The organism is Mycolicibacterium cosmeticum, from assembly GCF_000613185.1.
Taxonomy (GTDB): Bacteria; Actinomycetota; Actinomycetes; order Mycobacteriales; family Mycobacteriaceae; genus Mycobacterium; species Mycobacterium cosmeticum.
The window spans coordinates 2,680,586-2,907,752 of the sequence record NZ_CCBB010000001.1 but is presented as its reverse complement, the minus strand read 5'-3'; the positions used below and the strand labels follow the sequence as shown (position 1 = coordinate 2,907,752).

The 227,167-nt window shown below is 68.1% G+C and carries 230 protein-coding genes, 3 tRNA genes and 1 pseudogene (1 of these 234 only partly in view); 122 read left to right on the top strand and 112 right to left on the bottom strand.

Annotated features, from left to right (window positions below; genetic code table 11):
• A protein-coding gene (locus BN977_RS14080) for a transglycosylase domain-containing protein (protein WP_084172500.1) crosses the window boundary here: on the bottom strand, positions 1–2,006 show its 5' portion. 409 nt of this gene lie to the left of the window's left edge; only the first 2,006 of its 2,415 coding nucleotides appear in the window; it begins with the start codon at positions 2,004–2,006; the stop codon falls past the left edge of the window.
• On the bottom strand, positions 1,999–2,430 hold the full coding sequence (locus tag BN977_RS14075; protein WP_024452439.1) for a DUF5318 family protein: 432 nt from the start codon (positions 2,428–2,430) through the stop codon (positions 1,999–2,001). The genes BN977_RS14080 and BN977_RS14075 overlap by 8 nt, the downstream gene beginning before the upstream one ends.
• Before the next feature lie 79 nt (positions 2,431–2,509).
• On the opposite strand from BN977_RS14075, the gene BN977_RS14070 reads away from it, so the two are divergent.
• The 11 genes from BN977_RS14070 (at position 2,510) to BN977_RS14020 (ending at position 13,859) form a co-directional block, all read left to right on the top strand.
• Positions 2,510–3,388, top strand: coding sequence for a DUF1707 SHOCT-like domain-containing protein (locus BN977_RS14070; protein ID WP_051561353.1), 879 nt, complete (start codon positions 2,510–2,512; stop codon positions 3,386–3,388).
• 37 nt (positions 3,389–3,425) lie between these two features.
• Positions 3,426–4,289 carry a DUF1707 SHOCT-like domain-containing protein gene (locus BN977_RS14065; RefSeq protein WP_036397947.1) on the top strand — a complete coding sequence of 288 codons (864 nt, stop codon included), beginning with the start codon at positions 3,426–3,428 and terminating at the stop codon, positions 4,287–4,289.
• A gap of 155 nt (positions 4,290–4,444) precedes the next feature.
• A complete protein-coding gene (locus BN977_RS14060) occupies positions 4,445–5,005 on the top strand; it encodes a PadR family transcriptional regulator (RefSeq protein ID WP_024452442.1) in 561 nt (186 codons plus the stop codon).
• 60 nt (positions 5,006–5,065) lie between these two features.
• Positions 5,066–6,154: an inositol-3-phosphate synthase gene (locus BN977_RS14055; protein WP_036397946.1), complete on the top strand. Its 1,089-nt coding sequence runs from the start codon at positions 5,066–5,068 to the stop codon at positions 6,152–6,154.
• 39 nt (positions 6,155–6,193) lie between these two features.
• A complete protein-coding gene (locus BN977_RS14050) occupies positions 6,194–7,090 on the top strand; it encodes an Rv0045c family esterase (RefSeq protein ID WP_036397945.1) in 897 nt (298 codons plus the stop codon).
• A 58-nt stretch (positions 7,091–7,148) separates the two neighbouring features.
• On the top strand, positions 7,149–9,203 hold the full coding sequence (locus tag BN977_RS14045; RefSeq protein WP_036397944.1) for a PhoX family protein: 2,055 nt from the start codon (positions 7,149–7,151) through the stop codon (positions 9,201–9,203).
• Between the two features lie 45 nt (positions 9,204–9,248).
• Complete coding sequence (locus BN977_RS14040; protein ID WP_036397943.1) at positions 9,249–10,025, top strand: LLM class F420-dependent oxidoreductase; 777 nt, start codon at positions 9,249–9,251, stop codon at positions 10,023–10,025.
• Between the two features lies 1 nt (position 10,026).
• Positions 10,027–10,689, top strand: a complete 663-nt coding sequence (locus BN977_RS14035) for a GntR family transcriptional regulator (protein WP_036397942.1) — start codon at positions 10,027–10,029, stop codon at positions 10,687–10,689.
• Between the two features lie 138 nt (positions 10,690–10,827).
• A complete protein-coding gene (locus BN977_RS14030; RefSeq protein WP_227456241.1) occupies positions 10,828–12,531 on the top strand; it encodes an ABC transporter substrate-binding protein/permease in 1,704 nt (567 codons plus the stop codon).
• On the top strand, positions 12,531–13,322 hold the full coding sequence (locus BN977_RS14025) for an amino acid ABC transporter ATP-binding protein (RefSeq protein ID WP_084172499.1): 792 nt from the start codon (positions 12,531–12,533) through the stop codon (positions 13,320–13,322). Before BN977_RS14030 ends, BN977_RS14025 begins: the two co-directional genes overlap by 1 nt.
• Before the next feature lie 69 nt (positions 13,323–13,391).
• Complete coding sequence (locus BN977_RS14020) at positions 13,392–13,859, top strand: MarR family winged helix-turn-helix transcriptional regulator (protein ID WP_024452450.1); 468 nt, start codon at positions 13,392–13,394, stop codon at positions 13,857–13,859.
• On the opposite strand, the gene ggh is transcribed toward BN977_RS14020, so the two are convergent.
• On the bottom strand, positions 13,856–15,196 hold the full coding sequence (gene ggh / locus BN977_RS14015) for a glucosylglycerate hydrolase (RefSeq protein WP_024452451.1): 1,341 nt from the start codon (positions 15,194–15,196) through the stop codon (positions 13,856–13,858). The genes BN977_RS14020 and ggh overlap by 4 nt on opposite strands.
• Positions 15,197–15,264: 68 nt before the next feature.
• Between ggh and BN977_RS14010 the strand changes: the two genes are divergently transcribed.
• The gene (locus BN977_RS14010; RefSeq protein ID WP_024452452.1) at positions 15,265–15,930 is read left to right on the top strand and encodes an SDR family oxidoreductase; all 666 of its coding nucleotides are present in this window, start codon (positions 15,265–15,267) and stop codon (positions 15,928–15,930) included.
• 3 nt (positions 15,931–15,933) lie between these two features.
• Here BN977_RS14010 and fdhA read toward each other — a convergent pair whose 3' ends face one another.
• Together fdhA and leuS are read right to left on the bottom strand one after the other, a co-directional pair.
• Positions 15,934–17,148, bottom strand: coding sequence for a formaldehyde dehydrogenase, glutathione-independent (fdhA, locus tag BN977_RS14005; protein ID WP_024452453.1), 1,215 nt, complete (start codon positions 17,146–17,148; stop codon positions 15,934–15,936).
• Between the two features lie 185 nt (positions 17,149–17,333).
• Positions 17,334–20,186, bottom strand: a complete 2,853-nt coding sequence (gene leuS, locus BN977_RS14000) for a leucine--tRNA ligase (RefSeq protein ID WP_036399092.1) — start codon at positions 20,184–20,186, stop codon at positions 17,334–17,336.
• 184 nt (positions 20,187–20,370) lie between these two features.
• Here leuS and BN977_RS13995 point away from each other — a divergent pair, with 184 nt between their 5' ends.
• Positions 20,371–21,429 carry an LpqN/LpqT family lipoprotein gene (locus BN977_RS13995; RefSeq protein ID WP_036397941.1) on the top strand — a complete coding sequence of 353 codons (1,059 nt, stop codon included), beginning with the start codon at positions 20,371–20,373 and terminating at the stop codon, positions 21,427–21,429.
• A 31-nt stretch (positions 21,430–21,460) separates the two neighbouring features.
• Entirely contained in the window at positions 21,461–21,826 is a 366-nt protein-coding gene (locus tag BN977_RS13990) for a hypothetical protein (RefSeq protein ID WP_024452456.1), read from the top strand.
• A 24-nt stretch (positions 21,827–21,850) separates the two neighbouring features.
• On the opposite strand, the gene BN977_RS13985 is transcribed toward BN977_RS13990, so the two are convergent.
• Positions 21,851–22,456 (bottom strand): YqgE/AlgH family protein, encoded by a 606-nt coding sequence (locus tag BN977_RS13985; RefSeq protein WP_036397940.1) that lies wholly within the window; start codon positions 22,454–22,456, stop codon positions 21,851–21,853.
• 129 nt (positions 22,457–22,585) lie between these two features.
• Here BN977_RS13985 and BN977_RS13980 point away from each other — a divergent pair, with 129 nt between their 5' ends.
• Positions 22,586–23,884 carry an MFS transporter gene (locus BN977_RS13980; RefSeq protein WP_036397939.1) on the top strand — a complete coding sequence of 433 codons (1,299 nt, stop codon included), beginning with the start codon at positions 22,586–22,588 and terminating at the stop codon, positions 23,882–23,884.
• A 9-nt stretch (positions 23,885–23,893) separates the two neighbouring features.
• Positions 23,894–24,670 (top strand): TIGR03084 family metal-binding protein, encoded by a 777-nt coding sequence (locus BN977_RS13975; protein WP_036397938.1) that lies wholly within the window; start codon positions 23,894–23,896, stop codon positions 24,668–24,670.
• Positions 24,671–24,693: 23 nt separating this feature from the next.
• Here the strand turns inward: BN977_RS13975 and BN977_RS13970 are convergent, their stop codons facing one another.
• Positions 24,694–25,194, bottom strand: a complete 501-nt coding sequence (locus BN977_RS13970) for a hypothetical protein (RefSeq protein ID WP_036397937.1) — start codon at positions 25,192–25,194, stop codon at positions 24,694–24,696.
• A gap of 15 nt (positions 25,195–25,209) precedes the next feature.
• The gene (locus tag BN977_RS13965) at positions 25,210–26,685 is read right to left on the bottom strand and encodes a CCA tRNA nucleotidyltransferase (RefSeq protein WP_036397936.1); all 1,476 of its coding nucleotides are present in this window, start codon (positions 26,683–26,685) and stop codon (positions 25,210–25,212) included.
• A gap of 111 nt (positions 26,686–26,796) precedes the next feature.
• On the opposite strand from BN977_RS13965, the gene BN977_RS13960 reads away from it, so the two are divergent.
• From BN977_RS13960 to BN977_RS13925, 8 genes are all read left to right on the top strand, one after another.
• Positions 26,797–27,570, top strand: a complete 774-nt coding sequence (locus tag BN977_RS13960) for an NUDIX hydrolase (protein ID WP_024452462.1) — start codon at positions 26,797–26,799, stop codon at positions 27,568–27,570.
• Between the two features lie 80 nt (positions 27,571–27,650).
• Positions 27,651–29,978 carry a hypothetical protein gene (locus BN977_RS13955; protein WP_051561547.1) on the top strand — a complete coding sequence of 776 codons (2,328 nt, stop codon included), beginning with the start codon at positions 27,651–27,653 and terminating at the stop codon, positions 29,976–29,978.
• Positions 29,975–33,502: a murein biosynthesis integral membrane protein MurJ gene (locus BN977_RS13950; protein ID WP_051561349.1), complete on the top strand. Its 3,528-nt coding sequence runs from the start codon at positions 29,975–29,977 to the stop codon at positions 33,500–33,502. Before BN977_RS13955 ends, BN977_RS13950 begins: the two co-directional genes overlap by 4 nt.
• A gap of 107 nt (positions 33,503–33,609) precedes the next feature.
• A complete protein-coding gene (gene sigM / locus BN977_RS13945; protein WP_036397935.1) occupies positions 33,610–34,176 on the top strand; it encodes an RNA polymerase sigma factor SigM in 567 nt (188 codons plus the stop codon).
• A gap of 7 nt (positions 34,177–34,183) precedes the next feature.
• Entirely contained in the window at positions 34,184–34,687 is a 504-nt protein-coding gene (locus tag BN977_RS13940; RefSeq protein ID WP_051561348.1) for an RsmA family anti-sigma factor, read from the top strand.
• Positions 34,688–34,783: 96 nt separating this feature from the next.
• Positions 34,784–35,734: a thioredoxin-disulfide reductase gene (gene trxB / locus BN977_RS13935; protein WP_036397934.1), complete on the top strand. Its 951-nt coding sequence runs from the start codon at positions 34,784–34,786 to the stop codon at positions 35,732–35,734.
• Between the two features lie 28 nt (positions 35,735–35,762).
• Positions 35,763–36,095 (top strand): thioredoxin, encoded by a 333-nt coding sequence (gene trxA / locus BN977_RS13930; RefSeq protein ID WP_024452468.1) that lies wholly within the window; start codon positions 35,763–35,765, stop codon positions 36,093–36,095.
• Between the two features lie 127 nt (positions 36,096–36,222).
• Positions 36,223–37,419 (top strand): N-acetylmuramoyl-L-alanine amidase, encoded by a 1,197-nt coding sequence (locus tag BN977_RS13925; protein WP_024452469.1) that lies wholly within the window; start codon positions 36,223–36,225, stop codon positions 37,417–37,419.
• 13 nt (positions 37,420–37,432) lie between these two features.
• On the opposite strand, the gene BN977_RS13920 is transcribed toward BN977_RS13925, so the two are convergent.
• The 9 genes from BN977_RS13920 to rpmH all read right to left on the bottom strand — a co-directional run bounded on the left by BN977_RS13920 (position 37,433) and on the right by rpmH (position 43,687).
• The gene (locus BN977_RS13920) at positions 37,433–38,176 is read right to left on the bottom strand and encodes a hypothetical protein (protein WP_036397933.1); all 744 of its coding nucleotides are present in this window, start codon (positions 38,174–38,176) and stop codon (positions 37,433–37,435) included.
• Between the two features lie 261 nt (positions 38,177–38,437).
• Positions 38,438–39,436 carry a ParB/RepB/Spo0J family partition protein gene (locus BN977_RS13915; protein ID WP_036397932.1) on the bottom strand — a complete coding sequence of 333 codons (999 nt, stop codon included), beginning with the start codon at positions 39,434–39,436 and terminating at the stop codon, positions 38,438–38,440.
• Positions 39,433–40,407, bottom strand: coding sequence for a ParA family protein (locus BN977_RS13910; protein ID WP_024452472.1), 975 nt, complete (start codon positions 40,405–40,407; stop codon positions 39,433–39,435). Before BN977_RS13910 ends, BN977_RS13915 begins: the two co-directional genes overlap by 4 nt.
• The gene (rsmG, locus tag BN977_RS13905) at positions 40,404–41,096 is read right to left on the bottom strand and encodes a 16S rRNA (guanine(527)-N(7))-methyltransferase RsmG (protein ID WP_036397931.1); all 693 of its coding nucleotides are present in this window, start codon (positions 41,094–41,096) and stop codon (positions 40,404–40,406) included. The genes BN977_RS13910 and rsmG overlap by 4 nt, the downstream gene beginning before the upstream one ends.
• A 60-nt stretch (positions 41,097–41,156) precedes the next feature.
• Entirely contained in the window at positions 41,157–41,696 is a 540-nt protein-coding gene (locus tag BN977_RS13900; protein ID WP_036397930.1) for a Jag family protein, read from the bottom strand.
• A gap of 99 nt (positions 41,697–41,795) precedes the next feature.
• Positions 41,796–42,836 carry a membrane protein insertase YidC gene (yidC, locus tag BN977_RS13895; RefSeq protein WP_046873339.1) on the bottom strand — a complete coding sequence of 347 codons (1,041 nt, stop codon included), beginning with the start codon at positions 42,834–42,836 and terminating at the stop codon, positions 41,796–41,798.
• A 43-nt stretch (positions 42,837–42,879) separates the two neighbouring features.
• Complete coding sequence (gene yidD, locus BN977_RS31880; RefSeq protein ID WP_081664384.1) at positions 42,880–43,164, bottom strand: membrane protein insertion efficiency factor YidD; 285 nt, start codon at positions 43,162–43,164, stop codon at positions 42,880–42,882.
• Positions 43,161–43,523: a ribonuclease P protein component gene (gene rnpA, locus BN977_RS13885; protein WP_036397929.1), complete on the bottom strand. Its 363-nt coding sequence runs from the start codon at positions 43,521–43,523 to the stop codon at positions 43,161–43,163. Before rnpA ends, yidD begins: the two co-directional genes overlap by 4 nt.
• 20 nt (positions 43,524–43,543) lie before the next feature.
• Positions 43,544–43,687 (bottom strand): 50S ribosomal protein L34, encoded by a 144-nt coding sequence (rpmH, locus tag BN977_RS31875; protein ID WP_073695092.1) that lies wholly within the window; start codon positions 43,685–43,687, stop codon positions 43,544–43,546.
• 628 nt (positions 43,688–44,315) lie between these two features.
• Here rpmH and dnaA point away from each other — a divergent pair.
• The 10 genes from dnaA to BN977_RS13835 all read left to right on the top strand — a co-directional run bounded on the left by dnaA (position 44,316) and on the right by BN977_RS13835 (position 56,415).
• Complete coding sequence (dnaA, locus tag BN977_RS13880; protein ID WP_036397928.1) at positions 44,316–45,755, top strand: chromosomal replication initiator protein DnaA; 1,440 nt, start codon at positions 44,316–44,318, stop codon at positions 45,753–45,755.
• A 575-nt stretch (positions 45,756–46,330) separates the two neighbouring features.
• Entirely contained in the window at positions 46,331–47,524 is a 1,194-nt protein-coding gene (gene dnaN / locus BN977_RS13875; protein ID WP_191262616.1) for a DNA polymerase III subunit beta, read from the top strand.
• Positions 47,525–47,554: 30 nt separating this feature from the next.
• Positions 47,555–48,448: a phosphogluconate dehydrogenase (NAD(+)-dependent, decarboxylating) gene (gene gnd, locus BN977_RS13870; RefSeq protein WP_036397927.1), complete on the top strand. Its 894-nt coding sequence runs from the start codon at positions 47,555–47,557 to the stop codon at positions 48,446–48,448.
• Between the two features lie 15 nt (positions 48,449–48,463).
• Positions 48,464–49,624, top strand: a complete 1,161-nt coding sequence (gene recF, locus BN977_RS13865; RefSeq protein ID WP_036397926.1) for a DNA replication/repair protein RecF — start codon at positions 48,464–48,466, stop codon at positions 49,622–49,624.
• Positions 49,621–50,160: a DUF721 family protein gene (locus BN977_RS13860; protein WP_036397925.1), complete on the top strand. Its 540-nt coding sequence runs from the start codon at positions 49,621–49,623 to the stop codon at positions 50,158–50,160. The genes recF and BN977_RS13860 overlap by 4 nt, the downstream gene beginning before the upstream one ends.
• A 219-nt stretch (positions 50,161–50,379) precedes the next feature.
• Positions 50,380–52,392 carry a DNA topoisomerase (ATP-hydrolyzing) subunit B gene (gene gyrB, locus BN977_RS13855; protein ID WP_024452483.1) on the top strand — a complete coding sequence of 671 codons (2,013 nt, stop codon included), beginning with the start codon at positions 50,380–50,382 and terminating at the stop codon, positions 52,390–52,392.
• Positions 52,393–52,417: 25 nt separating this feature from the next.
• A complete protein-coding gene (gene gyrA / locus BN977_RS13850) occupies positions 52,418–54,982 on the top strand; it encodes a DNA gyrase subunit A (protein ID WP_036397924.1) in 2,565 nt (854 codons plus the stop codon).
• A 75-nt stretch (positions 54,983–55,057) separates the two neighbouring features.
• Positions 55,058–55,939, top strand: coding sequence for a DUF3566 domain-containing protein (locus BN977_RS13845; RefSeq protein ID WP_036397923.1), 882 nt, complete (start codon positions 55,058–55,060; stop codon positions 55,937–55,939).
• 78 nt (positions 55,940–56,017) lie between these two features.
• A tRNA-Ile gene (locus BN977_RS13840) sits at positions 56,018–56,091 on the top strand.
• A 253-nt stretch (positions 56,092–56,344) separates the two neighbouring features.
• Positions 56,345–56,415 (top strand) — tRNA-Ala (locus tag BN977_RS13835).
• 110 nt (positions 56,416–56,525) lie between these two features.
• On the opposite strand, the gene BN977_RS13830 is transcribed toward BN977_RS13835, so the two are convergent.
• From BN977_RS13830 to BN977_RS13815, 4 genes are read right to left on the bottom strand one after another with little or no spacing between them, the layout of a single operon-like run.
• The gene (locus BN977_RS13830) at positions 56,526–56,960 is read right to left on the bottom strand and encodes an ester cyclase (RefSeq protein WP_024452486.1); all 435 of its coding nucleotides are present in this window, start codon (positions 56,958–56,960) and stop codon (positions 56,526–56,528) included.
• 12 nt (positions 56,961–56,972) lie between these two features.
• Positions 56,973–57,575, bottom strand: coding sequence for an NADPH-dependent F420 reductase (locus tag BN977_RS13825; RefSeq protein WP_024452487.1), 603 nt, complete (start codon positions 57,573–57,575; stop codon positions 56,973–56,975).
• A 9-nt stretch (positions 57,576–57,584) separates the two neighbouring features.
• The gene (locus BN977_RS13820) at positions 57,585–58,382 is read right to left on the bottom strand and encodes an alpha/beta hydrolase (protein ID WP_024452488.1); all 798 of its coding nucleotides are present in this window, start codon (positions 58,380–58,382) and stop codon (positions 57,585–57,587) included.
• A 41-nt stretch (positions 58,383–58,423) separates the two neighbouring features.
• Positions 58,424–59,197 carry a 3-oxoacyl-ACP reductase family protein gene (locus BN977_RS13815; protein ID WP_024452489.1) on the bottom strand — a complete coding sequence of 258 codons (774 nt, stop codon included), beginning with the start codon at positions 59,195–59,197 and terminating at the stop codon, positions 58,424–58,426.
• A gap of 122 nt (positions 59,198–59,319) precedes the next feature.
• Here BN977_RS13815 and BN977_RS13810 point away from each other — a divergent pair, with 122 nt between their 5' ends.
• Entirely contained in the window at positions 59,320–59,919 is a 600-nt protein-coding gene (locus BN977_RS13810) for a TetR/AcrR family transcriptional regulator (RefSeq protein WP_024452490.1), read from the top strand.
• Between the two features lie 126 nt (positions 59,920–60,045).
• Here BN977_RS13810 and BN977_RS32670 read toward each other — a convergent pair whose 3' ends face one another.
• From BN977_RS32670 to BN977_RS13790, 5 genes are read right to left on the bottom strand one after another with little or no spacing between them, the layout of a single operon-like run.
• Complete coding sequence (locus BN977_RS32670; protein ID WP_131590112.1) at positions 60,046–60,297, bottom strand: hypothetical protein; 252 nt, start codon at positions 60,295–60,297, stop codon at positions 60,046–60,048.
• Complete coding sequence (locus BN977_RS13805; RefSeq protein ID WP_024452491.1) at positions 60,294–60,713, bottom strand: DUF6262 family protein; 420 nt, start codon at positions 60,711–60,713, stop codon at positions 60,294–60,296. The genes BN977_RS32670 and BN977_RS13805 overlap by 4 nt, the downstream gene beginning before the upstream one ends.
• On the bottom strand, positions 60,710–62,719 hold the full coding sequence (locus BN977_RS13800) for a tyrosine-type recombinase/integrase (protein ID WP_081664385.1): 2,010 nt from the start codon (positions 62,717–62,719) through the stop codon (positions 60,710–60,712). Before BN977_RS13800 ends, BN977_RS13805 begins: the two co-directional genes overlap by 4 nt.
• Positions 62,706–63,803, bottom strand: coding sequence for a tyrosine-type recombinase/integrase (locus tag BN977_RS13795; RefSeq protein WP_227456239.1), 1,098 nt, complete (start codon positions 63,801–63,803; stop codon positions 62,706–62,708). Before BN977_RS13795 ends, BN977_RS13800 begins: the two co-directional genes overlap by 14 nt.
• Before the next feature lie 11 nt (positions 63,804–63,814).
• Positions 63,815–64,543, bottom strand: a complete 729-nt coding sequence (locus BN977_RS13790; RefSeq protein ID WP_036397922.1) for a hypothetical protein — start codon at positions 64,541–64,543, stop codon at positions 63,815–63,817.
• A gap of 268 nt (positions 64,544–64,811) precedes the next feature.
• Here BN977_RS13790 and BN977_RS13785 point away from each other — a divergent pair, with 268 nt between their 5' ends.
• Together BN977_RS13785 and BN977_RS31870 are read left to right on the top strand one after the other, a co-directional pair.
• Positions 64,812–65,909 (top strand): ImmA/IrrE family metallo-endopeptidase, encoded by a 1,098-nt coding sequence (locus BN977_RS13785; RefSeq protein ID WP_024452495.1) that lies wholly within the window; start codon positions 64,812–64,814, stop codon positions 65,907–65,909.
• 17 nt (positions 65,910–65,926) lie between these two features.
• Positions 65,927–66,259: a hypothetical protein gene (locus BN977_RS31870; protein ID WP_061005895.1), complete on the top strand. Its 333-nt coding sequence runs from the start codon at positions 65,927–65,929 to the stop codon at positions 66,257–66,259.
• 14 nt (positions 66,260–66,273) lie between these two features.
• On the opposite strand, the gene BN977_RS31865 is transcribed toward BN977_RS31870, so the two are convergent.
• Entirely contained in the window at positions 66,274–66,699 is a 426-nt protein-coding gene (locus BN977_RS31865; protein ID WP_081664386.1) for a hypothetical protein, read from the bottom strand.
• A 479-nt stretch (positions 66,700–67,178) separates the two neighbouring features.
• Between BN977_RS31865 and BN977_RS13775 the strand changes: the two genes are divergently transcribed.
• Complete coding sequence (locus BN977_RS13775; RefSeq protein WP_131590109.1) at positions 67,179–67,796, top strand: hypothetical protein; 618 nt, start codon at positions 67,179–67,181, stop codon at positions 67,794–67,796.
• Between the two features lie 4 nt (positions 67,797–67,800).
• Here BN977_RS13775 and cwsA read toward each other — a convergent pair whose 3' ends face one another.
• A complete protein-coding gene (cwsA, locus tag BN977_RS13770) occupies positions 67,801–68,127 on the bottom strand; it encodes a cell wall synthesis protein CwsA (protein WP_036397920.1) in 327 nt (108 codons plus the stop codon).
• 130 nt (positions 68,128–68,257) lie between these two features.
• Here cwsA and BN977_RS13765 point away from each other — a divergent pair, with 130 nt between their 5' ends.
• Positions 68,258–68,785, top strand: coding sequence for a peptidylprolyl isomerase (locus BN977_RS13765; protein ID WP_024452499.1), 528 nt, complete (start codon positions 68,258–68,260; stop codon positions 68,783–68,785).
• A gap of 84 nt (positions 68,786–68,869) precedes the next feature.
• On the opposite strand, the gene BN977_RS13760 is transcribed toward BN977_RS13765, so the two are convergent.
• Together BN977_RS13760 and crgA are read right to left on the bottom strand one after the other, a co-directional pair.
• Entirely contained in the window at positions 68,870–69,286 is a 417-nt protein-coding gene (locus BN977_RS13760; RefSeq protein ID WP_036397919.1) for a PH domain-containing protein, read from the bottom strand.
• Positions 69,287–69,441: 155 nt separating this feature from the next.
• The gene (gene crgA / locus BN977_RS13755; protein WP_024452501.1) at positions 69,442–69,723 is read right to left on the bottom strand and encodes a cell division protein CrgA; all 282 of its coding nucleotides are present in this window, start codon (positions 69,721–69,723) and stop codon (positions 69,442–69,444) included.
• Positions 69,724–69,771: 48 nt separating this feature from the next.
• Between crgA and BN977_RS13750 the strand changes: the two genes are divergently transcribed.
• Entirely contained in the window at positions 69,772–70,560 is a 789-nt protein-coding gene (locus BN977_RS13750) for a DUF881 domain-containing protein (protein ID WP_084172497.1), read from the top strand.
• 30 nt (positions 70,561–70,590) lie between these two features.
• Entirely contained in the window at positions 70,591–71,250 is a 660-nt protein-coding gene (locus BN977_RS13745; protein ID WP_036397917.1) for an aminodeoxychorismate/anthranilate synthase component II, read from the top strand.
• Positions 71,251–71,258: 8 nt separating this feature from the next.
• Here BN977_RS13745 and pknB read toward each other — a convergent pair whose 3' ends face one another.
• From pknB to BN977_RS13710, 7 genes are all read right to left on the bottom strand, one after another.
• Positions 71,259–73,133, bottom strand: coding sequence for a Stk1 family PASTA domain-containing Ser/Thr kinase (pknB, locus tag BN977_RS13740; RefSeq protein WP_036397916.1), 1,875 nt, complete (start codon positions 73,131–73,133; stop codon positions 71,259–71,261).
• The gene (locus BN977_RS13735) at positions 73,130–74,323 is read right to left on the bottom strand and encodes a protein kinase domain-containing protein (RefSeq protein WP_082132561.1); all 1,194 of its coding nucleotides are present in this window, start codon (positions 74,321–74,323) and stop codon (positions 73,130–73,132) included. The genes pknB and BN977_RS13735 overlap by 4 nt, the downstream gene beginning before the upstream one ends.
• Positions 74,320–75,795 (bottom strand): D,D-transpeptidase PbpA, encoded by a 1,476-nt coding sequence (gene pbpA / locus BN977_RS13730; protein WP_024455487.1) that lies wholly within the window; start codon positions 75,793–75,795, stop codon positions 74,320–74,322. Before pbpA ends, BN977_RS13735 begins: the two co-directional genes overlap by 4 nt.
• Positions 75,792–77,201, bottom strand: a complete 1,410-nt coding sequence (locus BN977_RS13725; protein WP_036397915.1) for a peptidoglycan glycosyltransferase RodA — start codon at positions 77,199–77,201, stop codon at positions 75,792–75,794. Before BN977_RS13725 ends, pbpA begins: the two co-directional genes overlap by 4 nt.
• Positions 77,198–78,793 carry a PP2C family protein-serine/threonine phosphatase gene (locus BN977_RS13720; RefSeq protein ID WP_036397914.1) on the bottom strand — a complete coding sequence of 532 codons (1,596 nt, stop codon included), beginning with the start codon at positions 78,791–78,793 and terminating at the stop codon, positions 77,198–77,200. Before BN977_RS13720 ends, BN977_RS13725 begins: the two co-directional genes overlap by 4 nt.
• Complete coding sequence (locus BN977_RS13715) at positions 78,790–79,257, bottom strand: FHA domain-containing protein FhaB/FipA (RefSeq protein ID WP_024455484.1); 468 nt, start codon at positions 79,255–79,257, stop codon at positions 78,790–78,792. Before BN977_RS13715 ends, BN977_RS13720 begins: the two co-directional genes overlap by 4 nt.
• 94 nt (positions 79,258–79,351) lie before the next feature.
• Positions 79,352–80,794, bottom strand: a complete 1,443-nt coding sequence (locus BN977_RS13710) for an FhaA domain-containing protein (protein ID WP_036397913.1) — start codon at positions 80,792–80,794, stop codon at positions 79,352–79,354.
• A 216-nt stretch (positions 80,795–81,010) separates the two neighbouring features.
• Here BN977_RS13710 and BN977_RS13705 point away from each other — a divergent pair.
• From BN977_RS13705 to BN977_RS13685, 5 genes are all read left to right on the top strand, one after another.
• Positions 81,011–81,096, top strand: a tRNA-Leu gene (locus BN977_RS13705).
• 259 nt (positions 81,097–81,355) lie between these two features.
• The gene (locus tag BN977_RS13700) at positions 81,356–82,810 is read left to right on the top strand and encodes a type I restriction-modification system subunit M (protein ID WP_036397912.1); all 1,455 of its coding nucleotides are present in this window, start codon (positions 81,356–81,358) and stop codon (positions 82,808–82,810) included.
• Positions 82,807–83,943 (top strand): restriction endonuclease subunit S domain-containing protein, encoded by a 1,137-nt coding sequence (locus BN977_RS32665; protein WP_131590107.1) that lies wholly within the window; start codon positions 82,807–82,809, stop codon positions 83,941–83,943. Before BN977_RS13700 ends, BN977_RS32665 begins: the two co-directional genes overlap by 4 nt.
• A gap of 7 nt (positions 83,944–83,950) precedes the next feature.
• Positions 83,951–87,364: a DEAD/DEAH box helicase family protein gene (locus BN977_RS13690; protein WP_036397911.1), complete on the top strand. Its 3,414-nt coding sequence runs from the start codon at positions 83,951–83,953 to the stop codon at positions 87,362–87,364.
• An 87-nt stretch (positions 87,365–87,451) separates the two neighbouring features.
• On the top strand, positions 87,452–88,054 hold the full coding sequence (locus BN977_RS13685; protein WP_234709550.1) for a hypothetical protein: 603 nt from the start codon (positions 87,452–87,454) through the stop codon (positions 88,052–88,054).
• Positions 88,055–88,382: 328 nt separating this feature from the next.
• On the opposite strand, the gene BN977_RS13680 is transcribed toward BN977_RS13685, so the two are convergent.
• Positions 88,383–88,760, bottom strand: coding sequence for a MerR family transcriptional regulator (locus BN977_RS13680; RefSeq protein WP_024455481.1), 378 nt, complete (start codon positions 88,758–88,760; stop codon positions 88,383–88,385).
• 86 nt (positions 88,761–88,846) lie between these two features.
• Between BN977_RS13680 and BN977_RS13675 the strand changes: the two genes are divergently transcribed.
• Positions 88,847–89,557 (top strand): SDR family oxidoreductase, encoded by a 711-nt coding sequence (locus BN977_RS13675; RefSeq protein ID WP_024455480.1) that lies wholly within the window; start codon positions 88,847–88,849, stop codon positions 89,555–89,557.
• Positions 89,558–89,793: 236 nt separating this feature from the next.
• On the opposite strand, the gene BN977_RS13670 is transcribed toward BN977_RS13675, so the two are convergent.
• From BN977_RS13670 to BN977_RS13655, 5 genes are all read right to left on the bottom strand, one after another.
• On the bottom strand, positions 89,794–90,132 hold the full coding sequence (locus BN977_RS13670; protein ID WP_165576317.1) for an Imm51 family immunity protein: 339 nt from the start codon (positions 90,130–90,132) through the stop codon (positions 89,794–89,796).
• A gap of 125 nt (positions 90,133–90,257) precedes the next feature.
• Positions 90,258–91,253: a leucine-rich repeat domain-containing protein gene (locus BN977_RS13665; protein WP_036397909.1), complete on the bottom strand. Its 996-nt coding sequence runs from the start codon at positions 91,251–91,253 to the stop codon at positions 90,258–90,260.
• Positions 91,254–91,265: 12 nt separating this feature from the next.
• Complete coding sequence (locus BN977_RS33085; protein ID WP_051561343.1) at positions 91,266–92,861, bottom strand: GIY-YIG nuclease family protein; 1,596 nt, start codon at positions 92,859–92,861, stop codon at positions 91,266–91,268.
• 18 nt (positions 92,862–92,879) lie between these two features.
• Positions 92,880–93,173 carry a hypothetical protein gene (locus BN977_RS33080; RefSeq protein ID WP_207384143.1) on the bottom strand — a complete coding sequence of 98 codons (294 nt, stop codon included), beginning with the start codon at positions 93,171–93,173 and terminating at the stop codon, positions 92,880–92,882.
• Between the two features lie 238 nt (positions 93,174–93,411).
• Positions 93,412–94,254: an LLM class flavin-dependent oxidoreductase gene (locus tag BN977_RS13655; protein WP_234709549.1), complete on the bottom strand. Its 843-nt coding sequence runs from the start codon at positions 94,252–94,254 to the stop codon at positions 93,412–93,414.
• A gap of 116 nt (positions 94,255–94,370) precedes the next feature.
• Here BN977_RS13655 and BN977_RS13650 point away from each other — a divergent pair, with 116 nt between their 5' ends.
• On the top strand, positions 94,371–94,928 hold the full coding sequence (locus BN977_RS13650) for a TetR/AcrR family transcriptional regulator (RefSeq protein ID WP_036399073.1): 558 nt from the start codon (positions 94,371–94,373) through the stop codon (positions 94,926–94,928).
• Positions 94,929–95,051: 123 nt separating this feature from the next.
• On the opposite strand, the gene BN977_RS13645 is transcribed toward BN977_RS13650, so the two are convergent.
• The 5 genes from BN977_RS13645 to BN977_RS13635 form a co-directional block, all read right to left on the bottom strand.
• Positions 95,052–95,429: an ankyrin repeat domain-containing protein gene (locus BN977_RS13645; RefSeq protein ID WP_084172496.1), complete on the bottom strand. Its 378-nt coding sequence runs from the start codon at positions 95,427–95,429 to the stop codon at positions 95,052–95,054.
• Between the two features lie 20 nt (positions 95,430–95,449).
• On the bottom strand, positions 95,450–95,890 hold the full coding sequence (locus BN977_RS31860) for a DUF4265 domain-containing protein (protein WP_084172495.1): 441 nt from the start codon (positions 95,888–95,890) through the stop codon (positions 95,450–95,452).
• A gap of 59 nt (positions 95,891–95,949) precedes the next feature.
• Positions 95,950–96,078, bottom strand: coding sequence for a hypothetical protein (locus BN977_RS33470; RefSeq protein WP_268817596.1), 129 nt, complete (start codon positions 96,076–96,078; stop codon positions 95,950–95,952).
• A 54-nt stretch (positions 96,079–96,132) separates the two neighbouring features.
• Positions 96,133–96,522 carry a hypothetical protein gene (locus BN977_RS13640; RefSeq protein ID WP_131590105.1) on the bottom strand — a complete coding sequence of 130 codons (390 nt, stop codon included), beginning with the start codon at positions 96,520–96,522 and terminating at the stop codon, positions 96,133–96,135.
• A gap of 521 nt (positions 96,523–97,043) precedes the next feature.
• Positions 97,044–98,171, bottom strand: coding sequence for an FAD-dependent oxidoreductase (locus tag BN977_RS13635; protein WP_036397906.1), 1,128 nt, complete (start codon positions 98,169–98,171; stop codon positions 97,044–97,046).
• A gap of 365 nt (positions 98,172–98,536) precedes the next feature.
• On the opposite strand from BN977_RS13635, the gene BN977_RS13630 reads away from it, so the two are divergent.
• Entirely contained in the window at positions 98,537–99,784 is a 1,248-nt protein-coding gene (locus tag BN977_RS13630) for a KasA/KasB family beta-ketoacyl-ACP synthase (RefSeq protein WP_036397905.1), read from the top strand.
• 27 nt (positions 99,785–99,811) lie between these two features.
• Here BN977_RS13630 and BN977_RS13625 read toward each other — a convergent pair whose 3' ends face one another.
• Positions 99,812–101,644, bottom strand: a complete 1,833-nt coding sequence (locus BN977_RS13625) for a fatty acyl-AMP ligase (RefSeq protein ID WP_036397904.1) — start codon at positions 101,642–101,644, stop codon at positions 99,812–99,814.
• Between the two features lie 47 nt (positions 101,645–101,691).
• Between BN977_RS13625 and BN977_RS13620 the strand changes: the two genes are divergently transcribed.
• Together BN977_RS13620 and BN977_RS13615 are read left to right on the top strand one after the other, a co-directional pair.
• Positions 101,692–101,892, top strand: coding sequence for a hypothetical protein (locus BN977_RS13620; protein WP_036397903.1), 201 nt, complete (start codon positions 101,692–101,694; stop codon positions 101,890–101,892).
• A 136-nt stretch (positions 101,893–102,028) separates the two neighbouring features.
• On the top strand, positions 102,029–102,478 hold the full coding sequence (locus BN977_RS13615; RefSeq protein ID WP_024455469.1) for an STAS domain-containing protein: 450 nt from the start codon (positions 102,029–102,031) through the stop codon (positions 102,476–102,478).
• A gap of 5 nt (positions 102,479–102,483) precedes the next feature.
• On the opposite strand, the gene BN977_RS13610 is transcribed toward BN977_RS13615, so the two are convergent.
• From BN977_RS13610 to BN977_RS13595, 4 genes are all read right to left on the bottom strand, one after another.
• On the bottom strand, positions 102,484–103,158 hold the full coding sequence (locus BN977_RS13610) for a PAS and ANTAR domain-containing protein (RefSeq protein ID WP_234709548.1): 675 nt from the start codon (positions 103,156–103,158) through the stop codon (positions 102,484–102,486).
• A gap of 87 nt (positions 103,159–103,245) precedes the next feature.
• Positions 103,246–105,087 (bottom strand): CheR family methyltransferase, encoded by a 1,842-nt coding sequence (locus tag BN977_RS13605; RefSeq protein ID WP_036397902.1) that lies wholly within the window; start codon positions 105,085–105,087, stop codon positions 103,246–103,248.
• A gap of 47 nt (positions 105,088–105,134) precedes the next feature.
• Positions 105,135–105,890, bottom strand: a complete 756-nt coding sequence (locus BN977_RS13600; RefSeq protein ID WP_051561342.1) for a sulfate transporter — start codon at positions 105,888–105,890, stop codon at positions 105,135–105,137.
• Positions 105,887–106,876, bottom strand: coding sequence for a chemotaxis protein CheB (locus tag BN977_RS13595; protein ID WP_036397901.1), 990 nt, complete (start codon positions 106,874–106,876; stop codon positions 105,887–105,889). The genes BN977_RS13600 and BN977_RS13595 overlap by 4 nt, the downstream gene beginning before the upstream one ends.
• Positions 106,877–107,115: 239 nt before the next feature.
• Here BN977_RS13595 and BN977_RS32660 point away from each other — a divergent pair, with 239 nt between their 5' ends.
• From BN977_RS32660 to katG, 5 genes are all read left to right on the top strand, one after another.
• Positions 107,116–108,084, top strand: coding sequence for a helix-turn-helix transcriptional regulator (locus BN977_RS32660; protein WP_131590103.1), 969 nt, complete (start codon positions 107,116–107,118; stop codon positions 108,082–108,084).
• Positions 108,085–108,119: 35 nt separating this feature from the next.
• Positions 108,120–108,824, top strand: a complete 705-nt coding sequence (locus tag BN977_RS13585) for a GAF and ANTAR domain-containing protein (protein ID WP_036397900.1) — start codon at positions 108,120–108,122, stop codon at positions 108,822–108,824.
• 71 nt (positions 108,825–108,895) lie between these two features.
• Positions 108,896–109,177, top strand: a complete 282-nt coding sequence (locus BN977_RS13580) for a GlsB/YeaQ/YmgE family stress response membrane protein (RefSeq protein ID WP_024455462.1) — start codon at positions 108,896–108,898, stop codon at positions 109,175–109,177.
• Between the two features lie 148 nt (positions 109,178–109,325).
• The gene (locus tag BN977_RS13575; protein ID WP_036399062.1) at positions 109,326–109,730 is read left to right on the top strand and encodes a Fur family transcriptional regulator; all 405 of its coding nucleotides are present in this window, start codon (positions 109,326–109,328) and stop codon (positions 109,728–109,730) included.
• Positions 109,731–109,769: 39 nt separating this feature from the next.
• Complete coding sequence (gene katG, locus BN977_RS13570) at positions 109,770–111,953, top strand: catalase/peroxidase HPI (protein ID WP_036397899.1); 2,184 nt, start codon at positions 109,770–109,772, stop codon at positions 111,951–111,953.
• 70 nt (positions 111,954–112,023) lie between these two features.
• On the opposite strand, the gene BN977_RS13565 is transcribed toward katG, so the two are convergent.
• Positions 112,024–112,902 carry an SDR family oxidoreductase gene (locus BN977_RS13565; RefSeq protein ID WP_024455459.1) on the bottom strand — a complete coding sequence of 293 codons (879 nt, stop codon included), beginning with the start codon at positions 112,900–112,902 and terminating at the stop codon, positions 112,024–112,026.
• 83 nt (positions 112,903–112,985) lie between these two features.
• Between BN977_RS13565 and BN977_RS13560 the strand changes: the two genes are divergently transcribed.
• Both BN977_RS13560 and BN977_RS13555 read left to right on the top strand, forming a co-directional pair.
• Positions 112,986–113,552, top strand: a complete 567-nt coding sequence (locus tag BN977_RS13560) for a TetR/AcrR family transcriptional regulator (RefSeq protein WP_024455458.1) — start codon at positions 112,986–112,988, stop codon at positions 113,550–113,552.
• 39 nt (positions 113,553–113,591) lie between these two features.
• On the top strand, positions 113,592–113,954 hold the full coding sequence (locus tag BN977_RS13555) for a hypothetical protein (RefSeq protein ID WP_024455457.1): 363 nt from the start codon (positions 113,592–113,594) through the stop codon (positions 113,952–113,954).
• Here the strand turns inward: BN977_RS13555 and BN977_RS13550 are convergent.
• Both BN977_RS13550 and BN977_RS13545 read right to left on the bottom strand, forming a co-directional pair.
• Positions 113,935–114,357, bottom strand: coding sequence for an EVE domain-containing protein (locus BN977_RS13550; protein WP_036397898.1), 423 nt, complete (start codon positions 114,355–114,357; stop codon positions 113,935–113,937). The genes BN977_RS13555 and BN977_RS13550 overlap by 20 nt on opposite strands.
• A 51-nt stretch (positions 114,358–114,408) precedes the next feature.
• Entirely contained in the window at positions 114,409–115,347 is a 939-nt protein-coding gene (locus BN977_RS13545) for a DUF808 domain-containing protein (protein WP_036397897.1), read from the bottom strand.
• 98 nt (positions 115,348–115,445) lie between these two features.
• On the opposite strand from BN977_RS13545, the gene BN977_RS13540 reads away from it, so the two are divergent.
• The 3 genes from BN977_RS13540 to BN977_RS13530 are packed head-to-tail and all read left to right on the top strand — an operon-like array spanning position 115,446 to position 117,272.
• Positions 115,446–116,063 carry a TetR/AcrR family transcriptional regulator gene (locus BN977_RS13540; protein WP_036397896.1) on the top strand — a complete coding sequence of 206 codons (618 nt, stop codon included), beginning with the start codon at positions 115,446–115,448 and terminating at the stop codon, positions 116,061–116,063.
• Positions 116,060–116,722: an enoyl-CoA hydratase-related protein gene (locus BN977_RS13535; RefSeq protein WP_036397895.1), complete on the top strand. Its 663-nt coding sequence runs from the start codon at positions 116,060–116,062 to the stop codon at positions 116,720–116,722. The genes BN977_RS13540 and BN977_RS13535 overlap by 4 nt, the downstream gene beginning before the upstream one ends.
• Before the next feature lie 49 nt (positions 116,723–116,771).
• Positions 116,772–117,272, top strand: a complete 501-nt coding sequence (locus BN977_RS13530) for a pyridoxamine 5'-phosphate oxidase family protein (protein ID WP_024455452.1) — start codon at positions 116,772–116,774, stop codon at positions 117,270–117,272.
• A gap of 3 nt (positions 117,273–117,275) precedes the next feature.
• On the opposite strand, the gene BN977_RS13525 is transcribed toward BN977_RS13530, so the two are convergent.
• Both BN977_RS13525 and BN977_RS13520 read right to left on the bottom strand, forming a co-directional pair.
• Positions 117,276–117,533 (bottom strand): GNAT family N-acetyltransferase, encoded by a 258-nt coding sequence (locus BN977_RS13525; protein WP_036397894.1) that lies wholly within the window; start codon positions 117,531–117,533, stop codon positions 117,276–117,278.
• Positions 117,523–118,479 (bottom strand): pirin family protein, encoded by a 957-nt coding sequence (locus BN977_RS13520; RefSeq protein ID WP_036397893.1) that lies wholly within the window; start codon positions 118,477–118,479, stop codon positions 117,523–117,525. The genes BN977_RS13525 and BN977_RS13520 overlap by 11 nt, the downstream gene beginning before the upstream one ends.
• Positions 118,480–118,756: 277 nt before the next feature.
• On the opposite strand from BN977_RS13520, the gene BN977_RS13515 reads away from it, so the two are divergent.
• Complete coding sequence (locus BN977_RS13515) at positions 118,757–119,203, top strand: hypothetical protein (RefSeq protein ID WP_051561338.1); 447 nt, start codon at positions 118,757–118,759, stop codon at positions 119,201–119,203.
• Between the two features lie 72 nt (positions 119,204–119,275).
• On the opposite strand, the gene BN977_RS13510 is transcribed toward BN977_RS13515, so the two are convergent.
• Positions 119,276–119,566, bottom strand: a complete 291-nt coding sequence (locus BN977_RS13510) for a WhiB family transcriptional regulator (protein ID WP_024455448.1) — start codon at positions 119,564–119,566, stop codon at positions 119,276–119,278.
• Positions 119,567–119,894: 328 nt separating this feature from the next.
• Here BN977_RS13510 and BN977_RS13505 point away from each other — a divergent pair, with 328 nt between their 5' ends.
• Positions 119,895–120,572, top strand: a complete 678-nt coding sequence (locus tag BN977_RS13505; protein WP_051561540.1) for a helix-turn-helix domain-containing protein — start codon at positions 119,895–119,897, stop codon at positions 120,570–120,572.
• A 7-nt stretch (positions 120,573–120,579) separates the two neighbouring features.
• On the opposite strand, the gene BN977_RS13500 is transcribed toward BN977_RS13505, so the two are convergent.
• Positions 120,580–121,911, bottom strand: coding sequence for a MinD/ParA family ATP-binding protein (locus BN977_RS13500; RefSeq protein WP_036397890.1), 1,332 nt, complete (start codon positions 121,909–121,911; stop codon positions 120,580–120,582).
• A gap of 343 nt (positions 121,912–122,254) precedes the next feature.
• On the opposite strand from BN977_RS13500, the gene BN977_RS32385 reads away from it, so the two are divergent.
• Genes BN977_RS32385 through eccD form a run of 4 tightly spaced genes read left to right on the top strand, consistent with a single transcriptional unit; the run spans position 122,255 to position 127,040 of the window.
• Entirely contained in the window at positions 122,255–123,457 is a 1,203-nt protein-coding gene (locus BN977_RS32385; RefSeq protein ID WP_131590101.1) for an EspA/EspE family type VII secretion system effector, read from the top strand.
• 6 nt (positions 123,458–123,463) lie between these two features.
• On the top strand, positions 123,464–123,784 hold the full coding sequence (locus BN977_RS13490; protein ID WP_024455444.1) for a type VII secretion target: 321 nt from the start codon (positions 123,464–123,466) through the stop codon (positions 123,782–123,784).
• The gene (locus BN977_RS13485; RefSeq protein WP_109790115.1) at positions 123,784–125,505 is read left to right on the top strand and encodes an ESX secretion-associated protein EspG; all 1,722 of its coding nucleotides are present in this window, start codon (positions 123,784–123,786) and stop codon (positions 125,503–125,505) included. The genes BN977_RS13490 and BN977_RS13485 overlap by 1 nt, the downstream gene beginning before the upstream one ends.
• Positions 125,502–127,040, top strand: a complete 1,539-nt coding sequence (gene eccD / locus BN977_RS13480) for a type VII secretion integral membrane protein EccD (protein WP_036397888.1) — start codon at positions 125,502–125,504, stop codon at positions 127,038–127,040. The genes BN977_RS13485 and eccD overlap by 4 nt, the downstream gene beginning before the upstream one ends.
• Here eccD and BN977_RS13475 read toward each other — a convergent pair.
• Both BN977_RS13475 and BN977_RS13470 read right to left on the bottom strand, forming a co-directional pair.
• Entirely contained in the window at positions 127,037–127,603 is a 567-nt protein-coding gene (locus BN977_RS13475) for an orotate phosphoribosyltransferase (protein ID WP_036397887.1), read from the bottom strand. The genes eccD and BN977_RS13475 overlap by 4 nt on opposite strands.
• A gap of 32 nt (positions 127,604–127,635) precedes the next feature.
• Complete coding sequence (locus BN977_RS13470; protein WP_036397886.1) at positions 127,636–128,442, bottom strand: HugZ family pyridoxamine 5'-phosphate oxidase; 807 nt, start codon at positions 128,440–128,442, stop codon at positions 127,636–127,638.
• A gap of 63 nt (positions 128,443–128,505) precedes the next feature.
• Between BN977_RS13470 and BN977_RS13465 the strand changes: the two genes are divergently transcribed.
• Positions 128,506–129,720, top strand: a complete 1,215-nt coding sequence (locus BN977_RS13465; protein ID WP_036397885.1) for a maltokinase N-terminal cap-like domain-containing protein — start codon at positions 128,506–128,508, stop codon at positions 129,718–129,720.
• 66 nt (positions 129,721–129,786) lie between these two features.
• Positions 129,787–131,577: an ArnT family glycosyltransferase gene (locus BN977_RS13460; protein ID WP_051561336.1), complete on the top strand. Its 1,791-nt coding sequence runs from the start codon at positions 129,787–129,789 to the stop codon at positions 131,575–131,577.
• Here the strand turns inward: BN977_RS13460 and BN977_RS13455 are convergent.
• From BN977_RS13455 to BN977_RS13440, 4 genes are read right to left on the bottom strand one after another with little or no spacing between them, the layout of a single operon-like run.
• The gene (locus BN977_RS13455; protein WP_051561334.1) at positions 131,569–131,844 is read right to left on the bottom strand and encodes an SDR family oxidoreductase; all 276 of its coding nucleotides are present in this window, start codon (positions 131,842–131,844) and stop codon (positions 131,569–131,571) included. The genes BN977_RS13460 and BN977_RS13455 overlap by 9 nt on opposite strands.
• Before the next feature lie 51 nt (positions 131,845–131,895).
• Complete coding sequence (locus BN977_RS13450; protein WP_109790211.1) at positions 131,896–132,642, bottom strand: ABC transporter permease; 747 nt, start codon at positions 132,640–132,642, stop codon at positions 131,896–131,898.
• Positions 132,643–132,697: 55 nt separating this feature from the next.
• Entirely contained in the window at positions 132,698–133,510 is an 813-nt protein-coding gene (locus BN977_RS13445; protein ID WP_036397884.1) for an ATP-binding cassette domain-containing protein, read from the bottom strand.
• Positions 133,507–133,962 carry a MarR family winged helix-turn-helix transcriptional regulator gene (locus BN977_RS13440; protein WP_036397883.1) on the bottom strand — a complete coding sequence of 152 codons (456 nt, stop codon included), beginning with the start codon at positions 133,960–133,962 and terminating at the stop codon, positions 133,507–133,509. Before BN977_RS13440 ends, BN977_RS13445 begins: the two co-directional genes overlap by 4 nt.
• A gap of 62 nt (positions 133,963–134,024) precedes the next feature.
• Between BN977_RS13440 and BN977_RS13435 the strand changes: the two genes are divergently transcribed.
• Positions 134,025–134,861 carry an enoyl-CoA hydratase/isomerase family protein gene (locus tag BN977_RS13435; protein WP_051561332.1) on the top strand — a complete coding sequence of 279 codons (837 nt, stop codon included), beginning with the start codon at positions 134,025–134,027 and terminating at the stop codon, positions 134,859–134,861.
• Here the strand turns inward: BN977_RS13435 and BN977_RS13430 are convergent.
• The 5 genes from BN977_RS13430 to BN977_RS13410 form a co-directional block, all read right to left on the bottom strand.
• Positions 134,837–136,345, bottom strand: a complete 1,509-nt coding sequence (locus tag BN977_RS13430; protein WP_036397882.1) for an HNH endonuclease signature motif containing protein — start codon at positions 136,343–136,345, stop codon at positions 134,837–134,839. The two genes, BN977_RS13435 and BN977_RS13430, sit on opposite strands and share 25 nt — an antisense overlap.
• A 122-nt stretch (positions 136,346–136,467) precedes the next feature.
• Complete coding sequence (locus BN977_RS13425) at positions 136,468–137,016, bottom strand: nicotinamidase (protein WP_024455089.1); 549 nt, start codon at positions 137,014–137,016, stop codon at positions 136,468–136,470.
• 9 nt (positions 137,017–137,025) lie between these two features.
• A complete protein-coding gene (locus tag BN977_RS13420; RefSeq protein ID WP_024455090.1) occupies positions 137,026–138,300 on the bottom strand; it encodes a hypothetical protein in 1,275 nt (424 codons plus the stop codon).
• Positions 138,297–138,725, bottom strand: coding sequence for a hypothetical protein (locus tag BN977_RS13415; RefSeq protein ID WP_036397881.1), 429 nt, complete (start codon positions 138,723–138,725; stop codon positions 138,297–138,299). The genes BN977_RS13420 and BN977_RS13415 overlap by 4 nt, the downstream gene beginning before the upstream one ends.
• Positions 138,726–138,888: 163 nt before the next feature.
• Positions 138,889–140,727 carry a hypothetical protein gene (locus BN977_RS13410; protein ID WP_036397880.1) on the bottom strand — a complete coding sequence of 613 codons (1,839 nt, stop codon included), beginning with the start codon at positions 140,725–140,727 and terminating at the stop codon, positions 138,889–138,891.
• Between the two features lie 147 nt (positions 140,728–140,874).
• Here BN977_RS13410 and BN977_RS13405 point away from each other — a divergent pair, with 147 nt between their 5' ends.
• The 4 genes from BN977_RS13405 (at position 140,875) to BN977_RS13390 (ending at position 144,490) form a co-directional block, all read left to right on the top strand.
• Entirely contained in the window at positions 140,875–141,411 is a 537-nt protein-coding gene (locus tag BN977_RS13405) for a hypothetical protein (protein WP_036397879.1), read from the top strand.
• A 67-nt stretch (positions 141,412–141,478) separates the two neighbouring features.
• Positions 141,479–142,711, top strand: coding sequence for an MMP alpha-(1->4)-mannosyltransferase (locus BN977_RS13400; RefSeq protein WP_036397878.1), 1,233 nt, complete (start codon positions 141,479–141,481; stop codon positions 142,709–142,711).
• Positions 142,705–143,418: a class I SAM-dependent methyltransferase gene (locus BN977_RS13395; protein ID WP_036397877.1), complete on the top strand. Its 714-nt coding sequence runs from the start codon at positions 142,705–142,707 to the stop codon at positions 143,416–143,418. Before BN977_RS13400 ends, BN977_RS13395 begins: the two co-directional genes overlap by 7 nt.
• Before the next feature lies 1 nt (position 143,419).
• Complete coding sequence (locus BN977_RS13390; protein ID WP_036397876.1) at positions 143,420–144,490, top strand: MMP endo-(1,4)-3-O-methyl-alpha-D-mannosidase; 1,071 nt, start codon at positions 143,420–143,422, stop codon at positions 144,488–144,490.
• On the opposite strand, the gene BN977_RS13385 is transcribed toward BN977_RS13390, so the two are convergent.
• Positions 144,487–145,131: a class I SAM-dependent methyltransferase gene (locus tag BN977_RS13385; protein ID WP_024455097.1), complete on the bottom strand. Its 645-nt coding sequence runs from the start codon at positions 145,129–145,131 to the stop codon at positions 144,487–144,489. The two genes, BN977_RS13390 and BN977_RS13385, sit on opposite strands and share 4 nt — an antisense overlap.
• Positions 145,132–145,184: 53 nt before the next feature.
• On the opposite strand from BN977_RS13385, the gene BN977_RS13380 reads away from it, so the two are divergent.
• Positions 145,185–145,754 (top strand): TetR/AcrR family transcriptional regulator, encoded by a 570-nt coding sequence (locus tag BN977_RS13380; RefSeq protein WP_036397875.1) that lies wholly within the window; start codon positions 145,185–145,187, stop codon positions 145,752–145,754.
• Here BN977_RS13380 and BN977_RS13375 read toward each other — a convergent pair.
• Positions 145,731–146,335 (bottom strand): annotated as a pseudogene (locus BN977_RS13375) (TetR/AcrR family transcriptional regulator). The gene BN977_RS13380 and the pseudogene BN977_RS13375 sit on opposite strands and share 24 nt — an antisense overlap.
• A 99-nt stretch (positions 146,336–146,434) precedes the next feature.
• Here BN977_RS13375 and BN977_RS13370 point away from each other — a divergent pair.
• Positions 146,435–147,781, top strand: a complete 1,347-nt coding sequence (locus BN977_RS13370) for a cytochrome P450 (RefSeq protein ID WP_036397874.1) — start codon at positions 146,435–146,437, stop codon at positions 147,779–147,781.
• Here the strand turns inward: BN977_RS13370 and msrA are convergent.
• Genes msrA through BN977_RS13350 form a run of 4 tightly spaced genes read right to left on the bottom strand, consistent with a single transcriptional unit; the run spans position 147,771 to position 149,766 of the window.
• Positions 147,771–148,286: a peptide-methionine (S)-S-oxide reductase MsrA gene (gene msrA / locus BN977_RS13365; RefSeq protein WP_036397873.1), complete on the bottom strand. Its 516-nt coding sequence runs from the start codon at positions 148,284–148,286 to the stop codon at positions 147,771–147,773. The two genes, BN977_RS13370 and msrA, sit on opposite strands and share 11 nt — an antisense overlap.
• Positions 148,283–148,735 (bottom strand): peptide-methionine (R)-S-oxide reductase MsrB, encoded by a 453-nt coding sequence (gene msrB, locus BN977_RS13360; protein ID WP_036397872.1) that lies wholly within the window; start codon positions 148,733–148,735, stop codon positions 148,283–148,285. The genes msrA and msrB overlap by 4 nt, the downstream gene beginning before the upstream one ends.
• A gap of 48 nt (positions 148,736–148,783) precedes the next feature.
• Positions 148,784–149,092: a putative quinol monooxygenase gene (locus tag BN977_RS13355; protein WP_036397871.1), complete on the bottom strand. Its 309-nt coding sequence runs from the start codon at positions 149,090–149,092 to the stop codon at positions 148,784–148,786.
• Positions 149,092–149,766, bottom strand: coding sequence for a type 1 glutamine amidotransferase domain-containing protein (locus BN977_RS13350; RefSeq protein ID WP_036397870.1), 675 nt, complete (start codon positions 149,764–149,766; stop codon positions 149,092–149,094). The genes BN977_RS13355 and BN977_RS13350 overlap by 1 nt, the downstream gene beginning before the upstream one ends.
• A gap of 112 nt (positions 149,767–149,878) precedes the next feature.
• Here BN977_RS13350 and BN977_RS13345 point away from each other — a divergent pair, with 112 nt between their 5' ends.
• Positions 149,879–151,282 (top strand): ATP-binding protein, encoded by a 1,404-nt coding sequence (locus tag BN977_RS13345; protein ID WP_036397869.1) that lies wholly within the window; start codon positions 149,879–149,881, stop codon positions 151,280–151,282.
• Here BN977_RS13345 and BN977_RS13340 read toward each other — a convergent pair.
• Positions 151,266–151,697, bottom strand: coding sequence for a VOC family protein (locus BN977_RS13340; RefSeq protein ID WP_036397868.1), 432 nt, complete (start codon positions 151,695–151,697; stop codon positions 151,266–151,268). The two genes, BN977_RS13345 and BN977_RS13340, sit on opposite strands and share 17 nt — an antisense overlap.
• A 209-nt stretch (positions 151,698–151,906) precedes the next feature.
• On the opposite strand from BN977_RS13340, the gene BN977_RS13335 reads away from it, so the two are divergent.
• From BN977_RS13335 to BN977_RS13310, 6 genes are all read left to right on the top strand, one after another.
• Entirely contained in the window at positions 151,907–152,767 is an 861-nt protein-coding gene (locus BN977_RS13335; protein WP_165576316.1) for an AraC family transcriptional regulator, read from the top strand.
• A gap of 27 nt (positions 152,768–152,794) precedes the next feature.
• Complete coding sequence (locus BN977_RS13330) at positions 152,795–153,649, top strand: DUF4349 domain-containing protein (protein WP_036397867.1); 855 nt, start codon at positions 152,795–152,797, stop codon at positions 153,647–153,649.
• Positions 153,650–153,691: 42 nt separating this feature from the next.
• Complete coding sequence (locus BN977_RS13325; RefSeq protein ID WP_036397866.1) at positions 153,692–154,198, top strand: nuclear transport factor 2 family protein; 507 nt, start codon at positions 153,692–153,694, stop codon at positions 154,196–154,198.
• Positions 154,195–155,214, top strand: coding sequence for an NAD-dependent epimerase/dehydratase family protein (locus tag BN977_RS13320; RefSeq protein WP_036397865.1), 1,020 nt, complete (start codon positions 154,195–154,197; stop codon positions 155,212–155,214). The genes BN977_RS13325 and BN977_RS13320 overlap by 4 nt, the downstream gene beginning before the upstream one ends.
• A gap of 107 nt (positions 155,215–155,321) precedes the next feature.
• Positions 155,322–156,140 (top strand): class I SAM-dependent methyltransferase, encoded by an 819-nt coding sequence (locus BN977_RS13315; RefSeq protein WP_109790209.1) that lies wholly within the window; start codon positions 155,322–155,324, stop codon positions 156,138–156,140.
• Between the two features lie 191 nt (positions 156,141–156,331).
• The gene (locus BN977_RS13310) at positions 156,332–157,051 is read left to right on the top strand and encodes a glycosyltransferase (protein WP_024455112.1); all 720 of its coding nucleotides are present in this window, start codon (positions 156,332–156,334) and stop codon (positions 157,049–157,051) included.
• A gap of 7 nt (positions 157,052–157,058) precedes the next feature.
• On the opposite strand, the gene BN977_RS13305 is transcribed toward BN977_RS13310, so the two are convergent.
• The gene (locus BN977_RS13305; RefSeq protein WP_024455113.1) at positions 157,059–157,541 is read right to left on the bottom strand and encodes an SRPBCC family protein; all 483 of its coding nucleotides are present in this window, start codon (positions 157,539–157,541) and stop codon (positions 157,059–157,061) included.
• Positions 157,542–157,605: 64 nt separating this feature from the next.
• Here BN977_RS13305 and BN977_RS13300 point away from each other — a divergent pair, with 64 nt between their 5' ends.
• Positions 157,606–157,965 (top strand): DUF427 domain-containing protein, encoded by a 360-nt coding sequence (locus tag BN977_RS13300; RefSeq protein WP_024455114.1) that lies wholly within the window; start codon positions 157,606–157,608, stop codon positions 157,963–157,965.
• Between the two features lie 25 nt (positions 157,966–157,990).
• Positions 157,991–158,875 (top strand): DNA-3-methyladenine glycosylase family protein, encoded by an 885-nt coding sequence (locus BN977_RS13295; RefSeq protein WP_024455115.1) that lies wholly within the window; start codon positions 157,991–157,993, stop codon positions 158,873–158,875.
• On the opposite strand, the gene aqpZ is transcribed toward BN977_RS13295, so the two are convergent.
• Positions 158,876–159,646 carry an aquaporin Z gene (gene aqpZ, locus BN977_RS13290; protein WP_036397864.1) on the bottom strand — a complete coding sequence of 257 codons (771 nt, stop codon included), beginning with the start codon at positions 159,644–159,646 and terminating at the stop codon, positions 158,876–158,878. It abuts the gene before it with no gap.
• Between the two features lie 259 nt (positions 159,647–159,905).
• Positions 159,906–160,775, bottom strand: a complete 870-nt coding sequence (locus BN977_RS13285) for a PaaI family thioesterase (protein ID WP_051561538.1) — start codon at positions 160,773–160,775, stop codon at positions 159,906–159,908.
• Between the two features lie 545 nt (positions 160,776–161,320).
• Here BN977_RS13285 and gltB point away from each other — a divergent pair.
• The 6 genes from gltB (at position 161,321) to BN977_RS13255 (ending at position 170,751) form a co-directional block, all read left to right on the top strand.
• A complete protein-coding gene (gltB, locus tag BN977_RS13280) occupies positions 161,321–165,931 on the top strand; it encodes a glutamate synthase large subunit (protein WP_036397863.1) in 4,611 nt (1,536 codons plus the stop codon).
• Positions 165,924–167,390: a glutamate synthase subunit beta gene (locus tag BN977_RS13275; protein ID WP_024455119.1), complete on the top strand. Its 1,467-nt coding sequence runs from the start codon at positions 165,924–165,926 to the stop codon at positions 167,388–167,390. Before gltB ends, BN977_RS13275 begins: the two co-directional genes overlap by 8 nt.
• 664 nt (positions 167,391–168,054) lie before the next feature.
• On the top strand, positions 168,055–168,528 hold the full coding sequence (locus BN977_RS13270; RefSeq protein ID WP_036397862.1) for a MaoC family dehydratase: 474 nt from the start codon (positions 168,055–168,057) through the stop codon (positions 168,526–168,528).
• A gap of 36 nt (positions 168,529–168,564) precedes the next feature.
• Positions 168,565–169,281, top strand: coding sequence for an alpha/beta hydrolase (locus BN977_RS13265; RefSeq protein WP_036397861.1), 717 nt, complete (start codon positions 168,565–168,567; stop codon positions 169,279–169,281).
• Positions 169,281–169,949, top strand: coding sequence for a flavin reductase family protein (locus BN977_RS13260; protein WP_024455120.1), 669 nt, complete (start codon positions 169,281–169,283; stop codon positions 169,947–169,949). The genes BN977_RS13265 and BN977_RS13260 overlap by 1 nt, the downstream gene beginning before the upstream one ends.
• Positions 169,927–170,751, top strand: coding sequence for an alpha/beta fold hydrolase (locus BN977_RS13255; RefSeq protein ID WP_036397860.1), 825 nt, complete (start codon positions 169,927–169,929; stop codon positions 170,749–170,751). Before BN977_RS13260 ends, BN977_RS13255 begins: the two co-directional genes overlap by 23 nt.
• An 8-nt stretch (positions 170,752–170,759) precedes the next feature.
• On the opposite strand, the gene BN977_RS13250 is transcribed toward BN977_RS13255, so the two are convergent.
• The 6 genes from BN977_RS13250 to BN977_RS13225 all read right to left on the bottom strand — a co-directional run bounded on the left by BN977_RS13250 (position 170,760) and on the right by BN977_RS13225 (position 176,020).
• Positions 170,760–171,659 (bottom strand): LysR family transcriptional regulator, encoded by a 900-nt coding sequence (locus BN977_RS13250; RefSeq protein ID WP_024455122.1) that lies wholly within the window; start codon positions 171,657–171,659, stop codon positions 170,760–170,762.
• Positions 171,660–171,894: 235 nt separating this feature from the next.
• Positions 171,895–172,737, bottom strand: a complete 843-nt coding sequence (locus BN977_RS13245) for an LLM class F420-dependent oxidoreductase (protein WP_024455123.1) — start codon at positions 172,735–172,737, stop codon at positions 171,895–171,897.
• A 78-nt stretch (positions 172,738–172,815) separates the two neighbouring features.
• The gene (locus BN977_RS13240; protein ID WP_131590099.1) at positions 172,816–174,231 is read right to left on the bottom strand and encodes a 9-bladed beta-propeller domain-containing protein; all 1,416 of its coding nucleotides are present in this window, start codon (positions 174,229–174,231) and stop codon (positions 172,816–172,818) included.
• Complete coding sequence (locus BN977_RS31440) at positions 174,228–174,662, bottom strand: hypothetical protein (protein ID WP_234709547.1); 435 nt, start codon at positions 174,660–174,662, stop codon at positions 174,228–174,230. Before BN977_RS31440 ends, BN977_RS13240 begins: the two co-directional genes overlap by 4 nt.
• Positions 174,663–174,721: 59 nt before the next feature.
• Complete coding sequence (locus BN977_RS13230) at positions 174,722–175,045, bottom strand: ESX-1 secretion-associated protein (RefSeq protein WP_051561329.1); 324 nt, start codon at positions 175,043–175,045, stop codon at positions 174,722–174,724.
• A 3-nt stretch (positions 175,046–175,048) separates the two neighbouring features.
• On the bottom strand, positions 175,049–176,020 hold the full coding sequence (locus BN977_RS13225) for an EspA/EspE family type VII secretion system effector (RefSeq protein WP_051561328.1): 972 nt from the start codon (positions 176,018–176,020) through the stop codon (positions 175,049–175,051).
• A gap of 75 nt (positions 176,021–176,095) precedes the next feature.
• On the opposite strand from BN977_RS13225, the gene BN977_RS13220 reads away from it, so the two are divergent.
• Entirely contained in the window at positions 176,096–177,100 is a 1,005-nt protein-coding gene (locus BN977_RS13220; RefSeq protein ID WP_036397857.1) for a PHP domain-containing protein, read from the top strand.
• Positions 177,101–177,122: 22 nt separating this feature from the next.
• Positions 177,123–177,542, top strand: coding sequence for a hypothetical protein (locus BN977_RS13215; protein WP_191262543.1), 420 nt, complete (start codon positions 177,123–177,125; stop codon positions 177,540–177,542).
• Here BN977_RS13215 and dinB read toward each other — a convergent pair.
• Both dinB and BN977_RS13205 read right to left on the bottom strand, forming a co-directional pair.
• A complete protein-coding gene (gene dinB / locus BN977_RS13210; RefSeq protein WP_036397855.1) occupies positions 177,539–178,753 on the bottom strand; it encodes a DNA polymerase IV in 1,215 nt (404 codons plus the stop codon). The genes BN977_RS13215 and dinB overlap by 4 nt on opposite strands.
• Positions 178,754–178,777: 24 nt before the next feature.
• Positions 178,778–179,419, bottom strand: coding sequence for a TetR/AcrR family transcriptional regulator (locus tag BN977_RS13205; RefSeq protein ID WP_036397854.1), 642 nt, complete (start codon positions 179,417–179,419; stop codon positions 178,778–178,780).
• Between the two features lie 77 nt (positions 179,420–179,496).
• On the opposite strand from BN977_RS13205, the gene BN977_RS13200 reads away from it, so the two are divergent.
• On the top strand, positions 179,497–180,966 hold the full coding sequence (locus BN977_RS13200) for a flavin-containing monooxygenase (protein ID WP_036397853.1): 1,470 nt from the start codon (positions 179,497–179,499) through the stop codon (positions 180,964–180,966).
• A 66-nt stretch (positions 180,967–181,032) separates the two neighbouring features.
• Here the strand turns inward: BN977_RS13200 and rraA are convergent, their stop codons facing one another.
• From rraA to BN977_RS13165, 7 genes are all read right to left on the bottom strand, one after another.
• Positions 181,033–181,515, bottom strand: a complete 483-nt coding sequence (gene rraA, locus BN977_RS13195) for a ribonuclease E activity regulator RraA (protein ID WP_036397852.1) — start codon at positions 181,513–181,515, stop codon at positions 181,033–181,035.
• 23 nt (positions 181,516–181,538) lie between these two features.
• Positions 181,539–181,952, bottom strand: a complete 414-nt coding sequence (locus BN977_RS32655; protein WP_036397851.1) for a hypothetical protein — start codon at positions 181,950–181,952, stop codon at positions 181,539–181,541.
• Positions 181,953–182,013: 61 nt separating this feature from the next.
• Positions 182,014–182,925, bottom strand: a complete 912-nt coding sequence (locus BN977_RS13185; RefSeq protein WP_036399034.1) for a CopD family protein — start codon at positions 182,923–182,925, stop codon at positions 182,014–182,016.
• Positions 182,922–183,425, bottom strand: a complete 504-nt coding sequence (locus BN977_RS13180; protein ID WP_036397850.1) for a copper resistance CopC family protein — start codon at positions 183,423–183,425, stop codon at positions 182,922–182,924. The genes BN977_RS13185 and BN977_RS13180 overlap by 4 nt, the downstream gene beginning before the upstream one ends.
• The gene (locus BN977_RS13175) at positions 183,422–184,093 is read right to left on the bottom strand and encodes a YcnI family copper-binding membrane protein (protein WP_036397849.1); all 672 of its coding nucleotides are present in this window, start codon (positions 184,091–184,093) and stop codon (positions 183,422–183,424) included. The genes BN977_RS13180 and BN977_RS13175 overlap by 4 nt, the downstream gene beginning before the upstream one ends.
• Before the next feature lie 40 nt (positions 184,094–184,133).
• Entirely contained in the window at positions 184,134–184,643 is a 510-nt protein-coding gene (locus tag BN977_RS13170) for a hypothetical protein (RefSeq protein WP_036397848.1), read from the bottom strand.
• 11 nt (positions 184,644–184,654) lie between these two features.
• Positions 184,655–185,323: a DUF6474 family protein gene (locus tag BN977_RS13165; protein WP_024455855.1), complete on the bottom strand. Its 669-nt coding sequence runs from the start codon at positions 185,321–185,323 to the stop codon at positions 184,655–184,657.
• Between the two features lie 206 nt (positions 185,324–185,529).
• On the opposite strand from BN977_RS13165, the gene BN977_RS31435 reads away from it, so the two are divergent.
• The 3 genes from BN977_RS31435 (at position 185,530) to BN977_RS13150 (ending at position 188,308) form a co-directional block, all read left to right on the top strand.
• Positions 185,530–186,552 carry a hypothetical protein gene (locus BN977_RS31435; RefSeq protein WP_051561325.1) on the top strand — a complete coding sequence of 341 codons (1,023 nt, stop codon included), beginning with the start codon at positions 185,530–185,532 and terminating at the stop codon, positions 186,550–186,552.
• Positions 186,553–186,614: 62 nt separating this feature from the next.
• Positions 186,615–187,106: an ImmA/IrrE family metallo-endopeptidase gene (locus tag BN977_RS13155; protein WP_024455857.1), complete on the top strand. Its 492-nt coding sequence runs from the start codon at positions 186,615–186,617 to the stop codon at positions 187,104–187,106.
• Entirely contained in the window at positions 187,103–188,308 is a 1,206-nt protein-coding gene (locus BN977_RS13150; RefSeq protein ID WP_036397847.1) for a hypothetical protein, read from the top strand. Before BN977_RS13155 ends, BN977_RS13150 begins: the two co-directional genes overlap by 4 nt.
• Before the next feature lie 41 nt (positions 188,309–188,349).
• Here BN977_RS13150 and BN977_RS13145 read toward each other — a convergent pair whose 3' ends face one another.
• The 5 genes from BN977_RS13145 to BN977_RS32870 form a co-directional block, all read right to left on the bottom strand.
• Entirely contained in the window at positions 188,350–188,748 is a 399-nt protein-coding gene (locus BN977_RS13145) for a helix-turn-helix domain-containing protein (RefSeq protein ID WP_024455859.1), read from the bottom strand.
• 437 nt (positions 188,749–189,185) lie between these two features.
• Positions 189,186–189,899, bottom strand: coding sequence for a TMEM165/GDT1 family protein (locus BN977_RS13140; RefSeq protein ID WP_024455860.1), 714 nt, complete (start codon positions 189,897–189,899; stop codon positions 189,186–189,188).
• A 271-nt stretch (positions 189,900–190,170) separates the two neighbouring features.
• Positions 190,171–190,704, bottom strand: coding sequence for a hypothetical protein (locus tag BN977_RS13135; RefSeq protein WP_024455861.1), 534 nt, complete (start codon positions 190,702–190,704; stop codon positions 190,171–190,173).
• A gap of 170 nt (positions 190,705–190,874) precedes the next feature.
• Complete coding sequence (locus tag BN977_RS13130; protein ID WP_024455862.1) at positions 190,875–191,498, bottom strand: superoxide dismutase; 624 nt, start codon at positions 191,496–191,498, stop codon at positions 190,875–190,877.
• Positions 191,499–191,685: 187 nt separating this feature from the next.
• On the bottom strand, positions 191,686–191,841 hold the full coding sequence (locus BN977_RS32870) for a hypothetical protein (protein ID WP_165576315.1): 156 nt from the start codon (positions 191,839–191,841) through the stop codon (positions 191,686–191,688).
• Between the two features lie 505 nt (positions 191,842–192,346).
• Between BN977_RS32870 and BN977_RS13125 the strand changes: the two genes are divergently transcribed.
• Genes BN977_RS13125 through BN977_RS13115 form a run of 3 tightly spaced genes read left to right on the top strand, consistent with a single transcriptional unit; the run spans position 192,347 to position 194,641 of the window.
• Positions 192,347–192,688 carry a rhodanese-like domain-containing protein gene (locus tag BN977_RS13125; protein WP_024455863.1) on the top strand — a complete coding sequence of 114 codons (342 nt, stop codon included), beginning with the start codon at positions 192,347–192,349 and terminating at the stop codon, positions 192,686–192,688.
• A 20-nt stretch (positions 192,689–192,708) separates the two neighbouring features.
• A complete protein-coding gene (locus BN977_RS13120; protein WP_036397846.1) occupies positions 192,709–193,770 on the top strand; it encodes a DUF4328 domain-containing protein in 1,062 nt (353 codons plus the stop codon).
• A 4-nt stretch (positions 193,771–193,774) separates the two neighbouring features.
• The gene (locus BN977_RS13115; protein ID WP_024455865.1) at positions 193,775–194,641 is read left to right on the top strand and encodes a glycerophosphodiester phosphodiesterase; all 867 of its coding nucleotides are present in this window, start codon (positions 193,775–193,777) and stop codon (positions 194,639–194,641) included.
• On the opposite strand, the gene BN977_RS13110 is transcribed toward BN977_RS13115, so the two are convergent.
• A complete protein-coding gene (locus tag BN977_RS13110) occupies positions 194,638–195,183 on the bottom strand; it encodes a ferritin (RefSeq protein WP_036399030.1) in 546 nt (181 codons plus the stop codon). The genes BN977_RS13115 and BN977_RS13110 overlap by 4 nt on opposite strands.
• A 126-nt stretch (positions 195,184–195,309) precedes the next feature.
• Complete coding sequence (locus BN977_RS13105; protein WP_268817599.1) at positions 195,310–196,245, bottom strand: LCP family protein; 936 nt, start codon at positions 196,243–196,245, stop codon at positions 195,310–195,312.
• Between the two features lie 62 nt (positions 196,246–196,307).
• On the opposite strand from BN977_RS13105, the gene BN977_RS33465 reads away from it, so the two are divergent.
• Positions 196,308–196,448 carry a hypothetical protein gene (locus tag BN977_RS33465; protein WP_268817600.1) on the top strand — a complete coding sequence of 47 codons (141 nt, stop codon included), beginning with the start codon at positions 196,308–196,310 and terminating at the stop codon, positions 196,446–196,448.
• A 110-nt stretch (positions 196,449–196,558) separates the two neighbouring features.
• Here BN977_RS33465 and BN977_RS13100 read toward each other — a convergent pair whose 3' ends face one another.
• Both BN977_RS13100 and BN977_RS13095 read right to left on the bottom strand, forming a co-directional pair.
• A complete protein-coding gene (locus tag BN977_RS13100; protein WP_084172489.1) occupies positions 196,559–197,314 on the bottom strand; it encodes a CPBP family intramembrane glutamic endopeptidase in 756 nt (251 codons plus the stop codon).
• A gap of 32 nt (positions 197,315–197,346) precedes the next feature.
• The gene (locus BN977_RS13095) at positions 197,347–198,138 is read right to left on the bottom strand and encodes a DUF2470 domain-containing protein (RefSeq protein ID WP_036397843.1); all 792 of its coding nucleotides are present in this window, start codon (positions 198,136–198,138) and stop codon (positions 197,347–197,349) included.
• Positions 198,139–198,252: 114 nt separating this feature from the next.
• Between BN977_RS13095 and pheA the strand changes: the two genes are divergently transcribed.
• Both pheA and BN977_RS13085 read left to right on the top strand, forming a co-directional pair.
• Positions 198,253–199,185 (top strand): prephenate dehydratase, encoded by a 933-nt coding sequence (gene pheA / locus BN977_RS13090; protein WP_036399028.1) that lies wholly within the window; start codon positions 198,253–198,255, stop codon positions 199,183–199,185.
• Positions 199,182–199,853: a histidine phosphatase family protein gene (locus tag BN977_RS13085; RefSeq protein ID WP_036397842.1), complete on the top strand. Its 672-nt coding sequence runs from the start codon at positions 199,182–199,184 to the stop codon at positions 199,851–199,853. Before pheA ends, BN977_RS13085 begins: the two co-directional genes overlap by 4 nt.
• On the opposite strand, the gene BN977_RS13080 is transcribed toward BN977_RS13085, so the two are convergent.
• The 3 genes from BN977_RS13080 to BN977_RS13070 all read right to left on the bottom strand — a co-directional run bounded on the left by BN977_RS13080 (position 199,805) and on the right by BN977_RS13070 (position 201,970).
• Positions 199,805–200,044 carry a hypothetical protein gene (locus tag BN977_RS13080; RefSeq protein WP_234709546.1) on the bottom strand — a complete coding sequence of 80 codons (240 nt, stop codon included), beginning with the start codon at positions 200,042–200,044 and terminating at the stop codon, positions 199,805–199,807. The genes BN977_RS13085 and BN977_RS13080 overlap by 49 nt on opposite strands.
• A 121-nt stretch (positions 200,045–200,165) precedes the next feature.
• Positions 200,166–200,516, bottom strand: a complete 351-nt coding sequence (locus tag BN977_RS13075; protein WP_036399024.1) for a metallopeptidase family protein — start codon at positions 200,514–200,516, stop codon at positions 200,166–200,168.
• Between the two features lie 8 nt (positions 200,517–200,524).
• Complete coding sequence (locus tag BN977_RS13070; protein WP_036397841.1) at positions 200,525–201,970, bottom strand: septum formation family protein; 1,446 nt, start codon at positions 201,968–201,970, stop codon at positions 200,525–200,527.
• A 115-nt stretch (positions 201,971–202,085) separates the two neighbouring features.
• Between BN977_RS13070 and serS the strand changes: the two genes are divergently transcribed.
• The 5 genes from serS to BN977_RS13045 all read left to right on the top strand — a co-directional run bounded on the left by serS (position 202,086) and on the right by BN977_RS13045 (position 206,147).
• Positions 202,086–203,339, top strand: a complete 1,254-nt coding sequence (serS, locus tag BN977_RS13065; protein WP_036397840.1) for a serine--tRNA ligase — start codon at positions 202,086–202,088, stop codon at positions 203,337–203,339.
• The gene (locus BN977_RS13060; protein ID WP_036397839.1) at positions 203,336–204,148 is read left to right on the top strand and encodes a DUF5718 family protein; all 813 of its coding nucleotides are present in this window, start codon (positions 203,336–203,338) and stop codon (positions 204,146–204,148) included. The genes serS and BN977_RS13060 overlap by 4 nt, the downstream gene beginning before the upstream one ends.
• Before the next feature lie 108 nt (positions 204,149–204,256).
• Positions 204,257–205,096, top strand: a complete 840-nt coding sequence (locus BN977_RS13055) for an SH3-like domain-containing protein (RefSeq protein ID WP_036399022.1) — start codon at positions 204,257–204,259, stop codon at positions 205,094–205,096.
• Positions 205,096–205,806, top strand: a complete 711-nt coding sequence (scnC, locus tag BN977_RS13050) for a thiocyanate hydrolase subunit gamma (protein WP_036397838.1) — start codon at positions 205,096–205,098, stop codon at positions 205,804–205,806. The genes BN977_RS13055 and scnC overlap by 1 nt, the downstream gene beginning before the upstream one ends.
• Entirely contained in the window at positions 205,803–206,147 is a 345-nt protein-coding gene (locus BN977_RS13045) for a hypothetical protein (protein ID WP_024452584.1), read from the top strand. The genes scnC and BN977_RS13045 overlap by 4 nt, the downstream gene beginning before the upstream one ends.
• Before the next feature lie 3 nt (positions 206,148–206,150).
• Here BN977_RS13045 and BN977_RS13040 read toward each other — a convergent pair whose 3' ends face one another.
• Together BN977_RS13040 and BN977_RS13035 are read right to left on the bottom strand one after the other, a co-directional pair.
• On the bottom strand, positions 206,151–206,486 hold the full coding sequence (locus BN977_RS13040; RefSeq protein WP_024452583.1) for a hypothetical protein: 336 nt from the start codon (positions 206,484–206,486) through the stop codon (positions 206,151–206,153).
• Positions 206,483–208,042 carry an MBL fold metallo-hydrolase gene (locus tag BN977_RS13035; RefSeq protein WP_024452582.1) on the bottom strand — a complete coding sequence of 520 codons (1,560 nt, stop codon included), beginning with the start codon at positions 208,040–208,042 and terminating at the stop codon, positions 206,483–206,485. The genes BN977_RS13040 and BN977_RS13035 overlap by 4 nt, the downstream gene beginning before the upstream one ends.
• A gap of 85 nt (positions 208,043–208,127) precedes the next feature.
• Between BN977_RS13035 and BN977_RS13030 the strand changes: the two genes are divergently transcribed.
• From BN977_RS13030 to BN977_RS13020, 3 genes are read left to right on the top strand one after another with little or no spacing between them, the layout of a single operon-like run.
• Entirely contained in the window at positions 208,128–208,898 is a 771-nt protein-coding gene (locus BN977_RS13030) for a lysophospholipid acyltransferase family protein (protein WP_024452581.1), read from the top strand.
• Positions 208,899–208,903: 5 nt separating this feature from the next.
• Positions 208,904–209,650 (top strand): lysophospholipid acyltransferase family protein, encoded by a 747-nt coding sequence (locus BN977_RS13025; protein WP_024452580.1) that lies wholly within the window; start codon positions 208,904–208,906, stop codon positions 209,648–209,650.
• A gap of 17 nt (positions 209,651–209,667) precedes the next feature.
• Positions 209,668–210,480 carry a Cof-type HAD-IIB family hydrolase gene (locus BN977_RS13020; protein ID WP_036397837.1) on the top strand — a complete coding sequence of 271 codons (813 nt, stop codon included), beginning with the start codon at positions 209,668–209,670 and terminating at the stop codon, positions 210,478–210,480.
• A gap of 18 nt (positions 210,481–210,498) precedes the next feature.
• On the opposite strand, the gene BN977_RS13015 is transcribed toward BN977_RS13020, so the two are convergent.
• Together BN977_RS13015 and BN977_RS13010 are read right to left on the bottom strand one after the other, a co-directional pair.
• On the bottom strand, positions 210,499–212,091 hold the full coding sequence (locus tag BN977_RS13015; RefSeq protein WP_036397836.1) for an N-acetylmuramoyl-L-alanine amidase: 1,593 nt from the start codon (positions 212,089–212,091) through the stop codon (positions 210,499–210,501).
• A gap of 174 nt (positions 212,092–212,265) precedes the next feature.
• On the bottom strand, positions 212,266–213,276 hold the full coding sequence (locus BN977_RS13010) for a hypothetical protein (protein ID WP_036397835.1): 1,011 nt from the start codon (positions 213,274–213,276) through the stop codon (positions 212,266–212,268).
• A gap of 234 nt (positions 213,277–213,510) precedes the next feature.
• Between BN977_RS13010 and glf the strand changes: the two genes are divergently transcribed.
• The 11 genes from glf (at position 213,511) to fadD32 (ending at position 227,167) form a co-directional block, all read left to right on the top strand.
• Positions 213,511–214,749 (top strand): UDP-galactopyranose mutase, encoded by a 1,239-nt coding sequence (gene glf, locus BN977_RS13005; protein ID WP_036397834.1) that lies wholly within the window; start codon positions 213,511–213,513, stop codon positions 214,747–214,749.
• Positions 214,746–216,683 carry a glycosyltransferase gene (locus BN977_RS13000; RefSeq protein ID WP_036397833.1) on the top strand — a complete coding sequence of 646 codons (1,938 nt, stop codon included), beginning with the start codon at positions 214,746–214,748 and terminating at the stop codon, positions 216,681–216,683. Before glf ends, BN977_RS13000 begins: the two co-directional genes overlap by 4 nt.
• Position 216,684: 1 nt before the next feature.
• A complete protein-coding gene (locus tag BN977_RS12995) occupies positions 216,685–217,206 on the top strand; it encodes a phosphatase PAP2 family protein (protein WP_024452574.1) in 522 nt (173 codons plus the stop codon).
• Positions 217,206–218,123, top strand: a complete 918-nt coding sequence (locus BN977_RS12990) for a decaprenyl-phosphate phosphoribosyltransferase (protein ID WP_024452573.1) — start codon at positions 217,206–217,208, stop codon at positions 218,121–218,123. The genes BN977_RS12995 and BN977_RS12990 overlap by 1 nt, the downstream gene beginning before the upstream one ends.
• Positions 218,101–220,092, top strand: a complete 1,992-nt coding sequence (gene zomB / locus BN977_RS12985; protein ID WP_407661182.1) for a terminal beta-(1->2)-arabinofuranosyltransferase — start codon at positions 218,101–218,103, stop codon at positions 220,090–220,092. Before BN977_RS12990 ends, zomB begins: the two co-directional genes overlap by 23 nt.
• A gap of 170 nt (positions 220,093–220,262) precedes the next feature.
• Complete coding sequence (locus BN977_RS12980) at positions 220,263–221,243, top strand: esterase family protein (protein ID WP_024452571.1); 981 nt, start codon at positions 220,263–220,265, stop codon at positions 221,241–221,243.
• Positions 221,244–221,364: 121 nt separating this feature from the next.
• Positions 221,365–222,369: an esterase family protein gene (locus tag BN977_RS12975; protein ID WP_024452570.1), complete on the top strand. Its 1,005-nt coding sequence runs from the start codon at positions 221,365–221,367 to the stop codon at positions 222,367–222,369.
• Between the two features lie 263 nt (positions 222,370–222,632).
• Positions 222,633–223,478, top strand: coding sequence for an alpha/beta hydrolase-fold protein (locus BN977_RS12970; protein WP_046873147.1), 846 nt, complete (start codon positions 222,633–222,635; stop codon positions 223,476–223,478).
• A gap of 100 nt (positions 223,479–223,578) precedes the next feature.
• Entirely contained in the window at positions 223,579–224,025 is a 447-nt protein-coding gene (locus BN977_RS12965; protein ID WP_024452568.1) for a DUF732 domain-containing protein, read from the top strand.
• 64 nt (positions 224,026–224,089) lie between these two features.
• On the top strand, positions 224,090–225,103 hold the full coding sequence (culp6, locus tag BN977_RS12960) for a carboxylesterase Culp6 (RefSeq protein ID WP_024452567.1): 1,014 nt from the start codon (positions 224,090–224,092) through the stop codon (positions 225,101–225,103).
• Between the two features lie 171 nt (positions 225,104–225,274).
• On the top strand, positions 225,275–227,167 hold the full coding sequence (gene fadD32, locus BN977_RS12955; protein ID WP_024452566.1) for a long-chain-fatty-acid--AMP ligase FadD32: 1,893 nt from the start codon (positions 225,275–225,277) through the stop codon (positions 227,165–227,167).

The following is a 227,167-nucleotide window of genomic DNA, read 5'->3' as shown; positions in this document are numbered from 1 at the left end:
CACGCGTCCCGGTTGGCGCCGGTGTCACCGAGCTGGTTGGTGCCGGTCTTGGCCGCCGAGGGCCGCCCGCCCGCCAGGTTGTGGCCGTTGGACCAGCCGGCGATCGGCTGCATCGCCGCGGTGACGTTGTCGGCGACCGCCTTGTCGATGCGCTGCTCGCCCTGGTCGCTCTGCTGCGAGGCGTCGAAGAGCACCTTGCCGTCGGAGTCGACGACCTTCTGCACGAAGTGCGGCTTGTGATAGACGCCGGAGTTCGCCAGCGTGGCATATGCCGAGGCCATGTCGAGCACCCGGCTCTGATACTGGCCCAGCACGATGCCGTTGTTCGGCGGCCCGCCCTTGCCGTCCTCGCTCAGCGTGTGGTCGACACCGGGGAAACTCTCGGCGACGCCGGCCTGGTGCGCGGCGTCGGCGACGTCCTGCGGCCCGTTCTTGAGTTTGAGCATCAGCCGGTAGTAGCTGGTGTTGAGCGAGCGCTTGAGCGCCTCGGCGATATTGCAGACGCCGCAGCCCTCACCCTCCACGTTGGTGATCTTGATGCCGTTGACGGTCACGGGTGAACTGTCGATCTGGTAGCCCAGCCCGATGCCCTGCTGCAGCGCCGCCACCAACGCGAACACCTTGAACGACGAGCCCGTCGGCAATCCGGCCTGCGCGAAATCGAAGCCCTGCGCATCCGATCCGCCGTAGTAGGCCTTGATGCCGCCGGTCTTCGGGTCGATGGACACCGCCGCCGCGCGCATATCGGGCATCTGCCCGTCCAGCGTCTTGGTGACCGCGTCCTCGGCCGCCTTCTGCGCGGTCGGGTCGATGGTGGTGGTGACCTGCAGGCCCTCGGTGTTCAGCGTCTGCTCGTTGATGTTGAACAGGTCCAGCAGCTCCTTGGTGACCTGCCGTTCGATCAGGCCGTTGGGCCCGGTGGTCTGGTTCTGCTGGCTGGCCTGCTCGGGTGGCACCGTCGGCGGGAACACCTGCGCGGCCCGGTCGGTCTTGGACAGCGCGCCGATGTCGACCATGCCGTCGAGCACCCAGTTCCACCGGTCGGCCGCGCCCTCCGGGTCGACGGCGGGGTCCAGGGTGGACGGGCGCTGGATCAGCGCGGCCAGCAGCGCGCCCTCGGCGACGTTGAGCTGTTCGACGGGCTTGTCGAAATAGGCCTTGGCGGCGGCCGAGATGCCGTAGGCGCCGCGGCCGAAGTAGATGATGTTGAGGTAGGACTCCAGGACCTGGTCCTTGCTCCACTCACGCGACATCTTCGTCGAGATGACGAGTTCTTTCGCTTTTCGCACCAGGCCGCCCACCCCGGAGCGGGCGTCGCCCACCAAGGCGTTCTTCACGTACTGCTGGGTGATGGTCGATCCGCCCTGCAGGTCACCGCCGAAGATGTTGTTCTTGAAGGCGCGGGCGAACCCGGACAGCGAGAAGCCCGGATTGCTGTAGAAGTCCCGGTCTTCGGCGGCCATCACGGCGTCACGGACGTGCACCGGGATCTGGTTGATGCTGACGTCGACGCGGTTGCCTTCCGGCGGAACGATTCTCGCCAGCTCGCTGCCGTCGCTGGCCAGGATCGTCGACACCTGCGCGGTGCGGATGTCCCCGGGCTTGGGCACGTCGACGATGAGGTAGGCCATCGCGAACGTGACGAACGGCAGCACCAGGAACAGCACCAGCCCGAGGTAGACCGCCCGGCGCACCCACTTCCACTGGAAGCCGGCGCGCGGCGGCTTGGGCGGCCCGGTGGGGCCGGGCGGCGGCCCGCCGACGGGCGGGCGCGGCGGCACCGGCGGTGGTGACGGCGGTTTACGCGGGGGCGCACCGTCGAGTGCAGCCTTGACGACGTCGATGGGGTCGCGCAGGTGCGGCTCGGTGGGGTTGCGCACCGGCGGCAGCAGGGTGGTCTGCCGGTCATCGGGCGCGACGTTGGCCCGGCGGTGTGCGCCCGGGGCAGCGGCCTGCTCCCGTTCGGCATCCCCCGCTGACCTCGTATGGCGCCCTTCGCTATTCACTGGCCGTACGCGCGCCGGAACGCGCCGTTCGAGTGCGGGGCGCCTTGGGGGCCTTGGGCGGCCTCGGCGTTCCCAACACGTAGGACTTGACCAGGTGATTCCAACTGCAGGTCCGGCATACCTCCACCACATGTACCGCGAACTCGTCGTAGCGCGTCGCCAGCAGGACCAACTCTTCGGCGGTGCGGGCCGAACCCGACACCGGACCGAGGTGGTCACCGAAGACCCACGACACCAGGGTGAGCTGTTCCTTGCGGCAGATCGGGCACATCACCGAACTGGGCTTCCCGTGGTACTTGGCGGCGCGCAATAAGTAGGGATTGGCGTCGCACACCTCGGTGACACCGGTCCGCCCGGAGTACACCTCGGCCAGCAGGGATCGGCGCCGGAGCGCGTAATCCACCACCTGTCGCTGCAATCGCACGTTGACCAGAGTACGTCGGCCGGCTGGGCAGTCGAGTGCGGACCAGCGCCACGAGTGCCCCCGCAATACGATCTTCGCCATGGCCGCATGGACTCGGGCAAAGGACAGCGACCGCGACGCGACCTGCCGAATCCTGGACAACGCACTGGCCGACGGCCAGCTGTCCGGGGACGAGCACCGGCGCCGGGTGAGCGCCGCCGTGACGGCCACCACGCTCGGCGAGCTGGAGCCGCTGCTCGCCGATCTGCAGGTGCCCGACGACGTGCGCCCGGCACCGGTGCGCCGGCGGCGACGCCGCGATCTGATCCTGGTCGGGGCCGGGGTGGCGGCGGCCGTCGTCATCGTCGCCGTCGCGTTCGGCGGCGGGTCCGAGGACCCCGCACCGTCGAGCAGCCCGAGCCCGCAGCAGCCCAGTCCCGAAACGCCGGTCCCGGAATCGCATGTGGTGCTGAGCACCGTGGCCGCCCCGGAGAGCGCGCCGGACACCGTGCCGCCCGCCGTCGTGAAGCCGGCGCGGGACCTGCTCACCGTCGACGGGTTGACCGCCGTCGTCGACTCGATCCGCGGCCGGTTCGGCGACACCATGGGCTACGAACTCGCCATCACCACCGACCAGGCGTTCCTGGCCCGGCCGGATCCCGCCGACGATCAGCAGAAGATGGTGTACCCGTACCGCGGCGGCTGGGACGACCCGTCCCGGCGCGACCGGTCGGACACCGACGACCTCACCGATGTGGCCGCCTTCGACATCCCCGCCACCGCCGCCGCGGTGGCGGCCGCACCCGCGACGCTGAACATCGCCCCCGCCGATGTCGCGAGCACCTACCTGGACGTCGACTACATCGCCGAACAGGGTGGGCTGGAGCTGCTGGTGAAGATCACCACCACATCCGGCTCCACCGGCTACCTGTACCTGGATCCGGCCGCCACCGTGAAGCGCGTCGAGAATCCCAGCTGACCAGCAGCGGGGACATAGGAACTTCTACGATCATCGCGTGGCGACACGGCAGACAGCAGCAACGCGGGCCAGGGACAGCGACCGTAACGACACCTGCAAGGTGCTCGACACCGCCTTGTCCGAGGGCCAGCTGTCCATGGAAGAGCATCGGCAGCGGGTCAGCGCCGCCACCAACGCGGCCACCCTGGGCGAGCTGCAAGGCCTGGTCAGCGACCTGCAGGTGGCCAACGCGTCGGTCAAGCTGCCCAACCTCAAGCCCGAGCGCAGCCTGGCCACCGGGGCCGGCGCGGGCTGGGGGCTGCGCCTGGCGACGGCCGCCGTGCTGGTGCTGCTCGGCATCGCCATCGGGTGGGGCCTGTACGGCAACACCTCGTCGCCGCTGAGCTTCACCACCGACCCGGGCGCCAAGGCCGACGGTATCCCCGGCACGGTGCTCACCCCGCCGCGGCAGTTGCAGTCGCTCGGCGGGCTGACCGGCCTTTTCGAGCAGATGCGGCAGAAGTTCGGGGACACCAAGGGCTACAGCATCACCATCTTCGAGGACTACGCCTCACTGACCCGGCCCGATCCGAAGGAGCCGCGGCGTGCGCTGAACTACTACTACCGCGGCGGCTGGGACGACCCGTCGGAGACCAGCGTCAGCAGCGATGACAAGGTGGTCGACCTGGGCGCGTTCGACATCCCGAAGATGGTCGGGTTGATCCGCGGGGCCGCCGAGAGCGTCGGCATCAACCCGACCGAGGTGAAGAGCACCCACGTCAGCATCGAGCCCAACAGCGATATCACCCAGCCGCCGGGCAGCATCGAAATCAGCATCTACGTCAGCCCGAAGTTCGGCAACGGCGGCTATCTCGAGCTCAACGGCGACGGCACCATCAAGCGCGTCAGCTACGCCAGCTGACGGGCCCGACGGGCCGAGCGACCTGACAAATCGACACCTTTGGCAACCTCCGCTGGCACTCAATATATCGGCGCGATACAATTGCGCGAGGTGTCGAGCCGACGTGACATTTGTTCGGCTTTGACTGGGTTCCCAACCGAGGGGGAGGTGATTCGATGCTGGAGCTCGCCATCCTGGGGTTGCTGCTCGAGTCGCCGATGCACGGCTACGAGCTCCGCAAGCGGCTGACCGGTCTGCTGGGTGCGTTCCGGGCTTTTTCGTACGGGTCCCTCTACCCCGCTCTGCGGCGCATGCAGGCCGACGGCCTGATCGTCGAGGACGCCGCGCCCAGCGGCACCGTCCTCGGTGCCACGAAAGTGCGGCGGGCGCGGCGGGTGTACCAGCTCACCGAGGCCGGTACCCAGCGCTTCACCGAACTGGTCGCCGACACCGGTCCGCAGAACTACACCGACGACGGTTTCGGTGTGCATCTGGCGTTCTTCAACCGCACCCCCGCCGAAGCCAGGATGCGCATCCTGGAAGGCCGGCGGCGTCAGGTCGAGGAGCGCCGGGAAGGTCTGCGCGAGGCGGTGGCCCGGGCGAGCAGTTCATTGGACCGCTACACCAAGCAACTGCACCAGCTCGGTCTGGAGTCCAGTGAGCGTGAAGTGAAGTGGCTCAACGAATTGATCGCAGCCGAACGGGTGGGGCAGAGCCGCCCCGACAATCAGCCCTGAATCAATCCTGATCAGCCCGCATCCGGCACAAGCACCGAAGTAGGAAAAGGAGAGCGTCACATGTCTGAGTCGAACGAGGTTCGGGTCGCGATCGTCGGCGTGGGCAACTGCGCGTCCTCGCTCGTGCAGGGCGTGCACTACTACCGGGACGCCGACGAGAACGGCACCGTCCCTGGCCTGATGCACGTCAAGTTCGGGCCGTACCACGTGCGCGACGTGAAGTTCGTCGCCGCATTCGACGTGGACGCCAAGAAGGTCGGCTTCGACCTGTCCGAGGCGATCTTCGCCTCCGAGAACAACACCATCAAGATCGCCGATGTGCCGCCGCTGGACATCGTCGTGCAGCGTGGGCCGACGCTGGACGGTATCGGCAAGTACTACGCCGAGACCATCGAGATCTCCGACTCCGATCCCGTCGACGTGGTGAAGGCGCTCAAGGACGCCAAGGTCGACGTGCTGGTGTCCTACCTGCCCGTCGGGTCCGAAGAGGCCGACAAGTTCTACGCGCAGTGCGCGATCGACGCCGGCGTTGCGTTCGTCAACGCCCTGCCCGTGTTCATCGCCTCGGACCCGGTGTGGGCCAAGAAGTTCGAAGACGCCGGCGTGCCGATCGTCGGCGACGACATCAAGAGCCAGGTCGGCGCGACCATCACCCACCGCGTGATGGCCAAGCTGTTCGAGGACCGCGGCGTCACGCTGGACCGCACCTACCAGCTCAACGTCGGCGGCAACATGGACTTCAAGAACATGCTCGAGCGCGAGCGGCTGGAATCCAAGAAGGTCTCCAAGACCCAGGCGGTGACGTCGAATCTGACCGGCTCGCTGGCCGGCAAGATCGAGGACAAGAACGTGCACATCGGCCCGTCGGATCACGTCGCCTGGCTCGACGACCGCAAGTGGGCCTACGTGCGCCTGGAGGGCCGCGCCTTCGGTGACGTGCCGCTGAACCTGGAGTACAAGCTCGAGGTGTGGGACTCGCCGAACTCGGCCGGCATCATCATCGACGCCGTGCGTGCGGCGAAGATCGCCAAGGACCGCGGCATCGGCGGACCGATCATCCCGGCCTCGGCCTACCTGATGAAGAGCCCGCCCAAGCAGCTGGCCGACGATATCGCCCGCGCCGAGCTGGAAACCTTCATCCAGGGTTAGTCAGTGATTTGTGGAGTCCTACCCGTAATGATTGCGGGTATGACTCCACAAATCCCGGATGACGAGCTGGCCGGCCTGGACGAGTTCGGGCTGCTGCACGAGAACGCCGCGCAGATCGGGACCACCCGGATCCCGCCGGTGACGCGTGCGGACTCCGGCGAGGTCAGCTTCCTCAAGTGGGGCACCGAGGCGCCCGAAGTGGTGTTCCTGCACGGTGGCGGGCAGAACGCGCACACCTGGGACACCGTCATCCTCGGCTTGGGTGTGCCGGCACTGGCGATCGACCTGCCCGGCCATGGCCGCTCCGGTTGGCGCGCCGACGGCGACTACGGCCCCAAGCTGGCGGCCGGCCTGATCGCCCCGCTCCTGCGCGAACACGCCCCCGACGCGCGGCTGCTGGTCGGCATGTCGCTGGGCGGGCTGACCGCGCTGCGGATCGCGGCCACCGCACCGGAGCTGGTGCGCGAACTGGTGCTGGTCGACGTCACGCCGTCCGCGCCCGAACGGCACACCGAGATGACCAAGGCGCAGATGGGCACCGTCGCGCTGGTGCGGGAGAACCGGACCTTCCCGACGTTCGCCGACATGCTCGAGGTCACGGTTGCCGCAGCACCGCACCGAGACCGGAATTCGTTGCGGCGCGGCGTGTTCCACAATTCCAAGCAACTCGACGACGGCACCTGGACCTGGCGCTACGACTCGTTCCGCAAGGGCGACGGGTTCGAAGGCCTGTGGGACGACGTCCCGGCGATCACCATGCCCACCACCCTGATCCGCGGCGCCAACTCGTTCTTCGTCAACGACGAGGACGCCGCGACGTTCGCCCGCACCGCGCCGGGATTCCGGCAGACCCATGTGGTCGAGGGCGCCGGGCATTCCGTCCAGGGTGACCAGCCGGCGAAACTGGTGGAGTTGCTCCGCGAGATCCTCGGATAACCGGGACTTTCCCAGCCGTTCACCAGTTGATTGCCAGGCTGCCGTAGGTTCGCCGGCCATGGCCCTCGTTCCGCTGAATCTGCTTGTCTCCCATCACGGTCGCTCCGCCCGCCAGCATGTGACCTGCCGCAACCGCTGCGGCGACGCATGCTCCAAGCCGGTCCCCAACACCAGTGCCAACGAGTACTTCGGCGATATCGTCGCCGAGATGTCGCGCCGCTCGGTGCTGCGCGCCACCGGTATCGCCGTGCTGGCCGTGGGAGCGGGTTCGGCCCTGGCCGCCTGTGCCGACGACACACCCGCGGCGGGCACCGGGTCGACCACGCCCGCGCCGCAGGGGCAGCCGCCGGCCGGCATGCGGTTCGACAGCGTGGCCCCCAACACCGAAGACGCCGTCGTCGTGCCCGCGGGCTACCAGCAGCGCGTCGTAATCGCCTGGGGCGACCCGGTGCTGCCCGGCGCCCCGGTGTTCGACATCAACCGGCAGACCGGCGCCGCGCAACGCCAGCAGTTCGGCTTCAACAACGACTTCGCGGCACTGCTGCCCATCAAGGACCGGCCCGGGCGCTACCTGCTGGTGTCCAACCACGAATACGTCAGCCCGCAGTTCATGTTTCACGGGTACGACGCCGATGCCCCCACCCGCGAGCAGTTCGACGTCGAGACCGGCGCGGTCGGCCTCTCGGTGGTCGAGGTGGAACGCGGCCCGCAGGGCGGTTTGCGGCCGGTGTTGGGCCGTCTCAACCGCCGCATCACCGCCGACACTCCGTTCACCCTGACCGGACCGGCCGCCGGCTCACCGGCCGTGCGGACCGCCGCCGACCCCGCCGGACGCACCGTGATCGGCACCTTCGCCAACTGCTCGGGTGGCGTAACACCTTGGGGCACAATTCTTTCCGGCGAGGAGAATTTCCACACCTATTTCGGTGCCGCCGAGGGCACACCCGCCGCGGAGCCGGACCGATTCAAGCGTTACGGCGTGCTCACCGAACCGTCGGAACTGCGGTGGGAGAACTTCGATCCGCGCTTCGACCTGGCCAAGACGCCGACCGAGGTGAACCGGTTCGGCTACGTCATCGAGATCAACCCGTGGGATCCCGCCTCCACACCGGTGAAGCACTCCGCGCTGGGCCGGTTCAAGCACGAGGCCGCCAACGTGTATGTCACCGGTGACGGCACCGTGGTGGTGTACACCGGCGACGACGAACGCTTCGACTACATGTACAAGTTCGTGTCGGACAAGAAGATCGAACCCGGCAACATGGCGCACAATATGACGCTGCTGGACGAGGGCACGCTGTACGTCGCCAAGCTGTCCAGCGACATCCCGGCCGACCAGATCGACGGCAGCGGCAAGCTGCCCGCCAAGGGCAGCTTCGCCGGCTCCGGCACCTGGCTCCCGCTGCTGCACTCCGGGCCCGACGGTGAGTCCGAGTCCCTGGTCGAGGGTTTCTCGGCGCAGGACGTCGCCGTGTTCACCCGGCTGGCCGCCGACAAGGCCGGCGCCACCAAGATGGACCGCCCCGAGGATTTCGAGGCCAACCCGAAGACCGGCAAGCTGTACGTCGCGCTGACCAACAACGACAAGCGCGGCACCGAGGGCAAGGCCAAGCCGGATGCGGCCAACCCCCGTAACGAGAACAAGAACGGCCAGGTCCTGGAGATCACCGATGACCACGGTGGCACCACCTTCACCTGGGATCTGCTGCTGGTCTGCGGTGACCCGGCCGCGGCCGACACCTACTACGGCGGCTTCGACAAGACGAAGGTCAGCCCGATCTCCTGCCCGGACAACGTCGCCTTCGACGGGCACGGCAACCTGTGGATCTCCACCGACGGCAACGCGCTGGACTCCAACGACGGACTGTTCGCGGTGGCACTGGACGGCGACCGGCGCGGGGAGACCAAACAGTTCCTCACCGTGCCGGTCGGTGCGGAGACGTGCGGACCGGTGGTCACCGACGACCTGATCACCGTCAGCGTGCAGCACCCCGGCGAGGGCGACGACCACAGCCTGGACAACCCGCTGTCGCACTGGCCCGACGGCGGCAACGCCCCGGCCCGGCCCGCCGTGGTGGCGGTATGGCGGGACGGCGGCGCCATAGGCGTGTAAGTCCGACGCGTTTGGAAAACGCCGTGGAGGGCTACGGTTGAGGTCATGACTCGGATCGGCGTTCAGCTGCAGCCCCAGCACTCCCCCGACTACGGTCACATCCGCGACGCGGTGCGCCGTTGTGAGGACCTCGGTGTGGACATCGCCTTCAACTGGGATCACTTCTTCCCGTTGTACGGTGACCCGGACGGACCGCACTACGAATGCTGGACCATGCTGGCCGCCTGGGCCGAGCAGACCTCGCGTATCGAGATCGGCGCGTTGGTCACCTGCAACTCCTACCGCAATCCCGAGCTGCTGGCCGATATGGCCCGCACCGTCGACAACATCTCCGACGGCCGGCTGATCCTGGGCATCGGGTCCGGCTGGAAGGAGAAGGACTACGACGAGTACGGCTACGAATTCGGCACGGCGGGAAGCAGACTCGACGACCTGGCCGCCGCCATGCCGCGCATCACCTCGCGGCTGAGCAAGCTCAACCCCCAGCCGGTGCGCGAGATCCCGATCCTGATCGGCGGCCAAGGCGAACGCAAGACGCTCAAGCTCGTCGCGCAGTACGCGCACATCTGGCACGGTTTCACCACCGCGGAAAGCTACCCGGACAAGGCCGCGGTGCTGGACCGGCACTGCGCCGACGCCGGCCGCGACCCGGGCGCCATCGAACGCTCCGCCGGCGTGGACCGCAGCGGTGACGGGTTGATCGCCAACGCCGAAGCGCTTACCGCGCTGGGGGTTTCGCTGCTGACCGTCGGCGTCAACGGCCCGGACTACGACCTGTCGGAGGCCGAAGAGCTGGTCCGGTGGCGCGACAGCCGGAGCTGACTTGCCCAAGCGGTACGGCGTCAACGAGCGCGAGCAGGTCGTCGGGCACGTCGCGCAGCTGATCCTGACCGGAAAGCTCCGGTCCGGAGATCGCCTGGACCGCAACGACCTAGCCGCCTCCCTCGGGGTCAGCCGGGTACCCGTCCAAGAGGCGGTGGCCCAACTCGAGCACGACGGCATCGTGACCACCCGCTACCACCGCGGCGCGTTCATCGCCCGGTTCGACGCCCGGGTGCTGCTGGAGCACTACCACCTGTTCGGGGTACTCAACGGCCTGGTGTCGGCGGGGGCGGCCGCCGAGGCCACCGGTGAGACCATCGCACGGCTCAAGGACCTCACCGCGCAGCTGCGGCCGGAAAACTTCCACGACATCGCGTGGGAGTATCGGCGGCTGCTGACCGAGCAGCACGCCGGGCCACGGCTGCAGGCCGCGATCGACGCCTCGCAGACCTTCATCCCGCGCGCATTCTGGGCCGACCACCTGCTCGCCGGGCCCGCACTGTTACAGCATTACGAGAACGAGACCAACGCCATCGCCGACGGTGACCCCGACGCCGCCCGCGCCGCGTGCCAGACGGGTGCGGCCCTGATGGGCCGGGTGATGTTGGCCGAGCTGGTGCGTCGCGGGGTGCTGGCCCCGCTGATCCCGTCCGGCCCGGACTGACTCGCGATCGGTTTGCGGCCAAATGGACCGAGCATGAGCCGAAGCGTTTGCCGTCGGCCACCGACCGGTTAGGTTTCCACGATGACGTCTGTACCGAACCGCATTCTCCGGGCGGTGGTCTGCGTGCTGGTCGCGTTGATGGCCGGTGGGCTGGCCCTGGCTGCCCCGGCGAACGCCGACCAGTGCGCCCCACCCGGCGTCGACAGTGCCAGCGCGCTGCCGACCAACCTGGCCGCGGCCGCGAAGGGCCCCGGCGCGGACAAGTACACCACGGCGTCGGTGGAGCCGCTGCAGGACATCGATGTCAAGGCGCTCGGGCTCGGCGTTCCCGGCGTGCTCACCGTCGGCACCCTGTCCGACGCACCGCCCAGCATCTGCATCGACTCCAAAGGTCAGTTCACCGGTTTCGACAACGAGCTGCTGCGCGCCGTCGCCGACCGGATCGGGCTGAAGATCAACTTCGTCGGCACCGATTTCTCCGGGCTGCTGGCCCAGGTGGCCTCCCGGCGCTTCGACGTCGGCTCCTCGTCGATCACCACCACCGACGCCCGGCGCAAGACGGTCGGCTTCACCAATGGCTATGACTTCGGCTACTTCTCGCTGGTCGTGCCGACCGGCTCACCGATCACCGGCTTCTCCCAGCTGGCGAAGGGGCAGCGCATCGGCGTCGTGCAGGGCACCGTGCAGGAGGCGTATGTCGTCGACACCCTGCACCTGGATCCGGTGAAGTTCCCGGACTACAACACCGTCTACGCCAGCCTGAAGACCCGCCAGATCGACGCGTGGGTGGCGCCGTCACAGCAGGCCGTCGGCACGGTGCAGGCCGGGGACCCGACGGTCATCGTCGAGAACACCTTCAGTCTGGACAACTTCGTGGCGTGGGCCGTCGCCAAGGAGAACAAGCCGCTGATCGATGCGCTCAACGCCGGCCTGGACGCGGTGATCGCCGACGGCACCTGGGCCAGGTTGTACTCCGACTGGGTGCCGCGGGCACTGCCGCCGGGCTGGAAGCCGGGCTCCAAAGCCGCTCCCGTCCCGCAGCTTCCGGACTTCGCGGCGATCGCCGCCCAGCATGCCGGTGCACCCGCCGCCGGCGCCGCGGCACCCAAATCGACTCTGGCGCAACTGGGTGCGGCCTTCCTGGACTGGGATCTGTACCGGCAGGCCATCCCGGACCTGTTCAAGACCGGCCTGCCCAACACGCTGATCCTCACCGTCTGCGCCGCCGTCATCGGCGTCCTGCTCGGATTGGTGCTCGCCATTGCGGGCATCTCGCGCTCCCGGTGGCTGCGCTGGCCGGCGCGGGTCTACACCGACATCTTCCGCGGTCTGCCCGAGGTGGTGATCATCTTGGTGATCGGGCTGGGCATCGGACCGGTCGTCGGCGGGCTGACCGGAAACAACCCGTACCCGTTGGGGATTGCCGCGCTGGGATTGATGTCGGCGGCCTACGTGGGCGAGATCTTCCGGTCCGGTATCCAGAGTGTGGAGGCAGGTCAGCTGGAGGCCTCGCGCGCCCTGGGTTTCAGCTACCGCTCGTCGATGCGGCTGGTGGTGGTGCCCCAGGGCGTGCGCCGGGTGCTGCCGGCGCTGGTGAACCAGTTCATCTCGCTGCTCAAGGCGTCCTCGCTGGTGTACTTCCTGGGGCTGGTGGCCAACCAGCGGGAGCTGTTCCAGGTGGGACGTGACCTCAACGCCCAGACCGGCAACCTGTCCCCGTTGGTGGCGGCCGGATTGTTCTATCTGATGCTCACCATCCCACTGACCCATGTGGTGAACCTCATCGACGAGCGGCTGCGCACCGGACGCCAGCCGGCCCCGGTGCAAGAGGAGATGATCTGATGGCAGGTCCAGGGGCGAGCGAAGCGACGGGGGAAGGTTCCGGGGCGAGCGAAGCGACGGGGAAAATCGCGGTTTCCCTGGGCGCCAAGGACATCCACCTGTCGTTCGGGCCCAATGCGGTACTGCGCGGGGTGGACCTGCAGGTACCGGCCGGCAGCACCGCCGTGGTGATCGGGCCGTCCGGATCGGGGAAGTCGACGCTGCTGCGCACCCTGAACCGGCTCTACGAACCGGACCGGGGTGACATCCTGCTCGACGGCCGCTCGGTGCTGGCCGACAATCCGGATGCGCTGCGGCAGCGGATCGGCATGGTGTTCCAGCAGTTCAACCTGTTCCCGCACCGCACGGTGCTGGACAACGTCACGCTGGCGCCGCGGAAACTCAAGGGCATGTCCGACGACGCCGCCCGTGAGCTGGGCCTGGCCCAGCTGGATCGGGTTGGGTTGCGGCACAAGGCCGATGTGCGGCCGGCGACGTTGTCCGGCGGTCAGCAGCAGCGCGTGGCGATCGCCCGGGCGCTGGCGATGTCACCGCAGGTGATGTTCTTCGACGAGGCCACCTCGGCCTTGGACCCCGAATTGGTCAAGGGCATCCTGGAACTCATCGCCGAACTGGGCTCCGGCGGGATGACCATGGTGGTGGTCACCCATGAGATGGGGTTCGCCCGGTCCACCGCCGATGCGGTGGTGTTCATGGACCACGGCAAGGTGGTCGAATCCGGCCCGCCGGAGCAGATTTTCGAGGCCGCGGAAACGGACCGGTTGCGCCGCTTCCTGTCGCAGGTGCTGTGAGGGCATCGCGGTGAGCAAAATTGGCGCGGAACCGACCTGGCAGGCCCCGACAGGTTAGACTAGCGAATTATGGTCGAGACCGAACCGCAGGTCGCTGAGCTGGCCGGAGAGCTCCAGCGGGTGCTCTCCAAGCTGTTCTCCGTGCTGCGTCGCGGCGACACCAACAAGGGCCAGGCCGGTGACCTCACGCTGGCTCAGTTGTCGATCCTGCTGACTCTGCTCGACTGCGGCCCCATCCGGATGACCGAGCTGGCCGCGCACGAGCGGGTCCGCACCCCGACCACCACCGTCGCGATCCGCCGCCTCGAGAAGCTGGGGCTGGTCAAGCGGTCGCGCGACCCCTCGGACCTGCGTGCCGTGCTGGTCGAGGTGACCCCGCGCGGGCTGGTTCAGCACCGCGAGGCGCTGGAGGCCCGGCGGTCGTTCCTGGCCGAGCTGGTGGGCAAGCTCAGCGAGGACGATCAGCGCACCCTGGCCGCGGCCCTGGGCTCGCTGGACCGGCTCGGCGACCAGGCCCCGGCCGAGAAGCCCAACTAACCCAGCCAGTCCAGCACGGCGGCCGCCGTCCAGGACTGCTGCATGCTGCCCAGCGGCTCGCCGGTGAAAGGCTCGTAGTACTCGGCAAACGTGCCGTCGCTGGCCTGGCGCAGCCCTTCCCGGCGCAGCACCGAGGCCCGCTCGGCCCAGCCGCGGCGGGCGAAACACCACGAGAACAGCCACGTCATCACCGGCCAGACCGGACCCCGCCAGTATTCCCGCGGCCGGAAGTCCCGTGACACCGGTGAGGTGGACGGGATCAGCGCGTACTTCAGGTCCGGGTGACCGCAGAAGCGGGGCCCCTCAAGCAGTTTCAGCAGGGCACGTTCCTTGTCGTGCGGCAGCCCGCCGCACAGCAGCGGGGCGAACTGCGCGACGGTCTCGGTGGCCACCCACTTCTCCGCCCGGACATCGAAATCCCTTGCCGCACCGGTTCGCTCGTCGGCGGTTTCCACCACGCCGGCGCGGAACCGGTCGGCCCACGAGTACAGCTCGCGGACGTCGGCCAGTGGGCGCTTGTAGTCCTCGCCGATCTCGGCAAGCACGGTGCAGGCCACCGAGAACACCGCCGAGACGAACACGTCCTCCACGGCGAAGCTCATCACCTTGGGCAGCAACTCGTCGTCGTAGCGGACCGACTTCATCTCCTCCACCAGCCACAGATAGCGGTCGTACTCCAGGTCCGACGGGCGCTGGGTGGCATCGGTGTTGATCTTGTTGTCCTCGCGCTGGTATTCGGGCACGTTGCCCGGAATCACGTTGGCGTAGGCGCTGTCCCAGCGCGGCGAGTTGTCCATCCCGGATTCCCAGCCGTGGTACAGCGTGACGCGGCCGCGGCTCTGCTGGTCACGGCACTCGGCCAGCCAGCGATGCCAGCGCACCAGGTCGGCCCAGCGCCGGTCCAGGAACGCCTCGGCGACCGCCCGGGTGCTGCGGCCCCTGGTCTTGGCGTGGTCCAGGATGCGCTGCACGGCGATGGCGTGCACCGGGGGCTGGGTGATACCCGAGGTGTGCCGCACCCGCGAGGCGTTGGCGGCCAGGGCCGAGGTGGCCCAGCGGGCGGGGCCGGGGAAGTATCCGTCGACCCCGTTGGCGAAGACGATGTGCGGGATCATGCCGTTGCGCCACTGCGCCGAGAGCAGCGTGTCCAGTTCGACGACGGCCCGCTCCACACTCAGCGGCGCCAGGCCGATCGCGACGAACGCGGCGTCCCAGCTCCACATGTGCGGGTACAGCAACGGGGCCGCGGTGGTCATCACGCCCAGGTCGTTGCCGCGCAGCAGATAGGCGGCGCGGGCGGCCAGCTGCGTGGGCGCAAAGCTCGGATCGGGTGGCATCGCATCCATAATGCGACGCCGGGCGGCATCGTGCAGATTGGACCGGGCAGATCGCTACCCTCGACGCTGTGCCGACCGCATTGATCACCGGCGCGGCCGGCGGGATCGGTTCCGCCATCGCCGCCGCGCTCGCCCCCACCCACACCCTGCTGCTGGCCGGCCGGCCGTCGGCCCGCCTGGACGCGCTCGCCGACCGCCTCGGCGCGCCCACCTGGCCGCTGGAGCTCACCGACCCGGAATCGATCGAATCCGCCACCGAGGTATTGGCCGAGCTCGATGTGCTGGTGCACAACGCCGGTGTGCTCTACCCGGGGCGGGTGGCCGAGTCCACCGCCGAACAGTGGCGGGCCACCTTCGAGGTGAACGTCACCGGCGCGGTGGCCCTGACCCTGGCGCTGTTGCCGGCGCTGCGGGCCGCCCGCGGGCACGTCGTGTTCATCAACTCCGGCGCCGGCCGCACCGTGTCGGCCGGGATGGCGGCCTACTCGGCGAGCAAGTTCGCGTTGCGGGCGTTCGCCGATTCGCTGCGCGCGGACGAACCGTCGCTGCGGGTGACGTCGGTGTTCCCGGGCCGCACCGACTCCGAGATGCAGCGCGACCTGATTGCCTACGAGGAGAAGGACTACCAGCCGGACCGGTTCCTGCGGCCGGAGACCGTCGCCGAACTCGTCGCGCACGCGGTGGCCACCCCGCCGGACGGCCATGTGCACGAGATCGTGGTCCGGCCCCGGTGAAGGTCAGGCCGGCACCATCCCGTGCGGGTCGAGCACGAACTTCTGGGCCACCCCGGAGTCGAATGCGGCGTAGCCCTCCGGCGCCTTGTCCAGCCCGATGACGGTCGCGTTCACCGCGTCCGCGATGTGGGCCTTGTCATGCAGGATGCTCATCATCAGCCCGCGGTTGTACTTCAGTACCGGGCACTGACCGGTGTAGAAGCTGTGGCTCTTCGCCCAACCCAGGCCCAGCCGCACCTTGAGCGTGCCGTGCTTGGCGTCGTCGTCGGTGCCGCCCGGATCCCCGGTCACGTACAGGCCCGGGATGCCCAGCGATCCGCCGGCGCGGGTCACGTTCATGATCGAGTTCAGCACCGCGGCGGGCTGCTCCCCCGCGCCGTGGCCGTGACCGCTGGCCTCGAATCCCACCGCGTCCACGGCGCAGTCCACCTCATCGGTGTTCAGGATGTCGGCGATCTGTTCTTCCAGCGTGGCGTCGGCGCTGATGTCGATGGTCTCGCAGCCGAAGGATTCGGCCTGCTTGAGCCGGTCGGCGTTGAGGTCGCCGACGATCACCACGGCGGCGCCGAGCAGGTGCGCCGAGTACGCCGCGGCCAGACCGACCGGCCCCGCACCGGCGACATACACCGTCGATCCGGTGGTGACGCCCGCCGTCTTGGCGCCGTGGTAGCCGGTGGGGAAGATGTCCGACAGCATGGTGAGATCGCGGATCTTGGCAAGGGCGGCATCCCGATCGGGGAACTTGAGCAGGTTGAAGTCGGCGAACGGCACCATGACGTAGTCGGCCTGCCCACCGAGCCAGCCACCCATGTCGACGTACCCGTACGCCGATCCGGCCCGGGCCGGATTGACGTTCAGGCAGATACCGGTCTGGCCCTCGCGGCAGTTGCGGCACCGCCCGCAGGCAATGTTGAACGGTACCGAGCAGATGTCTCCGACTTCGAGAAATTGGACGTCGGAACCTTTTTCGACGATCTCACCGGTGATCTCATGGCCGAGGGTCTGACCGACCGGCGCGGTGGTGCGCCCGCGAACCATGTGCTGGTCCGACCCGCAGATGTTGGTCGAGACACACTTGAGGATGACGCCGTGGTCGGCCTTGCGACTCATTCCCATCGCATCGGCGACCTCGGCGGGAACTTCGAGTTTGGGATAGGGCAATGTCTCGACGGCCACCTTGCCGGGACCCTTGTAGACGACGATCCGATTGTCAGACACGGCGCACTCCAGACTGGGCCCCGAATACCGTAAGTCGTTCTCTCAGACGGGATTTCCGCCCGCAACAGGGTGGCCCTGCGGTCCAGTATCCGCGCGCCGATATGCGCACGGGCGAATGTGTGCATATCCGCGCCGGAAACTAACCGAACGGTGGGGATTGCTCCCCGCCGCTGCGGCGGTCGATCTCAGACGACGAGGTTGACCAGCCGGCCCGGCACCACGATGACCTTCTTGGGGGTGGCGCCGTCCAGGAACGCCAGCACCTTCTCGTCGGCCAGCGCCGCCGCCTCCAGCGCCGCCTTGTCGGCGTCGGCGGCGACGGTGATCTTGCCCCGCACCTTCCCGTTCACCTGGACCGGCAATTCGACGGTGTCGTCGACCAGATAGCGCTCGTCGGCGACCGGGAACGGCCCGTGCGCCAGCGAGGTGTCGTGGCCCAGCCGGCGCCACAGTTCCTCGGCCAGGTGCGGCGCCAGCGGGGCGACCATCAGCACCAGCGGTTCGATGGCCGCGCGAGCGGCCACCCCCTCCTTGGTCAGATGGTTGGTGTACTCGATGAGCTTGGCCGCGGCGGTGTTGTTGCGCAGTGCCGCATAATCTTCCGCGACCCCGGCGATGGTCTTGTGCAGGGCGCGCAGCGTCTCCTCCGACAGCGCCTCGTGCTCGACCACCCGCTGCGCGCCGGTGGTCTCGTCGACGACGGTGCGCCACACCCGCTGCAGGAATCGGTGCGCACCGACCACGTCCTTGGTGGCCCACGGCCGCGACGCCTCCAGCGGGCCCATCGACATCTCGTAGACCCGCAGGGTGTCCGCCCCGTAGGCGTCGCAGATCTCGTCCGGCGACACCGAGTTCTTCAGGCTCTTGCCGATCTTGCCGAATTCCTGGTTGACCTCTTGGTCGTGATAGAAGAACTTGCCGTCGCGCTCGACCACTTCGGCGGCGGGCACATAGCTGCCGCGCGCGTCGGTGTAGGCAAAGGCCTGGATGTAACCCTGGTTGACCAACCGCCGGTAGGGTTCCGCCGAACTGACGAAGCCCAAGTCGTAGAGCACCTTGTGCCAGAACCGCGAATACAGCAGGTGCAGCACCGCGTGCTCGACACCGCCGACGTACAGGTCGACGCCGCCCGGGTCGTCGGGCCCGTGGATCTCCGGCCGCGGACCCATCCAGTACGCCTCGTTCTCCTTGGCGCACAGCTCGTCCGGGTTCTGGGGGTCGGTGTAGCGCAGCTCGTACCAGGAGCTGCCGGCCCACTGCGGCATCACGTTGGTGTCGCGGGTGTAGGTCCGCAGCCCATCGCCGAGGTCGAGTTCGACGTGCACCCACTCGGTGGCCTTGCCCAGCGGCGGCGACGGTTCACTGTCGGCGTCGTCCGGGTCGAAGGACACCGGCGCATAGTCCGGGATGTCCGGGAGCTCCACCGGCAGGGCCGATTCCGGCAGCGCGTGGGCGCGGCCGTCGGCGTCGTAGACGATGGGGAACGGTTCGCCCCAGTAGCGCTGCCGGGCGAACAGCCAGTCGCGCAGCTTGTATTCCACCCGGGACCGGCCGCGGCCGTCGGCCTCCAGCCGGGCCACCACCGCCTCCTTGGCCGCCGGCACGCTCAGCCCGTTCAGGTAGTCGGAGTTGACCAGCTGACCGTCGCCGGAATACGCCTGCTCCGAAACATCCCCGCCGGCAATGACTTCCACGATCGGCAAGCCGAATGCGGTGGCGAACTCCCAGTCCCGCTGGTCGTGACCGGGCACCGCCATGATGGCGCCGGTACCGTAACCGGCCAGCACGTAGTCGGCAATGAAGACGGGCACACCGGTCCCATTCACCGGATTGGTCGCATAGGTGCCCAGGAACACCCCGGTCTTGGTCTTGTTCTCCTGGCGTTCCAGATCCGACTTGGCCGCGATCGCCGCGCGGTAGGCCGCCACCGCCGCGGCCGGGGTGGCCGCGCCGTAGGTCCAGCGGTCGTCCACGCCGTCCGGCCAATCGGGCACAACCAGCGCGTCCACCAGGTCGTGCTCGGGGGCCAGCACCAGGTAGGTGGCGCCGAACAGGGTGTCCGGCCGGGTGGTGAACACCTCGACATCGCCTGCCGCGGTACCGAATTGGACCGACGCACCGGTGGACCGGCCGATCCAGTTGCGCTGCATGGTCTTGACCTTGTCCGGCCAGTCCAGCACGTCCAGGTCGTCGAGCAGCCGGTCGGAGTAGGCGGTGATGCGCATCATCCACTGCCGCAAGCGTTTCCGGAACACCGGGAAGTTGCCGCGGTCACTGCGGCCGTCGGCGGTGACCTCCTCGTTGGCCAGCACGGTGCCCAGCCCGGGGCACCAGTTGACCATCGAGTCGGCGCGGTAGACCAGCCGGTACCCGTCCACCACGTCGGCCCGCTCGGCATCCGTCAGGCTCGCCCAGTCCCGGCCGTCGGGCAGCGTCCGGGTGCCCGAGGCGAACTCGTCGACCAGTTCGGCGATGGGCCGGGCCCGCTTGAGGTCCTGGTCGAACCACGCGTTGTAGATCTGCAGGAAGATCCACTGGGTCCACTTGTAGAAGTCCACATCGGTGGTGGCGAAGCTGCGCCGGGTGTCGTGGCCCAGGCCCAGGCGCCCCAGCTGGCGCCGGAAGTTGACGATATTGGCCTCGGTGCGGGTGCGCGGGTGGGTCCCGGTCTGCACCGCGTACTGCTCGGCGGGCAGGCCGAAGGCGTCGAAGCCCAGCGCGTGCAGCACATTGCGACCGGTCATCCGGAAGTACCGGGCGTAGACGTCGGTGGCGATGTAGCCGAGCGGATGCCCGACGTGCAGGCCGTCACCGGACGGGTACGGGAACATGTCCTGGACGAACATCTTGTCCGCCGGCACCGAGCCGCCGTCGGCGGGCGCCAGCGACCCGACGGGATTCGGCACGTTGAAGGTGCCCAGGGCGTGCCACCGCTGTTGCCAGTCGGCCTCTATCGCACCGGCCAGTTCCGCGTTGTAGCGGTGGATCGGGGCGTCAACATCGGAGGCGGTCTGGGGGCCGGCCGGGGCGTCTGTCACGCCAAACAGGGTATAAGCGCCGCCGCGGGAGCCTTCGGCCACGGGTTGATAAAGGTTGCGTTGCAGAGCGGTCAGCACACGGTTGCAGCTCGATTCCGGCCCTGGTGACCACCCCGCGGGCGTGGATACAGTCGGCCCCTGACTTGGGAACGAGCAGGGGAAGGACCGACGTCAGATGAGGGAGATGGCCGACAATCCGACCGCGCGGCACCGTTGGCGGATTGTGATCGCCGGCACCGCGGCGGGGCTTGCCGGAGTGGTGGGCCTGGCAGGCAACACCGCCGGTGCCGAGCCGCTGGCGCCGCAGCCCGTGCTGCCCGCGCCGGCCACCGTCACGCAGACGGTCACCGTCGTCCCGAACGCCGGCCCGCTGGCGCCCGCGCAGGCGGCGAGCGTCCCCGCCGCCGGGCTGGCCGGCACACCGATCGCCCCAGCCGCGGTCCCCGCGCCTGCTGCGGCGGGCGCCATGATGGCCCCGGCCGGCACGGCCCCGGTGACCCAGGCGGTCACCCAGCCGGTCGCCATCCCGCTCAACCCGGACAACTCGGGCACCATCAAGGACTACCTCACGTCCAAGGGCGTGACCCTGGAGCCGCAGTCGGCCCGCGATTTCAAGGCGCTGCACATCGTGCTGCCGATGCCGCCCGGCTGGTCGCAGGTGCCCGACCCGAACGTGCCGGACGCGTTCGCGGTGATCGCCGACCGGGTCGGTGGGGACGGTCTGTACACGTCGAACGCCCAGGTGGTGGTCTACAAGCTGGTCGGCGACTTCGATCCGCGCGAGGCCATCCGGCACGGTTTCGTGGACAGCCAGCAGCTCACCGCCTGGCGTCCCACCGACGGCCGGATCTCCGTCATCAACGACGTGCCCACCTCGTGGATCGAGGGCACGTACCGCGAGAACAACATGACGCTCAACACGTCGCGGCACAACCTGATCGCCACCGCCGGGCCGGACCGCTACCTGGTGTCGCTCGCGGTGACCACCGGAGCGAGCGTGTCGGTCGCCTCCGGGGAGGCCACCGACGCGATCATCAACGGGTTCAAGGTGCTGCCACCCGGCGCCGTACCCGCCGCGGCTCCGGCCACACCCGCCGCTCCGGGGGCCGGCCCGGCTCCGGCCGCACCCGCGGTACCGGTCGTTCCGGCGGCTCCCGCGGCATCGGCAGCGCCGCTGGCCACCGGGCCGGTGGGTCCGGGTGCCGGCACGGTGGCACCGGTGGCGTTGGGCCTCCCCCGCTGACGGTTTCCGGGCGCCTCGTATCCTGGGGCGCATGCTCGTCGCCGCCGTGTTGTGTCTGTGCGCCGCGGCCGCCACGGCCGGTGTTGCCGGCTGGACGCTGACCCGCCCGCACTCCGCCGACCCCGTCCGCCAGGTGCTGCGCGCCGTGGCGCCCACTCAGTTCGCGGCGGCAGCGATGCTTGCCGCCGGCGGTGTGGTGGTCCTGGCCAAGCCCGGCTCGATGGCGCTGCTGGTGCTCGTGGTGTGCGTGCTCGGTGCGATCGGCACCGTCGCCGCCGGCTGCTGGCAGAACGCCAAGCTGGTCGCCAGGGCCGAGGCCGCCGAGGAACTCGCCAAGACGCAAGCCGGTGGCGGGTGCGCCGGATCGTGTGCGTCCTGCACCTTGTCCTGCAGCTGACTGTCCTGCAGCTGACCGCTCGGGTCAGTTCCTGCTGAGATCGATCGGGTGCGTCGCCAACATCGACAGCGGTAGCGGCTGACGCCGCAGCACCCGGGCCCACAGGTCGACCCGCGGTTCGACCAGGATGTCCGACGGCAGTGCCGACAGCACGATCCAGTCGTCGCGCTCGATCTCGCCCTCGAGCTGACCGATGGTCCAGCCGGAGTAACCGGCGAAGATCCGCACGCCTTCCACCACAGGAGCGATCGCCTCCGGATCGGCGTCCAGGTCGACCATCGCCACCCGGCCCTGCACGTGGCGCAGCCCGGGCACGTCGGTCGCGCTCATCCCGGCCCGCAGCGTCGCCAAGCACAGCGCGGAATCCCGCTTCACCGGTCCGCCGATGAACATCGTCTTGGGTTTCACCGCGAGCTTGGCCCACTGCGGCAACACGTTGTAGACCGCCGTTTCGCTGGGGCGGTTCAGCACCACCCCGAGCGTGCCGCCCTCGTTGTGCTCGACGACGTAGATGACGCTGCGCCGGAACGTCGGCTCGAGCAGATCCGTCTCGGCCAGCAGCAGGGTTCCGGCCCGCACGCGAGGTGCCGTCGGAGTCGTGTAGTCCTCCGGATCCTCTGGGTGCGCCACCTGTCCATCATGGCACCAGCGGCCGCGCGCCGGGACGAACAGGCACGGCCCGCCGGGATATTTGTAGGGTGGATTCCGGGTGCGGACGGCGACTTGGCACCGCCCGGCCCGGACAGGATCTGAAACCACATGACCGACACCCGCCCACCTGACACTGGCTGGCAGGCGGTCCGCGGCATGCCCGAATTCCGGCGGCTGCTGGAGCTGCGGGCGGTCAGCCAGTTCGGCGACGGGCTGTTCCAGGCCGGGCTGGCCGGCGCCATCCTGTTCAATCCCGAGCGCGCCGCGCGGCCGTGGGAGATCGCGCTGTCGTTCGCCGTGCTGTTCCTGCCGTATTCGGTCCTCGGCCCGTTCGCCGGCCCGTTGCTGGACCGCTGGGACCGCCGCTGGGTGCTGGTGGGCGCCAACGCCGGCCGGCTGATGCTGGTGCTGACCGTGGCAACCGCGCTGGCCGTCGACTCACCGAATCTGGTGCTGCTGCTCGGAGCGCTGATCGTCAACGGGTTCACCCGGTTCGTCTCGTCGGGGCTGTCGGCCGCGCTGCCGCATGTGGTGCCGCGCGACAAGGTGGTCGCGATGAACTCGGTGGCCACCGCGACCGCCTCGGTGGCGACCTTCCTCGGCGCGAATTTCATGCTGCTGCCGCGCTGGCTGCTCGGCGCGAATGACGCCGGGGCCTCCGTGGTGATCTTCCTGGCCGCGGTGCCCATCGCGGGCGCACTGTGGCTATCGGTGCGGTTCTCCCCCCACGTGCTCGGTCCCGACGACAGCGCCCGTGCCGTGCACGGGTCGGTGGCCTACGCCGTGTTCACCGGCTGGGCGCACGGGGCGCGCACGGTGCTGGCGGTACCGACCGTCGCCGCGACGCTGAGCGGGCTGGCCGCGCATCGGATGGCCTTCGGCATCAACACGCTGCTGGTGCTGGTGATCGTCCGGCACATCGGTGATCAGGAGGTCGCGGGTGTCGGGCTGGGCACCACCGTGCTGTTCGTCGGCGCCGCCGGTGCCGGGGCGCTGCTGGCCACGGTGCTGACGCCCGCCCTGGTCGGGCGCTGGGGCCGGTACCGCGCGGCCAACGGGGCGCTCGCGCTGGCGGCCGTCGTGCAGCTGTGCGCGGTCGTGCTCGCCGTACCGGTGATGATCGTCTGCGGCTTCATCCTGGGCGCGGCCGGACAGGTGGTGAAGTTGTGCGCGGACAGCGCCATGCAGATCGACGTCGACGACGCCCTGCGCGGGCACGTGTTCACCGTCCAGGACGCGCTGTTCTGGATGTCGTTCGTGCTGGCCGTCACGGTGGCGGCCGCGGTGATCCCGGCCGACGGCCGGTCGGCCGCGCTGGTCTGTGCCGGTGCGGTCCTCTACCTGGTCGGGCTGGCGCTGCACGCCTGGCTGGGCAGGCGCGCCAACCCGGTACAGGACCGGGGTTAGGGTTCACCCATGGCTGGAGCCGGACCGATCGTCGCCGACCTGCAGGCCGAGAGCGACGTGCTCGACGCGTTGGTCGCCGACCTGCCCGAGCAGGCCTGGCGAACCGAAACCCCCTCCCCCGGCTGGAGCATCGCGCATCAGATCGCCCACCTGTGGTGGACGGACCAGACCTCCCTGCAGGCGGTGACCGACGAAGCCGCGTTCGGGTCGGTGCTGGCCGAGGCGGCCAAGGACCCGTTGGGTTTCGTCGACGCGGCCGCCGAGCGCCTGGCTTCCACGCCCCCGGCCGAGCTGCTCGCCGGCTGGCGGTCCGACCGCGCCCGGCTGCACGATGCGTTGCGCAACGTCGAGAACGGCCGCAAGTTGCCGTGGTTCGGACCGCCGATGAGCGCCGCGTCGATGGCGACCGCCCGGCTGATGGAAACATGGGCGCACGGCCTCGACGTGGCCGACGCACTCGGGGTGCGGCGCGAGCCCACGGCGCGGCTGCGGTCGATCGCCCATATCGGCGTGCGGACCCGTGACTTCGCCTTCACCGTGCACGGCCGGACTCCGCCCGCCGCACCGTTTCACGTGAAACTGCAAGCGCCAGACGGGGATTCGTGGACCTGGGGGCCCGAGGATGCGGACCAGTCGGTGACCGGGTCGGCCGAGGATTTCTGCATGCTGGTCACCCAGCGCCGCGCCCGGGCCGAACTGGACGTGACGGCCGTCGGCGAGGACGCCGCGACCTGGCTGACCATCGCGCAGGCGTTCGCGGGGCCGCCCGGCGCCGGCCGGGGCTGAGCCTTCCTCGTGGGCCCGCCGCCCTAGACCTCGCTCGCCGAATCCGCGGCCCCGTCCCCGTCGGCATCGGTGAGCTTGACGTCCCACTGTCCGTCGCCGTCACGGTCGGCGTAGGCGGCCTGTCCCGCCAACGCCCGGTCGGCCAGCCCGTCGCCATCGGTGTCCAGCAGCCGGTCGTCCACCTGCCCGTCGGCATCGAAATCCACGACCGGACCGCCGCTCTGCTCGGCCCCGTCCAGCCCGAACCAGCGCAGCTGTCCACCCCGGGCTCCGGCATCGGCCGCCAAAGCCCATGTGCCAGAACCGTCGTCGGTGAAGTACGCGGCGCCGGCGGCCCCCACGTCGTGCACCCCGTGATCGGCCAGCCCGTCGCGGTCCAGATCGGCCAGCGCGTCGTCGACGACACCGTCCCCGTCGAGATCGAGTCCGACACCGTCGAGCAACCCGTCCCCGTCGACGTCGACCACCGGCTCCGCGGAGAACATGGAGGCGCCGCCGTCACCGTCGGCCAGGCAGTAGTCCATGCCTTTGAAGACGCATCAGCCGTGCTGCGCGTTCCACCATTTCTTGAGTTCGGCGACGGCCTCGTCGTGCTCGAGCGGTCCACGGTCCAGCCGGAGTTCCTTGAGGTACTTCCACGCCTGGCCCACCTGCGGCCCCGCCGGGATGCCGAGAATCTCCATGATCTCGTTGCCGTCCAGATCGGGGCGCACCCGCTGCAGATCCTCTTTCTCGGCCAGTTCGGCGATCCGCGCCTCCAGGTCGTCGTAATTGGCCTGCAGCCGCGCCGCCCGGCGTTTGTTGCGGGTCGTGCAGTCGGCGCGCACCAGTTTGTGCAGCCGGCTCAGCAACGGCCCGGCGTCGGTGACGTACCGGCGCACCGCCGAATCGGTCCACCGACCGGTCCCCGCCGCATCCGCATACCCGTGGAAGCGCAGGTGCAGGTACACCAGCTGGGACACGTCGTCGACCATCTGCTTGGAGTACTTCAGCGCGCGCAGCCGCTTGCGCGCCATCTTGGCGCCGACCACCTCGTGATGATGGAAGCTCACCCCGCCGTCGGGTTCGTGCCTGCGGGTGGCGGGCTTGCCGATGTCGTGCAACAGCGCCGCCCAGCGCAGCACCAGATCGGGGCCTCCCTCGGGCAAGGGGTCCTCCAGGTCAACTGCCTGGCGCAGCACCGTCAACGAATGCCAGTACACATCCTTGTGTTGATGGTGTTCGTCGATGGCCATCCGCATGTCCCCGACCTCGGGCAACACCACATCACCGAGACCGGTCTGCACCATCAGGTCCACCCCGGCGACCGGGTCGACGCCCAGCAGCAGCTTGTCCAGTTCGGCGGCCACCCGCTCGGCCGTGATCCGCTCCAGCTGCGGCGCCATGTCCAGCAGCGCCTCCAGCACCCGCGGTGCCACGGTGAATCCCAGCTGGGACACGAACCGGGCCGCCCGCAGCATCCGCAACGGGTCGTCGCCGAACGACACCTGCGGCGCCGACGGGGTGTCGAGCACCTTGGCGCGCAGCGCCGCCAGGCCGCCCAGCGGGTCGCAGAACTCGGTCGGACCGTCCGCGGTGATCCGCACGGCCAACGCGTTGACGGTGAAATCGCGGCGCACCAGATCCTCTTCGAGGCTGTCGCCGAAGCGGACCTGCGGATTGCGCGTCACCTGGTCATAACTGTCGGAGCGGAAGGTGGTGATCTCCAGCCGGTGTTCACCCTTGCCGACGCCGATCGTGCCGAACTCGATCCCGGTGTCCCACAGCGCGTCGCCCCAGCCGCGCAGCAGCTTCTGCATCTGCTCCGGCCGGGCGTCGGTGGTGAAGTCCAGGTCGGTGTACACCCGGCCGAGCAGCGCGTCGCGGACGCTGCCGCCCACCAGGTACAGCTCGTGCCCGGCGGCGGCGAACACCGCGCCAAGGTCGGCGAGCAGCGGCCGGTACCCGCTCAGCGCCACCCAGGCGCCGGCCAGCAGTTCGGCGTCGGCGGCTTCCGGGGTCGGGTGGTTCGGCACGTTCGGTGAGTCTAGTGACGACCATCCCGGCGATAACGACCCGGCGACAGCCCGGCCACGACCGGGCCAGTGTGGCGAGGACGGCATGCCGCGGCAGCTACTATCGCTTGGGTGTCGGACGGCGAACAAGCCAAACCGCGACGGCGCCGAGGGCGTCGCCGCGGCCGCCGCGCTGCCGGTCCGCCGACACCCGCATCCGAGCAGTCCGCCTCCAACGCCGACGAACCGGCCGCCGAGAAGACGCCCAGTCCGGCCAAACCCGGCCAGAACCGCCAGCAACGTCCGCCGCGGCGCGCCCAGGAACGGCTGCGCACCGTGCACGAGACCTCGGCGGGCGGACTCGTGATCGACGGTATCGACGGCCCGAAGGAAGGCCAGGTCGCCGCGCTGATCGGGCGGATCGACCGGCGCGGGCGGATGCTCTGGTCGCTGCCCAAGGGTCATATCGAGATGGGTGAGACCGCCGAACAGACCGCCATCCGCGAGGTCGCCGAGGAAACCGGCATCCAGGGCAGCGTGCTGGCCGCCCTCGGCAGCATCGACTACTGGTTCGTCACCGAGGGGCGCCGCGTACACAAGACGGTGCACCATTACCTGATGCGTTTCCTGGGCGGCGAACTCTCCGACGACGACGTGGAGGTCACCGAGGTCGCGTGGGTGCCGCTGGAGGATCTGCCGGCCCGGCTGGCCTACGCGGACGAACGCCGACTCGCCGAGGTCGCCGGCGAACTCATCGACAAGCTGCAGACCGACGGCCCCGCGGCGCTGCCCCCGCTGCCGCACAGCTCGCCGCGGCGACGACCACAGACCCATTCGCACACCAGGAACCGGCGCCAGGAGGACTCGCCGAGGCGGCGGGCGAACGGATGCGGAAACGGCCCGTGACCCCACCGGCGGTGGCGGCCCACATTCCCCTGTCGCTTCGCTCCTGCCCGCCGATCCTCCGCTTCCTCGCCGCCGTCGCGATGCTCATGCTGTTCGCCGGCCCCGCGATATCGCCGCGCGCGGCCGCGGGGGAACCCGGTTCGGCGCAGTTCCTGCAGTTGCAGATCGACCGCGTCACCCCCGACATCGTCACCACCACCAGCGACGCGGTGGTCACCGTCACCGGCACCGTGAGCAACATCGGCGACCGGCCGGTGCGCGATGTCGTCGTACGGCTGGAGCACGCCGCTGCCGTGACGGCCGCACCCGGGCTGCGCACCAATCTCTCCGGGAACCTGGACCAGTACGAACCGGTGGCCGACTTCATCACGGTGGCACCGGAATTGGAGCGCGGGCAGCAGGTCCCGTTCACCCTGAGCTATCCCGTGCGGGCCGACCGGCTGCCGTCGCTGCGCATCGACAAACCGGGCGTCTACCCGGTGTTGGTGAACGTCAACGGCACCCCCGACTACGGCGAGCCGGCCCGCCTCGACGACGCCCGCTTCCTGCTCCCGGTGCTCGGCGTGCCGGCCGACCCGACGGACAGCGCAGGCCCGGCGGACGGGGCCGCCGCGCTCGGCGCCGTCGTCGCACCCGACACCACCAAGCCGGTGGCCACCACGGTGCTGTGGCCGCTGGCCGACCGGCCCCGGCTGGCCGCCGGCATCCCCGGCGGCACCACACCGGTGCGACTGATCGACGACGACCTGGCCACCTCGCTGGCCTCCGGCGGCCGCCTGGACACCCTGCTGTCGGCGGCCGACTTCGCGACCAGCCCCGAGGTCGATCCGGACGGCACGGTGCGCACCGCGCTGTGCCTGGCGGTGGACCCGGACCTGCTGGTCACCGTGAACGCGATGACCGCGGGCTATGTGGTCAGCACCGAGCCCGACGGCGGCATGGGCGCGCTCACCCGGCCCGGCACCGGCAAGGACGCGGCGGTGGATTGGCTCAATCGGCTCAAGGTGCTGGCGCAGCGGACGTGTGTGACCTCGACGGTGTACGCCCAGGCCGATCTGGACGCCCTGGACCGGGTGGGGGACGCCGCGTTGAACGGCGCCGCCGTCGCCTCGGCGGCCGATATCGTCGACCAGATTCTCGGGGTGAAGTCGGTACGCGGCGCGACCCTGCTCGGGGACGGCCCGTTGACCCAGCGGGCGGTCCAGCTCCTCGGCACCCAGGGCCCGACCGTCGCGATCGCCGCCGCCCCGCTGACCGGTGCCGGCTCCGACCCGGTGGCGTTGCAACCGCGCCGCGACGCGCCGCAGGTGGTCACCGCCCCGTTCGATCCCATGGTGGGCGCCGCGCTGGCCGGCGCCGGTACCGATCCGCAGACCCCGACCTACGTCGATTCGTCGCTGACGATCCCGCTCAAACACGACTCCGCGGTGGCCCGCCTGCAGGATGCGCTGGGCGCGCTGCTCTGGCGCGGCCTGCGCCCGGACAGTGAGCCGCGCACCCAGATCGTCATGCCGCCGCTGGGCTGGAATCTGCGGCCGGACGAAGCCCAGGCGGTGTTCAGCGCGATCTCCAGCGCCATCCGCGCCGGGCTGGCGGTGCCGCGACCGCTGCCCGCCCTGATCGCCGAGACCACGGCCGCAGCGCCGCCGGTGGACAGCCCCCCACCGGCCATCGACGCCAACCCGCGCGCCCGGTTCGACGACGACGTCATCGCCGGCATCGGCCTGACCACCGCGCGGTTGTGGCAGCTCACCTCGGCGCTGACCACCGACCAGCAGACCGGACTGACCGGCGCGGCCTACACCGCGCCGCTGCGTGAGGACATGCTGCGCGCGCTGAGCCAGACGGTACCGCCCGACGCGCGTAACGGGCTTGCGCAGCAACGGCTTTCGACGGTCACCCGGACGGTGTCCGACATCGTGCATGCGGTGACCATCGTCAACCCCGGCGGCTCCTACACCCTGGCGACCGAACGCAGCCCGCTGCCGCTGGCCCTGCGCAACGACCTGCCGGTGCCCATCCGGGTGCGGCTGCACATCGACGCCCCGCCCGGGATGACGGTGACCGACCCGGGTGAGATCGAACTGCCGCCCGGCTATCTGCCGCTGCGCGTCCCGATCGAGGTGCACTTCACCCAGCGCGTCGCCGTGGACGTCGGGTTGAGCACCGTCGACGGGATGCCACTGGGTGAGCAGGTCCGGCTGTCGGTGCACTCCAACGCCTACGGCAAGGTGCTGTTCTTCATCACCCTGACCGGAGGGGTGATCCTTGCGCTGCTGGTCGGCCGGCGCCTCTGGCACCGGTTCCGCGGCCAGCCCGACCGCGCCGATCTGGTGCCGCCGACCCGGGTCCACCGGCCCGATCCGCTCGACACCGCGCTGGCCCACGCCCCTGACGACGACCGATGAACGCACCGCAACGCGCCTCCCGCGGGTCCGCTGCAGTCCCGCGCAAGGAACTGTCGGATTCGGCCGTGGTGTCCCGGTCCTGGGGCATGGCGTTCGCCACCCTGGTCAGCCGGATCACCGGCTTCTTCCGCATCGTGCTGCTGGCCGCCATCCTCGGCGCGGCGCTGTCGAGCTCCTTCACCGTGGCCAACCAACTGCCCAATCTGGTGGCCGCCCTGGTGCTGGAGGCCACGTTCACCGCCATCTTCGTGCCGGTGCTGGCCCGTGCCGAACGCGACGACGCCGATGGCGGAACGGCTTTCGTGCGCAGACTGGTCACCCTGGCCACCACCCTGCTGCTGATCGCCACGATCGTCTCGGTAGCCGCCGCGCCGCTGCTCGTCGATCTGATGCTGGGCGGCGATCCGCAGGTGAACCGGCCGCTCACCACCGCGTTCGCGTATCTGCTGCTGCCGCAGGTCATCTTCTACGGCCTGACGTCGGTGTACATGGCAATCCTGAACACCCGCAACGTGTTCGGACCACCGGCCTGGGCGCCGGTGGTCAACAACGTCGTCGCCATCGCCACCCTCGGGCTGTATCTGCTGGTGCCCGGCGAACTGTCGCTGGACCCCGTCGAGATGGGCAACGCCAAGCTACTGGTCCTCGGCATCGGCACCACGCTGGGCGTCGTCGCGCAGGCGGCGGTGTTGCTCGTCGCCATCCGGCGGGAGCGGATCAGCCTGCGGCCGTTGTGGGGTGTGGACGACCGGCTCAAGAAGTTCGGCACGATGGCCGCCGCGATGGTGCTGTACGTGCTGATCAGCCAGATCGGTTTGATCGTCGGCAACCAGATCGCCAGCGCGGCCGCCGCCTCCGGCCCGGCGATCTACAACTACACCTGGCTGGTGCTGCAACTGCCGTTCGGGATGATCGGCGTCACCGTGCTGACCGTGGTGATGCCCCGGCTGTCCCGCAACGCCGCCGCCGAGAACGGCCCGGCGATCCTGGCCGATCTGTCGCTGGCCACCCGGCTGACCATGATCACCCTGATCCCGATCGTGGCGTTCATGACCGTCGCCGGACCCGCGATCGGCTCGGCGCTGTTCGCGTACGGCAATTTCGGCGCGACCGACGCCGGGTACCTCGGTATGGCGATCACCCTGTCCGCGTTCACCCTCATCCCCTACGCGCTGGTGCTACTGCAGCTGCGGGTGTTCTACGCCAGAGAGCAGCCGTGGATCCCGATCGTGCTGATCCTGGTGATCACCGCCGTCAAGATCGTGGCCTCGGTGCTGGTCGGACACCTGGTGACCGACCCCGAACTGGTCGCCGGGTACCTCGGACTGGCCAACGGGCTGGGTTTCCTGGCCGGGGCCACCATCGGCCACGTGGTGCTGCGGGCCAACCTCGCACCGCTGCTGCCGCCCAGGGCCGGCGGGCTGATCAGCGTCGACGTGGTGCGCACCATCCTGGTGACGATCGCCGGGTCGATGGTCGCGGGGCTGGTGGCGCACGTGGTGGACCAACTGCTCGGCGTCGAGAAGCTCACCGAGCACGGTGGTGCGGCCGGCTCGCTGCTGCGGCTGCTCATCCTCGGCATCATCATGCTGCCGATCATCGCCGGTGTACTGCTGGCCGCCCGGGTACCCGACGCCCAGGCCGCGCTGCGTGCGGTGCGGCGCCGGCTGGGACGCGCGCCGGCCGCACCCGTCGTGCCGCCTCCGCGCGTTATCTCCCAGCGGCCGGTCCCGCGGGTCAATTACCCTGACCAGAGGAATTCGTACACATCGCAGCGTCCCGCCGGGGCGGGCACACGGAAAGGACACATGGTGGCCGACCAACCCGGAAGCGGGTTCCCGCCAGGCGCTGACGGACCTGCCGAGGCGGGTACCGGCGCCGGTCCCACCACGCGGATTCCTCGGGCCGATGCCGGTGAGTTCCAGCCGGACATCCCCGCGCGGCCGGCCGCCGACTACGGCGGCGACCCCACCCGCGAGCAGTTGCCGTTCGATCCGCCCCGCGAGCCCGCGATCGAGACCGCCACACCCGGGTCCCGCCTGCCGGGTGAGGAAGATGTCCACCTGATCCCCGGCGCGATCATCGCCGGCGGCCGGTACCGGCTGCTGGTCTTCCACGGCGGGCCGCCGCACCTGCAGTTCTGGCACGCCCTGGACACCGCGCTGGACCGGCAGGTGGCGCTGACCTTCATCGACCCGGACGGCCAACTGCCCGACAGCGAAGTGCAGGACATCCTCGCCCGCACGTCGAAGCTCAGCAAGATCAACTCGCCCGGCATCGCCCAGATCCTCGACGTCGCGCGCACCGCGACGGGCGGGCTGGTGGTCGCGGAATGGATCCGCGGCGGCTCGCTGGCCGAGGTGGCCGAGACCGCACCGTCGCCGATCGGCGGGGCCCGGGCCATCCAGTCGCTGGCGGCCGCGGCCGAGGCGGCGCACCGGTCCGGGGTGGCGCTGTCGATCGACGATCCCAGCCGGGTCCGGGTCAGCATCGAGGGCGATGTGGCGCTGGCGTTTCCCGCCACGCTGCCGTCGGGCACCCCCGAGGACGACATCCGCGGGATCGGCGCCGCCCTGTACGCGCTGTTGGTCAACCGCTGGCCGCTGCCGGAAGCCGGGGTGCACAGCGGCCTGGCCCCGGCCGACGTGGACGGCGCCGGCCAGCCCGTCGAACCGCGCTCGGTGGACCGCGACATCCCGTTCCAGATCTCGGCCGCCGCGGCGCGAGCCGTGCAGGAAGGCGGCGGCATCCGCAGCGCCCCCACCCTGCTGAACCTGCTGCAGCAGGCCACCGCCGTCGCCGACCGCACCGACTACATCGCGCCCGTCGACGGTGCCGGCGCGGCCGCACCGGCACGGCCGTTCAGCGCCGTGGCCGCCGGCGACCCGGACACCGTGGCCCGCCGCCGGAAGGGTCTGATCATCGGCCTGTCCGCGGCCGGGGTGATCGTGGTGATCGCCCTGGTCGTGCTGGCCTCGGTGCTCAATCGGATCTTCGGTGACGTCGGTGGCTCCCTGGACAAGCAGGAGCTGGGACTCAACGCCCCCACCAGTTCGTCGAGTTCGGCCGACGGCGACGTGGTCAAGCCCGTGCGGGCCACGGTCTATTCGCCCGAGGGCGAGGCCGATGAACCGACCCTGGCCGGGCTTGCCATCGACGGCAACCCGGCGACGGTGTGGCCCACCGATACCTATTCCGATCCGAACCCGTTCCCGAACTTCAAGAACGGGGTCGGCCTGATGCTGCAGCTGTCCCAGCCCACCACGCTGGCATCGGTGACCGTCGACGTCACCAGCACCGGCACCGCCGTGCAGATCCGGTCGGCACAGTCGGCGAATCCGGCCAAGCTGGAGGACACCACCGTTCTGGCCCCGGCCACCCCGCTGAAGAAGGGGTCCAACACCATCACCATCCCGAACGCGTCCCCGACGTCGTATGTATTGGTGTGGATCTCGACGCTGGGCACGGTGGACGGTAAGAACCGCAGCGACATCTCCGAGATCACCCTCAAGGCCAAGTCCTGACGGTTATCCCCAACCTGTGCATATTCAATGCGCTGGTCAGCGCCTTTTTGACACAGGTGCCAGAAGAACTGTAATGAGGGGTTCCGCCGCCTCCATAGGGTTCGGCTGTGGAGAATTTCGGGGGGAATTCCGGCCGGCAGCGCACCGACGCACAGCTGCTCGCCGCGCACGTCGCCGGTGACCGTTTCGCGTTCGAGGAGCTGTTCCTCCGCTACCGGCGGCCGTTGTACCGGCTGGCGCGCTTCACCACCCGCAGTCCGGAGGATGCCGGGGACGCGCTGCAGGAGGCGATGCTGTCGGCGCATTGTGCCGCCGCGACGTTCCGGCACGGGTCGTCGGTCAGCAGCTGGCTGCACCGCATCGTGCTCAACGCCTGCCTGGACCGGTTGCGGCGACGCAAGGCTCGCCCCACGTCACCGCTGGAGGATGACGTCTGGCCGGTGGACGACGAGACGGCGCAGGTGGACACCGCGATCGTGGTGGAGCGGGCGCTGATGCGGCTGCCCGTCGAGCAGCGGGCCGCCGTCGTCGCGGTGGACATGCAGGGCTTTTCGGTCGCCGAGACGGCCAGCATGCTGGGCGTCGCCGAGGGCACCGTCAAGAGCCGACGGGCCAGGGCGCGCGCGACACTGGCGCACGTGCTGGCCGAGCGCACCGTGCCGGCCGCGCCATGATGGACGGGTGCACGGTGCCCAACCAGCGGACGCGATCGGCGACGAGCCGGCCGGACCCGCCCATGCCGCGCGGCCGCTGCGTTGGCGACGCACGGCGCTGGTGTGCGGCGTGGCCGCCGTGCTGGCCGGTCTCGGGCTCGGCGCGGTGGCGCTGAGCGATACGTCGGCACCGCCACGCAGCGCCGGGCCGACGGCCCAGCAGATCACCGTCGCGCACCGGCCAGCGCCGATGCCGCTGTCCCGAGCAGACATCCTGGCCCTGCTGGGCCGGCCCGCCGATCTGGGCGCACTGGCCGAGCCGCAGCGCTGGGCAGCCTGCCTACGCGGGCTGCGCCGGGATCCGGCGCAGCCGATCCTGGGGGCCACTCCCGTCACGGTGGCCGGGCGGCCGGCGGTGGTGGTGGTGTTCCCCGGGACGCGCCCCACCGACGTGCAGGCCGTCACGTTGGACACCGGTTGCGACGCGGCACACGGCGCCACCCTCGCCGAGACCACGCTGCCCCGGCCCTGACTGCCACCACCGCAACGCGCCCCCGGGAACAGTGGGGCCTACCCTGATGTTTGAACTCACGCCGGTTTCACACGGCAGAAAGGCCTCGCACCCACGATGTCAAGCTCATCCGAGATCCACGACGTGATCATCATCGGCTCGGGACCGGCCGGTTACACGGCCGCGGTGTACACCGCCCGCGCACAACTGAAGCCAGTGGTGTTCGAGGGCATCCAATTCGGTGGGGCGTTGATGACCACCACCGAGGTCGAGAACTATCCCGGTTTCCGGGAGGGCATCACCGGCCCGAACCTGATGGACGAGATGCGCGAGCAGGCGCTGCGGTTCGGTGCCGACCTGCGCATGGAGGACGTCGACGCGGTCGACCTGTCCGGCCCGATCAAGAAGGTGACCGTCGGTGACGAGACGCACCAGGCCCGCGCGGTGATCCTCGCCATGGGCGCCGCGGCCCGTCACCTCGGCGTGCCCGGCGAGCAGGAGCGCATCGGTCTCGGCGTGAGCACCTGCGCCACCTGTGACGGGTTCTTCTTCCGCGACCAGGACATCGCGGTCATCGGTGGCGGTGACTCGGCGATGGAGGAGGCCACGTTCCTGACCAGGTTCGCACGCAGCGTCACCCTGATCCACCGCCGCGACGAGTTCCGCGCGTCCAAGATCATGCTGGAGCGCGCGCAGGCCAACGAGAAGATCACGTTCCTCACCAACACCGCGGTCACCGAGATCGAGGGTGACCCGAAGGTCACCGGAATCCGGTTGCGGAACACGGTGACCGGCGAGGAATCCAAGCTTCCGGTGACCGGTGTGTTCGTCGCGATCGGGCACGACCCGCGCTCGGAACTGGTGCGCGGTCAGGTCGACCTGGACGACGAGGGCTATGTCAAGGTGCTCGGACGCAGCACCGCGACCTCGGTCGAAGGTGTCTTCGCCGCAGGCGATTTGGTGGACCACACCTACCGGCAGGCCATCACCGCCGCCGGTTCGGGCTGTTCGGCCGCCATCGACACCGAGCGTTGGCTGGCCGAAAACTACGCTGCCGCAACGGTTTAGGCATTCCCAACTCGATCAGGAGGATCACATGAGCGAAGATTCCGCTACCAGCACCGTCACCGACGCCTCGTTCGGCCAGGATGTGCTGTCCAGCTCCACCCCGGTGTTGGTGGACTTCTGGGCCACCTGGTGCGGTCCGTGCAAGATGGTCGCCCCGGTGCTCGAGGAGATCGCCAAGGAGAAGACCGGCGATCTGCGGGTGGCCAAGCTCGACGTGGATGCGAACCCGGAAACCGCCCGTGATTTCCAGGTGGTGTCCATCCCCACGATGATCTTGTTCAAGGACGGCGAGCCGGTGAAGCGTATCGTCGGGGCGAAGGGCAAGGCCGCCCTGCTCCGGGAGATTGCCGAGCACATCTAACAGGTAACGCGCAGTCACTCTGCACCCCGGGGTTTTCCGGATTTTGGCGCGTATCTGCGACAATGCTGTCAGTCCGTCCAGCAGTCGTCGGCACGTGTCCGGCTGCAGCGCATCTGAAAGGCCAGGTATGTCGATACTGCGTCGAGGTGACCGGGGCGCAGCGGTCACCGAGATCAGGGCGGCGCTGGCTGCGCTGGGACTGCTGGACAATCCCGACGCGGATCTGTCCACCGGCAAGCACATCGCCCTGGACGTGTTCGACGACGAACTGGACCACGCGGTCCGGGCCTTCCAGCAGCACCGCGGTCTCCTGGTCGACGGCATGGTCGGCGAGGCCACCTTCCGCGCCCTGAAGGAGGCGTCCTACCAACTGGGCGCCCGCACCCTGGCCCACCAGTTCGGTGCGCCGATGTACGGCGACGACGTGGCGACCCTGCAGGCCCGGCTCCAGGACCTCGGGTTCTACACCGGCTTGGTGGACGGCCATTTCGGTCTGCAGACGCACAACGCCCTGATGTCCTACCAGCGCGAGTACGGATTGTTCCCGGACGGCATCTGCGGCCCGGAAACGTTGCGCTCCTTGTATTTTCTCGGCTCCCGGGTCACCGGCGGCTCGATCCACGCGATCCGCGAGGAGGAGCTGGTACGCCGGTCCGGCCCCCAGCTGTCCGGCAAGCGCATCATCATCGATCCGGGGCGCGGTGGCGGCGACCACGGGCTGATCCTGCAGGGCCCCGACGGTCCGATCAGCGAAGCGGACATCCTGTGGGACTTGGCAAGTCGTCTCGAAGGCCGGATGACGGCGATCGGGATGGACACCTTCCTGTCCCGGCCGGTCGGCCGCAGCCCCTCGGATGCCGAACGGGCGGCCACCGCCAACACCGTCGGTGCCGACCTGATGATCAGCCTGCGCTGCAGCAGTCATGTGAGCCCGGCCGCCAGCGGGGTGGCCTCGTTCCACTTCGGCAATTCGCATGGATCGGTGTCCACCATCGGCCGCAACCTCGCCGACTTCATCCAGCGGGAAGTGGTGGCGCGCACCGGTTTACGTGACTGCCGTACCCACGGCCGGACCTGGGATCTGCTGCGCTTGACCAGAATGCCGACTGTGCAGGTCGATTTGGGCTACATCACCAATGCGCACGACCGACAGTTGTTGGCTTCCAGCGCAACTCGTGACGCCATCGCCGAAGGCATGCTGGCCGCGGTCAAACGCCTCTACCTGTTGGGCAAGAACGACCGCCCCACCGGCACCTTCACCTTCGCCGAACTGCTGGCCCACGAACTCTCGGTCGAGCAGGCCGGCCGGGTCTCCCCCAGCTAGTCGCGACCCGTCGTCACCCGCACGGCACCGCCCCGATCGGTACCTCGATGCGGGCCGACTCCAGCAGGCGCTCCAGTGCGGCCTCCACATCGGCCTTCCAGCCGAGACCCTGCTCCAGCTCGAGCCGCAGGCGCGGCACGTACGGGTGCGGCGCCACCACTTCGAATCCGGCCTCGGCCAACAGCTCTACGTCGATGATGCACTGTTCGGGGCTGCAGTCGCCGAGTACCTCGATGACCGGCTGCAGATCCGCGGGTACGGCCGCCGGATCGACCGTGAGCACCGCCGGTGTCCGGCCGAAGGCCTCCAGTGCGCGCACACCGCGGCGCACCAGATCGGCGACCACCGCGGCGATCAACCCGCGCGGCAGTACCCCGGCCTCATCGCAGGCATCGACACCCAACGAGGTCAGCAGGACCGCGTCGGCGCTGACCGGTCCGGTGGGAAAGCGCCGCGCCCGCGGCACCGCCCCCGGCGGGGCGTAGAAGGCATAGCCCAGACAGGCCGACTCCCCCAGCAACTCGGGCGCCATCTCGCGCCGGCCGGGCTCGGGTGCGCACTCGACGGCGATCTGCCCGCACGACCCCCACTCCAGCATGACCATGGACAGCCAGGCTTCTTTCTCGAATTCCGGGTCGGCCAGGTGGTCGTCACCACCCACGGTCGACGGATCGACCTCCCAGAACACGCACCGCCGGGCATGCTTGGGCAGCTGATCGAACGCCTCCAGCCGGAGCGGCGTGATTCGCGATGACACTTCGACCCCCGACTCTCACAAACTCCCGGCACATGATGGCATGACCGGCTCGGCTGCCCTTCCAGAATACGAGAGCGCGCCACGCGCGGCCCAGATCCGGCCGGTTTGCCGTCCGAAATCGATCCGATTCCGAAAGCTGCTGCTGCACAACACATCTCCGCCGAACGAGGCGCTCGCCCCGACCGTCCGATGATCGAGTGTCACAGTGACGTAATTCGCCGTTGTCCCTGGGTCAGGCACTGCAGCGCCCAATTCGGCTCATCACGGCTTGCTGGCGTTCATCAGGTCGACGATGCGCTGCAGATCGTCCACCGACCCGAACTCGACGACGATCTTGCCCTTGCGCTTACCCAGGCTCACCGTCACCCGGGTGTCGAAGGCCGTCGACAGCTGTTCGGCGACGTCCTGCAGTCCCGGCATCTGGATCGGCTTGCGGCGCGGAGCCGGCGGATCTGCGGGGCCGTTCCGGTTGGCCAGCGTGACGGCCTCCTCGGTCGCGCGCACCGATAGTCCCTCGGCGACGATGCGCGCCGCGAGTTCCTCCTGCTGCTCCGGTCCGCCTTCCAGCGCCAGCAAGGCGCGGGCGTGACCGGCCGACAGCACGCCGGCCGCCACCCGGCGCTGCACGGCGATCGGCAGACGCAGCAGCCGGATCATGTTGGAGATGAGCGGGCGGGAGCGCCCGATGCGTACCGCCAGTTCGTCGTGCGTCACGCCGAACTCCTCGAGCAGCTGCTGGTAGGCCGCCGCCTCTTCCAGTGGATTCAGCTGCGCCCGGTGGATGTTCTCCAGCAGGGCGTCGCGCAGCATGTCACCGTCGGCGGTCTCCCGGACGATGGCCGGGATGACGGCCAACCCGGCTTCCTGGGAGGCCCGCCACCGCCGCTCCCCCATCACCAACTGGTACCGGGCGCCGTCTCCGTTGCCGGGCAGCTCGCGAACCACGATGGGCTGCATGACGCCGAACTCCTTGATGGAGTGCACCATCTCGGCGAGTGCTTCTTCGTCGAACACCTGGCGCGGCTGACGCGGGTTGGGCTCGATGAGTTTCGGATCGATCTCCCGGTACACCGCGCCGAATTCCGAGACGGCGGCCGGCGGGGTGTTCGGCGCCGTGTCGGCGCTCGGTCCACCGAGCAGCACATCGGCGGCCGCACTGCCCATCTTGGTGCCCAGCGGGTCGGCGTCGGCGGGACCGGTCGGGATCAGCGACGCCAGACCGCGTCCCAGTCCGCTGCGTTTCTTGGCCGGTTGGTTCATCCTTGTGCCCTCCGCTGCTCGCCGTCCTGCCCGCGCCGTGCAATCTCGCGACTGGCGTCGAGATAGCTCATCGCGCCACGTGAACCGGGATCGTAATCCAGGATGGTCATCCCGTAGCCGGGGGCCTCGGAGACCTTCACGCTGCGCGGGATCACCGTCTTGAGCACCTTGTCACCGAAGTGTGCGCGCACATCCTCGGCCACCTGATCGGCCAACCGGGTGCGCCCGTCGTACATGGTCAGCACCACGGTGGTGACGTCCAGTTCGGGATTCAGATGCGCCTTCACCATCTCGATATTGCGCAGCAGCTGGCCCACCCCTTCCAGCGCGTAGTACTCGCACTGGATGGGGATCAACACCTCCGGGGCGGCGACGAGCGCGTTGATGGTGAGCAGGCCCAGCGACGGCGGGCAGTCGATGAAGACGTAGTCGAAACTGTGCTGTTTCAGTTCGGCCAGCGCGGTCCGCAGCCGGCCTTCCCGAGCCACCATGCTGACGAGTTCGATCTCGGCGCCGGCCAGATCGATGGTGGCCGGCACACAGAACAGTCGCTCGTTGTGCGGGCTGCGCTGCAGGGCGGTGTGCAGCGGGATCTCGCCGATCAACACCTCGTACGACGACGGGGTGCCCTGCCGGTGCTCGATCCCCAAGGCGGTGCTCGCGTTGCCCTGCGGATCGAGATCGATCACCAACGTCTGCAGCCCTTGCCGGGCCAGTGCGGCCGCGATGTTCACCGCGGTGGTCGTCTTGCCGACCCCGCCCTTCTGGTTCGCGATGGTGAAGACGCGCTGGCGTTGGGGCTTCGGCAATCCGCCCTCGCGATTGTGCAGCAGCCGGGTGGCCCGCTCGGCCTCGGCGGCGATCGGTGTATCGATGCCCGGGTCGCCCCGCCAGGTGCCGGCACCGTCGGGGGTCCACGTTTCACGTGAAACATCGGCGCCGTCGGGCGGCTGTGCCGGTCCCGCTGTCATCGCTTCCTCCTGCCGGATCGTGCCGGGCGATCCGCTCGCTGACCGCGCGTGGCCGCGACCACGGTTGCGGGTGGATTCAAATAGTCCACGCCACATCTCACCACCCTTACGTCGGTGGCACCAAGCGAACGCAGCGTCCGCTCGTGCTCACTGATTTCCGACTCGGCGCGCTCGCCTTTGAGTGCCAGCATGCGGCCGCCGACACGCAGCAGCGGCATGCTCCACCGAGTCAACTTGTCCAATGAGGCGACCGCTCGCGAGGTCACCGTGTCCAACTCCCCCACCTCATCACGCACCGCCGGATCCTCCGCCCGACCCCGCACCACCGTGACGTCCAGCCCGAGTTCAGCGACCACCTCGCGGAGGAACTCGCTCCGGCGCAGCAGCGGTTCGACCAGAACCACCCGCACGTCCGGGCGAGCTATCGCCAAGGGAATTCCGGGCAACCCGGCGCCACTGCCGATATCCCCGACGCGCTCGCCCGAACGCATCAACTCGGCAATCGCACCGCTGTTGAGAAGGTGGCGCTCCCATAGGCGATCGACCTCGGACGGTCCGATCAAGCCCCACTCGATCCCGGCGCCGGCCAGAATCTCGCCGTACCGGTGCGCCAGATCGAGGCGCTCGCCAAAGCACAAGGCCGCCGACTGGGGAGCCGGACTCAGTTCGCCATGTTTCACGTGAAACATCCTCCGGATGACCCAGGCCGACGGCCTTGATTGTGTCGCTCGGAACTACATCCCTGTAATTCAGGCCGGCAGAACGACGACGCGGCGGGAGGGCTCGGCGCCCTCGCTCTCGCTGCGCACCCCGCCCACGGCGGCCACGGCGTCGTGCACGATCTTGCGCTCGAACGGCGTCATGGGCGACAGCTCCTCGCGCTCCCCCGAGGCGGCCACCCGGCGCGCCACCTTGTCGCCCAGCGCCGCCAGCTCGTCACGACGACGACGACGCCAGCGTGCGATGTCCAGCATCAGCCTGCTGCGCTCGCCGGTCTTCTGGTGCACCGCCAGCCGGGTCAACTCCTGCAGCGCGTCGAGCACCTCGCCCTTGCGGCCGACCAACTTGTTCAGGTCGCTGCCGCCGTCGATGCTCACCACGGCACGGTCGCCCTCGACGTCGAGGTCGATATCGCCGTCGAAGTCCAGGAGGTCCAACAGCTCCTCCAGATAGTCACCCGCGATCTCACCCTCGGCGACGAGTCGCTCCTCGAGATCGTCCGAGCCCACGGTGTCGGTATCCGCCGCGACCGTGTCCTCGGTGCGCTCGGTGGTTTCGGCATCAGTCATATCGTCTTCTCCTTACTCTGCCGGTCCGGCGTCCGGAACCATTCGTTCCGTCGTCTGGCCGTCCGACTTGGCTTGTTCGCGTCGATCCGCGCAGCGGGGTCAGCGCTTGGGTTTTCGGTTCGGCCGTGCGCCCGGTCGCGGCGTCTTGTTCGACGCGCTGCCACCTGCGCCGCCGCCGTCTGTCTTGGACGGTGAGTCCTCGACCGAATCGTCCACCGCACCGTCTGCGTCCACCCCGTCCACGACGGCGTCGGACTTCGTGATCTCCTGCGCCGCCTTCTTGGCCCGATTGGGCTTCTTGCCCGGCGCGGGGGCGTTCGCCGCGCGCCGCGCGATGGCCTCCTGCTTCTTGGCCTCTTCTTCCTTCTCGATCCTGCCGAACACGTAGTGCTGCTGACCGAAGGTCCAGATGTTGTTGGCGAACCAGTACAGGATGATGGCCAGCGGCAGGAACGGACCACCCACCACGACACCCAGCGGAAAGACGTACAGCGCCAGCTTGTTCATCATCGCGGTCTGCGGATTCGCGGCCGCTTCCGGGCTCTGCCGGGCCACCGAGGCGCGGCTGTTGAAGTAGGTCGCGATGCCGGCCAGGATCATGATCGGCAGGCCGACCCCGATCACCGCGGCACGGTTGAATTCGGTGAACGCGTCCAGACCGGTGGTCTGGATCATGGTGGCGCCCAGCGGCGCACCGAACAGGTTCGCGTCCAGGAAGTGCGCGACGTCGGCCGGGCTGAAGACGTAGTTCCCTGTCGCCCGGTTCTGCTCGACGGTCAGGTGGATCTGGCCGAAGCCACCCTGGGTCCGGTTGAACGACCGCAGCACGTGGAACAGCCCGAGGAACACCGGGATCTGAGCCAACATCGGCAGGCAGCCGAGAATCGGATTGAACCCGTGTTCCTTCTGGAGCTTCTGCATCTCCAGCGCCATCTTCTGGCGGTCCTTGCCGTACTTCTTCTGCAGCGCCTTGATCTGCGGCTGCAGCTCCTGCATCTGCCGCGTGGTGCGGATCTGGCGGACGAACGGCTTGTAGAGGATCGCGCGCAGCGAGAACACCAGGAACATCACCGACAACGCCCAGGCGAAGAAGTTCGACGGGCCGAGCACCAGCGCGAACAGCTTGTACCAGACCCACATGATGCCCGACACCGGGTAATAGATGATGTCCAGGCTGAACCAGTTAAACAAGAGAATCGCTCCTGACGACTTCCGCTGAGGTTGCCCCGGCGCAGTGTTGGCACCGCTCGGGTATCGGATCCCATCCGCCGCGATGCCATGGCCCACATTTGGCCAGCCGCACCACGGCCAACCATCCGCCGCGGATCAGGCCCCATTCGGTCAAGGCATCGACGGCGTACGCACTACAAGTCGGGGTGAAACGGCACGTGGGTAGCCGCAACGGCGACACCATCGTGCGGTAGAGCTGGATGACGAAGATGACGCTCCGGGCAGCGCGGCCCGTCACGATCCGGCTCCGGCCGTGATCCGGGTGCGTTTGAGAGCCGCGCGCAACTCCGACTCCAGACGCGCGGACTGCGCATCGCGGCTGCCCGGCAGCGCACGGATGACCACCCGGTCCGAGGTGTCCAGGTCGTCGAGCATCGTGCGCACGACATGACGAAGCCGCCGGGACACCTGGTGCCGTTGCACCGCGTTCCCGACGGACTTGGACACGACGAAACCGATCTTGGGGCCGTCAGTCAGGTCACCGGCGTCGCCACGCAATGCGTGCACGACGAGGTCGGGCTGAGTTGCCCGCACGCCTTGACGAACCGTGACACCGAAATCAGTCGACCGGGTCATCCGGTTTCGGGCCGGAAGCACCGCCCTGAGCCCTGATCGAATCAGGCAGTCAGAGAACGGCGACCCTTGCCGCGCCGAGCCGACACGATGGCGCGCCCGGCACGGGTACGCATCCGCAGACGGAAACCGTGCACGCGGGCCCGGCGGCGGTTGTTCGGCTGGAAAGTCCGCTTGCCCTTGGCCACGGCTGTTTCTCCTTGTTACATATGGGGTGACCACAACCACACCGCCACGAGAATCCCGTGCCGATGCGACCACGGCCACCATGGGTAAGCTCGTCGATCTCATGTACTAACCGGCGCGGTCCCCGGTTACCCGGGTCGCAGCCGTATCACCACGTGCGGGCGACTGCTCGAGGGTACTGACGAGATTTCCCTGGGTCAAACCTCGTCCCCGCGCCGCATCCCCGGCTTCGCACGACCATGTTCCTCGCCGGTTCCTCCCCGTCCGACTGCCCTTCCGGAATCGCCTGTGCAATCACAAAAGTCACACGCGTCACCAACATTACGGTGCCGGCCAGGTACCTCCCGGCAATGTTGCAGAACGGTTGGCACTGCGAGAGAAAACTGTTAGCTTCTGGCAATGCCGTTTCGACACCGAGGCGGCGCCGGACACCAGAGCGAGGACAACCGCCGGCCGAGAGCCCACACGCCACAGCGCACGTGACGAGCTCCGACACACGTTTTCCACGCCGAACACACAACGCGATAACCACGGCTGGCCACTCTCCACAGACTGTGGATAACTATGTGGACAGTTTGTCGTCGTCGCTCCTGGGCGATGCCCAGGCCAGCCACAAGGGGGTAAGCGTCGTTGGCCGCCGACCCCGATGCCTCGTTCGGGACGATTTGGAACAACGTCGTCGCCGAACTCACATCCGCCCTGACGCCGCAGCAGCGCGCATGGCTGCGGATGGTGCAGCCACTCGTCATCACCGAGGGCTTCGCCCTGCTGTCGGTGCCCACGCCGTTCGTCCAGAACGAGATCGAGCGCCATCTGCGTGAGCCGATCGTCGCGTCGCTGAGCCGTCAGCTCGGACAGCGCGTCGAGCTGGCCGTCCGGATCTCCACCCCGGAACCCGAGCCCGAGTCTGCGCCCGTCGACCCGTCTCCGGTCGCCGACGTCGAGGAGGTCGACGACGATCTCGAGGCACGCACCAGCGCCGAACAGAGTTGGCCGACGTTCTTCAACCGGCAGCAGCCGGCCAGCCCGGAACCCGACGATGTCAGCCTCAACCGGCGCTACACCTTCGAGACGTTCGTCATCGGCGCCTCCAACCGCTTCGCGCACGCCGCCACCCTCGCCATCGCCGAGGCGCCGGCCCGGGCCTACAACCCGTTGTTCATCTGGGGTGAGTCCGGTCTGGGCAAGACGCATCTGCTGCACGCGGCCGGCAACTACGCGCAGAAACTGTTCCCCGGGATGCGAGTGAAATACGTCTCCACCGAGGAATTCACCAACGACTTCATCAACTCGCTGCGGGACGACCGCAAGGCGTCGTTCAAGCGCAGCTATCGCGATATCGACGTGCTGCTCGTCGACGACATCCAGTTCATCGAGGGCAAGGAAGGTATCCAGGAAGAGTTCTTCCACACCTTCAACACCCTGCACAACGCGAACAAGCAGATCGTCATCTCCTCGGACCGGCCACCGAAGAAGCTGGCCACCCTCGAGGACCGGCTGCGTACCCGCTTCGAGTGGGGCCTGATCACCGATGTGCAGCCGCCCGAGCTGGAGACCCGGATCGCGATCCTGCGTAAGAAGGCGCAGATGGATCGCCTCGACGTACCCGATGACGTCCTGGAACTGATCGCCAGCCGCATCGAGCGCAACATCCGCGAGCTCGAGGGCGCACTGATCCGGGTCACCGCATTCGCCTCGTTGAGCAACACCGCCATCGACAAGGCGCTGGCCGAGATCGTGCTGCGCGACCTGATCGCCGACGCCAGCACGGTGCAGATCAGCACCGCGACCATCATGGCGGTCACCGCCGAGTACTTCGAAACCTCCATCGAGGAGCTCCGCGGGCCCGGTAAGACCCGGGCACTGGCCCAGGCCCGCCAGATCGCCATGTATCTGTGCCGCGAGCTCACCGACCTGTCCCTGCCCAAGATCGGCGAGGCGTTCGGCCGCGACCACACCACCGTGATGTACGCCGAACGCAAGATCCGCGACGGGATGGCCGAGCGGCGCGAGATCTTCGATCACGTCAAGGAACTCACCACCCGGATCCGTCAGCGGTCCAAGGGCTGACACCCTCTTTCCCCGCTCGAGTGCGCCGACCGACGCGCAACTCGGCGCTTCGGCGTGCGCCCGAAATCAGCGCCGGTTCGGGCCGGCGCCCACAAATCTCAGAAAAACTTTGGCCACTGCCGCATCGTTTGTCACACCGAAACGGTGTGGATGATGCTGTGGAAAAGCTGCGCGCAACCGGCTGGACAACCGCCGTTCACTCCACACCGCCGAAGTTATCCACATTCGCACCCAACGAGCACCCCGGGATTCCACAGCCTGCTCACACCCCCGCAGCCGTCCCGACCAGCGGCACCGGGCAGCTATCCCCAACCTGCACAGCCCCTATTACTGTTGCTTGTATCTCTACCTAGTTCTTTCTTCAGAAGAAGGCTGTTGGGGACACAGCACCACACGCCCGGCTCGAGGCCTGTCGTCTTAGCGAGTGGATGGCTTTCAACTTCGCGTCGAACGCTCTACGGTGGTGATTCGATAACCGGCACGGTCGCCGACCACTTCGCGACTAGGCTCGGAACGACACTGAGCCGCGCGCTCTTGTGCTTGTTGATGCGGTAGATCGAAGGGACGTTATGGACGTGGTGACGACGAGTGTTGGTCTCACCGATTTGAAATTCCGCCTGGTACGCGAAGACTTTGCCGACGCCGTTGCCTGGGTCGCCCGTAACCTGCCGAGCCGCCCGACCGTTCCGGTCCTGGCTGGTGTGCTGCTCACCGGCTCCGATGACGGGCTGACGATTTCCGGATACGACTACGAAACCTCGGCCGAGATTCGCGTTCCCGCTGAGATCGCCTCTCCCGGAAGCGTTTTGGTGTCCGGGCGGCTGCTCTCGGAGATCACGCGGTCGTTGCCGGCCAAGCCCGTCGATGTCAGCGTCGAGGGCACCCGGGTTTCGCTGAGCTGCGGAAGTGCCCGCTTCTCGCTGCCCACCATGGCGGTGGAGGACTACCCGTCCTTGCCGGCGCTGCCGGACGAAACCGGTGTGGTGTCGGCCGATCTGTTCGGTCAGGCCATCGGCCAGGTCGCGGTGGCCGCCGGGCGCGACGACACGCTGCCCATGCTGACCGGTATCCGCGTCGAGATTTCGGGCGAGAAGGTGGTTTTGGCCGCGACGGACCGGTTCCGGCTCGCGGTCCGCGAACTGACCTGGTCGACGGCGGTGGCCGGCGTCGAGGCCGCGGTGCTGGTGCCGGCCAAGACCCTGGCCGACGCGGCGAAGGCCGGGACCGCGGGCACCGAGGTGCACCTGGCACTCGGCGCCGGCGCGGCGGTCGGCAAGGAGGGCCTGCTGGGGATTCGGTCCAACGGCAAGCGCACCACCACCCGCCTGTTGGACGCCGAATTCCCGAAGTTCCGGCAGTTGCTGCCGACCGAGCACACCGCGATCGCCACCGTCGGGGTCGCCGAACTGACCGAGGCCATCAAGCGCGTGGCGCTGGTCGCCGACCGCGGCGCCCAGGTCCGGATGGAATTCGACGCCGATGTGGTGCGGCTGTCCGCCGGCGCCGACGATGTCGGTCGCGCCGAGGAAGACCTGCCGGTGCAGTTCGCCGGCGAGCCGTTGACCATCGCCTTCAACCCCGGATATCTCACCGACGGGTTGAGTTCGTTGCACTCCGAGCGTGTGACGTTCGGCTTCACGACACCGAGCCGTCCCGCGGTGTTGCGGCCGGCGGGCGACAATGATGAGACCGTCGGATCGTCCGGACCGTTCCCGGCCGCCGATACCGACTACGTCTATTTGTTGATGCCGGTTCGTCTTCCTGGCTGACCGGTCCTACCTCGCGTAAAGGGGACGCATATGCAGCTCGGGTTGGTCGGCCTGGGAAAAATGGGTTTCAACATGCGGGAGCGGCTGCGCAGCGGCGGCCACGAGGTGATCGGTTACGACCCCCGCCCCGAGGTCACCGACGTGCCCAGCCTGACCGGGTTGGCCGAGGCACTGACCGCGCCCCGGATCGTCTGGGTGATGGTGCCCTCCGGTGACATCACCCACCAGACCATCGTGGAACTCGCCGAGCACCTCGAGCCAGGAGACCTGGTCATCGATGGCGGCAACTCGCGCTACACCGAGGACGCTCCACACGCAAAACTGTTGGGCGACAAGGGAATCTCCTTCATCGATGCCGGCGTGTCGGGTGGTATCTGGGGGTTGACCGAAGGGTACGGCCTGATGGTCGGCGGCAGCGATGAGGACGTCGCGCGGGCCATGCCGATCTTCGACACGCTGCGGCCGGCGGGCGACGTCGCGGACGGATTCGTGCACGCCGGACCGGTCGGTGCCGGTCACTTCACCAAGATGGTGCACAACGGCGTCGAATACGCGCTGATGACCGCATACGCCGAAGGGTACGAACTGCTGGCGGCCGAGCCGTTGGTCAAGGACCCGGCCGCGGTGTACCAGGCCTGGTCCAACGGCACCGTGGTGCGATCGTGGCTGCAGGAACTGCTGGCCAAGGCCCTCAAGGAAGATCCCGGCCTGGCCAATATCACCGGCTACACCGACGATTCGGGCGAAGGTCGGTGGACCGTCGAGGAAGCCATCCGGCTGCGCGTACCGGTGCCGGGCATTGCTGCCTCGTTGTTCGCCAGATTCCTTTCCCGCCAAGAAGATTCACCGACCATGAAAGCCGTTTCGGCGCTGCGCAACCAATTCGGCGGGCATGCGGTGCAACGGGTTCACGAGTCGGGCTGACGCCGGGAAGACGATTTGTACGTACGTCATGTGGTGTTGACGGATTTCCGTTCGTGGCCGCGGGCCGATCTCGAGCTGGGTCCCGGCCAGACGGTGTTCGTCGCACCGAATGGCTACGGTAAGACGAATCTCGTTGAGGCGCTGTGGTATCTCGCGACCCTCGGATCACACCGGGTGGCCACCGATGCGCCGCTGATCCGGGCCGGCGCGGAGCGAGCGGTGCTCTCGGCGATCGTCGCCAACGACGGCCGGGAAATGGCGGTCGATCTGGAGATCACCACCGGCCGGGCCAACAAGGCCCGCCTGAACCGCTCGCCGGTGCGCAGTCCGCGTGAGGTGCTCGGCGTGCTGCGCGCGGTGCTGTTCGCCCCCGAGGATCTGGCGCTGGTGCGCGGCGACCCGGGCGAGCGCCGCCGCTATCTGGACGAGGTGGCCACCACGCGGCGACCGCGGATCGCCGGTGTCCGCGCCGACTACGACAAGGTGGTCCGGCAGCGAACCGCCCTGCTGAAAACGGCCGGACCCGCCCGCCACCGTGGCGACTCCGGCATGCTGGACACCCTCGAGGTCTGGGACGGGCATCTGGCCTCCCATGGGGCACAACTTCTTTCGGCTCGTATCGAGCTGGTCAACGAGCTGGGACCGGAAGTGGAGAAGGCCTACCAGTTGTTGGCGCCGGCGTCGCGACCGGCCTCCATTCGGTACCGCAGCGGCACCGAGGCGGTGGAGGCCGCGGCGGCCGCCGGCACCGTCGACCCGGCGGTGTACGAAACTGCGCTGCTCGAGGAGCTGGCCCGGCGCCGCTCGGCCGAGCTGGAGCGCCGTGTGTGCCTGGTCGGGCCCCATCGCGACGACCTGGAACTGCGCCTCGGTGATCAACCCGCCAAAGGCTTTGCCAGCCACGGCGAATCCTGGTCGATGGCGTTGGGCCTGCGGTTGGCGTCCTACGAATTGCTCCGGACCGACGGGACGGACCCGGTGTTGTTGCTCGACGACGTGTTCGCCGAGCTGGACAGTGCGCGCCGGCAGGCGCTGGCCAAGGTCGCGGCGTCGGCCGAGCAGGTGTTGGTGACCGCGGCGGTACCCGACGACCTGCCAGGAAATTGGGATGCGCGGCGGATAATGGTCGGGATGCGTGACGACGACACGGGACGGATATCGGAGGTGCTGGCATGAGCGACCCGGCGCAAGATTCGTCACCCGAAGATCCGCGCGACATGGTGCGCCGGGTGCTCGAGGAGGCCCGCGGTGCCGCGCGCAGCCAGGGCAAGGATGTGGGACGTGGCCGGACGTCGCCGGCGCGGCGCACCGGCCAGGCCGGGAAACGACGCAGCTGGTCCGGACCCGGACCCGATGTGCGTGATCCACAGCCGTTCGGGTCCGCCACCCGGGACCTGGCGCAATCACGCGGCTGGTCCAAACAGGTGGCCGAGGGGTCGGTGCTGGGTCAGTGGAAGGTGGTGGTCGGCGCCGATATCGCCGATCACGCGGTGCCGACGGCGCTGCGCGACGGCGTGCTCACCGTCGCCGCCGAATCCACCGCGTGGGCCACCCAGCTGCGGATGATGCAGGCGCAGATCCTGGCCAAGATCGCCGCCGCCGTCGGGGACGGCGTGGTGACCTCGGTGAAGATCCTCGGACCGCAGGCCCCGTCCTGGAAGAAGGGCCGCTATCACATCGCCGGCCGGGGTCCACGAGACACGTACGGATAGCTCCCGGCGTGGGTCGCTGAAAGCCGCCAGAACCCCGCGAAGCACTTTCTCAGGCGTCAGGACGCACCCCGCACCGAGAAATTCCACAGACGCCGCGTTTAGGTACGTGGAAACGCCGCCACAGATTCAGTGCCGTGCGAATGTGCCGGTAGACTGTGACGAGATCTGTGGGTGGTAGTCGCTACCGCCCCCCGCGAACCCCAAGGAGACGCGTCCAACGTGGCTGCCCAGAATGAGTACGGTGCCGATTCGATCAAAGTGCTCGAAGGCCTCGAAGCGGTCCGCAAACGTCCTGGCATGTACATCGGCTCCACCGGCGAACGTGGTCTGCACCACCTGGTCTGGGAGGTCGTCGACAACGCCGTAGACGAGGCGATGGCCGGTTTCGCCACCAAGGTGGATGTCCGCCTGCTCGAGGACGGCGGGGTGCAGGTCACCGACGACGGCCGCGGTATCCCGGTGGCCATGCACGCCACCGGAATTCCCACCATCGACGTGGTCATGACGGTGCTGCACGCCGGCGGCAAGTTCGAAGAGGGCGCCTACCAGGTGTCCGGTGGTCTGCACGGCGTCGGCGTCTCGGTGGTCAACGCGCTGTCCACCCGCCTGGAGGCCGATGTCCGCACCGACGGCCACGAATGGTTCCAGACCTACGACCGGTCGGTGCCCGGCACCCTGCGCCAGGGCGAGAAGACCAAGAAGACCGGTACCACCATCCGGTTCTGGGCCGACCCGGACATCTTCGAGACCACCACCTACGACTTCGAGACCATCGCCCGGCGCCTGCAGGAGATGGCGTTCCTCAACAAGGGCCTGACCATCGAACTCACCGACGAGCGGGTCACTCCCGAAGAAGTGGTCGACGAGGTGGTCGGTGATACCGCCGAGGCGCCCAAGTCCGCGGAGGAGAAGGCCGCCGAGGCGGCGGCACCGCACAAGGTCAAGCACCGGACCTTCCACTACCCCGGCGGCCTGGTCGATTTCGTCAAGCACATCAACCGCACCAAGACCGCGATCCAGCCCAGCGTCATCGACTTCGACGGCAAGGGCCCCGGCCACGAGGTCGAGGTCGCCATGCAGTGGAATGCCGGCTACTCGGAGTCGGTGCACACGTTCGCCAACACCATCAACACCCACGAGGGCGGTACCCACGAAGAGGGATTCCGCGCCGCGCTGACCACCGTGGTGAACAAGTACGCCAAGGACAAGAAGCTCCTCAAGGACAAGGATCCCAACCTCACCGGCGACGACATCCGGGAGGGTCTGGCCGCGGTCATCTCGGTGAAGGTGGCCCAGCCTCAGTTCGAGGGTCAGACCAAGACCAAACTCGGTAACACCGAGGTCAAGTCCTTCGTGCAGAAGATCTGCAACGAGGAACTGCAGCACTGGTTCGACGCCAACCCGGCGGAAGCCAAAACCATTGTCAACAAGGCGGTTTCGTCCGCGCAGGCGCGCATCGCCGCCCGCAAGGCGCGGGAGTTGGTGCGCCGCAAGAGTGCCACCGACATCGGCGGCCTGCCCGGCAAGCTGGCCGACTGCCGCTCCACCGACCCGAGCAAGTCCGAACTGTACGTGGTCGAGGGTGATTCGGCCGGCGGCTCGGCCAAGAGCGGCCGGGACTCGATGTTCCAGGCCATCCTGCCGCTGCGCGGCAAGATCATCAACGTCGAGAAGGCGCGCATCGACCGCGTGCTGAAGAACACCGAAGTCCAGGCGATCATCACCGCGCTCGGTACCGGTATCCACGACGAGTTCGACATCACCAAGCTGCGCTACCACAAGATCGTGCTGATGGCCGACGCCGACGTCGACGGCCAGCACATCTCCACCCTGCTGCTGACGCTGCTGTTCCGCTTCATGAAGCCGCTGGTGGAGAACGGGCACATCTTCCTGGCGCAGCCGCCGCTGTACAAGCTGAAATGGCAACGCAGCGAACCGGAATTCGCCTATTCGGACCGCGAGCGCGACGGTCTGCTGGAGGCCGGCAAGAAGGCCGGCAAGCGGATCAACACCGACGACGGGATCCAGCGCTACAAGGGTCTGGGTGAGATGGACGCCAAGGAGCTGTGGGAGACCACCATGGATCCGTCGGTGCGGGTGCTGCGCCAGGTCACCCTCGACGACGCCGCCGCGGCCGACGAACTGTTCTCCATCCTGATGGGCGAGGACGTCGAGGCGCGCCGCAGCTTCATCACCCGAAATGCCAAAGACGTTCGCTTCCTTGACGTTTAGTCGTCTGACCCACTGAGGAAACTTCATGACTGACACCACGTTGCCCCCCGGCGACGGCACGTCCGATCGCATCGAACCGGTCGACATCCAGCACGAGATGCAGCGCAGCTACATCGATTACGCGATGAGCGTGATCGTCGGCCGCGCGCTGCCCGAGGTGCGCGACGGTCTCAAGCCGGTGCACCGGCGGGTGCTGTACGCCATGTACGACTCCGGGTTCCGGCCGGACCGCAGCCACGCCAAATCGGCGCGCTCGGTGGCCGAGACGATGGGTAACTACCACCCGCACGGCGACGCGTCGATCTACGACACCCTGGTCCGGATGGCCCAGCCGTGGTCGCTGCGCTACCCGCTGGTCGACGGTCAGGGCAACTTCGGCTCACCGGGCAACGACCCGGCCGCCGCCATGCGGTACACCGAGGCCAGGCTGACGCCGCTGGCCATGGAGATGCTGCGCGAGATCGACGAGGAGACAGTCGATTTCATCCCGAACTACGACGGCCGCGTGCAGGAGCCGACGGTTCTGCCCAGCCGGTTCCCCAACCTGCTGGCCAACGGATCCGGCGGTATCGCCGTCGGGATGGCCACCAACATCCCGCCGCACAACCTCAACGAGCTCGCCGAGGCCGTGTACTGGTGCCTGGAGAACCACGAGGCCGACGAAGAGGCCACCCTGGCCGCGGTCTGCGAGCGGGTCAAGGGCCCCGACTTCCCCACCAGCGGCCTGATCGTCGGCACCCAGGGCATCAACGACACCTACACCACGGGACGCGGATCGATCCGGATGCGCGGTGTGGTCGAGATCGAGGAGGACTCGCGCGGGCGCACCTCGATCGTCATCACCGAGCTGCCCTACCAGGTCAACCACGACAACTTCATCACCTCGATCGCCGAGCAGGTCCGCGACGCCAAGCTGACCGGCATCTCCAATATCGAGGACCAGTCCAGCGACCGCGTGGGTCTGCGCATCGTGGTGGAGCTCAAGCGCGACGCCGTGGCCAAGGTCGTGCTGAACAACCTCTACAAGCACACCCAGCTGCAGACCAGCTTCGGTGCCAACATGCTGTCCATCGTCGACGGCGTGCCGCGCACCCTGCGGCTAGACCAGATGATCCGGTACTACGTTGCGCACCAACTCGATGTGATCATCCGGCGCACCCGGTACCGGCTGCGCAAGGCCAACGAACGCGCCCACATCCTGCGCGGTCTGGTCAAGGCGCTGGATGCCCTCGACGAGGTGATCGCGTTGATCCGGGCGTCGGCCAACGCCGACGTCGCCCGCAGCGGCTTGATGGAGCTGCTCGACGTCGACGAGATCCAGGCCCAAGCCATCCTCGACATGCAGCTGCGCCGGCTGGCCGCCCTGGAACGGCAGCGCATCGTCGACGACCTGGCCAAGATCGAGGCCGAGATCGCCGACCTCGAGGACATCCTGGCCAAGCCGGAGCGCCAGCGCGCCATCGTGCGTGACGAGCTCAAGGAGATCGTCGAGAAGCACGGTGACGAACGTCGCACCCGGATCATCGCCGCGGACGGTGACGTCACCGACGAGGACCTCATCCAGCGCGAGGACGTCGTCGTCACCATCACCGAGACGGGCTATGCCAAGCGCACCAAGACCGACCTGTACCGCAGCCAGAAGCGCGGCGGTAAGGGTGTGCAGGGCGCGGGTCTCAAGCAGGACGACATCGTCAACCACTTCTTCGTGTGCTCGACGCACGACTGGATCCTGTTCTTCACCACGCAGGGCCGGGTGTACCGGGCCAAGGCCTACGACCTGCCGGAGGCGTCGCGCACGGCCCGTGGCCAGCACGTGGCCAACCTGCTGGCCTTCCAGCCCGAGGAACGCATCGCCCAGGTCATCCAGATCAAGAGCTACGAGGATGCGCCCTACCTGGTGCTGGCCACCCGCAACGGTCTGGTGAAGAAGTCGAAGCTGATCGACTTCGACTCGAACCGCTCCGGCGGCATCGTCGCCATCAACCTGCGCGAAGGCGACGAACTGGTCGGTGCCGTGCTGTGCTCGGCCGAGGACGATCTGCTGCTGGTCTCGGCCAACGGGCAGTCCATCCGGTTCTCGGCCACCGACGAGGCGCTGCGGCCGATGGGTCGCGCCACCTCGGGTGTGCAGGGCATGCGGTTCAACGAGGACGACCGGCTGCTGTCGCTCAACGTGGTCCGTGAGGGCACCTACCTGCTGGTCGCCACCGCCGGCGGATACGCCAAGCGCACCGATATCGAGGAGTACACGGTGCAGGGCCGCGGCGGTAAGGGCATCTTGACCATCCAGTACGACCGGCGCCGCGGCAGCCTGGTGGGTGCGCTGATCGTCGACGACGACACCGAGTTGTACGCCATCACCTCCGGCGGCGGGGTGATCCGCACGGCGGCGCGTCAGGTGCGCAAGGCCGGCAGGCAGACCAAGGGCGTGCGCTTGATGAACCTCGGTGAGGGCGACACACTGATTGCCATCGCACACAACGCGGAGGAATCCGACGAGGCCGAAGCTGTCGAAGCGGAAGCCGGTGAGGCCGAAGTTGTCGACGTGGAAGGCGATCAGGCCGCAGGCGACGAGTCGACCGACGCGTAGCGTGACTGCCGGATGCCACTGCGGCAGTACCGCCAGCACCGAGCCCTCCGGGGCCTGAGCTAAGGAGCACCTCAGGTGACGTCACCGAAGGAACCCGGCCACTCGCGGGCAAGCGAGGGCCCCGGCAGCGCAAACGGCGCCGCCGGGACGCCGGGTGCCGTACCCGAGGGTGAAGTGCCCCCGTGGCAGCGCGGACCGGCGGCCCGGGCCAACACCGGTAGGCCGGCGGAAGGGTCGAATGCCGGTAGGCCGGCGGAAGCGTCGATTGCCGGCCGGCCGGCGGAAGGCGCCCGTCCCGCCGACGGCGGGACCCGGCCGGCGCACCCCCAGGGGGTGGACGCCAGGCTCAACCGGTTCATCGCCGGGGGTAACGCACCGGCCCGGGAGACGCCTGCCGGTCCTCCGCAGAACCCGCCGCGCGAAACCGAGGTGTTGCCCACCCGCACCGAGCGGCCGGAGGCCGCACGGCCGGAGAACTACGCCAGCGAGCTGCCGGACCTGTCCGGACCGCCGCCGCGGCCGGCCCGGGCCACGGCGGCCGAATCCCGGCCCGCTCCCCCGCCCGGGCGGGTGCAGGTGGCCAACCGTAAGCAAGGTCCGGTGCGGGCCAGCATGCAGATCCGACGCATCGATCCGTGGAGCACGCTGAAGGTGTCGCTGGTGCTCTCGGCCGCGCTGTTCTTCGTCTGGATGATCGCCGTGGCGTTCCTCTACCTGGTGCTCGGCGGTATGGGCGTGTGGAGCAAGCTGAACAGCAACGTGGGCGATCTGCTCACCAGCAACAGCGGTACCGGCGGCGAATTGGTGTCCAGCGGAACGATTTTCGGCGGTGCCGCGTTGATCGGCCTGGTGAACATCGTGCTGTTGACCGCGATGGCGACCGCCGGTGCGTTCATCTACAACCTCACCACCGACCTGGTGGGCGGGGTGGAGGTGACGCTGGCCGATCGGGATTAGATCTACGCGGTTTGGGAAGACGGGGCCCATTACGGTAATCTCGTCGCTCGGCCGGTCAGAGAAATCGAGTGGTCACACGGGCCTATAGCTCAGGCGGTTAGAGCGCTTCGCTGATAACGAAGAGGTCGGAGGTTCGAGTCCTCCTAGGCCCACGGAAGGGTTACACCATGAGGCTGGTGGTAGTGCTCGCGGCAGTTCTGGCCGCAGCCGTCGTATGGCGATCGCGACACGGCGCCGAAGTCTGGCACACCGCCGCAGACCCTGCGAACCCGTAAGGGGCCTTAGCTCAGTTGGTAGAGCGCTGCCTTTGCAAGGCAGATGTCAGGAGTTCGTTCTTTATCTGTAGGAGAGTGAGTTGGAAGTGCGGATGACCAGCGATGATACCGTCGCGGTCATGTCCGTGACGGGGCCATAGTTCAACGGTAGAACGGGGCCTTTGCAAGGCTCAGATCGGGGTTCGATTCCCCGTGGCTCCACTTCTGTGGGTCGGCACTGACCGCTGGCATCGTGGCCGAGATCGATTACCTGGCTGCGGTATCTGGGTGACCCAAGTTCAATTGGTCTTGCGACTGTCGTCCGCGGCGTTTCAGAGGGTTGTTTGGCCGGGTAGTGAGTCGAGTTGGATGAGGACTCCGAGGAGGTTGGCTACTCCCCAGTGGTCGGTGAGTTGGCCGTTGTGGACTCGGAAGACATCGACGGTGTCAAACGAGATGGGTCGGCCGGTGGGGGCGATGCCGAGGAATTCTCCGTGGTGGGTGCCACGGTAGGTCTTGAAGGTGGTGACTTTATCGTCGTCGACTGTCTGCCAGTGGATTTCGGCGTGCAGGTCCGGGAACGCTGTGCGTAATCCGGTGTAGAGGGCTCGGACACCTTCTTTGTCGGGGGTGATGCCGGGTTGAGGTGTGTGGTCGGTGAAGCCGTCGGCAAACAGTTCGTCGAACACGGTGAAGTCGCCGCCGCCTTGGACTTGCTCGGTGTTGCGTCGGACCAGGTCTTTGAAGACCTCACGGTTGTCGGTCATCTCTGTTGTGTCCTAGCTGGTCGGGATGTATTCGATGAAGGTTCTGGCGGGCAGTGGGCCGCCGGGGAATTCGTGGAGCGCTCCACCGCCGGCGAGGGTACCGAGGTTGATCGGTGTGTAGTCCAGCGACTCGATGAGTGCGGCGATGACGGTGTGCGCGTCGGGGTGGTCGCTGGAGTGGAAGAGCAGTTTTCGGCCGCCGGAGACGACAGGTCCGTCTGCATAGCTTTCCGGGGTCATGTGGTTGAACGCCTTGATCACCTGCGCGGTGGGGGCGAGGTTGGCGATGACTTCGCTGGAGGTCAGCCCGCCGAGGTCGGCTTTGGTGAAGGTGGGGGCTTCCAGCGGGTTGGTGGTATCGACCAGGATGCGGTCGGTGAGGTCACCCGCCGCGTCCAGTGCGGCGGGCACTTTGCCCCATGGGACGGCCAGGAAGACCACCTCGTGGTCGGCGGCCTGGGCGACGGTGCCGGCGGTCAGGCTCAGTGGTGCGGCGAGTGCGGCCAGGGTGTCGCCGCCGCGGCTGTTGCTGATGGTGACGTCGTGGCCGACGGCGGCCAGCTGCGTTCCGACGGCTTGGGCGATGTTGCCGGCGCCGATGAATCCGATCTTCATGTGGGTGTCCTACTTTCCGGTGATGTTGTGGGAGGCCAGCCAGGCCAGGGTGGTGTCGGCGACGTCGCGCCAGCCGTGGTCGATGGTCAGGGAGTGCCCGCGGCCGTCGAATTCGTGAAACTCGGTGATAGCCGTCGATTTCGCGTACTGCTTGAAGGCCGCCTTGGCGCTGACGTGGGGCACGGTGTGGTCGGCGGTGCCGGCGGTGATCAGCAGCGGACCCCGGGTGGCGTTGGCGGTGTCGACCTTTGCTGGCGAATTCGGGGTGAAGTTGGCCAGTCCGGCCTCGAACAGCGGCTTGCCCGGGGAGGGGATGGCCCACTTTTCCCACAGTTGGTCGGATTCGGCTGCGGTGAGGGCGTTTCCGAAGCCGTAGCGGAACTGGCTGACACTCAAGGCTTTGGCACGGCCACGGTTGAGCGGGTTGCCCAGCACGGGGAATGCGGAGCGGAGCTGGGCGACTGGGAGAGGTCTGACTCCTTTGATGGGGGCGGGGTCGATGGCCACCGCGGCGGCGACCAGGTTCTGTCCCAGCAGTTTCTGGGCGATCAGGCCGCCGAAGGAATGCCCGATGACAACTGGTGGGGTGTCGAATTGCTTGACGATTCCGGCGAAGTGCTCGGTGAGATCGTCGATGCCGAATCCTGCCTGCGCCGCGGGGTTTTCTCGGGTTGCGGCGACGGTGTCGGCTTCCCCCGGCCATGCGGGCGCGACCCCCTGGTGGCCGTGTTCGGCGAAGTGGTCGATCCACGGTTGCCACGCGCTGTGGGCGATCCACAGGCCGTGGATGAATACGATGTCGGTCATGATGTGCCGGTGTCCTCTCGGGGCTGGCGGGTAAGACGCGGTTAGAGGGTGTAGCCGCCGTCGATGTTCCAGGTGACGCCGGTGACGAATCCGGCCTCGGGCAGCGCGAGATAGGCCACGGCGCTGGCGATATCGGCGGGTTGGCCGTAACGTCCGAGTGCGGTGAGGCTGCGCATGTGGTCGGCGAAGTCGCCTTCGTCGGGGTTCATGTCGGTGGCGGTGGGACCGGGCTGGACGTTGTTGACGGTGATCCCGCGGGGGCCGAGTTCGCGGGCCAGGCCGCGGGTCAGGCCCGCGACGGCCGCTTTGGTGGTGGAGTAGATCGAGATGCCGGGCACCGGGACGCGGTCGGCGTTGACGCTGCCGATGGTGATGATCCGCCCACCGGAGCCCAGGTGCGGCACGGCGGCGCGGACGGCGGCGAACACCCCGCGCACGTTGACCGCGATCAGGCGATCGAACTCCTCGAGCGGGAACTCTTCGATCGGCGCACCATGGGCCACGCCGGCGTTGTTGACCAGGATGTCGAGCCCGCCGAGCGCGGTCACGGTCTGCTCCACCGCGGAGGTGATCGCCTCCACGTTGCCGCTGTCGGCGCGGATCGCCACGACCTGTGCACCGGACGCGGAGGCTTCGGCGACGAGTTTGTCGGCCTGCTCGGGTGAGGAGTGGTAGGTGAACGCGACAGCCGCGCCGTCAGCGGCCAGGCGGGCTACGGTGGCCGCGCCGATCCCGCGGGATCCGCCGGTGACCAACGCTCGCCGCCCGGCCAGCGGGCGCACGGTGTTGGTGGTGGCGGTGTCAGTGGTGGTCATTGGTCGCTCTCTTTCATCTGGATCGGGACTTTCGAACCGATCGGTTACTAAGTATGATCAGGTAAAGCCGCTGACGCACCGCCACATTCCAGACTGTGGCGCGGATCACAGGAGGTGATCGGATGGCGATGGGACGGCCCCGCGAGTTCAATCCTGAGGACGTTCTCGACAAGGCGATGACCCTGTTCTGGGAGCACGGCTATGACGGGGTGTCGATCAGCGACCTGACATCAGCCACGGGGGTCAACCGGCGGAGTCTGTATGCCGAGTTCGGCTCCAAGGAGCAACTGTTCTACAAGGCGGTGGACCGCTACCTGGCCGGGCCCGGCGGGTTCGTCGGCGCGGCCATGGCCGCGCCGACCGCCTGGGGCATCGCCTACGCGATGGCCCATGGCGCTGCGGATGCCTACACCGATCCTGCCAGTCCCCGGGGGTGCCTCCTGGTGCAGGGAGCACTCGCCGCGGGCGAGGAGGCGGCTCCGATTCAAGCCGATCTCGCTGACCGCCGGGCCGCCGGAGTGAAGCTGCTCACCGAACGCTTCGCCATGGCACAGCAGGAAGGGGAGCTGCCCGGGGTGGACCCACAAGTCATCGCCCGCTGGATTCATGCCGTTTGCCAAGGTATTTCGATCCAGGCATGCAGCGGCGCCACCAGAGAAGAGCTACACGAGGTAGCCGACCGAGCTCTCAAGGCCTGGCCCGAACCACCGGCACGGGAATAAGCCGAGAGATAGGGACGACCTATTGGGGGTTCTCGAATGCCCTTGGCGAGTCGTTCCAGCGCCACCTCGCAAGCCAGCATCTGCTCGCGGCACGAATTTCGCGCCATCGTCGTCCGGGCGACGGGGCTAGAAGGGGCGGTCTCTGGCTGTAAACGCCCCCGGATTTGGTTGCCAATCGCCGCCGGGGTCGCAGAAGTTGTTTGGCCAGGGCGCGGGGACACCGTTTTCGTCGTACCAGCCGGTGTAGCCGGTCGCGGCGAGCTGGTCGAGGTAGAACTGTCGGGTCATTCCGGGACCGACGAATTCGTAAGGGGCGTATGGGTTTATCGGGTCTGGCGCCGGGCCGTCTCCTCTTCGGGCGATGGACTGTTTGGTCACGATGAAGGTTCTGCTGATCGTGATTGCGCGCAGCGCTGTTCGAGCAGTCGACTCCGCAGTGCCTCGTTCTCGGTGCGCAGAACAGCGATCTCCTCGGTGAGGTCACGGTTACGTTGCATGGCCACAGCAAGTTTGGTGCGCAACGACTCAACTGTCGCCGAACCGGCTGTGGGCGTGGGGAGCTGGTCGGCGGCACGGTTGCGCCGCTCGCCGATCTCGCGCCGCAGGGCGGGGTGCTGATATAGAAAACTGGTCGACACCCCCGCGGCGCGGGCCACCGAGACGAAGGTGATCGTTTGCCCGGCGTTGTGCAGTTTGGTGATCGCCCTGCGGGCTCGGGCCGCCGCGTCGGTGGTGCGGGCCGCGGCGGCCTGGGCAAGACGGGCGGTGCGGCGGTCCCGGTCGTCGGCGGTCATGAGGTCTCCAGCGGGGCATCCGGATCGATTTCGCCGATCAGCTTGGTGACTTTGTCGAGCATCGTCGTGTTCAGCTCGGCCGCTGCGGTGTCGCCCCGCTCGGCAGCGTCGGCCGCGAGGCGCTGCAGCTGGTCGCGGTGGGCAATGTGGATACCCAGGAAGACGCGGCCGCCAGGGTCGTGAAACGAGCAGTCAAGGCAGGGATTGGGCCGGAACTCGCAGCGTTGTGTCGATGGCAGTGTGCAGAATCCGTTGGGCAGCGCCGCGGTCAATCGTGCGCGTAGCCGTTCGACACCGGCGTCGCCTTCTGAGCTGTTCTCGGGTTTGTTCTCCCAGAATTCGCGCGCTTTGCGGGCGAGGGTGTCGTCGGTGATCCGGGCGTACGTCGAGGTCATGGTGTCGCTCTGATGGCCGAGGAAGTCTCGGACTTCCTGCTGGGTCCATCCGTTGTTGAGCAGGGTCATCCCGACGGTGTGCCGGAAACGGTGGACGTCACCGCCGGAGATCAGCTCGCCGGTGATCGTCGATGAGGTGATTCCGTGTTCGCGGAACAAGGCAGAAAGCCGGTGCCGCAGGCCGCTGGTGGACCAGGGCTGGGTGCGACCGGCTGCGGCGCTTGATCGAGCCCCGGGAAACAGGTGGATGGCATCGGGTCCGTAGGTGTCTCGCACCCGGGCCTGCTGCGCCAGAATCACGCTAGCCAAGGTGTCCGGGATGGGGAACCGGCGCCACGCGCTGGTTTTGGTCATCCAGTATTCGATCCAGTGCCCTGCGTCGGAGTGATGCAGACAGTCGAGCGGGAGAGCGACCAGTTCGGAGATTCGGCATCCTGCCCAGCGGGTGGTGGCGATCATCGCCCGCAGGGTGGGGTCGGTGTCGGGGTTGTCGACGATCAGGGTGTCGACCCGCTCGATGACATCCGCCGGGAACGGCCGAGGATTGCGGGTCTTGCGGTGAACGTTCTCGCCGCGGCGCAGGAACATCGATGAGCCCAGGTCGGAGACGAGCCCGGTGTCGTGCAGCGACTCCAGCAGGTATGCGCCCGTGTTCGCCAGGCGGGCGTCAGCGGTGGTGTCGGTGCGGCGGGTCCACGCGAGGTAGTCGAGGAACACCGTCCGGGTTACCGCGGGCGGATCGGGCACTGTGCCGTCGAGGGTGAGGAATTGGGCGAGTTGGCGGGAGGCGCGCACCCACTGGGTCAGGGTTCCCCAGGACAGGGTGGCGGTAGTGAGTTGTTGTCGGGCAAGGGATTTAACGGCTACTCTCATCCACGGCACCGACACCGACGACCAGTCGACGGCGGTGTGCGTCGAGCCTGATTGGGCGGCGTCGAGGACGAACTCGAATTGATCTCGCCAGTGCCAATGATCGTCGGTCCACGGGTCGGGGTTGGTTGCGCCGTCGAGGAGTCGAAAGAAGCTCCGGATGTACGGTGCGCACAGCGTGTCGAAGGAGCTGGCGTGTGGCCAATGTTGTCGGCAGAGCAGAAGCCAATCGTGCACGGGTCGTTCGGTCAACGAGTCGGTGATCCGGCCGTCGGCTGTATCGATCAGCACCATCAGGACGCGGCGCAGGCTGGTGTTGCAGGTCCAGTCGCCCCGGGCGACCTTGGTAGCCACGACGAACCGGACCTCGTCGGCAGCGGTGAGCGCGAGCCGCCGGAAGTCGACCATCTGGCTGGACGGGCGGCCGCGTGGCGGTCCTACCGGTGTCGACTCGGTTGCGGCCCAGGCGGTGAAGTCGGCCGGCTGGCCGGCGCGAAACCATTGGAAGTAGTGCGCGTAGCAGAGCCCGGACGTGACGGTGGAAGTGCTGCGGGGGCCGCCCAGCCAGTACCGCGGGCCATCGCAATCCTCGACGGCGCACGGCTCCACGGCCTGCCGGCGGCGATCGCCGGAGACATCAACCACCTGCCATGTCGGCTGGCACCACGGGCCGTCGGGCACCCGCAGGGTCCGCTGCGGGACGGTGCGGGCGGAGCTGCTCCTGGACTCACGGCGTGGCATCACCGGCCCCGTTCTGCGGTGCCCGCCACACCAGATGCTCTGTGTGGCGTAGTCTTTCGGCGAGATCATCGCCACCCAGATGGATGTACACGTCGGCGCTGGAGGCGTGCGATTGTCCGAGCCGGGCGGCGATCTCGGCAGCGGTCCAGCCCGCCCTCGCCAGGGCCGTGGCGTGGGTGTGCCGCAGCATGTGGGGATGCAGGTCGTCAATGCCCGCGGACGCTCCGATGCGCTCCACGAGCTGGTAGGCGTTGGAGTACGACAGCGGGCCACCCCGCGGATTCCGGGACAGGTTCACGAACACGTAATCGCTATCCACATCGGCGATCTCGCCGAGCAGGTACGCGGCGTACAGGTCGAAGAAGCGACGTGGCGCCTCCACCGTGAACTGCGCTCGCTGCTTCGACAACGCCCCGTTCTGATTGTCTTTCCGGCGGCAGACCTGGACGCGCCGGCGCATCGGATCAAGGTCGCCGTGGCGCAGCCCCAACGCTTGCCCCACCCGCAGCCCCAGGTCATACAGGGCAGACAGGAGCAGCCGGTCGCGGCCTGTTGACGCTGCCTGCAGGAGCCGGGCGAAGTCGGCCTCGAAGTCGATGACCTGGACTGTCTCAGCAGCGGACTTGCCTCGCCTCACCAGGCGGGAGACCTCACTGGGGCGCCGCTGCTCGATGTGTGCCAGGAAGCTTTGCGCCCGGCGCGGCAGCCTCGACGGGTTGCGAGTGAGCACCAACTCGAGCGGTCCCCGGCCTTCGACCCGGTGGAACTCGTAGAACTCGCGAACACCCGCGCTGACCGCCTTCACCGTCGCCGTTGAGCGGCTACCACGCCAGGTCTGCAGCGGTGGCAAGCCCACCGAAAGAACACCGACAAAGTCACACAATCCGTCGAATGCCACTTCATCCCAAGGGATTCCGCGCGTCGACAGCCAGCGGTAGAACAGGCTCAGGTGCCGTGCGTAGGACCGGACGGTGTTCTGTGACCGGCCCACCGCCCGCAGCCAGTGCAGGAACTGCTCGATCTCATCGATCGGCAGTCCGAGGTCGTCCACCACCGTCCACGACGGCCGGCCGTGCACGGTCACCGGGGCGGCCCTCACTGCCGGTCCTCGGCGTCCTTCGAGCGCTGCGGCGGCTGGACATCGATACCCGGCCGGAGACGGTCGTCTGCGTCGCGGGCCGGCAAGGGCGCCACCGTGTTGACATCGGTCGGGAGTGCGCCCGGTAACCATTTCATCTTCCGTTTGCGCCATGACGCGAGCTGGGCCTGAACTCGCGCCATCGGAATCTCGAATCTGTCCCAGTCGACGCTGGGGGCGCTGACCCAGATCATGCGGATGTGCGAGTCGGTGTAAGGGTCGTAGTCCCAAGTCAATTCGCAATGCGTCGGATTGCCTATCAGACCAGAGGTTTCGGCGTCGAGCAGGCGCAGGGTTTCGGAGTCCTGGGTGCAGAACGCGGTGCGTCGGGCATTGGTCGGTTCCATCTCGTTGTGGTGGATGGCCATGTAGGTCTTGCCGTGGCTGCTGATCATCGGCCACCGATGCGGCTTCGACACGATGTGGCCGGGCGGGTGCATTCCCTGCGTGCTGAGCCACACCGCAGTGCATGCCGAGGTGACGGCGGCGACATGTGAGCCGCGGAGCAGCCCGTGCAGTTCGGTGCGCAGATGCGCTGCGTGCCGTTCGGACAGGGCGTTCCAGTCATCGACAGCGGCGAGGAGCAGCGCCCCTACCCCGGTCGTGACCTGCCGCAGCAACCGAGTTGCCTCTTTACGCGACACCGCGCGGTCCCGCGGGCCGCAATCCTCAAAGAGCGCCGTCACAACTGCACCTTCCGATTGAAAATCTTGCCTAGAATCGTGCCGACCGTGGTAAGGTTTTTCCCGTGCGCCACGCCGTATCAGCACCGTGTTCGCACAGACATGACGCAGGCGAGTACCGTGCGTCTTTAGTCACACCAGTCACTCTTGTCGCAGGTCGGAAAGCCGCAGAATTGGGAAATCGCAGATCACACCGTGTTTCTGCGCAGATTCGGCCCGACTGAGGGATAGTGTCCAGAGACGAGCACCGAGACGGATGGGGAGTTGATCTGTGACGGCACCGGGCCCCTATGCAGAGGCAAACAACGTGATGGTGCAGCTGACCAGACTCGCCTGCGGATGGTCGAAAAAGCGGTTGGCCGATGAGGTCGGTGTATCGCCCTCGCACGTGAGCAAGGTCGAGTCCGGCGCCCTGCCGTTGGCAGGGAAAGCCCTGCTGGACTACGCGAGGGTCATGCAATGCTCACCGGAGGCGTTATGCGTTCCGTTCACCCGGTCGCCGGCCGAAGGCACCCACTTCCGGGCCAATGCGAGCACCGCGGAGTGGAAACGCGACCGCGTCTGGGCGCGCGCAAACCTCATCGCGATGCGGCTCGGGCGGATCGGAGCGCGTGCGGACATCGAACCGGTGCTCGCGCTCCCCGAACTCGACCCCACCGACTACGCCGCCGAACACGGCGAAATCACCGCCGCGCAGGTTCTGCGACGCCTGTGGCGGGTAGTTGGACCGATCCGTTCCATCGTCGAATTACTGGAAGCCGCAGGGGTTTTCGTGGTCACCGAGGACTTCAGCGACCCTGAGATCGACGCCGTCACCCTGCGGGCAAACCAGCACCATCCGCACCTGGTGTACGTAAACGCAGCCTTGCCTGCCGACCGCATGCGAATGACCCTCGCCCACGAGCTGGGCCACCTCGTGATGGATGCGATGACCTTGGTCAGCCCGGTAGAGACCGAGCGCCGCGCCACAGCCTTCGCAGCCGAATTCCTCGCCCCCATCGACGACATCGCCTTCGACCTCGACCGGGTCTCCATTCGCACCGTCCACGAACTCGACGAGCTCCGCCTCACCTGGGGCGTCAGCGTGTCCTCATTGGTCATGCGCGCCCGTGAACGGGGCATCCTCTCCGACTACCAGTATCGATCAATGTTCCGGCTGCTCAACGAGACCGGCCGCATATACGGACCGCGGCCCGGCGTCGCCCAAGAAGAACCCACGCTCGCCCACGACGTGCTCAACCAACTCACTGCTGCCGGCTACACCACCAACGAGCTCGACGACATCACACTACTCACAAGCGCACAACGCGCCGACTTGTTCCACACCGCAAGCGATCAAGCCGCCACCCGACACCTCACGATGGTCTAAGGCATCGAGCGCGGGCCATGGGGTGGAGCCCGACCCATGTCCGCGATACCCAGTGGAAGCCGCCGGTCCATCCGACCAAACAGGCACAGGCCCTCGAACAAGACCACGCCGCCGGCGGCCGTGAGCACCGCGTCATGCATGGCAACGAAGGCGCTCTCGGCCGAATAGTCCTACAAGCTAGAAATCGCCGCCTCTACGCCGAATTGCGGTGGCAGGTCAACAAAAAACAACACAGCAAGTACCTTGGCGAGGTCACCGCCGCCAACCGAGCCGCCAACCTGGCCGCCGGCTGGCAACTGGCCCACGACCAAGGCCTAACGGTCAACGAGGTATCAGCTCCAACGTCGTGACGACCTGGCTGTCCTCACATTGCCTCGCGCTCGTGGAGCCGCCGAAGGTGATCGTTGATCCAGTCTGCGTCCACGATGGAGAGCACTTCGCAGCGTCGCTTGCCGCAGACGCAGCCATGGCCAGTCTCGCGATGGTAGCGGCTCAGCTTCTCGAACTGACGCAGCACATTGTCACGTGACCTGAACGCTGCGAGCATCTTCTCGCGGTAGTCGTCTGCGCGGTCTAGCGCGTTGTTCAACTCGTCGGCGGTTTCTCCCCAGCGGACCCGGACCTCGTACTCGTGGTCCCGAGCGGTTTTCAACGGGTCGCCACGGTGCTCGTTGCACTGGCGGCAAATCCAGCCCCGGACGAGACCGTGGGCGTTACGATCCGCCGACGCCAGACGTTCGGGGACGCTCAGTTCGCAGCATTCGCAGATGACCTGGTTGGGAGCCTCCATAGATCAACGATGCCACGGCACCCCGACATATCAGGGGTACGCGCTCGTCGGCGCAACAATAAATGCTGGCCGCCATCGTCGTGGAGCAGCTGTAGATAACTTGTCCGCGACAGCGACCGGAGCCTCGAATTAGCAGTCGTCGTGTACGTCGCGGATACCTTTGCGCCACCTAGAGATATCGAATCTCCTAGGCTCCACAAGCATTCTTCTCCAGGCGTGCGCCGGAACCACCTCTTCGACCGCTTCGCGGATTCGGTTGCGCGCGCCCAATTTTCGTTAAGGTAACCGCCCAATCTCTTAGTGGGCGTTTAGTAAACCGGCCATGCTCTCACCAAACCGCCACAGCGCGGTGCAGCGAAACGCATAGGGTTCGAACGGTGACCATCCCGTGTTAAAAACGTGACCTTTGTAGCCCACCGTTACCAAAGTGACATTGCCGCGCGATGCGGACGATGCCGTCGGGGAACAAGGGGAACGACATGACGATTGCGCTGTACCACCAGACCATGCCGGACTGGGCGTCCCGGCGGAAGCTCGGGCGCGCGGTGGTCCGCATCGGCGATGTGCTCGCCACGGTGCTGCGGCCGGTGCTCGTGGCGGTGGCCATCATGATCGCCGCGATGTGGTGGTCCATGCCCAAGGCCGCGGCCGACCCGGTCAACACCGTCCTCAACGACGTCGGAGTGGGCAACAACGGGACCATCAGCTCGATGATCGCGGAGCTGGGCGAGATGTTCTGCCCGCTGATCGCCCAGGCCGGCAGCAACTTCGCCAGCAACTCCTACAGCGCCAACGGCAACGGCCTGGGTGGCGCGGTGGCCGGCGGCGTCACCAACCTCGTCATCCAGAACCAGTGCCCGTCGTGGATCAACTCAATTGCCAACGGGCACTTGCCAGGAGCCCTCACCGGTGCAGCGTCGGCGATCAACCCGATGCAGAGTGTCACCGGCGCGGCGACCGACCCGTTGCAGGCGCTGACCGGCGCGACCAACACGGCCGGACTGAACATCCCGGCGCTGCCGAGCACCGGACTACCCGGTGCCGGGTTGCCGACGGGGTTGCCCGTCACGGGACTGCCGAGCAGCCCGCTGGGCTGACGCGCTACGGCTTGGGCGCGACCTCGACGCTGGGCGGCAGCGACGACGGCTCCGGGCGGGTCGAGCGGCGCACGATGGAGAACGCCGCGGCCCCGCCGGCGAGCACGACGGCCCCGACGGCGATCCACAGCAGCGGCTTACGCCGGCGAGGTTCGGGCACCACGTCTTCCTTACGGAGCTTGCGCCCGAGCCAGGATGCCGACGACAGCGCCGAGCTCACACCCACGCCCACAGCCCCGCGGGTGAGATCCGCCGGGCCCACCACGGAGTACCTCAGACCACGCGCAAGCCGTTGTCCCGACGTCAGCCGGACATCCGTGTTGGAACTCATGGGCACCTCTTTCGCAGGCGGGCGGGAAACGCCTCCCCAGCCTGCCACCAAACCCTGCCGACGCGGTACGGGTGCACTGCGGGAGGGGCCTCGAAAGGCGCCTGCAAGCCCGGGTGGCAGACTGCAACTCGTGACGAGCCCCATTCAGACAGCCACCGCGACGCTGCACACCAACCGCGGCGACATCAAGATCGCCCTGTTCGGTAACCACGCCCCCAAGACGGTCGCCAACTTCGTCGGCCTCGCGCAGGGCACCAAGGACTACAGCACCGAGAACGCCTCGGGCAGCACCTCCGGCCCGTTCTACGACGGCGCCGTGTTCCACCGTGTCATCGACGGATTCATGATCCAGGGCGGCGACCCGACCGGCACCGGCCGCGGCGGCCCCGGCTACCAGTTCGCCGACGAATTCCACCCGGAACTGCAGTTCGACAAGCCCTACCTGCTGGCCATGGCCAACGCCGGGCCCGGCACCAACGGCTCGCAGTTCTTCATCACCGTCGGCAAGACCCCGCACCTGAACCGCCGGCACACCATCTTCGGTGAGGTCGTCGACGAGGCCTCGCAGAAGGTCGTCGACGCGATCGCCACTACGGCGACCGACCGCAGCGACCGGCCCACCGAGCCGGTGGTGATCGAGTCCGTCACCATCTCCTGACCTCCCGCTTTACCGCTTGTGCGGTTTCATACGCCTCGCCCCGCGCGTCGCGTATGAAACCGCACATTTGCGTTGACGGCCGGGTCAGCGGCCCGCGTACCCCGCATCGGTGAGTGCGTCGAGCACGTCCAGCGGGCTGGTGCCCAGATCCCAGCGGGTGAACACGTAGAGCCGATCGTCGGCGGTGTCGACCTCGAGTAACCGCACCTTGCGGGCCAGCCGGCGGAATTCGGTGATCCGGATGGTGGCGATATCGTCGCGGCGCAAAACTCTGGTGCGCCACCAGCCGCGCACCACCAGACCCTCACCGGAGATTGCCAGCTTCGGCCGCGCGACCCACGACATAGTTGCAAACACCAGCAAACCCACCGCGGCAACGCCGCCCAGGACACGGCCCGGACCGTCTGTGACCACAGTCACAACGGTTACGGCCATCACGAGGCCGGCGAAACCGATGGCGAGGATGCCTGCGGGCTTAGGGCCCCACGTTGTTTGCTGCATGGCGTCAATACCCGGTCTCACCGCGAGGTTTGCAGTTATCCACAGGCGCTATCCCCAATGGGGATGAATCACAACGTTGTGATTGGGTGACGCCGGGGTAGCGAGCTGGGTAACAGTTCGAAGCCAAAATGAATTCAATCCGGCGGGGTGCCGCCTCAGCGCCACCGCATGGTGAGCAACAACCCTGTGATCATGAAAGCAAAGGCGATCGCGTAGTTCCACGGGCCGAGGTCGGCCATCCAATTCAGCCAAGTCGGGGCATTCAGGCCGGTGGCACCCAGCTGGAACACGAGCAGCCACAGCAGCCCGATCAGCATCAGCCCCACGAACAGCACCACGAACCACACGCTCGACGGCCCGGCCTTCACCTTCACCGGGGTCCGGCTCACCGGGTTGATGGTGAAGTCGTTCTTCTTGCGAACTTTGGACTTGGGCATGGTTACCTTTGGAGACGATGGAACACGTGGCCGGATGGGACGCCGGCATTGAACACTGAGCCTAACGCAGCGTCCGCCCCTGCCGAGAATTCTGGGAGACCACGCTCGGCCTGGCGATTCGGCGTGCCGGTGGTGTGTCTGCTCGCCGGTCTGCTGCTGGCGGCGACGCACGGCGTCTCGGGCGGCGGCGAGATCCGGCGCAGTGACGCGCCGCGGCTGGTGGATCTGGTGCGCGAGGCGCAGAGCGGGGTGGACCGGCTCACCGCGCAGCGTGACCAGCTGGTCTCGGCCATCGACAACCATCACGGCGGCTCCCCCGGCGCCGACGCCGCCCTGCACGCCATCACCGCGCGCTCCGACCGGCTGGCCGAACAGGCCGGGCTGAACCCCGAACGCGGGCCCGGGCTGGTGATCACCCTCAACGACGCCCAACGCGACGCGGAGGGCCGCTTCCCGCGCGACGCGGCCCCGGACGACCTGGTGGTGCACCAGCAGGACATCGTGGCCGTCCTCAACGCGCTGTGGAGCGCGGGCGCCGACGGTATCCAGGTGCAAGATCAGCGGATCATCGGCACCTCGGTGCCGCGCTGCGTCGGCAACACCCTGCTGCTGGGCGGGCGCACCTACAGCCCGCCGTACGTCGTCACCGCGATCGGTGACGTGCCCGCCATGCAGGCCGCGCTGGCCGCCGCGCCGCTGGTGACGCTGTACAAGCAGTACGTGGTGCGGTTCGGGCTGGGCTACAGCGAGGTGGCGCAGCCATCCGTGGAACTCGCCGGGTACACCGCACCGGTCCGGATGAAGTACGCCAAGCCCGCCGGGCCGCTCGGGTATTAACCGGTTTGTCCGTCGCAGTAGCCTGGTGACATGCAGGTTCTGGTCGTCGACAACTATGACAGCTTCGTGTTCAACCTGGTCCAGTACCTGGGTCAGCTCGGCGTGCACGCACAGGTCTGGCGCAACGACGACGAGCGCCTGACCGAGCCGCGGGCCATCGCCGAGCAATTCGACGGCATCCTGCTCTCCCCCGGTCCCGGCACCCCGGAACGCGCCGGTGCGTCCATCCCGCTGGTGCACGCCGCCGCCGAAACCGGCACGCCGCTGCTCGGCGTGTGTCTGGGACACCAGGCCATCGGCGTGGCCTTCGGCGGCACCGTGGACCGCGCGCCGGAGCTGCTACACGGCAAGACCAGCCTGGTGCACCACTCCGATGTCGGTGTGCTGCACGGACTTCCGGACCCCTTCACCGCCACCCGGTACCACTCGCTGACCATCCTGCCGGAGACCAAACCGGACGTGCTGGAGGCCATCGGGCAGACCGACTCCGGGGTCATCATGGCCGTCCGGCACACCGAGTTGCCCATCCACGGCGTGCAGTTCCACCCGGAATCCATCCTCACCGAGGGTGGGCACCGGATGTTGGCCAACTGGCTGGGCTTCTGCGGGCAGGCCCCCGACGAGAGTCTGGTCCGCCGCCTCGAGCAGGAAGTCGCCGATACCGTCCAGGCTGCTACGACCGTCGGCTGAGCCGGTCGCTAGGACGCGAAGCTCAGCGTGATCGAGTCGCCGTAGCCCACGCCGCTGCCCGGTGACGGGCTCTGCGTCACCACGGCATTCGACCGCAGCCCGCTGTTGTCCACGTTGGCGCCCTTGATCAGTACACCGGTCCAACCCAGCGCCCGCAGATTCGGCTCGGCGTCCACCCAGAACTGGCCCACCAGGTTCGGCATCACGAACTGATTGCCCAGGGACACCTTCAGCGTGATCGGCGCGTCCAGCGGTACCACGGTGCCCGCGACCGGGTCGGTGGCCACCACCTCCCCCGCCGGGCGCGGGCTGGCGACCGGGGCCGTCAGCACGGCGGTGAAGCCCAGGATCTGCAGGTTGTTGCGGGCGCCCTGCTCGGGCTGACCGGTGACATCCGGGACCGCCTTGGTCTGCGGCCCGGTGCCCACCACGACGGTGATCTCGTTGGTGATCGCCGACGTCGAGTTGGCCGGCGGCACGGTGCTGACCACCCGGTCCTTGAGTTCGGGCGCCGAGGACGACGGCGCCTGCTTGAACTTGCCGAAACCGGCCGTGGTGAGCTTGCGGACCGCGTCGGCGTAGCTCAGGCCCGACACGTCGGGCACCTCGCGCTGCTCGGGGCCGGTCGAGACGTTGATGGTGATCTCGTCCCCTGCGCTCACCGACGCGTTGGCGTTCGGGTCGGTCCCGATGACGTGATCCGGCGGCACCTTCGAGTCCGGGTTGCGCGCAATGTTGGTCTTGAACCCGCGGTTCTGCAGCGCGGCGATGGCGTCGGCCGAGGCCTGCCCGGACACGTCGGGCACCTGCACATCGCGGGGCTTGCCGCCGATGGCGTTGATCGCGATGGTGACCACCACGGTCAGCACCGCGAGCACCGCGACCGCGATGAGCCAGCGGCCCACCGAGCCCCCGCTGCCGGGCGGGGTGTAGCCGCCGGCGGTCGGAATGTGTTCGGTCGGCAGGGCCCGCGCGTGCGGCTGGTGTGCGGTCAGGATGTGGGTGCGCTCGGCGTCGGTGAGCACCTTGGGCGCCTCGGGCGCCTCGCCGCTGTGCACGCGGATCAGGTCGGCGCGCATCTCGGCCGCACTCTGATACCGGTTCTCCGGGTTCTTGGTCAGCGCCTTGAGCACCACCGCATCGAGTTCCGGGGAGATACCGGCGTGCCGCTTGGACGGCGGGTCGGGGTCCTCGCGGACATGCTGGTAGGCCACGGCCACCGGGGAGTCACCGACGAAAGGTGGCTCGCCGGTGAGGATTTCGTACAACACGCAGCCCAGCGAGTACACGTCGGAGCGGGCGTCCACCGGCTCACCGCGAGCCTGCTCGGGGGACAGATACTGCGCCGTGCCGATCACCGCGGCGGTCTGGGTGACGCTGTTGCCGGTGTCGGCCAGGGCGCGGGCGATGCCGAAATCCATCACCTTCACCGCGCCGCTGTTGCTGATCATGATGTTCGCGGGCTTGACGTCGCGATGGATGATGCCGTGCTGGTGGCTGAAGTTCAGGGCCTGGCAGGCGTCGGCGATGATCTCGATGGCGCGCTTGGGCTCCATCGGACCGTCGGTGTGCACGATGTCGCGGAGCGTCACGCCGTCGACGTACTCCATGACGATGTAGGGCAGCGGGCCGTTGGGCGTCTCGGCCTCGCCGGTGTCGTAGACGGCCACGATCGCCGGGTGGTTCAGCGCGGCGGCGTTCTGCGCCTCCCGGCGGAACCGCAGATAGAAGCTGGGGTCGCGGGCCAAATCCGCGCGCAGCACCTTGACCGCGACATCACGGTGCAACCGCACATCACGCGCGATGTGCACCTCCGACATCCCGCCGAAGCCGAGGATCTCACCCAGCTCGTAGCGGTCCGAGAGGTGTTGGGGCGTGGTCACGGTGACCCACTGGGCGGCGAGGCGGGTGGCACGCCGATGACGGTGGTGCTGGTCGAGGTTTGCTGCTGCACCGGACGGTCCTTCTTGTCCTGCGCGTTCAGCACGATCAGTACGGCGATGATGATGGCCAGCGCGCCGAGCACGCCGGCGGCCCACAGCAGGGCCCGCTGGCCGGGCGAGAAGGTGCGCCGCGGCGGGGGCGTGCGGTGGCTGCCGGTGGCCGGGCGGGGCCGCGCGGCGGTGACCGGCGGCCGGTACTCGGCCGCCGCGGCGGCCCGGGCCTGCGTGGTCGACGGGATGGCCGCCGGGGTGGCGCGGCCGATGGTCGGTGCGTGGTTGGGCCGGGGTGGGCGCCGGCCGGCGCGCACGGCCGCGACGGCGTCGGCGAACGGGCCGCCGGAGCGGTACCGGTGGTTGGGTTCCTTGGCCAGGGTGATCTCGATGAGCTCGCGCACGTTGGGCGGCAGGTCGGCAGGCAGCGGGGCGGGCTGCTCCTTGATGTGCTTCATCGCGACCGTCAGCGCGCCGTCACCGGTGAACGGCCGCTTGCCCGAAAGCGATTCGTAGCCAACGACGCCCAGTGAGTACACGTCGCTGGCGGCGGTGGCGTCGCGGCCCAGCGCCTGCTCCGGCGCGATGTACTGCGCGGTGCCCATCACCATGCCGGTCTGGGTGACCGGGGCGGCGTCGACCGCCTTGGCGATGCCGAAGTCGGTCAGTTTCACCTGACCGGTCGGGGTGATCAGGATGTTGCCCGGTTTCACGTCCCGGTGCACCAGCCCGGCGGTGTGCGCCACCTGCAGGGCGCGGCCGGTCTGCTCGAGCATGTCCAGCGCGTGCCGCAGCGACAACCGCCCGGTGCGTTTGATGACGGAGTTCAGCGGTTCACCGTTGACGAGCTCCATCACCAGGTAGGCGGTGCGGCCCTCCCCGGCTTCGAGCTCGGTCTCGCCATAGTCGTAGACGCTGGCGATACCCGGATGGTTGAGCATGGCCACGGTGCGGGCCTCGCCGCGGAACCGGTCGACGAACTCGGCGTCGGTGGAGAACTCGGCCTTGAGCACCTTGATGGCCACCTGGCGGCCGAGCCGGGTGTCCAGGCCTTCCCACACCTGGCCCATACCGCCCGTCGCGATCAGACGCTGCAGCCGGTAGCGTCCGGACAGCGTCACACCCACCCGGGCCGTCATGATGCCTCCCGCAGGGCAGCGGCGATGGTCGCTCGCCCGATCGGGGCGGCCACCGCGCCGCCGGTGGCGGACAATCGGTCCCCACCATTCTCCACGAGCACGGCGACGGCCACTTTGGGGGCCTGTGCCGGGGCGAATGCGATGTACCAGGCATGGGGCGGGGTGTTGCGGGGATCCGTTCCGTGTTCGGCGGTGCCCGTCTTCGATGCGATCTGCACGCCGGCGATGGCTCCCTTCTGCTGTGTCACCTGCTCGGCGCCCACCATCAGATCAGTCAGTGTAGCCGCGACCTGCGGCGACACGGCCCGCCGCAGCTCCTGCGGGGCGGTGGTGGCGATATTCGAGAGGTCAGGGCCCTTGAGGCCATCGACGAGGTAGGGCGCCATGGTGACGCCGTCATTGGCGATGGTGGCCGCCACCATCGCGTTCTGCAAGGGTGTCACCGCGACATCCTTTTGTCCGATGCTCGACATGCCCAGTGCGGCGGCGTCGTCGATCGGGCCGATGGTGGAGTCGGCCACCTGCAGCGGGATCTGGACGGGGGCGTCGTCGAGCCCGAACGCGCGGGCGGCCCCGCGCAGCCGGTCGGCGCCGGTGTCGATGCCGAGCTGGACGAAGGCGGTGTTGCAGGACCGCGCGAACGCCTCACGCAGCGTCGCGGTGGGACCGTTGCCGCAGGTGGACCCGCCGTAGTTCTCCAGGGTCGCGGTGCTGTTCGGCAGCGGGATGCGGGCGGCCGCCGTCAGTGGGGTGTCCGGGGTGGTGCCGGCCTGCAGCGCGGCCGCGGTGGTGACCACCTTGAACGTCGACCCCGGCGGGTAGGTCTCGGAGATGGCGCGGTTTACCAGCGGGTTGTCCGGATTGTCGCGCAGCTTCTGCCAGGCCGCGGATTGCTCGCTGCCGTCATGGCTGGCCAGCTGGTTCGGGTCGTACGACGGGGCGGACACCATGGCCAGGATCTTGCCGGTGGACGGTTCCAGGGCCACCACCGCGCCCTTGCAGGCGCCGTCGCAGCCGCGCTCCATCGCGTCCCAGGCGGCCTGCTGCACCTGCGGGTTGATGGTGGTCGAGACATTGCCGCCGCGCGGGTCGCGGCCGGTGAAGAAGTCGGCCAGCCGCCGCCCGAACAGCCGCTCGTCGGAGCCGTTGAGGATGGCGTCCTCGGCGCGCTCGAGGCCCGTGCTGGAGTACTGCAGCGAGTAGAAGCCGGTGACGGGCGCGTAGGTGAGCGGGTTGGGGTAGACCCGCAGGAACCGGAAGCGGCCGTTGGTAGAGACCGAGTACGCCAGCAGCTGGCCGCCGGCCGAGATCTGCCCGCGCTGGCGCGAGTACTCGTCGAGCAGCACCCGCTGATTGCGGGGGTCGGTGCGGTAGCCGTCGGCGGCGAACACCTGGGTGAAGGTGGCATTGGCGAGCAGCAGCACGATCAGCACCATGATCGTGACGGACAGGCGGCGCAGCGCGGTGTTCATGTCTTCGAGATCACCTCGGTGCTGGCCGATGCGATCGGGCTCGGATTGGGTCCGCGGCTGGAGGTGATGGGCCGGCGCGCCGCGTGCGAGATGCGCACCAGGATGGCCAGCAGGATGTAGTTGGCCACCAACGACGAACCGCCGTAGGACATCCACGGGGTGGTCAGTCCGGTCAGCGGGATCAGCTTGGTCACCCCGCCGACGACGATGAACAGCTGGATGCCCAGCGTCGAGGCCAGCCCGGCGGCCAGCAGCTTGCCGAAGCTGTCGCGCACGGCGATCGCGGTGCGCAACCCGCGGATCACGACGATGGTGTAGAGCATCAGCACGCCGGCCAGCCCGACCAGGCCGAGTTCTTCGCCGACGGCAGCGATGATGAAATCCGTTGAGGCGGCGGGCACCGTGCCGGGCTGACCGTTGCCCAGCCCGGTGCCGAAGATGCCGCCGGTGGCGAAGCTGAACAGGGACTGCACCATCTGGAAGCCGGCACCGTCGGGATCGGCGAACGGGTCGATCCAGTTCTGCACCCGGACCCGGACGTGCCCGAAAAGGTGGTATGCCACAACGCTTCCCACCGCGAACAGGCCAAGACCGATGAGCACCCAGGACAGCCGGCCGGTGGCCACGTAGACCAGCACCAGGAACGACGTGTACAGCAGCAGCGAAGTGCCCAGGTCCTTCTCGAACACCATCACCCCGACCGAGGCGATCCAGGCCACCAGTAGGGGCGCCAGGTCGCGCGGGCGCGGCAGATCCATTCCCAGCACGTGCTTTCCGGCGCTGATGAACAGTTCGCGCTTGTCCACCAGCACGGCGGAGAAGAAGATCAGCAGCAGGATCTTGGAGAACTCCGCCGGCTGGATCGAGAAGCCGGGGAACTGGATCCAGATCTTGGCGCCGTTCTGCTCGGAGAACCTGGCGGGCAGCAGCGCCGGAATGACAAGCAGCGCAAGGCCGGTGAGGCCGCAGAGGTATCCGTAGCGGGCCAGCACCCGGTGGTCGGGCACCGCGATGACGATCGCCGAGAACGCGATCACGCCGACCAGCGTCCACAACATCTGCTGGTTGGCGGTCGGGCTGTCCGGGTTCAGCGGTGCCGCGGCCAGGTCGAGGCGGTGAATCATGACCAGCCCCAACCCATTCAGCAGGGCGACCACCGGCAGCAGCAGCGGGTCGGCGTAGGGCGCGAACCGGCGGATCGCCAGGTGTGCCCCGGCGAACAGCGCCAGGTAGGCCACGGTGTACTGCAGCAGGTCCCAGCTCAGGCCCTGCTCCTGGTTGGCCTCGACGATCAACAGGGCCACGGTGGTGATCGCGGCGGCGAAGCCCAGCAACCCCAGTTCGGCGTTGCGCCGGTTGGGCAGCGGCGGTGTGACGGCGACGGGCGACTGGGGAGCGGTGGTCATGACGCCGTCCGGCAGGTGGTGCCCGGCTCCGGCGGTGAGGGAGGCAGGGCCGTGACGGTCGGTGCCTGGGTGGTGGGCGGGGGAGACACAGTGGTGGGTGGGGGCACGGGCGAGGGAGACCCAGCGGTGGGCGGGGGAGTGGGCCCCGGCGTCGGCGCGGCGGTCGGCGCGGGCGCCGGTGCTGTGCTGGTGTCGGGGGCGGCGGTGTCCTTCGGCGCGCCTGTCGTGCTCGGCGTCGGCGCGCCTGTCGTGCTGGGCGCCGGCGCTCCCGACGTCGTGGGTGCCGGGGCAGGTTTCGGCGTCGGCTTCGGGGCGGGAGCCGGCGGCGCGCAGATCGGCAGCAGCGAGCTGCGGACCAACTCGTTGATCTGGTTGATCGCGTCGTCCAGGCTGCCCGCGGGCAGGCCCGCCGTCACCTGCGCGCGTTCGGATTCGCGGATGTCGTCGACACCCAGCAGTTCACAGTTCAGGTTGTCCTTGGACTGGCCGAAGCTGATCAGCGACAATTCATTTCGCGGGTTGAGGCAGCCGACCAGAAACGGTTCCTGCAGGGCCATGCCCAGAAACGAGCCCTGCACCCCCCGCATGATCGAAACGGTGCCGTCGCGCTCACCGACGTAGTAGTTGTTGCGGATGATCTCCCGTGCGACCGCCAAGCCGGCCAGCACGACCAACAACACCACGACTCCCGCTATCACCAGACGCCGCTTGGAGCGGTGTGCTTTTGGGAGTTCCTCCTGCTGCGTCACAACCCTTTTCGGGGCGATGCGGCGGGGGTTGAACGCCGATGCCCGCCCCGCCGCGGTATTAGGGGGGAGCGTGTCATCGTCCTCCCCGGACACGGCCCCGGCCAGGATCGGCTGGGTCTGGCCGTAGTCGTAGTCGACGACGTCGGCCACCACCACGGTGACGTTGTCCGGGCCGCCGCCGCGCAGGGCCAGTTCGATGAGCCGGTCCGCGCTGTCCACCACATCCGGTATTAGCAGCGCCTCGTGGATGGTGTCGTGGCTGACCGGGTCGGACAGGCCGTCCGAACACAGCAGGTACCGGTCGCCGGCGCGGGCCTCCCGGACGATCAGGGTGGGCTCCACCTCGTGCCCAGTCAGGGCGCGCATGATGAGCGACCGCTGCGGATGGCTGTGTGCCTCCTCGGCGGTGATGCGGCCCTCGTCCACCAGGGTTTGGACGAAGGTGTCGTCCTTGGTGATCTGGGTCAGCTCGCCGTCGCGCAGCAGGTAGCCGCGGGAGTCGCCGATGTGCACCAGGCCCAGCCGGCTGCCCGCGAACAGGATGGCCGTGAGCGTGGTGCCCATGCCCTCCAGTTCCGGGTCGGCCTCCACGTGTGCGGCGATGGCCGAGTTGCCTTCGTGCACTGCGTCGTCGAGCTTCTTGAGCAGATCACCGCCCGGCTCGTCGTCGTCCAGGTGGGCCAGCGCCGCGATCACCAGCTGGGAGGCCACCTCGCCCGCGGCGTGACCACCCATGCCGTCGGCCAATGCCAGCAGCCGCGCACCCGCGTACACCGAGTCCTCGTTGTTCGCGCGCACCAGTCCGCGGTCGCTGCGCGCCGCATACCGTAGAACTAGTGTCACGGCCGCAACTCGATTACCGTCTTGCCGATTCGTACCGGCGTTCCCATCGGAACCCTTACCGCCGTCGTCACCTTCGCCCTGTCAAGGTATGTACCGTTGGTCGATCCTAGGTCCTCGACATACCATTCCGAGCCCCGCGGGGACAGCCTGGCGTGCCGTGTCGACGCATAGTCGTCGGTGAGCACCAGCGTCGAGTCGTCGGCCCGTCCGATGAGCACCGGTTGGCTGCCCAGGGTGATCCGGGTGCCGGCGAGCGCTCCCTCGGTGACGACCATGTGCCTGGCGATGTGGCGCCGCTGCCGGTTGGGCAGCAGTGATCCCCGCAGCGCCAGCCCGCGGCGCACCATCACCGCCCCGGTCGGGGCGTAGATATCGGTGCGCAGGATGCGCAGCACCGACCAGATGAACAACCACAGCAGCAGCAGGAAACCGACCCGTGTCAGCTGCAGAACTAGCCCCTGCATCTGACGTCCTCCCCGCCTCGTCTCAAGATCATCGGCACCGTCACGATACTGGGGCGCCCGTCGGCTCGAGGGCGAAGTGCCAGCTCGGCGCCGCTCAGTGGACGCGGACGATGATCTCGGAGTGGCCCAGTCGGATGACGTCGCCGTCGGCCAGCTGCCACTCCTGCACCGGGGCGTTGTTCACCGTGGTGCCGTTGGTGGAGTTCAGGTCCGACAACAGCGCGACCTGACCGTCCCAGCGGATCTCCAGATGACGGCGCGACACCCCGGTGTCGGGCAGCCGGAACTGGGCGTCCTGCCCGCGGCCGATCACGTTGGCACCCTCGCGCAGCTGGTAGGTGCGGCCACTGCCGTCGTCGAGCTGCAGCGTCACCGTCGCCCCGGCACCGGCGTAGCCGCCGTACGCGGCGGGAGCCGCGGGCTCGGCCCCGTAACCCTGTCCGTAGTCCTGGCCGTACCCCGGCTGCGCGGCCGGTTGGCCGGCCGGCTGTCCGTAGCCCTGGCCGTAGCCCTCGGGCTCGCCGTAGCCGGTGTCCGGGTAGCCGGGGGCCGCGGGCGGCTCACCGTAGCGGCCGTAGTCCGGTGCCGGCGGTGCAGCGGGCGCGGCGTAGTCCTGGCGGCCGTAATCGCGACCGTAGCCACCCTGATCGGGGTAGCCGCCCTGATCCGGGTAGGACGGCTGCTCATAGGGCGGCGCCGGGGGAGCGGGCGGGCGTCCGTAGCCCTCGTCCGGGCGCGGCGGGGCCGGCGGGCGGCCGTAGTCGTATTCGCCGTAGCCGGGCGGCGGAGAGGCCGGCGGCTGCGGATAACCGGTCGGCGGCTGCTGGCGGTAACCCTGGTCGGGGTAGCCGGCGGGCGGCTGTTGGCCGTATCCGGCCGGCGGACGCTGCTCGTAGGACGGCGGGGCCGGCGGCGGCGGGTAGCCCTGGTCCGGGTAGCCGCCCTGGCGCGGCGGGTAACCACCCTGGTCGGGGTGGGCACCGTGCTCGGGCGGGTAGCCGCCGCGCTGCTCTTCCTGCTGGCGGTAGCGCTCGTCGTACTGTTCGTCGCCGGGCCGCCCCTGTCCCTGGCCGCGGTAGCTCGGGTTGTCGGTCATCGCTGGTACTCCTGGTTGTGCGGTGGACGGGCGGTCGTGCTGTGGTGGGGCAGGCGTGCCGGTGGACGAGTCGGGGTTGACCGCTCCACGGGCACGAAACTGTCCGGTGTGCAGCGTCGATGCGGCCTCGAACCTGACGACCACATCACCATACGTTTGCCATCCCTGGTCATGAATGAAACCTCGTAGGTGCCTGGCAAATGTCGACGACGTCCGTTCCGGATCGGCGCTCACGTTCTGGTAATCAGTGTCGCTGAGCGTAATGACGTAGTCGTTGGGGGCCAAAATGCGGCCGCCGCCGACTTCACGGGCATGGGCCTCGGCTTCACGACGCAACAGCGCTTCGACTTCCTGCGGAACGATGGATCCGCCGAAGACCCGGGCGAAAGCGTCGCCGACGGTCGACTCGAGGCGACGTTCGATACGGTCTGCCAGACCCATCTCACCGCCCCTTCTGTTGTCGTCGTGCCGTGCCCCCGCGTGTTCGCGTGTCGCTGTGGCCACACTGCTCACACGCATGTTATCGGCCCACTGCTGGGATGCGTGACCAACAGAACTCTGAGAATCGGGTAGCGGCAGGTCAGGACGCGTGATCTTGATTCCGATCTGGCGGTTTGGGTCCGGTGGGGCTGTGGTGATACGGTTGCGCGGTCATTCGGGCGAGTGGCGGAATGGCAGACGCGCTGGCTTCAGGTGCCAGTGTCCTTCGGGACGTGGGGGTTCAAGTCCCCCTTCGCCCACCACGAGCGGTTCTACGAACTGCAGGCATGAGGCCACGGACTCTCCGGAGTTCGTGGCCTTTGTGTTTGGTGGGGACGGCCTGAGTGAACCGCCCGGCGGCAGGGCGCGGGATTTCGAGTTCTAGGTCCCCATCTGGATGGCCAGTTGTCGCGGAGCCTCCCAATCTGCGGGGTCGATCCTCAGCGTTGTGCATCACCTGTCGGCCGGGTCCTATATACAGTTCCGTTCAGTTCAGGACGATGAGTTGAGGGGGCTTCCGCCGTGATCACCGGTGAGTTGAAGAGCAAAGTGGACCGGGTCTGGGACGCGTTCTGGTCCGGCGGCATCTCCAACCCGCTGGAGGTGATCGAGCAGATCACCTACCTGCTGTTCATCCGACGCCTCGACGACCTGGAGACTCTGGAGGAGCGCAAAGTTCGCCTCGGCGCAGCCGGTGAGCTCCGTTTCGGTTCAGACCAGCAAGAGCTCCGGTGGTCGCGTTTCAAGAATCAGGAGCCTGCTGTCATGTTCGCGACGGTCGGGGAAAAGGTCTTCCCGTTCCTGCGGACCCTCGGTGGCGACGGCTCGACCTATGGCGAGCACATGAAGGATGCCCGGTTCACGATTCCGACCCCGCAGCTGCTCTCGCGAGTTGTGGACCTGCTCGACGACATCCCGATGAACGACCGCGACACCAACGGCGATCTCTACGAGTACCTGTTGTCCAAAATCGCGAGCGCCGGCGTCAATGGTCAATTCCGCACGCCTCGCCACATCATCAAGCTGATGGTCGACATGATGGCGCCGAAGCCGAAGGATGAAATCTGCGATCCCGCTTCCGGCACTGCGGGCTTTCTGGTGGCGGCGTCGGAGTACATCCGTGAGCATTACCCATCGGTGCTCACCGATGCTACGCAACGTAAGCACTTCCACTCCAGTATGTTTCATGGATACGACTTCGACAACACAATGCTCCGGATCGCCAGCATGAATATGCTGATGCATGGCATCGAAAGCCCTGATATCCGCTACCGGGACTCGCTGTCGGAGGGTGCGAGTGAGGACGCTGAGAAGTACACGCTGATCCTGGCTAACCCGCCGTTCGCTGGCTCGCTGGACTACGAGTCGACGTCCAAAGATCTCCAACGGGTTGTCAAGACCAAGAAGACCGAGCTGCTATTCGTAGCGCTGTTCCTCAAGATACTCAAGCCAGGTGGTCGGGCTGCTGTGATCGTTCCTGACGGTGTGTTGTTTGGATCATCCAAGGCGCACAAGGATCTTCGTCGTACATTGGTGGAAGATCAGAAGCTCGACGGGATCGTGAAGCTACCCTCGGGTGTATTCAAGCCTTACGCGGGTGTGTCTACTGCGATCTTGTTGTTCACCAAGACCAACTCGGGTGGTACTGACACTGTTTGGTTCTATGACGTGACAGCCGACGGATTCTCGCTGGACGACAAGCGAACCCCAATAGGGGAAACCGACCTTCCCGAGGTACTGGCTCGGTGGGCTGAGCGGAACAGCTCTGAGCGTAGTCGTTTGCGCACTGAACAGTCCTTCGTTGTACCGAAGGAGGATATCGTTGCGCAGGGGTTCGATCTGTCGCTGAACCGGTACCGAGAGATCGTTCACGATGACAAGTGCCACCGAGACCCGCTGGAGATCATTGCGGAGCTCGAGTCGCTTGATGGTGAAATCACCTCTGGCATTGCAGATTTGAAAGCGATGCTGTCATGAACGAAGTGACCTTGGGAGACCTGATCGCCCCTGCGAATGTTCGAAGGGCGGGCTGTGACGAGCTGCCCGTTCTATCGATCACCATGCGGTCTGGCCTAGTCGATCAATCCACCAAGTTTAAGAAGCGCGTAGCGAGCAGTGACACCTCTGACTACAAGGTAGTGCGGCGAGGACAACTGGTGGTCGGATTTCCTATCGACGAAGGTGTTCTCGACTTTCAAACGCTTTACCCCGAAGCAATCGTGAGCCCTGCCTATGGAATCTGGGATCTTAAAGACTCGAGGACGGCAGACGTTGAGTACCTCCGGCGCTACCTTCGCTCACCACGGGCGATGGCGTACTACAAGGGAAAGCTCCGAGGGAGCACCGCACGCCGCAGATCACTTCCGAGTACGGTATTTCGTGCGCTAGATGTTCCACTTCCAGCACTCGACGATCAGCGCCGCATCGCTGCCATTCTTCACCGGATTGAACTGCTAAATACTCGGCAGGAGGAGGCGGCGCGACTTGTGGACGACTTCGCGAACGCCGTCTTTGACGAGATCGTCGGCGGAGTGACTAATACGGTTCAACTAGGTGATATCGCACAGTTCTACGGAGGGACGACCCTTCCGGACGGGATACCGTTTACTGGGCAATCAGACGGGGCCTTTTTAATGAAGGTCTCAGATATGAATTTGCCGGGTAACGAGGAGGAAGTTGCGTCCTGCGCGCTATGGTCACGGGACACGGGGCCGAAAGCATCGACCTGCCCTCCGGGAGCTGTGATCCTCCCGAAGCGGGGGGGAGCAATATCGACCAATAAAAAGCGAAGAGCTACACGGCCGACGATCCTCGACCCAAACTTGATGGGTGTTGCTCCGCTCGATGGCAGGCTGCGAACGAGCTTCCTGCTCTATTGGTTTAAGCGGTTCGACCTGGCCTCGCTTACGAGCGGAAGCACTGTGCCACAACTGAACAAGCGCGACTTAGCGCCGTTGGAGTTTCCGCTGGCGACGTTGCGTGACCAGGATGAGTTTGAGCACAGACTGACTTCGATACATCAGCATGGTCGCCTCTTGCGCTCACGGAGCGCATATCTGGCGGAGCTTCTGACGTCCCTCCAATCCCGCGCCTTTTCCGGTCACCTCTGAGGCAGGTATGTCGAACTTCGCCTTCCTGCAGACCGTCGGCTGGCCAGAGATGCACGCCGACTGCGCTCGCGCGGAGAGCTACGCTACCAGCGACCCACGTTCAGCGTGTTTCTACAGCCGTCGGACAGCCGAGTTGTTGGTCGACTATTTGTACGACGTTCTGGCGCTGCCGGTTCCGTACAAGAACGACCTGGCCGCCAAGATCAACGATCCGAAGTTCAAGTCGAAAGTCGGCGTCGGGATCGCTACCAAGCTGAACCTGATCCGCAAGCTCGGCAACACCGCTGTCCACGATTCGCAGCCCATCCCGGCGCGGGCCGCGTTGGATGTGTTGCGCGAACTGCACCACGTGATGCTGTGGGCGGCATTCCGGTATTCGACTCAGCCGCAGGCAGTTCCGATGAGGGCCGCGTTCGATCCGAAGATCGCCGCCAAAGCGTCGCCGCTGTCTCGGCAAGAAGTCGCCCAGCTCGCGGCGAAGTTCGCCGCTCAGGATGAAGCCCACGCCAAGGCGCTGGCCGAGAAGGACGAACTTGCCGCTGCGCAGGCCACCGAGATCGCCGCATTGCGCGAGGCTGTCAGGAAGGCCCAGGCCGCCAACCAGCAGACCGACGACCGGGACTACAACGAGGCTGACACTCGTGACCGGTTCATTGACGTCATGCTCGCCGAAGCGGGCTGGCCCCTGACCGATACCAAGGATCGTGAATACCTGGTAACCGGCATGCCCAATGGCGACGGCAAGGGATTCGTCGACTACGTTCTGTGGGGTGCAGACGGTCTCCCGTTGGCGATCGTGGAGGCCAAACGGACGACCAAGAGCCCGCAGGTCGGCCAGCAGCAGGCCAAGCTGTACGCGGCCTGCCTGGAGAAGATGACAGGGCGTCGGCCGGTCATCTTCTACACCAACGGTTTCGAGCACTGGATCTGGGATGACACCGGCGGCTACCCTCCGCGGGAGATCCAGGGTTTCTACACCAAGGATGAGCTGGAGCTCCTAATCCAGCGTCGCGACACCCGCAAGCCGTTGACCGACATGCCGATCGACTCGGCCATCGTGGAACGGCACTATCAACACCGTGCGATCCGCGCTATCGACGACGCATTCACCGCTAAGGAACGCGAAGCCCTATTGGTTATGGCCACCGGGTCGGGAAAGACCCGCACCGTCATCGCTCTGGTCAAGCAGCTGATGGAGGCCAACTGGGTCAAACGGGTGCTGTTCCTGGCCGACCGCACCGCGCTGGTCACCCAGGCCGCCAACGCATTCAAGGCGCACCTGCCCGATGCCACCACCGTGAATCTGGTGACCGAGAAGATCACCGACGGTCGGGTGTACGTGTGCACCTACCCGACGATAATGAACCTCATCAACGACACCGACTCCGGCATCAGGAAATTCGGACCCGGCTACTTCGACCTCGTCGTCATCGATGAAGCCCACCGCTCCGTCTATCAAAAGTACCGAGCCATCTTCGACTGGTACGACTCACTCCTGGTCGGCCTGACCGCCACCCCTAAAGACGAGGTCGACCACAACACCTACCGACTGTTCAACCTCGAAGACGGCGTGCCCACTGACGCCTATAGCCTCGACGATGCCGTCAAAGAAGGGTTCTTGGTTCCTGCGGTTGGGATCTCCGTCGGCACCAAGTTCCTGCGCCAAGGTATCCGCTACGCCGACCTCTCCGAAGAGGAGAAGGACGACTGGGACGCCTTGGACTGGGGCGACGAAGATCCACCTGACGAGGTGAGCTCCGAGGAGATCAACAGGTTCCTGTTCAACGAGGACACCGCGGACAAGGTGCTCGCCGAACTGATGAGCAAGGGACACCGCGTCGCCGAAGGTGACCGGCTCGGCAAAACCATCGTTTTCGCCAAGAACCAAGCGCACGCTGAGTTCATCGCGCGACGCTTCGACGCCCAATATCCGCAATACGCCGGAACATTCGCCCGCGTGATCACCCACAGCACTGCGTATGCCCAGTCGTTGATCGACGACTTCTCTGTCACCGATAAGGCGCCACACATCGCTATATCCGTCGACATGCTCGACACCGGCATCGACGTTCCCGATGTGGTCAACCTCGTATTTTTCAAGCTCGTCCGGTCCAAGACCAAGTTCTGGCAGATGATCGGCCGCGGCACCCGCCTCCGTCCCGACCTCTTCGGCCCCGGCAAGGACAAGCAGAACTTCTACGTCTTCGACTTCTGCGGCAACCTCGAATTCTTCAGCCAGGACCTGCCCGGCTCCGAGGGCTCGTTCCAGAAGTCATTGAACCAGCGGCTGTTCGAAACGCGCCTCGGGCTGATCACCGCCATCGACCACGCCTGGCCGGCCTCGGAACCGGAACCCGAAGAGGGGCAGGGCACCGAGACCGAACGAGGGTTACGGGTCGATGTCGCGTGGTCGCTCCATCGTGCCGTCACGGGGATGAACCTGGACAACTTCCTGGTTCGACCCCACCGCAGGCTGGTCGAGCAGTACTCGCAATGGCCGGCCTGGACGTCGTTGACGCCCGAGGTCGCCGGCGACGTCGCTGAACACCTCGCCGGGCTGCCGTCAGCCCACAAAGACGACGACGAGGACGCCAAGCGCTTCGACATGCTCGTGCTGCGTCGTCAACTTGCCCAACTCGAGGGCGACGCTGTCGCGGCCGAACGGCTACGCGAACAGATCCAGAACATCGCGACTGGCCTGCTGAGCCAGACCGCGATCCCGTCGGTGAAGGCACAAGAGGCGCTTCTCGAAGAGGTCGGCGGGGATGAGTGGTGGATTGACGTCACTCTGCCGATGCTCGAATCAGTACGGCGCAAGCTGCGCGGTCTGCTCCGCTTCCTAGAGAAGGCGAAACGGAACCAGGTCTATACCGACTTCGCCGACGAACTCAGCGAAGCCACCCTCGTTGATCTCCCGGGGATCACGCCCGGCACCAACTGGGAACGCTTCCAAGCCAAGGCCCGCGCTTATCTCAGACAGCACCAGGATCACGTTGCGCTGCAACGGTTACGACGTAATAAGCCGTTGACCCCCGCTGATCTCACCTCGTTGGAGCAGATGCTCATCGAGAGCGGGACGGGGGAGCCAGCGGATATCGAGCTGGCTAAGGAGCAGTCGCATGGCCTGGGGTTGTTCGTGCGGTCGCTGGTCGGTCTGGACCGCGAGGCCGCCGCCGAAGCTTTCGGCACATACCTGGACGGCACGAAGTTCAATGCCGACCAGATCCGCTTCGTGAACCTCATCATCACCGAACTGACCGCGAACGGGTTCATGGAACCTGTGCGGCTCTATGAGTCGCCCTACATCGACCACGCGCCCACGGGGCCCGACGACATGTTCGGCGAGGCGGATGTGGAGAACATCGTGGCCATCCTGAACACCGTGCGGGACAATGCCGCTCCGAAAGACGGCGCTGCGTGACAAGGCCAACAGGGGGACCAGATAAATGAACCGGATTCGAACAAACTTCTTCAGGCTCTCGACAAGTCGATCGAGACGGCAGGCAAGTTGGCGCGTCAGCGCGTAGAGGCGCTGCGGTCCAAGCATCCGCAGCTGTCCGACGAGCAGCTCTTGAAAAAGGTCGATACGACCTTTACGTCTGCTGTGACTACGACGGGCGCTGCGACAGGAGCGATGGCCGCGGCACCGGGTGTCGGCACTGCTACGGGACTTGTTGCGGCCGCAGGCGATACCCCTTGGTTCCTAGCCGCTGCCGCCGCTTACGTACTCAGCGCAGCTGAGCTTCGCGGTGTCAAAGTGGAGGATTTTGAGCACCAGCGGGCGCTCGTGCTCATGGTTCTGGCTGGCGGCGGTGGATCAACGTTCTTCACCAATGCGGCGAGCCGAACAGGACCTCACCTCGGAAAGATCGTGACGAACGCGGTGCCGCTTTCCACAATCCGGTCGATCAACAAGGTTCTGGGAGCCCACTTCATCACCAAGTACGGTACAAAACGGGGCATCATCGCCATCGGGAAATTGGCACCGTTCGGGGTAGGGTTCGCGATCGGGGCTGGCGGCAACCTGATTATGGCTCGTGGAGTGATAAAGACCGCCAAAATCATGTTCGATTCCGCAGACGCCTTGAACAGGGCGGACACTGGCACATAGCTGCTCAAAGTCGCCTGAGCGCGGCGCGTCACGCCCGCCCCGCGACCTCCATGGAGGGAAGCTCGAGCGCGTCGTCGCGGACGAGGGCGTCGCGATCCTGCCGCGATCGGCAACGGCGTTCTACCGGCGGCCCGACGTGTGCGTCTTGCCCATCGTGGACATCCCACCTGGTGGGGTCACGCTGATGTGGGAGGCCGCTGTGGCTAATCCCGTCCGTGACGCGTTCGTCGTCGCTGCGGTTGCCTCCGCCCGTAAGCCGGTCTGACCCGTGGCGTATCAACCCAGCGGAGAAGTACCTATATCCCAAGAATCACCTGCGGAGAACGTTTTACGGGGCCGAAGTTGCTCGAGCGCCCGCGGGCGGGATGGCGGCTCGTGTCGTGACGATCAGCTGGTCGAGGCGGTCACGGGTGGCGGCCAGCCGGCGCACTTCGGTGTTGATTCGCGCACGTTCATGTGCCAGCCGTTCCACCATCGCCGGTGTTGCCGTGCCTGAATGGATGCACGGCAGCAACTGCACTACCACATCACTGCTGACGCCGGCTGCGAACAGTTCTTTGATGAGGATGACCCGCTCCACCGCGTCCTGATCGTAAATACGCTGACCACCGGCGGTGCGCTGAGACGACAGCAGCTGCCTTTGCTCGTAGTAACGCAGTGACCGCACGCTGGCGCCGGTGATGCGGGCGAGCTCACCGATCTTCATGTTCACTCCGCCGCGAACGAGTGTGCGCTACATCACCGCGCCGGCGCCTTGAACCTGACATCGATGTCAGATTTTAGGCTTGGTGGATGGAACTGCACAATGCCACCGCTCTGGTTACTGGCGCCAACCGCGGGATAGGTGCGGGGTTCGTCCAAGAGTTGCTCGACCGAGGCGCACGCAAGGTATATGCCGCCGCTCGCCAGCCGGAAGCTCTGCCCTGCAACGACACTCGCATCGTGCCCGTGCGGTTGGACATCACCGACGAGACCATGGTGGGTGAGGTGGCCGACGCCGCGGCGGACGTCGACCTACTGATCAACAACGCCGGTGTTGTGATGTTTCAAAACCTGGTGACCGGGGATCTCGATGCGATCCGCCTCGAAATGGCCACCCATTTTTGGGGCACGCTGTTTATGACCCGCGCCTTCGCCCCGATCTTGGCACGCAACGGGGGCGGCGCGCTTCTCAACGTGCTGTCGATCGGGTCTTTCCAGGTGTTCCCCGGAAACGGGGCGTACGCCGCGGCCAAGGCCGCTGAATGGCAGTTGACCAACAGCACTCGGCTCGAATTGGCAGCGCAGGGGACCCAGGTACTCGGCCTGCACTTGTCGGCCACCGACACTGACATGCTCGCCGGCATCGACATGGCGAAAAATGATCCAGCCGACGTGGTGCGGTTCGCGCTGGACGGGATTGAGTCGGGCGCAGACGAGGTGTTGGCTGATACCGAAACCCGGACGGTGAAAGCGTTGCTGTCCCAGCCGCCCGCGGCGATGTATGCCGGCGTCACGCAGTAGCAGACAATGATCCGAGGACCTGCTGCTCATAGGAGAGCGAGGCGTCGCCGTGAGCCACGACCAGGCTGAACCACCATGCCGTCATGCTGTCCGCCAGCTCGACCACCACCATAGCGGGCCAACCCAGCTAGCTACCGCGGCAACCGCTTCGGGCGAAATGCGCACGGCATTCGAGAGGAGATGCGACACGTCTCAACTTCCCAGGAACGAGGGAGATCGCCAAACTGGGAGGGTCGTTACGTGAAGAGGTCGTCTCCTTGGGCAGCCGCGGCGTCAAGGAGCGTGGTGATGGTGTGGGGATCGGTGACGGCGGGGAGCATGAGGGCGTGCAGTTGGATGAGGCTGTCGCGGTCTCCGTAGGCGGCGAAAGTGCCAGCCTCAGGATCAAATTCGATGGTGTCAGCTAGGGCTGGTTGGTTCTGACCTATCAGGTATCGGGCGACCGCAGTCCAAAAATGGCCGTTGGGTATGTGCCCAGCGGCGTCCACGGCATCGTCGACGGGAAGATCGTCATCTGCACTGAGGATAAGTTGGTACTCCGTATCCTCGTCCTCGAATAGGTCGAATGGGTCCATCGGGCTCGGCGACTCCTTCTCTCTACTTATGGCTGGATACATCAGGATTCGCTATATCCCTCAGCGGCGTCGGTACACACCAGGGCGATAACGAAGACGACTCGACAAGGTAGGTCAGTTCGCCTTCAGGCTTGGCGTTGGGCATAGATGGCGGCTCGGTACTGAGTGCCGTAATCGCCGGAGGACGGGTATGGCGGGTTGGGCAGCACGTGCTGGATCGCTTCGCGGCGGTCTTTGGTGGAAATGACGGTGACCTCTTTGAGAGTCGGATGCCCCTTCAGGTCAGCGAAGATATCGGGATTGACGGTGTCGTCTTCGACCCTGAGGTAGGTCAGGTTCGGGGCCGCTGCCAGACCAGCGAGGCTGCTCAACGACCGCATAGTCTGTATGTAGGCGCCATGCAGATTAATCAGTCGCGACAGGTCGGGCAGCGCTGTGATCTGGGGCAGCGCATACAGTTCGAGGTGTTTGAGCGTGGTGCAGTCAGCGATTGGCGCCAGATCGGAATCTTGGGCGGTGCGCATGCTGGAGATATCGATCATCTGTAGCGCAGGCAGGCTGGACAGGGCACTCAGATCCGGGCACGAGCCCGACTCCAGGGACACGATCATCAGATTTGGAAGCCCGCCGAGGACGTCAACGTTCTTGAGCCTCAGCGCACCGCCGAGGCCCACCCAGCGCAGGTTGTGCAAGGTGCTGATTGTCTCGATATCTTTGACCGGCCGACCGACCCCGAAGCTGGTCAGGTTCGGAAAGCGCTCCAGAAAGCGCAGCGAGAACTTCCGCGTCGGCCCGAACCCCAACGACCTCAGATCTTCGGACAGATAGTTCAACCCGTCGACCGACTCCACGGGGCCCTCGAAGGTGAACGCAGTCAACCACGGGAAATGCGCCAGGAAATTCAGATCGACCATTTCCTGATACGAAACATCCAATGCAGTGATCGCATGCTCACGCATGAACCCTGCCAACGCCGACCACTGCTGTTCGGCCAGCTCCGTCTGTACAAGCATTTCGACGCCGGTTGAGTCGAGGAAGCACCAGTTACCCAGGTTCAGTTTCTGCAACTCCGCCGACAGGGCGTCTCCGTGCGCTCGGGAGCTGGCAGGGTCGATGGTCATTCCACCGCCTCCTTACTTCTGGCCTTTACGGTTCTTCTTGCTCGTGCGCTGCTTCTTCTTCTCGGAGCGGGAGCCGGACTTCGAGGATGATCCTCCATTCTCGCCGCCTCGAGAAGATTGCCCGCCGCTCTGGGCGGAGTCACGGGCCGCGGAGCGCTGCTGCTCTGCGCGCGCTTCCGCTTGTGCTTGCTGGTTGAGGCGCTGTTCTGCGGGAGATGACGGACGCCGCACGGGATTCTGCTGGCTGGCGATATGCCGGTCCGCGGCGGCCTCGTATCGTGCAGCTGCCTCGGGATTCTTCTTGGGGTCGTACACACGGAATTTGTTCAAGCCAATACCGTTGAAACGTCGATTGGGAGCGGCAGCCGAGGGCCTGCGTGTGCCGACCCGATCCATCTCGCGTTGTTCGAGACCGTTGAGTGCGTCACGGTCACTGGTCCGGTACGGGAAGTGGATCGTGTCCCCGGCGTCAGGATCGAACTTGCCCTTCCGGATGTGAGTCCGGATCCGGGCGCGAGGTTTGATGGACTGGCCGACATATTTGGGAGTGCCGTCAGCTCTATCAATCCGATAGACAACACCTCCCTGAGGTACATCGTCGATAGAGAACGGTCGTCCCGGACTGACCGTTGCCGGCGGTTCGGGAGCCTTAACCGCTGCCGGTGGCGCATTGGGTGCTTTAGGGGTCTCGACACCGGGCAGCGGCGGTTTGGTTGCCGCGGGGGCCGCGGTGATGTCGTTGACCAGCTGCGTGGGTGGGGTCGGGGCCTCAGTAGCGGTGTCGATGACCTTCTTGGTCGCGTTGGCGATGTCGTCGGCGTGGGAGGCGAGTTCTTCGGTGGCTTTCTCGGCGACCTCTTTGACCGCGGCCTTGGCCGCGCCTTGCGGGGTGACCATCGAGGCCACGCCCAGCACGTTGGATACGACGCCGAGGGCCTGGTTGTCGGGGTTGAGGGCGGCAGCGAAATCCACCCCCGCAGAGGCGATATTGACCCCGGCAGAGGCGATCATCGCCGCTCCGGCCGGGCCGCCCACGCCGGTCAGCGCCATGGCGACCCCGCCGACGAGCATGGCCGATTCCAGGGGGTGGGCTTTGACGATCCGGCCCACCGTCTGTGCGCCGGCCACTGTCGCTGAGGCAGCCGTCGAGACCGCGCTTCCGACCGCGTTCGCGGCGCTGCTGATGGTGGAGGTGATCGAATCGAACAATCCCGCTGGCAGCGGGATCCCCCCAGGGCCGCCGAGATGCAGGGGCGGGTCGACATAGACCGGCCAGGCGGTGTCGGGGCGGGGGTCGATCACCTCAGCCAACAGATACAGCTGCGGGGCAACCTTCTTCACCACATAGGACGAGGGCACCAGTTTGCCTGTCGCGTCCCGGGTTTCAGCTGGGGAGAACATGCCGACTGTTTCGGCGGTCGGGGTGGCGCGGTTGATGGTCAGGTAGCCGTTGGTGTGGGCCAGCATCACCGTATCGGCGGGGGTGCGCACGAAGGTGGTGACCATCCGCACGCCGTCGGGGCCTGCGATGCGGGCCACGGTGCGGGTACCGGTGCCGGTGTTCTCGGCCAGGAAATCGAACCCGGCACCGGCATCGGGGTAGACCACCTGCCCGCCGGTGGTGGTCTAGGCGGCGCCCAAACCACCCGGGAGCACCACCTGCACCGGCCCGGCCGCGGTGTTCGAGGTCAACCCGGTCACCGGATCAGCCGGCAAACCCGATGACCGCTGCGCAGGTGTCAACGCCGAGGCAGGGATGGCCAGCGTGGTTGATCCGGTGAATGCCGCCAGAGCAGCGTCGGCGAACCGCTGCGCCGGCGAGGCAGCCGATGCACTTGCAGTCTCTGAACGGCCAGAGTCGGCAAACCAGTGCTGCCCACCGACAGTCAACGCAACCGTGACGACCAGCGCCACTGCCACTGGCCACCACCGACGCACAGCCCACCACGACCGGTCACCCGGCAAAAAATCCCCCACGGCCCAGTTCCCCCTCTACATCAGATCCCCCACCCGCCAGCAAAGGCGAGTTTCTGAAAGAGGTAGTCGGGAACCAGTCCCAAAACCGAACGGTGATCTAGCTCACAGCAACAGATCGTCGGCACGGACCTGGCGACGAAGCTCATCTACTCCCGAACTTCGGCTCAACGGACGTCAGCTTCTAGTGCCAGTCCTGGATGACCTCGTCGGCTATCCAGCGCGCTACCCGCGCGGGGTAAGGAGACGGCAGGATCAGTTCGATCTGACTGAATCCCGCACCAACAGCGTCCGCAACGGCGGCCCGGGTGCGCGCAATCTGCTCGTAGGACACCGGGATCGCGATGGACCGCCGGATCGTGGCCGGGTCGCGGCCGATCTCCGCGCACAGTTGATCGAGTCGGGCGTTCCGCTTGAGGACATCCGTTAGGTCGTCGCCGGACACGTTCCACACGTCTGCATACTCGGCAACCACCCGCAGCGTGGGGGTGGATCGGCCACCGATCACTATCGGCGGATGCGGGCGTTGCAGGGGCTTGGGGCTGGCCAAAGCCCCGATCAGATGGACATGTTCACCTTCGAAGTCGAACGGCGCATCCTCGGTCCACAACCGCTTGATGACATTGCACGCCTCGGCCAGCGCCGTGACTGACGGGCCGAAGTCGTGGTAGGGCAGGCCGTGGGCCTCGTATTCACGCCGGGCCCAGTCGATGTCGGGACGGGAGCCGGCTCCGATGCCGAAGTCGAGCCTTCCACCAGACACCACGTCGACGGTGGTGGCGATTTTGGCCAGTACCGCGGGAGGCCGAAGGCGGTTGCTGGTCACCAGGATGCCCAGTCGCAACCGTTGCGTCGCGGAGGCGAGCGCCGACAGTAGTGTCCACCCCTCGAAGATCGGTCCGCCGATATCGCCTTGGATGGGCAGAAGATGGTCAAAGAGCCAGGCGCGACTTATTTCTGGGATGGCGTCGGCGTCCTGCCAAACTTGCAGCAAGCTGGGGTAGTCCACCTGTTGGGGGGCTGTCATGATCCCGAATGTCGCCATGTGGTGGGTCCTTCCGCGGGGCCGACATGATCTAATCGGAACAGTGTTCCGATGCAAGCCACGTTACGGAACATGGTTCCGCTTGTCGATGGAGGGTGATGGTCGTGTCGAGGCGAGTCGACGCCCGACGCAATGAGCAGGTGCTCTTGGAGGCTGCCGCCCGAGCGTTCGTCGAAGTCGGGGTAGATGCTCCCGTTCGTGACATCGCGGCGCGCGCGGGTGTCGGGACGGGCACTGTCTACCGCCATTTCCCGACCCGGGCGGACCTCGTGATCGCGGTCTATCGTCACCAGGTCGATGCCTGCGCCGACGCTGGTGCGGAGCTACTGGGCACCGGTACCGCCGGCTACGACGCGCTCGTGCAATGGGTCGACATGTTCGTCGAGTTCCTCGTCACCAAACACGGACTGGCCGCTGCACTGCAGTCGGGCAGCGCCCGCTTCGAGGCGCTGCACGCTTACTTCTTGGAGCGTTTGCTTCCCGTGGGCGCAGCGTTACTCACCGCAGCCGAAAGCGCGGGCGAAATCCGTTCAGGCGTAAACGCCTACGGCCTGCTTCGCGGTATCGGAAACCTCTGCGCGGGCCCCGATGGGGATGATCGCTACGACGCTCATCAGCTGGTGTCACTTTTGGTCGCGGGGCTGCGCGTGCAGTAACCACGCGCCGAGCCCGATCGCCGAGAGGAAACGATCACCCTCGTCTCCAGAAGTCGGCGGCGCGAGCTTGCTCAACCGTCTTCCCGACGGGGTGGTGATGGCACCCATCGGCGAGTTTGATTGCTAGGTAGCGTTTTTGAACATGGACAAGCAATCCACCTTGCCGTAGCGCTCAGCCTCGCTCAAGGGGCTGTGTCCGTGGTAATTCTCGAGCGAGGGATTTGACCCGTAGTCGACGAGAAGCCGCACAAGTTCGTCCGTGTCCTCCTCGAAGACAGCTCGATTGAGCGGCGTATTGCCCCATTTGTCTTGGGGATCGATGTCAGCACCGGCTTCGAGAAGTGTCTTGGCAGCGCCGTAATTGTTGTTGATGGCGGCCATGTGCAGAGGGGTGAGTCCGTCGGCGTCGGGTTCGTTGACGTCGTAACCTTCGCCTATCGTGTCGCGGACACTGTCCTGAGTTCCCCGGACTGCCGCTTGGTGCAAGGGTGTGCGAGCCATGTGGGGGAGCTCCTTCCGTACTAGCGCAGAAAGCGGTCAGGTAGACATGCTTCTTCAAGATCCAGGTCCCCGCTAGCCTGCTTGTCCGACAGAAATGCATGGACATGATCGACGACTGAACCGGCGGGGATATCGACTGCGACGATCTGACGCAATCTCTCATAACGACAGCCCATCTCAACCAGCGCGTTCAAGATTTGTTCTTCACCAGAAAAAAAGATGATGCGCACTGTCGAACGCCGTGACCATTCGAGTCGATCCGAGAACCAAACCACGGCGCTATTGGAGTCTGATGGGTGGCCTCGCACGATGTCGTTTACGGCGAGAGGTTTGACGAAAAATGGGATGTTGTCGATCCGGTAGCGATTTTCGCCCAGCGCTTCAACCCACATGGTCTCAACCGCGTACGGAGGCCACGGGTGCTCCGGATCATCGTCCTCTAGAGGCAGGTTGAAGGCCATGCGACGATGCGATTCTCCGCGCGAGTCCGTTGACTCATGTTCAACGCTCTCTCGATCGATCAATGATCAGTCCTTCCAGGCATGCTGACCGTCTCGGCGGTTGGCGTGGCGCGGCTGATCCTCACGTAGCCGTTGGTGTCGGCCAGCATCACCGTATGGGCCGCGGTCCGCACGAATATGGTGGTCATCCGTATCCAGTCGAACCCGAGTTTCGGTCGATTGTGCACTAGGCCCTGGACTCCTCAGACTACGATCGTGCGTTCGCCGTATTGGATATTGAAAGATTCATAATGTTCTTCCGAATCGTGGAGTACTAGCGTGTATTCATTGTCGAACTTCAGGGACAGGGCTCGAGGTCTGGTCTCTACATCAAGGATGTGCTTTCCAAGCAGGTTTACGAGATCAGCGGCAAGCGAGAGCGCACTTTCTGCCAATCTGCTCCCGCGAGCATGAGTGATGACCTCGATATCAGCCTCGATGACGCATACAATCTGCGGAACGTCAGAAACCACTTTGAGGTCGATGGTCGGGTCGTCAAATCGGAGAACCAATTCATTTTCACCAAAACACATCTGTCGCAGCAGTTTCCCGATAAGAAAATCGAAATTTTCGTCAGGAGAAATACCAAACATCGCACCCGTCCACGGTCTAATTACATCATTGGAATGAGTCGCCCGCTCACCTCTATCCAGGATCAAGTCTATGGTTGCCGTTCTTCACTTCTGTTCTTTACGGTGCTTCTTGCTTGTCTTTTGTTTCTTGGTGCTCTTACCCCCGCGGTCATGTGAGTCGCCATGATCTGAGTCGTGCCCACCACTGGGGTCAGACCGTTGCGACGCCGACTGAGCTTCCTTGCTAGCACGGTCGCGCTGCTTATCGGTGACCTCTTGGATACGGGGCGGCTTGGTCTTCACGCTGTACAGCGGGAGTGGATGGTCGTGATCTCTGACCGCTCTCAGCTGGCGACGATTCTGTCCTCGCCGATGACTCTGGATACTCCACATGTGTCCTTGAACGTGCTTGCGCACTGTGTTTGAAGGCTTGTTCGGCGACCACCGCGGCCGTTTCTTCGGCGATCTTCTTGGCCGCCCCGGTCGGAGTGAACATGGTCGCCCCGTCGGCCATCTGGCTGCCAGACGAACCCCGTCATCGCTCACCCGAGGACCCCGGCGAACAACTCCACCGCACTGCGGGGTGCGTCAGGCCCGAAGAACTGCTGCAGATTGCTTGCACTGCGTTGGGCCACTTCGGCACTGCGGGGGAAGAGCTCGTTCTCATACGCAGCCAACGCTTCCTCGATACGGCCGGGGTACGCGATGATCGCTGCGGCCAGCGCTGCCCCGTCGAACATGGCGAGATTGGCGCCCTCACCGGCGAACGGTGACATCAGATGCGCCGCATCGCCGACCAACGTCACCCCTGGCGTCCGCTCCCACCGATGCGTGATCGGTAACGCGAAGATGGGCCGCAGCACAGGATCGTCCAGGTTATCGAGCACCAGCGCGGACAGCGCCGGAGCCCAGTTCCCGAAGTGCCGCTGGATCATTGCCCGCATGGCCGACGGGTCACCGACATCCACAGAGGTCATGAGCTCGAGCGGTGCATTGATCGCAGCGTACCCGCTGAGCGTGCCGTCGGCGTTGTGGTGAGCCAGGATGCCCTGCCCGGGCGCCACCGCCATGAGCGTGCCTCTCCCGATGATCGCTGCGTCGTCATGGGACAGCAATTGACCAGGGGGAGAGCAGATCTCGATGAAGCAGGTGCCCGTATAGACCGGATCGGCGCTCGAGACGCTTCGACGCACTTTCGACCAGGCGCCGTCGGCACCCACGACGAGATCCGCGGTAACCGAAGAACCGTCGGCGAAGTTCACCTGCGGACGCCGCCCCGGAGCGGTGACCACGCCGGTCGCCTTATGCCCCCACCGGATCGTGCCGTTGGGAAGCGAGGCAATCAACATGCTGCGCAGCTCGCCACGGTCCACCTCGGGCCGGGTGCCCAGGGTGCTACCCGGCCAATCGAACAGGACGGTGCCGTCCCGGTCGGTGATGCGCTTGGCATCGTGACCTGGACGGATGAGGGTACGAAACTCGTCGAACAGACCGGCATCGCGCAACGCCGCCTGTCCCGTGTGGGTATGGATGTCGAGTAGGCCACCCTGGGTGCGCGCCGCGGCAGATTCTTCGGCGTCGTACACGGTGGTGGTGACGCCTCGACGATGCAGCGTGCGGGCGAGAACCAGGCCGCCCAGTCCGGCTCCGACAATGGCGATCGATGTCATTCAGCGCTCCTCGGTCATGGCCCGACGAGTGTCGAGCCATTCTTGAAAAGACGCTGGGCGGCTGAGACCGATGGCCTGAGCACCGTATCGACGACCGGGGGTCCGATCGCTTTTCGCGACGGCCACCAATGTACCCCGGGGTGTGGAGGTGGTGGGATACGAACCAACCCGGCCGTCCGTCGACCGACGGAACCGGCGTCCAGAGCCTGGGTGCCACCTGTGGATGTGCGCTAACGTCATGTCCGACGTGCGATAGCGGGTGCCAAGCCTGCTGGTGACATGCGGTCCAGCCCGTGGCCGCGCCGTTGTAGCCCGGCACCCGCGACAGTGGTGTGTGGCCGGGTGAAGCTGCCTGGGGAGGCAACGTGGCGTTGAATGCAAACGTCCGATTTCACGATGTCGTGGTGACCGGTTTCGCCTCCACGACGGCGATCGCTGCCGACGCGGAACAGACCTGGACCGGGTTGTTGGCCGGCGCCAGCGGTATCGAGAAGCTGGAGTATCCATTCATCGAGCAGTTCGGGCTGCCGGTTCACATCGGCGGACCGCTGCGTGAGGACATCGCCAGCCAGGTCAACCGCGTCGAGGCCCGCCGGATGACCCGGGTGACCCAGATGGCGACGCTGCTGGGTCGCCGAGCCTGGACGCACGCCGGCGCCCCGGAGATCGACGCCCGTCGGCTGACGGTGGCGATCGGTCAGGGCTACGGCACCACCCACGACCTGGTCGAGTTGTACGACGACTGGCAGGTCCGCGGCATGCGCGCGGCCTCGCCCCTGACGGTGCAGATGCACATGCCCAACGCGGCCGCGGCCGCCGTGGGCCTGGAACGCAAGGCCAAAGCGGGCGTCATCACGCCCATGGTGGGCGATGCCTCCGGGACGGCGGCCATCGGGGAGGCCTGGCGCCTGCTGGCGCTCGGTGAGGCCGACATGGCGATCTGTGGGGGTGTGGAAAGCGGGATCGAGGCCACGCCGTTGGCGGCCTTCAGTAACGCCGGGTGGCTGTCCACCCGCAACGACGATCCGGAGGGCGCGTGCCGCCCCTTCGACCGCGACCGGGACGGGACGGTGCTCAGCGAGGGCGGTGCGCTGCTGGTGCTCGAGACCGAAGAACACGCGAAATCGCGTGGGGCGCAGATCTTCGCGCGGGTGCTGGGCTATGGCCTCAGCTTCGACCCCTCCGAGGAGGGCACCTTCGACCCGACGGGTGAATCGGAAGGCGAGGCGATCCAGCGCGCGCTGCGCTCAGCCGGCCTGACGCCCGCCGATGTCGACCACGTCAACGCGCACGCGACGGGCACCCGCGACGGCGACCGGTCGGAAGCCGCCGCCATCCGATCGGTGTTCGGCGGCCATCACCCGGCCGTCTACGCCCCGAAGGCAGCGCTCGGACAGTCCATGGGCGCCACCGGCGCCATCGAGGCGATCGTGACGGTACAAACCTTGCGCGACAACGTGATTCCGCCGACGCGCAACCTGTACCAGCTCGACCCGGAATTCGATCTGGACGTCGTCTCCGGACAACCGCGCCGGGGTGACTATCGGTGTGCAGTGAGCACGTCGTTCGGCATCGGCGCCGTCAACGCCGCGGTGGTGTTCGGCCGGTACTGAGTCGGGTGCTCTGAACCCCAACCGCTTTCAGCGGTCGAACTTACCCGCCAGATACTCGGCGCGGCACGCGTTTCGGGCCAGCTTGCCCGAGGTGGTGCGCGGGATGACGCCTGCGGCCACCATCCGGATATCGGCGGCGCGCACCTGGTGCCGCCGTGCCACCGCGGCCCGGATCGCGTCGACGATGGGGCCCGGCTCGGCGCGCCCCGACCCGGCCGCGCGCTCGGCGACGATGACCAGCTCCTCGCCGGACACCCCGGGCACCGAGAATGCGGCGACATAGCCGGAACGGACGGCCGGGGAGGACGCACTGACCGTGGTTTCGATATCGGTGGGGTAGTGGTTACGGCCGTCCACGATGATCATGTCCTTGATCCGGCCGGTGAGATACAGCTCCCCGTTCAGGTAGACACCGAGATCGCCAGTGGCAAGCCATAATCCGTTGTCCACCACACCGTCGGCGTGGCTGCCGTCGCGCAACCGGGTCTGCAGCTTGTTGCCGAACACCCGCAGGGACTCGTCGGCCCGGCCGAAGTAGCCGCGCCCGACGTTGTTGCCGTGCAACCAGATCTCGCCGACCACACCGTCGGGCTGCTCCTCGCCGTCGGCATTGGCGATCACCGCCCACTGGTTGGGGATCGGCTGCCCGCATGACACATGCGCGACAGCACCTTCGGCGTCGGCATCGACCACCACGGCCCGACCCTCGTTGAGCTCACCACGGTCCAGGTACACCGCGGCGGCCGCGGCCGACGGCGCGATGCTGGCCACCGACAGGGTCGCCTCGGCCATGCCGTAGGACGGTTTGATCGCCGTCACCGGCAGGCCGTACGGGGCGAAGGCCGCCGTGAACTTCTCGATCGAGGACATGGTGACCGGCTCGGAGCCGTTGAGCAGCGTCACCACGTTGGAGAGGTCGAGGTCGTCGCCCTGCGGCGGCAGCCCGCGCTCGGCGGCCAGCTCGAACGCGAAGTTGGGCGCGGCGGCCAGGGTGCGCCCATGGGCCGACTCGGTGCCCAAGGCCTTGATCCAGCGATAGGGGCGGCGGACGAAGGCCATCGGATCCATCAAGGTGATGTGCGCGCCGCACAGGGCCGGGAACATGATCATGATCAGGCCCATGTCGTGATACAGCGGCAGCCAGCTCACGCTGCGGATGCTCATGTCCAGATCACCGGCCAGGATCATCTGCAGCACGTTGGTACAGACATTGCGGTGGGTGATCTCCACGCCGGCCGGGGTGCGGGTGGACCCCGAGGTGTACTGCAGGTAGGCGATGTCGTCGGTGTCCAGCTCGACCGGGGTGAACGTGTGGGCGACGGCGTCGGGGACCGCGTCCACGGCGATCATCCGGGGCCGCTCGGCGGCCGGGAGCGTGCGCAGGAAGTTGCGCACCGCCTCGGACCCGGCGGTGGTGGTCAGCACGACGGTGGGTTTCGCGTCGGCCAGCACGGCGGCCAGCCGCTCGGTATGGCCGGCCAGGGCGGGGGCGAACAGGGGCACCGCGATGTTGCCGGCATGGATCGCCGCGAAGAACGCCGCCACGTATTCGACGCCCTGCGGAGCCAGGATGGCGACGCGATCACCGCGCGCGGTGACCTGCTGCAGCCGCGCGCCCACGGCGCCGACTTTGGCCCAAAGCGCGTTCCAGCTGAGCTCGACGGCCCGGCCGTCGGCGTCCTGGGAGTAGTCGAGGAACCGGTACGACGGGGCGTCCCCGTAGATGGCGCGGTTGCGGTCCAGGAAAGAGGTCAGCGTGACGCCGTCGGGTATGACGATGGTGCCGTCGGCGCGCACGTAATCCTCAATGCTCGCCGCGGCGTTTTCAACGATGTTGCCACTCAAGGCTTCCCGACCCATAGCACAAATATAGTAGCAGCGCTAACTATCCGGAGAATCGTGGAGTGATGGGAGTTCTCACTCCGGTGCTCATCTGTGACCTGTACCGCATGCGCAGCCAGACTACCGGCGCGCTGTTTCGTTTGTCGGACACGCCGCGGCCGGGCGGCCACGGCCTGGCGGACAGGCAAACGACGGAAAGGCTTGCGTTCGGTATGCCTGCCAGCTCAGCGACCGGACTCATGGACATCCGCAAACCGAAGACCTGAACATGCGCCGTGGAATTTTGTGGTCTACGTCACTACGATGAGGGCGGTTGAGCCAACAGCTTGCTTGTGAGCACTCGACGTGCGGACCGGCGGCTGAGTCACGGCCCGGGCGTCGCCGACAGTCAGGAAGTGGCATATGGCGCAGACGCGAACAACGGACAACGGGCGCCGCCGCGGACCCGTCCGCGCGGACACCGTCCTCACCATCGACACCCAGTGGTACGACCCCGCCGTCACGGTGGTGACCGTCGGCGGCGTCGTCGACGCGGCCAATGTCGACAGCTTGATCGACACGGTGTTGGACCGGGCGATGCTGTGCTGTTCGATGATCGTGGACATGCGGGGCGTCCGGTATCTGTCGGTCTCCGGATTCGAGGCGCTGCGCCTGCTCGATGCCCGCTGCGCCCTGGCCGACACCCGGTGGACGGTCATTCCGTCCTCGGCGGTCCGGCGTTTGCTTCGCCGCTTCGACCTGACCGGCCAGGTGCCCACGACCGCGTCCCTCGAGCAAGCGTTCGCCGCGGCCGAACTGCATGTGCCCATCGTGCAGTTCGCCGGTCCGGATGGGGACAACAAGACAGCCTGAGTAGCTCAGTTCTGCGCGGCGGGTTCGTCGGTGGAACCGGCCCGCCGCGGCCGCCCGGCGGTGTTGAGCCATTCGTCGAAAACCGTTGCTGCGGAGTCGGTCAGCAGCGGGGTGGCGGAGGCGGCGGCCTGCTCCACCAACCGCTCGGCGAGGTCGCGCAGTTTGACGTTGGCGTTCTGCGACAGCGAGGTCAACACGCGGAAGGCCTGCTCCGGCGTCAGCCCGTAACGCAGCATCACCATGCCGATGGCCTGATTGATGGCCGCGCGGCGTGGGGTGATCACCGCCAGTTCGGCGGTGATCTCCTGCTGGATGTCGGCCTGGAAGCCGTCGGTGATGTCCACGTAGAAACCGGCAGTGCCGGCGTGGGTGCCGTCCGGGCCGACGATCCGGTCCCCGACGACCACGACCAACCTGGTGCGACCCGCCGTGTCCACGATTCGGTGCCTGCTGCTGAACGCGGCACCATGCCTGCGGACGTTTTCCAGCAACTCGGCCACCGTCGTGCGATCGTCGGGGTGCTTGTGCGACAGCATCAGTTCCGTCGTCGGCGTCACGGTGCCCGGTTGATAACCGTGCATCACTGCCAACTCGTCGGACCACTCCCAGGTGTCGGAAGCGGCGAGGTAACGAAAGCTGCCCGCGTGGGGCATCCGGTTTGCCGGCTCGTCGTCGACCACGGCGTCACGGTAGAACGGCCAGCGGCCCCGAGACGAACCGAGCGCGTTGGCTTTTCGCTCGGTGGATAACCCAGTACGTCCGACGCACTACTCGAGAACGTCCATGAGCAGCAGCGCGCCGCGCACACTGTCCTCCGCAGAACGGAACGGTGAACAGGTCACCCGCACCCGGGTGGACCGCCCGCGCCGGTTCACCGCGTCCAGGATCACCTCACCCGTGCTGTCTGGATCCACGAACGCGGTACCGATCAGCGGGCGCACCTCCTGTACCGGCAGCCCGATGTCCAGGGTGGTCAACACCATCCCGGTGGTCTCGTCGGCACGCAGGCCCCACAGCTCCTCGCAGCCGCGGTTCCACACCACCACGCGCATCTCGCGGTCCACCACCACCACCCCGAGCCGGATCGAGTTGATCATGGCGTCCATGAACGTGCGGGCGTCGTCGAGCTCCAGGCTGCGCTCGCGCAGGGTGTCGTTGATGGTGTGCAGCTCGTCGTTGATGGACTGCAGCTCCTCGTTCATCGTCTCGAGCTCCTCGTTGGTGGACTGGAGCTCCTCGTTGGTGGTTTCCAGCTCCTCCACCGTGGACTGCAGTTCCTCGTTGGTCGTCTCGAGTTCTTCGTTGGTGGACTGCAGCTCCTCGTAGGCCGTCTCGAGCTGGCGGTTGGTCTGCACCACCTTGTCCAGCAGCGCGCGCATCGCGGTGACGTCGAAGAACACGATCGACACGCCCAACAGCCCATTGTCGGCGTCGACCAGCGGGTTGATGTGGATCTCGAACCACACCGTCTCCGCACCCGGGCGCTGCCACTGCACATCCTGGATCCGCGCCGAGCGGCGCTCGACCTTGGCCTGCTCGACGTAGGCCCGAAGCTCGACCGGACGATACGAAATCTCCAGGTCCCGCAGCAGCCGGCCGATATCGCGGGCCGACAACCCGAAGAACGTCTCGGCCTGCTGGTTGATCATCGCGACGGTGTCGTCACCGGTGACCACGATCTGGGGCACCGGGCTGGCCCGGAACGCCAGATCGCGCACCGTGGTCAGTCCGTTCAGTTCGCCGTGTCGTTCGTAGAGCGCGGCCGCGGGGTCGAAACGTTCCAGCCCCTGGTGTGAGCCGACGGCCTTACGGAAGATCCGGTTCTTCAGATCGATCGGGGTGAAGCGATCGCTGTGGCTCAAGAGCATCTCGGCGTGGCCGAGGAACAACGTGCCCTTCGGGGCGAGCGCGAAATGCAGGCGGCCGAGCACGTTGCGCTGCGTCTCGGCGTTGAGGTACATCAGCGTGTTGCGGCACGCCAGCAGGTCGACTTTGGAGATGGGGGCGTCGCGAACCAGGTCGTTGCGGCCGAAGATCACGGCGCGACGCAAGTCCTTGTGAAACACGTAGTGCCCGTTGACTTGCTCGAAATAGTTGACCAGCAGTTCCGGCGGCACCGACTCGACGGCACGTCCGTCATAGGACGCCGCCCGGGCTTCGCTGAGGGCGTGCTCGTCGACATCGGTGGCGTAGATCTTGACCCGCCGCCGGAACGCATCGTGACCCAGCGCCTCGGCCAGCAGGATGGCCAGGGTGTAGGCCTCCTGACCGGAGGCACACCCGGCACTCCACACCCGGATCGGGTCGTCGGGGCCCTGCTCGGCCAGTAGCTGCGGGATGACGTCGTCCGCGATGCACCGCCAGGCCTCGGGGTCGCGGAAGAACGCCGTCACGTTGATCAAGATGGTGTTGAACAGTGCGGCGAATTCGTCGGAACTGGCCTGCAGGACATCGAGATACTCGTCGAACGTCGTATGGCCGGCCTGATCCATCCGGTGTCGGACCCGCCGCATCAGCGACGTGCGTTTGTAGCCCGTGAAGTCGAAACCGCGGGAATCGCGCAGGTAGCGAAGCAGGGCCTCGAACGAGTCGTCGGTGCTGGCTTCCATGGGGTTACCGTTCAGTCGGGTGGGCGTGACCGGAACACTACCCGCGGTCACAGGGCGTTCTCGGGACCCATCACGGCCCACACCGTCTTGCCCGACACGGTCGGGATACAACCCCAGGTTCTGGCCAGCGCCGACACCACCGCCAATCCGGAGACCGGACTGGCCCCGGCCCGGGGGTGCTCCCGGCGCTGTGCCGGCGCCGGGCTGGCATCCTCGACGGCCACCGTGATCTGGTCGCCTTCGCACTCCAGGATCAGTGCCGGCTCCGAATCGGTATGCAACAGAGCGTTTTCCACCAACTCGGAAGCGATGGTCGCGGCCAGCGGGATCATGGTCCCACGGGCCCAGGCGGTCAGCCAGCTCTCGACCAGTCGGCGCGCCCTGCTCGCGCTGCCCATGACGGCGGGCAGCTGGGCCCGCGCTCGCTGCCGGCGCCGGTGCTCGTCGGCGGCACACGCCGCGCGGGCAGCGGACAGCGTGGGGTACACCGGCACATAGCGGGTGATTCCGTTGCGGCGCAGAGTGTCACAGGTGGCGGCGTCGGAGCAGACCAGGGCGATGGGCACGTCGGGCCACGTGCTGACGTGCCAGCGGGCGCTGGTGAACACCGCCCAAGCCGACTCGGCTGGGGTGCTCAATCCGTTCACGTCGACTATGACGAGGGGCGGTTCTTCGAGGGCGGCCTTGACGACGATGTCGCGGAGTTTGCGGTAGGTGGACCCGTCCAGCGTTCCGGCGCACGTCAGGGTGTAGTCCCCGTACCCACCGCGGGCGGGCCCGTCGATGCGTAGGCTCGCGGTCACCGGTCTGTCGGGTGGTCGAGGCGTGCGCTGAGGACCGCCAGTGCGCGCTCTGCTTCTTCGGCCTGATCACGGAAACGGTCCTGCATCAATCCCCCGCTGACGGATGCGGCCAGCCGGCGCGCGAGCCGGGCCTTCTCCTGCAGGCTGCGCACCGCCACCCAGAGCGCGCCTTCCACCTCCTGGTCGCGGGCCTGCAACAGGGCTTCGGCCGACCACGCGTGCCCCACCTGGCAGCGGTAACCGCCATCCCGGATGGTCGACAGGCTGCCGTTGCAGTCCGGGCAGGTGAAGCTGGACGGGGGACCCAGTTCGTTGGTGTCGAAATCGGTGGCATACGGCCGTGCCATCGCGATGCGGTTCTCCAGCTCGAGGCTGTGGTCGCGGTCCATGGTTGTTTCCTCGATTTCGCGGTGGGACAACCGCTTCAGCAGCGCACCGATGTCGGCGGCGCGCACCTGGTGATCGACCGCGCCGGCGGCCATGGCGTTGGAGGGCATGGCCGGAAAGGCGGCGTCGTCGGGCGTCTGCGCGACGGTGGTGCCGCCGCGCGACTGAATCGCCTTGAGTCCGGTGACACCGTCGTCGAGCACCCCGGACAACAGGATGCCTATGGCCCTGGGCCCGAATCCCAGCGCGGCGGAGCGGAACAAGGCGTTGATGGCAGGCCGATGGCCGTTCTCGGTCGGGCCCCGGCTGAGCACCATCCGGTGATCATTCAGCAGCAGGTGCCGGTCGGGTACGCAGACGTGGATGCAGCCCGGTTCCAGCGGCCCGCCGTCGATGGCGCTGACAGCCGGCAGGGGGCCGGCGCGGTCCAAGATGCGTGCCAAGACACTTGGTATGCCGGGCGGCATGTGCAACGTCACCAGGATCGCGAAGGGTAACTCGGCGGGAAGGTAGGCCGCCATCTGCGTGAGGGCCTCGACGCCACCGGCTGACGCGCCTACGGCCACCACGCCCCGCAGTTCGTCTTGGTCGGCCGTCATGCCCGCCCGCTCTCCGCGTCGGTGCTCTCACTCTAGTTCCGGGCGCGGGTGCCGCGGTGGATCACTTTCGGCGGCCCGGCCCGCACAATGCGTACCCGACGCTGTGAGCGCAAAACCACGGCTCGGTGGTGGGCGGTATGCTGGCTCGGTCCGGCTGAGCAAAAGCCGTCCCGGTTCCGTTCGCCTCGCGCGCGGGACCGGCGTCAACTGGCCCACACTTGTCAGAGCGGACCGAAAACGTGAATGGGTTATCCGGCGTCAGCGCCATCGGAGCAGCACCGCCACCGGCGGCCGTGCGGCCCGCGCCGACCTTGGTCGCTGCCGACCACGCCCCCCTCGACGGTATCCCCGACGGAGCCCTGCGTGTCGAAGGCTTGCTCCCCGGGCACGGCCTGCGCCATCTGCGCAGCGCCGCCCTCGGTTTCGCGGTCGACGAGATCACCGTGGAGCGCCGCGCCCGGGTCGGCGCCGCGCCACTGGCGGGGGTGATGATCGGGACCTTGCTCGACGGCGCTGCCCGGCTGCCCGGGGGCTTCGCGGTGCAGCCCGGCCGACCGGTACTGGCGCACCCGGATCGGGACTGGTCACTGCAGGTGGATCACGGCACGGTGCAGGTGCTCACCCTGGAGCCGTGGCTGCTGCAGCGGACGGCCGATGAATACCTGCCGCGGCGCGGTGATCCGCTGCGCATGCTGGAACCCACGCCGGCCACTCCCGCGCTCACCGAAGCGTGGACCCGCAGCGTCAACTACGTCGTCGAGACGCTCGCGGTGGGCAGCCCGCGTCCGGTGGTGGACGCGTCGGGCCGGGTGCTGGCCGCGGCGGTGCTGTCGTGTTTCGCGCCGACGGATTCGGCGAATGTGCCGGCGGTGCACGATCCCGACCTCCCGATCTCGTTGCGCCGTGCGCTGTTCTTCATCGCCGAGAACGCTCGTGACGAGATCGGTGTGCAGGAGATCGCGGGGGCGGTGCATCTGTCCCCGCGTGCGGTGCAGTACCTGTTTCGCAAACACCTCGACGAGACGCCGACCGAACACCTGCGCCGGGTCCGGCTGCAGCGGGCCCATCTCGACCTGGCTGCCGCACATCGGGGCACCACGACGGTGTCGGAGGTGGCGCGGCGGTGGGGATTCAGCCACACCGGCCGGTTCGCGGTGCTCTATCGCGAAACGTACGGTGTGAGTCCGCACGTGACGCTGCGCGGTTAGTGAGAGGGTGGGCGGATGAGGCAGGACCCGGTGCGGTGACGCACAGTTACGACGACGCCATCGCCGCGGCGATGGCGGATCTCGCGGCCACCGCCGCCGACGGGCGCAAGCCGGTCGCCGAGACGCTGTCGGAGCTGACCGAGGCCGCGGTCGCGATGATCGACGGCGTCGACTGTGCCGGCATCCTGGTCATCGAGAACGGCGAGTTCAATTCGGTGGCAGCGACTTCGGATGTCGCCAGGATGCTGGACCACGCGCAACGCGAAACCGGCGAGGGGCCCTGCGTGGACGCCGCCGAACGTGACGTCATCGTGCGGTGCAACGACTTGCGCCACGACGGCCGGTGGCCGCGGTTCAGCGAGATCGCGATAGCCGAGGGGGTGCTCAGCGTGATGTCGTTCCGGCTGTACACCGTGGGCGTCGACAGCGGCGCGCTGAACCTGTTCGGGTTCGGTACGGGGTCGTTCACGGCGGAACCGGAGGCCTTGGGCGCCATGCTCGCCACCCATGCGGCCGTCGCGCTGGTGGCGGTGAACCGTCAGCAGCAGTTCGAGTCGGCCCTGGCCAGCCGGGACCTGATCGGGCAGGCCAAAGGCATTCTCATGGAACGCTTCGACGTCGACGCCGTGCGCGCCTTCGAACTGTTGCGCCGGGTGTCGCAAGAGTCCAACACGCCGGTGAAGGAGATCGCCGCGCGATTGACCGAACGAAAGCCCCTCGACAGTGCCGGGCCGGTTTGAAGTCCGCTCCCAGCGGGCAATCCCGTTGTGCGCGCGCCACCGGGGTGCACCGTACGAACAGGAGTAGGACCATGATCGGGACCATCATCAGCGCTCTCGTCGTGGGGCTGATCATCGGCGTCCTGGCTCGGCTTGTCATGCCGGGCCGGCAGGACATCGGCATCCTCATGACGATCGTGCTCGGCGCCTTGGGCTCACTCATCGGCAGCTGGCTCACCTATCAGTTCGGCTACAGCAACGCCAACGGCGGTTGGGAGGTCATCCCGTTCGTCGTCGGAGTGGCCGTCGCGGCCGGCCTGATCGCGGTGTACGTGGCGATCCGGGGTGGTTCCTCGCACCGCATGACGCACTGACCCTCGAGCTCGAACCGAAAGCCCCGGCCGATGGCCGGGGCTTTCGCTTTGCCCACATGTCATCGAACCCACCCCAACCTTTTTCTTGACTAATTCCAGATAACGGGTGAGACTCGTCTGCGTGGGTACGGCAGAGGAGTTCCAGCAGATGCTGCGGGATGCCGCCCTGCGCGTGACCCGTCCCAGGGTGGCGGTGTTGACTGCCGTGCACGGACATCCGCACGCCGACACCGACACGGTCATCCGTGCGGTGCGGGCGGACCTGCCCGACGTTTCGCATCAGACGGTGTACGACGCGCTCAATGCCTTGACCGCGGCTGGTCTGGTGCGCCGAATCCAGCCTTCCGGTTCCGTGGCTCGTTACGAGTCCCGGGTCGGGGACAACCACCACCACGTGGTGTGCCGAGTCTGTGGTGTGATCGCCGACGTCGACTGCGCCGTCGGTGAGGCACCCTGCCTGACGGCGTCCGACGACCTCGGCTTCGCGATCGAGGAAGCCGAGGTCATCTACTGGGGCGTGTGCCCCGAATGTGCTCTGGCACAGCCAGTTTGATCATCTGTACCGAGTCCGACAGCCCCGGAAAGGATCGACATGTCCGAAACGTCCCCACCCATCGGTGAAGCCCAGACGGAGCCCGCCGAGAGCGGTTGTCCGATGCGCATCAAGCCGCCCGTCGAGGGTGGCAGCAACCGCGACTGGTGGCCCAATGCGGTGAACCTGAAGATCCTGCAGAAGAACCCGCCCGCCATCGACCCGATGGACGAGGACTACGACTACCGCGAGGTCGTCAAGACGCTCGATTTCGAGGCCTTCCAACGAGATTTCGACGCCCTGCTCACGGACTCCCAGGACTGGTGGCCCGCCGACTTCGGGCACTACGGCCCACTGTTCATCCGGATGTCCTGGCACGCCGCCGGCACCTACCGGGTCGTCGACGGCCGCGGTGGCGCCGGCCGCGGCATGCAGCGCTTCGCGCCGCTGAACAGCTGGCCCGACAACGTCAACCTGGACAAGGCCCGTCGCCTGCTGTGGCCGCTGAAGAAGAAGTACGGCAAGAAGATTTCCTGGTCCGACCTCATCGCCTACGCCGGGAACCGGGCGATGGAGCACATGGGCTTCAAGACCGCCGGGTTCGCGTTCGGACGCCCGGACTACTGGGAGCCCGAAGAGGACATCTACTGGGGCGCCGAGCACGAATGGCTGGGCTCCCAGGAGCGCTACGCCGGCGCCAACGGTGACCGGACCAAGCTGGAGAATCCGCTGGGTGCCAGCCACATGGGTCTCATCTACGTGAACCCCGAAGGGCCGGAAGGGAAGCCGGATCCGGTGGCCGCTGCCATCGACATCCGGGAGACCTTCGGCCGGATGGCGATGAACGACATCGAGACCGCCGCGCTGATCGTCGGCGGCCACACGTTCGGCAAGACCCACGGTGCCACCGAAGTGGAGAACGGCCCCGAGCCCGAGGCCGCGCCGCTGGAGCAGGCCGGCCTCGGTTGGAGCAACTCCGGCGTGGGTAACGACACGGTGTCCAGCGGCCTCGAGGTGATCTGGACCCACACACCGACCAAGTGGGACAACAGTTTCCTGGAGATCCTGTACGGCAACGAGTGGGAGCTGACCAAGAGTCCCGCGGGTGCCTACCAGTGGCAGCCCAAGGACGGTGGCTGGGCGAACTCGGTGCCGATGGCGCAGGGCAGCGGTAAGACCCACCCGTCGATGCTGACGACCGACCTGTCGATGCGGATGGATCCGATCTACGGTGAGATCACCCGGCGCTGGCTGGACCACCCCGAAGAGCTGGCGCAGGAGTACGCCAAGGCCTGGTTCAAGCTGATGCACCGTGACATGGGACCGGTGACGCGTTACCTCGGCCCGTTCGTTCCCAAGGAAACCTGGCTGTGGCAGGACATCGTGCCGGCCGGCACCCCGTTGAGTGAGGCCGACGTCGCCACACTCAAGGCCGCCATCGCCGACTCGGGCCTGACCGTCCAGCAACTGGTGGACACCGCGTGGAAGGCGGCGTCGTCGTTCCGCTCCAGCGATATGCGCGGCGGCGCCAACGGCGGCCGCATCCGGCTGCAGCCGCAACTGGGCTGGGAGGTCAACGAGACCGAGGAGCTGGCTCAGGTGATCCGCAAGCTGGAGGAGATCCAGGCGGGCGCCGGTGTGCCGGTGTCGTTCGCCGACCTGGTGGTGCTCGGCGGTGTGGTCGGCCTGGAGAAGGCGATCAAGGACGCCGGATTCGACATCGCGGTGCCGTTCACCTCGGGCCGCGGTGACGCCACCCAGGAGCAGACCGATGTCGAATCGTTCTCCTACCTGGAGCCCACGGCCGACGGCTTCCGCAACTACGTCGGCAAGGGCGAGAGCCTGCCCGCCGAGTACCGGCTGATCGACCGGGCCAACCTGCTGGGGCTGACCGCTCCGGAGATGACGGTCTTGGTCGGCGGCCTGCGGGCGCTGGGTGCCACCTACGGTGGATCGGATCTCGGTGTGCTGACGGACAAGAAGGGTCAACTGACCAACGACTACTTCGTCAACCTGACCGATATGGCCACCAAGTGGGCGCCGGCCGAGGACGGTACCTACGTGGGCACCGACCGCGCCAGCGGTGCGCCGAAGTGGACCGCCAGCCGCGTCGACCTGCTGTTCGCGTCGAACTCGCAGCTGCGGGCGCTGGCCGAGGTGTACGCCGAGGACGACGCGAAGGAGAAGTTCGTCAAGGACTTCGTCGCCGCGTGGACCAAGGTCGCCAACGCGGACCTGTTCTAACTGCAGCCCTCCCGAGCCAGGCCGGCCCCACCGTGTCGAAGGGTGGGGGCCGGCCTGGTCCGTTTCCGGGTCAGCCGAAGTAATGGCCCTGAGCCAGGTCCTCCAGCAGCCCGACCTCGGTCGGCTTCCAGCCCAAGGCCTTTCGGGTCTGCTCGCTGGAGGCGGCCATGTCCAGGGCGAAGAAGGCGCCGAGCCAGCCGAAGTGTTCCGGCTGGGCAGAGCGCACCGGCAGCCCGAGCCCGCTGCCGATTGCCTCGGCGATGACACGGCTGGCGATGCCCTCCTCAGCCACCCCGTGCATGACGCTGCCGGCCGGTGCGCCGGCCGGCTGCTCGAGCGCCAGCCGGAACAGCCGCGCCGCGTCCAGGCGGTGCACCGCCGGCCACCGGTTGACACCCTCGCCCGGATAGGCGGCAACCCCGGTTTCGCGTGCGATCTCGATGAGTCGCGGTACGAAGCCGTGGTCGCCGTTGCCGTGCACGGTCGGGGACAGCCGGATCGCGACGACCCGCACCCCGCGCTCGGCGTACCCGAGCGCCGCCGCCTCGGACTGTCGGGGCACCCCGGGGGCCGCGGCATCCGATTCCGTGATGAGATCGCCGGCGCCCAGCGCCGCGAGCCCGGACGTGACGAGCAGCGGCCGGTTCGATCCGGCAAGCGCCTCACCGAAGGCGGTGATGGCTTGTCGATCGAGTTCTCCGGCGCGGGCATAGTCGGTGAAATCGTGATGGAACGCCAGGTGCGCGACCGCGTCGGCGTTCTCGGCGGCGGTGCGCAGGCCGGCCGGATCCGCCAGATCACCCCGGTGGGGCACGGCCCCCGCGGCGCGGATGGCCTCGGCCGATTCGGGTGAGCGGGCCAGGCCGGTCACCTCGTGGCCGGCGGCCAGGAGTTCGGCGACCACAGCCGATCCGATGAATCCGGACGCCCCGGTGACGAAGACATGCATGAAACCTCCAGTGATGTCAGTAGCTGTCATCAGGGATAACCCGATGACAGTCGCTGTCATTCCCGCTGGCTAGGATTTCGGTCATGAGCCGGTGGCAGCCCAATGCCCGGGGCCGCCTGGAGGAGGCGGCCCTGGCGCTCTACGCCGCCCAGGGGTTCGACGCGACGACGGTCGCCGAGATCGCCGACCGGGCCGGCCTGACCGAACGCACCTTCTTCCGTCATTTCACCGACAAACGTGAGGTGCTGTTCTCCGGGCAAGCGACGCTCACGGCGTCGATGGTCGCCGCGGTGGCCGAGGCGGCGCCGGAGGCCACCCCGATCGAGGTGATGGGTGCCGCGGTGCGCGCGGCCGGCGCGATGATCGGAGCGCGGCGGGACAGCGCCCGCCGGCGGCAGGCGGTGATCGACGCCAATCCCGGCCTGCAGGAACGGGAACTGATCAAGCTCGCGACGCTGGCAACCGCGCTCACCGATGCGCTGCGCGAGCGGGGATTGGACGACCGCACGGCGCGGCTCACCGCCGAGGTGGGCGTCGCGATGTTCAAGGTGGCGTTCGAACGGTGGATCCGTGCCGAGGGAAACCCCCGGTTCGACGACATCCTCGCCGAAGCGATCGCCGAACTGAAAGTCCTGACTACCGCCGGTTAAGTTGTTCCCCCGCAGGCGAAATGGGAATAGCATGGATGGGTGTCATTCCCGGTGTGGGCCGGCGAATGGGGAGTCGCTCCGCACCGGGCGTACGGGCGGCCGCAGACGCTGAGCAGACGGCAGGCGCGGCACTGGAGTCGGCGGTTCTCCGGTGTCGGTGTCACCATCACCGCGGCCCGGCTCCGGGAGCTGGTCGCCGGCACGGTGGCATCCGATGACGAGGTGACCGATATCCGCTTCGCCCTCACCGCACTCGATATCGAACAACAGCGGCATCAGGCCGCCATGCGGCGGGCCCGGGCCGGCGTGGTGCAACTGTTGATCTTCATCGTGGTCACGCTGGTGGCGCTGAACGCGTTGCTGTGTGTGGCCTACCTGATGCTCAGTGCGGTGCCGTACTGACGGCGACGGTCATCGCGGCACGGATCACCTCGAAATCGGCCTGCGTTATCGAGAACAGCCCGAACCGGAAGCGGTAGCCCCAGCGATCCTTGTCGACGATGAACTCCAGCCGGTCCAGCAGCGGCCGGATCGGTGTCTCGGCGCATCCCTCGAAGACCATCCCGCGCCGCCAGTGACCGTTGTCGGCTTGATACGGCTCGTCGTCGCAGACTCGGCCGAGCGCTGTGAACGCCTGCAGCGGTTCGCCTTCGGGATAGTCGGTCTTCGGTGAGTAGAAGGCGATCCAGTCGTCGCGGGCCAGCCGGCGCAGCGCGTGCGGCTTGCCGTGGTTGGCCTGGGTGAAGCCGCCGGCCACGCCGCGCTCGACATGGCCGCGGCTCACGGTGTTGATCCAGTAGGTCATGCGCGAAGGCTAGGCGCCGCCACCGACAGGTTCAGCCAAGTCCAGTCAGGTTCAGGCGTGCTTCTTCTTGCCGAACGGCAGGACGTGGATGATGCCCACCACGATGGCGCCGACGACGAACCCCACGACCGCCGACGCGGCGGTGTTGGTCAGCCAGGCCAACAGCCCGCCGATGCCCTGGACGGCGTGATGCACGAAGTCCTCGGCGTGGTGCACCAGACCGTAGGGCGCGTGCCAGCCCAGGTTGTCGGTACCGGTCAGCAGGATGTGTCCACCCACCCACAACATCGCCACCGTGCCGACCGTCGAGAGCACCGCCAGCACCTTGGGCATCCCGGCGACCAGACCGCGGCCCACCTTCTGGGCGAGGCGGGACTGCCGCTGCGCCAAACTCAGGCCGACATCGTCCATCTTCACGATGACCCCGACCACGCCGTACACCGCCGCGGTGATCACCAGCGCGACGATCACCAGGATGATCAGTCGCGGGACGAACGGCTGGTGTGCCACTTCGTTGAGTGCGATCACCATGATCTCGGCGGACAGGATGAAGTCCGTGCGGATGGCCCCGGCGGTCATCTGCTTCTCGTCGACCGCCCCCGCGGCGCTGCCGTGCTCCTCGGCGTTGCCGTGGTGCAGGAAACGGCCCAGCACCTTCTCCGCGCCCTCGAAGCACAGATAGGTGGCGCCGATCATCAGGATCGGGGTGAGCAGCCACGGCGCGAACTGGCTGAGCAACAGCGCCGCCGGAAGGATGAAGATCAGTTTGTTGCGCAGCGATCCGATGGCGATGCGCTTGATCATCGGCAGCTCGCGGTCGGCGGTGATGCCGTGCACGTATTGCGGGGTCACCGCGGTGTCGTCGATGACCACGCCGGCCGCCTTCGCCGTCGCCTTACCGGTGGCGGCGCCGATGTCGTCGATCGACGCGGCCGCCAGCCGCGCCAGTGCGGCGATGTCGTCGAGCAGTCCGAACAGGCCAGCACTCATGACGTTCCCCGCATACCCCGCAGGCTACCGGTTGCCCAGGAGACTCACAGCCCCGTACCGGAGCCATAACAGAGCAGATGCTCTGTTATGGTGGCGTCATGCCGCGCCCACGTGTGTACGACCCGGACACCGTGCTGGACGCCGTCGAGACCCTGGCCGTCGAGCACGGCCCGGCCGCGGTCACCGTGCGCGCGGTGGCCACCGCCGCCGGCATCTCCAACGGGGCGCTGTACCACAGCTTTTCGTCCCGCTCGGAGTTGCTGGGCCGGGCCTGGCTGCGCGCCGGTGAGCGGTTCCTGCAGGTCCAGGACGCCCTGATCGAGGCGGCCGCCGACCCCACGGAGGCCGTCATCGCGGCCGCCGGCGCCCCCGGCGTGCTGTCCGACCACTACCCGGCGTCCTGCCGGCTGGTGCTCGCCGTGCGGCGGCAGGACATCCTGGACGCCGAGATGCCCGACGAGCTGGCCCGCCGGCTGCACGACCTGCAGAACCGCCTGGTCGCGACCATGGTGCGGCTGGCCGACGGGCTGTGGCAACGCCGCGACCGCGCCGCCGCGGACACCATCACCGAATGCGTCGTCGACCTGCCGACCGCGATCCTGCTGACCCGAGACCGGTTGGCCAGCCCCACCGCCCGCCGGCACCTGAGTGCGGCCGTGCGCGCCGTGCTCGACATCGGACCCCCACCCAACACAGGAAAAGGACGTCAGCCATGACCACTCTCGAGTACGTCGACAACATCGCGGTGCTCAACCTCGGCGACGGCGAAAACCGGTTCAGCCCAGAGTTTCTCGACACCGTCAACGCGCACCTGGACACCGTGCTGGCCGACGGTGCCGCCGGCCTGGTCACCACGGCGGCCGGCAAGTTCTACACCAACGGGCTGGACCTGGACTGGTTGACGGCCAACGGGGATCGCACCCAGTGGTATGTCGGGCAGGTGCAGGACCTGCTGGCCCGGGTACTCACGCTGCCCATCCCGACCGCGGCCGCCATCGTCGGGCACGCCTTCGGCGCCGGCGCGATGCTGGCCATGGCACACGACTTCCGGGTGATGCGCGCCGACCGCGGCTTCTTCTGCTTCCCCGAGGCCGATATCCGCATCCCGTTCACCGACGGCATGGCGGCGCTGATCCAGGCCAAGCTCACCCCGCAGGCCGCCGTCGCGTCGATGACCACCGGGCGCCGGTTCGGCGGCGCCGACGCCCAGGGCTACGCGATCGTCGACGCCACCGCGGGCGAAGGCGCGGTGGACGGCGCCGCGCTGGACATCCTGCGGCCGCTGGCCGGCAAGGACCCGGGCACCCTGGGGGCGATCAAGCAGACGATGTTCGGCGCCGCCGCGCTCACCCTGCGGGCCGCGGCCGCCAGCTGAGTCGCACCCGGTGCCGGGTTCGGCATCACAGCCCTGCTAAGGATTGATCATGGGAGAGAATCAGCGCGCCAAGATCGTGATGGCCGACGACGAGATCGCCGAATTCATCCAGCGCAGCCGCACCGCCACCATGGCCACCGTGCTGCCCAACGGCCGGCCGCACCTGGTGGCCATGTGGTACGCCGTCCTCGACGGCGAGATCTGGTTCGAGACCAAGGCCAAGTCGCAGAAGGCGGTGAACCTGCGCCGCGATCCGACCATCACCGTGATGATCGAGGACGGCCTGACCTACAACACCTTGCGCGGGGTGTCCATCGACGGCACCGCCGAGATCATCGACGACCCGGAGACCAACCTTCGCGTCGGCATCAGCGTGTGGGAGCGCTACACCGGCCCGTACACCGACGAGATGAAACCGTTTGTGGATCAGATGATGAACAACCGCATCTGCGTCCGGGTGCGCGAGTCGCGGCGGCGCAGTTGGGATCACCGCAAGCTGGGCATGCCCGACATGCCGGTCAGCGGCAGCACCGCGCAGTACCTGACTTAGCGCTCAGGGGTTCTTCGCCAGGTAATGGGTGACCATCGAGCAATACGACTCGATCTTCAGGCCTGCGGCGCGGGTGGCCGCCACCGTCTCGGCGACCAACTGGGTGCCCAGCCCCCGACCGCCGTAGGCGGGATCGATCTCGGTGTGGGTGAACACCCGTACCCCGTCGCGGTCGTGGAAGTCGATGAGCCCGACCTGCCGGCCGTCCAGCGCGATGGTGAACCGGTTGTCGCCGGGCGTCACTTGTGCTTCAGCGCTCACGAGGTTTGAGCCTAACCCCGGGGAGTACGGGCGCGGGCAGCCGACCGACCGCACCGCGGTAACCCTGGACCGCGCCGAAGCGGTCGTCACCGGCTTGCCAGGCCTCCCGGTAGGCCACGATGTCCTCGTGGCTGCGGCCGACGAAGTTCCACCACATCACCAGCCGTTCCGGAAACGGGGGACCGCCGAGCAGGATGAGTCGCGCGGGCACATCACCGCGGTTGACGATCTCCAGCCGGTCACAGCCCGGCGATTGGTAGCACAGGTCGGCAACGGCCAGCGGGGTGCCGGCCACCTCGACGTCGCCCCGGTCGAGCAGGGCGCCGTGTTCGAAGGTGGGGTCGATGTCCAGCACGACGCTCGCCCCCGGCGCCACGTCGAGCTGGGCGCCGAGCAGCGGAGTGAAGGTGTGCACGGGCGAACGCTGCCCCCCGAGAGCACCGAGGAACACCCGCACCGTGGCCCCGCCGAGCGCCACCGCCGGGGGTGCGTAGTGTGCGAAATCGCGGTGCCCGTCGCGCGCGGACTCCGGCAGCGCCACCCAGAGCTGCACGCCGTGCAGCATGGTGGTGGCCGGGGTCGACACCTCCGAATGACAGATACCCGCACCGGCCGTCATCAGATTGAGTTCGCCGGGCCGCACCATGGCGTGCACCCCGGCGCTGTCGCGATGCTCGATCTCACCACTGAAAAGCCAACTGACGGTTTGTAATCCGGTGTGCGGGTGCGGTGGGACGTCCATGCCCGGACCGCCGTGCACATCCTGGGGCCCGTAATGGTCGGCGAAACACCAGGCACCCACCATGGAGCGTTCCTTGGCGGGCAGGGTCCGGCGCACCAGCATGGCCCGCGGACCGCCCAGCGGGACCTCGCGAGCGTGCAGCACCCCGGTGAAACGCGATGGGCCGCAGTCCAGTTCACGCGGGGCGGCGTCGGTGTTGCTCACGGCTCAACAGTAGCCCCGGCGTGCGCCGGGACTGAGAAGTTTGGGGACGGCACCGGCATGTCGCCTCTCGGCAAGTGGTCGCTCGAAGCGACAGTTCTGATGTGGTACCCGGGGCATGACCGGCACCGTCGGATTGTTCAACGGCATCGCCTCGCCGACTATTCCGGGTGCGTCCCGGTGAGCAGCATCACCGGGACGGGACCTCCCTTTGGCGGTGACGGGGCCGTTAAAATTACCGCCAAGTAACCAACGAGGGTCAGGGCATATGGGTCGATCGATGATCGCGGCTGCGGCCGGCGTGGGCGCCGCACTGACCATGCTGACCGCCGGCGTTGCCGCAGCCGACGCCACCGTCATGCCGTTCACCAGCACGGTGCGCGCCTGCGACTACACGCCGGCCGAACGAACCTGGGCCACCGGTTACGCCCGGCCGCTGGCGCACCTGCGCACCGAGGGCAACACCCTGGCCGTCGACGTCGAACTGCTGACCGCCCGTCCCGACACCCAGTACTTCGTCCGGGTGTTCCAGATGCCGCGGGCCTCCAACGACTGCGCCGTCGCGCCGGTGCCGCTGCAGACCGACGGCGCCGGCGATGCCCACGCGACCATCCGTTCGGCGATCAACCCGGGCGCCACCGGCGTCTGGGTCTCCATCGAACGGCCCAGCGACCGTTCGCAGCAGCCGGCCGAGGCGTACACCTCGGATTTCATCGCCAAGCTCTGACACCGAGATCTGAGGCCGAGAAGGCCGCTCCCGCTACCGGCCCCTCGAATACGGCAGCGGGAGCGACCGGTCTCAGGCCGACTCGAGATACAGCCGGCGGGCGCGAACGGGATAGCCGTTGCGTTCGGCGAGCGAGCGCAGCTGCCGCAGGGCGAAGGTGCGGCCCCGTCCGCTCTCCGGGATGACGATGCCGGCCCACAGCCCTTCGGCGCGCGGCAGTTCGCAGGCCTCGCGGGCGCAGGCCCAGCGCCGGGGGCACATGCGGCAGATCGTCTTGGCATCTTCGTCGGCCGCCGAGGTCCAGCGTTCGGGGTCCCGGGTGCAGTCGCCGACGGGCAGCCCGTCCGCTCCGATTGCGTTCATGGTGTCTCCTCTGTCGGCGGCGTGTCTGCCGCAATGCAGATGAATGTAGAGCACTAACCGTAGCGTTGCAACAGTTTGATGGAAGCCGGATCAGCACGAAGGAAGCGGCCGCCACGCGTTACCTCGCGATTCCCGGGTCGAACAGCGCGAATCTCCGTTGAAAACGCTGCAACGCTACGGTTTGAGTCGTCGCGCTGGGTAGAGATTCGTAGCGGTCAGACATAGCGATGCCGTGGTTTCGCTACTATTGCGGCACCGATGCGGCACCGAATCAGGGTCCAGGGAGGTCTTACGCGTGGTCGAGCCCGGCCCTGGCGATGACCCCGGTATGGTGCGCGCCGGCTCCGCCGCGGCCGCGCGCCGGCGCGAACTCAACGTCAGCCAGCGCAGTCTGGCGGCCGAGGGCATCATCAACGCCGGCGCCCTGATCGCGTTCGAGAAGGGTCGTAGCTGGCCGCGCGAATCGACCAGGGCGAAGCTGGAGGCGGTGCTCAAATGGCCGCCGGGAACCATCGAGCGATTGCGCCGCGGCGAATCCGCCGACTCCGTCCCCGAGCGCCGCGCCGGTGCCGACGAGGTCCCGCTGATCGCGCAGGCCGTCGTCGCGGCGGCCAACACCTTCGGCTCCACCATCGAGACGCTGCCGGCCACCGACCATCCGGACTTCGTCGCGCGGGCCACCGCGGTACTGGCGGATCTGCGTCAGCTCGAGGCGGTCGCTGCCCGCGCCGCCCGCATCCAGGTCACGCCGCCGCTCATCCGGGCGCTGGGCACGGTGCGCAGCCTGATGGACGATCTCACGCTGCGGGCGGCGTCCGCGCCCGATGCCACCCTGGGACAGCGGCTCTACGCCACCCGTCGCCGGGCGAACCTCACCATCGCCGAGACCGCTCAAGCCGCCGGCGTGCCCGAGGACGTCGTCACCCGGATCGAGGCCGAGCAGCCGGTGCCAGGCGATGCTGCCGCAGCGGTGGAACAGCTTGTCGCGGCGATCGATTGGGACTGACCGTCGGTCAGAAGCGCTCGCGGTTGCGGTCGTCGGTGCGCGGGAAGTGCGCGGCCAGCGCGGCGGCGATCTCGACGAACTTGCGCCGGGTCTGCGGTGCCATTTCCCTGGTGCCGGAGATCACGCCTCCCGGCCGGATCCCGCCGTCGAACGGCACCTCCACCACCGCCTGCCCCTGCCCGGCGAACTGTTGGGCAAGAATCGTGCGGGTGCGTTTGTCCGAGTGCCCGTCGGAGTCGTTGAGCACCACCACGGTGCGTTGCAGCAAGCCGGTCAGCCCGCGGCTGGCCAGCCAGTCCATGGTCTGCCCGGCGGCCGCGGCGCCGTCGACCCACGGGGAGGACACCACGATCAGGGCGTCCAGATCCCGCAGCACCTCCTGGGTCACCGGGGAATCCATGGTGGAACTGCAGTCCACGATCGAGATGGAGAAATACCGGTCCAGCCGTGAGGTGGCCTCCCGGTAGATAGCCGGGTCCAGGATGCGCCGCCGGGCCGGGCTGGACTCGCCTGCCAGCACGAACAACCCGGCCGCGTTGTTGCCCACCCGGTTGCGGATGTCGGCGAAGGTGTCGAGGTGTTGGTCGGCGGCCAGTTCCCAGTAGGAGCCGACCGCGCGCGGGTCCACCCGGGCGCCCAGCTTGCCGAACGCGGTGTCCGCGTCGATGGCCACCACCCGGTCATCGGGCCGCAGTTCGGCGAAAACCGAACCGACACTTGCCGATACGGTCGTCTTGCCGACCCCGCCCTTACCCATCACGCCGATCTTGTAGTGCCCGCGCAGTACCCCGCGGATACCGGCTTCGAGCTCGGCCGCCCGGATCTCGTCGGGGGAGGGCCCCGGATTCAGCAGTCCGAAGGTCAGCCGGTACACCATGCGGCGCCAGCCACTCGTCGGTGGTGCCGGTCGATTCGGGACCAGTTCCCGGACCGGGATGCGATCGGCATAGGACTGCGGGCCCGGCGGTAGCTGGCCGGGCGGCGGCCAGGGTGGGCCGGGGTGGGGGTGGCCCTGGTTGGCGTGCGGGCCGGGAGGGTGTGCGGCCGGTCGCGGCGGTGGAGCCGGTTGCGGCGGCCAGACATGGCGGACCGCGGCGATCGGGCCGGTGTCGCCGAGCTCATCGGTGCGGTGGTGCTGGACCGGTGGGTGCAACGAGGCCGCCGGCCGGGGCGGCTCGGACGGGTCCCGCTGGGGTGGCACGAAATCGACCGGCGGGCGTGCCGGAACGGGGGCGGGCGGCGCCGGCTGCTGGGCCGCTTTGGCGGGCGGCTCGTAATCGGCTTCCTCCGGCCCGGTCCAACCGAGCTCCTGACGCAGGGCGTCGTCGCGGTCGCTCACCGCGGTCCTCCTCCTGAGCAGTCTTGAGCACCAGTATCAACCACGGGCCCCGGCGGACCGGGTGTGCGTAACCGGCCAGCAAACTGTCTGCGGGCGACCGGCAGTGCATTGCATGGTGCCCGCGGCGTGGCCGTGGCGATCGGCAAGCCCGCGACGGACCGACCGCCACGGCGCGCTGTACTGGAGAAATACGGTGAGTTCCGTCGAGAAATTGGTGCGCTCGAGGGTGCGACGGCGCTGTTAGGGTCGATTTCGGTGGCAGGGTCAGCCGCCGACTCGGGGTGGACCGGAATGGGGTTGGCAAAGTGAGATTCGGGCGTGCCGGATGGCCGGGGGGTGCACGGTGAGCAAGCGACCCGCACCACCCGGCCCTCCGCCGACGGACCGGTCGCGGGCCGGGGACATCGGCGAGTTCGTGCTCGATGCGGTCGGCTCGGCCATCCTCGTCGCCGGCCAACGGTTACTCACCCGGATGCGCCAGACCTTGGGCGAGGGAACCCCGGACGACGGGGAGGCGTTCGGGATGGCCGGCAAGCAGTTCCGTGCCGTCGACACCGTTCTGGGCCCGGCGATGCCGGCGGGGGACTGGACCGGGACGGGTTCGGACGCCTACGCGCGGCAGAACCTCGACCAGCGCGGGCGAGCGGGATCCATCGCCGAAGCCGATCACGAGGTGCACCGGGTGCTGGCCGGTGAGGCGTATCAGGTGACGTATCACCGCGAGAAGATCCGCGAGCTCTACAACTGGCTGGGTGAGCTGTCGCAGTACACCCAATGGATGGAATTGGTGCCGCGGTACGGGGAGGCGGCCAAGGTGGTGGTCGAGGCCGCGGCGGTGCAGACGGCCCTGGAATCGGCCGAGTGCGAGCTGAAGAACATGCGTGCGGAGGCCGCCGAGAACGCGATGAGGCTGCGTGACCTGGTCGGCCGGTACCAGGCCATCGCCGCTACGGCGGTGCTGCCCGACCGCGAATTCGGGGGTCCCGCCGCACCGGGCGGACCCGGCGCGGGCGGCCCGGTGCATGGGGAGGCGAGCTTCGACGGTATGGGCGGCAAGCTCGGTGCGCCGGCACCGGCGCGACCGGCCGGTGGGATCGCCGCCGACGGCACCGAAGGCCCGCTCGCTCCCGGAGGCCCGGAAGCGTTCGAAGACGCCCGGGCCGCGGGATCGGCCGAGGGAGTCCGCGATCAGCCGAACCCGGCGGCCGGACTGGCGGGTCTGGTCGGTGTCGCCGGGGTGGTGCCCGCGATGGCAGCCGCCTTGACCACGCCGCTTGCTGCCCTGGCGGCACCCGCCGGCGGAGCGGTGGCGGCCGTCGTCCAAGCCGCCGTGCAGGGCGCCGCCGCGCGCCAGGACCCCGACGCTGCCGGCGACGACGGGGACGAGCCGACCGAACCGGTGGGCCCCGGTGCCGCGGTGCCGGAGCAGTTGATGCACCCGGCTGTGGAAGACGGTGGTACCGGTGGCTCCGGCACGGCTACGGTGAACGCGGGCGATACGCGCGTACCGGACGCTGCCGCGCGACCATCTGCCACGGGGAGGTAAGGGAACGTGTCCGACGATCTGCACGTCGTGAGCGCGCGGCTGCACGCGCTGGCCGATGCCCAGCGGCTGGCCGCTCACCGGCTCACCACGGCCACCGCGACACCCGAGTCGACACCGCCGGCGGTGGCCGCCACCCACGGCCCTGCCGCGTCGGTGACCGCGGGCGTACTGGCCGACCTGCACGCCGTCCGCACCGAAGCCGGTCTGCGAATGGCGACGGTCTCGCACGGCATGAGTGAACGGCTCAGGTATTCCGCTGCCCAGTACGACCACGTCGACCGCACCTCGGCCGACTTCCTGGAGCAACAGCTGCCGGGGGTGCGGTGATGACCGGTTCGTACCCACTGCACGGTGAACCCACCCATTACGACGATGTCGTCGCCGTCGAGGTCACCATCGACGGCATGCTGGTGATCGCCGACCGGCTCAATCTGGTGGACTTCCCCATCTCGCTCGGGATCCGGCCCAACATTCCGCAGCCGGAGCTGCGCGACATCGTCTGGGAGCAGGTCGCCCGGGATCTCACCGCGCAGGGCATCCTCGACGTGTTCGGCGCGCCGCACCCGGAGGTGGCGGCGATGACCGACACCCTGGCTCGTCCCGATCGCACCTTGGAGGGCCGGTGGTGGCGACGCGACGTCGGTGAGAAGATGGTGCGATTCGTGGTGTGTCGCAAGCTCTTCCATTCCGCCGGCCCAGCCGACGGTGAGGCCAGCAGCGAAACCGAGGGCGCGGCTCCCGCTGCCACACCGCCGATGCCGATTCACGCGTCCGCGCCCAGGGCGACTGAGGTCACCCCGCCCTCGATGCCGATCGCACCCACGCAGACCCAGACGTCCGGTGTGCCGGCACCACGCGAGGCGGAGATCACCCAGCAGATGCGGCCGGCGCAGCACTCCGGCCCGCAGCGGGCCCAGAACGGCATGCTGCGCACCCCGCCACCCGCCCAGCCCGCCGGCGCCCGGCACGAGCAGCAGCGGCCCGCGCCGGCGCCGCAGCCGCGTGCCGCCGCGCCCGCGCCCAGCCAGCATTTCGCCGAGGCGCCCGAATCGGTGTGGTCGCAGAGCCAACCGATCCCGGCCCAGCCGGCGCCGACCTCGGCCGCCACCATGGGCAACCACCGAGCCATCGACGCCCTGTCACACGTCGGGGTGCGCACCGCGGTCAAGATGCCGTCCCAGCGCGGCTGGCGGCATTGGCTGTACCTGTGCACCCGGATCAACCTCGGGCTGTCGCCCGACGAGGTCTACGAGATGGACCTGCACGCGCGGATCCGCCGCAACGCCAGGGACTCCTACCAGATCGGCGTCTTCGGGCTCAAGGGCGGCGTCGGCAAGACCGCCGTCACGGTGGCGCTCGGTTCGTCGCTCAGCCGGGTGCGCGGCGACCGTATCCTCGCGATCGACGCGGACCCCGACGGCGGTAACCTTGCCGACCGGGCCGGCCGGCAGTCGGCGGCCACGATCTCGGATCTGTTGTCCGACAAGGAATTGTCGCGCTACAACGACATCCGCGCGTACACCAGCATGAACGGTGCCAACCTCGAGGTGCTGTCCTCGGAGGAATACAGCGCGGCCCGGCGTGAATTCAACGACGAGGACTGGAAGGGCGCCGTCGGCATCGTCTCGCGCTACTACAACCTGGTGCTGGCCGACTGCGGCGCCGGTCTGTTCCAGCCGGCCTCGCGGGCCGTGCTGTCCACCGTCTCGGGTCTGGTGATCGTCGCGAGCGCCTCCATCGACGGTGCCCGCCAGGCCGCCGTCACCATGGACTGGCTGAGGCAGAACGGCTACCAGGATCTGCTCGGCCGGTCCTGCGTCGTCATCAACCACGTCACGCCGGGCAAGACCAACATCGACGTCGAAGACCTCGTCCAGCAGTTCGAACGGCACGTCGCGCCGGGCCGGGTGGTGGTCCTGCCCTGGGACAAGCACATCGCCGCCGGCACCGAGATCCAGCTGGAGCTGCTCGGCAAGGACTTCCAGCGCCGGGTCCTTGAGTTGGCCGCCGCGCTGTCCGACGACTTCGACCGCCTCGAACGTCGTTGACCGCCACGTCAGCCGGCCCCGCCGCGCCCGCGTCCTCGAGCGTGACGCCGGGTCGCCCGTCGACCACGCGCGTCACCATCCTGACCGGCCGGCGGATGACCGACCTGGTGCTGCCGGCCGCCGCCCCGATCGAGACGTACATCGACGAGACCGTGGCGGTGCTCGCCGACCTGCTCGACGACACCCCGGCGGAGGTGCTGGCCGGATTCGACTTCAAGGCGCAGGGCGAGTGGGCGTTCGCACGCCCGGGCGCCCCGCCGCTGAAGGGCACCGAATCACTCGATGACGCCGGCGTGGTGGACGGATCGCTGCTGACGCTGGTATCGGTCAGCCGGACCGAACGCTACCGGCCGCTGGTCGAGGACGTCATCGACGCCATCGCGGTGCTCGACGAGTCCCCCGTGTTCGATCGCACCGCCCTCAATCGCTTTGTCGGCCTTGCGCTTCCGGTCGTATCGACCGTCGTCGTCATCACCGCCCTGGTGGCGTGGACGCAATCCGGACACGGTTGGTGGTGGTCGGTGGCGTTGGGCGTGCTCGGTTTGGGCCTGCTCGGCGGCAGCCTGTTGTCGAAGAACCGCTTCGGCAACATCGACACGGCCGAAAGCCTGCTGGTGGCCGCGCTGCCGGCGCTGGCCGGCGCGGTCGCGCTGGCGGTGCCGCTGCCCAGGGACGCCGACGGCCTCGGGGCGCCGCAGCTCGCCGGCGCCGCCGGCGTCGTCCTGCTGTACGCGTTGGCCACCCGGGGCGGTCCGCGCCGGCGTGCCGAACTGGCCTCCTTCCTCGCGGTGGGTTCGACGGCGCTCACCGCGGCGGCCGTCGCCTACGGGTACGGCGCGCAGGAATGGGTTCCCGCCGGCGCCATCGCCTTTGGGCTCATCGTGGTCACCAACGCGGCCAAGATGACCGTCGCCGTGGCCCGGATCGCGCTGCCGCCCATCCCGGCGCCGGGCGAGACGGTGGCCAATGACGAATTGCTGGACCCGGTGTCCAGCCCGGACGCCGCCGATGAGGAAAGCCCGACCTGGCAGGCGATCATCGCGTCGGTCCCCGAATCGGCCGCGCGGCTCAGTGAGCGCAGCCACCTGTCCAAGCAACTGCTCAACGGCTTCCTGACCGCCGGTGCCGTCGTGCTGGCGGCCGGCGCCATCGCGGTGGTGGAGCAGGGCCACTTCTTCATCCACAGCCTGATCGTGGCCGGCCTGGTGGCCGCGGTGAGCGGGTTCCGGTCCCGGCTGTACGCCGAACGCTGGTGTGCCTGGGCGTTGTTGGCCGTCGCGGTGGTGGTCCCGACGGGTGTGATGATCCGGCTGTGCCTGTGGGACCCGCATTCGGCGTGGCTGGTGCTCGCCATCTACGCGGCGGTCGCCGGGGTCGCCCTGATCATCATCGGCGCCACCGACAATGTGCACCGCGTCTCGCCGGTCACCAAACGCATCCTGGAACTGCTCGACGGGGCCGCGATCGCCGCGGTGATCCCGCTGTTGCTGTGGATCGCCGGCGTGTACGACCTGCTGCGCAATCTGCGCTTCTAGACCGCCTGCACCGGGTCGATGCCCAGATCCTTATAGGTGACCAGCGCGACGAACGGCACCCCGAGGCCGCCGAACAGCTCGGCCGCCACGTCACCGCGGTCCACCATCGGGATCACCCCGGTCACCGTGACACCGGACTCGAGGACGCGGTCGTAGGCCTTCTTGGTGGAACCGCCGGTGCTGATCACGTCGTCGACCAGCAGCACCCGGTCACCCGGTGAAAGTCGGGTGCCCTCGATCCACTGCTCGCGGCCGCGCTGCTTCTGTTCCTTGCGCACCGAGAACCAGGCCTTGCCCGTCACCATGGCGATACCGTGCGCCAGCGGATCGGCGCCCATGGTCAGACCGCCGACGGCGTCGAAGTCGATCCCGTTGAGGGCGGCCAGGTCGGCCACCGCGCGGCTGACGGTGGTGAGCCGCTCACCGTTGTCGATGGCGTACTTGCCGTCGATGTAGTCGTGGCTCAGCTGCCCGCTCACCAGCCGGAACGGCTCTTCGCGGCGCTCGTGGGCGCGGGTGCGAATGAGGTCGAAGGCTGCCTGCCAGGTGTCCGGTCGCTGCATACCCGAATCGTATTGCACCCTGGTCAGGCCGATCAGCCCTGGCGTGCCCTGCGGGTGAGTTCCACTGCTGCCGCGCGCAGTTCGCCGATCGCGTTGATCGGCTCGGGGTAACCGGCCCGGGTGTAGGCCATCCCGCGCGGGGTGAGCACCCTCAGGTCGAGGCCGTAACGGTCGGCGCCGGTGCAGGTGGCGGCGGTGGCGTCGGGGTAGCCGCCGAGGGTCTGGGCGATGGCCGTCAGCGCGTCGGCGTGGTCGGCGTTGAGGTGCGCGACGGCGCCGGCCGCGTGCGGCGACACCGGATCGGGTTCGGCCGCGGCGTAGTCCGCTGCGCTGGCGGAATCCATCCGGCCGTAACCGCCGACCCAGCGCACCCGTTGCACCTGCAGCACCCACAGCGTGAAGTCGCTGTAGTCGATGTAGTACTTCGCCGCCGGTACGGCGTCCAGGTGCGCCTGGCGAGCGGCCGCCAGTTCGTCACCGGCGGGCCGGGTGACCACCCCGGCCAGGGTGATCCGGCCCGACGCCAGTGGATCCTCCGGCTGATCGGGTGCCACGATGGCGATGCTGGCACGCTGATCGCCTGCCAGGTTGCGGCCGTGCTCGGCGAGGTTCGATACGCACAGCACCGGCGCTCCGCCGACCAGCCCGTAGGTGACGAACGACGCCCACGGGTCGCCCTCGGCGGTCAGGGTGGCCAGCGTGCCCGCGTTGGTGGATGCGGCGATGGTGCGGGCCTCCTCGGCCGCCGACGGCCGTCTGGCGTTGACGACGGGCGTCAGCGCCGGCGGGATCGTCGGAGCATCGCCGGGGTCACCGTGGTCACGCAACTTGTCAGCCACGTCGGCACCATACCCAGAACCCGCCGGGGTGTACGAACAACGGCGGTCGGGTACGAACGAGGAGTGAACCTTCCGTTCGACACCTGGCTGCCGCAGCAGCGCTGGTATTCGGGCCGCGGCCGGCAACTGAGCGCGGTGAAGGCCGAGCATGTCGTGACCCTGGCGCCGGACCTCGATCTGGCGCTGCTCGACGCCCACTACACCGACGGGCCGGCCGAGCAGTACCAGGTCCTGGTGCGGTGGGGCTCCGGTGACGCCACGGCCCGGATCGGCTCCGACGGCGACCGCGACGGCTACGACGGGATGGCCGACCCGGCCGCGGCCGGTGTCCTGCTGGACCTGATCGCGTCTTCGGCCTCGACCGGTCCGGTCACCTTCGTGCGTGAACCCGGCGCCGAACTGCCGGCCGACCGGGTGGGTCGCCGGCTGGGCGCCGAACAATCCAACACCAGCGTGGTCTTCGGAAATCAGGCCATTCTCAAGGTGTTCCGCCGGGTCATCCCCGGCATCAACCCCGATATCGAACTGACCCGCGCGCTGACCGGTAACCCCCATGTGACGCCGCTGCTGGGCAGCTACCAGCTGGCCGCAGGCGCCGAGCCGTACGCGCTCGGCATGCTGACCACCTTCGCCGCCGGTTCGACCGACGGCTGGGACCTGGCGCTGGCGGCGGCCCGCGACGGGGCGGACTTCACGGCCGAGTCGGGACGTCTCGGTGAGGCGGTCGGCACGGTGCACGCCGCGCTGGCGGCCACGCTCGGCACCGAGACCGCGCCGTTCCCCGTCGACACCTGGATCCGGAGGCTGCACGCCACGGCCGGCGCGGTGCCGCAATTGCGCGAGTTCGTCCCGCGCATCGAGCAGCGTTACCGCGCCCTCGCCGATACGCCGGCGACCGTGCAGCGCATCCACGGCGACCTGCACCTGGGCCAGGTGCTGCGTACCCCGACCACCTGGCTGATCATCGATTTCGAAGGCGAGCCCGGGCAGCCGCTGGCCGAACGCCGCCGCCCGGACGCCGCCCTGCGCGATATCGCGGGAATGCTGCGGTCCTACGACTACGCCGCCCGGGGCGCACGGCACTGGGTGGACGCCCAGTGCGGCGCCTTCTGTGCGGGCTACGCCGCCGTCACCGGCGCCGACCCGCGCCAGCAGGCCGCGGTGCTGGCGGCGTACGAGCTCGACAAGGCCGTCTACGAGGTCGGGTACGAAGCCCGCTACCGCCCGGACTGGTTGCCGATCCCGCTGGGTGCCGTCACCAGGCTCGCGGCCGGGTAGCCGCGCACAGCTGGTTCACGACGGGCCCACAGGTCCGCTCACGGTCGGGATGGCTGACTGTTCGGTGTGACCAACCTGAGGGACCGCGCCGTCCTCGCCGCGCTGCTGATCGGGACGGCGGTGTTCTACCTGTGGCATATCACGGTCAACGGGATGGGCAATCAGTTCTATGCGGCGGCGGCTCAGGCCGGGTCGCAGGACTGGGAGGCGCTGCTGTTCGGGTCGCTGGATGCGCGCAATTTCATCACGGTGGACAAGCCGCCGGTGTCGCAGTGGGTGATGGGCCTGTCGGGTCAGCTGTTCGGGTTCAGCAGCGCCAGCATGCTGGTGCCCGAGGCGTTGATGGCCGTCGGCTCGGTGGCACTGCTGTACGGGGCGGTGCGCCGGATCGGTGGGCCGTGGGCGGGCCTGTTGGCCGGTGCCGGGTTGGCGTTGACGCCGGTGGCGGTGTTGATGTTCCGGTTCAACAACCCGGATGCGGCGATGGTGTTGTTGATGACGGCCGCGGCGTATTGCGCGGTGCGGGCACTGGACCGAAACGGGGCCCGCTGGATGGTGTTGGCCGGGGTGGCGTTGGGGTTCGCCTTTCTGGCCAAGATGCTCGAAGGGTTGATGGTGGTGCCGGCGATCGGGCTGGTGTATCTGGTTGCGGCGCCGGTGGTGCTGGGGCGGCGGTTGTTGCACCTGTTGGCGGCGTTGGTGGCGTTTGTGGTCTCGGCCGGCTGGTATGTGGTGCTGACCTTGGTCTGGCCGGCGTCGTCGCGGCCGTATCTGGCCGGGTCCACCGACAACAACTTCATGAACCTGGTCCTGGGCTACAACGGCATTGCCCGAATCCTGGGCCGGCACAACACCACAATGTTCGGCTCGATGAGCAGTCAAGGCGGTGACCTCGGCGGCTGGGGCGGGCAATCGCAGGGCCTGACCCGATTGTTCAACGGCGAGTTCGGTTTCGAGATCGGCTGGCTGCTGCCCGGAGCGCTGCTGGCCACCGCGCTGGTCCTGGTGGAACGCGGGCGGGCACCACGCACCGACCGGATCCGCGCGGGCGCCATGCTGTTCGGCGGCTGGATGGTGGTCGACGGGGTGGTGCTCAGCCTGATGCACGGCACCGTGCACGCCTACTACTGCCTGTCCCTGGCACCGGCCGTCGCCGCCATGTACGCGATCGGTGTACGGCGGATGTGGGTGTGCCGGGACGGCTGGTTCGGCCGATCGGGATTGACGGTGCTGCTCGCCGGCACCGCGGCCTGGGGATGGTGGCTGTTACACCGGAACCCGCACTGGCAGCCCTGGATTCGCGTGGCGATCCTGGTCTTGGCGGCGGCGGTCCTGGCGCTCTGGATCGGGCGCCCCGCCGCCGTGCGGGTGGCGCTGATGCTGGGTGTCTGCGCGGCCCTGCTCGGTCCGGCGGCCTACGCGGTGGCCACCGCCGCCAGCGCACATCAAGGTGGTGGGCCGACCGTCGGCCCACACCGATCGGCGAAGGACACCGGTGGGTGGGGCCGCGACGCGGACACCCCGGCACTCGATGCGCTGTTGTCGGCCAGCCACACCCGGTGGTCGGCGGCCGTCGAACGCTCCAACACCGCTGCGGGTTTGGAGCTGTCCACCCACACCGCGGTGATGGCGATCGGAGGGTTCTCCGGCACCGATCCCGCGCCGACGCTGGGTCAGTTCCAGCAGGACGTGGCCCGCCATCAGATCGGCTACTACCTGGTGGAGAAGGCTTCGGGGCATGGGCCGTCCCTGAACACCCGCGCCCACGGCGATATCACGCAGTGGGTGGCCGCCCACTTCCCGGCCGCGGTGCTCGGCTCGACGACGGTGTACGACCTGGCCGCGCCGTCACGCTGACAGCGGCAGCGGCACCGATCCGAATCGTGTTGCCGCCCTGTCGAGTACGCAGCGCCACTGCTCGGCGTCGGTGGTGTCGGCCGCCAGCAGCAACAGCCGGTCGGCGTCGCGGTCCTGCAGCAGCGGTACCAGCGCGGCCGCGTGCCGGTCGGTGGCCACCACGCGGTGCCCGGCGGCCAGCAGTGCGCGCACGGCACGGTGCCCCTCGACCGTCCCGGCGTTCGGCACGATGACCACGGATCCGGTGCTGCGACTGTCGGTTTCCATGCCCCAAGTCAACGCCGGCAAGCTGGGTGCCCGATATGCCGCCGATGTGTCTTACCGCACCAGGCGGCGCAGCAGCGCCGACGCGCTGGCGATGCCGAGTACCGCGGCGGCGATCAGCACCGCGATATCGACCCAGCCGTTGGAGGGGGTGCCGATCAGCAAACCGCGCAACGCGTTCACCTCATAGCTCAACGGGTTCACCGCCGAGAGCCAACGCAGCCACTGCGGCATCACGTCGACCGGGTAGAGCGCGTTGGAGGCGAAGAACAACGGCATGGTGATGGCCTGGCCGATGCCCATCAGGCGGTCGCGGTGCCGGACCAGCCCCGCGAGCGTCATGGACAGGCATGCGAAGAACGCCGATCCGAGCACCACCACGACCATGGCACCCAGGATGCGCAGCGGGTTCACCGTCATGTGCACCCCGAGCAGATAGGCCAGCGCCACCACCCCGATGACCTGCACCACCGACCGCACCCCGGCGGCGAACGCCTTGCCCGTCACCAATGCCGACGGTGGGGCGGGGGTGACCATCAACTTGGCCAAGATGCCGGCGTCCCGGTCCCAGATGATCTGGATGCCATAGAAGATCGAGATGAACAGCGCGGACTGGGCGATGATGCCGGGCGCCAGGAAGGCCAGATAGTCGACGTGGCCGGTGTCGATGACGTGCAGCCGGCTGAACGTCTGGCCGAAGATGAGCAGCCACAGCGCCGGTTGGACCATGCGGGTGAACAGCTCGGTGCGGTCGTGCCGGAGCTTCTGCAGTTCGACGAGGGCAAAGGCGCCGATGCGCATGGCCAGCCCGCGCACTCGGCGCCAGCCGCGCGGCGCGCGGATCAGGGTGATGGTTTCAGCCGACACGGCGCGCCGTCCTCCTGGCCGCCGCCACCTCGCGCAAACCCGCCTGGGTGGGCTCGTCGAGATCCGAACCCGCGTAATGCCGGAAGACATCTTCCAGGGTGGCGGTGTCGCTGACGGTTGCCTTCAGCTCGGCCGGGGTGCCGACGGCCTGCAGGCGGCCGTGGTGCATCAGTGCCACCCGGTCACAGAGCGCGTCCGCCTCACCCATGTAGTGCGTGGTCAGCAGCACGGTCATGCCGTAGTCGGCTTTCATCCGGCCCACCTGCTCCCAGACGCTGTCGCGCGCGATGGGGTCCAGACCCACCGTCGGTTCGTCCAGCAACAGCAACGACGGCCGATTCACCAGTGCCTGCGCCAGTTCCAGCCGGCGCACCATACCGCCGGAATAGGTCCCGGCCACGTTATCGGCGACATCGGAGAGCTGCATGGCGGCCAATGCGTCGGCAACCCGCTCGGCCCGCTCCCGACGGGGCACATCGTAGAGCCGGGCGAACAGCTCGACGTTCTGCCGGCCGGTCAGCGCCGCCTCGATGGAAAGCTGTTGCGGCACATAACCGATATTGAACCTGATATCCATGGTGTTGCGCCGGGAGTCCAGCCCGAAGATCTGGACCGAGCCGTGTTGCACCGGGGTGAGGGTGGTCAGTACCCGGATGACGGTGGTCTTGCCTGCGCCGTTGGGGCCGAGCAGTCCCATGGTCTCGCCGGTGCGCACCTTTAGGTTCAGGTCGTCCACGGCGGTGAACTGGCCGTAGCGGTGCGTGAGCCCGGCGCAGGCGATGGCCGAGGGTGCGGAAGTCATGGTTGCCTCTCCTGAAGGATCCGGGTCAGCTCGGCGATGACGTGCAAACCTTTTGCCAGCTCGTCGATTTGAGATGGGGCGAGTTCGGCCAGGGCGTCGGCCAGCGCGGCGCGGCGGGCGCGCCGGGATTCGTCGGCGATGCGTTGCGCGGATGGCGCCAGCCGGAGCCGCCCGACCCGGCGATCGGTGTCGTCCACCCCGCGGATGAGCAGACCGTCGGCGGCCAGTCTGGACACCAGGGTGGAGGCGGTGTTGGGCGCCAGGCTGAGTTCGGCGGCGGCCTCCCGCACGGAGATGTCCGGGTTGCGGCCGACCAGGCGCAACAGCTCGGCCTGCGATTGGGTCAGCCCGGTGCGGTCGAAGCCGCGGCCCCCGGCCGAACGGCGGAGCTGGCGGCGCAACCGCCCCACCACGCCGAACAGCTCGGTGACCAGGTCGGGGTGCGTATCCACACCGCCATATTACCTCTGTTACAGAGGTATTTGAAGCGGTGTGCGCGGTACCCCATGATGAGGTGGTGCCCCCGTACCGGACGCTGCTGCTCGATGTCGACGGCGGCGTCGCCGTCATCACCCTGAACCGGCCCGAGCGGCGCAATGCCATCGGCGACGGCATGCGCGAAGAGCTCGCCGACGCCTACCGCCGCTGTGCCGCCGATGACGACGTCCGAGCGGTGGTGCTCACCGGCGCTCCGCCGGCGTTCTGCGCGGGTGCCGACCTGGGCGCCGGGGAGCGCACCTTCACCGAACCGGGCGCGGGCTTCAGCGCCGCCGGGATCGAGGTGCCGGCCTGGACCCTCGACAAGCCGGTGATCGCCGCGGTGAACGGGCATGCCATCGGCCTCGGGCTGACCTTGGCCCTGCAGTGCGATATCCGGATCTTCGCCGCGGACGCGCGCTGTGGCGTGGTGCAGGTGCGCCGCGGTGTGGTGGGGGACGCATACTCGCACTGGCTGTTACCGCGCTTGGTGGGGATGTCCGTGGCCGCCGAAATCCTGCTGACGGGACGGACTTTCGACGGTCGGCGGGCGGTCGAGCTGGGACTGGGCAGCCAAGCGTTGGACTCGGCGCAGGTGCTGCCCGCCGCACTCGAGATCGCCCGCGATATCGCGGACAACACCGCGCCGATGTCGGTGGCCGCCAGCAAGCGGCTGCTGTGGGATTCGTTCGGGCTGACGCGAGAGCAGGTCGGTGCCCGCGAGACCGATATCCACCTGCACCTGATGGGCCACGACGACGCCCGCGAAGGGGTGCGTGCGCACCTGGATCAGCGGCCGCCCAGATGGACCGGCCGGCCGGTGGACCCGACTCGGGAGCGCACATCACCTCAGAAGGGCGGGGGTTCGGCATAGGTGTCCTGGTTGAGTCGGCGCATGGCGGTGATGCGGGCGGTGCGGGTTTCGGTGCGTGTGCGTCGGCGCCGGGGCATCGCCAAATGGCGGTCGCTGGTGGTGGTGACCGCTTGGGCTGGTGGTGCGGGAGTGTGAATGACTCTGTCGGGGAAGAGGATTCGAGTCAGCGGCACGGTGGTGTAGGTGTGACCGGTGGGGCTGGTCCAGGTGTGGGTGCCGTCGGGGTGTTGTCGGTCGGTCCACCCGCCGAAGGTTTTGAGTAGGTGGTGGGTGCGGCATTTGGCCGAGAGGTTGCCCGGGTGGGTGGCTCCGGCGGGCCACGGGATGACGTGGTCGACGTCGCAGCGCTGGGCGGAGTGGGTGCAGCCGGGGAAGCTACAGACGAGGTCGCGGGTGCGGACCCAGGTGGCCAGAGTCGCCGACGGCCGGTAGCCGGGTTCGGCGGGCAGGTCGGCGGGGGTGGGCAGGGTTTTGATGCGGGCGCCGGCGGTGACGAGGTCGGCCAGCATGGGGGCGGGCAGGACGCCTCCACCGAGCAGCACGCCTGGTGTGGTTCGCAGTTGGGGATCTCGAGGTGTCGCCGGTGGCGGCGGGCCGGGTGTCGCACCGGCCGACCCCGAGTCGGGGGCTGGGTCGGGCCCAGGTGGCGGCTCGGTCGGTGCGCGGTCGGCATCCGCGCCGGGCATTGCGTCGGTGAGCACGTACACGGTGACCGCGGCCGCGCGGGGGTCTTCGCCCGCTGCGGGGCATTCGGGATTGCCGCATTGGCAGGCCAGCCGGTCGGCGGTCGGGTCGGCGCCGAGCACACCCAGCGCATCGGCCATCCGCTGGGTGGTGGTGCGGGGGTCGTCGTCACAGACGGTGGCGGCGATCGCGGTGAGCCGACTCCGCAGCACCGCGGCGTCGGTGGCCAGCAGCCGCCCGTAGACCCCGATGGTGCCGGCGAGATCGTCAGCACCCCCGAATTCCAGATAGCGCGACTGGGCGGCGCTGCGGGCGCCCAGCACGGCGCTCGGATCGAATTTCTCGATCCACACGTCGATGCTGTCCTCGATGTTCTTCTGTGACAACGTCCCCAGCTGGGCGGCGATGCCGGCGAGGGCAGCGTCGATGAGGGCCAGAGCTTCCTCGTGAATCACCAGGCGGGTGCGCCACGTGATCGCGGCGGCGATTCTCGCCGAGACGTCCCCGGCGGCCAGCAGCGCGCCGACTTTCGGTAGCCGGTCGCGCAAGGCGACCGCGATGCGCATCTGCCCCGCCGCGGCCTGCTTGGTCAGTCCGCAGGCGGCTGACACCTCGGCGGTGGCGCACTCCCAACCGTCGATCGCCGCGTGAGCGATCTCGTCGTCCTCGTCATCGCAATGCCGGGCGACGATCGCCGCAATCACCGCCAATCGGTCGGAAGCGGCCACCGCCTCACTGCGGGTCCTGTCCCGCAGCGCATCGATCAGCTCCGCAGCACCCAGGGAAGCCGGATCGAACATACGTTCACCCTACTCCGGGGCCCCGACAACCGACCGCAGAAAAACCCACGGCAGCAACACATTCGACCGTTGTCGCTGAAAAGTCGCTCAGAGGCGGGCAACCACCACACCACCACCCCCGGCTAGACGACCTCGACGCCGGCCGAACGCAAGGCGTCGACCGCCTCCGCCGTACTCGTCGGTGCCACGCCCGCGGTGAGATCGAGCAGCACGCGGGTGCGGAAACCCTCGGCCGCCGCGTCGGCCGCGGTCGCCTTCACGCAGTAGTCGGTGGCGATACCCACCACGTCCACCTCGTCCACCCCGCGCGACCGCAGCCACGAAGCCAACCCGGTGCCCGACGCGTCGGCACCCTCGAAACCGCTGTAGGCGGCCGCGTACTCACCCTTGGTGAACACCGCCTCGACCGCCGACGGGTCGAAGTCCGGATGGAACTGCACCCCTGGCGTACCCGCCACGCAGTGGCGCGGCCAGGACTCCCGGTAATCCGGCTCGTCGGAGAAATGCGAACCGGGATCGATGTGGTGGTCCTTGGTGGCCACCACATGGTCGTACTCGTGCGCACTCAACAGCGCGGTCAGCGCCCGGGCGACCTCGGCGCCACCGGCCACGGCCAGTGAGCCGCCCTCGCAGAAGTCGCGTTGCACGTCGACGACGATCAAGGCTCGCATGCCGAAAGCCTAGCCGCCGAACAGCAGGTACAACCCGGTGAACGTGTAGCCGACCATCACCAGCATCATCGCCAGCTGCCCGGTCAACTGATGTCGCTTGGGCAGCACCCGTAACGCGCAGTCGTGTGCGGCGATCACCCCGGCGATGTGGCCGACCACGACGAAGAGCACCTTCGACGTGGCCAGCGCCGACGGATGCAGGGACAGCACGTAATAGACCTGAGCGTCGTGCATCCCCAGCAGCGCGTACACCGTCTGCTGGCCCTTCTCGACCAGATAGGTCAGATAGTGCGCGAACACATAACCGATGACGATCGGGATCAACGAATGCGCCATCAAGCCCGGCAGCCGCCGGCGCAACTCCCGGTCGACCCCGCCCGTCGCACGGGCCGCCAGGCTGAACGTCACCGCCACCGTCGCCACGAAGACCACCAGGCCCGCGGTCTTGAAAGCCGTTGCCTGCCAGGCGCCGGACGTGTGCGCGTCGACGAAACCGCGCCAGGCGGGCGTAGCCGAGAAACTGTCGAAGGCCGTCGACCCGAGCAGCACCGCCAACACGGTCACCGACGCCGGCCGGATCGGCAGCGTGGGCAGGTGGTTGAACGGGTTCCCCAGCGCGATCCGCCCGTCGGGGTTGCGGCGCACCGGCGCGCACCGCGAGGCGACCACGCTGTACACCTCGAACGGGTCGGCATGCGAGCACCAGCGCGTGCCGAACGCGAACGCCCCACCCAGGGTGACGCCGAGGTAGACGACCAACCAAATCTTCACGGCGGAAAGCGAACCCGGGTCCGGGCTGGCGAGCTCGAGCCAGACGAAGGCGAACAGGCCCAATGCCGCGGGCCAGTATCCCAAGCGCTCGGGATAGGAGTTCGCCCGGATCCGGAACAGCCGGGCCACCGTACGCACCGGGGACAGCGCTCGCCACACCGGACCGAAAAGCACTGACAGCGCGACCGATCCGACCCACAGCAGCACGTAGAACACCCCGGGCAGGGCGTTGGACGAGTTCTGCGGTCCGAGGACGGCGGCGGCCGCCACCCACACCGCGAACCCGAGCCCCAGCAGGCCCACCGCCCAGCGGGTCGGGGGCGCGTCGACGAACGACGTCACCCAGCTCGGCAGCGGCCGTCCCGGCGTCGCGGGATCGAAACGGGGCTTCCGCCACGCCAGCGCCACCACCGCGAAGGTGAAGGTCAGCGCCCACGCCGCGCCGATCAGCGCGTAGGTCAGCGGGATCGGGAGATCGGTGGAACCGCCGAGCCCGTGCGCCAGTACGGTCACTGCACCGTGATGGTCGCGACCGTCTTGTTCAGGTGGTGCAGTTCGACGTCAACCCTGCCCGGCACGTCCACGGTGAACTGGAACGCCTGCCCGTTCTCCGGCTTGATGTCGAAGGTGTGCTCGGGGTTGGAGTGCACGTGCAGCTGATCGGCGGCATCGCTGTTGACCCGCACGATGATCGGCTGCTTGACCTTCGCCTGGACCTGCTGATTGGTCGGGGTGACATTGCCCCCGGCGATGGTGACGTCGATGACGACCCGCTCCGGCGGGGACTGCTGGTCGGTCATCTCCGGGGCCGCCGAGCCGGTGTTCGCCGAACCGGTGGGGGCCGAGGTGCCGGTGGTCTCAGACGACGGCGCACCGCCGCAACCAGCGACCACCAGGGCGACCGCACCGACGGCGGTCAGTGTCTTCACGAGCTTCACGCTGAGTCATCCTCTTCGGTCGAACCTGGGTCCTCGCTGTCAGACCCATCATCGGGGCCGGCCCGGCGGTCGCGCATGGCCACCCACGCCACCACGCCGGCAACCACGACGGCCGGTGCGAACGCCGGCAGCGCCAGCCAGAGCGAGTGGTCGGCGAGAACCGTCACGACTGCCCGACGGGTTCCCGGGTCTCGGCGGTGCTGTGCTGCTCACGTGAATTGATCCGTCCCGCACCCCAACTCAGCAAGGCCACCAGGATCAGCGAGCGCACCAGGACCACCAGCGAGGCGGCGCTGTACAGCCAGGACGGCACGTCGAGATTGCGTTCGCGCTGCAACACCTTGATCTCCTCGGTGAAGTCGCGCGTGGTCGAGGCCAGGGCCGGGGTCTCCTCGGCGCCGATCCCGGGGTCGGCGGGCAGGAAGATCGGCACGGCGGCCATGGTCCGGCCGTCCTGTACCCGCAGCACGGTCTTCCAGGTCCCCCAGACCGGGATGGGCCGCGTCGAGCGGTAGTGACCGGGGCCCACCTTCTCCAGGTGATCGATGACCAACCCGCGTTCGTGATCGAGCTTGCCCTGCCAGGCCAGGATCGACACCCACTCCGGGTCGTCGCCGATCAGGTTCGCCGGGGTGATCCGGACGTCGGCGTTGGCCAGCCGCTGGCCCTCAGAGCTGGGCGTATCGGTGAGCGTGATCTGCGCGCTGGCGTTCTCGGGCACGGTGACATTCAGCCCGTTGGCGACGGCGCCGCCGATGACCAACACCGTGGCGGCCACGATGCCGATCCCGACGGGGCGGCGCGGCAGTTTCTGTCCGGTGAGGACGATCGCCAGCAGTGCACCGCACATGCCCATCCCGATCGCGACGGGCACCGACATCGCCAGCGCCTCAGCCCACATGCTCTGCGGCCACGGGTTGCGGAACACGGCGTCGATCCAGAACGACTCCAGCCACATCCCGACGGACCCGATGCCCAGGCCGGCGACGGCACCGAACAGGAGGGGGCGGTCGACCAACGGGGTCAGGCCGAGGAGTTCCACCACGAGGGCAGAGCCGAGATAGAGCGCGAACCAGCTGTAGGGCGCACCCAGCACCCCGCCCACGGCGAAGGCCACCAAACCGCGGATGAGCAGCGCGAAGGCAATCGCGCCGAACGTCGCGAAACGGCCGAGCATGAGCCGGGTGGTGACCAGCGCCATGGCCGCCGCGGCCGCGATCAGCATGGGATGCAGGACCAGCCGGAACTGCTCGACACCGAAGTCGTACTCGACGGGGAACACCGACAGGCCGATGACCAGGCCACCGCAGGCCAGATACGCCAGGATGCTGCGGCGCTGTACCGGAGCGTCGGCGCCCATCGCGATATCGCCCTCCCGCGTCAGCAGCAGGGTGGCCACCAGGGACAGCCCCGCGCCGCCGATCAGCATCAGGTGGGTCGGCCCCCACAACGTGACGTCCTGGCCGAAGATCCGGTGCCAGACGTCGTCGAGCGGAAACCCGATGAGCGCGTACAGGCCGCAACCGGCCATCAGGATGCCGCCCACGGGCGCGTACCAGGTCCGGGTGATCTTCACCGCGGCCGGCCCCGGCTTCTCGTAGGGCAGGATGATCGCCAGCGAGCCCGCGATGAACAGCAGGAACAGGCCGATCAGGATGAAGTAGTGGGCCGGGTTGGCCAGCGGTCCGGAGTCCCGGCCCTTGCCGATGTGCAGGCTGACATCCCAGATGAAGCCGAACATCGCGCAGATGATGGTCGAGGTGAACAGCAGCGAGGGCAGCGCCACCCAGGGCGGCCGGTTCATCTTGCGGCCGGCCGTCTCTGCCAGGTTCTGCAACCAGGTGATGCGCCGCTGCCGGTGCAGATAGCCGATCCAGAGCAGGCCCGCGGTGATGATGGCGGTGGCCACCGACATGCCGATCACCTGGTCCAGCGCGGCACCCCCGCCTTCGGTTCCGGCCGCGGCCGAAATCGAGACACCGTCTGCGATGTGTTGCGTCATTACCCACCCCGCTACGTCGAAGAGCCGTACTTACTCGTCGGTAATATTGACAGAAAGCTGTATCCGAAACCAGGGGTACCGGTTGTTTGCCTGAGCCTAGGCACTTTGCTGGCGCCTGGGTAGCCCTTCGCCACTAGCCTGGATGCGATGAAGCTCGCCGGCCTGCGCCAGCGCGACGGCGTCACCTGTGGTCCCACCGTGGCGGTGGTGGCCGGTGCGCTGCTGGACCCGGCCTACCGCGCGGTCTTGGACGAGCCGCACTTCCACGCCGAGCAGGGTCGGGTGCACCGGCTGGTCAACCGGATCTGGCCGCGGCGGCTGGGTACGACGCCGGCCGGGGTGGCGCGGGCGATCAACGCGCACAGCCCGGTCCGGTACCGATGGCGGGTGTTCCGGGGACTGTTGTCCGGCGGCCGTGACGACCTCGCGGATGTGCTGGCCGCGGTCCGGTCCGGGCGCCCGGTGGCGGTGCTCGTCGGCCGGTTCATCCCGCGGCACTGGGTGCTCGTCGTCGACGCCGGGGAGGGCCGCCTGTATTGCTATGAGCCGAGTTCCGGGCAGGTGCGCGCCGTCGCGATCGACACCGTCCGGCGCGGTGGGCTGACCGGTCTGGGCTTCCCGACCCCGTTTGCCTTCGTGCTGCCGAACCCGGAAGGAACCCGCCGGACGCATTGCGTCTGCTAGCTCGTCAAACTATAGTCTGGACACATGTCCAGTGTGGCCCCGCTGCAGTTCAGCGGATTGAGCTGACGTGCGCATCGCCCTTCTCTCCTACCGGAGCAAGACGCATTGCGGTGGCCAGGGTGTGTACGTGCGGCACCTGTCGCGCGGGCTCGTCGAGCTCGGACACCAGGTGGAGGTGTTCTCCGGGCAGCCCTATCCGGAAGGCCTCGACCCGCGCGTCACGCTGACGCAGGTGCCCAGCCTGGACCTGTACCGCGAACCCGATCCGTTCCGGGTGCCGCACCCGAGCGAGATCCGGGACCACATCGATGTGCTGGAACTGGCGACCATGTGGTCGGCCGGCTTCCCCGAGCCGCGCACCTTCTGCATGCGGGCCGCGCGCATCCTGGCCGGGCGCCGCGACGACTTCGACGTGGTGCACGACAACCAGAGCCTGGGCGCGGCACTGCTGGGCGTCGCGAAGGACATCCCGCTGGTCGCCACCGTGCATCACCCCATCACCCGGGACCGGGTGCTCGAGGTGGCCGCGGCCCCGTGGTGGCGCAAGCCGCTGGTGCGGCGCTGGTACGGATTCGCCGAGATGCAGAAGCGGGTGGCCCGCCGCATTCCGGAACTGCTGACCGTCTCCAGCACCTCGGCCGCCGATATCGCCGAGGACTTCGGGGTGTCCGAGGACCAGCTGCACGTGGTGCCGCTGGGGGTGGACACCGAACTGTTCCGGCCCGCCGAACAGCGGGTGCCCGGGCGCATCATCGCGATCGCCAGCGCCGACGTGCCGCTCAAGGGGGTGAGCAACCTGCTGCACGCCGTTGCCCGGTTGCGCGCCCGGCACAACCTCGACGTGCAGTTGGTGTCCAAGCTGGAACCCAACGGCCCCACCGAGAAGCTGATCGCCGAACTCGGCATCTCCGATATCGTGCACGCCTCCAGCGGGCTGCCGGACGAGGAGTTGGCCGGACTGCTGGCGTCCGCCGAGATCGCTTGCATCCCTTCGCTGTACGAGGGATTCTCGCTGCCGGCGGTGGAGGCGATGGCCAGCGGTACACCCATCGTGGCCAGCCGGGCCGGGGCGCTGCCGGAGGTGCTGGGCACCGAGGGTGCGTGTGCGCGCCTGGTGCCGCCCGGCGATATCGACCGGCTCACCGCGGTGCTCGGCGAATTGTTGGATTCCCCGGCGCAGCGCCGCACGCTCGGCGCGGCCGGCCGCCGACGGGCATTGGACGTGTTCAGTTGGGAATCCGTGGCCGCCCAGACGGTTGCGGTGTACGAGAAGGCGATCGAGAGGAAGACGACGTGCTGACCGTCGACTATGACCGGCTGGGCATCGGGCCCGGCACCTCGGTGATCGACGTGGGCTGCGGTGCGGGCCGGCACTCGTTCGAGGCCTACCGGCGCGGCGCCGACGTCATCGCCTTCGACCAGAGTGTCGAGGACCTCAACGATGTGGACGCCATCCTGACCGCGATGAAGGAGCAGGGCGAGGCGCCGGCCGGGGCGCGCGCGGAGGCGGTCAAGGGTGACGCCCTGGACCTGCCCTACGCCGACGGCACCTTCGACGTGGTGATCGCCTCGGAGATCTTGGAGCACGTGCCCGCCGACGATCGCGCGATCGCCGAACTGGTCCGGGTGCTCAAACCCGGCGGCACGCTGGCGGTGACCGTGCCGCGCTGGTTGCCGGAGAAGGTGTGCTGGCTGCTGTCCGACGAATACCACGCCAACGAGGGCGGCCACATCCGTATCTATCGCGCCGACGAACTGCGCGACAAGATCACCGCGCGGGGTGTGACGTTCGCCCACGCCCACCACGCCCACGCCCTGCACTCACCGTTCTGGTGGCTGAAATGCGCTGTCGGCGTTGACAAACCGAAACACCCGGCGGTCACGGCCTACCACAAGCTGTTGGTGTGGGACATGATGAGCCGGCCCTGGCTGACCCGCACCGCCGAGGACCTGCTCAACCCGCTGATCGGCAAGAGCGTGGCGCTGTACTTCACCAAGCCGGTCTGACATGCCGCACCTCGCGATTCCCGGTGTGTCAGGTGTGCTGACGCCGCGTCAGTGTCGGCAGACGGCCGAGTCGATCGCCGACACCCAGGAATCCGATGGTGCCGTGCCGTGGTCGGTCGGCGGGCACACCGACCCGTGGGATCACGTGGAAAACCTGATGGCGCTGACGGTGGCCGGGCTGATCGAACCGGCCAGGGCCGGCTTCGAGTGGTGCCGCACCACCCAGCGCGCCGACGGTTCCTGGCCGATCCAGGTGCGGGGCGGCGTCGTCGAGGACGCCAACACCGACAGCAACTTCTGCGCCTATATCGCCACCGGGGTGTGGCATCACGTGCTGGTCACCGGGGACCGGCGCTTCGCCGTGCACATGTGGCCCACGGTGAGCCGGGCCATCGACCTGGTGCTCGGTATGCAACTTCCCGGCGGCCAGATCAGTTGGGCCCGAAGCGACGCCGGCATGATGGACGAGGCGCTGCTGACCGGGTGTGCCAGCATCTACCACAGCATCCGGTGCGCGCTGGCGCTGGCCAACTATCTCGGTGAAGCGCAGCCGGAATGGGAAGTGGCGGTCGGCGCGCTCGGCCACGCCATCACCGATCATCCGGAAGCCTTCGCCCCCAAAGATTCCCACGCGATGGAGTGGTACTACCCGGTGCTGGGCGGCGCGCTGCGCGGGGCCGCGGCGCATGCCCGCATCGCCGAACGCTGGAACGACTTCGTGGTCGACGGCCTCGGAATCCGGTGCGTGGACCACCGGCCGTGGGTTACCGGTGCCGAGACCTGCGAGCTGGTGATGGCACTGGACGCCATCGGTGCTCGCGCCAAGGCGCACGAACAGTTCGCGGCCATGCAGCATCTGCGCGAAGGGGACGGCTCGTACTGGACCGGGCTGGTGTTCGCCGACGGGAAACGCTGGCCCGAGGAGCGCACCACCTGGACCGGTGCGGCGATGATCCTGGCCGCCGACGCGCTGTCCTGCACCACCCCGGCCAGCGGCATCTTCCGCGGGGCCGGGCTGCCTCGTGGACTCGAAGGCGAATTCGACTGCGCCTGTGCGGCTTCCGGCCGCTAGCCGACCCGCTCCAGCAACCGCAGCGAGCGCGTCACCGACACCTCACGGAACTCGCCGGAATCGATGGCCCGGCGGTAGATGTGATACGGCGCCTGACCGCCGTCGTTCGGGTCGGGGAAGACGTCGTGAATCACCAGCGCGCCGCCCGGTGCTACCCAGCGGGCCCAGCCGTCGTAGTCGCGCTGGGCGTGCTCTTCGGTGTGGCCGCCGTCGATGAACAAGAACTGCAACGGCATTCCCCACACCCGCGCCACCACCGGGGACTTCCCGACGATCGGCACCACCTGATCCTCCAGGCCGGCCAGGTCGAGGGTGTGGCGCAGCGACGGCAGCGTGTCGAAGCGGCCGGTCACCGGGTCCACCAGCGTGGTGTCGTGGTACTCCCAGCCGGGCTGGTGCTCCTCGGAACCGTGGTGGTGGTCGACGGTGTAGATGGTGCCGCCGACCTGCCGGGCCGCCGCGCCGAGCAGCACCGTGGACTTGCCGCAGTAGGTACCGATCTCGACCCCGACGCCGCCGGACAGGTAGCGCACGGCCGCGTCGTAGAGCGCGCGGCCCTCGTCGGCGGGCATGAAACCGGTGACCGTCTCGGCGAACTCGAAGAGCCGCGCGGCGTCGGGCGGCAGGGCGGTTGCAGTCATGGCAGTCAACCTACCGTTGCTGGTACCCGGTTGTTGTAGTAGCGTCCAGACACGTGTCCGACGCGGCTCTGGAGTCGACTCGGCGTCGCCTGAGTGCCAAACAGGCCGATACCGTCGAGCGGCTCGGCAATGCCGCCATCGACCTGCTCAACCGCGAGGGCTTCGGTGCGCTGACGGTGCGCCGGGTGGCCGCCGACGCCGGGGTGGGCGCGGCCACCGCCTATACCTACTTCTCCTCGAAGGAACACCTTGTCGCAGAGGTGTTCTGGCGTCGGCTGGCGGCCTCGCCGCCCACCGAACACGGCGACGGCGACGCGGTGGTCCGGGCCAGCGAGGTGTTGCGGCACATCGCGCTGTTGGTGGCCGACGAACCGGAATTCGCCGGCGCGGTGACCAGCGCCCTGCTGGCGCGCGATCCCGACGTCGAGGTGTTGCGCCAGCGCATCGGCCGCGACATCCGCGAGCGGTTGCTTACCGCGCTGGGCCCCGACACCGACCTGGACGTCATCGAGTCGCTGGAACTGCTGTATTCCGGCGCGCTGGTCCGGGCCGGCATGGGGTATGTCTCCTACGCCGATATCGCGCCCCGGCTGGAGCGCTCAGCCCGGCTGATCCTGGGCTGACGTCGGCGCGCCCAGCACCGCCACCGAGGCGGTGATCGCCGGCTCCAGGATGTCCTGCACGGGCCGGCCGTCCTCGACGGTCAGCGCGGTCAACTCGCGCAGCCCGCCGAGCAGGATGACCGCCAGCGGCCGGGACACCGGTGCCAGGCCGGCCCGGCGGAATCCGTCGCTGTCGGAGAGATCGATGAGCATGTCGGTCAGTGCGCTCATCGCCGAGCGCTGAATGGTGCGCACCGAGGAGCCGAGCGCCGGCAGCTCGCGGATCCAGCTGAGGGTGATCTCCGGCCGCGCCGCGATGTGGTCGACGTAGGAGTGGGCGGCCTGGCGATCTGGTCGCGCCACGGGGCCTGCTCGTCGACCGCGGCCCGGATGCCCGCGATGAGTTCGTCGTTGTTGGCGCGCAGCAGCTCGACGAAACACTCCTCCTTGTCGGTGAACTCGCCATAGAAGGTGCGTTTGGACGTCCGGGCGTGGCGGACGATATCGGCGACCGTGGTGGCCCGGTAACCGCGTTCGGCGATGGACGCGGCCAGCCCGTCGAGCAGGCGGGCCCGGAATGTCGGAACGGCGGGTGCGGCCATGTCCTCCTCCAGACTCTTGCGCCCATTCGGTACCACGGAGTACCGTATCGCATACACCGCTGGTACAGAGCAGTACCACCGTAGGGGTCTGGAGTGCGCATGACCGAGACAGTCAGCCGAACGAGCACCGAGGTAACCACCGAGCAGTCCGCTGCCGACAGGGTCGGGCACCTACCGCCCGGCCCGCGCATCGCCCGCCCGCTGCAGGGCTTCGCCTTCGCGCTGTTCCGCAGGCAGATGACCGACCACCTGGTGCGGCGCCACGGGGCCGCGGTCACGGTCAGCCTGCCGGTATACGGGCAGACCGTCATCATCGCCGACCCGCAGCTGGCCAAGCAGTTGTTCGCGGCCAACACCGACGATGTCGGCAACATCCAGCCGAACCTGTCCCGGGTGCTGGGCCCGGGCTCGGTGTTCGCGCTGGACCGTGCCGAGCACCGCCGCCGGCGCAAGCTGCTCACCCCGCCCTTCCACGGCAAGAGCATCAAGAACTACGAGCGCATCTTCGAAGAGGAGACGCTGCGCGAGGCGGCGAATTGGCCTGTCGGTCAAGAATTTCCGACGCTGGAACCGATGATGCGGATCACCTTGAACGCAATCCTGCGCGCGGTGTTCGGCGCCGACGGCGCGCACCTGGACGACTTGCGCCGTATCATCCCGCCCTGGGTGACGCTGGGCTCTCGGGTGGCCACCCTGCCCGCCCCGAAACGGAACTACGGGCGCTGGAGCCCGTGGGGGCGGTTGGCCGAATACCGGCGCCAGTACGACGCGGTGGTCGGCCGGCTGATCGACGACGTGCGGGCCGACCCCGGGCTGGCCGAGCGCGACGACGTGCTGGCGCTGTTGTTGCGCACCACCTATGAGGACGGCACGGCCATGTCGCGCCAGGACATCGCGGACGAACTGCTCACCCTGCTGGCGGCCGGGCACGAGACGACGGCGTCGACGCTGGCCTGGGTGTTCGAGCGGGCGAGCCGGCATCCGCAGGTGCTGGCCCGGCTGGTGCAGGAGGCCGACGCGGGTGACGGGAACGAGTACCGGCAGGCCGTCATCCTGGAAACCCAGCGGGCCCGCACCGTCATCGATTTCGCCGGCAGGCACGTCTACGCGCCGACCTTCCAGCTGGGTGAATGGGTTGTCCCGCAAGGGCATTCGATCATGGTGAGCCTGTCCCAGCTGCACAGGCGGGAATTCGCCGACCCGGACCGGTTCGACCCGCAGCGGTTCGTCGGCACCCGGCCCCCGCTGGCCTGGGTGCCCTACGGCGGCGGCACACGGCGCTGCGTCGGGGCGGTGTTCGCCAACGTCGAGATGGACGTGGTGCTGCGAACCGTCTTGCGGCACTTCACCATTGCCACCGCCACCGCGCCCGGTGAGGCGGTGCACTCCAGGGGAGTGGCCTACACACCGAAGCGCGGTGGCCGGGTGACGCTGACTAGGCGCTAGCGTCGGCGCGCTTCGGCAGCTTCCAGCCGGGCCGCGGGAAGTGGCAGGTGTAGCCCGACGGGTACCGCACCAGGTAATCCTGATGCTCGGGCTCGGCCTCCCAGAAGTCGGCCTCGGGCACCACCTCGGTCACCACCTTGCCCGGCCACAGACCGGACGCGTCCACGTCGGCGATGGTGTCCAGCGCGATGCGCCTCTGTTCGTCGTCGACGTAGAAGATCGCCGAACGGTAGCTGCTGCCCACGTCATTGCCCTGCCGGTCCTTGGTGGACGGATCGTGGATCTGGAAGAAGAACTCCAGCAGCGCACGGTAGTCGGTCTGCGCCGGGTCGTAGATGATCTCCACCGCCTCGGCGTGGCCGGGATGGTTGCGGTAGGTCGCGTGATCGTTGCGCCCGCCGGTGTAGCCGACCCGGGTGGACACGACACCGGGCTGCTTGCGGATCAGGTCCTGCATGCCCCAGAAGCACCCGCCGGCCAGAATCGCCTTCTGGTAATTGCTCACTTGTCCTCCTTGGTCGTGAAAAGGGTCCGGTACTCGCCGTAGCCCTGCTCCTCGAGATCGTCGAGGTGGATGAACCTCAGCGAAGCCGAGTTGATGCAGTAGCGCAAGCCACCGCGGTCGCGCGGTCCGTCGGTGAACAGATGGCCGAGGTGGCTGTCGGCGCCGGCCGAGCGCACTTCGGTTCTGATCATCAGGTGCGAAAAGTCGCGCTTCTCCACCACGTTGGTTTTCTCGATCGGTTTGGTGAAGCTGGGCCACCCGCTGCCGCTGTCGAACTTGTCGACCGAGGCGAACAGCGGCTCGCCCGACACCACGTCGACGTAGATACCCGGTTCGTGGTTGTCCCAATACTCACCGGTGAATGGCCGCTCGGTGCCGTCGCGCTGGGTCACCCGGTATTGCTCGGGGGTCAGGGCCTGCACCGCCGCCGGGTTCTTGTTGTACGTCATGTCTAGATAACCGCGCCGACGTTCGGTTGGTTCCCGCTCGCGGACGGCTCAGCTGGACGGCCGCGGCGCCAAGAGCTCCACCTGCCGGTCGGTGAGCAGCGGGCGCACCCGCCCGACCACCAGCTCCTGGTAGTGCGGTGACGCCAGGTGCTCGTCGAGGGCGGCCGTGTCGCGGTAGCGCTCGACGAGGACGAGGTGGGTCGGGTCGAGGACGCTTTGGAAGGCCTGGTAGTCGAGGCAGCCGGGCTCGGCCAGCGACCGTGGGCGCAACGCGGCGATCTGCGCCAGCACCGTGTCGAGTGCGCCGTCGGTGGTGTGCCAGTGCGCCACCACCACTATCGGGTCGGTTGCGCCCATCACACCCGCTTCAAGGCGTCGACCAGGGCCTCGCCGACCAAGGAACCCGATTGCGGGTTCTGGCCGGTGATCAGGCGGCCGTCCACGACCAGCTGGGGATGCCAGGGTTCCGTCGCCGTGTAGAGCGCACCCTCGGCGCGCAGCGCGGCTTCCAGGTCGAACGGGACGTCCTTGTCGGCGTAGCCGTCCTCTTCGGCGGTCGAGAAGGACGTCAACTTGCGGCCGCGCACGAACGGGGAGCCGTCGGCGAGGGTGACGCCGAGGAACGCCGACGGTCCGTGACACACCGCCGAGACGATCAAGCCCGCGTCCCACGCGCGCCGCACGGTGTCCTGCACCTCGGGGTTGCCGGTGATGTCCACCATGGGTCCGAGTCCGCCGGGGACGAACACCGCGTCATAGTCCACGACGTCCACCTCGGCCAGCCGGCGGCTGCGACCCAGCCGTCGGTACGCCTTGGTGTCCAGGAATGCGGTCTGCTCGGCATCGTCGGCATCGAATCCGTCCTCCGGGGGCCGGCCGCCCAGCGGGGAGCAGAATTCGACGGCGACGCCGGCCCGGTCGAGCACCGCGAACGGATGCGCGATCTCCGGGAAGAAGAATCCGGTCGGCCGGTTGTTGGGACCGATCACCGCCGCGTTGGTCACGACGAACAGGACATAGGGCACGCTCACCGTTCGAGGATGCAGCACTTTGCGGCCGCCGCGTAGCGTGTTCCGGTCCGGCCGTTGCCCATTCGGGGACGATGACGGTGGACTGCCTGGTGCGCGGCTAACGTCGGCCGCGATGTCTGAGCAATGCCGGGCCGACGAATTACGCACGCTGTTCCTGTTTGAGCACCTGTCGGACAGCCAGCTCGAAATATTGTGTGCCGAAGGACGGATCGAGACTTTTCCGGCCGGCGTCTTGGTCCGCGAAGGTGATCCCGCGCGGTGCTTCTACGTCATGATCGATGGTGAGCTGGTGATGTCTGGACGGATGGGCGGTATAGACGTCCAGACTCGCCGGACCTCGCAGCGCGGCGCGTACTGCGGGGCATGGGTGGCGTATATCCCCGATGCCGCACAGGTTTACGACGTGTCGATTCAGCTCACCCGCAGTTCGCGCTTCTTCGTCCTGGATGCCGAGCGGTTCGCCGGCTTCATGCAGTCGCAGTTCCCGATGGCCGTTCACCTACTGGCGGGTCACACCTTGGGCGCCATCCGGCAGCAGCAGCTGCTCGGTCAGCGGGCCCGGCTGACGGCGCTGGGCACCATCACGGCGGGACTGACCCACCATCTGAACAATCCGGCCGCTGCTGTGGCGCGCGCCGCCACCGACCTGGCCGGTGTGCTGCGGCGGCTGCAACGACGGGCGACGCCGCCGGACTGGGCCGACCTGCACGCCGACGCCGTCGAGCACGCCGGCAGCGGACCGCGTATCGGCCCACTGGAACTCTCCGATCGTGAGGAGCAGATCGGGGACTGGCTACAGCAGCGCGGCGTCGCCGCAGGCTGGGACCACGCCCCGACTTTCGCCGAAGCCGGACTGGACGTCGGCTGGTTACAACGGATGGCCACCGCGATCGGTGAACCCGTGCCCGCCGGTGAGCTGCGGCGCGCCGTCGAACTGCTCACCGATTGCCTGGACGGCGAGCTGCGGCTGCGGGACATCACCGAGGCGAGCAAGCGGATCTCAGCTCTGCTGGAGGGGGCAAAGCACTATTCGCAGATGGACCGCGGGGATATCCGCCAGGCCGATCTCCATGAGCTGCTGAACAGCACACTGCTGATGTTCCAGGGGCGCATCGGGCCGGGCAGCGGCATCGCGCTGATCACCCAGTGGGACCCGTCCATACCGGAGATAGGCTGTCACGCAGGCGATCTGAATCAAGTTTGGACGAACCTGATCGAGAATGCGCTGGAGGCCATGCGTGGTCGCGGCACGCTGACCGTGCGGACCGCCCGGGAGGGCGACGACATGGTGTGCGTGCAGATCTGCGACGACGGCCCCGGTATCGCGCCCGACATCATCGACCACGTGTTCACGGCCTTCTTCACCACCAAGCCGGCCGGCGAAGGCAACGGGCTCGGGTTGGATCTGGCCTGGCGCATCACCGAACGTCACGGCGGCAACCTGTCGGTGTCATCGGTTCCCGGTGACACCCGATTCAGCGTGCGCCTGCCGGTCTACCTCAGTCCATCGCAATGAGTTCGAGCTGAATGTTGTCCGGATCGCGGAACACCACGGTCGAGTACGTGAGCGGATCCGTCTCGTCCACGATTCCGGTGTGCTCGACCCCGAGCTCGTCGAGCCAAGCGGTCCACACCTGTAGCGCCGCCCGCCCGGACACCCCGAACGACACGTGATCCAACCCGGTGTGGGCCTCGTCGAAGCGTTCCCCGTGATTGCCGGTGTTGGTGTGCAGCCCGAAGATCAGACCCGATCGGGGCTCGGGCAACAGCACGCTGTAACCGGTCTCCTCCCGGCCGTAATGCGGGATGGTGATGTCCAACCGCTCGGTCCGGAATACCCGCTGGTACCACGCGACGCTCGCCGCGAGATCGGTGACGGTCAACGACACGTGGTGCACGCCGCGGAAGCGGGCGTCGACGGGCGCAGTCATGGTGCGATCCTGTCGCCGCGCCCGGCGGGCCCGCGGCGCTTTCGGGGACGACGAGTCGATATCCGCCAGAGCCGGGCGGGAACACGTCATGCCACCCGCGCAGGCCCCCGTCATCAGCACATTCCCAGTAAGCTGACCTGGCAACTGAGCCGCCGGCTCGGCCGGTCGATGATCCGCCTCGCCGACAAGTGTTTCGGGGGATGGCGACGATGATCGAGGTGACGCGGTTGGTGGCCGAACTCGGCCGGTCGACGGGGCGCCCGGGTGCCGAGGTGAGTGCCTGGCCCGGGTTGACGATCCACCGGTTCACGCGCCCCGCGCCGCCACGCTGGAACGAGGTCGAGCCGCTGTCCTTCGGGCTGATCGCCGGTGAGATCTCGGGTTACGACGCGGTGAGCTATGCGGTGCTCGGCGGCCGGCGAGAGGTCTTGTCCGGCGTGCTGGATGCCGCTCCGTCCCGCCCGGTCTTCTGCCTGCTGCTGCCGATCGACCCGTACCTGGTCCGGTCCACCCTGTCCAACATGCGCCGCCCGGCGCCGCTGCCCGGACCGGCCAGCGCTGTGTGCGCACCCGATCCGGAGGTGGTGAACAGCGTGGTGCGATTTCTGCGGGCGCTGGCGTCCGTCGACGACCGTCGCGTCCTGGCGCCGCTGCACCTGCAGGAGTTGGTGTACCGGCTGCTGCAGGGCCAGCAGCGGGCCAGGATGGTGAATCTCGCTGTCGCGCAGGCTGTTACGAATCCCATGGGGGCCGTGCTGGACTACATCGCCGACCACCTGACCGAACCGCTGACCGTCGACACGCTGGCCGCGCAGGTGTGCCTGAGTCCGTCGGCCTTTTCCAGGGGGTTCCGGGAATTGACCGGCCGATCGCCGTACCGCTACGTGAAGGAGAAACGGCTGGACCGGGCCAGGCAGTTGCTGGAGGAGGGCCGGTCCGGGGTGGCGGTGGTGTCGCGTGAGGTCGGGTACAGCAGCGTGTCGCATTTCATCAAGGAGTTCCAGGCGCGCTTCGGCGACACCCCCGGTCGTTTCTCCAGCTCTTCCGGCTGGATCAACGCTGCCAGTTGACTCACAGGTAGTCGGTACATTCGGAGCATGGCAAAGGCCCTGGCCCTGGTTCTGCTCCTGGCGGCGCTCACCGGCTGTGCCGGCGGTCCGCCGGCCCTGGACCGGGCGGCGCCGGTGGCACCGGAGGCTCCGGTGGCATCGGCTCCCGAATCGAAGCTCACCGACGCCGGCGGCGGCCCGCCGCTGGCGCCCCCGGACGTGCCGGACACCAAGCGCGACATCGTCAAGACCGCGACCGTGACCATCACCGCCGCCGATCCGCCCGTCACCGCCGACCGGGCCGCCGAGATCGCGACGACGGCGGGCGGCCGGGTGGACAACCGGTCCGAGGACGCGGGTTCGGGTACCGGGCGGGCGCACGTCTCGCTGACCCTGCGGGTGCCCGCCGCGAAACTCGACGCCGCGCTGGCCGACCTCAAGAAGCTGGGCACCGTGGAGAGCGTGCAGATCACCTCCGACGACGTGACCGCGCAGCGGGTGGACCTCGACGCGCGCATCACCGCGTTGCAGACATCGGTGGACCGGCTGCTGGGCATCATGCGCGATGCCAAGGACCCCGAGGCGCTGATCAAGGCCGAGGAAGCGTTGTCGCAGCGGCAGGCCGACCTGGACAGCCTGCGGGCACAGCGGGCGGCGCTGGGCGCCCAGATCGACTACAGCACCGTGAACGTGGAGATCCGCGCCGAGCGGGTCGGCGGTCCCGCTCCCGAGCAGTACCACGGGTTCTTCGGACAGGTTGAGCGTGGCTGGGACCTGCTGATGAGCGCGCTGTGGCAGACGCTGCTGGCGGTCGGGCTGCTGCTGCCGTGGCTGGCGGCGGTGGCCGTGGCCGGCGGCATCGGGTACGCGATCGTGCGGCTGGTCCGCTCCCGGCGTTCCTGAAAATCTCGACAAGAGCCGCTAGAACGTGTTCTATTTTGAGACGTGACGAGCAGGTTGTTCACCCGCGATGAGCTGACAGAGGCATTCGCACGGTTCGAGCGGACGGTCGCCAGGGCCGCCGAGACCCGGGACTGGGACCCATGGGTCGACCAGTACACCCCCGATGTCGAGTACATCGAGCACGCCGCGGGCACCATGCGCGGCCGCGAAGAGGTGCGCCCATGGATCTGGAACACCATGGAGTCCTTTCCCGGCAACCACATGACCGCCTTCCCGGCGCTGTGGACGGTGATCGACGAGGCCACCGGCCGGGTGATCTGCGAACTGGACAACCCGATGCGCGATCCCGGCGACGGCACGATCATCAGCGCCACCAACATCTCCATCGTCACCTACGCCGGTGACGGCCTGTGGCGGCGCCAGGAGGACATCTACAACCCGCTGCGGTTCGTGTCGGCCGCGATGAAGTGGTGCAAGAAGGCCGCGGAGTTGGGCACTCTGCCCGACGAGGCGGCGGCCTGGATGCAGGGGATGGGGCGGACGAAGTGACGACTTCCTTGGTGATCGGCGGGAACGGCTACCTGGGTTCCCATGTGGTGCGCTGCCTGGTCGAGGACGGTGAAGACGTCCGGGTGATGGTGCGCCAGGGCGCCAACACCGTCGGCATCGACGACCTGGAGGTGCAGCGCTTCGTCGGCGACATCTGGGACAACGAGGTGTTGCGCGCGGCCATGACCGGAGTCGACGTCGTCTACTACTGCGTCGTCGACACCCGCGGCTGGTTGCGTGATCCCGCGCCGCTGTTCCGTACCAACGTGGAGGGCACCCGCAATGTCCTGGACATCGCCACCGAACCCGAAATCGCTTCGTGCTTGCAGAAATTCGTGTTCACCAGTAGCTACGCCACGGTGGGCCGGCGTCGTGGCCGGGTCGCCACCGAGGACGACGTGATCTCGGAACGGGGATTGACGCCGTACGTGCGGTCGCGGGTGCAGGCCGAGAAATTGGTGTTGCAATACGCCCGTGAGCGCGGGCTGCCCGCGGTGGCCATGTGCGTGTCCACCACCTACGGCGGAAAGGATTGGGGGCGCACGCCGCACGGTGAGATCATCGCCGGCGCGGCCTTCGGCAAGTTGCCCTTCGTGATGAGCGGAATCGAGTTGGAGGCGGTCGGCGTCAACGATGCCGCCCGCGCCCTGATCAAGGCCGCCGCATTGGGCCGGGTCGGGGAGCGTTACCTGATCTCGGACAAGATGATCAGCAACGCCGAGGTGGCGCGGATCGCCGCGGAGGCGGCCGGTGTGCCCGCACCGGCGAGATCGATTCCGCTGCCGCTGACCTATCTGCTGGCCACCATGGGCACCATCAAGGGCAAGATGAAGGGCACCGACGAGAAGCTGTCGCTGGCCTCGTTGCGCCTCATGCGTGCCGAGGCGCCGGTGGATTGCGCCAAGGCCAGGCGCGAACTCGGTTGGGAGCCATCGCCGGTGGAGAACTCCATCCGTGAGGCGGCCCGGTTCTGGGTGGGCCTGCGGCAAGCGCGACGCAAGACCAAGGCCGGCTGAACACCACGCCGGTGGTGTTCAGCGCGCCCGGCGTGGGGTCCCGGCGGCGTTAGCCTCGGGTGGTGACCGACAACGTGAAGGTTGACCTGAGCGGTGCGCCCCAGACCATGCTCGCCACGTTCTACGCCAAGGCCCTCGACGCGGACCTACCGAATTCGATCCTGCACGATCGGTGGGCCAAGCAGATCGTCGGCCGTATCGACTACGACTGGACCCGCACGACGATGACGGCCGGCCGGTCACCGGCCGTCACCACCCGGTCGGCGCACTTCGACGACTGGACCCGGCAGTTCCTCGCGGTCCACCCCGAGGCAGTCGTGCTGCACCTGGGGTGCGGGCTGGACAGCCGGTTCTTCCGGGTGAACCCGGGGCCGGGCGTGCAGTGGTACGACATCGACTATCCCGAGGTAGCCGGGCTGCGTGAGCGCCTCTACTCAGGTGAAGGGGCGAGCGCAGCGACGGGGGATGGACCAGGTGAGGCGAGCGCAGCGCGGTATCGGGTGATCGCGGCCTCGGTCACCGATCCGGCCTGGCTGGCCGACATTCCCGCCGACCGCCCGGTCCTGATGCTCGGCGAGGGACTGACCATGTACCTCACCGAGGCCGACGGCACGGCGCTGCTCCGACGCATCGTGGCCCGATTCCCTTCCGGGGAACTGCAATTCGACGCCTTCAGCCGATTCGGCATCAAGGCGCAGTGGACCAACTCGGTGGTGCGCAAGTCCGGGGCGACCCTGTACTGGGGCATCAACCGGCCCGACGAGATCGTCGCGGCGGTGCCCGGCGTGCGACTGCTGGCCTGGCAGTCACCGTTCGAGACGGCCAGTTTCCGGCAGGTGTCCCTGCCGTTCCGACTGATGGCCCGGGCGATGTCGGCGGTGCCGGCCGCCAAGTACATGGCGCAGTACCACCGCTACGCGTTCTGAGCCTCCGTTCTTTGCCGCATCTCCGCGCCTTCGGCCTGGCGGCTGCTGATGGTCGGCGAAAGATCCTGCGATAGACGATGATCTGCGTCACACGCGTGCGATGTGCGTGACTCACAGTGTGGTGCCCGCTTTGCCACAGCCAGACGGCAGCAACGCCCTGTTTGATCGGTGCCGACAGGGAGGAGGGCGCGGTGATCTCGTTCGTCATACCGACGCTGAACGAAGAGAAGACGCTGGAGCGCACGCTGCGCAACGTCACGTCGTTCTCGGGCGAGCACGAGGTCATCGTGTCCGACGGCAACAGTGCCGATGCCACCATCGCGATCGGTCATCGGTACGCCGACCGGGTCGTGGTGCACGACTCGCCGGCCCGCCAGACCATCGGGCAGGCCAGAAACATGGGTGCCGCGCTGGCCCGTGGTGATTTCTACGTCTTCCTCGACGCCGACGTGGTGATCCCCGATATCGACGAATTCTTCGGCGCGGCACTGGAGCAGTTCGGCAGGCACCCGGAGCTGGTGGCCATGACCGTCAAATACCGGGTGCTGCCCGAGGCGAGTACCTGGTTCGACACGTGGGTGTTCACGATGCTCGGGCTGCAATTCCGGTTCCAGAACAACATCCTGGGCATCGGCGGGTCCGGCGGGGAGTTCCAGATGATCACCGCGCAGGCCTTCCATGCCGTCGACGGCTTCGACGAATCGTTGGTCGCCGCCGAGGATATGGACCTGTTCCGCCGGCTGTCCCGGATCGGGCGGACCCGCTTCGACGGTCGGTTGGCCGTCTTCCACACCGGCCGGCGGGCGCACGAAGTCGGCTGGCCCAGCCTGCTGTGGCAATGGTTCACCAACTCGTTCACGGTCTTCGTCTTCCGGCGGTCGGCCAGCCGGGAGTGGGAAGTGGTCCGCTGAGTCGGTGCTAGCCGGTGATCCCGGACTCGGCCCTGCTCTTCAGCCGCGCCAGGGTGGCCTTGATGTGCTCGGCGTTGGCCGCATCCCGATCCGAGACCCCGGTGGCCAGCTTGGCCAGCGGCTTGAACCAGCCCGGCCGGCGGTCCCAGGTCCGCTCGGTGACGGTGCAGCCACCGTCGGCGGTGGTCGTGATGTCGTAACGCCAGTGCGCGATCGGCAGACCGGTGGACTTGACGTCGAACGCGAAGGTGCGGCCCGGCTCGGCCGTGGTGACCGTGCACGTGGTGGTCCACTTCTTGGCGCCGTTGCGGTTGTGCCCCTTGAACACCGCCCCCGCGATCGGCGCGTCGCCACTGACCCACTCCATCGTGTGGGTTTCCTCGGCCAGGGTGGCCAGCGTGGGCAGATCGGTGATCAGCGCGTAGACCGCCTCGGGCGAGGCGGCGATGCCGACCTCGGCGCCCGCGGTGGCCGGTCCGGTGGTAACCATGGCGATGATGCTAAACCGGCGGGTGGCGGGAATCACACGCCCGGCGCGCCGCGTTGTTGACCGTATGAGTGAACGTCCCGTGCTCCAGCCCGGTCCGCAGCACCCCATCACCATCACGCCGACCGGGCTGCGCGTCACGGTCCGGGTGAACGGCGCCGTCGTCGCCGATACCGAGAATGCGCTGACCTTGCAGGAGGCGAGCTATCCGGCCGTGCAGTACCTGCCGCTGGCCGATGTCGACGCCGCGGTGCTGACCCGCAGTGACACCGCGACCTACTGCCCCTACAAGGGTGAGGCCAGCTATTACGACGTGGCCGGGGTGCCGGACGCGATCTGGACCTACGAGGACCCGTACCCGGCGGTGGCCGCGATCGCCGGGCGGGTCGCCTTCTACCCGGACAAGGCCGACATCGTCGTGGGCTGACCGGCCGGACCCGTAATCTGGTGCGGTGCCCACCGGCAGTGTGGCCTTCCCCGGACCTGTCAGCCCCTTGCTGACGTTGTCGCCGCTGCGCCGTGGCTACGGGGACCCGTGCTTCCGCGTCGTGGACGGCGTCATCTGGCGTACCAGCCTGATGCGCACCGGTCCGGTGACGGCCCGGATCAGCAGCACCCGCACCGTCGCCGAATGCGAGGCGTGGGGTGCCGGCTCCGACGAGTTCCTGGACGGGTTACCCGCGCTGCTCGGCGCCGACGACGACGCCTCGGGTTTCCACCCCGTCGAGCCGACGATCGCCAAAGCCCATGAGCGTGTGCCGCATCTGCGGCTGGGCCGGACCGGCCGGGTCCTGGAGGCACTGATCCCGGCGGTCATCGAGCAGCGGGTGGCCGGCAAGGATGCGTTCCGCGGCTGGCGCCTGCTGGTGACGAAGTACGGTGCGCCTGCGCCGGGGCCGGCCCCGGCGGGGATGCGGGTGCCGCCCGCGGCCGAGGTGTGGCGGCGCATCCCGTCCTGGGAGTTCCACCGCGCCAACATCGATCCGGGCCGGGCGCGCACCATCGTCGGGTGCGCGCAGCGGGCCGACGCCCTGGAAAGGTGCCGCACCGCGGCGGGCTTGCGGTCGATGCCCGGGGTGGGCGAGTGGACCGCGGCCGAGACGATGCAGCGGGCGTTCGGCGACGCCGACGCCATCTCGGTGGGGGACTACCACCTGTCCAACATGGTGGGGATGACGTTGTTGGGGTACCGCATCGACGACGCCGCCATGGTCGAACTGCTGGAACCGCTGCGCCCGCACCGTCAACGCGCGGTGCGGTTGCTCGAGGTCAGTGGCCTGGCGCGCAACCCGAGATTCGGTGCGCGCCAGGCCATTCCGGACCTGAAAGCCCTGTAGTCAGCGGGCCTGCTCCAGGGCGTCGTCGCGGTCCGGCCGGTCGGCGAGCTGTTCGGCGACACCGAACAGGAACGGATAGGCCACGCCGGCGATCGCGGCCCCGACCAGTGGCGCCACCCAGAACGCCCACAACTGGGCCGGTGCGCCGTCGCCGTTGAAGAACGCCACCGCGGTGGATCGTGCCGGGTTCACCGAGGTGTTCGAGATGGGGATGGAGATCAGGTGGATCAGGGTCAGTGTGAGGCCGATGGAAAGGCCGGCAAAGCCTTTCGGCGCCCGGTCGTCGGTGGACCCGAGAATCACCAGCAGGAACACCGCCGTCAACACGATCTCGGTGACCAACACGGCCACCAGGGAGAACCCGCCGGGCGAGTGTGCGCCGTAGCCGTTGGCCGCCATGTTGCCCGTCGCGCTCCAGCCGTCCTGGCCGCTGGCCACGAAGTAGATGACACCGCCGGCCACCAGGCCGCCGAGCACCTGCGCGATCCAATACAGCGGCAGCGCCGCCCATTCCACCCGGCGGGCCAGGGCCGCACCGAGCGTCACCGCCGGGTTGAAGTGCCCACCTGAGATGGTGCCGAAGGCGTACACGCCGGTGAGCACGGTGAGGCCGAATGCCAGTGCGACGCCGAGGAATCCGATACCCAACGAGGTGCCATCGCCGGCGATGAACTTGGCGGCGAACACCGCACTTCCGCAACCGCCGAGGACCAGCCAGAACGTTCCGATGAATTCTGCGGCCAGCCTGTGTTGCATGGTCGGTCTTGACATGACGAGCTCCTTTGCTGGATATGCCGTACCGCGAGAGTCGCACAGCAGATGGCCGGCGCAGGACCCAGCAAAGGACATTGTGTCCGAATATTGGCTGATTGGAGATGGTTTCTAGACTCGGGTGTTGCTCTCGCGATCGAAGCGCTGCGCCTTGTAGATCGACACGCGGGCCTGGCTCATCAGAAGATACGCGACGCCGACCGAGTCGGTCATCTCGGCGACCATGATCGCGGATGCCAGCCCGGATCCGGCGGCGGCGTCAGAGATACGCGGTGAGCCTGCCCACCAGCGCCGGCCGGCCGTCGGCGTCGAACGCTTGGGCATTGGCGACGCCGCTGCTGCGTCCGCTGTGCAGCGCCGTTGCGGTGTAGTGCGCGCGGCCACCGGACATGAGCCGGCGCAGATAGTTCACCCGCAGCGACGCGGTGTGCAACGGCTGGTCGGCCCGGTCGGTGTTGAGCGCGGCGGCGGCCACCAGTTCCAGCCCGGCCGCGGCCACGCCGCCGTGCACCGCGCCCATGCTGTTGTTCACCGCCGGATCGGCGTGCTGGACCAGCAGCGGGCCCGGGCCACCGGCCTCGGCCACCTCCACGGCCATCAATTCGTCCAGGGCGGTGGGGACCGGTACCGGTGAAGCGGGGCCGGGTGAGTCGGAGCCGGGTGAGTCGGGGCCGGGGCCGTCCGGCAGTGCCGGTGCGGCCACGGCGATGTAGAACGTCCGGACGGTCCCCACCCCGATGCCGATGCCGCGGTGGCTGAGGTCGCAGGCCGACAGCGAGGTGGCGGCCGCGGCGCCCACGGCCCGGCTCTCGGCCAGCACCGGAGTGGTCGGATCGGCGGCCAGGACGGCGTGCGCGTCCGGGGTGAACTCCATGGTCAGCTCGCTGGACACCGTCCAGTGCCCGTCCGGGCGGCGCAGGTGATTGGCGAAGCCGGCGATGTGGTCGACCAGCACGGCCAGGGGTGCCAGGGTCGGGGTGCCGGTGAACGGGTTGCACAATCCGGCCACCGGCATGGTGGCGGCGCAGTGCTGTGGGGTGGCCGCGAGGTTGACGATGCCGAACCGGCCCGGGGCGGTGTGCGGCGGGAAGGGGCCCGTGAGCGGGTGGGCCGCTGAAGTACCAGACATTGCCGTCAGCTTGGCACGGCGGGCGGGCCGGCGCGCGCGGCGGGCAGTGGTGCTGCGGCCGATGTGCCTGGTGTGGCAGATGGGGTCGGTGATCGGCACGGGTGTGCCGGTGCCTAAGAATCTGAACAGGCTTTGAGCAAATCTCATCGTCGATATCGTTCCAGCTCACGGCGCAAAGTGACTTTTGTCAGCAAAGCGCAGTGCGGTGGGATGGCCAAGGGGTCCACCGCTGCCACCATCCCCGCGCGGGGTGAAAGCGCAAGGGCCACAAGGGCTTACGAGCCGGCACCGGCGGCGGCGCATTCCCGGGCAAGAGGCCGCCCACCAGCTTAGTTAGGTGTGACTAAGTTGGCATGTCAGGCGGTGCTTGTCATATCGTTTTTCCCAACTCAAGGCGAGCGGGACTGGCCGTCGTTCAATGCTGCACGAAAGGCACCGCGATCGCCTGGCCGGAACGCCGGCGGATGCCGCTGGTCACAGCAGGCAGCAACACACCCGGCTGCACGCAAGCTGGGTAAGAGAGTAAAGGGTCAGGTGGTATCCGGATGGGACCAGTGCCCGGGAGTTTTCAGGGCTCCTCACGTCCGCGGGGTATGTACAACCCCGCCTACGAGCACGATTCATGCGGTGTGGCCATGGTCGCCGACATGCATGGCAGGCGTAGCCGCGACATCGTCGACAAGGCCATCACGGCCCTGCTGAACCTGGAACACCGTGGTGCCGCCGGAGCGGAGCCCAACACCGGCGACGGCGCGGGCATCCTGCTGCAGGTGCCCGACGCGTTCTTGCGCGCCGTGGTGGACTTCGAGCTGCCCGAGGAAGGCAGCTACGTCACCGGCATCGCGTTCCTGCCCCAGTCCGCCCGGGACGCCAAGCTGGCCTGCGAGGCCGTCGAGAAGATCGTGGAGGCCGAGGGCCTGACGACGCTCGGCTGGCGCGACGTCCCCACCGACGATTCCTCGCTGGGTGCGCTGGCCCGCGACGCCATGCCCACGCTGCGTCAGGTGTTCATCGGCGGGGCCTCGGGGATGGACCTGGAGCGCCGCGCCTACGTGATCCGCAAGCGCTCCGAGCACGAGCTGGGCACCAAGGGTCCGGGGCAGGACGGCCCGGGCCGTGAAACCGTCTACTTCCCAAGCCTTTCCGGGCAGACCCTGGTGTACAAGGGCATGCTCACGACTCCGCAGCTGCGGGCGTTCTACCTGGATCTGCAGGACGACCGGCTGACCAGCGCGCTGGGCATCGTGCACTCGCGGTTCTCCACGAACACGTTCCCGTCCTGGCCGCTGGCCCACCCGTTCCGCCGGGTGGCGCACAACGGTGAGATCAACACCGTCACCGGCAACGAGAACTGGATGCGGGCACGCGAAGCCCTGATCCACACCGACGTGTTCGGGTACCACAACGACCTGAACAAGATCTTCCCGGTCTGTACCCCCGGGGCCTCGGACACCGCGCGGTTCGACGAGGTCCTGGAGCTGCTGCACCTGGGCGGGCGCAGCATCGCGCACGCGGTGCTGATGATGATCCCCGAGGCGTGGGAGCGCAACGAGGACATGGACCCGGCCCGCCGGGCGTTCTACCGCTACCACGGTTCGCTGATGGAGCCCTGGGACGGCCCGGCCTCGGTGTGCTTCACCGACGGCACCGTCGTCGGCGCGGTGCTGGACCGCAACGGTCTGCGGCCGTCGCGGATCTGGGTCACCAAGGACGGCTTGGTCGTGATGGCGTCGGAGGCCGGCGTGCTCGACCTCGACCCGTCGACGGTGGTGCAGCGGCTGCGCCTGCAGCCCGGCCGGATGTTCCTGGTGGACACCGCGCAGGGCCGCATCGTCTCCGACGAGGAGATCAAGGCCGAGCTGGCCGCCGAGCATCCGTACCAGGAGTGGCTGGACGCCGGACAGTTCCACCTCGACGACCTGCCGCCCGGTGACTACGTCAAGATGCCGCACCACCGGGTGGTGCTGCGCCAGCAGGCCTTCGGCTACACCTACGAGGAACTCAACCTGCTGGTGGCGCCGATGGCGCGGACCGGCGCCGAGGCGCTGGGTTCGATGGGCACCGACACGCCCATCGCCGTGCTCTCGCAGCGTCCCCGCATGCTCTACGACTACTTCCAGCAGCTGTTCGCGCAGGTCACCAACCCGCCGCTGGACGCCATCCGCGAAGAGGTGGTCACCAGCCTGCAGGGCGTCATCGGCCCTGAGGGCGACCTGCTGAACCCGGACGAGAACTCGTGCCGCCAGATCGTGCTGCCGCAGCCGATCCTGCGCAACGCCGAACTGTCCAAGCTGATCCACGTCGACCCCGACCATGAGATCCGCGGCCGCAAGCACGGCATGCGGGCCGCGGTGGTGAGTTGCCTGTACCCGGTCGCCGACGGCGGTCCCGGCCTGCGCCGCGCCCTGGAAGAGGTCCGGGCGAAGGTGTCGCAGGCCATCCGCAACGGTGCGCGCATCATCGTGCTCTCCGACCGGGAGTCCAACGAGTGGCTGGCGCCCATCCCGTCGCTGCTGTCGGTGGCCGCGGTGCACCACCATCTGGTCCGGGAACGCACCCGCACCCAGGTGGGTCTGGTGGTCGAGTCCGGTGATGCCCGCGAGGTGCACCACATGGCCATGCTGTGTGGGTTCGGCGCGGCCGCGATCAACCCGTACATGGCTTTCGAGTCGATCGAGGACATGGTCGACCGCGGCATCATCACCGGACTGACCAGTGATCAGGCCAAGGCGAACTACGTCAAGGCGGCCGGCAAGGGCGTGCTCAAGGTGATGTCCAAGATGGGCATCTCCACCCTGGCCTCCTACACCGGCGCCCAGTTGTTCCAGGCGGTCGGCATCAGCCAGCGCGTGCTGGACGAGTACTTCACCGGATTGCATTGCCCCACAGGCGGTATCGATCTGGACGATATCGCCGCCGATGTGGCCACCCGGCACTCGCTGGCCTACCTGGACCGGCCGGACGAGTGGGCGCACCGCGAACTCGAGGTCGGTGGCGAATACCAGTGGCGCCGCGAGGGCGAGTACCACCTGTTCAATCCGGACACGGTGTTCAAGCTCCAGCATTCCACCCGCACCGGGCAGTACTCGGTGTTCAAGGAGTACACCAAGCTGGTCGACGACCAGAGCGAGCGGATGGCTTCGCTGCGCGGCCTGCTGAAGTTCAAAGAGGGTGTCCGCGAACCCGTTCCGCTGGACGAGGTGGAGCCGGCGAGCGAGATCGTCAAACGCTTCTCCACCGGCGCGATGAGCTACGGCTCGATCTCGGCCGAGGCGCACGAGACGCTGGCCATCGCGATGAACCGGCTTGGCGGCCGGTCCAACTCGGGTGAGGGCGGCGAGAGTGTCGACCGTTTCGAGCGGGATGCCAACGGTGACTGGCGCCGCAGTGCCATCAAGCAGGTGGCCTCGGCCCGATTCGGCGTCACCAGCCACTACCTGACCAACTGCACCGACATCCAGATCAAGATGGCCCAGGGCGCCAAACCCGGTGAGGGCGGCCAGCTTCCGGGGCACAAGGTGTATCCGTGGGTGGCCGAGGTGCGGCACTCGACGCCGGGCGTCGGGCTGATCTCGCCGCCGCCGCACCATGACATCTACTCGATCGAGGATCTGGCGCAGCTGATCCACGACCTGAAGAACGCCAACCCGTCCGCGCGGATCCACGTGAAACTGGTGTCCGAGAACGGGGTGGGGACGGTCGCGGCCGGCGTGTCCAAGGCACACGCGGACGTGGTGCTCATCTCGGGTCACGACGGCGGTACGGGTGCGACGCCACTGACCTCGCAGAAGCACGCCGGCGCCCCGTGGGAGCTGGGTCTGGCCGAGACGCAGCAGACGCTGCTGCTCAACGGCCTGCGCGACCGCATCGTGGTGCAGGTGGACGGCCAGCTCAAGACCGGCCGCGACGTGGTGGTCGCCGCGCTGCTGGGCGCCGAGGAGTTCGGTTTCGCCACCGCGCCGCTGGTGGTCTCGGGCTGCATCATGATGCGGGTCTGCCACCTCGACACCTGCCCGGTGGGGGTGGCCACCCAGAACCCGGTGCTGCGGCAGCGGTTCAACGGCAAGCCGGAATTCGTGGAGAACTTCTTCCTGTTCATCGCCGAGGAAGTTCGCGAGCTCATGGCCAAGCTCGGCTTCCGCACCGTCAACGAGATGGTCGGCCAGGTGGGCGCACTGGACACCCGGCGTGCCGCCGAGCACTGGAAGGCGCACAAGCTCGACCTGGCCCCGGTGCTGCACGAGCCCGAGTCGGCGTTCATGAACCAGGACCTGTACTGCACGTCCACCCAGGATCACGCGCTGGACAAGGCACTGGATCAGCAGCTGATCGCCCAGTGCCGGGAGGCCATCGACAACGGCACCGCGGTGAGCTTCACCACCAAGATCGCGAACGTGAACCGGACGGTCGGCACCATGCTCGGCCACGAGGTGACGAAGGTCTATGGCGGCGAAGGCCTCCCGGACGGCACCATCGACATCACGTTCGACGGCTCGGCGGGCAACAGCTTCGGCGCGTTCGTTCCGCGGGGTATCACGCTGCGGGTGCGCGGCGACGCCAACGACTATGTGGGCAAGGGTCTTTCGGGTGGCCGCATCGTGGTGCGCCCGTCGGCCAGCGCCCCGTCGGACTATGTCGCCGAGGACAACATCATCGGCGGCAACGTGATCCTGTTCGGCGCCACCAGCGGTCAGGCCTTCCTGCGCGGGGTGGTGGGCGAGCGGTTCGCCGTCCGCAACTCCGGTGCACACGCCGTCGTCGAGGGCGTCGGTGACCACGGTTGCGAGTACATGACCGGTGGCAAGGTGGTCATCCTGGGCAGCACCGGGCGCAACTTCGCCGCCGGCATGTCCGGTGGCGTGGCGTACGTGTACGACCCGGACAAGGCTTTGCCGGACAACGTGAATCAGGAGATGGTGGATCTTGACGTGCTGGACGACGCCGACCTCGAATGGTTGCACGGCATGATCACCGCGCATGTTGACGCCACCGATTCGGCTGTGGGACACCGGATCCTGGCGGACTGGCCGGCGCATCAGTCGAAGTTCGTGAAGGTGATGCCACGCGATTTCAAGCGCGTGCTGACGGCGATCGCGGAGGCCGAATCGGCCGGCGCCGACGTCGACGAGGCGATCATGGCGGCGGCTCGTGGCTGATCCGAACGGTTTCCTCAAGCACACCCAGCGGGAGACGCCCGCCCGTCGTCCGGTGGACCTGCGCCTGCAGGACTGGAAAGAGGTCTACCAGGACTTCTCCAAGGACACCCTGCAGGTTCAGGCCTCGCGGTGTATGGACTGCGGTATCCCGTTCTGCCACAACGGTTGCCCGCTGGGCAACCTGATCCCCGAGTGGAACGACCTGGTGTTCCGCGGTCGTTGGCGCGACGGTATCGAGCGGCTGCACGCGACCAACAACTTCCCGGAGTTCACCGGTCGGCTGTGCCCCGCCCCGTGCGAGGCATCGTGCGTGCTGGGCATCAACCAGGATCCGGTGACCATCAAGCAGGTCGAGGTCGAGATCATCGACAACGCCTGGGAGCAGGGCTGGGTCAAGCCGCTGCCGCCGGACGTGCTGACCGGCAAGAAGGTTGCCGTGGTCGGCTCCGGGCCTGCCGGCCTGGCCGCCGCCCAGCAGCTGACCCGGGCCGGGCACGAGGTGACGGTGTTCGAGCGCGCCGACCGCATCGGCGGCCTGCTGCGCTACGGCATCCCCGAGTTCAAGATGGAGAAGCGCCACATCGACCGCCGCCTGGAGCAGATGGCGGCCGAGGGCACCCAGTTCCGCACCGGGGTGAACGTCGGTGTCGACCTCACCGTCGAGCAGCTGCAGGAGGATTTCGACGCGGTGGTGCTGGCCGGCGGGGCGACCGCCTGGCGCGACCTGCCGATTCCGGGCCGCGAGCTGGACGGCATCCACCAGGCCATGGAGTACCTGCCGTGGGCCAACCGGCTGCAGCAGGGCGACGACGTGGCGGGGCCCGACGGGCAGCCGCCGATCACCGCCAAGGGCAAGAAGGTCGTCATCATCGGTGGCGGCGACACCGGGGCGGACTGCCTGGGCACCGCACACCGCCAGGGCGCGGCTAGCGTGCACCAGTTCGAGATCATGCCGCGCCCGCCGGAGACCCGGGCCGACTCGACGCCGTGGCCGACCTATCCGCTGATGTTCCGGGTGTCCTCGGCGCACGAAGAGGGCGGCGAGCGGGTGTTCTCGGTGAACACCGAGCAGTTCGTCGGGACCGACGGCAAGGTGTCCTCGCTCAAGGTGCACGAAGTCGAGATGAAGGCCGGCAAGTTCGAGAAGGTGCCCGGCTCCGATTTCGACCTGGACGCCGACATCGTGTTCCTCGCGATGGGCTTCGTGGGTCCCGAGCGCGAGGGCCTGCTGACCGAGCTGGGTGTGGAGTTCACCGAGCGCGGCAACGTGGCGCGTGACGACGACTTCCAGACGACGGTGCCCGGCGTGTTCGTGGCCGGTGACATGGGCCGCGGGCAGTCGCTGATCGTGTGGGCGATCGCCGAAGGCCGGGCCGCGGCGGCCGCGGTGGACCGTTTCCTGATGGGGGAGTCGGCGCTGCCGGCTCCGATCAAGCCCACCGCCGCACCGCAGCGATGAGCGCTCGCGCGAAGAGCATCCAACCCAAGCGGTAATCCAATCGTCGCGAGATTGTTGTTGTTGCGGTCTGCACCCGCAGAACACCGCAGCAACGACAATTTCGCGGCACGGGGCGGTCTCGGAACGATCGCGCGACGCCACTTCAGCAACTCCTGTCACAGGAAAAACATCCGATTTATTGTCGGCGCGCCTCGCTGTGTTTGCTCTGTGAGCGGTATCTAATGAGTGGGCAGGGGTCGTGCGGTAAAGTGACCCCACGGTGCAGCTATACGCCCGACCGCAGGAGTTCCTACCGTGTACATCAACCCGTATTCACGGTCTCGTTTGAGTCGAATCGCCTGGTCATGGCTCCGCCATCCTGTCAAGAGCCGCGAGTTTCCAGCTAAGCACGAGCGCCTGATCACCCAAGCCGAGTTACTGCGCTACGGCGTCTGACCGGCTGGTGAAGCGGCCCGTCACTGACGGGTGCGTTATTTTGCCAGTTGTTATCCAACCGTTATCAGCGTGCCAGGTCGACGTGGCAGGTCGTCGGTCATCGGAAATCGCGATGGCGCCATGGACTTTTCCGATTGGACAACCCCGGCTGGGTTGGGCAGCGTTGAGCGCGTCATCGACGGCGGGTCAGCGCAGACCGGCTCGACGGGTCGTCCAAGGGAGACACTGCGTGCCGCCATCCGAATTCTCGGCCGATAACTTCACGCTCGTCACACCCAGGACGTTCGATCAGCTCGAGATCGGTGAGATCTTTCGCGCACCGAGCAGGACCGTCACCGACGCGCACGCCTCGGCCTTTCAAGCCGTCTCGGCCGACAACCATCCCGTGCACTACGACGTCGAGTGGGCGCGGGCGCACGGTCATGCCGCCCCGGTGGTGCACGGTTTGCAGGTGCTGGCGTGCACCGCGCCCGGCGCCACCCTCTTCCCGCACATCATCGGTGAGGTGTTCGTCAGCTTCGAGAGCGTGTCCTGCCGCTTCCTGGGTGAGGTGCACGCCGGTGACACGCTCTACCCGCAGTTGGAGATCATCGCGTTGTCCGATGCCGGCGAACTGGGCCGTGTGACCACCGCCGCGACCGTGCACAACCAGCGCGCGGAACTGGTGCTCGACGGTCAGCACACCTACCTGCTGCGGCGCTGACCCCCCGCCATTCCCCGACCGAGGAGCGCAACACCCATGTCCCGACCGACCGTCGTCCTTGTCCACGGCGCCTTCGCCGACGCGTCCACCTACGGCCCCGTCACCAAAGCGCTGCTGGACGAGGGCATTGCGGTGTTGGTACCCGCCGTTCCGAATCGCAGCCTGCTGGGCGACGCCCGTGAGATCCGATTCGCCGTGGAGCAGATCGACGGCCCCGTCCTGCTGGTGGGGCATTCCTACGGCGGTGCCGTCATCACGGTGGCCGGTGCCGCCGACAACGTCGTTGGCCTGGTGTACCTGGCCGGCTACGCCCTGGACGAGGGCGAAAGCCTGGGTGAACTGCAGGGCGGCTTCCCGGACTCCGAGTTGCCGGCGGCGCTGGTGCAGACGCAGGTGCCCGCGTCGGTGAGCGGCGAGGCCCGAGTCGACGTCACGGTGGTGCCGGAGCGGTTCGGGCCGGTGATCGGTGCCGATGTCGACGCCGATGTCATTGCGACACTGGCTGTTTCGCAGCGACCGTTGGCCGCCGCCGCATTCGTCGAGGCCGCACCCGTCGCCGCGTGGCGGACCAAGCCCGCATGGGCGGTCGTCGCCGCCGACGACCATGCGATCAATCCCGAGGTGCAGCGCTTCGGCTATCAACGCGCCGGGGCGACCACAACGGAGATCGATTCGTCGCACCTGGTGATGCTGTCGCACCCCAAGGAGATCGCGGCGTTCATCGGTGTGGCGCTCACAGCGGTCACCGCCTGATGGTCTCCGGCGGCACGCATTTCTACCGAACCGTCGACGGGCACGGGCTGGCGCACGATCCGTTCAACGCCATCGTCGGGCCGCGGCCGATCGGCTGGATCTCCAGCCGCAGTGCGGACGGCGTCGCCAACCTGGCCCCCTACAGCTTTTTCAACGCCTTCAGCTACACCCCGCCACTCGTCGGGTTCTCGTCGATCGGGTGGAAAGATACGGTCACCAATATCGCGGCGACGGGTGAGTTCGTCTGGAACCTGGCGACTCGCCCGCTGGCCGAGGCGATGAACCTCACGTCGGCATCGCTACCGGCCGCCGAGGACGAATTTGCTTGCAGCGGTTTGACGCCCGAGCCCAGTCGGCTGATCGGGGCGCCGCGGGTAGGCGAGAGCCCGGTGAACTTCGAATGCAAGCTGACCCAGCTGATCCGCCTCACCGACATAGAAGGGCAGGACTCGGCGAGCTGGCTGGTGGTCGGACAGGTAATCGCGGTCCACATCGAGCGTAGGCTCCTGGTGGACGGGGTCTATGACACCGCTGCCGCCGCACCGATCTTGCGCGCCGGCGGACCGGCCGCCTACGCCGCCGTCACCCCCGAGGTGATGTTCAGCATGACCAGACCTGATGACCGAGCCGACGAGAAAGGGCGCCATGCCGACGATCACCACCGATGACGGTGTCGAGATCTACTACAAGGATTGGGGTTCGGGCCAACCCATCGTCTTCAGCCATGGCTGGCCACTGTCGGCCGACGACTGGGATGCCCAGTTGATGTTCTTCGTCAATCACGGCTACCGGGTGGTGGCCCATGACCGACGCGGGCACGGCCGCTCGGCGCAGGTGGCCGACGGGCACGACATGGATCACTACGCAGACGACCTGGCCGCGGTCGTCGCTCACCTCGATCTCCGCGATGCGGTGCACGTCGGGCACTCCACCGGGGGCGGGGAAGTGGTCCGGTATCTGGCGAGGCACGGCGAAGACCGCGCCGTCAAAGCCGTGCTGATCGCCGCGGTGCCGCCCCTGATGGTGCAGACGGAGGCCAATCCCGGCGGCCTGCCCAAGTCGGTGTTCGACGACTTTCAGGTGCAGGTCGCGACCCGTCGTTCCGAGTTCTACCGCGAGGTCGCGGCGGGCCCCTTCTACGGGTTCAACCGCGAGGGAGCCCAGTTCTCCGAAGCCGTCGTCGCGAACTGGTGGCGCCAGGGCATGACGGGCGGGGCCAAGGCGCATTACGACGGTGTGGTGGCGTTCTCACAAACCGACTTCACCGAAGACCTCAAGCGGATCCAGATCCCGGTGTTGGTGATGCACGGCGACGACGACCAGATCGTGCCCTACGCGGACGCGGGACCGCTGTCGGCGGCGTTGCTGCCCAACGGAACCCTGAAGACGTACCCGGGCTTTCCGCACGGAATGCCGACGACCCACGCCGAGACCATCAACGCCGACCTGTTGGACTTCATCCGGTCCTGAAGGGCGGCTCAGGCCGATTCGCGGGCCGCGGCACTGAATTTCTTCCAGATGGCGAAGAACGCGCGGGTGGCCGCGTTGGGTGCGATGTCGTTGCGCCACACCAGGATTTTGTCGAAGGTGACCGGTGGTGTCAGCGCCCTGATCGTCAGGTCGGGGCAATCTTGGAGGGCAGGATCCGAGTCGGCGCAGATCGCGATGCCGACCGCTTGGCGGGCGAACGCCAGCTGAAGCCGAACGTCGTTGGCGACGTAGTTGACGGTGATGTCGGTTCCGCTCTCGGCGATCACCGCGTCCAGACGTGATCGCAGCGCGCTCGAACTCGGGTACGTGATCACCGGCCGGCCGGCGAGTGCGGTGATCGCGACGGGTTCGTCGAAGGAGAACGCGGACGGATCGAAGACCGCCACCAGCCGGCCCGAGAACATCGGCGCACTTGCGATCGTCGTCGGTAAGGCTGCCTGGGGCCGGGCGATCACGGCGGCGTGCAAGCGCCCTTGCGCGACCATCTCCACCAGGGGTGCGCTCGTCGCCTCCGTCAGGTGCACGTCGATGCCGGGGTGGGTCTTCCGCAGCGCGCCCAACAGCATCGGAATCGAGGTGTTCTCGACGCCGCCGCCGGTGCCGAATCGGAACTCACCGCGGAGCAGTCCTGCGCGGGCCGAGAACTCCGCCTTGGCATTCTCGGCGGCAGCCAAGCACTGGCGGGCATACGGCAACAGAATCTCGCCGCCGTCGGTGAGCGACATGGCCCGCGCGGCACGGTCGAACAGTGGCTCGCCGAGTTCACGTTCCAGCGCGGTGATCTGGCCGCTGATCGTCGGCTGGGTGACGTGGCACCGCTGCGCCGCACGGGTGAACGACCGCTCGTCGGCGACCGCGACGAAGTACTCCAGACTGCGAAGATCCATGGCATAAGGATGGCGCAACCCGGGCTGGGAACCGCGATCGGCTTCCGGTGGCGACGGCGCACCGACCGATATTCGCCACAGTTCGGGCTGTGCGCCGAAATCCGTGACCACCAAACTGGCGTTTCACCGTACGGAATCGCCACCGACTGCACAGGATGTATCCAGAGGGGTCCCGCCCCTCGGCCGACCGGCGGTTCCCGCAGGGTGACCTGCCCCCTGCGGGAACCGCCCCGGGTCAGAGCTTGGCGTCCCGGATCGCCTCGGCCAGCGGTTCGAGCACCGCGGTGTCATAGGGCGGCGGCAGATAGACGATCGCCAGATCCAGGCCCTCCTCGCCGAGCGCGGCGGCCTCGGCGACGACCTTGGCGTAATCGCGATCCTCCCCGAGCCGCACGTGTGCGGACAGGGTGATCTCCTTGGGGTCGCGCCCGATGTCGGCGCAGTGCGCGGCGAGTACGTCACGCTTGCGGGCGAACTCTTCCGGCGGACCCCCGACGAAGTTCCAGTGGTCGGCGTACTTGGCCGTGATGCGCAGGGTGCGCTTCTCACCGCTGCCGCCGATACAGAACGGCGGGTGCGGCTGCTGCGGGCCCTTGGGCTCGTTACGTGCGTCTTTGAGCTGGTAGAACTTGCCGTCGAAGGTGGTGGTCTCCTGGGTGAGCAGGCCCTTGAGCACCTCGCAGGCTTCCTCGAAGCGGTCGAAGCGCTCCTTGATGCTGCCCAGTTCGATCCCGTAGGCGCCGGATTCCTCCTCGTTCCAGCCGGCGCCGATGCCGAGCTCGAGGCGGCCACCGGAAATGATGTCCAGCGCGGCTGCCATGTTGGCCAGCACCGCGGGGTGGCGGTAGTGGATGCCGGTGACCAGCACACCGACCCGCAGGCGCTTGGTGGCCTGGGCGAGTGCGGTCAGGGTGGTCCAGCCCTCGAGGCAGGGGCCGGTCGAGTCGGAGAAGATCGGATAGAAGTGATCGAAGGTCCAGCCGGATTCGAAGACGTCGATGTCGTCGGCAGCTTCCCAGATGGCCAGCATGTCGGCCCATGTCGTGTTCTGCGGGGATGTCTTGAAAGCGAATCTCACACGACCCAAAACTAGTCCTGTGACGGGATTCATTCCGGGTAGTTGTTGGCAAGTTGATGTGAATCGTTGCTCGGTGGGTTACCCGGGCGCCACGAGCGACATCAATTCTGTTCCGTCGTCCGATAATTGGACGAGGGTGGTGTTGATGCGCCACAGCTTCCGAAAAGAGCCTGGTGGCGAATGCGTTGTCCACCTGGTGTCACAAGTGGACAAGTCGACGGCCGTGAGGGTGCGGCCGGTGTCGGCATAGCCGTCGTAACCGAGCGCGACCCTGCCGTCGCTTGCGAAAAATCCCTTCGGCAGACTGCACGCTTTCATCTCCGTGCCGGATGTCATGTCGAACTGGCGTTTGTCGGTCGGTTCGTCTCCGTCGACCACCAAGAAGTCGCCGATGACGGCAGCGTGTGCCCGTTTCGGCGTCGATTGCTGCATGAGCAGCTGACCTTGCGCATTGAACAGGGCCCACCCTCCGGCGGTCAGGTTCACCAGCGGCAGTCCGGGGGAGCTGCCGAGTTCGCCTGGCACGCCGTTGCGGCCAGCGCGTCTTCCGGACTCTTCGAAGAACTGGACCTCACCGACATCACGGGCAGCGGTGACTTCGGCAGCGAACCCGCCGGGGTAGATCTCCGTGTAGCCCTGCTGCTTGTCGGCAGCGATCTCGGGCCGAATGACGGTCCCGTCCCGCAAGGAGAAGGTGATCTGCCGGTCAGACCCGCGCCCGGCTGCTTGACTGGCCAACGTCGGTGGCTCGAAGTCAAGTGGATTGCGGACCGCATCGGACATCACCCCGTTGCCCGGTACGAACCAGGTGGTCTGCGCGGTCGGTCCGATGCCGTAGACACCCTGGTCCTGTTTCGTGGCGACGGCGTAGATGCCGACCTGCTTCATGATGAATTTCGAGGAGTAGACGGTCAGGGGGGTTGGTCCGGTGTAGGTGACGAGTCCGGTTTGGCTGTCGATGACCCAGGCGGTGGTGGGGCCGGCGCCATCGGCGAGGCAGAGCACGGCGTCCGGTCCGTTGAGATAGCACCTGGGGCGAGACTCGCCGGCGACGAGAGGAATTGGCGGAAATGCCCGACTACCGTCGTTCACGTCGACCGCAACCAGCCACCACTGCGGTGCAGGTGCGCCGATGTTTCCGACCATGAAATATGCCCGATCGCCCAGGTTGCCGACGTATGGGTCGGAGAGGAACGGATTGGCGTCATTGGCGAAGAGGTAGGCAGCAGACGGCTCAGGATCGGGTACTCCGGTGTCGGCCAGCGTAAAGCGCCACCCGACCGTCGGCTGCACCGACATCGAGGACGCCAGGAGTGTCTGTGTCGGTGTGCGCCACGTACCGCGGACAAAGCTGACGTCCTTGTTCGATTTCCACCAGTTAACCCCGTGGCCGGTGAAGATCACGATCGCAGCGACGATTGCCGGGATGACCAAGAGCGCCACAGCGATGGTGAGCCAGATTCGACGGTATGGCTGCGGGAGCGATCTGATCACCGCGGGAACTCCTCGCTCTCTGCATATCGGCGCGCGAACAGCCGGGTGCGCTCGGCCACAACCACATCGGGTGCCGGGAGCCGCAATTCGCGCTCCAGGAAGCTGCGGGTCTCGGCCGGGTCCTGCCCCAGCCGCCGCATGAGAGCAGCGATCACGAGGTGCTGGCCGGCGAGGGCTTGGCGAGTGGCAAGACGGGAAACGGTGAGGATCTCTTCTGCCAGTTCGGCTTCGGTCATCGCGCTCACCGTGCGGTCCAATTCGATGCGCAGCACGCGACCGTCCATCAGGGCCGTCACCGACACAGTGGCCGACGGATTGCTTGCGGTGAAAACGACGGTGAGGAGGTCGTCGTCGCTGTATGGATCCGACACATCGAAATCCGCTGCGGTTTCGGAGTCTGTGGCGACGTACGCCGAAAACGCGTCGAACACCGACGGCCCCTCATGCAGATCGTGGTCGTCGTCGTCCCACGACCCCTCCGAAGAATCGCTCACATCCGGCCGGCTTGGCTGATCCGATGTCCTGCGCGGTAATCGGCGTTGTCGTGATTGCTTGCGGCCGTGGTGAGCTTGTCCGAGAGGTCGGTGGATACTCGGTGCAGCGCCGATCCAGCCGACTGCCGGGCCTCGTCAGCCGCCGAGAGTGCATTGCTGGTGAGAAAGCACACGAGCCCATGCGACTCCGAGACCCGATCTGCTACGCCGCTGGTCGCCCGGTTGGCGCCGGTGATCTGATCGGCAGCGGTGAGTTGCTGGTCTGCAAGCTTTCGTACGTGATCGGTCAACACCCGGAGGTTGTCGGATTCGACGGTCATCGGTCATCCTCCTGGCGTCGTGGACCCGTACGGGATACCGGGCGCGTTCGGTGGTTCGTCCGGCGTGGGGACGTCGAAAGAACTGTCATTGCTCAACCTCCCCGGTGCGGAACCTTCGGCGATGTCGGTTGCTTGAGACACGAATGCTTCGCCTACGGCCGGTTGTTCTCCTGGCGGCCCATCCGGCTTGGAAGTCGCGTTAGCGGCGGCGGTGTACTTGTCGAGCTGGCTGTTGATTCGGGCGGCATTTTCCGCCGCGTTCTTGACCAAGACCGCCATGGTGGCGTTCGTCGTCGTGAGCGCTGCCGAAGCAGCGGCGAGGTCGGCCACCATCTTTGCTTGCCTGAGGCCGGGCACGTAGTTCATCCAGGCCGTCGCGGCGCCGAAGTCCGACAGGTATTGATTGGTGTCATCCAGGGTCTTGCGGGTGCGGCTGACCTGGCCGGCTTCGGTACCGATGATCGTGCTGATCTCCTCGTCCGCGACCTGGACGTCCGAAACGTGTCCGCGGTGTCGGCTGTTGGTACGCGCATAGGTGTCGGAAGCCACGCCGTTCCACCGGTCGCCCCTGGGATCCGCGTCCGCCAGGGTCTGGACCACTGTCTGCATCCGTGTCGCTGACTCTCGGTACCCGTTGCCCTCCTCGGGATCACCCGATCCGGTCGTGGCGCGCGCGGCCTCGATCGCCAGCTGCGCCGCAGACAGAATCTGGGAGTCGGCGAGCTTGCCGACCCACGACCCCGCGTATTTCTCCGCGATCTGCTGCGGGACCCGCGTCAGTCCCATACCCAGTCCGCCGAGGCCATTGAGCACGTCGCCGACGTCGCCGATCACCTTGCGGCCGTCGGTCAGGGCACCGTGTGCGTCCAGGTTCATCACATCCTGGAACAGTTGGGGGACATCCTGGACGCCGCCGCGGATGCCGTTGCCCAGATCGAACAGATCCTTGAGAAGATCCCCGCCGCCGTCACCCATCCCACCACCCCCGGCGAGCAGCCTAACAACTCGTCCCCATGTGCTCGGGCAGCTTTTCGCGGCACACTGGAATTCATGGATCCGGTAACCGCACTGCGAGAGATCGCCTATTACAAGGACCGGGCGCGCGAGGAATCCCGGCGGGTGATGGCCTACCGCAAGGCCGCCGACGTGGTCGAGGCATTGACCGATGAGCAGCGCGAGCGACTGGGCCAAACCAACGGCTGGCAGTCGCTGCCCGGTGTCGGTCCCAAAACCGCCAAGGTCATCGCGCAGGCCTGGGCCGGCCGCGAACCCGACGCCCTGACCGAATTACGGGAGAAGGCAACAGATCTCGGCGGTGGCGACATCCGGGCCGCGCTCAAGGGTGACCTGCACCTGCACTCGAACTGGTCCGACGGCTCGGCGCCGATCGCCGAGATGATGGCCACCGCCCAGCGCCTCGGCCACGAATACTGCGCGCTGACCGATCACTCGCCGCGGCTGACCATCGCCAACGGGTTGTCCCCCGAGCGGCTGCGGCACCAACTCGACGTGATCGACGAACTGCGCGACAGCTTTTCGTCGATGCGCATCCTGACCGGCATCGAGGTGGACATCCTCGACGACGGCAGCCTGGACCAGGAACCCGAACTACTGGAGCGGCTGGACATCGTGGTGGCCAGCGTGCATTCCAAACTGGCGATGGATGCCGACGCCATGACCCGGCGGATGGTCCGCGCGGTCTCCGGTGGGCAGGCCGATGTGCTCGGGCATTGCACGGGCCGGCTGGTCGAAGGCAGCCGCGGCATCCGGCCCGAATCCAAGTTCGACGCCGAGGCGGTGTTCACCGCCTGCCGCGACAACGGGGTTGCCGTCGAGATCAACTCGCGCCCGGAACGGCGCGACCCGCCGGACCGGCTGCTGACACTGGCGATCGACATCGGGTGTGTGTTCAGCATCGACACCGATGCCCACGCCCCGGGCCAGCTGGACTTCCTCGGTTACGGCGCGCAGCGGGCGCTCGACGCGGGCTTGGCACAGGACCGGATCGTCAACACCTGGCCGGCCGAGCGACTCCTGGCGTGGGCGGCTTCCTAGACTCAGCGCGGTGGGAGCCAACCTGGGTATCGATACCGTGGTCACGCTGCTGGCCACCGGCCTCATCTTCCTGACGGCACTGATTCTGGGGGCGTGGAAGTACCGGCAGATCGCCACCAGCCCGGATCATCGGGCCCACCCGTATGTCGACATCGCCCACCGCGCTGCCCTGCTGTACTCGTTCGCCGCGCTCCTGGTCGCGGTGTTCGTCGAACTCAGCGCCTGGCCCGCCTGGCTGAACCTCACGGCGGCAATGGTTCTGGTGTTCTTCTTCGTGGCCGCCATCGCCAGCTATGTGCAGCACGGGATGCGGCGCGACACCACCAACCAGTTCGCCGACCCCGCCCCCGGTCTCCATGCGGGTATGACCGCGCTGATGGTCGGCGAGATCGGTGGCTTCGTGGTGCTGCTCGCGGGTTTCGCCGCGGCGCACCTCGGTTAGTCCGGCAGCATCGGCATCTCCAGCCCCGGGTCGCGCCCGACCAGCACCCCACGGGTCAGCATCGCGTTGCCGAATCGTTCGCGCACCCGATCCACGGCGGCATCGATCGCCACGGGATCACCGCCGCCGCCGAACGGTAGTTCCAGCTGGGCGGCACCGTCGCGGTCGATGTTCGACACCGCGAACCCGATGAGCGTCAGGCCGCGCTCGGCGATCAACGGGCCCGCCGCGGCCACCAGCTGACGAGCCGCGGCCAGCACCACCTCGGTCGACGCGGTGGCCCTGGGCAGGGTGTGTGAGCGGGTGGCCCTGCCGAAGTCGTCGAAACGCAACCGCAGCACCACGGTGCGACCGGTGCGCCCGCCGGCCCGCATCCGGCGGGTGATCCGGTCCACCAAGTTGACGACCACCGCGTCGATCTCGGTGTCCGACATGGCATTCCCGGCCCGCCCCAGCGCGCGCTGAGCCCCCACCGACCGGCGCCGCACCCCGGTGACCACCCGGCGGCGGTCGATGTTGCGCGACAGGCAGAACAGTTGCCGGCCCATGGCGCCGCCGACCATCGCGGCCAGCGACGTCTCGCTCAATTCGGCCACATCGGCGACGGTGTGGATCCCGTGGACCTGCAGCTTCTCCGCCGTCTTGGCGCCCACGCCCCACAGGCTGCGCACCGGCAACGGGTGCAGGAACGCCAGCTCACGGTCGGGCGGAACCAGCAGCAGGCCATCGGGTTTGGCCTGTTGGCTGGCGACCTTGGCCAGGAACTTGGTCCGCGCGATACCGACGGTGATGGGCAGTCCCACCAGCTCCCGCACCCGATCGCGCAGCGTCGCCCCGATGTGCACCGGGGTGCCGGCCACCCGGCCCAGTCCGGACACATCGAGGAACGCCTCGTCCACCGAGAGCGGCTCGACCACGGGCGTGGTGTCGTGAAAGACGTCGAACACGGCGCGGCTGGCTTCGGAGTAGGCCGACATGCGGGGTGGCACCACGATCGCGTGGGGACACAGCCGGCGGACGAGGTGGCCGCCCATCGCGGTGCGCACCCCGTAGGCCTTCGCCTCGTAGCTGGCCGCGAGCACCACGCCGGCACCGACGATGACGGGGCGTCCGCGCAGCGCGGGATCGTCTCGCTGCTCCACCGAGGCGTAGAACGAGTCGAGATCCGCGTGCAGAATGCTCGCGGCCGGAACGGGCCCTGACACGAACATATGTTCGCACCGGGGTCCGACAGGTCAGGGCCGGGCGCCGTAGATGCTGGTCAACCAGATGTGGGTGAGGGTGTCGACGACCTTGTCGTGCTCGACGGCCGGCTGCTCGCCGGCCAGCGCGGCCATCATGGTGCGCTCGTTCATCAGGTTCAGCGACGTCGCCAGATCCAGCGCCGAGATGGTCTCCGGGGCGGCACCACGCTCGCGTTCGACTCTGATGAGCGCGGCCGTCATCGCGATCCACTTCTGCATCAAGCCCTGCCAGATGGCGCGGAACTCGGGGCTGGTGGTCACCGCCTCGACGCCGGCCCGTGCGGTGGCCGGGTGCGACCCGAACGAGCTGAAGAAGATCTCGATCCCGCGCCGGATCGCCTGGTGCGGTTCGGCGGGCATGCTGTCCATGGCGTGGTCGAAGCCGGTGTCGGCCAGCTTGATGAGGGGTTCGATGAGCGTGAGCAGCACCGCTTCCTTGGAAGCGAAGTAGAAGTAGAAGGTGGGCCGGGAGATACCGGCACCCTTGGCGAGATCGTCGACCGAGATGTCGGCGAACGACCGGCTCTCCAGCAGGCGTGTCGCGGTCGCCAGGATCGCCTGCTCGCGGTCGTCCCCGGAGGGCCGGGCGGAGCGGCGCCCGCGGGTGGCGCGGGCCTGGCTGGCGGTGGTCACGCAGCCGACTTTACGCCATGTCGAGAATCTCGACACACTGTTGACCCACTCGACGCAATGTTGATACCGTCGGTCCCATGAACGAACACTTCGATGTCGTGATCGTGGGTGCCGGCATCTCCGGCATCAGCACCGCCTGGCACCTGCAGGAGCGCTGCCCGTCCAAGAGCTACGTCATCCTGGAGCGTCGCGAGAACATCGGCGGCACCTGGGACCTCTTCAAATATCCCGGTATCCGGTCCGACTCGGACATGTTCACCCTCGGCTTCCGGTTCAAGCCCTGGACCTCGGCCCGCTCGATCGCCGACGGCCCGTCGATCTGGAACTACATCAACGAGGCCGCCGTGGAGAACGGCATCGACAAGCACATCCGCACCGGCCAGAAGGTGACGGCCGCGGACTGGTCTGATGCCGACAACAGGTGGACCGTCACCATCGAGAGCGACGGGCAGGAGAAGCAGATCACCGCGTCGTTCCTGTCGGTGTGCAGCGGCTACTACAACTACGACCAGGGCTACACGCCGACGTTCGCCGGGTCCGAGGACTTCAAGGGCCAGATCATCCATCCGCAGCACTGGCCCGAGGACCTCGACTACGCAGGCAAGAAGATCGTCGTCATCGGTTCCGGGGCCACGGCGGTCACCCTGATCCCGTCGCTGGTCGACGGTGGCGCCGGCCACGTCACGATGCTCCAGCGGTCACCCACCTACATCGGGTCGCTGCCCTTGGAGGATCCGGTGGCGGTACAGGCCAACAAGTACCTGCCGAAGAACCTGGCGCACTGGGTCAACCGCTGGAAGGCCATCGCCTACAGCACCGGCCAGTACCAGATCGCGCGCAAGTTCCCGGGCGTCTTCAAGAAGGCGCTGCGTGAGATGGCGACCCGCCGGCTGCCCGAGGGCTTCGACTACGACAAGCACTTCAGCCCGCGCTACAACCCGTGGGACGAGCGAGTCTGCTTGGCGCCCAACGGTGATCTGTTCAAGGCCATCCGCTCCGGCAAGGCCGACGTCGTCACCGACACCATCGACCGGTTCACCGAGACGGGCATCAAGCTGAACTCCGGTGAGGAGTTGGCGGCCGACATCATCATCACCGCAACGGGTTTGAACATGCAGCTGTTCGGCGGCGCGAAGGCGCTGCGCAACGGCGAGCCCATCGACCTCACCAAGTCGATGACCTACAAGGGCCTGATGCTCTCCGGTGTGCCGAACATGGCCATCACCTTCGGCTACACCAACGCCTCCTGGACGCTCAAGGCCGACCTGGTGTCCGAGTTCATCTGCCGGCTGCTGAACTACATGGACGAGAACGGCTTCGACCGCGTCGAACCCCAGCATCCCGGCGCATCGGTGGGCGAGGAACCGTTCATGGACTTCACCCCCGGCTACTTCCGCCGTGCCATGGACAGCCTGCCCAAGTCCGGGTCGCGGGCACCGTGGCGGCTCAAGCAGAACTACTTCATCGACCTGCGCACCATCCGGTACGGCAAGGTCGACGAGGAGTCGCTGCACTTCACCAAACACCGCGCGCCGGTGCAGGTTTAACTGCCCGACAGACACCAGAGTCCCGCATTTCCGTCCGGAGATGCGGGACTCTGGTGTCGGGTCGGCTCAGGAGGGCGAGACCACCACGATGCCGTCCTCGTCGCTGTAGGCGATATCGCCGGGGACGAAGGTCACGCCGCCGAAGGTGACCTCGACATCGCGTTCGCCCGCACCGGTTTTGGTGCCCTTGCGCGGATTGGTGCCCAACGCCTTGATGCCGACGTCGATGGTGCGCAGCGTCGATGCGTCGCGCACCGCCCCGTGCACGATGATGCCGGCCCAGCCGTTGTCGCTGGCCAACCCGGCGATGATGTCACCGACCAGCGCGGTGTGCAGCGAGCCGTCACCGTCGACGACGAGCACACCGCCCTCGCCCGGCGTCGACAGGATGGACTTCAGCAGGGCGTTGTCCTGGAAGCAGCGCACGGTGGTGATCCGGCCGGCGAAAGCGGTACGGGCACCGTAGTTCTGCAACTGCAGATCACAGCTGCGGACGTCGGGATAGATCTCGTCGACCAGGTCGGCGGTCGCGCGGGGTTCGATGCTCACGCCGTCGATGCTAGCGAGGTAGCTCAGTCCTCTTCGGACCCGCGGCGCGCGAGATAGACCACCAGGATGGCGAGCAGCCCGGCCACCAGGGCCGCCGCCAGCGGCAGACGGGACTGCTCGGGGCCGGTCGACGGCACCGCGGTCAACGGTGAGGGCACCGAGGCGACGGTCGATTTCGCCTGCGCGGCAACCTCTTTGACCGGCGATGGCTGTTCAGGGGCGGGCGGCGCAGCCTTCTTCGCCGGTGCGGCCTTCTTGGCGGGAGCCGCCTTCTTCGCGGGCGCTGCTTTCTTGGCGGGCGCGGCCTTCTTGACCGGTGTGGCCTTCTTCACGGGAGCCTTCTTCGCCGGCGCCTTCTTTGCGGGAACCTTCTTGGCGGGAGGAACCGGCGGCTGCTCGGTCGGTGTCTCGTCGGGCCGGTCCGGCTCGTCGGCCATGGGGGGCGCTCCTTCGCTGTTTCGCACAGGCAGTGGTTCCATCATGCCAGTCGCGGGATCCCTATCCGGAGACCGCCAGCGCCGCCGCCAGCGTCAACGCCACCAGCATCAGGGCCAGCTCCGGGTAGGAGCGCCGGCTGGAGCGCTGCGCCGTGACCCGATGCCCGCGCGCCGAGGGCAGCCAGTCGGTCCGATTTCGCCAGGCCAGCACCATGAGCGCGACGGTGAGCAGCACCTTGGCCAGGAGCAACCGACCGTATCCGGTGCCCCACAACTGCGCGGGCCCGTCGAGCGTCACCGCCGCGCTGCCGACGCCGGCGACCAGCAGCACCACCACACACCACAGTGAGAGCGCCGAGAACCGCGGCAGCATGCGGGCCCACCGGCCCCGATGCCCCACGGTGAGGACCAGCGCCGCCAGCAGGCCGCACCACACCGCGGCCGCCAGGGCGTGCAGGGTGACCGCGACGCCACCGAACGCGTTCTCGGAGAGGTGCCCGGCGAGGGTGCGTGCCGTGGTGCCGATCGCCGCGATGCCGGCCACCGCCACGCCCGCGGCCGGTGTCCGGATCGTGACGGCGAGCAGACCCACCAGCGCGGCGGCCACCACGCAGATCAGATCGGCCCGGCCCGCCATCGTCGACACCGCATATTCGACGGTGGTCCGGGCCCCGAGCGCACTCAGCGGCACCGCCGCGGTGGCGGCGGCGGCGACCACCAACCGGGTCAGCTCCGCGATCAACCAGACCGCCGCCGCGACCACCAGGGCCGACGAGCTGCGCCGGGCCAGCTCGTCGCGGTACCGCGCGGTCTCCAACGCCGGCACCAGCGCCAGACCGAGCACCAGCACCGCACCGATATCGGCCGCGGCGCGGGTCACGGTCGCGGCGACCGCCGGCTGCGGATAGGTCAGCGTCCACGCCAGCGCGAGACCCACCGCCAGGACGGCGGCGGCCCCGACCGCCTTCCTCACGTCCGCCGGCGCCGGCTCCACCAGGCACCCGCCCCCACGATCGCCACCGCGAGCACGACGAACGGCCAGATCGGGAACTCCTCGTCACCCGCCCGCGGCGCGGCCACCGGCGGCCCGGGCGTCCCGGTACCGGCGACCGACAGCCGGAACGACCACGACCCGTTCACCACATGACCGTCGGCGGAGGTCACCCGGTAATTGGCGGTGTACGTGCCGACCGGGCCGAGCGGACGCAGGTCGACCTCGACCGCCGGACCCTGCACCCGGGCCTCGCCCGTCGACCACAGGTTGCCGTCCGGACCGACCAGGGTCATCGAGGCGAACGCCGTCTGGAGTTGCTCGTTGAAGGTCGCGGTGATCCGGGCCGGTCCCGCCGTCAGCACCGCGTCGGGGGCGGGATCGCTGGACACCCGCACCGCGTGCGCCGAGGCCACCCCGGCGCCCAGCATCGCCGCGACGGCCAGCACGGCGCCGATCAGCCCGAGGGCGCGCCACCTCATGCGCGCCGCCGCCCGATCAGGGCCACCGCCACGGCGACCGCGGCCAGCGCGAGCGCCCCGCCGGCCAGCCAGCGGGCTCCGTTGTCCGCTCGGCCAGCCGGCTCGGCGGCCGGCGCCGCCGCGGTGGTGGCCTGCGGCGCCGGGGCCGGAGCGTGCGCGGCTTCGGGGGCACCGGTCAGGGACAGCTCCGGAGCGGGATATTCGGGCTCACCGCCGCCGGGCAGCGGCGGCTGATCCCAACGCACGACCGTGCCGTCGGAATAGGTCTGGGTGGCCGGGAAGCTGACGTCGTCCTGGTTGGGCAGGGTCACCGAAACCCTGAACAACCCGAACTGCTCGGGGGAGATGCCGACCTGCGGTGCGGCGGTCCAGGTGACCGACCGGACGGTGCCCGCGGCACTGTCGCGGTCCAGCCGCGCGGTCCAGCCCGGCATCAGTTCGGTACGAGCGGAAGCGACATTGGGTAAGGCGACGCTGAATTGTGTTGTCAGCGCTCCCTTTTCGGACTCGCCAGGCACCCGGAAGGTCAGCACGGCGGTGCCGCCGGGGTGGGCATCGTCGGCGTCGACGTGCACGTGTGCCGATGCCGGTGCGGCAGTGAGGAGGGCGGCGCCGGCCGCGGCCAGCGTGAGAAGGGCGCGCGCGGGCGCCCGGTGGGTGTAGCGCATTTCGGTTGTGGGCTTTCTGGGTCGAGGGTCGGTTGGGCGGTCAGGCCGCAACCGGTGGACCTCGATGCGATATCGACGCCCGCACCAGCAGGGCCGACTGCAGCGGTTGACCGGCGCTGCGACGGGCCGACGGGGCGGACGGCACCCGCGGTGACCGCGGCCCGGTGATGACCGCAACGGTGCGCGACAGTGCCGCGCCCAGCCGTTCCCCGGCGCCGATCAACAGCGCACCGGCACCGACGGCGATGGTGTGCGCGACCAGCATGGCCGCCGGGTTCACCTGAAGATGGGAATGGCCGTCGATACCGAGCAGCTGGTGCCCGACCGCCTGGCCGGCCGCCAGCACCGTCGCCAAGGTGACCACGCCGCCGCGGGCGACGGCGGCCACCGCCGCCACGGCACCCGCCAGCACCAGCAGCGCGGTGACGGACCCGCCCGCCGGGAACGCCCCGGCGGCGGTCCCGTGTGCGGCCAGGGCCAAAGTGGCCGTCAGCGCCCCGACGGCGACGCCGCGCAGCAGCGCGGGCCGGCGAGGCGTGGCGGCGGTCATGACGCGGTGGCTCAGCCGATTCCGAGCCGGGCCAGCAGATCGGCGTCGATACCGTCGAGCTGCGCGCTGATCGCGTCATGGGCGGCGGCGCGGCGCTGGGTGGGCATGTTCTCGGCGGCCGTCACCGCTGCCGACAGATCGGTCAGCCGATCGGTGATCGCGGTGACGAACTGCTTGGTCTCCGCGTCCTTGGGTTTCTTGGCCGCCACCTGCTGCAGCGTCTGCTCGGCGCCGGCGATACGCGCGGCCAGCGCCGCCCCGTGCCCGGAGAATTGGCCGAGCTGGCTCAGCGGAACCCCGAGGCGGTCGGCGCGGCGCTGGTCGAGGAGACCGCGCGCGGCCACCGCGGCGCGGTAGGCCAGCGGCACCAGAATCGGCGCGAGCAGCCGCGATACGGTCAGCGTTCGGCGAATCCGGGTGGGCGAGAGCAGCTTGCCCTCACGGGCGGCCTTGAGCTGGGCCTCAGCAACCTTCAGTGCGGCCCGGTCGCTGTCGCGCTGCGCCCGGAGCTGGGCCTTGAGCGCGCGGGACTGGTCCTTGCGGTCGGCCTTGTAGCGGCGGGCGTCGTTCTTGGCCGCGAGTTTGGCCTCCAGCTTGGCTTTCTTCGTGGCGGCGCGCTTGATGGCGCGGGCCTCGGCCCGGCGGGTCGCCCGGCTCTTGCGTCGCGTGAACAGGCCCATCGGCGTTGCCTCCCGGTATGTCGTCGACTGCCGCGGTCACCGGACGGCAGTGTGGCCAACACTATCGCCCGTACCACGCGTCGGCCGCCGGTGTCCTCCCGCGCTACCGTGATCCCCTCTGCAGCAAACATTTTGGCCGCAATATGCGACAATCGGGTAAATTTCCGCCGCCAGAACGTGTGGCGCCGTGAGGGGGTGACGACGTGATGTCGCGGGTGCGAGTCGCGGCGGCAGCCTGTCTGGTCGCTTCCGGCCTGTTCGTCGGTGGTGCCTGCGCCGCGGTCGCATTTGCCAGCCCGGACGAAAGCGATGGTGCAGGCGGTACCGGTACGACCGGTGACAGCACGAGCGACGCGTCGTCCGGGGCCGCGGAACCCGACTCGGGCGGTGCCGGCGGCACGCACCCCGGCCGCCCGGGCGCCCCGGCGCACCCGCCCCGGGTGACCGTGGGGAACGGACGCGACAACACCCTGCCCAAGGCCGGTACCGGCGCGACCGGAGGCAGTCCCAGCAAACAATCCGAGAGCACGGGAAGCGGGGCGTCCGGGGCTCCCGGGACGACCGCCGGCGAACCGCAGACACCCGCGGATCCGGGCGCCCCCGCCGACTCGACCGACCCCGACGACCCGGACGATCCCGATGACCCCGACGATCCCGATGATTGCGACAAGGAGGGGAAGCACTGCCTGCCGTGGTGGTGGCCCAAGCCGGGGGTGAAGAACTCCGGTAACGGCAACGGGGGACTCGGTGGTGGCGGGCCGAAGCCACCGACGGTCAAGCCGATACGTCCGCCGGTCATGCGATTACCTGAACCGACCCCGAACGGCGCCGTGCCGGGGCTGCCGGCCCTGCCCGCGATCGTCGGGCCCGTGCCGGCGTTGCCGGTGATCGAGCTGCCACCGCTGCCCGCGGCGGGCGGCGGATCCGGTGGATCCAGCGGGACACCGGAACCGTCCGTGCCGCCACCACCGGGACCGCCCGGCGCCGTTGCGCCGCAGCCGCCGCGCACCCCGGTCCAGGCCGTCGACAGGGCCGTGGTGCCGGTGTCCTACCGGGCCGGGTACGGCGACTACCTGCGCACGGCCGACATCCCCCAAGTGGTTGCCGTGGCGGTACCCGGAGTCACCGGAATGATGTTGCTGACCGCTGCGGGTGGGATCATTGGATACCGACAGGCGCGTTCGGCGCTCGCCTTGAGTTCCCGGCGGTCGGCCAGATTCACCAGTTGACCGGAATCGCTCGCCTGTGCCGCGTTGCGGCACCATAGTGGAAGTATCGGAAGGAGGTCGAAATGCCTGCTAGTCGCCGCGTGACCAAAGCTGTCAGTGCCGTGCTGGACCTTGCCCCGCGCAAGGGCGAGGTGTCCGTGCCCCGATTGGTGGAGGCCGTCAGCGCCGACCGCGGCCGGCCGATCGAACTCAAGATGGCGGAGCTTCCGGCCGGGGTGTGCGGGCAATGGCGGCAGTACGCTGACCACGACGTCTTCCTCATCCAGAAGGGATTGCCGGCGTGGGACCGCACGCTGGCCCACGAGCTCGGTCACCTGGTCCTGGGGCATGACGGCATCCCGGTGGTGGAGGCCGCCCGCGGCGCCATGGAATTGGCCGGTTCCGACCTCATCGGCTACATGCTGAATCAACGGACCGGGTGCATGGGTCCAGCCGGTGAGGACGCCGAGCAGGAGGCGGAGGATTTCGCCGCACTGCTGATCTATCGGCTCGGCCGGTTGCCGTCGGATCGTTCGTCGATGGTGCAGGTGCGGCTCGGAGAGGCGTTTGGTTGATCGTCTGGGTGCTCGCCGGCCTGCTGGGATTGGCGACCGGCTTGCGCATCGGATGGGCCCTGGTCAACAAGCAATCCCTGGTCAGCAGCGCGATGATCCTGGCGCTGGGCAGCCTCGGCACGGTCGCGGCCCTGAACTGGCAGCCGCTGACCCTGCTCATCGACACCGCGCTGCACTGGCCCAACATCGCCGTGGCACTCAGTCAGGTGGCGCTCATCTCGTGTGCGGCGGGCAGTTGCGTCATGATCACCACGGTCGCCTCCGACCGCAAGCCGGCGACCATCCGGCGCATCGCCATCGCGCAATACGTGGTGGCCGCCGTCATCGCCGTCGTCACCATGGTGGCGTTCTTCGTCTCCGGCCAGGAACCCGAGATGGCCCCCGAGGAGTACCTGCGACGCAACCTCGGCTCCGCAGGCGGATGGTCGGCGTGGCTGCTGCCCTTGCTGTACGTGCTGCTCGCGCTGACGCTGGTGGCCTGGGCCGGGATGCGCCATTCCAACCGCACCCGGCGCGGACGGGCGTTGTTCGTGTTCAGCATCGGCATCGTGCTGATCGTGCTGGCCAGCGCGTTCTTCCTGCTGCGGGCGGTGGGGACCACCGAGCTGCTCGGCGTCGGCTCGGCCGCGACGCTGCTGGGCTGCGCCATGTTGGTGGTGGCGGGCGGCTCACTGCTGCCCAGCGTCGAAGACTGGTTCGGCGCCCGCCGGGAACTGCGCACGGTGTCGCCGCTCCTGGCCGAGCTGAGCCTGCGGCACCCGGACGTCGGCATCGGTGTGCGCCCCCGCGGGCCGCTGCTGTTCCGGGTGGCCGAGCAGATGTCGCTCATCTCCGACTCGCTGTACCTGGAGGCCACCGCAGCCGAGGCCATCCGCCGACGGGTCAAGTCCAACGGATCCACGGCACTGGACGACGACGATGCCGACGACGTGGTGGACATCGCCGACATCGCGGAGCTGGACGGACCCCCGGTCACGGCGGAGGAGCAGGCCAGGGGGATCGCCCAGTGGATCTACGACGGCCGCGGTGCGGGCCGCGACGCGGCCAACGCCGAGTTCCCCGGGCTCAACTGGCTTCGACAGCCGGCGACCTTCTCGGACCGGGAGTGGATCCTGGCGATCGCCGAGCAGTATTGCGAGCTGGAGCGCACAGGGCCGGAACGCACGGGGCCGGAACGCAGAAACGGTGCCACCGAGCGCTGAACGCGCGGTGACACCGTCTACGGCGACCAGACGGGGTCTGGTCAGCTGTCGAGATTCTCCTTGCGGCGCAACTCGTCGGCCTTGAGCGCCAGGTCCTGCTGGGACTCGGGCGACAGTCCGACGGTGCGGGCGGCGATGCGGCGCACACCCTCGTCGCGCATGTTGGCCAGCCAGGTCAGCTCCTTGTCGAGCTTCTCGTAGTACTCGTCGTCGGTGAAGTACGCCGGCTTGATGCGGAAGAAGTTGGCCAGGGCGGCCATCGTGGCAACCGACGGATTGGTGCGGTTACCCGACCGCAGCTGCGAGAGATACGGAGCAGACATCGTCACGCCCTCGGCCTTCAGCGCGCCGATGACCTCAGCAGATGTATGCGGGCCACGCCCCGGCGGGTAAACCGTCTCGAACAACCGGTTCAGCCGGGCGGCGAACGTCTTGCTCATCTAACTTTCCTCCACATAACTCACGAGTGTTGCACGTCAGTCTCGTATTTGCTGATCATCGTAGCGAGTGTTGTCGCCACAACCAAGTGCAAACCACTGAAAAGTCGAACCATGCAGATTCAGCATACGCCGCTAGGCCCCCCAGCAGCACGTCAGGCAGTTTCAGAAACCCAGGACCGCCGGTCCGGTTAACAAAAAAATGACGTATGCGTTGTTTTGCCCGAAGTGATCCCCTGCGGCGCGTTGTCACAGCCCGCCCAGGGCCTGCACCCCGCCGCGGCCGCTACCTGCAGCAAAGCGGAAAGATGGATTTGCTGCTGGCACTGGCGAAATATGGGTCGTCACCGGCATGAGATTCCGTCGGGCCACGTAACGAAGAGGGCAAGACGGTCGACGGCCTGCTGTCATCCGATTGGATGACAGTAGCCAGGGGCGATTCAGCGATATTCCGGCGACGAATCCAGTGTCGACGCGTCGGTCGCCGCGGTCCCGCGCTTGGCTCGCCGATACCGGACCAGCGCGGTTCCCACCGCGGTGAGCGCCAGCGTGCCCGTCACCACCGCGGCCACCCACGGCAGATGCAGGGCGTTGTCGAACAGGATCCACAGGCCGAACAACGCGAACAAGACCGCGGCCATGCTGTGCAGGAAACGCTCGGGCAGCCGGCGATGCAGCAGCGTCCCGGCGGCGATCGCCACCCCGTCGGCGGCCACCATGCCGATGGTCGCGCCGATCCAGACGCCCGCCCAGTTGTGGTCGCTGGCCAGGGCCACCGTGGCCAGCATCGTCTTGTCCCCGAGTTCGGCCAGCACGAACGACGAGACCACCGCGAACACGATGAACCGCGGTTCGGCCACCCGGACGTCCTCGGTGTCGTCATCGGTGGCGCGGCTGTCGCGCCAGGTCCACACCGCGAAGAGCAGGAAGGCGATGGCCGCGGCGAAGGCGATGGGGCGTTCCGGCAGGGACAGACCGAGGAAGTGGCCGATGGTGACCGACAGGCCGTGCACCAGGAAGGCGGCGATGCCGACGCCGGAGAGCACCACCCACCACCGGTGCCGCAGGGCGTAGGTCATGGTGATCAGCTGGGATTTGTCGCCCAACTCGGCGACGAACACCACTGAAAGACTGACGAGTGCGGCACTGAGCACGAGGACGACCTTTCGACGCGGCGCCGGCCGACCACGTGCTGATGGTCTCCGGACGTTCGGTCGAAGGTCTCGCCCACCACCCTCGGATCGAGGAGCGGTTCGCCGGCCGGGCCTGCGCACCTTCGATGTGCGCTGCCAGTATGTCGACACGACGATTGGGGGCTACTCCCCTTCGCTGATGCCACCGACGATAACCGTTGCGCGGCAACGGCGCCACCTCGGCCGGCGGATTCGGGTGCCCGTACTTTCTTGCTACCCGATGCGAAAAGCCTTATGCGGCAAGCAGCATCGCGAGGATTGCGGTGTCCGGATGGCTGATGGGGTCCACCCCGACGCGGCTGACCATCGACGTGATGGTCCCGTCGGATTCGGCTTCCACCCAGGCCGCCCGGTGTTCCAGGCCCAGATGCGGCAGGCCGGGCAGCAGCACGCAACCCGAAGCGGCTCCGGTGCATTCGGGCAGCGACGGCGTGGTCTCCGAAGGCGGATGCAGCATCAGCAGGGCCGGTGGTTGGTGATCGGCGAAAAAGCCTGGGGGAACGGCTGATTCACCCACAACGGTGCCCTCGGCCAGGACCAGGCCGACCGTGCCAGGGGCGGGTTGTTCGGGGAGTTCCTCGCGGACTCCGAATATGGTTGTGGTGGAGAGCAACCCGGGCATGGAGGCGACGCGCACCGCCACCATCAACAGCTGGGCCCACTCCTTGGTCGAATCCGGCCAACGGCCGGAAACCACAAACCCTTTCAAACAACCGCGAGCATGGAATGGGGCGATCTCCACCGCCCGTTGGGGTCCGGTCTCCATCTGGCCTCCCGACAGTGCTGGAATGCTGACGACACTGCTGTGGGTCGATTCGCCAAGGATGAGGCAGGACGTGGCTAGCACGCAAGAGGACACGAGTGCCAAATGCGACGAGCCCCGCACGCCGCCCGGAAAGGCATGGCGTGCGGGGCCCGTGCTGCGAGCCGGCCGGCTCAGCCGAAGATCAGACCGCCGGTCTTGCTGGTGGCCTTGGCGAACCGGTCCTGGACATCGGCCCAGTTGACGACGTTCCAGAACGCGGTGACGTAGTCGGCCTTCACGTTCTTGTACTGCAGGTAGTAGGCGTGCTCCCACATGTCGACCTGCAGCAGCGGGATGATGCCCAGCGGCACGTTGGCCTGCTGGTCGTACAGCTGGAAGGTCAGTAGTCGATCACCGAGGCTGTCGTAGCCGAGCACCGCCCAGCCCGAGCCCTGCAAGCCGTTGGCCGCGGCGGTGAACTGCGCGCGGAACTTGTCGAAAGAACCGAACTGGTCGTCGATCGCCTGCGCGAGCTCACCGGTGGGCTTGTCACCACCGTTGGGGGAGAGGTTCTTCCACCAGATGCTGTGGTTGACGTGCCCGCCGAGGTGGAACGCCAGGTTCTTCTCGTTCAGGAAGATGGCCGACTGGTCGTCCTTGGCGCGGGCTTCCTCCAGCTTGGCCAGCGCGTCGTTCAGGCCCTTGACGTACGTGGCGTGATGCTTGCTGTGGTGGATCTCGTTGATCTGTCCGGAAATGTGGGGTTCCAGGGCGCTGTAGTCGTAATCAAGCTCCGGGAGGGTGTATTCAGCCACTGGCTTCCTTCCTAGTCATGTGATCCGCGGTCATGCGATCCGCGTCGGGTGGATCGCGGTGGAGTTCGGCGTCGGAAATGTCGACAACAAGCTCGACACCATCCTTGCCCGATCACGGCTGACACCGCAAGGACGTGTGCCATTAGCGCACACGGGGAATAAAACTCGGTTGGCTCAGGTCGGTAATTCAGGTCAACACGATGAGTGCGAGTACCGCGAGGAGGACGAGGGCGATGACGCCGGCGCGCAGACACGCCATGGCCTGGTTGCCGTAGATCCGCGACGTTCCCTGCCAGTCCGACTGCGGCACGGCCGATCCGTGGCCCATTGGGTGCGCTGCCATCACAAGCTCCTGACCTGCACGATTCGAAACATCCCCCAGTGAGTTCTGTCACACGGCTGTAGTGACGGTGATCATAAACCCTTAGCTGTCCCGCGGGAAATCCGGACTCCGCACGGGGTCGGTACGTTTGAAAGTGGGCGGCGGTGGGAATCCACACCGGTTTGTCGATTTCCGGTGAAAGTTAGCTGAGCAACCTTTTTCGCTCGGCGGTGCCCGCGCTTGTTGATGACGACGCCGTGGCGGGCTCAGGTTATCCACAGCGGGACCGCGGAGTCGCGTGCGTGCGGCGGTGCGGTGGCACCCGGTGCCTGTGGATGAACCTGTGGAAACTGTGGATAGTCGAAACATTGCTGTCACCCCCGGTGACCGTCGCGTGCGTCCGGAACCGGCGCTGAACCGGCGCCGAACCGGCACTGAACCGGCCGGTGGGCCCGGACCCATGCCAGCATGGAGTCCATGACCCGACGCCTTGCCTCCCCAGCGGGACCGACCAGAATGTCTGCTCATGTCTGACAGTGACGTGGCGCATGCCGAGGTGAAGGACGTCCCCCTGGATTTCGGCGACGCGGTGGTGCTGTTGGACGTCCGCGAGGACGACGAATGGCAGCGCGGCCACGCCGCCGGTGCCCAGCACATTCCGATGGGTGACGTGCCGGCCCGGATCCACGAGATCGACCGTGACGCGACCCTCTATGTCGTCTGCCACGCCGGCGGCCGGTCGCTGCGGGTGGCCCAGTACCTGGCCAGGGAAGGTTTCGAACCCATCAACGTCACCGGCGGCATGCTGGCGTGGGCGCAGGCCGGACGGCCGGTGACCACCGACGGCGGCACCGCCGGCACGGTCTGAACACGCCGTAGGCTGGACCGGTGATTCAGGTCTGCGCCCAGTGCGGGACGCGGTGGAACGTCCGCGATCGCCAGCGGGTCTGGTGCCCACGGTGCCGGGGCACGCTGCTGGCTCCCGGTGTGCTGCCTGTCCCGCCGCAGCCGTGTGCCCCTGATCCGCGATGGCGGCCACCGGCCGGCGCGCCGAGCCGGCCGCCCGCCCGTCCTCAACCCGGCCCACTGCCGCAAGGGTTCAAGTGGATCGCGGTGCGCCCCGGTGCGGCGCCCCCGCCCCGGCCTCACCGTCGCCCCTTGGGGCCCACGCCGCGCTACGCGAGCATCCCGCGCTGGAGCCTGTACGGCCCGCCGGGTGAGTACGCCCCGGGTGCCGCCGCCGATGCCGAGGAGCGTCGCGGTCCGTCGGCGACCATGGTGCGGGCCACGCTGGTCACCACGATGGGATTGTTGGGCTTCGCCGCGGTGCTGCACATCGTGCGTTATGCCCTGTTGCTGATCAATCGGTCGGTGCTGCTGAACCCCGTGCTGGCCGCGGTGGTCACCTGGGTCGGCGTGGCGGCCAGCGCGCTGGCGCTGTTCGGCGTGATCGTGACCGCCGTGGTGCTGACCAACTGGCTGATCGCGCGCCGGGCCGGCGTGTTCGCGCACAACGGCCGGGAGGATCCGCGGTCGAAGTGGCAGCTGTGGGCGGGCTGCCTGGTGCCACTGGTCAACCTGTTCTGGGCGCCGGTGTTCCTCATCGAGTTGGCCCGGGCGGAGGGCCGCACGGGGCTGCGGATCACGGCGTGGTGGATCACCTGGGTGTTCAGCACGGTGGTGTCGGTGATGTCCATCGCGACCAGCTTCGTCAGCGATGCGCAGGGCATCGCCAACAACACGGTGACCACCACGATCGCCTATCTGCTCGCGCTGGCCGCCGTCGTGCTGGTGCTGCAGGTCTTCCAGGGCTTCGAGAGCAGGCCGGTCGACCGGCCCGTCAAGCGCTGGGTGATGGTGGCCACCGGCCCGCAGGACGGGGAATCCGAGGCGCACGAGGCCGATTCCGCGCCAGCGGTTGAGACCGAAGACCAGAACCCGGCAGCATAGCCATATGACCGCGGGCGACGCCGGGGCGACTGGGCCGGCCAGATCGGAACCGACACCGGGACCGGCGGCCGACCGGCACCCCTTCGTCGTCGCGCACCGCGGTGCGTCGGCCGAGCGCCCCGAGCACACCCTGGCCGCTTACGAGCTGGCGCTGCAGGAGGGTGCCGACGGCGTCGAATGCGATGTGCGACTGACCAGGGATGGCCACCTGGTGTGCGTGCACGACCGCCGTGTCGACCGCACCTCCGACGGCACCGGGCTGGTCAGCGAGATGACCCTGGCCCAGCTTCGTGAGCTCGATTTCGGGTCCTGGCACGCCGGCTGGCGCGAGAGCGGCGGCACCGGCGATACCGGGCTGCTGACGCTGGACGCGTTGATCACGCTGGTGCTGGACTGGAAGCGGCCGGTCAAACTGTTCATCGAGACCAAACACCCGGTGCGCTACGGCGCCCTGGTGGAGAGCAAGGTGCTGGCGGTGCTGCACCGGTACGGCATCGCGGCACCGGCCTCGGCCGATCTGGCCAGAGCGGTGGTCATGTCGTTCTCCGCCGCCGCGGTGTGGCGGATCCGGCGGGCGGCGCCGATGCTGCCCACCGTGCTGTTGGGGGAGACCTCGCGCTATCTCGGCGGCAGCGCGGCGACGACGGTGGGCGCCACCGCCGTCGGGCCGTCCATCGCCACCTTGCGGGAGCACCCCGAACTCGTCGACCGTGCCGCCGCCCAGGGCCGCGCCCTGTACTGCTGGACCGTGGACCATTACGAGGACGTGCGGTACTGCCGGGACGTCGGGGTGGGCTGGGTCGCCACCAATCACCCCGGCCGCACCAAGGACTGGCTGCAGAACGGGCTGACCGGGGTGGGCCGGGACTAGAGGTTGCCGCCGGCGGCCTTCGGCGCGCTGGGGTCGGCGGCGCCGCGCGCGAGTTCGCGGGCGACGAAGTCCTCCAGGTGGAACAGGTTGGCTCCGGCGCGCTCGGCGATCCGGACCAGAGACGACATGGTGGCCACCTCCTCGACCTGCTCCTTGAGGAACCACTGCATGAACTGCTCGCCGAGGTAGTCGCCCTCTTCGCGGGCGACGCTGGCCAGCCGGGTGATCTGCTCGGTGACGGTGCGTTCCTGCTCGAGAGCGAGCCGCAGCGCCTGCGCCGGGGTGTCGAAGGAGTTGAGCACGGCATCGATGCCGGGGATCTCGACATCCAGGTCCCGGTCGAGCAGGTACTGGACCAGCATCATGGCGTGATTGCGCTCCTCGACCGACTGGGCGTAGAAGTGCGCGGCCAGCTGCGGCAGATCGGATCCATCGCAGTACACGGCGACGGCGATGTATTGCTGCGACGCGGTGAATTCGGCCCGGATCTGCTCGCGCAGCAGAGTGTTGAATTTGGTGTCGAGAGTGCTCGCGTCGGTCATGATCATGACAATAACGCAGGTCAGAGGCCCTGTCAGCGAAGGCCACCCTTACGGAGGTTAGCGTCTCCTAACTGGAGTGACTCCAGTTACACCCCTCGAGCGACGCGTCGAAAAGTTTGCTGGCGGTCACGATCCCAGGTTCAGCACATCCGCGGGAACCGCGGTGTCGGCGGCGAGGGCGGCGAACAGTCGGCCGGCGGCCTCGCTGTCCCAGACCACCACCGCGCCGGAGTCGCTGCTGGTGAATTCCCCGATCGGCACCGTCGTGGTCACGGCATCGCCGTGCAGTGCCCACCCCAGCCTGGCCAGGTCCCACACATGCCCGCCCTGATCCACCGTAAGTGCGGCGCCGACCGCGTGGACCATGGGGTACCACCGCAGCGGATTCAACAGCACCTCCGGGCTGGCGGCCCGGTGCAGCAGCGCCGACATGAAGGCCCGCTGGTTGAGCATCCGGTCCAGGTCCGCGCGCGGCGTGGCGCGCGAGCGCACGAAGCCCAGCGCGTTGCGGCCGTCGAGTTCCTGGCAGCCGGCCTGGAGGTCGATACCGGCGAGCGGGTCGGTGATCGGTTCGGCCGGGCACATGGTGACGCCGCCGATGGCGTCGACAAGTTCGGCGAACCCGTCGAAGCCGACCTCGGCGTAGTGGTCCAGCCGCAGGCCGGTGGCCTTCTCCACCGTCTGGGCGAGCAGCGGGGCACCGCCGATGGCGAAGGCGGCGTTGATCTTGTCCTGGCCGTGGCCGGGAATGTCGACGTAGGAGTCGCGCGGCAACGACACCATCGTGGTGGGCACGCCCGAGGCGATTCCGCCGATGTGGATCAGCAGGATGGTGTCGGTCCGGCCGTTGCCCACATCACCGCCGGTGGCCAGCTCGGCCTGCTGTTCGGGCGTGAGGTGCTGCCTGCTGTCAGAGCCGACCAGCAGCCACGTGACACCTTTGCCCTGCGCCGGTCGGTCGGGGTAGTCGGCCAGGGCCGGCACCCGCTGCAGGGTGGTGTCGAACCACACCGCGCCGCCGGCTGCGGCCGTCAGCACGATCAGCAGCAGCACCGTGAGCAGGGCCGCTGCCCGGCGGACGCGCCCCCTGCGACGCGGCTTGGCGGGCGGGGCGGGCGTCGGGGGTGCGGCCTGACGCGGGGGCGCGGGCCGCGGTGGCGGTGGGCGACGCAGCGGTGGTGGCGGCGGGGGCGGCGCCCGGTGTGGTGTCGGTGGATTGGGCGGCCATTGCGGTGGCGGTCGGTACCCGGGCTCACGACGGATGACCTGGGACGGCTCCCGTGGGGGTGCCGGCCGCCTGCGGGGCGGCGGCGGCTCCTGGCCGGGCGGCCGGTGGTCGTTCACAGCTGCGAATGTACTGGCCCGGCCCGCATCGTCAGGTCAGCCAGTCCAAGTGGCCCGCGGCCAGCGAGTAACCGACGAACGCCACGGCGTCGATCAGTCCGTGCGCGATGATCAGCGGCCACAGTCGGCCCGTGCGCATCCAGAGGTATCCGAACACCACCCCCATCACCACGTTGCCCAGGCCCGCCGAGTAGCCCTGGTACAGGTGGTAGGCCCCGCGCAGCACCGCCGAGATCGCCAGCGCGGCCGCCGGATTGAACTGCAGCTGGCGCAGTCGGGTGATCAGGAACGCGACGACGATGATCTCTTCGGCCCAGCCGTTGGCGAAGGCCAGCGCCAGCAGCACCGGGATGCGCCACCAGGTGTCGTACAGCTGGGCCGGTTCCACGGATGCGCTCAGACCCAACACCCGGGCCGCGACGTAGAGCCCCAGTCCGGGCAGGCCGATCAGTGCGGCCAGGCCGAGGCCGCCCGTCACGTCGGGATGCCAGCGGATGCGTCCGAGGCCGATGCGGCGGGGGCCGAAACCGCTGCGCCACAACAGGTACAGCCCCAGGGCTCCCCAGGCCACCAGCTGCAGCACCGAGGCCAGGTTGAGGCCGAAGTCGATGAGGTCGAACGGGGACCGGCGCTGGTTCAGTGCCACCCGGCGGCCGGCCAGCCCCAACAGGACGGCCTCGACGAGATCCAGCAGCGCGGTGTAGGCGCTCAGCCCGAAGGTGACGGCGAGGACGACGAAGACCTCGATGCGCAGGGTGCGCCGGGGCAGCGGGTCCGGTTCGGTCACCGCAGCCACGCTAGTGGCCCCGCGGTGCGACTTCAGATCCGGCGCGCGCGTAGTCCGTTCAGAAAGGGGCAGCCCATCAGGACCCGGATGGCCTGGCTGAGGCCCGCGACGTCGTCGACCGGTTTGGCGAACGGTAGCCGGACGTCATGATCGCCGGTCTCGTCCTCGACCCGCAGTTGCACGCCGTAGCGGTCCAGGCCCAACGGTCGCACCCGGCCACCGCGCAGCGTCATCGGCAGCCGGGCCGACAGCCGCTCGACGACATCGCGATGCGCCGATTCCAGGTGGCGCAGCCAGCAGGACTCCAAGCCACAGAACGGATCGGGCCGCGCCTCCAGCAGGGCGCCGACACCGACCGACTCGGCCCCGGTCGAGTCGGCGACCACCACGGATTCGATCTCCAGGCGGACCAACGCGTACGCCGTCTCGCCGCCGGCCGGTTCGTCGGTATTCACTTGCAGCAGGGCGGGATTCGGGTGTTCGGCGGCGATCAGGTCGAGCAGGCCGCCGACCTCACCGGCGGGCACGGACACCAGGCGGCCACGGATCCACACCAGCGACCGCACCGGTTCCCGCAGCGGGAGCGGCGCGTAGTCCGTCATCTCCAGCACGGCTTGCATGCCGGCCGCACCGGCCGACACCAGCGCACCGGCCAGGTATCCGTCGACGGGAATGGTGATCGCGAACGAGCCGTCGGCCAACAGATGGTGCACCGGGGTGGCGGTGGGATCCAGGCCGTCGACCGCAACCATCGCGCCACCGGCCCGCGCACAGGCGCTGCGGATCCGCTCGGCCGTCGTCGGTGCCGCCACCACAGTCGTCATCTGAACACCTTCCGTTAGTGAGGTAAGCCTTACTTAACTACACCACCTGTCCGGTTCGCAAGGTTTCCCTCGGCGCGGGCGGGGCCACTCGCGCGAGCCACTAGGGTGAAAGACGTGCCGCGCATCGCCTATCTCGGACCGGAGGGGACGTTCACCGAGGCGGCGTTGTTGCAGATGGCGGCCGGTGCGATGATCCCCGGCGGCGGTGCTACGGGAACCGAGGTCACGCCCGTGGGCTGCGACAGCCCCGCCGCGGCGCTGGAAACCGTCCGCTCGGGCGGCGCCGAGTACGCGTGCGTGCCCATCGAAAACTCCATCGAAGGGTCGGTGCTGCCCACCCTGGACGGGTTGGCCGCCGGACCGGCCCTGCAAATCTTCGCCGAGCACACGCTCGACGTGGCGTTCAGCATCGTCACCCGGGCGGGCACCGCCGCCCCGGACGTCGCCACCGTGGCGGCCTTCCCCGTCGCGGCCGCACAGGTGCGGCGCTGGCTGGCCGCCGAACTACCGCAGGCCGCGGTGATCCCCGCACAGTCCAATGCCGCCGCGGCCGCCGATGTCGCGGCCGGACGGGCCGACGCCGGGGTCAGCACCGCGCTGGCGGCCGAACGCTACGCGCTGCAGGTGCTCGCCGCCGGCGTCGTCGACGAGCCCAACGCCCGTACCAGGTTCGTGCTCGTCGGGCCGCCGGCACCGCCGCCGGGGCGCACCGGCGCCGACCGCACCTCGGTGGTGCTGAGCCTGGACAACGAGCCCGGCGCGCTGGTGGCCGCGATGACCGAGTTCGCCATGCGGGACATCGACCTCACCCGCATCGAATCCCGGCCCACCCGAACGGAATTGGGAACCTACAAGTTTTTCCTCGACTGTGTGGGGCATATCGATGACGACGCCGTCGCCGAGGCACTCAAGGCGCTGCACCGGCGCTGCGCCGACGTTCGTTTCCTGGGGTCCTGGCCGACCGGTGCCGCGGCCGGGGCGGTACCGCCCGCCTCCAGCGAGGCGACGCGGTGGCTGGCGGCACTGCGGCAAGGAGAGCGATCGTGAGCGGGCGGCTGGTACTGGTACGGCACGGGCAGTCTTTCGGCAACGTCGAGAAACGCCTGGACACCCGGCCGCCCGGCGCCGAGCTCACCGAGCTGGGGCACGAACAGGCCAGGGCCTTCGCGCGGGACTGGAAGCACCCGGTCGGCGTGGTCGCCCACTCGGTGGCCACCCGGGCCCGGCAGACCGCCGCCGGGATCGGCGGGCATCTCGACGTGGCGCCGCACGAGCTCGACGACATCTACGAGGTTCAGGTCGGCCACCTCGAGGACCGCAATGACGACGCCGCCGTCGAGCAGTTCGACAGCATCTACCGGCGCTGGCAGCTGGGCGACCTCGACGCGTCGATGCCCGGGGGCGAGAGCGGGCGGCAGGTCCTCGATCGCATCGTGCCGGTCCTGACCAAGCTGCGGATCCGACACCTCGACGACCACGATTGGCAGGACGACATCGTCGTGGTCAGCCACGGCGCGGCGATCCGGCTGGTGGCCGCGGTGCTGGCCGGCGTGGACGGCCGGTTCGCCCTGGATCACCACCTGGCCAACACCGAGAGCGTGGTGCTCAGCCCGATCACCGACGGGCGGTGGAGCTGTGTGCAGTGGGGCGAGCTGGCCCCGCCGTTCTACGCGGACAAGCTGCCCGAGGAGAGCGTGCCCGACCCGATGGGCTGATCCCGGGCGCAGCCACACCCGATGGCCACGCAGTCGATGGTGTAGGTGTGCTCCACCTCCGGGGCGCCGCAGTCATCGGTGCACTCGGCCCGCTGCCCGATGTGCAGGATCACCGTGCCGTGGCAGTGGGCGAGGCCGTCCGCGCACTCGCGGCAGTGCGCACTCATGTGCAGCTCCTCGCTGGTCCTCATGGTTCGTTCATAGCACCGCGCACCGACAAGCCGGGGTTCCCACGCGGAGGCTTCCCCCCGTCGCTTCGCTTGCCCCGGAGTCCTCCCCCCGTCGCTTCGCTCGCCCCGGGTCGGTGAGTCCTCAGCCCCAACCCAATTCGTGCAGCCGGTCGTCGTCGATGCCGAAGTGATGGGCCAGTTCGTGCACGACGGTGATCGCGACCTCCTCGACCACCTGCTCCTCGGTATCGCACATCTCCAGCAGGGCATCGCGATAGATGGTGATGGTGTCGGGCAGATAGCCGCCGTAGGACGAATCCCGTTCGGTGAGCGCGACGCCCTCGTAGAGGCCGAGCAGATCCGGCTCGTCGGGATGGCGGCCCTGCACCAGGAACACCACGTTGTCGGCGGTGGCGGCCAGTTCCGGCGGGATCAGGTCCAGGGCATCGGACACCAACTCGTCGAACCGCTTCCGGCTCATCGGTACCGGCATCAGGTGCGTCACTGCACCGGCGGCAGCACCGGCTCGACGGGACCGGGCGGCGGGCCGGGCGGCGGAGCGGCTGGTGCGGGCGGCGCGGCAGGTGCGTCCGCCGGCGGGGGCGGTCCGTCCAGCGGGGGCCCACCGGGAGCCTGCCCATCGACCGGCGGCGGCACGTCACCCGGCGGGGGCGGTCCGTTCAGGAACGTGTTGCCGCCGGGCGCCGGCGCCGGGGTCGACGGCTGGCTGCTCTGGGTGGCCGGCGTCTGGTTCGACTGACCGGGCAGGTGCTGATTGGACTGTGTCTGCTGGGTCGACTGCGAGGACTGGCTGGAGTCGTAGCCGCTCGACGACTGGCTCTGCGACAGATCGATGGACGGCGGCGGGATGGCCGGCATGTTCAGGCGCTCGTCCGGGATGTCGGGCGGCGGCACCGGCGGCCGACCGTTGATCATCAGCGCACCCTTGGCGCTGTTGAGCAGGGTGGACCAGCCGCCGTTGCCCAGGGTGGTGCCGATGCTGCAGGACACCTGGTGGCTGCCGGCCAGCCAGCTGGGCAGCGAGATGGTGCTGTACACCAGCGTCAGCGTGGTGGTGCGCAGCTTCAGCGGCGCCAGGTAGTCCTCGGTGATCTTGGCGCAGGTGTCCTTGACGTAGGCGTCCTGCTCCTGCTCGGGCGGGACGCCGGCCGGGTACTTCTCGGCGAGGTTGACCGCGCCGGTGACCTCGAGCGCGTGCGGGCCGGCGCAGTCGACCGGGATGTCGGTGGGCTGGTTGGTGGCCGGGTCGATGCCCAGGCAGGTGCCTGCGGGCCACACCTTGGACTGATCCACCGCGGCGACCTTGCCCTGGAAAGCCTGTTGCTGGTTGTCCGCGCCGGGCAGCTGCAGGCCGCACAGCATGCGGCGCTCGCCGTTCTGCCGCCAGGCCTTCTCCCCGGACCACAACAGGCTCACCGCGAACCGGCCGTTGGGGTCGTACTTGTCGCCCAGATAGCGCTGCACGGCGCTCTGGCACTGCTCCTGGCTGATCTGCTGGATGCGCGCCGGCGACGGCGGCGCGGCGTCGGCCCCGTACTCGGTGCCGGGGAAGGTGCGCAGGTCGATGGCCTCGGCCACCTCGAACCGGTGCTCGGTGGTGCAGTCGACGATCTGGGCGGCATCGGGCACCCGGTCCGGCCAGTTCAGGCACGATCCGCTGGTGGCGTGGTCGAAGGTGCTGTTGGACCGGGCCAGGCCACCGGTGCCGGAACTCAGGCCGGCGAGCCGGCCACCGGCCGCGGTGTCCGGCAGCACGGTGATCACGCCGGCGATCATCAGTCCACCGAGGGCGGTCAGCAGCAGCGCGCGCCGGGTGGGGGTCAGCTGGGCGTCCCGCAGCCAGGCCAGCCGCCGTGACGCGGGCGGCGGGGGCCCCTCGTCAAGGAACGGCTGCGGGTGCTCAGGTGCGTCCAACATCGGCTCCATTGTGACAGGCGTGTCACGGCCTGTGACAAGTGATGCGGTTGTAACGTTATGTGGTTGTGGCATGGTGCCCCCGGCCGACGCTGCCCGACGCGGGCGGCACAGTAGGGTTACCGCCGTGATCGACCTCAAGCTGCTGCGTGACGAACCGGACCGGGTGCGGGCCTCACAGCGCGCCCGCGGCGAGGACCCCGGCTTGGTGGATGCGCTGCTGGATGCGGACACCGCCCGCCGCGCCGCCATCTCGGCCGCCGACAATCTCCGCGCCGAACAGAAGACGGCCAGTAAGTCGGTGGGCAAGGCCTCCCCCGAAGAGCGGCCGGCCCTGCTCGAGCGCGCCAAGCAACTCGCCGAGGAGGTCAAGGCCGCCGAGGCCGCGCAGGCAACGGCCGAGAGCGCCTTCACCGCCGCGCACCTGGCCGTCGCCAACGTCATCGTGGACGGGGTGCCGGCCGGCGGCGAGGACAACTTCGTCGTGCTTGACACCGTCGGTGAGCCGCCGGCCATCGAATCGCCGAAGGACCATCTCGAGCTCGGCGAGGCGCTGGGCCTGATCGACATGGAGCGCGGCGCCAAGGTGTCGGGGTCACGCTTCTACTTCCTCACCGGCCAGGGCGCGCTGCTGCAACTGGGCCTGCTGCAGCTCGCGGTCCGGCTGGCCACCGCCAACGGGTTCACCCTGATGATCCCGCCGGTGTTGGTGCGGCCCGAGGTGATGGCCGGGACCGGATTCCTCGGCGCGCACGCCGACGAGATCTACCACCTCGACGACGACGACCTGTACCTGGTGGGGACCTCGGAGGTGCCGCTGGCCGGCTATCACGCCGACGAGATCCTGGACCTGTCCGGCGGGCCGCTGCGCTACGCCGGCTGGTCGTCCTGCTTCCGGCGCGAGGCCGGCAGCTACGGCAAGGACACCCGCGGCATCATCCGCGTGCACCAGTTCGACAAGGTCGAGGCGTTCGTCTACTGCAAGCCCGAGGAAGCCGAGGCCGAACACGAGCGGCTGCTGGGCTGGCAGCGCGAGATGCTGGCCGCCATCGAGGTGCCGTACCGGGTGATTGACGTCGCCGCGGGCGATCTGGGCTCGTCGGCCGCGCGCAAATACGACTGCGAGGCCTGGGTGCCGACCCAGGGCACCTACCGCGAGCTCACCTCGACGTCGAACTGCTCGACGTTCCAGGCCCGCCGGCTGTCCACCCGGTACCGCGACGACGACGGCAAGCCGCAGATCGCCGCGACGCTCAACGGAACCCTGGCCACCACCCGCTGGCTGGTCGCGATCCTGGAGAACCACCAGCAGCCCGACGGCAGTGTCCGGGTGCCCGCCGCGCTGGTGCCCTATCTCGGTACGGAGGTGCTGACAGCGTGATCGAACTCGACGACGCGGAACTGCGAGGCTGGTTCGGCTTCGGGGTGGCGGGCAACTTCGCCGGGCACCTCGAACAGGCCGGGGAGGCAGTCGATTTCGTCAACGTTGAGAGTCCAGAAGGCGTAACAGGCCCGGCACCCAAGGGGATCTTCCCGTGGTACGCGCCGGGCAGCGACACCTTCCTCGGCGAGTTCCCGCTGTCGCACGACGAGATCGCCCTGCCGGCCAGTGATACCCCGCTGAACCTGCAGATCGAGCCCGAGGTCGGACTGGCCTGCGAGGTGCGCTGGCAGGGCGACACCGTGGTGTCGCTGCTCCCGTTCGCCCTCGGCGCGTTCAACGACTGCTCCATCCGGCGGCCGGGCGCACCGAAGATCAGCCACAAGAAGAACTGGGGCCCCGCCTCCAAAGGTGTTGCGCGCCAGTTCTTCGAGGCCCACGACCTCACCCCGGACGGCCCGACGGCCACCATGCGCCTGGTGTGCTACCTGCACACCGCCGACGGTCAGGAGCACGAGTACGGGCTGGACAGCCCGCTGCTGGGCTACTCGTACTACGGCGAGGTGCTGCTGGACTGGATCACCGAACGGCTGGCCAACCAGAAGGGCTCCCCGGACACGCCACTGGAGGATGTCGGCGCCCTGATGGTGGCCTCCGGACACCCCGAGCACGTGCTCATCGGGATCGGCGCCACCCGCTACACCCCGCTGGGCGAGTCGACCTATCTGTCGCCGGGTGACGAGGCGGTGGTGCGGGTGTACGACACCGCATCCGACGCGTACTCCGAATTGCGCCAGAAGGTGCGCTGAGCGAAGCGCCGGTCGACGAATCGGGGCGGTTCCGCCCCCGCGGCGCCGCGATGTGCGCTGTACTTGACCGCGAGCATGGCCCTGCCGCTGGTTGAGGGGGAATCGCGCATGAGTACGGCCGCCGAACGCGCTGCCCAACTGGATCTGGTAGGCCGGTTGAAATCGGCCTTTCCCGAGATCCCGGACGCGCCCTATCCCGACCTGATGGATCACGGGCGGATCGTCGCGCTGACCAAACCGGTGCACGACGTCGGGGGCGAACCCGACGCCCCGATGCGCTACGTCAACAAGGACTACGAGTACTGGGAGCACATGACCTATGTCATGTGCGAAGTGCTCGCCTGGCGCGGCATCTGGCTGTCCGAGGAGCGCCGACGGATCGGCAACGTCGACGTGGGACGCGCCGTCTACCAAGGCTTCCCGTACTACGGCCGGTGGCTGCTGTCGGTCGCGCGGGTGCTGATCGAGAAACACCACATCGGCCTCACCGAACTCACCGAGCGGATGATCGAGGTGCGCGATCGATATGCCGACGGCCTGGCCGGCAGACAGTTGCGGGCCGAGCCCAAGGGCGCGGGGGACGGCTCGCAGGTCCCGCGCAACGAGCACCACATCCACGCCGTCGGCAAGGGTGACCCACAGGTGTACGCCGGCCAGGCCGGTGACCCCAAGTTCACGGTCGGCGACCGCGTGGTGGTGCGCGACGAACTGCCGGTGCTGTTCTACACCCGCACCCCCGAGTACTGCCGCGGCGCCGAAGGTGAGATCGCCGTCGTCGCCTACGAGAGCCCGGCCGCCGAGGACGAGACCTGGGCCCGCTCCGACGCCAAGCCGGAGTGGTTCTACGTGGTGCAGTTCAACCAGGCCGACCTGTGGGACGACTACACCGGGTCCCCGACCGACACCCTGCGAACCGAGATCCCCGAACACTGGTTGCGAGGCGCCTGATGCACGACCACGACCACGATCACGACCATGACCGCACGGTGAAGCCGATGGTCGACGAGATCACCGACTTCGAGGTGCTCGAGATCGCGCTGCGCGAGCTGTGCATCGAGAAGGGCATCTTCACCGCCGAGGAGCACCGCCGGTTCACCGAATTCGCCGAGCAGATCGGCCCGACCCCCGCGGCCCGGCTGGTGGCGCGGGCCTGGCTGGATCCCGACTTCAAGGCGCTGGCGCTGGCCGAACCGATGACCGCGAGCAAGGAGGTGGGGGTCGACTGGCTGGAACCAACCGGGTTCGGCACGCCGAGTGACTTCACCGCCTTCGAGATCCTGGCGGACACCCCGACCGTGCACCACGTGATCGTGTGCGCGCTGTGTTCCTGCTATCCCAGACCGATCCTGGGCAACTCGCCCGAGTGGTACCGCACCCCCAACTACCGGCGCCGGCTGGTGCGCTGGCCCCGTCAGGTGCTCTCCGAGTTCGGCCTCTATCTGGGTGACGACATCGAAGTGCGCGTGCAGGATTCGAACCAGAAGCATCGCTTCATGGTGATGCCGCTGCGCCCCGAGGGCACCGACGGCTGGACTGAGGACCAGCTCGCCGAGATCGTCACCCGCGACTGTCTGATCGGCGTCGCGCTGCCCAAGGCGGGCGTGACGACCAACGTCGTCGTGGAGACCCGGCCCGCGATCCACCCCAACGGCGCATGAGCACCGCGCCCGAGCCGCTGGCCGCCATCGTCGAGCGCAATCAGGTGTGGTCGCGGATGGCCGCGAAATACGGTGTGGAGAACCCGGTTCCGCCCTGGAAGACGAGCCTGGACGGGCTGTGCGACGCGCTCGACCGCGCCGAGTGCGACGAGGCCGACCTCCCGAACTTCAAGGAGCGCCGGGACGAGGAGGATGCGCTGTCGGCGACGGTGTACGCAGACCTGCCGTACCCGGAGAACCAGCTGATGTCACTGGCCCATTCGCTGCTGGCGCGCGGGGTGATCGGGGAGGCCGAGCTGGCGCAGCGGCTGGCAGCGGTGCGGGCCCGGCTGGAGGCCTGACCGTCACTGCTGCAGCAGCTCGTCCAACACCGACACGAACTCCTTGACCCGCAGCGGCGTGAACGCCGGGCTGGGCCGGGTGCCGGGCACGTCGAGCACGATCAGGGTGGACTTGATCGGCCGCCACACGTCCAGCGGCAGCCAGCGGCGCGGGTCGTCCGACGGCCCCCAGATCCGGAACCGGTCGAAGACCAGGCCCAGCGACTCCGCCTTGTAACCCCGGATCGCCTGCAGCGGGATGATTTTCGACGTCCCGGACGGGAAGTGGTAGCGCCGCAGCGTCAGGGCCTGGCGATCCAGTTGGATCAGCCCGTCGTCGTACGACACCGCCGTGGTCATGACGTCCTGGCGCTCCTGAGCTGGTGCCCCTTGGCGGTCAGGCAGCGGCCGTTCTCCAGATTCCACTGCCAGCCGTGCAGATTGCAGGTCAGCGTGTTGCCTTCCACCACACCGAATTTGGACAGATCCGCCTTCAGGTGCGGGCAGCGGCGCTGGATCTCCCATCCGTCGAGCACGGTGGAGGCGCTGTCGTCGTGCGCCTCGGCGAACCAGCCGTCCGCGTAGGCGATCCGTTCGTCGGTGAGGCATTTGAAGAACGTGTAGAGGTATTCGTTGTAGCCGCCGACCCGCCAGGCCCGGAACCGGGTGGACAGGAAGATGGTGTTCACCCAGTCGGGTTCGTTGTCGCGCACCACCGTCCGCACCAACTGCGCCGGGATCTCGAAGCCGTACCGGAACTTCTCATCCGGGATCGGCTCGCGCACTGCCCGTTTCGGGAAGTCCAGCACGACGGTCTCGGTGCGCGACGCCCCGGGCAGCCGCAGCTCCACGGGGTACCCGATCCCGTCGCAGATCTGATCGGACTGCGCCATGATCGGTTCGAAGCGGGCTCGCAGCGGCTCCAGCAGCGATTCTCCGTCGGCCGGTGCCCAACCGGCCTTCTCCGCCGCCAGCACCGGGGCCATCCGCTGCGCGTATGCCTCGATGTAGGCGGCCTTGCCGGTGGTGAAGATGGACTCCGGGTCGTCGACCGGGTGGGTCAGCGAAACCAGTTGTGCGCCGGTGAAATCCGCCGTCGAGCCGGGGATCATCAGCAGCCCGCCATCGTGACCGTGGGTGCGCAGCTGGTCCAGGAACACCACCTGGTCGGGGAAGATGTTGGCCGGATCGCCGTGGTCGTCGTTCAGGTCGCGCAGCTCCGGGTCCAGGAAACACGGCGGCCCGGCCGACGGCACCACCCAGGTGGCACCGACCTGGGCGATGTACTGGCGGCAGCGGTCCATCTGGCGCTGCCGCTTCTGGATGCCGAAGGCCTCCTTGGCCCGGGCCGGCATGTCGTAGACCATCGGGTACCAGATGGCGCCGGAGTACTGCAGCATGTGCACGTCGATATGGCCGAACTCGCGGGCCAGCATGTCCAGATCGATCGGCCGCGCGTCGTTCATGTTGAACGCGGTGGTGACGCGGTCGGAGACCACCAGGCCTGAATCGCCGATCGGGCCGTCGGCGGGAGCGCGCAGCGCGATGATCATGATGTCCAGCTCGCCCTTGGGGCCGCTGACGGTGTGCTTCACCGAATCGGTGGTCTCGACGAAACGGTGGAACCCGAGGGCCTCCAACTCGCGGCGCAGATCGGGCACCGGGTAGTCCGGCAGTAGCACGACGGCGTCCTTGTTGACGTGGTCGCGCAGGGTCGCCGGATCGAAGTGGTCCTTGTGCAGGTGGCTGACGTAGAGGTAGTCGCAGTTCCCGAGGGCGTCCCAGTCCAACGTGCTGTTGTCCGGGAAGGGGAACCAGGAGGCGAAATACGCGGGGTTGACCCAGGGGTCGCACAAGATGCTGCCTGCCGACGTATCGATCAGGAAGCCTGCGTGCCCCACACTCGTGACCTGCACAAATACCCTTTCGTGTGGTTACAGCCGTGCGGTATCAGGGTAACCGGAGCCGCCGGGTGGCCGCTGCAGCACTAGGCTGTGCGATGTGGAGCCGGTATACGGGACTGTCATCCAAGCCGCTCGCCTCGTGTGGCGGTTGCAGGGCTTGAAGTTCACCGTGACCGGGGTGGAGCACCTCCCGGTCACCGGGGGTGCGGTGATCGCGATCAACCACACCAGCTACTTCGATTTCACCTTCGCCGGGCTGCCCGCATATCTGCAGCACCGCGGCCGCAAGGTCCGGTTCATGGCGAAGAAAGAGGTGTTCGACAGCAAGGTCAGCGGCCCGATCATGCGCAGCCTGCGCCATATCGAGGTGGACCGCGACAGTGGTGCCGAGTCGTTCACCGCGGCCTGCCAGGCCCTCAAGGCCGGGGAGCTGGTGGGGGTGTACCCCGAGGCGACCATCAGCCGCAGCTTCGAGATCAAGGCGTTCAAGTCCGGGGCGGCCCGGATGGCCATCGCGGCCGACGTGCCGATCGTCCCGCACATCGTGTGGGGCGCCCAGCGCATCTGGACCAAGGGTCACCCCAAGAAGATGTGGCGGCCGAAGGTGCCGATCTCGGTGGCGGTGGGTGAGCCCATCTACCCGACGCTGCCGGCCGCCGAGCTGACGGCGCTGCTGCATTCGCGCATGCAGCATCTGCTGGAGCAGGTGCAGGATGCCTACGGGCCGCACCCGGCGGGCGAGTACTGGGTACCGCACCGGTTGGGTGGCGGGGCGCCGACGCTGGCCGAGGCCGATCGGATGGACGCCGAAGAGGCGGCGGAGAAGGCGGCCCGCCGGGCCCAGCGCGCCGGTGAGGCGCCGGAGTAGCGCGTATGGAGCCGGTTTTTCGTTCCCTCGAGATCGCGGGGAAGGCGGCGATGCGTGTCACCGGCACCCGGCTGGATTTCCAGGGGCTGGAACACCTTCCGCGTGTGGGCGGGGCGGTGGTCGCGATCAACCACACCAGTTACGTGGATTTCCTGCCCGCGGCGCTGGCCGCGACGGCTCGCGGGCGCCGGATGCGGTTCATGATCAAGGCCGAGATGCAGGACGTGCGCGGGGTGCACTTTCTGATCAAGCATGCCGGCACCATTCCGGTGGACCGCAGCGCCGGCGGTGCGTCCTACCCGATCGCCGTCGAGCGCCTGCGGGCCGGCGAGCTGGTCGGGGTGTATCCGGAGGCCACCATCAGCCGCAGCTTCGAGCTGAAGGAGTTCAAGACCGGGGCGGCGCGGATGGCGCTCGACGCGCGGGTGCCGATCATCCCGCTCATCGTCTGGGGAGCACACCGCGTCTGGACGAAGGACCATCCGAAGGCCTTGGGCCGCAACCACCTTCCCATCACGGTGGCGCTGGGTCCAGCGCTGCCCCCCGAGGGCGGCGTCGACGAGATCATGGCCGAGCTGCGCCGGGCGATGCGGTCGTTGCTGCATGCCGTGCAAGAGGCCTATCCACATCCCGCGGGGGCGTACTGGGTGCCGCGGCGGCTCGGCGGCGGCGCACCCACCCCCGAGGAAGCCGCCCGTCTCGACGAGGCCGAGCTGGCCGAGCGGGGCCGCAGACAACTCGGGAGGCACTGAATCTTGGAAGGCACGCAATGTTGCCCGCTCTGATCGCCACGGACGTCGACGGCACGCTGCTCGACGAAGGCGAGAACGTCACCCCCCGTACCCGCGCCGCGGTGCGGGCCGCGGTGGACGCCGGGGCGCAGTTCGTCCTGGCCACCGGCCGCCCGCCGCGTTGGGTGCCGCCGGTGGTGGAGCAGCTGGGCTTCGCCCCGATGGCGGTGTGCGCCAACGGCGCGGTGATCTACGACGCCGCCAACGACCGGATCGTGTCGGCGCGCACCCTGTCGGCGGAGGTGCTCACCGCGCTGGCCGATATCGCCACCTCGGTGATTCCTGGCGCCGGTTTGGCGGTGGAGCGGGTGGGCCGCAGCGCACACGATGCCGCGACCCCGCAGTTCGTCAGCTCACCCGGTTACGAACACGCGTGGCTCAACCCGGACAACACCGAGGTGTCCATCGAGGACCTGCTCAGCGCTGCCGCGGTGAAGCTGCTGATCCGCAAGGCGGGGGCGCAGAGCGCCGATATGGCCGCGGCGCTGGCACCGTACGTCGGCGTCCGGGGTGACCTGACCTACTCGACCAACAACGGTCTGATCGAGGTGACGCCACGGGGCGTCAGCAAGGCCTCGGGCATCGCGGAGGTGGCCGGGCCGCTGGGGATCGCCGCCGAGGATGTGGTGACGTTCGGTGACATGCCCAACGACATCCCGATGTTGAGCTGGGCCGGGCACGGGGTCGCCATGGGCAACGCGCATCCCGACGCGGTGGCCGTCGCCGACGAGGTCACCACCACCAATGCCGACGACGGGGTGGCCCGGGTGCTCGAACGCTGGTGGATGTAGCCACCAGGGGCCAGGAGCTCAGCGCGCGTCGATCGGGGTGAACCGCTCCATCTGGATGGGGGAGTGATTCGGCGGCGGCAGCTTCAGCGGCACGCCGTCGGTGACCCGGGTGACCGCACCGGTCTCCCGGTCGAAGTTCAGGGTGCCGTGCTGGAAGTTCTGCACGATCCACTGCGGCTCGCCGATCTCGCCGCTGGTGGGCAGGCCGAGCGCGCCGCGCTCGAAACCCAGTGCGCCCCAAGCGTCGTAGATGGCGCCGGTCACCGGTTGGGCGCCGGTGACCGGTGACCAGTACATGGCGCCGCGGTCGAAGGTGACATAGCGGGCGGTCCCGTCGCCGGCGGCCTCCGGTGAGGTCGGCATGCCCAACGGGCCCTTCTCGGCGCCCATTGCCTGCCACTTGGCGAAGATGGCGCCGCCGCGCAGCGTGTCCACCAGATCGGCGGGGCCGGCCGGCCGGTTGAACCGGGCGGCGATATCCCGCAGCACCGGCATCAGGGCGTAGGCGGCGTTGCCCGGGCAGTCGGTGTTGCCGACGTCGCGGTGCGTGAAGATGGTGGGCAAGGTCTCCACGGCGCCCTGCGGGAACTTGGTGAAGTCACCGCCGGCCGAGGTCAGGGTGACGGTGCCCAGCGGATCCACGTGGTCCAGCCCCAGACGCCAGCCCAGCAGCCGGCCGGTGGTGCGCAACTGGATCGGGGTGGGCGGCTCGGTGTCGAAGTCGCCGAGCATGGCCACACCCCAGGTGTCGGTGTTGAAGCCGCCGGTGTGCGCGCCCTGCACGGGGCGGTCCATGCCACCGGCGCGGCCCTCGAACACCTGCCCGTACTTGTCCACCAGGGCGTTGTAGGCGATGTCGCACCAGCCCAGGGTGCGCGCGTGGTACTCGTAGATCGAGCGCACGATCGCCGCGGAGTCCTCGGGCAGGTAGTCGTTGCTGCCGGCCGTGTGGTGCACGACCCCGGCCCGCACCCCTTGGTCGTAGATGGGGGCGCCGCACTTCATCGCTTCGTCGGCACCCCACTGGGCGCGGCTGATGATGTTCGGCGGGCGGCCGGGGATGGTCGCGGCGGCCGCGGGCGGGTTGAACTGCACGTCGATCGGCGCCTTGGGTGGGCTGATCAGCACGGCGTTGACGTTCTGCGGCAGCGGCTGCTCGACATTGGCCGGGATGTAGCCGAGGTCGCGTTTCACCGGGGCCGGTGCCGGTGGTGTGTGGCTGACCGCGATCTGCACGGTGGTGGTGCGGCCGACGAACACCGGCTCGGTGCCGTGCGTCGCCTTACCCTGCGGCCCGACCCCGTCCAGGGTCTCGGTCTCGTACCAGGGGCCCCAGGAGCCGTCCGGCTGTTTGGCGCGGACCCGCGCGGTGGTGCCGTCCAGGTCGTCGGCGGTGATCGCCACCAGCGAGAACGGGGTGTCCTGGTGGACTTCCTTGATGGTTTCGCCGGCGGCGTCGGTGCCGCGCAGGTCGTTCAGCGGCTGCTGGCTGATGGCCACCGGGGGCTGCTTGTCGGTCTCGGGTACGCCGTTGATCGCCCACGGCAGGATCACGACCGTGCCGACGACTGCCGAGAGCAGCAGTGACGGTGCAGGACGACGACGTAACACGCCCCGATGTTACGTATGGGTCTGGTGTTACCAGAGTTTCGACACGATACGAATTCTGGGCTGCACATAACGGCACCGCAGAGCCGGAAGGGCTTCTGCGGTGCCGTTCGGTGACAGGCTTGAGATCAGGCGCCCGCGCTCAAGTTTGACTAGGCGCCCGCGCCTGGGGCTTGATCAGGCGCCCGCGCCTGAAGCGACCTGGGCCACCGCCCCCGTCGCCGTGCTGGCGGCGGTGCTGGCGGCGTCGGCAACCGGCGCGGCGGCCGCCGCGGCCGGGGCAGCGGCCGGAGCCGCCTGCTTGATGGCCGACTGGATGGCCGGCATCACCATGCCCTTGAGCAGGTCGATGGCCTGCCCGGCGCCCAGCTGCTGGGCCGCGCTGTTCAGGTCGCCGAGCAGCCCGCCGCCACCGCTGGCGGCCGCCGGGGCGCCCAGGCCCAGACCCGGATCGCCACCGAGGATCGGGTAGGTGCCCGCCATCGGGTCCAGCCCGATCGGCGCCGAGATCGGCACCTCACCGGGAACGCCCAAGCCGGTGCCACCGAGCCCCGGCGTACCCAGGCCCGGCGTCGTCAGGCCGGCGGTGCCCAGTCCCGGCGTGGTGCCCAGACCGGCCGGGGTGGCCAGGCTCGGCGACAGCGGCGAGGTGAGGCCCGGGGTGGCGCCGGTCAGCGCCGGGTTGGTGTTCGACGGATCGGTCAGCGAGGTCGGGCTCAGCGACGGGGTCGTCGAGTTGATCGGCGGCACGCTGAGTCCGGGCGCGGTGGTCCCCGAGCCCTGCAGGCCCGGCGTCAGGCCGGTCGGCGGGGTCAGGCCGGTGGTGCCCAGTCCGGGTGTGCTCAGGCCGGGCGTCAATCCGGGCGAGGTCAGACCCGGCGAGGTGAGGCCGGTGGCACCGAGGCCCGGTGACGTCAACACCGGGCTGGCCGCCGGCGAACCGGTGAGAATGCCCGTCGGCATCGGGGGCAGATTGACCCCGAACTGGGACAGCCCCTGGGACAGGGCCGAGATCAACTCCCCGGGCAGGTCGGTGATCAGCGCCGCCTGCACGAACTGCCGGTGCTGCGGTTGTTCGTCCTTGGCGGGTAGTTCTGAGAGCGCAGCAATTGCAACTGGACTTGCGACGGCCAGGGCGGCGACTGCGCTCATGGCTGTCGAGAGCTTGCGTCGACGTCGGTTCGGCACGGAAGTCTCCTCAATACATGGACTACGTGTTTGCGGTTGATTCGGTGAAACACGTCGGCGACAACGGTTTTGTGCCTTGGTAAACCAGCGTCTGCCAACGTGATTGATGGTACTGCTGTGACTACTGGGTCTAGAGTGACGATATTGAATTGTGAGCGAATTGCGACCTGCCCAGTACGTGGCGCCGTCCCACGTTTCGGGTGCGTGGGGCGCGGTCGGATACCCTTGCTGCCGATGACCGATCAATCTGCCCGCGTCGCCGCGCGCCCTGCCACCGGTCGTTTCGACCTCCTCGTCGTGGGTTCGGGTTTCTTTGGCCTGACCATCGCCGAGCGCGCCGCCACCCAGCTGGACAAGCGGGTCCTGGTGGTCGAACGCCGGCCGCACATCGGCGGCAACGCCTACTCCGAGCCCGAACCCGAAACCGGGATCGAGGTGCACAAGTACGGTGCCCACCTGTTCCACACCAGCAACAAGAGGGTGTGGGACTACGTACGCCAGTTCACCGAGTTCACCGGCTACCAGCACCGCGTCTTCGCGCTGCACAAGGGCCAGGCCTATCAGTTCCCGCTGGGGCTGGGTCTGGTCTCGCAGTTCTTCGGCCGGTACTTCACCCCGGACGAGGCGCGGGCGCTGATCGCCGAGCAGGCCGCCGAGATCCACACCGCCGACGCCCAGAATCTGGAAGAGAAGGCCATCTCGCTGATCGGCCGCCCGCTGTACGAGGCGTTCGTCAAGGGCTATACCGCCAAGCAGTGGCAGACCGACCCCGCCGAGCTGCCCGCCGCGATCATCAACCGGCTGCCGGTGCGCTACACCTTCGACAACCGCTACTTCAACGACACCTATGAGGGTCTGCCCGCCGAGGGGTACACGGCCTGGCTGCAGAACATGGCCGCCGACGACCGGATCGAGGTCCGGCTGGACACCGACTGGTTCGACGTCCGCGACGAACTGCGGGCGGAGTCCCCGGACGCCCCCGTCGTCTACACCGGCCCGCTGGACCGGTACTTCGACTACGTCGACGGCCGGCTGGGCTGGCGCACGCTCGATTTCGAGACCGAGGTGCTGCCGACCGGAGACTTCCAGGGCACCCCGGTGATGAACTACAACGACGTCGACGTCCCGTTCACCCGGATCCACGAATTCCGGCACTTCCATCCCGAACGGGACTACCCGGCCGACAAGACCGTGATCATGCGGGAGTTCTCCCGCTTCGCCGAGAACGACGACGAACCGTACTACCCGATCAACACCGAGGCCGACCGTGCCCTGCTGGCCGGCTACCGGGACCGGGCCCGTGCCGAAACGGCAAGTGCCGGAGTTCTTTTCGGTGGACGGTTGGGCACCTACCAGTACCTCGACATGCACATGGCGATCGCCAGCGCGCTCAACATGTACGACAACATCCTGGCCCCGCATCTGCGCGACGGCGCGCCGCTGCCGGCCCCAGACGAAAGCAGCAAAGCATGAGTGACATCCCCTCCGGCGCGCTCGACGGCGCCGAATCCCGGGCGGTCAGCCTGCTGTCCCGGGTGATCCTGCCGCGGCCCGGTGAACCGCTCGACGTGCGCAAGCTCTACATCGAGGAGTCGGCCACCAACGCGCGGCGGGCGCACGCCCCCACCCGCACCACCCTGGAGATCGGCGCCGAATCCGAGGTGTCGTTCGCCACCTATTTCAACGCCTTCCCGGCCAGCTACTGGCGGCGCTGGTCCATCCTGGAATCGGTGGTGCTACGCGTCGAGCTCAGCGGCAGCGCCCGGGTCGACGTGTACCGCTCCAAGGCAACCGGGGCGCGGATCACGGTGGGCGGCACTGAAATCGTCGAGTCCGGGGTCGCCGAGTTCGAGATCGGGCTGGAGCCGTTCGAGGACGGCGGCTGGATCTGGTTCGACATCACCACCGACACCGCGGTGACGGTGCGCAGCGCCGGCTGGTACGCGCCCATCCCGGCGCCCGGCGTGGCCGACATCGCGCTGGGCATCCCGACGTTCAACCGGCCCGCCGACTGCGTCGGCGCGCTGGCCGCACTGACCTCGGACCCCTTGGTGGACAAGGTGATCAGCGCGGTGATCGTCTCCGACCAGGGCACCAAGAAGGCCAAGGACCATCCCGGATTCGCCGCGGCGGCGGCCCCGCTGGGCGACCGGCTGACCATCCACAACCAGCCCAACCTCGGCGGGTCCGGCGGCTACAGCCGGGTCATGTTCGAGGCGCTGCGCAACACCGACTGCCAGCAGATCTTGTTCATGGACGACGACATCCGCATCGAGCCGGATTCGATCCTGCGGGCGCTGGCCCTGAGCCGGTTCGCCAAGGTGCCCACCCTGGTCGGCGGGCAGATGCTGAACCTGCAGGAGCCCTCGCACCTGCACGTGATGGGCGAGATGGTCGACGCGGAGAACTTCATGTGGACCGGCGCGGTCAACACCGAGTACGACCACAACTTCGCCAAGTACCCGCTCAACGACGAGGAGCACTACCGCAGCCGAATCCTGCACCGCCGCATCGACGTCGACTACAACGGCTGGTGGATGTGCATGATCCCGCGGCAGGTGGCGCAGGAGCTGGGCCAGCCGCTGCCGCTGTTCATCAAATGGGACGACTCCGAGTACGGCCTGCGCGCCGGTGAGCACGGCTACCCCACCGTGACGCTGCCGGGCGCGGCCATCTGGCACATGGCCTGGAGCGACAAGGACGACGCCATCGACTGGCAGGCCTACTTCCACCTGCGCAACCGGCTGGTGGTCGCGGCGCTGCACTGGGACGGGGACGTCAAGGGCCTGCTGGCCAGCCACCTCAAGGCGACCTTGAAACACCTTCTCTGCCTTGAATATTCGACAGTCGCCATCCAGAACAAGGCGATGGACGACTTCCTGGCCGGCCCGGAGCACATCTTCTCCATCCTGGAATCGGCGCTGCCCGAGGTGCGGGCCATGCGCCAGCAGTACCCCGATGCGGTGGTGCTGCCCAGCGCGACCGCGCTGCCCACCCCGTCGGACAAGAAGTGGCGCAAGAAGGTCAACATCCCCACCAGCCCGCTGTCCATCTCGTGGCGACTGGCCCGCGGTGTCGTGCACCAGCTCAAGCCGCACGATCCGGCGCACCACGTGCGCCCGCAGATCAACGTCGCCACCCAGGACGCCCGATGGTTCTCGCTGTGCAAGGTGGACGGGGTCACCGTCACCACCGCCGACGGCCGCGGCGTGGTGTACCGCCAGCGCGACCGCGCCAAGATGTTCGAGCTGCTGCGGGAATCGCTGAAGCGCCAAGCGCTGCTGGCGCGCAAGTTCAACCGGATGCGCAAGGTGTACCGCGCCGCACTGCCGGAGCTGACCAGCCCGCAGCGGTGGGAGGCGGTGCTCAACGCGCACGCCGACAGCACCTCCCTGGAAAAGGCCTGAGATGGCCGGTGACCTGACGCGCGAGGAGACCGCGCTGGTGGTGGTGCAGGCCACGCTGGCCGGCCGGCCGGGGGTGCTTCCGGCCGCGCGCGCCCTTTCGCATTTCGGTGAGCACAGCGCCGGCTGGGTCGGCGTCGCCGCCCTCGGCGCGGCGCTGCAGCCGCGGCACCGGCGGGCCTGGCTGGCCGCGGGCATCGGGGCCTTCGCCGCGCACGCGGCGGCGGTGCTGATCAAACGCGTCGTCAAACGCGAACGCCCGCACCACCCGGCGATCGCCGTCAACGTCGGCACCCCCAGCCGGCTGAGCTTCCCGTCCGCGCATGCCACCTCGACCACCGCGGCTGCCGTGCTGATCGGCCGGGCCACCGGCTCGCGCCTGCCGTGGCTGCTGGTACCCCCCATGGCGTTGTCGCGCTTGGTACTCGGCGTGCACTACCCGACGGACGTGCTCACCGGAGCGGCGGTGGGACTTGCCACCGCCAAAGCGGTTCAGGTCATCGCTGACAAGAAGGCGGGCTACTGATGAGTGACGGAGCGCCGGAATCGACTCTGGGCCCGCCGAAGAACCTGGCGAGCGGGCTGATCAAGGCGCTGCGTCCCCGTCAGTGGGTCAAGAACGTGTTGGTGCTTGCCGCACCGCTGGCGGCGCTGGGTACCGACGTGCACTACGACTACGGTTTCCTGGCCTCCCGGGTCGCGGTGGCCTTCGTGGTGTTCTCCATGGCCGCCTCGTGCATCTACCTGATCAACGACTCCCGTGATGTCGAGGCCGACCGCCAGCACCCGACCAAGCGGTTCCGCCCGATCGCGGCCGGGGTGGTCCCGGAGTCACTGGCCTACGGCCTGGCCGTCGTGCTGGGGGTGGCCGCGCTGGTCATCTCCTATGTCGTCAGCCCCAGCCTGGCCGTCGTCATCGCCGTCTACATCGGCATCCAACTGGCCTACTGTTTCGGGCTGAAACATCAAGCGGTGCTGGACATCTGCATCGTGTCCTCGGCCTACCTGATCCGGGCCATCGCCGGCGGTGCCGCGACCGACATCCAGCTGTCCCAGTGGTTCCTGCTGGTGATGGCCTTCGGTTCGCTGTTCATGGCGGCCGGCAAGCGCTACGCCGAACTTCAGCTGGCCGAACGCACCGGCGCCAAGATCCGCAAATCGCTGGAGAGCTACACCAGTTCGTATCTGCGCTTCGTCTGGACGCTGTCGGCCACCGCAGTGGTGCTCTGCTACGGGCTGTTCGCCTTCGAGCGTGACGGCGGCTCGGCCTCCTGGTGGGCCGTGTCCATCATCCCGTTCACCATCGCGATCCTGCGCTACGCCGTCGACATCGACGGCGGCGACGCGGGCGAACCCGAGGACATCGCCCTGCATGACCGCGTGCTGCAGCTGCTCGCCCTGGCGTTGATCGGAACAGTCGGTGCCGCTGTCTACTTCGGCTGACCGAGCCGGCCGCGCCGCGGCGACCCGCCTGTCCGGCTGGCCGTCGTTCCGCTACAGCGTGTCGGTGCGGATCAGCCTGTGGCTGTCGGTGCTGGTGGTGGCCGGCCTGTTCGGCTGGGGGGCATGGCAGCGACGCTGGATCGCCGACGACGGCCTGATCGTGTTGCGCACCGTGCGCAACCTGTTGGCCGGCAACGGCCCCGTCTTCAATGCCGGGGAACGGGTGGAGTCCAACACCTCCACCCTGTGGACGTATCTCATCTACGTGGTCAGCTGGATCAGCGGTCCGGTCCGCCTGGAGTACGTCGCGCTGACACTGGCACTGGTGCTCTCGGTGGCCGGCGTGGTGCTGTTGATGCTCGGGACCGGCCGGTTGTACGCGCCCGGCCTGCAGGGCAGGGCCGCGGTGTTGCTGCCGGCGGGCGCGCTCGTCTACATCGCGGTGCCACCGGCCCGCGACTTCGCCACCTCGGGGCTGGAAAACGGTTTGGTGCTCGCCTATCTCGGCCTGTTGTGGTGGCTGATGGTGTGCTGGTCGCAGGCGCCCAGGCTGCCCGAGGGGCGGCGGCAGGGCCCGGTGTTCCTGGGATCGCTGGCCTGCGTGGCCGGCCTGAGCGTGCTGGTCCGTCCGGAACTGGCGCTCATCGGCGGGCTGGCGCTGGTGATGATGGTGGTGGCCGAGCCGCGGTGGCGGCGGCGAGCGCTGATCATCGCGGCCGGTGGTGCACTTCCGGTGGGATATCAGATCTTTCGGATGGGGTATTACGGCCTGGCGGTGCCCCAGACGGCCATCGCCAAGGACGCCTCGGGTTCGAAGTGGGCCCAGGGTTTCGAGTATCTGACCAACTTCAACCGGCCCTATCTGCTGTGGCTGCCGCTGCTGCTGGTGATCCTGCTGGCGGTGGTGCTGGTGCGCGGCCGGTCGCATCCCTGGACCATCGGGCCCATCCGGTCCGGGTCCGCCGGGCGGTCCCTGGCCAGGATGGTGCAAAACCCCACGGCGGTGGTGGTTTTCATCGTCGGAAGTGGCCTGCTGCAAGGCGTGTACTGGGTGCGCCAAGGTGGTGACTTCATGCATGGGCGGGTGTTGCTCACCGCGCTGTTCTGCATGCTCGCGCCGGTGGCGGTGATCCCGGTCAGGGTGCCCGACGAGACCAAGGTCAGCCGCCGGACCGGCTATCTGCTGGCGGGGGCGACCAGCGTGTTGTGGCTGGCGATCGCGGGATGGTCACTGTGGGCGGCGAATTCGCCGGGAATGGGCGCCGACGCCACCCGGGTCACCTATTCCGGCATCGTCGACGAACGCCGGTTCTATGCCCAGGCCACCGGCCACGCCCACCCGCTGACCGCGGCCGACTACCTGGACTACCCGCGGATGCGCGCGGTGCTCACCGCCATCAACAACACCCCCGACGGCGCGCTGCTGCTGCCGTCCGGCGACTATGACCGCTGGGACGTGGTCCCGGCCATCCCGCCGCCGCCGGACAAGCCCTACCGCAACGGCGAAACCGGGCCGCACACAGTCTTTTTCACCAACATGGGCATGCTGGGGATGAACGTCGGCCTCGACGTCCGGGTCATCGACCAGATCGGTCTGGTGAACACCCTGGCGGCGCACACCGCCCGGCTGGAGGACGCCCGCATCGGTCACGACAAGAACCTGTTCCCGGACTGGGCGGTCGCCGAAGGACCCTTCCTCAAGGAACGTCCGTACATCCCGGCCTACCTGGACGAGGACTGGATCGCCCAGGCCGAGGTGGCGCTGAAGTGTCCGGAGACCGAAGTGATCCTGAACTCGGTGCGAGGCAAGCTGACGCCCCGGCTGTTCATCTCCAACCTCACCCATGCGCTGCAGTTCGGCAGTTACCGGATCGACCGGGTCCCGCTCTATGAGCTGTACCGGTGCGGTCTGCAGGCGCCGCCGCCGAAGAATCCGCCGTACACCGGGATGCCGGCCACCGGTCCGTAGCGCACGCGGTTTTGCGGGTGGCGTAACGCCGCGGCTATGTTGTGGCGATACAGGAAGCGTGGTGGCCCCGAACTCAACGGCGAGTTCACGGTGAGCGGCCCCCGCACTGGGACTCCGGCCTCGACATGCGACGCATCGCATTGCCTGTGAAACGGAATGGATTGACGCACATGGGTAGGACCGCTGCTGTGAGAACCGTCACATGGTTGCGGGCCGCTGTCGTGGCCCTGGTGGCCGTGATCGCCCCGGCAGCCGTGCTGCTGCCCGCCGCGCCGCCGGCCCAGGCGTTCTCCCGCGAAGGGCTGCCGGTCGAGTACCTCGATGTGTTCTCGCCGTCGATGAACCGCAATATCCGCGTCGAGTTCCAGGCAGGGGGTCCACACGCCGTCTACCTTCTGGACGGCATGCGCGCCCAGGACGACTACAACGGCTGGGATATCAACACCGCGGCGTTCGAATGGTTCTACGGCTCCGGCATCTCCGTCGTCATGCCGGTCGGCGGGCAATCCAGCTTCTACAGCGACTGGTACTCGCCGTCGACGTTCAACAACCAGGGCTACACCTACAAGTGGGAAACGTTCCTGACCAGTGAGCTGCCGCAGTGGCTGGCAGCGAACAAGCAGATCTCCACCTCCCGCAACGGTGTCGTCGGGCTGTCGATGGCCGGCGGGGCGAGCCTGATCCTGGCCGCCTACCACCCGCAGCAATTCAGCTACGCCGCATCGCTGTCCGGGTTCCTGAATCCGTCGACGGTGTTCATGAAGCAGGCCATCCGCGTCGCCATGCTGGACGCGGGCGGCTACAACGTGGACAACATGTGGGGCCCGCCGTGGGACCCGGCCTGGAAGCGCAACGACCCGGTGGAGCAGGTCGGCAAATTGGTGGCCAACGGCACCCGGCTGTGGATCTACTGTGCCCCCGGCGGTTCCACGCCGCTGGACGAGAACGCCGACCCGGGGCAGCAGTTCAACGCCGACAGCCTGGAGGGCCTCGCGATCGGCAGCAACAAGCGGTTCCAGGACCGCTACACCGCGGCCGGCGGCCGCAACGCGACCTTCCAGTTCCCGCCCGCAGGCAACCATTCGTGGGCGTACTGGGGCGCTCAATTGCAGGCCCTCAAACCCGATCTGATCGCCACCCTGAACGGGTGAGCGGGCATTCGTCGGAAGAGAGAAGTCACACAGACTTGTGGTTGACTACACGGGCAATGCGGCCCGGACCGGCGCACACCGACCGGGTGCGGCACACGACAGATGGGATAGGTAAGCAGTTATGAGTTTCGTTGGGAAAATTCGCGGCGCCACGCGCCGAGTGGTGGTCGCGGCAGCTGCTGCCGCGGTACTGCCCGGTTTGGTCGGCGTCGTCGGAGGCTCGGCGACTGCTGGTGCCTTCTCTCGGCCGGGCCTGCCGGTCGAATACCTGGACGTCCCGTCGGCCGGTATGGGCCGCGACATCCGGGTGCAGTTCCAGAGCGGCGGCGCGAACTCGCCGGCGGTCTACATGCTCGACGGCCTGCGTGCACAGGACGACTTCAACGGCTGGGACATCAACACCGCCGCCTTCGAGTGGTACAACGGCTCGGGCATCTCGATGGTGATGCCGGTCGGTGGCCAGTCCAGCTTCTACTCCGACTGGTACAAGCCCGCCTGCGGCAAGACCGGTTGCACCACCTACAAGTGGGAGACCTTCCTGACCCAGGAACTGCCGGCGTGGCTGCAGGCCAACCGTCAGGTCAAGCCCACCGGTGGCGCGGCCGTCGGTCTGTCGATGGCCGGTTCGGCCGCGCTGACGCTGGCCATCTACCACCCCCAGCAGTTCATCTACGCCGGCTCGATGTCGGGCTTCCTGAACCTGTCCGAGGGCTGGTGGCCCTTCCTGGTGAACATCTCCATGGGTGACGCCGGTGGCTACAAGGCCGACGACATGTGGGGCAAGACCGGCGACGCCGGCAACGCCTGGAAGCGCAACGATCCGTTCGTGAACATCAACCAGCTGATCGCCAACAACACCCGGCTGTGGGTCTACTGCGGTAACGGCACCCCGTCGGACCTGTCGGCCGGCGTCAGCGGCGGCAACCTGTTCAACGCGAAGTTCCTCGAGGGCCTGACCATCCGCACCAACAAGACCTTCCGGGACACCTACATCGCCAACGGCGGCACCAACGCGGTGTTCAACTTCCCGGAGAACGGTGTGCACGACTGGCCGTACTGGGGCCAGCAGCTGCAGGCCATGAAGCCGGACATGCAGCGTGTGCTGGGAGCCGTGCCGACCGCCTGATCCGCGGCACCTGAGCAACGGCAACAGGCAAACAACGACAAGACGGGCGGCGGCGATCCTTCGGGGTCGCCGCCGTCGGTCGTTTCCGGACCGTTTCGAAAGCACCGCGCCGCAGTGATGTGATTCACTACAACCCGGGTGCTGGGGGATCGGCGATCAAGATGAGGTGGGCAATGAGGCTGGGCGAGCGAGGCGACGGGAACCACGCGCTGCATTCGGCCATCCGCAAGACCCTGCAGGCGACCTTTGCGGTGTTGCTGGCGATGGGCCTGTGGTCGGCGTCGGGCGCGGTGGACACCCCGGCCAGGGCCGACGGTATCGAGTACCTCATGGTGCCCTCGGCGGCCATGGGCCGCGATATCCCGGTGGCCTTTCAGGCCGGTGGCCCGCACGCGGTGTATCTGCTCGACGCCTTCAACGCCGGACCCGATGTGAGCAACTGGGTCGGCGCCGGCGCGTTCAACACCCTGGCCGGTAAGGGCATCTCGGTGGCCGCTCCGGCCGGCGGGGCGTTCAGCCTCTACACCAACTGGGAGATGGACGGCAGCAAGCAGTGGGAGACCTTCCTCACCGATGAGCTGCCCAACTGGCTGGCCGCCAACAAGGGCCTGGCGCCCAACGGGCACGGCATCGTCGGCGCCGCCCAGGGCGGTACCGCGGCCATCACGCTGGCCGAATTCCACCCGGACCGGTTCCGCTACGCCGGCTCCATGTCGGGCTTCCTGACCCCGTCCAACACCTTCCTCAACGGCGCCATCACGGCGGGCATGGCCCAGTTCGGTGGCGTCAACACCCAGGCCATGTGGGGCGCGGCGCAGCTGGGCCGGTGGAAGTGGCACGACCCGGACGTGCACGCACAGCTGTTGGTGGACAACAACACCCGGCTGTGGGTGTTCAGCCCGCAGACCCTGACGTGCAGCGACCCCGCCGCCATGATCGGCTACTGCGATCAGGCCCAAGGCAGTAACCGCACGTTCTATTCGCATTACCGCTCACTCGGCGGACGCAACGGGCACTTCGACTTCCCGACCGGTGGGCAGCACGACTGGGGCAGCTGGGGTCCGCAGTTGGCCGCGCTGGCCGGTGATTTGTCGGCCGCGATCCGCTAACGACATCTGGCCCACGGAGGCCGGCGCGCACAGCCGGTACCGTGGAGCCGTGCAGCGTAACCGGCGGTGGTCTGCGGGTCTGGCAAAGCGACCCGCGCTCGTGTTGACCCCGCTGATGCTCGCCTCCACGGCGGCGGCGGTGTGCGGCTGCTCGTTCAGCGACGACATGATCACCACGATCGGTCTGCCGTCCTCGCAATCGGCCGGGCATTCCGACGGGTTGGGCAGCATCGCGCCGCCCGCGGCCAGCGCTGCGGGCGGATACCGCGAACACATCCCCATGTCGAGCCAGCAGCAGTCCTACCTGGACGCGCTCGGGGCGGCCGGCGTGCACCCCTCCGACGACATGGTCGCGCTGACCATCGGGTCCTACGTGTGCCAGGCCCGCGCCGCCAAGCAGACCGATCAGGCCGTCTGGGATTTCGTGCTGCCCCTGGTGCGCGCCGATGTCCGGGAGGCACACATCAGCTCGGCGGCCCCGCCCGCGGGTGAGGTCAACGCCGCCACCTCCGACTACATTCGCATCGCGACCGAACAGCTCTGCTGATCCGCCCGGCGGCAGGACAGCAGCGCCTGAAGACATTCAGCTGAACTGAGGAGCGCTTCCGAACATGGCGACCAACAACCGCAAACGCCACCGGATCCTGGCGGTGGCCGCGGCGGCGGCCGTCGCGGTCCTGGTGGCGGTCATCGTCGCCGCGTTGGTGGTCTGGCTGCGGCAGCCGGAGACACCGCCGCTGGCCACCCCGCCCACCGCGCCGCCCTCGGGTGTGCCGAGTACGGGGCCGTCGCCGAGTAAACCGCGCCCGGAATCCCAGGATGCCAGCTGTCCCGATGTCTACGTGCTGTCCATCCCCGGCACGTGGGAATCCTCGCCGGCGCTCGATCCCAACAACCCGGTGCAATTCCCGAACGCGCTGCTGCTCAACGTCACCAACCCGCTGCTGCAGCAGTTCGGCAGCGACCGGGTGCAGGTGTACACGGTGCCCTACACCGCGCAGTTCCATAACCCGTTCTCCGCCGACGGGCAGATGTCCTACAACGACTCGCGCGCCGAGGGCACCAAGAAGGCGATCCAGGCGCTCACGGACATGAACAACAAGTGCCCACTCACCAGCTACGTCATCGTCGGCTTCTCGCAGGGCGCGGTGATCGGCGGCGACATCGCCTCCGACATCGGCAACGGCCGCGGCCCCGTCGACCAGGACCTGGTGCTGGGCGTGACGTTGATCGCCGACGGTCGCCGGCAGGACGGGGTGGGGCAGAGCCTGCCTGCCAACCCGCCGGGGCAGGGCGCGGAGATCACGCTGCACGAGGTGCCCATGCTGTCGGCGCTGGGGCTGGCGATGACGGGTCCGCGCGACGGTGGTTTCGGGGCGCTCAACGACCGCGTCTACCAGATCTGCGGTAACGGCGACCTGATTTGCGCCGCGCCGGAACAGGCCTTCTCCGTCGGGAACCTGCCCAAGACGTTGGAGACGTTGCTCGGCAGCACCGCCGGTCCGGTGCACGCGCTGTACAACACCCCTCAGTTCTGGAGCCTGGACGGTCAGACGGCCACCCAGTGGACCGAGCAGTGGGCCCGCAACCTGGTGGAGAACGCACCGCATCCCAAGCACGGATGAAACTCCTTGCGACTCGCGGGTAACCAGATTTGGCCTGCGAGAATCGGTCCCCTAACATTAAGAGAAAACTAAGAGCGGCGTGCGGTCGTCGACGGGGGGAATCGGGCGCCCCGGGTACGATCGCCGGGGCTCGTGATGACCGCGTGCGATGTGCTGTGACAGGAGAGTTTGATGCCGTTCCATAACCCGTTCATCAAGGACGGTCAGATCAAGTTCCCCGACGGCGCCAGCATCGTCCAGCACGTCGAGCGCTGGGCCAAGGTGCGCGGCGACAAGCTCGCGTACCGGTTCCTCGACTTCTCCACCGAACGCGACGGCGTCGCGCGCGACCTGACCTGGTCGCAGTTCAGCGCCCGCAACAAGGCACTCGGCGCCCGGCTGCAGCAGGTCACCCAGCCCGGTGACCGGGTCGCCATCCTGTGCCCGCAGAACCTGGACTACCTGGTCGCGTTCTTCGGCGCCCTGTACGGCGGGCGCATCGCGGTGCCGCTGTTCGACCCGTCCGAGCCCGGGCACGTCGGCCGTCTGCACGCGGTGCTCGACAATTGCCACCCGTCGGCCATCCTGACCACCACCGAGGCCGCCGAGGGCGTACGCAAGTTCTTCCGCAGCCGCCCGGCCAATCAGCGCCCGCGTGTCATCGCCGTCGACGCGGTGCCCGACGACGTCGCCGCCACCTGGGTCCATCCGGAGGATCCGGACGAGACCACCATCGCCTATCTGCAGTACACCTCGGGGTCCACCCGTATCCCGACCGGTGTGCAGATCACCCACCTCAACCTGGCCACCAACGTGGTGCAGGTGATCGAGGCGCTGGAAGGCGAGGACGGCGACCGCGGCCTGTCCTGGCTGCCGTTCTTCCACGACATGGGCCTGATCACCGCGCTGCTGGCGCCGATGATCGGCTACTACTTCACCTTCATGACCCCGGCCGCCTTCGTGCGCCGTCCGGAACGCTGGATCCGCGAACTCGCCCGCAAGGAAGGCGACACCGGCGGCACCATCTCGGTGGCGCCCAACTTCGCCTTCGACCACGCGGCCGCCCGCGGCGTGCCGAAGGAGGGCTCGGAGCCGCTGGACCTGTCCAACGTCAAGGCCGTGCTCAACGGCAGCGAGCCCATCTCGGCGGCCACCGTGCGCCGCTTCAACGAGGCGTTCGGCCCGTACGGCTTCCCGGCCAAGGCCATCAAGCCGTCCTACGGCCTGGCCGAGGCGACGCTGTTCGTATCGACCACCCCGTCGGCCGAAGAACCCAAGATCATCACCGTCGATCGGGACGCACTCAACAACGGGCGCATCGTCGAGGTGCCCGAGGACTCCCCGACAGCCGTCGCCCAGGCCTCGGCGGGCAAGGTCGGCATGGCCGAGTGGGCGGTCATCGTCGATGCCGAGAGTGCCACCGAGCTGCCCGACGGCCAGGTCGGTGAGATCTGGATCAGCGGCCAGAACATGGGCACCGGGTACTGGGGCAAGCCCGAGGAGACCCGGGAGGTGTTCCAGAACACCCTCAAGTCGCGGACCAACCCGTCGCACGCCGAGGGCGCGGCCGACGACGCCACCTGGGTGCGCACCGGCGACTACGGCGCCTTCTACGACGGTGACCTCTACATCACCGGCCGCGTCAAGGATCTGGTCATCATCGACGGCCGCAACCACTACCCGCAGGATCTGGAGTACTCGGCGCAGGAGGCCAGCAAGGCACTGCGCACCGGGTACGTGGCGGCCTTCTCGGTGCCGGCCAACCAGCTGCCCGACGAGGTCTTCGAGAACGCCCACGCCGGTATCAAGCGCGACCCCGACGACACCTCGGAGCAGTTGGTGATCGTCGCCGAGCGGGCGCCTGGCGCGCACAAGCTCGAGGTGGGTCCGATCGCCGACGACATCCGCGCCGCCATCGCGGTGCGCCACGGCGTCACCGTCCGCGACGTGCTGCTGACCGCCGCCGGCGCGATCCCGCGGACCTCCAGCGGCAAGATCGGCCGCCGCGCGTGCCGGGCCGCCTACCTCGACGGCAGCCTGCGCAGCGGCAAGATCGCCAACGCCTTCCCGGACGAAGCTGACTGA

Coding starts and splice junctions, on each gene's coding strand:
- BN977_RS14070 (WP_051561353.1), top strand. CDS start 2,510: ATGGCCGCATGGACTCGGGCAAAGGACAGCGACCGCGACGCGACCTGC.
- BN977_RS14060 (WP_024452442.1), top strand. CDS start 4,445: ATGCTGGAGCTCGCCATCCTGGGGTTGCTGCTCGAGTCGCCGATGCAC.
- BN977_RS14055 (WP_036397946.1), top strand. CDS start 5,066: ATGTCTGAGTCGAACGAGGTTCGGGTCGCGATCGTCGGCGTGGGCAAC.
- BN977_RS14050 (WP_036397945.1), top strand. CDS start 6,194: ATGACTCCACAAATCCCGGATGACGAGCTGGCCGGCCTGGACGAGTTC.
- BN977_RS14045 (WP_036397944.1), top strand. CDS start 7,149: ATGGCCCTCGTTCCGCTGAATCTGCTTGTCTCCCATCACGGTCGCTCC.
- BN977_RS14040 (WP_036397943.1), top strand. CDS start 9,249: ATGACTCGGATCGGCGTTCAGCTGCAGCCCCAGCACTCCCCCGACTAC.
- BN977_RS14030 (WP_227456241.1), top strand. CDS start 10,828: ATGGCCGGTGGGCTGGCCCTGGCTGCCCCGGCGAACGCCGACCAGTGC.
- BN977_RS14025 (WP_084172499.1), top strand. CDS start 12,531: ATGGCAGGTCCAGGGGCGAGCGAAGCGACGGGGGAAGGTTCCGGGGCG.
- BN977_RS14020 (WP_024452450.1), top strand. CDS start 13,392: ATGGTCGAGACCGAACCGCAGGTCGCTGAGCTGGCCGGAGAGCTCCAG.
- ggh (WP_024452451.1), bottom strand. CDS start 15,196: ATGCCACCCGATCCGAGCTTTGCGCCCACGCAGCTGGCCGCCCGCGCC.
- BN977_RS13995 (WP_036397941.1), top strand. CDS start 20,371: ATGGCCGACAATCCGACCGCGCGGCACCGTTGGCGGATTGTGATCGCC.
- BN977_RS13990 (WP_024452456.1), top strand. CDS start 21,461: ATGCTCGTCGCCGCCGTGTTGTGTCTGTGCGCCGCGGCCGCCACGGCC.
- BN977_RS13980 (WP_036397939.1), top strand. CDS start 22,586: ATGACCGACACCCGCCCACCTGACACTGGCTGGCAGGCGGTCCGCGGC.
- BN977_RS13975 (WP_036397938.1), top strand. CDS start 23,894: ATGGCTGGAGCCGGACCGATCGTCGCCGACCTGCAGGCCGAGAGCGAC.
- BN977_RS13970 (WP_036397937.1), bottom strand. CDS start 25,194: ATGGACTACTGCCTGGCCGACGGTGACGGCGGCGCCTCCATGTTCTCC.
- BN977_RS13955 (WP_051561547.1), top strand. CDS start 27,651: ATGCTCATGCTGTTCGCCGGCCCCGCGATATCGCCGCGCGCGGCCGCG.
- BN977_RS13950 (WP_051561349.1), top strand. CDS start 29,975: ATGAACGCACCGCAACGCGCCTCCCGCGGGTCCGCTGCAGTCCCGCGC.
- trxB (WP_036397934.1), top strand. CDS start 34,784: ATGTCAAGCTCATCCGAGATCCACGACGTGATCATCATCGGCTCGGGA.
- trxA (WP_024452468.1), top strand. CDS start 35,763: ATGAGCGAAGATTCCGCTACCAGCACCGTCACCGACGCCTCGTTCGGC.
- BN977_RS13925 (WP_024452469.1), top strand. CDS start 36,223: ATGTCGATACTGCGTCGAGGTGACCGGGGCGCAGCGGTCACCGAGATC.
- BN977_RS13915 (WP_036397932.1), bottom strand. CDS start 39,436: ATGAACCAACCGGCCAAGAAACGCAGCGGACTGGGACGCGGTCTGGCG.
- BN977_RS13910 (WP_024452472.1), bottom strand. CDS start 40,407: ATGACAGCGGGACCGGCACAGCCGCCCGACGGCGCCGATGTTTCACGT.
- rsmG (WP_036397931.1), bottom strand. CDS start 41,096: ATGTTTCACGTGAAACATGGCGAACTGAGTCCGGCTCCCCAGTCGGCG.
- BN977_RS13900 (WP_036397930.1), bottom strand. CDS start 41,696: ATGACTGATGCCGAAACCACCGAGCGCACCGAGGACACGGTCGCGGCG.
- yidC (WP_046873339.1), bottom strand. CDS start 42,836: ATGTGGGTCTGGTACAAGCTGTTCGCGCTGGTGCTCGGCCCGTCGAAC.
- gnd (WP_036397927.1), top strand. CDS start 47,555: ATGCAGCTCGGGTTGGTCGGCCTGGGAAAAATGGGTTTCAACATGCGG.
- BN977_RS13860 (WP_036397925.1), top strand. CDS start 49,621: ATGAGCGACCCGGCGCAAGATTCGTCACCCGAAGATCCGCGCGACATG.
- gyrA (WP_036397924.1), top strand. CDS start 52,418: ATGACTGACACCACGTTGCCCCCCGGCGACGGCACGTCCGATCGCATC.
- BN977_RS13830 (WP_024452486.1), bottom strand. CDS start 56,960: ATGACCGACAACCGTGAGGTCTTCAAAGACCTGGTCCGACGCAACACC.
- BN977_RS13825 (WP_024452487.1), bottom strand. CDS start 57,575: ATGAAGATCGGATTCATCGGCGCCGGCAACATCGCCCAAGCCGTCGGA.
- BN977_RS13820 (WP_024452488.1), bottom strand. CDS start 58,382: ATGACCGACATCGTATTCATCCACGGCCTGTGGATCGCCCACAGCGCG.
- BN977_RS13815 (WP_024452489.1), bottom strand. CDS start 59,197: ATGACCACCACTGACACCGCCACCACCAACACCGTGCGCCCGCTGGCC.
- BN977_RS13810 (WP_024452490.1), top strand. CDS start 59,320: ATGGCGATGGGACGGCCCCGCGAGTTCAATCCTGAGGACGTTCTCGAC.
- BN977_RS13805 (WP_024452491.1), bottom strand. CDS start 60,713: ATGACCGCCGACGACCGGGACCGCCGCACCGCCCGTCTTGCCCAGGCC.
- BN977_RS13800 (WP_081664385.1), bottom strand. CDS start 62,719: ATGCCACGCCGTGAGTCCAGGAGCAGCTCCGCCCGCACCGTCCCGCAG.
- BN977_RS31870 (WP_061005895.1), top strand. CDS start 65,927: ATGGGGTGGAGCCCGACCCATGTCCGCGATACCCAGTGGAAGCCGCCG.
- BN977_RS31865 (WP_081664386.1), bottom strand. CDS start 66,699: ATGGAGGCTCCCAACCAGGTCATCTGCGAATGCTGCGAACTGAGCGTC.
- BN977_RS13775 (WP_131590109.1), top strand. CDS start 67,179: ATGACGATTGCGCTGTACCACCAGACCATGCCGGACTGGGCGTCCCGG.
- cwsA (WP_036397920.1), bottom strand. CDS start 68,127: ATGAGTTCCAACACGGATGTCCGGCTGACGTCGGGACAACGGCTTGCG.
- BN977_RS13760 (WP_036397919.1), bottom strand. CDS start 69,286: ATGCAGCAAACAACGTGGGGCCCTAAGCCCGCAGGCATCCTCGCCATC.
- crgA (WP_024452501.1), bottom strand. CDS start 69,723: ATGCCCAAGTCCAAAGTTCGCAAGAAGAACGACTTCACCATCAACCCG.
- BN977_RS13745 (WP_036397917.1), top strand. CDS start 70,591: ATGCAGGTTCTGGTCGTCGACAACTATGACAGCTTCGTGTTCAACCTG.
- BN977_RS13735 (WP_082132561.1), bottom strand. CDS start 74,323: ATGACGGCCCGGGTGGGTGTGACGCTGTCCGGACGCTACCGGCTGCAG.
- pbpA (WP_024455487.1), bottom strand. CDS start 75,795: ATGAACACCGCGCTGCGCCGCCTGTCCGTCACGATCATGGTGCTGATC.
- BN977_RS13725 (WP_036397915.1), bottom strand. CDS start 77,201: ATGACCACCGCTCCCCAGTCGCCCGTCGCCGTCACACCGCCGCTGCCC.
- BN977_RS13715 (WP_024455484.1), bottom strand. CDS start 79,257: ATGCAGGGGCTAGTTCTGCAGCTGACACGGGTCGGTTTCCTGCTGCTG.
- BN977_RS13710 (WP_036397913.1), bottom strand. CDS start 80,794: ATGGGTCTGGCAGACCGTATCGAACGTCGCCTCGAGTCGACCGTCGGC.
- BN977_RS32665 (WP_131590107.1), top strand. CDS start 82,807: ATGAACGAAGTGACCTTGGGAGACCTGATCGCCCCTGCGAATGTTCGA.
- BN977_RS13690 (WP_036397911.1), top strand. CDS start 83,951: ATGTCGAACTTCGCCTTCCTGCAGACCGTCGGCTGGCCAGAGATGCAC.
- BN977_RS13680 (WP_024455481.1), bottom strand. CDS start 88,760: ATGAAGATCGGTGAGCTCGCCCGCATCACCGGCGCCAGCGTGCGGTCA.
- BN977_RS13675 (WP_024455480.1), top strand. CDS start 88,847: ATGGAACTGCACAATGCCACCGCTCTGGTTACTGGCGCCAACCGCGGG.
- BN977_RS13670 (WP_165576317.1), bottom strand. CDS start 90,132: ATGGACCCATTCGACCTATTCGAGGACGAGGATACGGAGTACCAACTT.
- BN977_RS13665 (WP_036397909.1), bottom strand. CDS start 91,253: ATGACCATCGACCCTGCCAGCTCCCGAGCGCACGGAGACGCCCTGTCG.
- BN977_RS13655 (WP_234709549.1), bottom strand. CDS start 94,254: ATGACAGCCCCCCAACAGGTGGACTACCCCAGCTTGCTGCAAGTTTGG.
- BN977_RS13650 (WP_036399073.1), top strand. CDS start 94,371: ATGGTCGTGTCGAGGCGAGTCGACGCCCGACGCAATGAGCAGGTGCTC.
- BN977_RS13645 (WP_084172496.1), bottom strand. CDS start 95,429: ATGGCTCGCACACCCTTGCACCAAGCGGCAGTCCGGGGAACTCAGGAC.
- BN977_RS31860 (WP_084172495.1), bottom strand. CDS start 95,890: ATGGCCTTCAACCTGCCTCTAGAGGACGATGATCCGGAGCACCCGTGG.
- BN977_RS33470 (WP_268817596.1), bottom strand. CDS start 96,078: ATGACCACCATATTCGTGCGGACCGCGGCCCATACGGTGATGCTGGCC.
- BN977_RS13640 (WP_131590105.1), bottom strand. CDS start 96,522: ATGTTTGGTATTTCTCCTGACGAAAATTTCGATTTTCTTATCGGGAAA.
- BN977_RS13635 (WP_036397906.1), bottom strand. CDS start 98,171: ATGACATCGATCGCCATTGTCGGAGCCGGACTGGGCGGCCTGGTTCTC.
- BN977_RS13625 (WP_036397904.1), bottom strand. CDS start 101,644: ATGGGTCGGGAAGCCTTGAGTGGCAACATCGTTGAAAACGCCGCGGCG.
- BN977_RS13620 (WP_036397903.1), top strand. CDS start 101,692: ATGGGAGTTCTCACTCCGGTGCTCATCTGTGACCTGTACCGCATGCGC.
- BN977_RS13615 (WP_024455469.1), top strand. CDS start 102,029: ATGGCGCAGACGCGAACAACGGACAACGGGCGCCGCCGCGGACCCGTC.
- BN977_RS13605 (WP_036397902.1), bottom strand. CDS start 105,087: ATGGAAGCCAGCACCGACGACTCGTTCGAGGCCCTGCTTCGCTACCTG.
- BN977_RS13595 (WP_036397901.1), bottom strand. CDS start 106,876: ATGACGGCCGACCAAGACGAACTGCGGGGCGTGGTGGCCGTAGGCGCG.
- BN977_RS13580 (WP_024455462.1), top strand. CDS start 108,896: ATGATCGGGACCATCATCAGCGCTCTCGTCGTGGGGCTGATCATCGGC.
- BN977_RS13575 (WP_036399062.1), top strand. CDS start 109,326: ATGCTGCGGGATGCCGCCCTGCGCGTGACCCGTCCCAGGGTGGCGGTG.
- katG (WP_036397899.1), top strand. CDS start 109,770: ATGTCCGAAACGTCCCCACCCATCGGTGAAGCCCAGACGGAGCCCGCC.
- BN977_RS13565 (WP_024455459.1), bottom strand. CDS start 112,902: ATGCATGTCTTCGTCACCGGGGCGTCCGGATTCATCGGATCGGCTGTG.
- BN977_RS13560 (WP_024455458.1), top strand. CDS start 112,986: ATGAGCCGGTGGCAGCCCAATGCCCGGGGCCGCCTGGAGGAGGCGGCC.
- BN977_RS13550 (WP_036397898.1), bottom strand. CDS start 114,357: ATGACCTACTGGATCAACACCGTGAGCCGCGGCCATGTCGAGCGCGGC.
- BN977_RS13545 (WP_036397897.1), bottom strand. CDS start 115,347: ATGAGTGCTGGCCTGTTCGGACTGCTCGACGACATCGCCGCACTGGCG.
- BN977_RS13540 (WP_036397896.1), top strand. CDS start 115,446: ATGCCGCGCCCACGTGTGTACGACCCGGACACCGTGCTGGACGCCGTC.
- BN977_RS13535 (WP_036397895.1), top strand. CDS start 116,060: ATGACCACTCTCGAGTACGTCGACAACATCGCGGTGCTCAACCTCGGC.
- BN977_RS13530 (WP_024455452.1), top strand. CDS start 116,772: ATGGGAGAGAATCAGCGCGCCAAGATCGTGATGGCCGACGACGAGATC.
- BN977_RS13515 (WP_051561338.1), top strand. CDS start 118,757: ATGATCGCGGCTGCGGCCGGCGTGGGCGCCGCACTGACCATGCTGACC.
- BN977_RS13510 (WP_024455448.1), bottom strand. CDS start 119,566: ATGAACGCAATCGGAGCGGACGGGCTGCCCGTCGGCGACTGCACCCGG.
- BN977_RS13505 (WP_051561540.1), top strand. CDS start 119,895: ATGGTGCGCGCCGGCTCCGCCGCGGCCGCGCGCCGGCGCGAACTCAAC.
- BN977_RS13485 (WP_109790115.1), top strand. CDS start 123,784: ATGACCGGTTCGTACCCACTGCACGGTGAACCCACCCATTACGACGAT.
- BN977_RS13475 (WP_036397887.1), bottom strand. CDS start 127,603: ATGCAGCGACCGGACACCTGGCAGGCAGCCTTCGACCTCATTCGCACC.
- BN977_RS13455 (WP_051561334.1), bottom strand. CDS start 131,844: ATGGAAACCGACAGTCGCAGCACCGGATCCGTGGTCATCGTGCCGAAC.
- BN977_RS13450 (WP_109790211.1), bottom strand. CDS start 132,642: ATGCGCATCGGCGCCTTTGCCCTCGTCGAACTGCAGAAGCTCCGGCAC.
- BN977_RS13445 (WP_036397884.1), bottom strand. CDS start 133,510: ATGACTTCCGCACCCTCGGCCATCGCCTGCGCCGGGCTCACGCACCGC.
- BN977_RS13430 (WP_036397882.1), bottom strand. CDS start 136,345: ATGTTCGATCCGGCTTCCCTGGGTGCTGCGGAGCTGATCGATGCGCTG.
- BN977_RS13425 (WP_024455089.1), bottom strand. CDS start 137,016: ATGCGAGCCTTGATCGTCGTCGACGTGCAACGCGACTTCTGCGAGGGC.
- BN977_RS13410 (WP_036397880.1), bottom strand. CDS start 140,727: ATGACGCAACACATCGCAGACGGTGTCTCGATTTCGGCCGCGGCCGGA.
- BN977_RS13405 (WP_036397879.1), top strand. CDS start 140,875: ATGAAGCTCGCCGGCCTGCGCCAGCGCGACGGCGTCACCTGTGGTCCC.
- BN977_RS13390 (WP_036397876.1), top strand. CDS start 143,420: ATGCCGCACCTCGCGATTCCCGGTGTGTCAGGTGTGCTGACGCCGCGT.
- BN977_RS13385 (WP_024455097.1), bottom strand. CDS start 145,131: ATGACTGCAACCGCCCTGCCGCCCGACGCCGCGCGGCTCTTCGAGTTC.
- BN977_RS13370 (WP_036397874.1), top strand. CDS start 146,435: ATGACCGAGACAGTCAGCCGAACGAGCACCGAGGTAACCACCGAGCAG.
- msrB (WP_036397872.1), bottom strand. CDS start 148,735: ATGACGTACAACAAGAACCCGGCGGCGGTGCAGGCCCTGACCCCCGAG.
- BN977_RS13355 (WP_036397871.1), bottom strand. CDS start 149,092: ATGGGCGCAACCGACCCGATAGTGGTGGTGGCGCACTGGCACACCACC.
- BN977_RS13345 (WP_036397869.1), top strand. CDS start 149,879: ATGTCTGAGCAATGCCGGGCCGACGAATTACGCACGCTGTTCCTGTTT.
- BN977_RS13340 (WP_036397868.1), bottom strand. CDS start 151,697: ATGACTGCGCCCGTCGACGCCCGCTTCCGCGGCGTGCACCACGTGTCG.
- BN977_RS13335 (WP_165576316.1), top strand. CDS start 151,907: ATGATCGAGGTGACGCGGTTGGTGGCCGAACTCGGCCGGTCGACGGGG.
- BN977_RS13330 (WP_036397867.1), top strand. CDS start 152,795: ATGGCAAAGGCCCTGGCCCTGGTTCTGCTCCTGGCGGCGCTCACCGGC.
- BN977_RS13315 (WP_109790209.1), top strand. CDS start 155,322: ATGCTCGCCACGTTCTACGCCAAGGCCCTCGACGCGGACCTACCGAAT.
- BN977_RS13305 (WP_024455113.1), bottom strand. CDS start 157,541: ATGGTTACCACCGGACCGGCCACCGCGGGCGCCGAGGTCGGCATCGCC.
- BN977_RS13300 (WP_024455114.1), top strand. CDS start 157,606: ATGAGTGAACGTCCCGTGCTCCAGCCCGGTCCGCAGCACCCCATCACC.
- aqpZ (WP_036397864.1), bottom strand. CDS start 159,646: ATGTCAAGACCGACCATGCAACACAGGCTGGCCGCAGAATTCATCGGA.
- BN977_RS13285 (WP_051561538.1), bottom strand. CDS start 160,775: ATGTCTGGTACTTCAGCGGCCCACCCGCTCACGGGCCCCTTCCCGCCG.
- gltB (WP_036397863.1), top strand. CDS start 161,321: ATGGGACCAGTGCCCGGGAGTTTTCAGGGCTCCTCACGTCCGCGGGGT.
- BN977_RS13265 (WP_036397861.1), top strand. CDS start 168,565: ATGTCCCGACCGACCGTCGTCCTTGTCCACGGCGCCTTCGCCGACGCG.
- BN977_RS13260 (WP_024455120.1), top strand. CDS start 169,281: ATGGTCTCCGGCGGCACGCATTTCTACCGAACCGTCGACGGGCACGGG.
- BN977_RS13255 (WP_036397860.1), top strand. CDS start 169,927: ATGCCGACGATCACCACCGATGACGGTGTCGAGATCTACTACAAGGAT.
- BN977_RS13250 (WP_024455122.1), bottom strand. CDS start 171,659: ATGGATCTTCGCAGTCTGGAGTACTTCGTCGCGGTCGCCGACGAGCGG.
- BN977_RS13230 (WP_051561329.1), bottom strand. CDS start 175,045: ATGACCGTCGAATCCGACAACCTCCGGGTGTTGACCGATCACGTACGA.
- BN977_RS13225 (WP_051561328.1), bottom strand. CDS start 176,020: ATGGGTGACGGCGGCGGGGATCTTCTCAAGGATCTGTTCGATCTGGGC.
- BN977_RS13220 (WP_036397857.1), top strand. CDS start 176,096: ATGGATCCGGTAACCGCACTGCGAGAGATCGCCTATTACAAGGACCGG.
- dinB (WP_036397855.1), bottom strand. CDS start 178,753: ATGTTCGTGTCAGGGCCCGTTCCGGCCGCGAGCATTCTGCACGCGGAT.
- BN977_RS13200 (WP_036397853.1), top strand. CDS start 179,497: ATGAACGAACACTTCGATGTCGTGATCGTGGGTGCCGGCATCTCCGGC.
- BN977_RS32655 (WP_036397851.1), bottom strand. CDS start 181,952: ATGGCCGACGAGCCGGACCGGCCCGACGAGACACCGACCGAGCAGCCG.
- BN977_RS13180 (WP_036397850.1), bottom strand. CDS start 183,425: ATGAGGTGGCGCGCCCTCGGGCTGATCGGCGCCGTGCTGGCCGTCGCG.
- BN977_RS13175 (WP_036397849.1), bottom strand. CDS start 184,093: ATGCGCTACACCCACCGGGCGCCCGCGCGCGCCCTTCTCACGCTGGCC.
- BN977_RS13170 (WP_036397848.1), bottom strand. CDS start 184,643: ATGACCGCCGCCACGCCTCGCCGGCCCGCGCTGCTGCGCGGCGTCGCC.
- BN977_RS13165 (WP_024455855.1), bottom strand. CDS start 185,323: ATGGGCCTGTTCACGCGACGCAAGAGCCGGGCGACCCGCCGGGCCGAG.
- BN977_RS31435 (WP_051561325.1), top strand. CDS start 185,530: ATGTCGCGGGTGCGAGTCGCGGCGGCAGCCTGTCTGGTCGCTTCCGGC.
- BN977_RS13155 (WP_024455857.1), top strand. CDS start 186,615: ATGCCTGCTAGTCGCCGCGTGACCAAAGCTGTCAGTGCCGTGCTGGAC.
- BN977_RS13145 (WP_024455859.1), bottom strand. CDS start 188,748: ATGAGCAAGACGTTCGCCGCCCGGCTGAACCGGTTGTTCGAGACGGTT.
- BN977_RS13135 (WP_024455861.1), bottom strand. CDS start 190,704: ATGGAGACCGGACCCCAACGGGCGGTGGAGATCGCCCCATTCCATGCT.
- BN977_RS32870 (WP_165576315.1), bottom strand. CDS start 191,841: ATGGCAGCGCACCCAATGGGCCACGGATCGGCCGTGCCGCAGTCGGAC.
- BN977_RS13125 (WP_024455863.1), top strand. CDS start 192,347: ATGTCTGACAGTGACGTGGCGCATGCCGAGGTGAAGGACGTCCCCCTG.
- BN977_RS13115 (WP_024455865.1), top strand. CDS start 193,775: ATGACCGCGGGCGACGCCGGGGCGACTGGGCCGGCCAGATCGGAACCG.
- BN977_RS13110 (WP_036399030.1), bottom strand. CDS start 195,183: ATGACCGACGCGAGCACTCTCGACACCAAATTCAACACTCTGCTGCGC.
- BN977_RS13095 (WP_036397843.1), bottom strand. CDS start 198,138: ATGACGACTGTGGTGGCGGCACCGACGACGGCCGAGCGGATCCGCAGC.
- BN977_RS13080 (WP_234709546.1), bottom strand. CDS start 200,044: ATGAGGACCAGCGAGGAGCTGCACATGAGTGCGCACTGCCGCGAGTGC.
- BN977_RS13075 (WP_036399024.1), bottom strand. CDS start 200,516: ATGCCGGTACCGATGAGCCGGAAGCGGTTCGACGAGTTGGTGTCCGAT.
- BN977_RS13070 (WP_036397841.1), bottom strand. CDS start 201,970: ATGGAGCCGATGTTGGACGCACCTGAGCACCCGCAGCCGTTCCTTGAC.
- BN977_RS13055 (WP_036399022.1), top strand. CDS start 204,257: ATGAGTACGGCCGCCGAACGCGCTGCCCAACTGGATCTGGTAGGCCGG.
- scnC (WP_036397838.1), top strand. CDS start 205,096: ATGCACGACCACGACCACGATCACGACCATGACCGCACGGTGAAGCCG.
- BN977_RS13045 (WP_024452584.1), top strand. CDS start 205,803: ATGAGCACCGCGCCCGAGCCGCTGGCCGCCATCGTCGAGCGCAATCAG.
- BN977_RS13040 (WP_024452583.1), bottom strand. CDS start 206,486: ATGACCACGGCGGTGTCGTACGACGACGGGCTGATCCAACTGGATCGC.
- BN977_RS13025 (WP_024452580.1), top strand. CDS start 208,904: ATGGAGCCGGTTTTTCGTTCCCTCGAGATCGCGGGGAAGGCGGCGATG.
- BN977_RS13020 (WP_036397837.1), top strand. CDS start 209,668: ATGTTGCCCGCTCTGATCGCCACGGACGTCGACGGCACGCTGCTCGAC.
- glf (WP_036397834.1), top strand. CDS start 213,511: ATGACCGATCAATCTGCCCGCGTCGCCGCGCGCCCTGCCACCGGTCGT.
- BN977_RS13000 (WP_036397833.1), top strand. CDS start 214,746: ATGAGTGACATCCCCTCCGGCGCGCTCGACGGCGCCGAATCCCGGGCG.
- BN977_RS12995 (WP_024452574.1), top strand. CDS start 216,685: ATGGCCGGTGACCTGACGCGCGAGGAGACCGCGCTGGTGGTGGTGCAG.
- BN977_RS12990 (WP_024452573.1), top strand. CDS start 217,206: ATGAGTGACGGAGCGCCGGAATCGACTCTGGGCCCGCCGAAGAACCTG.
- BN977_RS12980 (WP_024452571.1), top strand. CDS start 220,263: ATGGGTAGGACCGCTGCTGTGAGAACCGTCACATGGTTGCGGGCCGCT.
- BN977_RS12975 (WP_024452570.1), top strand. CDS start 221,365: ATGAGTTTCGTTGGGAAAATTCGCGGCGCCACGCGCCGAGTGGTGGTC.
- BN977_RS12970 (WP_046873147.1), top strand. CDS start 222,633: ATGGGCCTGTGGTCGGCGTCGGGCGCGGTGGACACCCCGGCCAGGGCC.
- culp6 (WP_024452567.1), top strand. CDS start 224,090: ATGGCGACCAACAACCGCAAACGCCACCGGATCCTGGCGGTGGCCGCG.
- fadD32 (WP_024452566.1), top strand. CDS start 225,275: ATGCCGTTCCATAACCCGTTCATCAAGGACGGTCAGATCAAGTTCCCC.